Annotated in this window: 217 protein-coding genes, 1 tRNA gene, 1 rRNA gene, 3 pseudogenes and 1 riboswitch (1 of these 223 cut by a window edge); of the genes and pseudogenes, 113 read left to right on the top strand and 109 right to left on the bottom strand. The window is 70.4% G+C overall.

Annotated features, from left to right (window positions below; genetic code table 11):
- On the top strand, positions 1–695 hold the 3' portion of the coding sequence (locus ACFQ6S_RS25240) for a TetR/AcrR family transcriptional regulator (RefSeq protein ID WP_383413931.1). The gene continues 97 nt to the left of window position 1, outside the view; only the last 695 of its 792 coding nucleotides appear in the window; its start codon lies beyond the left edge, outside the window; its stop codon occupies positions 693–695.
- 48 nt (positions 696–743) lie between these two features.
- Here the strand turns inward: ACFQ6S_RS25240 and ACFQ6S_RS25245 are convergent, their stop codons facing one another.
- Positions 744–1,718, bottom strand: a complete 975-nt coding sequence (locus ACFQ6S_RS25245) for a WD40 repeat domain-containing protein (protein ID WP_383413934.1) — start codon at positions 1,716–1,718, stop codon at positions 744–746.
- A gap of 99 nt (positions 1,719–1,817) precedes the next feature.
- Here ACFQ6S_RS25245 and ACFQ6S_RS25250 point away from each other — a divergent pair, with 99 nt between their 5' ends.
- Entirely contained in the window at positions 1,818–2,495 is a 678-nt protein-coding gene (locus ACFQ6S_RS25250) for a GDSL-type esterase/lipase family protein (protein WP_383413937.1), read from the top strand.
- A 154-nt stretch (positions 2,496–2,649) separates the two neighbouring features.
- On the opposite strand, the pseudogene ACFQ6S_RS25255 reads toward ACFQ6S_RS25250, so the two are convergent.
- The 4 genes and pseudogenes from ACFQ6S_RS25255 to ACFQ6S_RS25270 all read right to left on the bottom strand — a co-directional run.
- A pseudogene (locus ACFQ6S_RS25255) lies at positions 2,650–3,798 on the bottom strand (MFS transporter); the annotation flags it as partial.
- Positions 3,768–4,919, bottom strand: a complete 1,152-nt coding sequence (locus ACFQ6S_RS25260; RefSeq protein WP_383413940.1) for a hypothetical protein — start codon at positions 4,917–4,919, stop codon at positions 3,768–3,770. The pseudogene ACFQ6S_RS25255 and the gene ACFQ6S_RS25260, both read right to left, overlap by 31 nt.
- A 257-nt stretch (positions 4,920–5,176) precedes the next feature.
- Entirely contained in the window at positions 5,177–5,902 is a 726-nt protein-coding gene (locus tag ACFQ6S_RS25265) for an isochorismatase family protein (protein ID WP_383413943.1), read from the bottom strand.
- A gap of 1 nt (position 5,903) precedes the next feature.
- On the bottom strand, positions 5,904–6,482 hold the full coding sequence (locus tag ACFQ6S_RS25270; protein WP_383413946.1) for a cysteine hydrolase family protein: 579 nt from the start codon (positions 6,480–6,482) through the stop codon (positions 5,904–5,906).
- 185 nt (positions 6,483–6,667) lie between these two features.
- On the opposite strand from ACFQ6S_RS25270, the gene ACFQ6S_RS25275 reads away from it, so the two are divergent.
- Together ACFQ6S_RS25275 and ACFQ6S_RS25280 are read left to right on the top strand one after the other, a co-directional pair.
- The gene (locus ACFQ6S_RS25275; RefSeq protein ID WP_383413948.1) at positions 6,668–7,681 is read left to right on the top strand and encodes a GlxA family transcriptional regulator; all 1,014 of its coding nucleotides are present in this window, start codon (positions 6,668–6,670) and stop codon (positions 7,679–7,681) included.
- A gap of 30 nt (positions 7,682–7,711) precedes the next feature.
- Positions 7,712–8,704: an aldo/keto reductase gene (locus ACFQ6S_RS25280; protein ID WP_383413950.1), complete on the top strand. Its 993-nt coding sequence runs from the start codon at positions 7,712–7,714 to the stop codon at positions 8,702–8,704.
- Positions 8,705–8,835: 131 nt separating this feature from the next.
- Here the strand turns inward: ACFQ6S_RS25280 and thpR are convergent, their stop codons facing one another.
- Entirely contained in the window at positions 8,836–9,408 is a 573-nt protein-coding gene (gene thpR / locus ACFQ6S_RS25285; protein ID WP_383413953.1) for an RNA 2',3'-cyclic phosphodiesterase, read from the bottom strand.
- Between the two features lie 25 nt (positions 9,409–9,433).
- On the opposite strand from thpR, the gene ACFQ6S_RS25290 reads away from it, so the two are divergent.
- Both ACFQ6S_RS25290 and ACFQ6S_RS25295 read left to right on the top strand, forming a co-directional pair.
- Complete coding sequence (locus ACFQ6S_RS25290; protein ID WP_383413956.1) at positions 9,434–9,952, top strand: GNAT family N-acetyltransferase; 519 nt, start codon at positions 9,434–9,436, stop codon at positions 9,950–9,952.
- Positions 9,953–10,062: 110 nt separating this feature from the next.
- The gene (locus tag ACFQ6S_RS25295) at positions 10,063–10,650 is read left to right on the top strand and encodes a Uma2 family endonuclease (protein WP_383413959.1); all 588 of its coding nucleotides are present in this window, start codon (positions 10,063–10,065) and stop codon (positions 10,648–10,650) included.
- A gap of 14 nt (positions 10,651–10,664) precedes the next feature.
- Here ACFQ6S_RS25295 and ACFQ6S_RS25300 read toward each other — a convergent pair whose 3' ends face one another.
- On the bottom strand, positions 10,665–11,936 hold the full coding sequence (locus ACFQ6S_RS25300) for an MFS transporter (protein ID WP_383413962.1): 1,272 nt from the start codon (positions 11,934–11,936) through the stop codon (positions 10,665–10,667).
- Positions 11,937–12,037: 101 nt separating this feature from the next.
- Entirely contained in the window at positions 12,038–12,475 is a 438-nt protein-coding gene (locus tag ACFQ6S_RS25305) for a MarR family winged helix-turn-helix transcriptional regulator (RefSeq protein ID WP_383413965.1), read from the bottom strand.
- A 118-nt stretch (positions 12,476–12,593) separates the two neighbouring features.
- On the opposite strand from ACFQ6S_RS25305, the gene ACFQ6S_RS25310 reads away from it, so the two are divergent.
- A complete protein-coding gene (locus ACFQ6S_RS25310) occupies positions 12,594–12,776 on the top strand; it encodes a ribbon-helix-helix protein, CopG family (protein ID WP_126393051.1) in 183 nt (60 codons plus the stop codon).
- Between the two features lie 20 nt (positions 12,777–12,796).
- Here the strand turns inward: ACFQ6S_RS25310 and ACFQ6S_RS25315 are convergent, their stop codons facing one another.
- The gene (locus ACFQ6S_RS25315) at positions 12,797–14,248 is read right to left on the bottom strand and encodes an NCS2 family permease (protein WP_383413969.1); all 1,452 of its coding nucleotides are present in this window, start codon (positions 14,246–14,248) and stop codon (positions 12,797–12,799) included.
- Between the two features lie 118 nt (positions 14,249–14,366).
- On the opposite strand from ACFQ6S_RS25315, the gene ACFQ6S_RS25320 reads away from it, so the two are divergent.
- Positions 14,367–14,663 (top strand): DUF2530 domain-containing protein, encoded by a 297-nt coding sequence (locus ACFQ6S_RS25320; RefSeq protein WP_383413972.1) that lies wholly within the window; start codon positions 14,367–14,369, stop codon positions 14,661–14,663.
- A 104-nt stretch (positions 14,664–14,767) separates the two neighbouring features.
- Positions 14,768–17,179, top strand: a complete 2,412-nt coding sequence (locus tag ACFQ6S_RS25325) for a cation-translocating P-type ATPase (protein WP_383413974.1) — start codon at positions 14,768–14,770, stop codon at positions 17,177–17,179.
- Positions 17,180–17,250: 71 nt separating this feature from the next.
- Here the strand turns inward: ACFQ6S_RS25325 and ACFQ6S_RS25330 are convergent, their stop codons facing one another.
- From ACFQ6S_RS25330 to ACFQ6S_RS25345, 4 genes are all read right to left on the bottom strand, one after another.
- A complete protein-coding gene (locus ACFQ6S_RS25330; protein ID WP_383413977.1) occupies positions 17,251–18,153 on the bottom strand; it encodes a hypothetical protein in 903 nt (300 codons plus the stop codon).
- 191 nt (positions 18,154–18,344) lie between these two features.
- A complete protein-coding gene (locus ACFQ6S_RS25335) occupies positions 18,345–19,208 on the bottom strand; it encodes a DUF5707 domain-containing protein (RefSeq protein WP_383413980.1) in 864 nt (287 codons plus the stop codon).
- Positions 19,209–19,392: 184 nt separating this feature from the next.
- Positions 19,393–22,527: a sacsin N-terminal ATP-binding-like domain-containing protein gene (locus ACFQ6S_RS25340; protein ID WP_383413983.1), complete on the bottom strand. Its 3,135-nt coding sequence runs from the start codon at positions 22,525–22,527 to the stop codon at positions 19,393–19,395.
- Positions 22,528–22,648: 121 nt separating this feature from the next.
- A complete protein-coding gene (locus ACFQ6S_RS25345; protein ID WP_383413986.1) occupies positions 22,649–23,731 on the bottom strand; it encodes an endonuclease/exonuclease/phosphatase family protein in 1,083 nt (360 codons plus the stop codon).
- Between the two features lie 87 nt (positions 23,732–23,818).
- Here ACFQ6S_RS25345 and ACFQ6S_RS25350 point away from each other — a divergent pair, with 87 nt between their 5' ends.
- The 6 genes from ACFQ6S_RS25350 (at position 23,819) to ACFQ6S_RS25375 (ending at position 29,682) form a co-directional block, all read left to right on the top strand.
- Positions 23,819–24,514: a response regulator transcription factor gene (locus ACFQ6S_RS25350; protein ID WP_383413989.1), complete on the top strand. Its 696-nt coding sequence runs from the start codon at positions 23,819–23,821 to the stop codon at positions 24,512–24,514.
- A complete protein-coding gene (locus tag ACFQ6S_RS25355; RefSeq protein WP_383413992.1) occupies positions 24,507–25,643 on the top strand; it encodes a sensor histidine kinase in 1,137 nt (378 codons plus the stop codon). Before ACFQ6S_RS25350 ends, ACFQ6S_RS25355 begins: the two co-directional genes overlap by 8 nt.
- 61 nt (positions 25,644–25,704) lie before the next feature.
- Positions 25,705–27,831: an RNase A-like domain-containing protein gene (locus tag ACFQ6S_RS25360; RefSeq protein ID WP_383413995.1), complete on the top strand. Its 2,127-nt coding sequence runs from the start codon at positions 25,705–25,707 to the stop codon at positions 27,829–27,831.
- A gap of 21 nt (positions 27,832–27,852) precedes the next feature.
- Complete coding sequence (locus ACFQ6S_RS25365; protein WP_383413998.1) at positions 27,853–28,512, top strand: contact-dependent growth inhibition system immunity protein; 660 nt, start codon at positions 27,853–27,855, stop codon at positions 28,510–28,512.
- 7 nt (positions 28,513–28,519) lie between these two features.
- On the top strand, positions 28,520–29,005 hold the full coding sequence (locus ACFQ6S_RS25370) for a hypothetical protein (protein WP_383414000.1): 486 nt from the start codon (positions 28,520–28,522) through the stop codon (positions 29,003–29,005).
- A gap of 11 nt (positions 29,006–29,016) precedes the next feature.
- Positions 29,017–29,682: a contact-dependent growth inhibition system immunity protein gene (locus ACFQ6S_RS25375; protein ID WP_383414003.1), complete on the top strand. Its 666-nt coding sequence runs from the start codon at positions 29,017–29,019 to the stop codon at positions 29,680–29,682.
- Here the strand turns inward: ACFQ6S_RS25375 and ACFQ6S_RS25380 are convergent.
- Both ACFQ6S_RS25380 and ACFQ6S_RS25385 read right to left on the bottom strand, forming a co-directional pair.
- Positions 29,660–29,872, bottom strand: coding sequence for a DUF397 domain-containing protein (locus tag ACFQ6S_RS25380; RefSeq protein WP_383414006.1), 213 nt, complete (start codon positions 29,870–29,872; stop codon positions 29,660–29,662). The two genes, ACFQ6S_RS25375 and ACFQ6S_RS25380, sit on opposite strands and share 23 nt — an antisense overlap.
- Positions 29,869–30,744 (bottom strand): helix-turn-helix domain-containing protein, encoded by an 876-nt coding sequence (locus tag ACFQ6S_RS25385; RefSeq protein WP_383414009.1) that lies wholly within the window; start codon positions 30,742–30,744, stop codon positions 29,869–29,871. Before ACFQ6S_RS25385 ends, ACFQ6S_RS25380 begins: the two co-directional genes overlap by 4 nt.
- Before the next feature lie 156 nt (positions 30,745–30,900).
- On the opposite strand from ACFQ6S_RS25385, the gene ACFQ6S_RS25390 reads away from it, so the two are divergent.
- From ACFQ6S_RS25390 to ACFQ6S_RS25400, 3 genes and pseudogenes are all read left to right on the top strand, one after another.
- A complete protein-coding gene (locus tag ACFQ6S_RS25390) occupies positions 30,901–31,434 on the top strand; it encodes an ATP-binding protein (RefSeq protein ID WP_383414012.1) in 534 nt (177 codons plus the stop codon).
- Positions 31,435–31,585: 151 nt separating this feature from the next.
- Positions 31,586–32,427: pseudogene (locus ACFQ6S_RS25395) on the top strand (helix-turn-helix domain-containing protein).
- A gap of 52 nt (positions 32,428–32,479) precedes the next feature.
- The gene (locus tag ACFQ6S_RS25400; RefSeq protein WP_383414015.1) at positions 32,480–33,109 is read left to right on the top strand and encodes a Uma2 family endonuclease; all 630 of its coding nucleotides are present in this window, start codon (positions 32,480–32,482) and stop codon (positions 33,107–33,109) included.
- Positions 33,110–33,112: 3 nt separating this feature from the next.
- Here ACFQ6S_RS25400 and ACFQ6S_RS25405 read toward each other — a convergent pair whose 3' ends face one another.
- Entirely contained in the window at positions 33,113–34,039 is a 927-nt protein-coding gene (locus tag ACFQ6S_RS25405; protein WP_383414018.1) for a DUF3027 domain-containing protein, read from the bottom strand.
- Between the two features lie 336 nt (positions 34,040–34,375).
- On the opposite strand from ACFQ6S_RS25405, the gene ACFQ6S_RS25410 reads away from it, so the two are divergent.
- From ACFQ6S_RS25410 to ACFQ6S_RS25425, 4 genes are all read left to right on the top strand, one after another.
- The gene (locus tag ACFQ6S_RS25410) at positions 34,376–35,803 is read left to right on the top strand and encodes an MFS transporter (RefSeq protein WP_383414021.1); all 1,428 of its coding nucleotides are present in this window, start codon (positions 34,376–34,378) and stop codon (positions 35,801–35,803) included.
- A gap of 81 nt (positions 35,804–35,884) precedes the next feature.
- A complete protein-coding gene (locus tag ACFQ6S_RS25415) occupies positions 35,885–36,358 on the top strand; it encodes a DUF2771 domain-containing protein (protein ID WP_383414024.1) in 474 nt (157 codons plus the stop codon).
- A complete protein-coding gene (locus ACFQ6S_RS25420; RefSeq protein ID WP_383414026.1) occupies positions 36,328–37,032 on the top strand; it encodes a futalosine hydrolase in 705 nt (234 codons plus the stop codon). Before ACFQ6S_RS25415 ends, ACFQ6S_RS25420 begins: the two co-directional genes overlap by 31 nt.
- Positions 37,022–37,870: a 1,4-dihydroxy-6-naphthoate synthase gene (locus ACFQ6S_RS25425; RefSeq protein ID WP_383414028.1), complete on the top strand. Its 849-nt coding sequence runs from the start codon at positions 37,022–37,024 to the stop codon at positions 37,868–37,870. The genes ACFQ6S_RS25420 and ACFQ6S_RS25425 overlap by 11 nt, the downstream gene beginning before the upstream one ends.
- Before the next feature lie 22 nt (positions 37,871–37,892).
- Here the strand turns inward: ACFQ6S_RS25425 and ACFQ6S_RS25430 are convergent, their stop codons facing one another.
- The gene (locus tag ACFQ6S_RS25430) at positions 37,893–38,276 is read right to left on the bottom strand and encodes a cold-shock protein (RefSeq protein ID WP_383414030.1); all 384 of its coding nucleotides are present in this window, start codon (positions 38,274–38,276) and stop codon (positions 37,893–37,895) included.
- Positions 38,277–38,441: 165 nt separating this feature from the next.
- On the opposite strand from ACFQ6S_RS25430, the gene ACFQ6S_RS25435 reads away from it, so the two are divergent.
- A complete protein-coding gene (locus tag ACFQ6S_RS25435; protein ID WP_383414032.1) occupies positions 38,442–38,693 on the top strand; it encodes a hypothetical protein in 252 nt (83 codons plus the stop codon).
- On the opposite strand, the gene ACFQ6S_RS25440 is transcribed toward ACFQ6S_RS25435, so the two are convergent.
- From ACFQ6S_RS25440 to ACFQ6S_RS25450, 3 genes are all read right to left on the bottom strand, one after another.
- Positions 38,669–39,295, bottom strand: a complete 627-nt coding sequence (locus tag ACFQ6S_RS25440) for an HAD family hydrolase (RefSeq protein WP_383414034.1) — start codon at positions 39,293–39,295, stop codon at positions 38,669–38,671. The genes ACFQ6S_RS25435 and ACFQ6S_RS25440 overlap by 25 nt on opposite strands.
- 65 nt (positions 39,296–39,360) lie before the next feature.
- Complete coding sequence (locus tag ACFQ6S_RS25445; protein ID WP_383414037.1) at positions 39,361–40,371, bottom strand: hypothetical protein; 1,011 nt, start codon at positions 40,369–40,371, stop codon at positions 39,361–39,363.
- 80 nt (positions 40,372–40,451) lie between these two features.
- Positions 40,452–42,062, bottom strand: coding sequence for a substrate-binding domain-containing protein (locus ACFQ6S_RS25450; protein WP_383414040.1), 1,611 nt, complete (start codon positions 42,060–42,062; stop codon positions 40,452–40,454).
- A 211-nt stretch (positions 42,063–42,273) separates the two neighbouring features.
- On the opposite strand from ACFQ6S_RS25450, the gene ACFQ6S_RS25455 reads away from it, so the two are divergent.
- The 3 genes from ACFQ6S_RS25455 to ACFQ6S_RS25465 all read left to right on the top strand — a co-directional run bounded on the left by ACFQ6S_RS25455 (position 42,274) and on the right by ACFQ6S_RS25465 (position 45,407).
- Positions 42,274–44,805, top strand: a complete 2,532-nt coding sequence (locus ACFQ6S_RS25455; protein WP_383414043.1) for a helicase-associated domain-containing protein — start codon at positions 42,274–42,276, stop codon at positions 44,803–44,805.
- A gap of 180 nt (positions 44,806–44,985) precedes the next feature.
- Positions 44,986–45,114, top strand: coding sequence for a hypothetical protein (locus ACFQ6S_RS25460; protein WP_383414045.1), 129 nt, complete (start codon positions 44,986–44,988; stop codon positions 45,112–45,114).
- A 77-nt stretch (positions 45,115–45,191) separates the two neighbouring features.
- The gene (locus tag ACFQ6S_RS25465; protein ID WP_383414048.1) at positions 45,192–45,407 is read left to right on the top strand and encodes a hypothetical protein; all 216 of its coding nucleotides are present in this window, start codon (positions 45,192–45,194) and stop codon (positions 45,405–45,407) included.
- On the opposite strand, the gene istB is transcribed toward ACFQ6S_RS25465, so the two are convergent.
- Positions 45,385–46,602 (bottom strand): IS21-like element helper ATPase IstB, encoded by a 1,218-nt coding sequence (gene istB, locus ACFQ6S_RS25470; protein WP_383414051.1) that lies wholly within the window; start codon positions 46,600–46,602, stop codon positions 45,385–45,387. The genes ACFQ6S_RS25465 and istB overlap by 23 nt on opposite strands.
- Positions 46,603–46,732: 130 nt before the next feature.
- Between istB and ACFQ6S_RS25475 the strand changes: the two genes are divergently transcribed.
- Complete coding sequence (locus ACFQ6S_RS25475) at positions 46,733–48,376, top strand: DNA repair helicase XPB (RefSeq protein WP_383414054.1); 1,644 nt, start codon at positions 46,733–46,735, stop codon at positions 48,374–48,376.
- Between the two features lie 142 nt (positions 48,377–48,518).
- Here the strand turns inward: ACFQ6S_RS25475 and ACFQ6S_RS25480 are convergent, their stop codons facing one another.
- Complete coding sequence (locus ACFQ6S_RS25480) at positions 48,519–48,698, bottom strand: hypothetical protein (protein ID WP_383414057.1); 180 nt, start codon at positions 48,696–48,698, stop codon at positions 48,519–48,521.
- 280 nt (positions 48,699–48,978) lie between these two features.
- Here ACFQ6S_RS25480 and ACFQ6S_RS25485 point away from each other — a divergent pair, with 280 nt between their 5' ends.
- On the top strand, positions 48,979–51,027 hold the full coding sequence (locus ACFQ6S_RS25485) for a HelD family protein (RefSeq protein WP_383414060.1): 2,049 nt from the start codon (positions 48,979–48,981) through the stop codon (positions 51,025–51,027).
- Positions 51,028–51,054: 27 nt separating this feature from the next.
- Here the strand turns inward: ACFQ6S_RS25485 and ACFQ6S_RS25490 are convergent, their stop codons facing one another.
- From ACFQ6S_RS25490 to ACFQ6S_RS25500, 3 genes are all read right to left on the bottom strand, one after another.
- A complete protein-coding gene (locus ACFQ6S_RS25490) occupies positions 51,055–51,675 on the bottom strand; it encodes a dihydrofolate reductase family protein (RefSeq protein WP_383414063.1) in 621 nt (206 codons plus the stop codon).
- A gap of 173 nt (positions 51,676–51,848) precedes the next feature.
- Positions 51,849–52,544: a copper homeostasis protein CutC gene (locus ACFQ6S_RS25495; protein WP_383414065.1), complete on the bottom strand. Its 696-nt coding sequence runs from the start codon at positions 52,542–52,544 to the stop codon at positions 51,849–51,851.
- A 188-nt stretch (positions 52,545–52,732) separates the two neighbouring features.
- The gene (locus ACFQ6S_RS25500) at positions 52,733–53,407 is read right to left on the bottom strand and encodes a maleylpyruvate isomerase family mycothiol-dependent enzyme (RefSeq protein ID WP_383414068.1); all 675 of its coding nucleotides are present in this window, start codon (positions 53,405–53,407) and stop codon (positions 52,733–52,735) included.
- Positions 53,408–53,473: 66 nt separating this feature from the next.
- Here ACFQ6S_RS25500 and ACFQ6S_RS25505 point away from each other — a divergent pair, with 66 nt between their 5' ends.
- From ACFQ6S_RS25505 to ACFQ6S_RS25515, 3 genes are all read left to right on the top strand, one after another.
- The gene (locus tag ACFQ6S_RS25505; RefSeq protein WP_383414071.1) at positions 53,474–54,127 is read left to right on the top strand and encodes an HD domain-containing protein; all 654 of its coding nucleotides are present in this window, start codon (positions 53,474–53,476) and stop codon (positions 54,125–54,127) included.
- 27 nt (positions 54,128–54,154) lie between these two features.
- On the top strand, positions 54,155–55,276 hold the full coding sequence (locus ACFQ6S_RS25510; protein ID WP_383414074.1) for a GNAT family N-acetyltransferase: 1,122 nt from the start codon (positions 54,155–54,157) through the stop codon (positions 55,274–55,276).
- A gap of 109 nt (positions 55,277–55,385) precedes the next feature.
- Positions 55,386–55,859: a carboxymuconolactone decarboxylase family protein gene (locus ACFQ6S_RS25515; protein ID WP_383414077.1), complete on the top strand. Its 474-nt coding sequence runs from the start codon at positions 55,386–55,388 to the stop codon at positions 55,857–55,859.
- Between the two features lie 49 nt (positions 55,860–55,908).
- Here ACFQ6S_RS25515 and ACFQ6S_RS25520 read toward each other — a convergent pair whose 3' ends face one another.
- Both ACFQ6S_RS25520 and ACFQ6S_RS25525 read right to left on the bottom strand, forming a co-directional pair.
- Positions 55,909–56,178, bottom strand: coding sequence for a DUF4031 domain-containing protein (locus ACFQ6S_RS25520; protein ID WP_383414079.1), 270 nt, complete (start codon positions 56,176–56,178; stop codon positions 55,909–55,911).
- A gap of 25 nt (positions 56,179–56,203) precedes the next feature.
- Complete coding sequence (locus tag ACFQ6S_RS25525) at positions 56,204–56,590, bottom strand: hypothetical protein (RefSeq protein ID WP_383414082.1); 387 nt, start codon at positions 56,588–56,590, stop codon at positions 56,204–56,206.
- A gap of 55 nt (positions 56,591–56,645) precedes the next feature.
- Here ACFQ6S_RS25525 and ACFQ6S_RS25530 point away from each other — a divergent pair, with 55 nt between their 5' ends.
- The 5 genes from ACFQ6S_RS25530 (at position 56,646) to ACFQ6S_RS25550 (ending at position 60,601) form a co-directional block, all read left to right on the top strand.
- The gene (locus ACFQ6S_RS25530; RefSeq protein ID WP_383414085.1) at positions 56,646–57,557 is read left to right on the top strand and encodes a MurR/RpiR family transcriptional regulator; all 912 of its coding nucleotides are present in this window, start codon (positions 56,646–56,648) and stop codon (positions 57,555–57,557) included.
- A 44-nt stretch (positions 57,558–57,601) separates the two neighbouring features.
- On the top strand, positions 57,602–58,552 hold the full coding sequence (murQ, locus tag ACFQ6S_RS25535) for an N-acetylmuramic acid 6-phosphate etherase (protein ID WP_383414088.1): 951 nt from the start codon (positions 57,602–57,604) through the stop codon (positions 58,550–58,552).
- 9 nt (positions 58,553–58,561) lie between these two features.
- Positions 58,562–59,392, top strand: a complete 831-nt coding sequence (locus ACFQ6S_RS25540; RefSeq protein ID WP_383414090.1) for an aldo/keto reductase — start codon at positions 58,562–58,564, stop codon at positions 59,390–59,392.
- 61 nt (positions 59,393–59,453) lie between these two features.
- Positions 59,454–59,987, top strand: a complete 534-nt coding sequence (locus tag ACFQ6S_RS25545; protein WP_383414093.1) for a DinB family protein — start codon at positions 59,454–59,456, stop codon at positions 59,985–59,987.
- Between the two features lie 38 nt (positions 59,988–60,025).
- Positions 60,026–60,601 carry a hypothetical protein gene (locus ACFQ6S_RS25550; protein ID WP_383414096.1) on the top strand — a complete coding sequence of 192 codons (576 nt, stop codon included), beginning with the start codon at positions 60,026–60,028 and terminating at the stop codon, positions 60,599–60,601.
- A 3-nt stretch (positions 60,602–60,604) separates the two neighbouring features.
- Here the strand turns inward: ACFQ6S_RS25550 and ACFQ6S_RS25555 are convergent, their stop codons facing one another.
- From ACFQ6S_RS25555 to thrC, 7 genes are all read right to left on the bottom strand, one after another.
- On the bottom strand, positions 60,605–62,083 hold the full coding sequence (locus tag ACFQ6S_RS25555; RefSeq protein ID WP_383414099.1) for an MFS transporter: 1,479 nt from the start codon (positions 62,081–62,083) through the stop codon (positions 60,605–60,607).
- Positions 62,084–62,370: 287 nt separating this feature from the next.
- Positions 62,371–63,231, bottom strand: coding sequence for a metallophosphoesterase family protein (locus tag ACFQ6S_RS25560; protein WP_383414102.1), 861 nt, complete (start codon positions 63,229–63,231; stop codon positions 62,371–62,373).
- A gap of 28 nt (positions 63,232–63,259) precedes the next feature.
- Complete coding sequence (locus ACFQ6S_RS25565) at positions 63,260–64,387, bottom strand: NADH:flavin oxidoreductase (protein ID WP_383414105.1); 1,128 nt, start codon at positions 64,385–64,387, stop codon at positions 63,260–63,262.
- A gap of 289 nt (positions 64,388–64,676) precedes the next feature.
- Entirely contained in the window at positions 64,677–66,299 is a 1,623-nt protein-coding gene (gene groL / locus ACFQ6S_RS25570) for a chaperonin GroEL (RefSeq protein ID WP_383414108.1), read from the bottom strand.
- Between the two features lie 378 nt (positions 66,300–66,677).
- On the bottom strand, positions 66,678–66,884 hold the full coding sequence (locus tag ACFQ6S_RS25575; protein WP_007493268.1) for a cold-shock protein: 207 nt from the start codon (positions 66,882–66,884) through the stop codon (positions 66,678–66,680).
- Positions 66,885–67,336: 452 nt separating this feature from the next.
- Positions 67,337–67,612, bottom strand: coding sequence for a ubiquitin-like small modifier protein 1 (locus ACFQ6S_RS25580; RefSeq protein WP_128432056.1), 276 nt, complete (start codon positions 67,610–67,612; stop codon positions 67,337–67,339).
- 46 nt (positions 67,613–67,658) lie between these two features.
- On the bottom strand, positions 67,659–68,945 hold the full coding sequence (thrC, locus tag ACFQ6S_RS25585) for a threonine synthase (protein ID WP_383414112.1): 1,287 nt from the start codon (positions 68,943–68,945) through the stop codon (positions 67,659–67,661).
- Positions 68,946–68,963: 18 nt separating this feature from the next.
- Positions 68,964–69,133: riboswitch (SAM riboswitch) on the bottom strand.
- Between the two features lie 173 nt (positions 69,134–69,306).
- Here thrC and ACFQ6S_RS25590 point away from each other — a divergent pair.
- The gene (locus ACFQ6S_RS25590; protein ID WP_383414115.1) at positions 69,307–70,251 is read left to right on the top strand and encodes a glucosyl-3-phosphoglycerate synthase; all 945 of its coding nucleotides are present in this window, start codon (positions 69,307–69,309) and stop codon (positions 70,249–70,251) included.
- A gap of 95 nt (positions 70,252–70,346) precedes the next feature.
- Entirely contained in the window at positions 70,347–71,780 is a 1,434-nt protein-coding gene (locus ACFQ6S_RS25595; protein WP_383414118.1) for a trehalose-6-phosphate synthase, read from the top strand.
- On the opposite strand, the gene otsB is transcribed toward ACFQ6S_RS25595, so the two are convergent.
- The 3 genes from otsB to ACFQ6S_RS25610 form a co-directional block, all read right to left on the bottom strand.
- On the bottom strand, positions 71,759–72,619 hold the full coding sequence (gene otsB / locus ACFQ6S_RS25600) for a trehalose-phosphatase (protein WP_383414121.1): 861 nt from the start codon (positions 72,617–72,619) through the stop codon (positions 71,759–71,761). The genes ACFQ6S_RS25595 and otsB overlap by 22 nt on opposite strands.
- A gap of 62 nt (positions 72,620–72,681) precedes the next feature.
- Complete coding sequence (locus ACFQ6S_RS25605; protein WP_383414124.1) at positions 72,682–72,933, bottom strand: DUF3263 domain-containing protein; 252 nt, start codon at positions 72,931–72,933, stop codon at positions 72,682–72,684.
- A gap of 49 nt (positions 72,934–72,982) precedes the next feature.
- Complete coding sequence (locus ACFQ6S_RS25610) at positions 72,983–74,218, bottom strand: ABC transporter substrate-binding protein (protein WP_383414127.1); 1,236 nt, start codon at positions 74,216–74,218, stop codon at positions 72,983–72,985.
- A 167-nt stretch (positions 74,219–74,385) separates the two neighbouring features.
- Between ACFQ6S_RS25610 and ACFQ6S_RS25615 the strand changes: the two genes are divergently transcribed.
- The 3 genes from ACFQ6S_RS25615 (at position 74,386) to ACFQ6S_RS25625 (ending at position 77,615) form a co-directional block, all read left to right on the top strand.
- Positions 74,386–75,330 (top strand): ROK family protein, encoded by a 945-nt coding sequence (locus ACFQ6S_RS25615; RefSeq protein WP_383414130.1) that lies wholly within the window; start codon positions 74,386–74,388, stop codon positions 75,328–75,330.
- Positions 75,330–76,541 carry an N-acetylglucosamine-6-phosphate deacetylase gene (gene nagA / locus ACFQ6S_RS25620; RefSeq protein ID WP_383414133.1) on the top strand — a complete coding sequence of 404 codons (1,212 nt, stop codon included), beginning with the start codon at positions 75,330–75,332 and terminating at the stop codon, positions 76,539–76,541. Before ACFQ6S_RS25615 ends, nagA begins: the two co-directional genes overlap by 1 nt.
- A gap of 144 nt (positions 76,542–76,685) precedes the next feature.
- On the top strand, positions 76,686–77,615 hold the full coding sequence (locus ACFQ6S_RS25625) for a 1-phosphofructokinase family hexose kinase (RefSeq protein ID WP_383414136.1): 930 nt from the start codon (positions 76,686–76,688) through the stop codon (positions 77,613–77,615).
- A 6-nt stretch (positions 77,616–77,621) separates the two neighbouring features.
- On the opposite strand, the gene ACFQ6S_RS25630 is transcribed toward ACFQ6S_RS25625, so the two are convergent.
- Positions 77,622–78,575, bottom strand: a complete 954-nt coding sequence (locus ACFQ6S_RS25630; protein ID WP_383414138.1) for a CBM35 domain-containing protein — start codon at positions 78,573–78,575, stop codon at positions 77,622–77,624.
- A 118-nt stretch (positions 78,576–78,693) separates the two neighbouring features.
- Positions 78,694–80,355 carry a diguanylate cyclase CdgB gene (gene cdgB / locus ACFQ6S_RS25635; protein ID WP_383414140.1) on the bottom strand — a complete coding sequence of 554 codons (1,662 nt, stop codon included), beginning with the start codon at positions 80,353–80,355 and terminating at the stop codon, positions 78,694–78,696.
- A 315-nt stretch (positions 80,356–80,670) separates the two neighbouring features.
- Between cdgB and ACFQ6S_RS25640 the strand changes: the two genes are divergently transcribed.
- On the top strand, positions 80,671–81,291 hold the full coding sequence (locus ACFQ6S_RS25640) for a flavin reductase family protein (protein WP_383414142.1): 621 nt from the start codon (positions 80,671–80,673) through the stop codon (positions 81,289–81,291).
- A 117-nt stretch (positions 81,292–81,408) separates the two neighbouring features.
- Positions 81,409–81,924 carry a GNAT family N-acetyltransferase gene (locus ACFQ6S_RS25645; protein ID WP_383414145.1) on the top strand — a complete coding sequence of 172 codons (516 nt, stop codon included), beginning with the start codon at positions 81,409–81,411 and terminating at the stop codon, positions 81,922–81,924.
- Here the strand turns inward: ACFQ6S_RS25645 and ACFQ6S_RS25650 are convergent.
- Positions 81,810–82,826 (bottom strand): sigma-70 family RNA polymerase sigma factor, encoded by a 1,017-nt coding sequence (locus ACFQ6S_RS25650; RefSeq protein ID WP_383414147.1) that lies wholly within the window; start codon positions 82,824–82,826, stop codon positions 81,810–81,812. The genes ACFQ6S_RS25645 and ACFQ6S_RS25650 overlap by 115 nt on opposite strands.
- A gap of 155 nt (positions 82,827–82,981) precedes the next feature.
- Positions 82,982–83,419, bottom strand: coding sequence for an alternative ribosome rescue aminoacyl-tRNA hydrolase ArfB (gene arfB / locus ACFQ6S_RS25655; protein WP_383414150.1), 438 nt, complete (start codon positions 83,417–83,419; stop codon positions 82,982–82,984).
- Between the two features lie 167 nt (positions 83,420–83,586).
- Here arfB and ACFQ6S_RS25660 point away from each other — a divergent pair, with 167 nt between their 5' ends.
- Together ACFQ6S_RS25660 and ACFQ6S_RS25665 are read left to right on the top strand one after the other, a co-directional pair.
- On the top strand, positions 83,587–84,162 hold the full coding sequence (locus tag ACFQ6S_RS25660) for a TerD family protein (protein WP_356767674.1): 576 nt from the start codon (positions 83,587–83,589) through the stop codon (positions 84,160–84,162).
- Positions 84,163–84,238: 76 nt separating this feature from the next.
- Positions 84,239–84,781, top strand: coding sequence for a GNAT family N-acetyltransferase (locus ACFQ6S_RS25665; RefSeq protein ID WP_383414153.1), 543 nt, complete (start codon positions 84,239–84,241; stop codon positions 84,779–84,781).
- 491 nt (positions 84,782–85,272) lie between these two features.
- On the opposite strand, the gene ACFQ6S_RS25670 is transcribed toward ACFQ6S_RS25665, so the two are convergent.
- Positions 85,273–86,706, bottom strand: coding sequence for a M1 family metallopeptidase (locus ACFQ6S_RS25670; RefSeq protein WP_383414156.1), 1,434 nt, complete (start codon positions 86,704–86,706; stop codon positions 85,273–85,275).
- Between the two features lie 43 nt (positions 86,707–86,749).
- Between ACFQ6S_RS25670 and ACFQ6S_RS25675 the strand changes: the two genes are divergently transcribed.
- Positions 86,750–87,250 carry a hypothetical protein gene (locus ACFQ6S_RS25675; RefSeq protein WP_383414544.1) on the top strand — a complete coding sequence of 167 codons (501 nt, stop codon included), beginning with the start codon at positions 86,750–86,752 and terminating at the stop codon, positions 87,248–87,250.
- Between the two features lie 205 nt (positions 87,251–87,455).
- Here ACFQ6S_RS25675 and ACFQ6S_RS25680 read toward each other — a convergent pair whose 3' ends face one another.
- Complete coding sequence (locus tag ACFQ6S_RS25680; RefSeq protein ID WP_383414159.1) at positions 87,456–88,133, bottom strand: pentapeptide repeat-containing protein; 678 nt, start codon at positions 88,131–88,133, stop codon at positions 87,456–87,458.
- 155 nt (positions 88,134–88,288) lie between these two features.
- On the opposite strand from ACFQ6S_RS25680, the gene ACFQ6S_RS25685 reads away from it, so the two are divergent.
- The 3 genes from ACFQ6S_RS25685 (at position 88,289) to ACFQ6S_RS25695 (ending at position 92,113) form a co-directional block, all read left to right on the top strand.
- Positions 88,289–89,458 (top strand): FAD-dependent oxidoreductase, encoded by a 1,170-nt coding sequence (locus tag ACFQ6S_RS25685; RefSeq protein ID WP_383414162.1) that lies wholly within the window; start codon positions 88,289–88,291, stop codon positions 89,456–89,458.
- 121 nt (positions 89,459–89,579) lie between these two features.
- A complete protein-coding gene (locus ACFQ6S_RS25690) occupies positions 89,580–90,560 on the top strand; it encodes a zinc-binding dehydrogenase (protein WP_383414165.1) in 981 nt (326 codons plus the stop codon).
- A 56-nt stretch (positions 90,561–90,616) separates the two neighbouring features.
- Entirely contained in the window at positions 90,617–92,113 is a 1,497-nt protein-coding gene (locus tag ACFQ6S_RS25695) for an MFS transporter (protein WP_383414168.1), read from the top strand.
- An 86-nt stretch (positions 92,114–92,199) separates the two neighbouring features.
- On the opposite strand, the gene ACFQ6S_RS25700 is transcribed toward ACFQ6S_RS25695, so the two are convergent.
- Positions 92,200–93,606, bottom strand: coding sequence for an NAD(P)/FAD-dependent oxidoreductase (locus ACFQ6S_RS25700; protein WP_383414170.1), 1,407 nt, complete (start codon positions 93,604–93,606; stop codon positions 92,200–92,202).
- A 54-nt stretch (positions 93,607–93,660) separates the two neighbouring features.
- Here ACFQ6S_RS25700 and ACFQ6S_RS25705 point away from each other — a divergent pair, with 54 nt between their 5' ends.
- Genes ACFQ6S_RS25705 through ACFQ6S_RS25715 form a run of 3 tightly spaced genes read left to right on the top strand, consistent with a single transcriptional unit; the run spans position 93,661 to position 96,237 of the window.
- The gene (locus ACFQ6S_RS25705; RefSeq protein WP_383414173.1) at positions 93,661–94,548 is read left to right on the top strand and encodes an aminoglycoside phosphotransferase family protein; all 888 of its coding nucleotides are present in this window, start codon (positions 93,661–93,663) and stop codon (positions 94,546–94,548) included.
- 9 nt (positions 94,549–94,557) lie between these two features.
- Positions 94,558–95,052, top strand: coding sequence for a GNAT family N-acetyltransferase (locus tag ACFQ6S_RS25710; protein ID WP_383414176.1), 495 nt, complete (start codon positions 94,558–94,560; stop codon positions 95,050–95,052).
- A gap of 45 nt (positions 95,053–95,097) precedes the next feature.
- Complete coding sequence (locus tag ACFQ6S_RS25715; protein WP_383414179.1) at positions 95,098–96,237, top strand: DUF4037 domain-containing protein; 1,140 nt, start codon at positions 95,098–95,100, stop codon at positions 96,235–96,237.
- On the opposite strand, the gene ACFQ6S_RS25720 is transcribed toward ACFQ6S_RS25715, so the two are convergent.
- The 6 genes from ACFQ6S_RS25720 to ACFQ6S_RS25745 all read right to left on the bottom strand — a co-directional run bounded on the left by ACFQ6S_RS25720 (position 96,234) and on the right by ACFQ6S_RS25745 (position 101,517).
- A complete protein-coding gene (locus ACFQ6S_RS25720; protein ID WP_383414182.1) occupies positions 96,234–97,520 on the bottom strand; it encodes a wax ester/triacylglycerol synthase domain-containing protein in 1,287 nt (428 codons plus the stop codon). The two genes, ACFQ6S_RS25715 and ACFQ6S_RS25720, sit on opposite strands and share 4 nt — an antisense overlap.
- A 48-nt stretch (positions 97,521–97,568) precedes the next feature.
- On the bottom strand, positions 97,569–98,777 hold the full coding sequence (locus ACFQ6S_RS25725) for a beta-ketoacyl-[acyl-carrier-protein] synthase family protein (RefSeq protein ID WP_383414185.1): 1,209 nt from the start codon (positions 98,775–98,777) through the stop codon (positions 97,569–97,571).
- Entirely contained in the window at positions 98,774–99,064 is a 291-nt protein-coding gene (locus ACFQ6S_RS25730) for a phosphopantetheine-binding protein (protein WP_383414187.1), read from the bottom strand. The genes ACFQ6S_RS25725 and ACFQ6S_RS25730 overlap by 4 nt, the downstream gene beginning before the upstream one ends.
- Positions 99,065–99,090: 26 nt before the next feature.
- Entirely contained in the window at positions 99,091–100,338 is a 1,248-nt protein-coding gene (locus tag ACFQ6S_RS25735; RefSeq protein WP_383414190.1) for a wax ester/triacylglycerol synthase domain-containing protein, read from the bottom strand.
- A 79-nt stretch (positions 100,339–100,417) separates the two neighbouring features.
- Positions 100,418–100,699: a hypothetical protein gene (locus ACFQ6S_RS25740; protein WP_383414192.1), complete on the bottom strand. Its 282-nt coding sequence runs from the start codon at positions 100,697–100,699 to the stop codon at positions 100,418–100,420.
- A gap of 74 nt (positions 100,700–100,773) precedes the next feature.
- Positions 100,774–101,517: a hypothetical protein gene (locus ACFQ6S_RS25745; RefSeq protein WP_383414194.1), complete on the bottom strand. Its 744-nt coding sequence runs from the start codon at positions 101,515–101,517 to the stop codon at positions 100,774–100,776.
- A gap of 411 nt (positions 101,518–101,928) precedes the next feature.
- On the opposite strand from ACFQ6S_RS25745, the gene ACFQ6S_RS25750 reads away from it, so the two are divergent.
- The 3 genes from ACFQ6S_RS25750 to ACFQ6S_RS25760 all read left to right on the top strand — a co-directional run bounded on the left by ACFQ6S_RS25750 (position 101,929) and on the right by ACFQ6S_RS25760 (position 103,479).
- The gene (locus ACFQ6S_RS25750) at positions 101,929–102,414 is read left to right on the top strand and encodes a hypothetical protein (RefSeq protein WP_383414197.1); all 486 of its coding nucleotides are present in this window, start codon (positions 101,929–101,931) and stop codon (positions 102,412–102,414) included.
- Positions 102,415–102,635: 221 nt separating this feature from the next.
- Positions 102,636–102,932: a hypothetical protein gene (locus tag ACFQ6S_RS25755; RefSeq protein WP_383414199.1), complete on the top strand. Its 297-nt coding sequence runs from the start codon at positions 102,636–102,638 to the stop codon at positions 102,930–102,932.
- 256 nt (positions 102,933–103,188) lie between these two features.
- The gene (locus tag ACFQ6S_RS25760) at positions 103,189–103,479 is read left to right on the top strand and encodes a hypothetical protein (protein ID WP_383414202.1); all 291 of its coding nucleotides are present in this window, start codon (positions 103,189–103,191) and stop codon (positions 103,477–103,479) included.
- Positions 103,480–103,617: 138 nt separating this feature from the next.
- Here ACFQ6S_RS25760 and ACFQ6S_RS25765 read toward each other — a convergent pair whose 3' ends face one another.
- From ACFQ6S_RS25765 to ACFQ6S_RS25785, 5 genes are all read right to left on the bottom strand, one after another.
- Positions 103,618–103,965, bottom strand: coding sequence for a hypothetical protein (locus tag ACFQ6S_RS25765; RefSeq protein ID WP_383414205.1), 348 nt, complete (start codon positions 103,963–103,965; stop codon positions 103,618–103,620).
- A 236-nt stretch (positions 103,966–104,201) separates the two neighbouring features.
- A complete protein-coding gene (locus ACFQ6S_RS25770; protein ID WP_383414208.1) occupies positions 104,202–104,513 on the bottom strand; it encodes a hypothetical protein in 312 nt (103 codons plus the stop codon).
- 296 nt (positions 104,514–104,809) lie between these two features.
- The gene (locus ACFQ6S_RS25775) at positions 104,810–105,199 is read right to left on the bottom strand and encodes a hypothetical protein (protein ID WP_383414211.1); all 390 of its coding nucleotides are present in this window, start codon (positions 105,197–105,199) and stop codon (positions 104,810–104,812) included.
- Between the two features lie 281 nt (positions 105,200–105,480).
- Entirely contained in the window at positions 105,481–105,717 is a 237-nt protein-coding gene (locus ACFQ6S_RS25780) for a hypothetical protein (protein ID WP_383414214.1), read from the bottom strand.
- Between the two features lie 190 nt (positions 105,718–105,907).
- Positions 105,908–105,982, bottom strand: a tRNA-Thr gene (locus ACFQ6S_RS25785).
- Positions 105,983–106,197: 215 nt separating this feature from the next.
- On the opposite strand from ACFQ6S_RS25785, the gene ACFQ6S_RS25790 reads away from it, so the two are divergent.
- From ACFQ6S_RS25790 to ACFQ6S_RS25800, 3 genes are all read left to right on the top strand, one after another.
- On the top strand, positions 106,198–107,286 hold the full coding sequence (locus ACFQ6S_RS25790) for an ABC transporter ATP-binding protein (protein ID WP_383414216.1): 1,089 nt from the start codon (positions 106,198–106,200) through the stop codon (positions 107,284–107,286).
- Positions 107,287–107,514: 228 nt separating this feature from the next.
- Positions 107,515–107,973, top strand: a complete 459-nt coding sequence (locus tag ACFQ6S_RS25795) for a hypothetical protein (protein WP_383414219.1) — start codon at positions 107,515–107,517, stop codon at positions 107,971–107,973.
- 71 nt (positions 107,974–108,044) lie between these two features.
- Complete coding sequence (locus ACFQ6S_RS25800; RefSeq protein ID WP_383414222.1) at positions 108,045–108,776, top strand: NDP-sugar synthase; 732 nt, start codon at positions 108,045–108,047, stop codon at positions 108,774–108,776.
- Between the two features lie 170 nt (positions 108,777–108,946).
- Here the strand turns inward: ACFQ6S_RS25800 and ACFQ6S_RS25805 are convergent, their stop codons facing one another.
- From ACFQ6S_RS25805 to ACFQ6S_RS25830, 6 genes are all read right to left on the bottom strand, one after another.
- A complete protein-coding gene (locus tag ACFQ6S_RS25805) occupies positions 108,947–110,575 on the bottom strand; it encodes a DoxX family membrane protein (RefSeq protein ID WP_383414546.1) in 1,629 nt (542 codons plus the stop codon).
- A gap of 134 nt (positions 110,576–110,709) precedes the next feature.
- Complete coding sequence (gene rlmB, locus ACFQ6S_RS25810) at positions 110,710–111,651, bottom strand: 23S rRNA (guanosine(2251)-2'-O)-methyltransferase RlmB (protein ID WP_383414225.1); 942 nt, start codon at positions 111,649–111,651, stop codon at positions 110,710–110,712.
- A gap of 98 nt (positions 111,652–111,749) precedes the next feature.
- Positions 111,750–113,147, bottom strand: a complete 1,398-nt coding sequence (gene cysS, locus ACFQ6S_RS25815; protein WP_383414228.1) for a cysteine--tRNA ligase — start codon at positions 113,145–113,147, stop codon at positions 111,750–111,752.
- Between the two features lie 109 nt (positions 113,148–113,256).
- Entirely contained in the window at positions 113,257–113,754 is a 498-nt protein-coding gene (ispF, locus tag ACFQ6S_RS25820; RefSeq protein WP_383414230.1) for a 2-C-methyl-D-erythritol 2,4-cyclodiphosphate synthase, read from the bottom strand.
- Positions 113,744–114,520, bottom strand: coding sequence for a 2-C-methyl-D-erythritol 4-phosphate cytidylyltransferase (ispD, locus tag ACFQ6S_RS25825; RefSeq protein ID WP_383414232.1), 777 nt, complete (start codon positions 114,518–114,520; stop codon positions 113,744–113,746). The genes ispF and ispD overlap by 11 nt, the downstream gene beginning before the upstream one ends.
- 267 nt (positions 114,521–114,787) lie before the next feature.
- A complete protein-coding gene (locus ACFQ6S_RS25830) occupies positions 114,788–115,270 on the bottom strand; it encodes a CarD family transcriptional regulator (protein WP_003953493.1) in 483 nt (160 codons plus the stop codon).
- A 613-nt stretch (positions 115,271–115,883) separates the two neighbouring features.
- On the opposite strand from ACFQ6S_RS25830, the gene ACFQ6S_RS25835 reads away from it, so the two are divergent.
- Positions 115,884–116,591 (top strand): DUF461 domain-containing protein, encoded by a 708-nt coding sequence (locus ACFQ6S_RS25835; protein ID WP_383414235.1) that lies wholly within the window; start codon positions 115,884–115,886, stop codon positions 116,589–116,591.
- A 96-nt stretch (positions 116,592–116,687) separates the two neighbouring features.
- Here the strand turns inward: ACFQ6S_RS25835 and ACFQ6S_RS25840 are convergent, their stop codons facing one another.
- Together ACFQ6S_RS25840 and ACFQ6S_RS25845 are read right to left on the bottom strand one after the other, a co-directional pair.
- Positions 116,688–117,368: a response regulator transcription factor gene (locus ACFQ6S_RS25840; RefSeq protein WP_015659563.1), complete on the bottom strand. Its 681-nt coding sequence runs from the start codon at positions 117,366–117,368 to the stop codon at positions 116,688–116,690.
- A complete protein-coding gene (locus tag ACFQ6S_RS25845; protein ID WP_383414237.1) occupies positions 117,365–118,642 on the bottom strand; it encodes a sensor histidine kinase in 1,278 nt (425 codons plus the stop codon). The genes ACFQ6S_RS25840 and ACFQ6S_RS25845 overlap by 4 nt, the downstream gene beginning before the upstream one ends.
- A 368-nt stretch (positions 118,643–119,010) precedes the next feature.
- Between ACFQ6S_RS25845 and phoU the strand changes: the two genes are divergently transcribed.
- Both phoU and ACFQ6S_RS25855 read left to right on the top strand, forming a co-directional pair.
- Positions 119,011–119,712, top strand: a complete 702-nt coding sequence (gene phoU / locus ACFQ6S_RS25850) for a phosphate signaling complex protein PhoU (RefSeq protein ID WP_383414240.1) — start codon at positions 119,011–119,013, stop codon at positions 119,710–119,712.
- 113 nt (positions 119,713–119,825) lie between these two features.
- The gene (locus tag ACFQ6S_RS25855; protein WP_148000054.1) at positions 119,826–119,990 is read left to right on the top strand and encodes a hypothetical protein; all 165 of its coding nucleotides are present in this window, start codon (positions 119,826–119,828) and stop codon (positions 119,988–119,990) included.
- Between the two features lie 100 nt (positions 119,991–120,090).
- Here ACFQ6S_RS25855 and ACFQ6S_RS25860 read toward each other — a convergent pair whose 3' ends face one another.
- Positions 120,091–122,763: a SpoIIE family protein phosphatase gene (locus ACFQ6S_RS25860; RefSeq protein WP_383414243.1), complete on the bottom strand. Its 2,673-nt coding sequence runs from the start codon at positions 122,761–122,763 to the stop codon at positions 120,091–120,093.
- A gap of 137 nt (positions 122,764–122,900) precedes the next feature.
- A complete protein-coding gene (locus ACFQ6S_RS25865) occupies positions 122,901–123,662 on the bottom strand; it encodes a phosphoglyceromutase (RefSeq protein WP_383414245.1) in 762 nt (253 codons plus the stop codon).
- A 166-nt stretch (positions 123,663–123,828) separates the two neighbouring features.
- On the opposite strand from ACFQ6S_RS25865, the gene ACFQ6S_RS25870 reads away from it, so the two are divergent.
- Positions 123,829–125,085, top strand: coding sequence for an MDR family MFS transporter (locus tag ACFQ6S_RS25870; protein WP_383414549.1), 1,257 nt, complete (start codon positions 123,829–123,831; stop codon positions 125,083–125,085).
- A 34-nt stretch (positions 125,086–125,119) separates the two neighbouring features.
- Positions 125,120–125,335, top strand: coding sequence for a dehydrogenase (locus ACFQ6S_RS25875; protein ID WP_383414248.1), 216 nt, complete (start codon positions 125,120–125,122; stop codon positions 125,333–125,335).
- Positions 125,336–125,345: 10 nt separating this feature from the next.
- On the opposite strand, the gene ACFQ6S_RS25880 is transcribed toward ACFQ6S_RS25875, so the two are convergent.
- Positions 125,346–125,783, bottom strand: coding sequence for a DUF2000 family protein (locus ACFQ6S_RS25880; RefSeq protein WP_383414250.1), 438 nt, complete (start codon positions 125,781–125,783; stop codon positions 125,346–125,348).
- 49 nt (positions 125,784–125,832) lie between these two features.
- Here ACFQ6S_RS25880 and ACFQ6S_RS25885 point away from each other — a divergent pair, with 49 nt between their 5' ends.
- Positions 125,833–126,639: an AraC family transcriptional regulator gene (locus ACFQ6S_RS25885; RefSeq protein ID WP_383414253.1), complete on the top strand. Its 807-nt coding sequence runs from the start codon at positions 125,833–125,835 to the stop codon at positions 126,637–126,639.
- On the opposite strand, the gene ACFQ6S_RS25890 is transcribed toward ACFQ6S_RS25885, so the two are convergent.
- From ACFQ6S_RS25890 to mshA, 3 genes are all read right to left on the bottom strand, one after another.
- Complete coding sequence (locus tag ACFQ6S_RS25890; protein WP_383414256.1) at positions 126,618–128,285, bottom strand: glycosyl hydrolase family 28-related protein; 1,668 nt, start codon at positions 128,283–128,285, stop codon at positions 126,618–126,620. The genes ACFQ6S_RS25885 and ACFQ6S_RS25890 overlap by 22 nt on opposite strands.
- Positions 128,286–128,437: 152 nt before the next feature.
- Positions 128,438–128,938 (bottom strand): YbjN domain-containing protein, encoded by a 501-nt coding sequence (locus tag ACFQ6S_RS25895; RefSeq protein WP_383414259.1) that lies wholly within the window; start codon positions 128,936–128,938, stop codon positions 128,438–128,440.
- Entirely contained in the window at positions 128,931–130,268 is a 1,338-nt protein-coding gene (gene mshA / locus ACFQ6S_RS25900) for a D-inositol-3-phosphate glycosyltransferase (RefSeq protein WP_383414262.1), read from the bottom strand. Before mshA ends, ACFQ6S_RS25895 begins: the two co-directional genes overlap by 8 nt.
- Positions 130,269–130,469: 201 nt before the next feature.
- Between mshA and ACFQ6S_RS25905 the strand changes: the two genes are divergently transcribed.
- The 3 genes from ACFQ6S_RS25905 (at position 130,470) to ACFQ6S_RS25915 (ending at position 134,212) form a co-directional block, all read left to right on the top strand.
- A complete protein-coding gene (locus ACFQ6S_RS25905) occupies positions 130,470–131,321 on the top strand; it encodes a class I SAM-dependent methyltransferase (RefSeq protein ID WP_383414264.1) in 852 nt (283 codons plus the stop codon).
- Positions 131,322–131,540: 219 nt separating this feature from the next.
- The gene (locus ACFQ6S_RS25910) at positions 131,541–132,626 is read left to right on the top strand and encodes a C40 family peptidase (protein WP_383414267.1); all 1,086 of its coding nucleotides are present in this window, start codon (positions 131,541–131,543) and stop codon (positions 132,624–132,626) included.
- 284 nt (positions 132,627–132,910) lie between these two features.
- Positions 132,911–134,212 (top strand): PP2C family protein-serine/threonine phosphatase, encoded by a 1,302-nt coding sequence (locus tag ACFQ6S_RS25915; RefSeq protein ID WP_383414270.1) that lies wholly within the window; start codon positions 132,911–132,913, stop codon positions 134,210–134,212.
- 60 nt (positions 134,213–134,272) lie between these two features.
- Here ACFQ6S_RS25915 and ACFQ6S_RS25920 read toward each other — a convergent pair whose 3' ends face one another.
- From ACFQ6S_RS25920 to ACFQ6S_RS25930, 3 genes are all read right to left on the bottom strand, one after another.
- Positions 134,273–134,605: a DUF2516 family protein gene (locus ACFQ6S_RS25920; RefSeq protein WP_383414552.1), complete on the bottom strand. Its 333-nt coding sequence runs from the start codon at positions 134,603–134,605 to the stop codon at positions 134,273–134,275.
- A gap of 141 nt (positions 134,606–134,746) precedes the next feature.
- The gene (locus ACFQ6S_RS25925; RefSeq protein ID WP_383414273.1) at positions 134,747–135,442 is read right to left on the bottom strand and encodes a hypothetical protein; all 696 of its coding nucleotides are present in this window, start codon (positions 135,440–135,442) and stop codon (positions 134,747–134,749) included.
- A gap of 110 nt (positions 135,443–135,552) precedes the next feature.
- Complete coding sequence (locus ACFQ6S_RS25930) at positions 135,553–136,200, bottom strand: helix-turn-helix domain-containing protein (protein ID WP_383414276.1); 648 nt, start codon at positions 136,198–136,200, stop codon at positions 135,553–135,555.
- 175 nt (positions 136,201–136,375) lie between these two features.
- On the opposite strand from ACFQ6S_RS25930, the gene ACFQ6S_RS25935 reads away from it, so the two are divergent.
- Positions 136,376–136,951 carry a dihydrofolate reductase family protein gene (locus ACFQ6S_RS25935; RefSeq protein ID WP_383414278.1) on the top strand — a complete coding sequence of 192 codons (576 nt, stop codon included), beginning with the start codon at positions 136,376–136,378 and terminating at the stop codon, positions 136,949–136,951.
- Positions 136,952–137,041: 90 nt separating this feature from the next.
- Entirely contained in the window at positions 137,042–137,185 is a 144-nt protein-coding gene (locus ACFQ6S_RS25940) for a hypothetical protein (RefSeq protein WP_383414282.1), read from the top strand.
- 27 nt (positions 137,186–137,212) lie between these two features.
- On the opposite strand, the gene ACFQ6S_RS25945 is transcribed toward ACFQ6S_RS25940, so the two are convergent.
- Positions 137,213–137,977 carry an alpha/beta fold hydrolase gene (locus ACFQ6S_RS25945; RefSeq protein ID WP_383414285.1) on the bottom strand — a complete coding sequence of 255 codons (765 nt, stop codon included), beginning with the start codon at positions 137,975–137,977 and terminating at the stop codon, positions 137,213–137,215.
- A 142-nt stretch (positions 137,978–138,119) separates the two neighbouring features.
- Here ACFQ6S_RS25945 and ACFQ6S_RS25950 point away from each other — a divergent pair, with 142 nt between their 5' ends.
- Entirely contained in the window at positions 138,120–139,055 is a 936-nt protein-coding gene (locus tag ACFQ6S_RS25950) for an NAD-dependent epimerase/dehydratase family protein (protein ID WP_383414288.1), read from the top strand.
- A 122-nt stretch (positions 139,056–139,177) separates the two neighbouring features.
- On the opposite strand, the gene ACFQ6S_RS25955 is transcribed toward ACFQ6S_RS25950, so the two are convergent.
- Positions 139,178–139,525, bottom strand: coding sequence for a winged helix-turn-helix transcriptional regulator (locus ACFQ6S_RS25955; RefSeq protein WP_383414291.1), 348 nt, complete (start codon positions 139,523–139,525; stop codon positions 139,178–139,180).
- A gap of 50 nt (positions 139,526–139,575) precedes the next feature.
- On the opposite strand from ACFQ6S_RS25955, the gene ACFQ6S_RS25960 reads away from it, so the two are divergent.
- Entirely contained in the window at positions 139,576–140,481 is a 906-nt protein-coding gene (locus tag ACFQ6S_RS25960) for an NAD(P)-dependent oxidoreductase (protein ID WP_383414294.1), read from the top strand.
- A 30-nt stretch (positions 140,482–140,511) separates the two neighbouring features.
- Here the strand turns inward: ACFQ6S_RS25960 and ACFQ6S_RS25965 are convergent, their stop codons facing one another.
- On the bottom strand, positions 140,512–141,048 hold the full coding sequence (locus tag ACFQ6S_RS25965; RefSeq protein ID WP_383414297.1) for an HAD domain-containing protein: 537 nt from the start codon (positions 141,046–141,048) through the stop codon (positions 140,512–140,514).
- 216 nt (positions 141,049–141,264) lie between these two features.
- Here ACFQ6S_RS25965 and ACFQ6S_RS25970 point away from each other — a divergent pair, with 216 nt between their 5' ends.
- Positions 141,265–142,104 carry a nitroreductase/quinone reductase family protein gene (locus ACFQ6S_RS25970; protein ID WP_383414300.1) on the top strand — a complete coding sequence of 280 codons (840 nt, stop codon included), beginning with the start codon at positions 141,265–141,267 and terminating at the stop codon, positions 142,102–142,104.
- 25 nt (positions 142,105–142,129) lie between these two features.
- On the opposite strand, the gene ACFQ6S_RS25975 is transcribed toward ACFQ6S_RS25970, so the two are convergent.
- Positions 142,130–144,289, bottom strand: a complete 2,160-nt coding sequence (locus tag ACFQ6S_RS25975; RefSeq protein WP_383414303.1) for a phosphotransferase — start codon at positions 144,287–144,289, stop codon at positions 142,130–142,132.
- 102 nt (positions 144,290–144,391) lie between these two features.
- Entirely contained in the window at positions 144,392–145,510 is a 1,119-nt protein-coding gene (locus ACFQ6S_RS25980; RefSeq protein ID WP_383414306.1) for a phosphotransferase, read from the bottom strand.
- A gap of 207 nt (positions 145,511–145,717) precedes the next feature.
- Here ACFQ6S_RS25980 and ACFQ6S_RS25985 point away from each other — a divergent pair.
- Positions 145,718–146,389, top strand: a pseudogene (locus ACFQ6S_RS25985) (HAD family hydrolase); the annotation flags it as partial.
- An 87-nt stretch (positions 146,390–146,476) separates the two neighbouring features.
- Here ACFQ6S_RS25985 and ACFQ6S_RS25990 read toward each other — a convergent pair.
- Entirely contained in the window at positions 146,477–147,364 is an 888-nt protein-coding gene (locus ACFQ6S_RS25990) for a GntR family transcriptional regulator (protein ID WP_383414309.1), read from the bottom strand.
- Between the two features lie 175 nt (positions 147,365–147,539).
- Here ACFQ6S_RS25990 and ACFQ6S_RS25995 point away from each other — a divergent pair, with 175 nt between their 5' ends.
- Positions 147,540–147,722, top strand: coding sequence for a hypothetical protein (locus ACFQ6S_RS25995; protein WP_383414312.1), 183 nt, complete (start codon positions 147,540–147,542; stop codon positions 147,720–147,722).
- Here the strand turns inward: ACFQ6S_RS25995 and ACFQ6S_RS26000 are convergent.
- Together ACFQ6S_RS26000 and ACFQ6S_RS26005 are read right to left on the bottom strand one after the other, a co-directional pair.
- Positions 147,713–148,432 carry an HAD family hydrolase gene (locus ACFQ6S_RS26000; RefSeq protein WP_383414315.1) on the bottom strand — a complete coding sequence of 240 codons (720 nt, stop codon included), beginning with the start codon at positions 148,430–148,432 and terminating at the stop codon, positions 147,713–147,715. The genes ACFQ6S_RS25995 and ACFQ6S_RS26000 overlap by 10 nt on opposite strands.
- Positions 148,433–148,461: 29 nt before the next feature.
- The gene (locus tag ACFQ6S_RS26005; protein WP_383414555.1) at positions 148,462–149,313 is read right to left on the bottom strand and encodes a winged helix-turn-helix domain-containing protein; all 852 of its coding nucleotides are present in this window, start codon (positions 149,311–149,313) and stop codon (positions 148,462–148,464) included.
- 181 nt (positions 149,314–149,494) lie between these two features.
- Here ACFQ6S_RS26005 and ACFQ6S_RS26010 point away from each other — a divergent pair, with 181 nt between their 5' ends.
- Positions 149,495–149,683 (top strand): hypothetical protein, encoded by a 189-nt coding sequence (locus ACFQ6S_RS26010; protein ID WP_383414318.1) that lies wholly within the window; start codon positions 149,495–149,497, stop codon positions 149,681–149,683.
- Positions 149,684–149,722: 39 nt separating this feature from the next.
- On the opposite strand, the gene ACFQ6S_RS26015 is transcribed toward ACFQ6S_RS26010, so the two are convergent.
- A complete protein-coding gene (locus ACFQ6S_RS26015) occupies positions 149,723–150,640 on the bottom strand; it encodes a winged helix-turn-helix domain-containing protein (RefSeq protein ID WP_383414320.1) in 918 nt (305 codons plus the stop codon).
- Between the two features lie 151 nt (positions 150,641–150,791).
- Between ACFQ6S_RS26015 and ACFQ6S_RS26020 the strand changes: the two genes are divergently transcribed.
- Entirely contained in the window at positions 150,792–150,971 is a 180-nt protein-coding gene (locus ACFQ6S_RS26020; protein WP_383414323.1) for a hypothetical protein, read from the top strand.
- Positions 150,972–151,148: 177 nt separating this feature from the next.
- Here the strand turns inward: ACFQ6S_RS26020 and ACFQ6S_RS26025 are convergent, their stop codons facing one another.
- Both ACFQ6S_RS26025 and ACFQ6S_RS26030 read right to left on the bottom strand, forming a co-directional pair.
- Positions 151,149–152,408, bottom strand: a complete 1,260-nt coding sequence (locus tag ACFQ6S_RS26025) for a GNAT family N-acetyltransferase (RefSeq protein ID WP_383414325.1) — start codon at positions 152,406–152,408, stop codon at positions 151,149–151,151.
- A 102-nt stretch (positions 152,409–152,510) separates the two neighbouring features.
- Complete coding sequence (locus ACFQ6S_RS26030) at positions 152,511–153,134, bottom strand: aerial mycelium formation protein (protein WP_383414327.1); 624 nt, start codon at positions 153,132–153,134, stop codon at positions 152,511–152,513.
- 192 nt (positions 153,135–153,326) lie between these two features.
- Between ACFQ6S_RS26030 and dtd the strand changes: the two genes are divergently transcribed.
- Positions 153,327–153,752: a D-aminoacyl-tRNA deacylase gene (gene dtd / locus ACFQ6S_RS26035; protein ID WP_383414329.1), complete on the top strand. Its 426-nt coding sequence runs from the start codon at positions 153,327–153,329 to the stop codon at positions 153,750–153,752.
- A gap of 46 nt (positions 153,753–153,798) precedes the next feature.
- Here the strand turns inward: dtd and ACFQ6S_RS26040 are convergent, their stop codons facing one another.
- The 6 genes from ACFQ6S_RS26040 to ACFQ6S_RS26065 all read right to left on the bottom strand — a co-directional run bounded on the left by ACFQ6S_RS26040 (position 153,799) and on the right by ACFQ6S_RS26065 (position 158,578).
- Positions 153,799–154,764 (bottom strand): YgfZ/GcvT domain-containing protein, encoded by a 966-nt coding sequence (locus ACFQ6S_RS26040; RefSeq protein ID WP_383414332.1) that lies wholly within the window; start codon positions 154,762–154,764, stop codon positions 153,799–153,801.
- 9 nt (positions 154,765–154,773) lie between these two features.
- On the bottom strand, positions 154,774–155,211 hold the full coding sequence (locus ACFQ6S_RS26045) for a Fur family transcriptional regulator (RefSeq protein WP_383414335.1): 438 nt from the start codon (positions 155,209–155,211) through the stop codon (positions 154,774–154,776).
- Positions 155,212–155,227: 16 nt separating this feature from the next.
- Positions 155,228–155,803 (bottom strand): FABP family protein, encoded by a 576-nt coding sequence (locus ACFQ6S_RS26050; RefSeq protein WP_383414338.1) that lies wholly within the window; start codon positions 155,801–155,803, stop codon positions 155,228–155,230.
- 227 nt (positions 155,804–156,030) lie between these two features.
- The gene (locus ACFQ6S_RS26055) at positions 156,031–157,005 is read right to left on the bottom strand and encodes a hypothetical protein (protein WP_383414341.1); all 975 of its coding nucleotides are present in this window, start codon (positions 157,003–157,005) and stop codon (positions 156,031–156,033) included.
- Positions 157,002–157,766 carry a hypothetical protein gene (locus ACFQ6S_RS26060; RefSeq protein ID WP_383414344.1) on the bottom strand — a complete coding sequence of 255 codons (765 nt, stop codon included), beginning with the start codon at positions 157,764–157,766 and terminating at the stop codon, positions 157,002–157,004. Before ACFQ6S_RS26060 ends, ACFQ6S_RS26055 begins: the two co-directional genes overlap by 4 nt.
- Before the next feature lie 50 nt (positions 157,767–157,816).
- Positions 157,817–158,578: a hypothetical protein gene (locus tag ACFQ6S_RS26065; protein ID WP_383414347.1), complete on the bottom strand. Its 762-nt coding sequence runs from the start codon at positions 158,576–158,578 to the stop codon at positions 157,817–157,819.
- A 103-nt stretch (positions 158,579–158,681) separates the two neighbouring features.
- Here ACFQ6S_RS26065 and ACFQ6S_RS26070 point away from each other — a divergent pair, with 103 nt between their 5' ends.
- Positions 158,682–159,044 carry a DsrE family protein gene (locus ACFQ6S_RS26070; protein ID WP_383414350.1) on the top strand — a complete coding sequence of 121 codons (363 nt, stop codon included), beginning with the start codon at positions 158,682–158,684 and terminating at the stop codon, positions 159,042–159,044.
- On the opposite strand, the gene ACFQ6S_RS26075 is transcribed toward ACFQ6S_RS26070, so the two are convergent.
- The 8 genes from ACFQ6S_RS26075 to ACFQ6S_RS26110 all read right to left on the bottom strand — a co-directional run bounded on the left by ACFQ6S_RS26075 (position 159,038) and on the right by ACFQ6S_RS26110 (position 164,359).
- A complete protein-coding gene (locus ACFQ6S_RS26075) occupies positions 159,038–159,304 on the bottom strand; it encodes a DUF3099 domain-containing protein (RefSeq protein WP_383414352.1) in 267 nt (88 codons plus the stop codon). The two genes, ACFQ6S_RS26070 and ACFQ6S_RS26075, sit on opposite strands and share 7 nt — an antisense overlap.
- Positions 159,305–159,403: 99 nt before the next feature.
- Positions 159,404–159,691, bottom strand: a complete 288-nt coding sequence (locus tag ACFQ6S_RS26080) for a DUF1416 domain-containing protein (RefSeq protein WP_383414354.1) — start codon at positions 159,689–159,691, stop codon at positions 159,404–159,406.
- A gap of 61 nt (positions 159,692–159,752) precedes the next feature.
- A complete protein-coding gene (locus tag ACFQ6S_RS26085; RefSeq protein ID WP_383414357.1) occupies positions 159,753–160,592 on the bottom strand; it encodes a sulfurtransferase in 840 nt (279 codons plus the stop codon).
- A 127-nt stretch (positions 160,593–160,719) separates the two neighbouring features.
- Positions 160,720–160,824 (bottom strand): Ms5788A family Cys-rich leader peptide, encoded by a 105-nt coding sequence (locus ACFQ6S_RS26090; RefSeq protein ID WP_383414360.1) that lies wholly within the window; start codon positions 160,822–160,824, stop codon positions 160,720–160,722.
- A 190-nt stretch (positions 160,825–161,014) separates the two neighbouring features.
- Positions 161,015–161,752, bottom strand: coding sequence for a DUF2993 domain-containing protein (locus ACFQ6S_RS26095; RefSeq protein WP_383414558.1), 738 nt, complete (start codon positions 161,750–161,752; stop codon positions 161,015–161,017).
- A 157-nt stretch (positions 161,753–161,909) separates the two neighbouring features.
- The gene (locus ACFQ6S_RS26100) at positions 161,910–163,154 is read right to left on the bottom strand and encodes a hypothetical protein (protein WP_383414362.1); all 1,245 of its coding nucleotides are present in this window, start codon (positions 163,152–163,154) and stop codon (positions 161,910–161,912) included.
- 1 nt (position 163,155) lies between these two features.
- Positions 163,156–163,410, bottom strand: a complete 255-nt coding sequence (locus ACFQ6S_RS26105; protein WP_383414364.1) for a MoaD/ThiS family protein — start codon at positions 163,408–163,410, stop codon at positions 163,156–163,158.
- A gap of 79 nt (positions 163,411–163,489) precedes the next feature.
- A complete protein-coding gene (locus ACFQ6S_RS26110; protein ID WP_383414367.1) occupies positions 163,490–164,359 on the bottom strand; it encodes an alpha/beta hydrolase in 870 nt (289 codons plus the stop codon).
- A gap of 182 nt (positions 164,360–164,541) precedes the next feature.
- Between ACFQ6S_RS26110 and ACFQ6S_RS26115 the strand changes: the two genes are divergently transcribed.
- From ACFQ6S_RS26115 to ACFQ6S_RS26150, 8 genes are all read left to right on the top strand, one after another.
- Positions 164,542–165,321: a winged-helix domain-containing protein gene (locus ACFQ6S_RS26115; RefSeq protein ID WP_383414369.1), complete on the top strand. Its 780-nt coding sequence runs from the start codon at positions 164,542–164,544 to the stop codon at positions 165,319–165,321.
- A 127-nt stretch (positions 165,322–165,448) separates the two neighbouring features.
- Positions 165,449–166,471, top strand: a complete 1,023-nt coding sequence (locus tag ACFQ6S_RS26120; RefSeq protein ID WP_383414372.1) for a LacI family DNA-binding transcriptional regulator — start codon at positions 165,449–165,451, stop codon at positions 166,469–166,471.
- A gap of 143 nt (positions 166,472–166,614) precedes the next feature.
- Positions 166,615–167,694 carry a S1C family serine protease gene (locus tag ACFQ6S_RS26125; RefSeq protein ID WP_383414375.1) on the top strand — a complete coding sequence of 360 codons (1,080 nt, stop codon included), beginning with the start codon at positions 166,615–166,617 and terminating at the stop codon, positions 167,692–167,694.
- Between the two features lie 11 nt (positions 167,695–167,705).
- Positions 167,706–167,894, top strand: a complete 189-nt coding sequence (locus ACFQ6S_RS26130) for a hypothetical protein (protein WP_383414379.1) — start codon at positions 167,706–167,708, stop codon at positions 167,892–167,894.
- Between the two features lie 79 nt (positions 167,895–167,973).
- Entirely contained in the window at positions 167,974–168,711 is a 738-nt protein-coding gene (locus ACFQ6S_RS26135) for a response regulator transcription factor (protein ID WP_383414382.1), read from the top strand.
- Entirely contained in the window at positions 168,708–170,153 is a 1,446-nt protein-coding gene (locus ACFQ6S_RS26140) for a sensor histidine kinase (RefSeq protein WP_383414384.1), read from the top strand. Before ACFQ6S_RS26135 ends, ACFQ6S_RS26140 begins: the two co-directional genes overlap by 4 nt.
- Before the next feature lie 134 nt (positions 170,154–170,287).
- A complete protein-coding gene (locus ACFQ6S_RS26145; RefSeq protein WP_383414387.1) occupies positions 170,288–172,357 on the top strand; it encodes a pectinesterase family protein in 2,070 nt (689 codons plus the stop codon).
- Between the two features lie 142 nt (positions 172,358–172,499).
- The gene (locus ACFQ6S_RS26150) at positions 172,500–173,273 is read left to right on the top strand and encodes a carbonic anhydrase (protein ID WP_383414390.1); all 774 of its coding nucleotides are present in this window, start codon (positions 172,500–172,502) and stop codon (positions 173,271–173,273) included.
- A gap of 67 nt (positions 173,274–173,340) precedes the next feature.
- On the opposite strand, the gene ACFQ6S_RS26155 is transcribed toward ACFQ6S_RS26150, so the two are convergent.
- The 3 genes from ACFQ6S_RS26155 to ACFQ6S_RS26165 form a co-directional block, all read right to left on the bottom strand.
- The gene (locus tag ACFQ6S_RS26155) at positions 173,341–175,095 is read right to left on the bottom strand and encodes an ABC transporter ATP-binding protein (RefSeq protein WP_383414392.1); all 1,755 of its coding nucleotides are present in this window, start codon (positions 175,093–175,095) and stop codon (positions 173,341–173,343) included.
- 589 nt (positions 175,096–175,684) lie between these two features.
- Positions 175,685–176,890: a DUF2993 domain-containing protein gene (locus ACFQ6S_RS26160; RefSeq protein WP_383414395.1), complete on the bottom strand. Its 1,206-nt coding sequence runs from the start codon at positions 176,888–176,890 to the stop codon at positions 175,685–175,687.
- A 107-nt stretch (positions 176,891–176,997) separates the two neighbouring features.
- The gene (locus tag ACFQ6S_RS26165; protein ID WP_383414398.1) at positions 176,998–178,806 is read right to left on the bottom strand and encodes a bifunctional metallophosphatase/5'-nucleotidase; all 1,809 of its coding nucleotides are present in this window, start codon (positions 178,804–178,806) and stop codon (positions 176,998–177,000) included.
- Positions 178,807–178,976: 170 nt separating this feature from the next.
- Here ACFQ6S_RS26165 and mshD point away from each other — a divergent pair, with 170 nt between their 5' ends.
- From mshD to ACFQ6S_RS26235, 14 genes are all read left to right on the top strand, one after another.
- Complete coding sequence (mshD, locus tag ACFQ6S_RS26170) at positions 178,977–179,903, top strand: mycothiol synthase (RefSeq protein WP_383414401.1); 927 nt, start codon at positions 178,977–178,979, stop codon at positions 179,901–179,903.
- Positions 179,904–180,014: 111 nt separating this feature from the next.
- Positions 180,015–180,401 (top strand): GntR family transcriptional regulator, encoded by a 387-nt coding sequence (locus tag ACFQ6S_RS26175; RefSeq protein WP_383414404.1) that lies wholly within the window; start codon positions 180,015–180,017, stop codon positions 180,399–180,401.
- Complete coding sequence (locus tag ACFQ6S_RS26180; protein WP_383414407.1) at positions 180,398–181,285, top strand: ABC transporter ATP-binding protein; 888 nt, start codon at positions 180,398–180,400, stop codon at positions 181,283–181,285. Before ACFQ6S_RS26175 ends, ACFQ6S_RS26180 begins: the two co-directional genes overlap by 4 nt.
- Positions 181,282–182,286 (top strand): ABC transporter permease, encoded by a 1,005-nt coding sequence (locus tag ACFQ6S_RS26185; RefSeq protein ID WP_383414410.1) that lies wholly within the window; start codon positions 181,282–181,284, stop codon positions 182,284–182,286. Before ACFQ6S_RS26180 ends, ACFQ6S_RS26185 begins: the two co-directional genes overlap by 4 nt.
- Complete coding sequence (locus tag ACFQ6S_RS26190; RefSeq protein ID WP_383414412.1) at positions 182,283–183,212, top strand: hypothetical protein; 930 nt, start codon at positions 182,283–182,285, stop codon at positions 183,210–183,212. Before ACFQ6S_RS26185 ends, ACFQ6S_RS26190 begins: the two co-directional genes overlap by 4 nt.
- Positions 183,213–183,359: 147 nt before the next feature.
- Complete coding sequence (locus tag ACFQ6S_RS26195) at positions 183,360–185,735, top strand: RNA degradosome polyphosphate kinase (RefSeq protein WP_383414415.1); 2,376 nt, start codon at positions 183,360–183,362, stop codon at positions 185,733–185,735.
- A complete protein-coding gene (locus tag ACFQ6S_RS26200; protein WP_383414418.1) occupies positions 185,716–186,849 on the top strand; it encodes a CHAD domain-containing protein in 1,134 nt (377 codons plus the stop codon). The genes ACFQ6S_RS26195 and ACFQ6S_RS26200 overlap by 20 nt, the downstream gene beginning before the upstream one ends.
- A gap of 44 nt (positions 186,850–186,893) precedes the next feature.
- Entirely contained in the window at positions 186,894–187,316 is a 423-nt protein-coding gene (locus ACFQ6S_RS26205; protein ID WP_383414421.1) for an NUDIX hydrolase, read from the top strand.
- 245 nt (positions 187,317–187,561) lie between these two features.
- A complete protein-coding gene (gene pstS / locus ACFQ6S_RS26210) occupies positions 187,562–188,686 on the top strand; it encodes a phosphate ABC transporter substrate-binding protein PstS (protein ID WP_383414424.1) in 1,125 nt (374 codons plus the stop codon).
- Positions 188,687–188,790: 104 nt separating this feature from the next.
- Positions 188,791–189,792, top strand: a complete 1,002-nt coding sequence (pstC, locus tag ACFQ6S_RS26215) for a phosphate ABC transporter permease subunit PstC (protein ID WP_383414427.1) — start codon at positions 188,791–188,793, stop codon at positions 189,790–189,792.
- A complete protein-coding gene (gene pstA / locus ACFQ6S_RS26220) occupies positions 189,789–190,850 on the top strand; it encodes a phosphate ABC transporter permease PstA (protein ID WP_383414430.1) in 1,062 nt (353 codons plus the stop codon). Before pstC ends, pstA begins: the two co-directional genes overlap by 4 nt.
- A gap of 54 nt (positions 190,851–190,904) precedes the next feature.
- Positions 190,905–191,681, top strand: a complete 777-nt coding sequence (pstB, locus tag ACFQ6S_RS26225; RefSeq protein WP_383414432.1) for a phosphate ABC transporter ATP-binding protein PstB — start codon at positions 190,905–190,907, stop codon at positions 191,679–191,681.
- 424 nt (positions 191,682–192,105) lie between these two features.
- Positions 192,106–192,942 (top strand): hypothetical protein, encoded by an 837-nt coding sequence (locus tag ACFQ6S_RS26230; RefSeq protein WP_383414435.1) that lies wholly within the window; start codon positions 192,106–192,108, stop codon positions 192,940–192,942.
- A 110-nt stretch (positions 192,943–193,052) separates the two neighbouring features.
- Positions 193,053–193,232 (top strand): hypothetical protein, encoded by a 180-nt coding sequence (locus ACFQ6S_RS26235; RefSeq protein ID WP_383414438.1) that lies wholly within the window; start codon positions 193,053–193,055, stop codon positions 193,230–193,232.
- Positions 193,233–193,255: 23 nt separating this feature from the next.
- On the opposite strand, the gene ACFQ6S_RS26240 is transcribed toward ACFQ6S_RS26235, so the two are convergent.
- Positions 193,256–193,645, bottom strand: coding sequence for a metal-sensitive transcriptional regulator (locus ACFQ6S_RS26240; protein ID WP_383414441.1), 390 nt, complete (start codon positions 193,643–193,645; stop codon positions 193,256–193,258).
- Positions 193,646–193,881: 236 nt separating this feature from the next.
- Here ACFQ6S_RS26240 and ACFQ6S_RS26245 point away from each other — a divergent pair, with 236 nt between their 5' ends.
- The 3 genes from ACFQ6S_RS26245 to ACFQ6S_RS26255 all read left to right on the top strand — a co-directional run bounded on the left by ACFQ6S_RS26245 (position 193,882) and on the right by ACFQ6S_RS26255 (position 197,826).
- Positions 193,882–194,502: a DUF47 domain-containing protein gene (locus tag ACFQ6S_RS26245; protein ID WP_383414444.1), complete on the top strand. Its 621-nt coding sequence runs from the start codon at positions 193,882–193,884 to the stop codon at positions 194,500–194,502.
- A gap of 8 nt (positions 194,503–194,510) precedes the next feature.
- On the top strand, positions 194,511–195,509 hold the full coding sequence (locus ACFQ6S_RS26250; RefSeq protein ID WP_383414447.1) for an anion permease: 999 nt from the start codon (positions 194,511–194,513) through the stop codon (positions 195,507–195,509).
- A gap of 742 nt (positions 195,510–196,251) precedes the next feature.
- On the top strand, positions 196,252–197,826 hold the full coding sequence (locus ACFQ6S_RS26255) for an FAD-binding oxidoreductase (RefSeq protein WP_383414450.1): 1,575 nt from the start codon (positions 196,252–196,254) through the stop codon (positions 197,824–197,826).
- A 63-nt stretch (positions 197,827–197,889) separates the two neighbouring features.
- On the opposite strand, the gene ACFQ6S_RS26260 is transcribed toward ACFQ6S_RS26255, so the two are convergent.
- The 3 genes from ACFQ6S_RS26260 to ACFQ6S_RS26270 form a co-directional block, all read right to left on the bottom strand.
- Positions 197,890–198,606 carry a phosphatase PAP2 family protein gene (locus tag ACFQ6S_RS26260; RefSeq protein WP_383414453.1) on the bottom strand — a complete coding sequence of 239 codons (717 nt, stop codon included), beginning with the start codon at positions 198,604–198,606 and terminating at the stop codon, positions 197,890–197,892.
- 196 nt (positions 198,607–198,802) lie between these two features.
- The gene (locus tag ACFQ6S_RS26265) at positions 198,803–199,810 is read right to left on the bottom strand and encodes an NlpC/P60 family protein (RefSeq protein ID WP_383414456.1); all 1,008 of its coding nucleotides are present in this window, start codon (positions 199,808–199,810) and stop codon (positions 198,803–198,805) included.
- A 36-nt stretch (positions 199,811–199,846) separates the two neighbouring features.
- Positions 199,847–200,629 (bottom strand): trypsin-like serine peptidase, encoded by a 783-nt coding sequence (locus ACFQ6S_RS26270; RefSeq protein WP_383414459.1) that lies wholly within the window; start codon positions 200,627–200,629, stop codon positions 199,847–199,849.
- A gap of 166 nt (positions 200,630–200,795) precedes the next feature.
- On the opposite strand from ACFQ6S_RS26270, the gene ACFQ6S_RS26275 reads away from it, so the two are divergent.
- Positions 200,796–201,143, top strand: coding sequence for a DUF1330 domain-containing protein (locus ACFQ6S_RS26275; RefSeq protein ID WP_383414462.1), 348 nt, complete (start codon positions 200,796–200,798; stop codon positions 201,141–201,143).
- Positions 201,144–201,234: 91 nt separating this feature from the next.
- Here ACFQ6S_RS26275 and ACFQ6S_RS26280 read toward each other — a convergent pair whose 3' ends face one another.
- Positions 201,235–201,993, bottom strand: a complete 759-nt coding sequence (locus ACFQ6S_RS26280) for a PIG-L deacetylase family protein (protein WP_383414561.1) — start codon at positions 201,991–201,993, stop codon at positions 201,235–201,237.
- A 141-nt stretch (positions 201,994–202,134) separates the two neighbouring features.
- Here ACFQ6S_RS26280 and ACFQ6S_RS26285 point away from each other — a divergent pair, with 141 nt between their 5' ends.
- Positions 202,135–202,569, top strand: coding sequence for a hypothetical protein (locus ACFQ6S_RS26285; RefSeq protein WP_383414465.1), 435 nt, complete (start codon positions 202,135–202,137; stop codon positions 202,567–202,569).
- Between the two features lie 42 nt (positions 202,570–202,611).
- Here the strand turns inward: ACFQ6S_RS26285 and ACFQ6S_RS26290 are convergent, their stop codons facing one another.
- Positions 202,612–203,562, bottom strand: a complete 951-nt coding sequence (locus tag ACFQ6S_RS26290) for an oxidoreductase (protein WP_383414468.1) — start codon at positions 203,560–203,562, stop codon at positions 202,612–202,614.
- A gap of 90 nt (positions 203,563–203,652) precedes the next feature.
- On the opposite strand from ACFQ6S_RS26290, the gene ACFQ6S_RS26295 reads away from it, so the two are divergent.
- The gene (locus ACFQ6S_RS26295) at positions 203,653–204,255 is read left to right on the top strand and encodes a TetR/AcrR family transcriptional regulator (protein ID WP_383414471.1); all 603 of its coding nucleotides are present in this window, start codon (positions 203,653–203,655) and stop codon (positions 204,253–204,255) included.
- A 55-nt stretch (positions 204,256–204,310) separates the two neighbouring features.
- Here the strand turns inward: ACFQ6S_RS26295 and ACFQ6S_RS26300 are convergent, their stop codons facing one another.
- Positions 204,311–205,297: an alpha/beta hydrolase gene (locus tag ACFQ6S_RS26300; RefSeq protein WP_383414474.1), complete on the bottom strand. Its 987-nt coding sequence runs from the start codon at positions 205,295–205,297 to the stop codon at positions 204,311–204,313.
- A gap of 213 nt (positions 205,298–205,510) precedes the next feature.
- Here ACFQ6S_RS26300 and ACFQ6S_RS26305 point away from each other — a divergent pair, with 213 nt between their 5' ends.
- The 7 genes from ACFQ6S_RS26305 to ACFQ6S_RS26335 all read left to right on the top strand — a co-directional run bounded on the left by ACFQ6S_RS26305 (position 205,511) and on the right by ACFQ6S_RS26335 (position 213,569).
- Complete coding sequence (locus ACFQ6S_RS26305; protein ID WP_383414477.1) at positions 205,511–205,975, top strand: MarR family winged helix-turn-helix transcriptional regulator; 465 nt, start codon at positions 205,511–205,513, stop codon at positions 205,973–205,975.
- Between the two features lie 399 nt (positions 205,976–206,374).
- The gene (locus tag ACFQ6S_RS26310) at positions 206,375–206,683 is read left to right on the top strand and encodes a hypothetical protein (RefSeq protein WP_003991275.1); all 309 of its coding nucleotides are present in this window, start codon (positions 206,375–206,377) and stop codon (positions 206,681–206,683) included.
- Positions 206,684–206,881: 198 nt separating this feature from the next.
- Positions 206,882–207,712: a hypothetical protein gene (locus ACFQ6S_RS26315; protein WP_383414480.1), complete on the top strand. Its 831-nt coding sequence runs from the start codon at positions 206,882–206,884 to the stop codon at positions 207,710–207,712.
- Positions 207,702–209,030 carry a hypothetical protein gene (locus ACFQ6S_RS26320; RefSeq protein WP_383414483.1) on the top strand — a complete coding sequence of 443 codons (1,329 nt, stop codon included), beginning with the start codon at positions 207,702–207,704 and terminating at the stop codon, positions 209,028–209,030. The genes ACFQ6S_RS26315 and ACFQ6S_RS26320 overlap by 11 nt, the downstream gene beginning before the upstream one ends.
- The gene (locus ACFQ6S_RS26325; protein ID WP_383414486.1) at positions 209,027–210,583 is read left to right on the top strand and encodes an SCO6880 family protein; all 1,557 of its coding nucleotides are present in this window, start codon (positions 209,027–209,029) and stop codon (positions 210,581–210,583) included. Before ACFQ6S_RS26320 ends, ACFQ6S_RS26325 begins: the two co-directional genes overlap by 4 nt.
- Before the next feature lie 6 nt (positions 210,584–210,589).
- Positions 210,590–211,999, top strand: a complete 1,410-nt coding sequence (locus tag ACFQ6S_RS26330) for an ATP-binding protein (protein WP_383414489.1) — start codon at positions 210,590–210,592, stop codon at positions 211,997–211,999.
- Positions 212,000–212,009: 10 nt separating this feature from the next.
- Complete coding sequence (locus ACFQ6S_RS26335) at positions 212,010–213,569, top strand: TraM recognition domain-containing protein (RefSeq protein ID WP_383414492.1); 1,560 nt, start codon at positions 212,010–212,012, stop codon at positions 213,567–213,569.
- Positions 213,570–213,606: 37 nt separating this feature from the next.
- Here ACFQ6S_RS26335 and ACFQ6S_RS26340 read toward each other — a convergent pair whose 3' ends face one another.
- Positions 213,607–214,152 (bottom strand): GNAT family N-acetyltransferase, encoded by a 546-nt coding sequence (locus ACFQ6S_RS26340; RefSeq protein WP_383414495.1) that lies wholly within the window; start codon positions 214,150–214,152, stop codon positions 213,607–213,609.
- Between the two features lie 60 nt (positions 214,153–214,212).
- A 5S ribosomal RNA gene (gene rrf, locus ACFQ6S_RS26345) occupies positions 214,213–214,329 on the bottom strand.
- Positions 214,330–214,335 lie beyond the last annotated feature (6 nt).

The raw sequence follows: 214,335 nt of genomic DNA on the forward strand, positions 1-214,335 counted from the left end.
CGAGTCGCGGGCCCAAGCCGGCCCTGACCCTGGACCAGATCGTGGAAGCGGCCGTCCGGGTCGCGGACGCCGAGGGCCTGGAGTCCGTGTCGATGCGCCGGGTCGCCGCCGAGCTGGGCACCGGCACGATGTCGCTGTACCGCTATCTCCCCGGCAAGGCCGAGCTGCTCGACCTGATGCTGGACCGCGTCCAGCGCCCCTCCGAGAACCCGGCCGACCTGGGCGACGACAGCTGGCGCTCGGCGCTTCAGGCGCTGGGCCGCGCGACCCTCGACCTCTACCGCCGGCACCCCTGGCTGCTCCAGGTCAACCAGTCCCGCCCGATCCTCGGCCCGAGCGCCCTGGACGGCATGGAGAAGGTGCTGTCACGTATCCGCCCGATGGGCCTGCCCGACCCCGAGCTGGTCTCCGCGATCATCATGATCGACGGCTATGTCGTCGGGGCCGCGCGCACCCAGCTGTACCAGCTGGAGGCGGAGCGCCGGACGGGGCTGACGGACACGGAGTTCTGGGAGGCCCAGACCCCGATGCTGGAGAAGGTGCTGGCGTCCGGCCGCTACCCCCTCATGGCATCCCTCGACGAGAACACCTGGGGACCCGACTTCGACCACTTCGAGTTCGGGCTGCAGCGGATCCTGGACGGCCTTGAGGTCTTCGTCGCCCGGCGCGCGGAGGAACGCCGCGGGGAGGGATGACACGGGAGGGAAGGCACGGGAGGCGGGACACACTCCCCGCCCGGCCCGTCACCTGCGGCGCAACAGCCTGCGCAGTCCGAGCAGGACGACGCACGCGACGACCACCGCCACCGCGCCGACCTTGATGTCGCCGGTCGGGCCGCCGTCGCCGTCGTCGTCCGAGGAGGCCGAACTCCCGCTGCCCGAGGACGAGTCGGAGGAGCCGACACCCCCGGGGGCGTCCTCGGCCACGACGGTGCTGCCCGCGCCCTCCATGCCGAGCATGAGCTTCTTGCCGTCGGGCGAGTAGCTGGCGGACTCGCCCTGGCCCAGCGGCACGCTGATGCGCTCCAGCCGCTTGAGCTTGCCGCCGTTCCAGTCGTACGCGATGCCGCCGAGGTATCCGCGCACGGCGAGTGTCTCGCCGTCCGGGGAGAAGGCGGCGTCGGTGGCCCACAGGTCCACCGGGGTGGTGGGCTTGAACACGTTCGTGCCCGACGGGGAGAGCTCGGCCGGTCCCTCGTACAGGTGCCCGCCGTCCTCGTGCTTGTCGATGATGTAGACCCGGCCGGTCTTGGGGTGCACGACCATCGACTCGGCGTCGCGGGTGCCGTCGGAGTACTTCACCACGTACTGGGTGGCGCGGATCGTCTGGTCCTTGAGCGTCTTGGGCTCGGGGAGGCGGTAGAGCCAGACGTACGGCCACGTCACGCCGTCGTTGTCGCCGATGTCGCCGACCCAGATCTCGTTCCCCGGCCCGATGGAGATCGCCTCCACGTCGCGCGGGGTGCCCACGCCCGTCATGGTGATCGTCGCGACCGTCTCGCCGGTGCTGCTGTCCACGGCGTAGAGATAGGCGCCCTTGTCCTGGTCGTTGTGCGTCCAGTAGATGCCCGGGTGCTGACGTGAGGCGGCGAGACCGCTGGACTCCGTGATCCGCGGGTCCTTGATCGTGAAGTCCTCGTCGCCGTCGGCGGCGGAGGCGGGCAGGGTGAACGCACCGGTGAGGAGAACCCCGGCGAGGATGGCTAGCGGTCGGCGCATGCCCCAAGCCTGCCATCCGCTCCGGCCGTTCGGGCGGCGTGGCAGGCTTCACACCCCGCCGGGCCCTACCTATCGGTAGCGATCGTCCATCATGAGCGGATGCTCAGGTTCATGCCCGTCGGCGACTCCATGACCATCGGCAGCGCCGGCGAACACACATGGCGCTACCGCATGTGGCAGCACCTGCGCGAGACGTACGGCGGCCCCTTCGCCGTCGTCGGTCCGCGCGAGACGCTGTACGACAAGGCCACGGACGCTCCCACGTCGTACGAGTACGCGGACCCCGACTTCCCCCGTGCGCACCTGGCCGGCTGGGGCGAGGGCTGGCAGCACATGGCGCCGCTGATCGGCGAGGCGGTGCGGACGTGCCGGGCGGATGTGCTGCTGGTGTCGCTGGGCCTGATCGACCTGGGCTTCTACACGGACGCGGAGCAGACGGCGCAGAACGCACGGGAGTTCGTGGCCGAGGCGCGGTCGGCGAACCCGCGCGTGCGGATGGTCGTACTCCCCGTCATCCCGAACGTGCGCGCCGAGGCCGATCCGCCCTTCGCCGCCGAGGTTGCCCGCTTCAACGAGCTGCTGGCGAAGACGGTGGCGGACCTGGACGAGCCGCGCTCACCGCTGCTGCCGGCGTCGCCGCCGCCGTCGTACGACATCCACCTCGACACGTACGACGGCACGCACCCGAACGCGAGCGGGGAGCACAAGATCGCGGCGGCGTTCGCGACGGCGATGTATCAGGCGTGGGGGCTGGGCGAGCCGTACGACGACGTCTGAGGGCGGCTCGCTCGCGGGCGCGTACGTGGCCGGGGCGGGCGGCGAGGAGACCCGCGATCGCCTCCGGCACCAGCAGGGCGATCAGGACGGCGAGCGGCACCTGCCAGCCGTCGGTGGCGTCGTGCAGCACTCCCATCGCCAGCGGGCCGAGGCCGGCCAGCAGGTAGCCCGTCGTCTGCGCCATCCCCGACAGGTCGGCGGCGGCCCGCGGGCCGTCCGTGCGCAGCCCGAGCAGCGTGATGGCCAGAGGGAAGGCGCTCCCGGTCGCCGCGCCGAGCAGGCACACCCACACCCAGCCCAGAGCGGGAGCGAGCAGCAGCCCCGCGAGGGAGAGCGCCTTGGCCGCGATCACGGCCAGCACCAGCAGACGCTGGCCGCGCATGCGGGCGGCGGCCAGCGGGACGACGAAGGCCAGCGGGATGCCGATGGTCAGCATCACCGACATCATCAGCCCGGCCTGGCCCTCGGTGTAGCCGTTCGCGTGCATGATCCGCGGCAGCCATGCCACCAGCACGTAGAACATCAGCGAGACCAGTCCGAGGAACGCCGACACCCACCAGGCCAGCGCGCAGCGCAGCAGCGATCCGCCCGCCGGCCCCGGCGCCGCGGGCGGCGTCCCGCGGTGCCGGCCGTCCGCTCCCGGTGCGGCCAGCAGTCCCCACACCGCCGCGGCCAGCACGGCGGGCACCGCCCACACCGCGAGGGCGAACTGCCATCCGGTCACGGTGCTCAGCGGCACCGCGACCGCCGCGGAGAGTGCGCCGGAGACGGCCATGAGGGTCATGGTGAGGCCGGTGAACAGGCCGATCCGCGGGCCGAAGTGGTCCTTGACGACCGCGGGCAGCAACACGTTCCCGACGGCGATACCGGCCCCGGCGAGCACCGTTCCGGCGAAGAGCGCCGCCGGCCACGGCATCGCGCGCACCACGGCACCGAGCGCCACGGAAGCGACGGCGGCGAGCACGGCGGCCGGGGTTCCGATCCGGCGGGCCAGGCGGGGTGCGAGCCAGGCGAAGGCGCCCAGGCACAGCACGGGTAACGTCGCCAGCACACTGACCTGGGCGCCGGACAGGGCGAGCGCGGTTTGTACGTTCCCGATGAGCGGCGGCATCCCGGTGATGGCCGCGCGGAGATTGATGGCGAGCAGAATCAGGCCGACGACGAGCCACAGCCTGGTGGTCACGTGTGTTCCCCCGTTGTTCCCCGTGGCCGTGCCGACGGCCCCCTCCTCCGTCCAGGAGAGGGCCGCCGGGCCTTCGGGGTGTGGTGCGGTCAGATGCTCAGGCTGTGGTTGACCGGGCACTTGGCCCGGCCCGCGGCGCGGAACGCGACGCCGGTGGCCCCGGCGGAGGCGGGCGTGCCGAGTTGCTTGAGGATCTCGTCGGACAGCAGGTCCTCCTTGCCCTTCAGGGCGTCGGCGACCTTGACGTCGGAGACGAAGACCAGCTCCGCGGCGATGTTGTCCTGAACGATCCGCGCCAGGTTGTCCAGGGCCACTCCGATCGGGTCCGACGGCAGCTGTGCCGTGGGGATGTCGATCAGATGGGTGTCGACCTTCTTCTGGTTCATCATCGGCTTGATGATGATCTCGGCCTGGTTCAGCACCGACGTCGTCCAGATCGACAGCACCACCGTGTACAGGTCGGCCCAGGCGGCCTCGCCGATCTGCGTCCGCCACTTCCGGCACAGCCCCTGCACGCCGGAGATCTGCGCCTCGGCGGCGTACGTCATGTTCACCCGGATCGCCGGGTAGACGCGCGCCGCGAAGCTCTGGAACGAGGCGATGTCGAAGGCGCGGGCGCGGATGGAGTCGGCGATGAAGGTCAGGGCCTCGTCGAGGATCTTCGCGCAGGAGTTCTGCAGCTTCTGCGGCAGCCTCGCCGCGGGGAGGTTGTTCTTCGCGGTGGTCAGCGTGTCGGCGAAGGCCTCCAGCGGCGTCGTCCAGGCGTCGGTGCCGGGGCCCTTCATCGCCACCATGTCGAGGTCGTGGGCGTCGATCCGGTCGGCGTTGCCGACGTTGGGGACCTTGTCGGAGAGGTACTCCGCGAGGGTGGAGTAGATCCCCAGCGGCACATGGGCGATGGACTTCGCCAGCTCGAACTCCTCGGCCACCGGGTGCTCGACGTACCGCTTGCCCTCGTGGACGAGGGTGAAGGTGCCGCCCTTGGCGTCGTTCTGCACCACGATGACCGGCCCGAGGTTCTTGACCAGGTCGGCTTTCAGCGCCGCGTAGTTGGTGCGCATGGCGGCGTTCACCGCGCGGATGGAGTCCCGGGCGGCGGTCTGGGTGCTCACCGCCTCCGCCGCGGGCGCCGCGTCGAGGACGGCCGCGGCTGCCGTGTCCGGCTGTGCGGCGGTGTGTCCGAGGAACGTCGCGGCGCCGATGCCGCCCGCCCCGCCGATGAAGGTCCGGCGTGTTGCCATGACTTGCTCTCCGTAACGAATCGGTCGTCAGGTGTTCCCGCCGTGGGGGAAGCGGTGGCGTGGGGGGAACTGACCCGCCGGGAGCCACGAAGGGCCGGGACGCGGGGAGCAATGCGAGGGGGTGTTCCCTCTCCGGCGTGGGGCTGGAGGGAGGCCGGAGAGGGAGGCTGCGAGCGCTAGGCCGTGTCCGCAAAGTCCCGCCTGCCCCGCGACGGGGCCCGCCCTCCGGGCGGACGACGGGACTTTGCGGACACGACCTACCGCAGCGCGGTGTGGGAGGGGACGACGACGCCGTACAGGTCGGCGATCGTCGCCAGCGCGCTCTGGTGGATCTGGTCGGCGGACAGCCCGCCGCCGACGGACGGCAGCGGCCGGGTGGCACAGGCGTCGGCGACCACGGTGGGCTTGTTCCCGCGCAGGAACGCGCCCTCGGCGGTGAACGTCACGCACATGTGCGTCATGAACCCGGCGATGACCAGGTTCTCGTGCCCCGCCCGGTCGACGAGGGTGCCGAGCTCGGTGTTCACGAAGGCGTTGGGGGCCTTCTTCACCACGGTCGGCTCACCCTCGGCGGGCCCGACCCGGTCGTGGATCCGGCCGATCGGCCTGCGGATGTCGTACGGGGTGCCCGCCCCACCGTCGTTGACGATGTGGATGACCTTCCCGCCCGCCTCGCGGGCCGCGTCCAGCAGTTCGGCGGCGGCGTCCAGGGCGGACTGCCAGCCGTCGAGTTCCATCACCCCCCGGGTGTAGGTGTTCTGGTAGTCGACCATGATCAGCGTGGCCGAGCCGAGTGAAGCCGGCTTGTCGGCAAGGCCGTTGAGTTTCCGCAGCGTCGTCGTGCCCGAGGTGTCCGCCTCCGCCGCCTGCGCGGGGGTGTCGCCCAGGCGGGTCACGCCGAACACGGCGGCGCCGCCGACGACGGCCGCGCCGCCCGCCTTGAGGAACCCGCGTCGGGAGTTGCCGCTCCCCTGCTCCGCCACGTCAGGCCAGCTCCTTCCCGGAGGCGACTACGACGCCGTACGCGTCGGCGATGGCCGCGAGCGCGCTGCGGTGCAGTTCGTCGGCGGACACGTTCACGATCGACCGGGCGGCACACGTGTCCGCCGGGACGGTGGGCTTGTTGCCGCGCAGGGCCGCGGACGCCGTCGTGTAGGCGATGCACATGTGGGTCATGAACCCGGCGACGATCACCGTCTCGTTCCCGGCCTCGTCGACGAGCGTGCCGAGATCGGTCCCGTGGAAGGCGTCCGGTGCCTGCTTGACGACCACGGGCTCGCCGTCGGCCGGCGCCACGGAGGGGTGGATCTCGCCGATCTCGGTGCGGATGTCGTAGGGCGAGCCCTCGCCGCCGTCGTGCTGGACGTGGATGACCGCGGCCCCGGCGGCGCGGGCACGGGACAGCAGGTCCGCCGCCGCTTCCAGGGCGGGCTGCCAGCCGTCGAGTTCCATCGCACCGCGGGTGTAGGTGTTCTGGTAGTCGACGAGGACGAGCGTCGAGGACGCGAGGGCCGCGGGAGTGGTGTCGGCACCGCCGAGTTCGCGCAGCGTCTTGCTGGTCACAGATCTCCTCCAGGTTCCGGGAGTTGAGCGGTTCAACGGAGAGGCTCAACAGGGGTGTTCAACGGAGATGTTCAACAACCTGTTGAACACACATGCGACGCTATGGCCGGAACCGGTGCGTCGGCAATGACGCGCCATGGGCAGAAACCGACACCCATGTCGGGGAGCGAAACAGGGGGTTACCGGTGGGGACCGTGAACCGGTTGATCGTGATCGTGCTGTTCGAGGGCGTCGACCTGCTCGACGTCACCGGCCCACCGGAGGTGTTCTCCCTCGTCCCGCGCGAGAGAGCGGAGCGGGTGGGCTACGAAGTCGTCCTGGCCGCCGAGACGACGGAGCCGGTACGGACGGCGGCCGGCGTGCGGATCCTGCCCGACGCCACGTTCCAGGAGGTCGCCGAGCGGGCGATCGACACCCTGCTGGTACCGGGCTCCGTCGAGGTGGACGACGAGCGCCGCATCCACCCCATCGTCGAACCCGGCACGGTGGCCCGGGTGAAGATGCTGGCCACCCGGACCAGGCGGGTGGCCTCGGTGTGCGTCGGCGCGCACATCCTCGCCGCCGCGGGGCTCCTGGACGGCAAGCGGGCCACCACGCACTGGTCGACCGCGCGGCGACTCGCCGACGACCATCCGGCCGTGCGGGTCGACCCCGATCCGATCTTCATCCGCGAGGCCGGCGAGGTGTGGACCGGCGCGGGGATCAGCGCCTGCCTCGACCTGTCCCTCGCCCTGGTCGCCGAGGACTTCGGCGAGCAGGTCGCGCTGCGCGTCGCCCGCCAGCTGGTGATGTACCTGAAGCGCCCCGGCGGGCAGTCCCAGTTCAGCGTGCCGCTGGAGCGGGTGTCCACGACCCGGCGCATCGAGGACCTCCGACTCTACATCCGCAACCACATCGACGAGCGGCTCACCGTCGCGGACCTCGCCGCGTACGCCCATGTCAGCGACCGGCAGCTCACCCGCATCTTCAAGTCCGAGCTGGAGACGACACCGCACGCCTACATCGAGTCGGCCCGGGTCGAGATGGCGGGCAACCTGCTGGAGACCACCGACGACACCCTGGACCGGATCGCCTCCGTCTGCGGCTTCGGCACCGTCGACACCCTCATCCGGGCCTTCCACCGCCGCCGGGCCACGACCCCCAGCGAGTACCGGGCGAGGTTCCGCGGCCGCGGCGGCCCCTCGGGAGCTCTTGCCTAGAGCGCACTCCACGTCGCTAGCGTGCACTCCATGAAGTACACGCAGCTCGGACGCACGGGACTCAAGGTCAGCCGACTGGTCCTCGGCACCATGAACTTCGGCCCGCAGACCGACGAAGCCGACAGTCACGCGATCATGGACGCGGCGCTGGACGCGGGCATCAACTTCTTCGACACCGCCAACGTGTACGGCTGGGGCGAGAACAAGGGCCGTACCGAGGAGATCATCGGCAACTGGTTCGCCAAGAACGCGGCCAACCGCGACAAGGTCGTCCTCGCCACCAAGGTGTACGGCAACATGGCCGCCGACGGCGAGGCCTGGCCCAACCACGACAAGCTGTCGGCGGTGAACATCCGCCGGGCCGTGGACGCCTCGCTCAAGCGGCTGCGGACCGACCACATCGACGTCTACCAGTTCCACCACATCGACCGCGCCACCGGCTTCGAGGAGATCTGGCAGGCCATCGACGTCCTCGTGCAGCAGGGCAAGATCCTGTACGCCGGGTCCAGCAACTTCCCCGGCTACAAGATCGCCCAGGCCAACGAGACCGCCGCCCGGCGCGGCGGCACCATCGGCCTGGTCAGCGAGCAGTGCCTGTACAACCTCTTCGAGCGCCGCGCCGAGATGGAGGTCATCCCGGCCGCGCAGGAGTACGGCCTCGGTGTGATCCCGTGGTCGCCGCTGCACGGCGGACTGCTCGGCGGCGTCATCAAGAAGGAGGTCGAGGGCGGCCGGCGCAGCTCCGGGCGGGCCGCCGACACCCTCGCCGACCCCGCCACGCGCGGGAAGATCCAGGCGTACGAGGACCTGCTCGACAAGCACGGTCTGGAGCCCGGCGAGGCCGCCCTGGCCTGGCTGCTCACCCGCCCCGGTGTGACCGGCCCGATCGTCGGCCCGCGCACCGCCGGTCAGCTGGCCTCCGCGCTGCGGGCGGCCGAGCTGGAGCTGGGCGAGGAGCTGCTGTCCGGGCTTGATGAGATCTTCCCGGGTCCCGGTCCGTCCCCGGAGGCCTTCGCCTGGTAGGCGATCGTGCGGGCGCGGCAGTGGCCCTCGGTCACTTACCGAGGGCCGCCGCCAGCGCCACCAGCACGAACATCAGCACGAGCGCACCGGCCATGATCCGGTTCCGGGTTTTCGGGTCCACGTCATCGAGCCTAACCGGCCCCTGTGAGCGGCCTGCGGGCGACCACCTCGTACCGGGGCTGTTCCCCCGCGATCCCGGACTTCGGCAGATCGCTGCGCATCAGCACCAGCTCGTCCACCGTCCAGGTACGGCTCGTGAACGCGTCCAGGGCGGCGACATACGGCCCCGCGTCCACCGCCGAACGGCTCCTCGCGACCGTCAGGTGGGGCTTGTAGCGCCGGTGGTCCCCCATCGGCACCCCGGCCTTGCGCGCCGCCGCCTCGCTCCGGTCCGCCAGCAGCCGCAGGGTCGCGAGGTCCCCCTCCGCGCCGGCCCACAGCGCCCGCCCGTGCCCGAACTGCCCGCCGCGGCTCAGCGCCAGCCGGAAGGGCGGCGTACGGTGCGCGGCGCGCTCCAGGCGGGCCGACAGGTCGGGAACGAGGTCGTCGTCGACCTCGCCGTAGAAGGCGAGGGTGAAGTGCCAGCCGGGGCGGCCGGTCCAGCGCAGCCCGTCCGCGCCCGGCAGCTTCCTCAACTCGGCCACTTCGGCGGCCAGTTCACGGGTGACGTCCTCGGGCGGCAGCACGGCGGCGAAGAGTCTCATAAGCCCAGCCTGGCATCATGAGGCGATGACGATCACCATCAGGGAAGGCGGACCCGACGACCTCCCTGCGATACTCGGCATGCTCGACAGCTGTGTGGAGTGGCTGGTCGGGCAGGGGCGGCCCGGGCAGTGGGGGACGAAGCCGTTGTCCGAGAACCCCAGGGTCGCGGAGTCGGTGACCCGGGACATGGACGAGGGCACCGCCTTCATCGCCGAGGTCGACGGCGTGCCCGCCGCCACTCTCACCCTCACCGACGCTCCCGGCGCCCCCCTCTCCCACCTCCCGCCGCCCGGCGAACCCGAGCGCTACATCCACTGGCTCGCCTCCGACCGCCGCTTCAAGGGCGTCGGCGTGGGCAGCGCCCTGCTCGCGCACACCGTCGAGGTGACCCGCCGGGCAGGCGTCTCCCTGCTCCGGGTGGACTGCTACGCGGGCGACGACGGCAAGCTGGTGCGCTACTACGAGAGACACGGCTTCATCCGCACCGAGACGTACACGGGCAAGGACGACTGGCCGGGGCAGGTGCTGGCGCGGCGGGTCTAGCCGCTTCGGGCATGAGAGTGACCATGGCCACACGTGTCCCGGTCACCGTGCGTATCGTTGTACTGCGCGGCTGCACTCGTCCCGAGGAGCAGCCGGGGAGGAGCGCCACGATGACCGTCCTTGACGACAGGATCGAGATGGCCGAGGAGCGCGGCGAGCTGACTCTGGACGTCTTGTTCGAGTGCCTCGAGAAGATGCCCATCCCCGAGGGTACGAAGGTCGAGATCGTCGGGGGAAACATCTTCATGTCACCGCAGCGGCAGAACCACTGGGAGATCGTCTTCGGCATCGCGGAGCAGTTGCGCGCCAAGTACCCCCGCAAGCGCCTGGCATCGGATGTGCGGATCGACTTCCCCGGGCATCTGAACGGCTTCGCCTGCGACCTGGCGGCCATGGCCGAACGGTCGGTGAAGGACAGCAGGGGCCGCTGGCGCTATCAGGACGTCGAATTCGTGGCCGAGGTCATCTCCAAGGACACGGCGGCCAACGACCACGGCCCGAAAAAGGACGCCTACGCCGCGGCCGAGGTGCCGGCGTACCTGATCGTGGACCCGTACACGGGCGAGTGGCATCTCCACACCCTGCCGAAGGACGGCAAGTACCACAGCGACGTCAGCTTTCCCTTCGGGGAGGACATCGACCTGACGAGCACCCCCGTCGGCCTTGTTCTCAAGACCGACGAGTTCCCCGTCGACTGACTTCTGGGCGCCCCCTACACCGCTGTAGCCAACTGCTCCCGCTCCCGCGGCACGAACCGCACCTGCGGATGCCCGCGGTTCCAGCCCACCGACAGCCGCAGTCCGCCCACCCGGGCCAGCACCAGGGCGATCGTCACGGCGGCCGCCGCCGTGATCGCGCCGCCCACCGCCAGGCCCGCCCGGACGCCGTACGCGTCCGTGATCCAGCCGGCGATCGGCGCGCCCAGCGGCGCTCCGCCCATGAACACCATCATGTAGAGGGCCATCACCCGGCCCCGCATGCTCGGGTCGGTGGACATCTGGATGCTGCTGTTGGCGGTGACGTTCACCGTCATGCCGAACATGCCGATGGGGGCCATGAGCAGGGCGAACAGCCACAGGGAGGGGGCGAACGCGGCCACGATCTCCATCGTGCCGAAGGCCACCGCGCCCGCTATCAGCACCCGCATCCGGGCCGTACCGCGCCGGGCCGCGAGCAGCGCGCCCGCCAGGGAGCCGACCGCCATCAGCGTGTTGAAGAGGCTGTAGGAACCCGCGCCCGCGTGGAAGACGTCGTCGGCGAAGGCCGACAGGTAGACGGGGAAGTTGAAGCCGAAGGTGCTGACGAACCCCGCGAGGACGATCGTCCAGATCAGCTCCGGGCGTCCGGCGACGTACCGCAGTCCCTCCCGCAGCTGGCCCTTGCCGCGCGGGGCGCGCTGGACCGGGTACAGCTCACGCGCCCGCATCAGCAGCAGTCCCGCGATCGGCGCGACGAACGACAGGCCGTTGGCGAGGAACGCCCAGCCCGTGCCGACACCGGTGATCATCAGGCCGGCCACGGCGGGGCCGACCAGACGGGCCGACTGGAAGTTGGCGGAGTTCAGGCTGACCGCGTTCTGGAGCTGGTCGGGGCCGACCATCTCGGAGACGAACGACTGCCGGGCCGGGTTGTCGATCACGGTCGCGAGGCCCACGGCGAAGGCGGCCAGATAGACGTGCCAGACCTGGACGTGGCCGGTGAGGGTGAGGACGGCCAGCGCGATGCCGGTGAACGCCATCGCCGTCTGGGTGACGAGCAGCGTGCCCCGCTTGGGCAGCCGGTCGACGAGGACACCGCCGTAGAGGCCGAAGAGCAGCATCGGCAGGAACTGGAGGGCCGTGGTGATACCGACGGCGGTGGCGGAGCCGGTGAGGCTGAGCACCAGCCAGTCCTGGGCGATGCGCTGCATCCAGGTGCCGGTGTTGGAGACGACCTGCCCGAGGAAGAACAGGCGGTAGTTCCTGACCTTCAGCGAGCTGAACATCGAGGACTTGCGGGGGACAGGGCCAGAAGTGGTGATCGGTGCGGGTGCGGAAGCTGCTCCGGGTCCCGTACTCAACAGGTTCGCCTCCTCGTGAACGCGGCTTACAGGTGTGCGAGCTTCTCCAGCACGGGGGCGGCGGCGCGCAGTTTCGCCCACTCGTCCTCGTCGAGACCCTCGACCAGGGTGGCCAGGAAGGCGTTGCGCTTGCGGCGGCTCTCCTCGAGCATCGCCTCGGCCTGCTCCGTCTTCGTGACGACCTTCTGGCGCCGGTCCTCGGGGTGCGGCTCCAGGCGGACCAGTCGCTTGGACTCGAGCAGCGCGACGATGCGGGTCATCGACGGCGGCTGGACGTGCTCCTTGCGGGCGAGCTCACCGGGGGTGGCCTTACCGCAGAGGGAGAGGGTGCCCAGGACCGACATCTCGGTGGGGCTCAGCGACTCGTCGACCCGCTGGTGCTTGAGCCGGCGCGACAGTCGCATCACGGCGGAGCGCAGGGAGTTCACGGCGGCAGCGTCGTCGCCATGGGTAAGGTCCGACATCTCTTTAGAGTAACTCATTACCCTGACTAAAGACCACTGGGTACGATGTCACTCATCTGGGTGATCTCGTGGCGGAACGTGACGCGCCGGACCGATGGATGCCGCGACCCTCGTGCCCATGGGGACCAGCGTGCTCAGCCTGCGGATAGACCACGAGCTGCTCGAACGACTCCGAGAGCATGCGGCGAAAAGAGGAATGAGCGTCCAGGACTATGTCGTCCGGACGCTCATCCGTGATGACTTCGACGAGCGGTTCCAGTCGGCCGTCGATGAGACCGAGAAGTTCTACGGGCTTACGTGAGACGGCTTACGTGAGACGGCTTACGTGAGCCCCAGCGCCGGCATCAGGTAGTAGAAGGTGAAGACCGCCGACACGACGTACATCGCCACCGGCACCTCCCGGCCCCGCCCGGCGGCCAGGCGCAGCACCGCGAAGGTGATGAAGCCCATGCCGATGCCGTTGGTGATCGAGTAGGTGAACGGCATCATCACCATCGTCACGAAGGCCGGGATCGAGACCGTGTAGTCGGCCCAGTCGATCTCCTTGACGGAGTTCGCGAGGATCAGGAAGCCGACCGCGAGCAGCGCCGGGGTGGCCGCCTGCGACGGGACCATCGTGGCGACCGGCGTCAGGAACAGCGCCACGCCGAACAGCGCGCCGGTGACGACGTTCGCGAAGCCGGTCCGGGCGCCCTCGCCGACACCGGCCGTGGACTCCACGAAGGCGGTGGTGGCCGAGGAGGAGCTGGCGCCGCCCGCCGCGACCGCGAGGCCGTCGACGAACAGGACCTTGTTGATGCCCGGCATCTGCCCCTGGGCGTCCGTCAGCTTCGCCTCGTCGCTGACGCCCATGATCGTGCCCATGGCGTCGAAGAAGCAGGACAGCAGGACGGTGAAGACGAAGAGGACGCCGGTCAGCGCGCCGACCTTGTCGAAGCCGCCGAACAGGCTGACCTCGCCGATCAGACCGAAGTCCGGGCTGGCGACGGGGTTGCCGGGCCACTTCGGGGTCGTCAGACCCCAGGACGGTACGTTCACGACCGCCTCGATGACGACGGCGAGCACGGTCATCGTGACGATCGAGATGAGGATCGCGCCGGGGACCTTGCGGACGATCAGCGCGAGGGTGAGCAGCGCGCCGAGGACGAAGACCAGCACCGGCCAGCCGTTGAGGTGACCGTCGCCGCCGAGCTGGAGCGGGACCGTGGTCTGGGCGACGTCGGGGATGCGGGAGACGAAGCCGGAGTCGACGAGGCCGATCAGCATGATGAACAGGCCGATACCGATGGAGATGGCCTTGCGCAGGCTGTAGGGCACGGCGTTCATGACGCGCTCGCGCAGCCCGGTGGCGACGAGCAGCATGACCACGAAGCCGGCCAGGACCACCATGCCCATCGCGTCCGGCCAGGACATCCGGGGCGCGAGCTGGAGCGCGACGACCGAGTTCACACCGAGACCGGCGGCGAGCGCGATCGGCACATTGCCGATGACGCCCATCAGCAGCGTGGTGAGCGCCGCCGTCAGCGCGGTCGCGGTGACCAGCTGACCGTTGTCCAGCTGATGGCCGTACATGTCCTTCGCGCTGCCGAGGATGATCGGATTCAGCACGATGATGTACGCCATCGCGAAGAAGGTGGCGAGACCGCCGCGGATCTCGCGGGGCAGCGTGCTGCCGCGCTCGGAGATCTTGAAGAAGCGGTCGAGTGCGCCGTAAGAGGGCCCGGCTCCCGGCTGTTCAGGGGTGGGGGCCTTGGCAGGAGCCGAGGTGGGCATGCTTTTGGTGTTTCCTACGAAGAGAAGTGGTCAGACACAAACCGTTTCAGTATGAACATATAAAGCCTCGAACGGCCATCTCCGCGCGTAGATCTGATCACCTCGTAAGCTGTCCCCCATGGCCGGATTTTTCACGGGACCGATCAAGCACGAGGCACCGGAGCCCCTGGAGGGGCCCGTGGTCCCCACCATCGTCGGCGGCACGATCATCTGGTTCGTCCTGTTCGTCGTCCAGCTCCCCTTCTACGGCTGGTTCGAGGACCACGGGCACACCTGGTGGGTGTGGACCTGCCTGGCCGGCGCGGGTCTCGGCCTCATCGGCATCTGGTACGTCCGCAAGCGCGACGCGGCCATCAAGCGGGCGGCCGCCGTCGAGACGGCCCGGGAAACCACCGGCGAACCCCAGTCGTCCTGAGGCGGCGCGCCCTACAACCAGGGCACGACACCCCGTCCTCCCCAAGTCGGAACTTCCGCTCACTCAGCGGGTGAAGCCGTAAATCCGCACGTACCGTCGAATGCATGACGCATGCCGACGCGAGCGCCGAAGTGCACACCCCTGCGCACCCCGTCTCGGTGCAGGTGGCGAAGGGCGGGCTCACCGCCGCCGAAGTGGCCGAACGCGTCGCGCGCGGGCAGGTCAACGACATTCCGGTGCGCAGCAGCCGGTCGCTGGCCGAGATCGTCCGCGCCAACGTCTTCACCCGGTTCAACGCGATCATCGGCGTGCTGTGGCTGATCATGCTGTTCGTCGCGCCGATCCAGGACAGCCTGTTCGGCTTTGTGATCCTCGCCAACACCGGCATCGGAATCGTCCAGGAGTGGCGGGCGAAGAAGACCCTCGACTCGCTCGCGGTGATCGGTGAGGCACGGCCCCTGGTGCGGCGGGACGGGGTCGCAGCCGGGGTCAGCACCTCGGAGATCGTGCTGGACGACCTGATAGAGATCGGGCCGGGCGACAAGGCCGTCGTGGACGGGGTGTGCGTCGAGGCCGACGGGCTGGAGATCGACGAGTCGCTGCTCACCGGCGAGGCCGACCCGGTCGTCAAACAGCCGGGCGACCAGGTGCTGTCCGGCAGCTTCGTCGTCGCGGGCGGCGGCGCCTTCCAGGCCACCAAGGTCGGCCGCGAGGCCTACGCCGCCCAGCTCGCCGAGGAGGCCTCCCGCTTCACCCTCGTCCAGTCCGAGCTGCGCTCCGGCATCTCCACCATCCTCAAGTACGTGACCTGGATGATGGTCCCGGCCGCGATCGGCCTGATCGTCACCCAGCTCTTCGTGAAGAACCGGGACGTCGACGACTCGATCGCCCGGACCGTCGGCGGCATCGTGCCCATGGTCCCGGAGGGGCTGGTCCTGCTCACCTCCGTCGCCTTCGCGATCGGCGTGATCCGGCTCGGCCGCCAGCAGTGCCTCGTCCAGGAACTGCCCGCCATCGAGGGCCTCGCCCGTGTCGACACCGTCTGCCTGGACAAGACCGGCACCCTCACCGAGGGCGGCATGGACGTCACCGAACTGCGGGCCCTGGACGGCACCGACGAGGAGTACGTACGCAAGGTGCTCGGCGCCCTCGGCGAGTCCGACCCCCGCCCGAACGCCTCCCTGCAGGCCATCATCGACGTCTACCCCGACGCCGAGGACTGGCGCTGCACCGAGTCCCTGCCCTTCTCCTCCGCCCGCAAGTACAGCGGCGCCACCTTCAGCGAGGGCGACGGCGAAGCCAGTACCTGGCTGCTGGGCGCCCCCGATGTGCTGCTGCCCGCCGACGACCCGGCCCTGGCCGAAACCGATCGCCTCAACGAGCAGGGGCTGCGGGTGCTGCTGCTCGCCCGCGCCGGCCGCGACCTCGACGATCCCGAGGTGGCCGAGGGCGCCAAGCCCGCCGCCCTCGTCGTACTGGAACAGCGGCTGCGGCCCGACGCCGCCGACACCCTTCGCTACTTCGCGCAGCAGAACGTCCGGGCCAAGGTGATCTCCGGGGACAACGCGGTGTCCGTGGGCGCGGTGGCGGACAAGCTGGGCCTGACCGGCACGACCGTCGACGCCCGCACGCTCCCGCACGAGCAGGACGCGATGGCGACCGCCCTCGACAACGGCACGGTGTTCGGGCGGGTGACCCCGCAGCAGAAGCGGGACATGGTGGGGGCGCTCCAGTCCCACGGGCACACCGTCGCCATGACCGGCGACGGTGTGAACGACGTCCTCGCGCTGAAGGACGCCGACATCGGCGTGGCGATGGGCTCGGGGTCGGAGGCGACCCGGGCCGTCGCGCAGATCGTGCTGCTGAACAACAGCTTCGCGACGCTGCCGTCGGTGGTGGCCGAGGGGCGCCGGGTCATCGGCAACATCACGCGCGTGGCGACCCTCTTCCTCGTCAAGACGGTCTACTCGGTGCTGCTGGCGCTGATGGTGGTGTTCTGGCAGGTGGAGTACCCGTTCCTGCCGCGCCATCTGACCCTGCTGTCCACCCTCACCATCGGCGTCCCGGCGTTCTTCCTGGCCCTCGCACCCAACAAGGAACGCGCGAAACCCCACTTCGTACGGCGGGTCATGCGGTACTCGATCCCGGGCGGCGTGGTGGCGGGGGTCGCGACCTTCGGGACGTATCTGATCGCCCGGCACTACTACACGGGCGAGGGGGCGCTGGACGCCGAGACCAGCGTCGCCACGCTGACGCTCTTCCTGATCTCGATGTGGGTCCTGGCCATCATCGCCCGGCCGTACACCTGGTGGCGGGTCGTGCTGGTGGCCACGATGGGCCTCGGGTTCCTGGTGGTGCTGGTGGTGCCGTGGCTGCAGGAGTTCTTCGCGCTGCGGCTGGTCGGGATGACGATGCCGTGGATCGCGGTGGGGATCTCGGCGGGGGCGGCGGTCGCCCTGGAGGTCGCTTGGAAGTGGGTCGACCGCCGGCCCGCTGCGCTGGGCTTCGGCCGGTGAAGCGCCGTTGACTGCTGCGGGTCCGCTGTGGCCGGTCGCGCAGTTCCCCGCGCCCCTGAAGGGGCGATGTTCTACCGGACGTCTACGAAGTCGCCCTTCGCGTTGACCGCCGGAGTCGTCGTCGTGCCCGCGAAGGTGAAGCGGAAGTAGCCGTCCTGGGTGGCCGTGACGGTGGTCTTCAGGTTGCCCGTCGCGTTCGTCCTGACGGTCTTCACCGTGGTGTAGGTGTTGCTGTCCTTCTTGCGGAACTGCAGGTTCACCGGCTGCTCGACATAGCCGTTGTACGTGCCGCGGTCCCAGTTGGCGCGGGACAGCTTGCCGGTGACCGTGATCGGCTTGCCCTTCTTCACCGGCTCCGGCGAAGCGTCGACCGTCAGCTTCGAGGCGCGCTGCATCAGCGTGGTGCCGATACCGGACTGGCGCTTGTAGCCGACCTTGGTGATGTCGAAGGTCTCGCCGTTCGGGTCCTGGCCGTTGAATGCGGTGGCCTCCGCCGCGGCCCGCCAGGTGCCGGCGTCCGTGTTCCGGAGCTCGTGGGCACCCGGGTAGAAGTCGATCGTGCCCTTGCAGTTGGCGGCGGTCGCGGAGGTCGCGGTGCACTTGGCCGGCTTGTCGCCGTAGAGCATGTTGTCCGGCGTGGTGGCGGAGCCCCGGTAGAGGACGGGGTCGGTGAGGAAGTCGGCGGCGGTGATGTCGACGTCCGCGCCGTGGGTCAGCGTGTACGTCACCGTCGTGGCGACGTGGCCGGTCGTACCGACCTTGACCGTCTTGGCGATCTTGAGGTTGGAGAAACTGACGTTCAGGGCGTACGGCTTGCCCGCGGCACGGCTCGACGCGGCCTGCGCGGCCTTGCGGACCTTCGCGACGTCGGCCTGGTAGGAGGCGGCGGAGTCGCCGGCCTGCGCGGCCGGGACGGCGAGGGCGGAGAGGGCCAGGGCGCCGGAGACGGCGGCCACGGTGGCTCTGATGCGCATGCTTTCCCCTGGTACGGAAAGGGGCCCCGCTGGTCACGTCGGGGCCCGGTGATCGGGGGGCCTGTTGACCCATGTGATCAGATACGCGCCCGGAGGTGGCGGTTGTCTCGCCGGCGGGGAATTTTCGTGACCTGCGTCACGAACCCCCGGACAGTGCCCGGGAGTTCGTGACACACGGCCCGATGTACGTCCTACTGCACGTCGACGAAGTCACCCGTGGCGTTGATCGCCGGGGTGGTCGTGGTGCCCGCGAAGCTGTAGCGGAAGTAGCCGTCGGTGGAAGCGGTGACGGTCGTCTTCAGCTCGCCCGTCGAGTTCGACTTGATGGTCTTCACCGTGGTGTAGGTGCTGCTGTCCTTCTTGCGGAACTGCAGCTTCACCGACTGGTTGGTGTAGCCGTGGTACTTGAAGTCCTCCCAGTTCGCCCGGGAGAGCTTGCCGGTGGCGGTGATGGTCCTGCCCTTCTTCACCGGCTCCGGCGAGGCGTTGACCGTCAGCTTCGAGTAGCGCTGGACCCGGTGGGTCGTCTGGAAGTCGTTCCAGTAGATGCTGCCGTCGCCCGCGAGCGCACCGGCGGTCACGTGCCAGGTGCCGGCCAGGGCGTTCATGTACAGGTCGCTGCCCGGCGTCGCCGTGAGGGTGAGCTTGCAGGTCGAGGTGGTGGCGCTGGAGGCGGTGCAGGTGGCGGCCTCCTCGTTCGGCATCAGCAGGCCGTCGATGTTCTCGAGGTCGGTGCCGTGCCAGAGGTCGACGTAGGCGTCCTGGATGCCCGTGGCGTGGCTGGCGGTCACCGACACCGTGAAGGTCTTGGCGTACGTGGTGCCGACGGCCACGGCCTTGCCGGAGTTGACCGTCACCTTGGACACGACGGGCTCGGCCTCGGCGGCGGCGGCCGTGCTGAACGCCGACCGGTTCAGGGAGCCGTCGAAACGCTCGGCGGCGCTCGGCTTGTTCACGCTCGCGTCGCTGTCATTGCCGGCCTGCGCGGCCGGGACGGCGAGGGCGGACAGGGCCAGGGCGCCGGAGACGGCGGCCACGGTGGCTCTCATGCGCATGCGTTCCCCAGGAGGAGAAGGGGGCCCGGTCGTGGTCGCACCGTACGGGTCGTCGCCGGCCGGGCCCAAGTGATCGTCGAGCCAGTTGGCTCGGGTGATCAGATCAGCGACGGCAACGAATGGTTGTACGAAGGGTGAAGGAAATATGTACGGGCCCTGCGAAGAGGGCCCGTCCCCCTCCGCCTCAGTCGAACCACCGGTCGCGCGCCAGCTCCCCCGTCCGCGACGGATCCTCCATCAGCGCCGCCACCTCGAACCGCCGCGGCCACTGCCGCGCCGCCCAGGCGAGCCCGGCGGCGACGCCCTCCAGGGTGGAGGCGTGCAGGGCACCGTCGTTCGTGAGCCGCCAGTCGATCTCCACGCCGTCCACGACGAGCTCCTCGTGCTCGACATACGACTCGGGCGTCCGCGCCCCGAGCAGCACCCGCACCGACTCCGGTACGTCGTGCTCGGTGCCCTCGGAGTCCACGTCCCCGGTGACGGACTCGCTCAGCCGCCGCACCTGGAACAGCTCGGCCAGCTCGGCGGCCCGCGCCGGCCGTACCGGCAGCAGCGGGACGCCCTCGGTGAAGGGCAGCAGGTCGGGCGAGTCGACGACCACCGCGTCGGCGGCGTCCACGACCTCGACCCGGCCGTCGACCACGGCCCGCAGCTCGTCCGGCAGGGTCACCTGCTCGGGGTCCAGGTCGGCGAGGGCGCCGTACAGGGCGTGCAACTGGGCGGAGGTGACGGGGCGGTCCGGGTCGGCGAGGCGGTCGAGCAGCTCTGCGGCGCCGCCCGGCTCGTCGAGCAGCGCGGCGACGGAGGTGCGCACCCCGAGCGCCCGCAGCACCTGCTCGTCGTCGAACCCGGTCGCGTCGGCCTCGTCGTACAGGCCGCGCAGCAGCGGGTCGCCGCCGGAGGCGAGGAGCCCCGCCGGGCGGCGGCCGTCCAGAACCGGGTTGCCCCGCAGCCACCAGGCCGTGTAGGGCCGTACGACCTCGTGGGTGCCGTCGGGCAGCAGGATCCGCACCTGCTGGGTCAGCGCGTCCCGCAGCGGCGGCCGGGCGAGCAGGGCGAGGGCCTGGGGCCATTTGTCGTCGTCCACCAGGTCCAGATCGCGTACGGCGATCAGCTCGGTGGCGACCGGCGGTACGGGCGTGTCCGGGAAGCGGTCCAGGATGTCCTCGCACCAGACGTCCACGGCGTCCAGCAGACCCGCGTCGTCAGGTTCGGCGAAGTCGCCCTCACGAGGTTCCAGTTCGTCCGGGTCGAGCACGACGTCCGTGGCGCGGACCAGGGCGAAGTTGGCGAGCACGCCACAGGCGGCCAGCGGCTGCTCCCCCCACTTGTGCGTCAAATCGGCGTCGAGATAAGCGAGTTCGTCCTCCCGCATCACCTGGGCGAAGGCGCTGCCGGGGAGGACCAGCTCACCGGCGGGGGCGAGCTCGCCGTCCTCGTCGGGGAGCGCGAGCGCGCCCAGCCACGGCTCGTCACCGGGTTCCAGGCCCGCGTCCCGCACCAGCGCGAGCACGGTGTCGGCCAGTTCCTCGGCGTCCGGAGCGTCCTCCTCCCAGTTCACCCCGCCGTCCTCGTCGAGGGAGGCGGCGACGGCGGCGCGTACCTGGGGCGTGGTGAGGACCGCGCGGGGCGTCGCGGGAAGGGCGCCGAGCTTCTCCAGGAGCGGGTGCGCGGCCTCCGGGTGGGCGACCTTGAGACCGAGGCGGGCCAGGATCTCCGGCTCGATACCGTCGGCGTCGGGGGTGGGGAGCAGGATCTGCCGGGGGCCGATGGTGGTGCGGCCGTTGGCCAGCGGCACGGGCAGGCCGGACAGACGGTCCGGGTCGACGCCGGCGAGGCTGTCGTAGAGCCGCCGCCACCAGCCGGGCTCCTTCTCCAGACCGGCGAGGCGGTCGATCGCGTCGGTGAGCGGGACCCGGGCGACGCCCAGGGTCCGCAGCTCCACCCGCCGTTCGAGTCCGGCGGGCAGCAGCGTGGGCAGCACCTCGGCCAGCACGCGCACGGTGTCGGCGCCGGCGCCCTCGACGACCTCGGCGTCCCGGGGCCGGAGCGACTCGGGCAGCTCGGAGTCGGCCTCGTGCGGCGCGACCGCGGGCGGGAGGGCGGGCGGGAGGAACTCGGTCCTGGGCAGGCGCTCCAGGATCGCCTGGCGCAGGGCCCCGTCCAGTTCGCCCTTGCCGAGCGGGCCGGGCACGAGGCCGATGATGCCCTCGCCCACCGGACGCCAATCGGCGAGCAGCTCGGCGTACGCGTCGGCCGCGCGCTGCACCAGGAAGTCGGTCAGCGGGCCGGGCGCGGCGTGCCGGCGGGTGGTGTCGAGGGGGAAGGAGGCGATGAGGAGGGCGGGGACACCGAGGGCTTCGTCGCTGGGCGTGGGCGCGTGGACGACCGGGGCGGTGCGGGGGCGGTCGGGCGTGCTGTCGGCGGCGTCGACGGGCACCGCCCAGGTGAGCGACCAGTGCGGGCGCAGCCGCTCCTCGACCGGGCGGTCGGCGAGGAGCTCGGGCGTGAGCGGGCCGTGGGCGGCGGACGTACGCCAGTGGGTGACGCCGGACCGGGAATCCTCCACGACCGTGAAGGGGCCGTCGACCCGGCGGCGCAGCGTGCGCGGCTCGGCGTCGCCGACCTCGATCACGACCTCCTCCATACCGGGAAGGGCGAGGAGCAACGCGTCGTCGACGGCGTTCAGCAGCCGCTCGGCGAGGTCGGCTGCCGCGGTGTCGCGCAGCGGAAGGATGACTACGGTGTCGTACGGATCCGGGGCGGTGCCCTCGGCGGCGAACGGCAGCCGCAGCAGCGGTACATGCCCGTCCCGTCGCCGGATCTCGTCGCCCAGCCCCGGGCTGTGCCGCGCGGTCTCCTGGGCCAGCTCGCGGGCCTCGGCGAGGGCCCACCGCACACCGCCATGCCGCCCGACGACGGCGGGCTCGTCGGTGACGGCGAGGACGGCCGCGAAGCCGACGCCGAATCGCCCCACGGAGGCCGTGTCCCGCTTGGCGGAGGCCCGCAGCGTGGACAGCGACTCGACACCGGCCGCGTCCAGCGGCGCGCCGGTGTTGGCGGCGACGAGAACACCCTCGCGGAGGGTGAGCCGGAGGCGTCCGGCCACGCCGGCCCGGGCGGCGGCGTCGGCGGCGTTCTGAGCGAGCTCGACGACGAGCCGGTCCCGGTACCCGCCGAGGACGAGGTCCTCCTCGGCGTTGGCGTCCTCCCGGAACCGAGCGGGGCTGGTCGCCCAGGCATCCAGCACTCCGCGACGCAGACGGGCCGTACCGAACGGGTCGGCGCCCTCGGCCGCGGGCCGCACGAACTTGCTCACGTTGACTCTCCTCATCGGCGTGATGATGAAGGTACCGCCGATGGGAGGTGCGTGCGATCAGCCCTGGCGCCCGCCGCGGGGGACGGGGAGCCCGGGCCGGATCGGGCGGCTCGCGCGGTGTTCACCAGCTGATGCCGGCCGCCACCGGCAGGTGGTCGCTGCCGGTGGCCGGCAGTACCCACGAGCTCCTCGGCTCCACTCCCCTGACCAGGATCTGGTCGATCCGGGCCACCGGGAACCTCGCCGGCCAGCTGAAGCCGAAGCCGTCCCCGGCCGCCTCCTGGGCCGAGCGCAGCTGCGCGGCGAGGCCGGCGAACGCGCGGTCGTCCATGGTGCCGTTCAGATCGCCGAGCAGCACCACCCGCTCGCTTTGCTCGGCTGCGACGGCCTCGGCGAGCGCCTGCGCGTTTCTGTCCCGGCTGTCCGTCCAGAAGCCGTTCCTGGGAAACACGCGTACGGATCCCAGGTGGGCCACATACACCGCGAGCGGACCCCGGTCCGTGGCCACCGTGGTGCGCAGCGCCCGGGCGTAGGCCATCTTGACCTCGGCCGGCTTGGCCTCCCCCAGCGGCCCGGCGTCCGTCTCGATGTCGACCGGCTGTGTGTCCGACAGCGGCAGCCTGCTCCACAGCCCGACCGTGCCCAGCACCGCGTGGTACGGATACGTCTTCTCCAGCTCCTTCTCGTACGTGCCCCTGGCCTGCGGGGTCAGCTCCACCAGTGCCAGCACGTCCGTGCCGGAGGCGGCGAGGTCGCGGGCGGTGCCGGCCGGGTCGGGGTTGTCGGCGTTGACGTTGTGGGTGGCCACGGTGAGGTCGCCGTCCGAGTGGGACTTGTCGATGAGCAGCCCGCCGAAGAGGCCCAGCCACACCACGACCGGCAGCAGCAGCGCGGCGACCGCGGAGGCGGAGCGGCGCCAGAGGGCCCCGGCCAGCAGCACCGGGACGAACAGGCCCAACCACGGCAGGAAGGTCTCCACCAGGCCGCCGAGGTTCCCGTAGCGGCTCGGGAGCATCGAGTGCAGCAGCATGACCAGACCGAGCAGCAGCGCCAGCGCCGCGAGCACCGGGCCGCGCTTCCAGGGTTCCGGCCGGAAGCCGGTGCGGATCGCCCGGCGGACAAGCGTGATCGATCGCTTCGGGGTGCCGTTCGCAGGGCCGGGGTTCGCAGAAGGCGGCTCCGTCGTCCGCAGCAGTGGTTTCATTCCGCCAGTCAAGGCAGCGAGGCGTTGTCGGCACGTATGCGGATTTCGATATGCCGACGATATGTGTCGGCTCGTAGCCTCGATGACATGCGTGTGCTGATCGTCGAGGACGAGCCCTATCTGGCAGAGGCCATTCGTGACGGCCTGCGCCTGGAAGCGATCGCGGCCGACATCGCAGGTGACGGCGACACCGCCCTGGAACTGCTGAGCGTCAACACCTACGACATCGCCGTCCTCGACCGCGACATCCCCGGACCGTCCGGCGACGAGATCGCCAAACGCATCGTCGCCTCCGGCAGCGGCATGCCGATCCTCATGCTCACCGCGGCCGACCGTCTCGACGACAAGGTCTCCGGGTTCGAACTCGGCGCCGACGACTACCTCACCAAACCCTTCGAACTCCAGGAACTCGCGCTCAGGCTCAGAGCACTCGACCGCAGACGTGCCCACAACAGGCCTCCCGTACGAGAGATCGCAGACTTGCGTCTGGACCCGTTCCGCCGCGAGGTATACCGGGACGGCCGTTATGTCGCGCTGACCAGGAAGCAGTTCGCCGTGCTCGAAGTCCTCGTCGCCGCCGAAGGCGGTGTCATCAGCGCCGAGGAACTCCTGGAACGCGCGTGGGACGAGAACGCCGACCCGTTCACCAACGCCGTACGCATCACCGTCTCGGCCCTGCGCAAGCGCCTCGGGGAACCCTGGATCATCGCCACCGTGCCGGGCGTCGGCTACCGCATCGACACCCAGCCGGAGGCCGCGGACTCGGGAGCAGACCGTGGATAGGGCACCTGGCCTGAGCGTTCGCCTCAAACTCACCCTCAGCTACGCCGGGTTCCTCATGCTTGCCGGTGGCCTGCTGCTCGCGGCGGTGTGGCTTTTCCTGCTGCGTTACGTCCCCGAGCGCGCGATGCTCATCAATCCCGATGACAAGCCGACGAACGGTGTCTTTCCCGTCCGGTCCGTACTCCTGGACGTTTTCGCTCCGAGGGCAGCCGCCGTATTGGCGTTCCTGCTGGTGTTCGGCCTGGCGGGAGGGTGGATCCTCGCCGGCCGGATGCTCGCCCCGCTGACCCGTCTCACGGACGCCACCCGCTTGGCCGCGAACGGATCGCTCTCCCACCGGATCCGGCTGCCGGGCCGCAAGGACGAGTTCCGCGAACTCGCCGACACTTTCGACACGATGCTCGCCCGGCTCGAAGCACACGTCGCCGAACAGCGGAGATTCGCGGCCAACGCCTCTCACGAGCTGCGCACGCCGCTGGCGATCTCGAAGGCGCTTCTCGACGTGGCCCGCACCGATCCGAACCACGACACCGGCGAACTCATCGACCGCCTCCAGGCCGTCAACACCCGAGCGATCGCCCTGACCGAGGCACTGCTCCTGGTCAGCCGCGCCGAGCAGCGTTCCTTCACCCGGGAGCGTGTCGACCTGTCCCTCATGGCGGAGGAAGCCACCGAAACGCTCCTCCCCCTCGCGGAAAAGCACGGCGTCACGATCGAGACCAGCGGCGACATCGCCACGACGACCGGCTCGCAAGCGCTCCTGCTCCAGCTGACCATGAACCTCGTGCACAACGCGATCGTCCACAACCTGCCGGAACAGGGCACCGTGTGGGTCAATACCGCCGTCCGCCCCAAGACCGTGGTGCTCACCGTCGAGAACACGGGCGAGGAGCTCACCCCACAACTGCTCTCGACCCTCACCGAGCCGTTCCAGCGCGGCACGGAACGCACCCACACCGACCACGCGGGCGTGGGCCTCGGCCTGGCCATCGTCAAGACCATTACGCACGCACACGACGGAACACTCACCCTCACCCCGCGCCCTGCCGGCGGGCTCCGCATCACCGTGGAACTCCCCGTGACAGACGAAGCAACCGTCTCACAACTCCCTTGCAGCACCGCCGGTTGACTGCCTAGCATCGCGTTCACCATCGCGAATCGAATGTTGTTCCGGTGCATGGGGGCCTGGCGTGACGTTGGTGATGGCGGCTGCGGCCGTCTGGGGTGTACTGCAACTGTTCGCGCTCTCCTGGCCGACCCGTTCGGTGCGCCTGTCGACCGTGCTGCTGGCGATGGCCGTGGGTGTGTACGGGTGTGGCGTGGCGACGGCTTTGGTGCAGCTCGCCTACACCCGGATCTACGCGGAGCAGTCGGGCCAGTCGCTGGTGACGGTGGTGAACACCACCAGCTACACGGTGGCTCCTTGGGTGGAGGAATTACTCAAGGTCTCCCCGTTGCTGCTGGCCGGGCTGAGTCTGCGGGTTCGCCGGCAATGGGGCCTGACCGACTTCGTCGTGGTGGGTGCGGCTCTGGGAGCGGGGTTCGGGCTGCTGGAGGCGGTTCTCCGGTTCGGCCTGGACGCGGACCGGGCGATCCCCCGCGGCGAGGGCTGGATCGTCCCCGACAGCCTGTCCCCGCCCTATGTGCCGGGCCTGGGGCAGGTGATGACGTCCTGGCTGCCGGCGCCGTTCAGCCAACTGGACGTGGGCGGCACTCCGGTCACGGAAACGTTCACGCACCTGGTGTTCACGGCCATGGCCGGCTTCGGCGTGGGGCTGCTGTGGCGCACACGCGGCTGGGTGCGCCTGTTGTCCGTCCTCCCGATCGCGGCCGCCGTCGTGCATCACACGGTGAACAACTACGCGGTACGGGAGCACGGCGCCGGGACCAGGGAGTGGCTGGAGTCCCTGGACGGGATGGCGTGGGCCGCGCCCCTCGTGTGCCTGGCCATCGCCATGGCCGTGGACACACGCCAACTCCACCGCGGCAAGGGCGCCGTGCCCGGCGTACTGCTCGCGTCCGAACGCGCCGAAGGCGACAGCCTGGGCGCACTGCTGCGCTACGCGGCCTGGCGTCTCCCATGGAGTCTGCTGATCGCCCTGCGCTACGTCAGGCTGCGGCGCTCCTTGCTGTACGCCGCCGCGTCGGCGCCGCCCGAGGCCACCGGTGAGCTGCGTCGGGTGGTCGCGGGGATCACGGCCCGGATGGACGCGTCCGACAACGCGATTGCCTGGCGGGCGCTGAACATCCGCGCGTGGCTGAAGGCGACGCGAGCGGCCGGACGCTCCCGCGGTCGATGGCTGCTGCTGATCCCCTTCGTCCTGATGCTCCCCTCACTGCTGTTCCTGGGCGTCGGCTCGTTCACCTCCACCGCCGGCCTCCAGGAGTTCTTCAGCACCGGCGCGGGACCGAAGATCCTCGTGGGCTTCGGCATAGCGGCCCTGGCCTGGATCGCCTACCAGCTCACCGTCCTGCTGCGCACCTGGCGAGCGGCGTCCACTCAGCCTCTGGGGGAGGTCCTGGCGGCCCACCGCTTCCGCCTCGGAACCGCGCTGGGATCGGCGACGACCGGCATATTCCTCCTCTGGCACGCCTTGGGCGACGCGGGCCCCGCCGGCCGAACCATCCACACGCTCCACCTCCTCGACGCCCTGAACACCTTCCTGGTCTACCTCGGCTTCGCCCTCCTCCTTCTCTCCCTACTGGCTCTCTTCCCTCCCGGGGGGCTCGCGCTGGCGGGGGGCGGAGCGGCAGGTGCACTGACGGCCGACGCCGCGCTCAGCGCCGGCATCCTGGGCACGGCCGGGCTCGTGCTCATGGGGTTGGGTGCCTCGAATGGATCCGGCGGGGACTACAACGCTTGGCCCAGGAACAAACGCAAGGGACGCCAAAAGCCCGAGCACCGTGCGGATGTCCGTGGCGACGAGGGCAAGAGCCTTGGCGGCAAGAGCAAGGCTCATACGATCGACAGGCATGTCGACAAGACCATTGCGGGCATGCGTAGGCGTCTGCGCGAGAACCCTAAGCTCGAAGCGGACTCACGCTACGTTGACGTCGATTCGGCACAACGCTTCACCGACGGCACTCTTACCACCAAGAAGAACCAGCAGAAAATAGCTGCCTGGCTGGACAAGGGGGCGCAAGGAACGCTGCGACTGCAGCACAAATTCGGGGAAAACACAGGGCTTCACCTCACTCGCTACGACTTCACCCATGGACAGGCGACGAGATGGGTGAACCGTGTTCGCGTCATCCTCAAGGCTGACCCGACGGCGCCTTCCGGATACCGCGTCCTCACCTCGTTCCCCCAGCCCTAACACGCACGCTTGGAGCGACTCATGAGTCAGGCACCTCCACTGGAACCACGATTCTATGAACTCGGCGAACTGCTAGAAGCCTACGCGGACGCTGGCTTCATGTTCACGGACACTGCCGAGACTCCGGGCCCTGGCCTGGCCTCGTACCTCCGAATCGCCGCGCGGGATCCCGCCCGCGCCGTGACGGCGGTCCGGCAGATCGACGAACTGCTCTCCATCGGCCTCTTCTCCGAGGAGATCGCCGACGATGTGGAGGACCTGCCACACATCCGCCCCCCGCTGGGCACCAGCGTGGAGGACTGCCTGCGCATCGCCAGGGAGCACCTCAACAGATTCCTGGAAGACCCGTCACGCGTCCCACAGATGAACCCACAGAACCATTGGGAATGGAACGAGCGATTCCCCCAGCTGAGTCAGTTCCTCGGCGCCTACTTGCATCAGAATTACTCAGAGTTCTATGCCTCTCCCGAGGACGCGATCGATGAATACGTCGTCGAGCACGATCCGCAAGTCCGCACACAGGCAGCGCAGGAGATCACCGAACTCCTGACGATGGTGTCCTCGGATCAGGAACTCCACACGGCAACCACGGCATTGGGGCTCGACCTTCTGCCGCCGGACGGGGTGTCACTCCAGCAATGGCTGGAGCTGATGCGCCAAAAGATCACTGCGGCGGGCTGAATGACCCATGATCTGGACCTACTGCGAGCAGTGGAACAACCTCACAGAGACACCCATGAACCCCACGACGCCCGAACAGGCTCAGGCCCGGCACACCTCCGGCGAGTTGTACACCGCAGTCGCCTCCCCCGGCGAGCAGTCCGCACCGACCCTGCGGGTGGAAATGCGACTGGAGACGGGCTACGCCTCGGCTATCTTCATCGACGAATTCGGTCGCGACACCCTGGACTACACTTTCACGCTCATCACCGGATCCTTCTTCCTGGAAACAGCAGCCGCGTACGGTTACGGCACTTCTCAGGCGCGAGGCTGGTACGCAGACGCGGACCGCACAGAGACGTACGAGTTCACCATTGATGGCGTTGTCCAGCGCGCGGTCGAGGAGGAGGGCGGCGAATCGAAGGAAATCCGCCACGGAGTCGACGTCTCCTCCAACTGGGAGCCGATTCCAGCTTTCGGCGCGTATGCCTCACTGATCAGACGCGAACGCTGAGGTCATGTCATATGAGTCAGGGACTTCCATCAGAGCCGCGATTCTATGAACTCGGCGGACTACTGGCGGCCTACGCAAGCGCCGACTTCATGTTCCAGGACACTGCCGATATTGCAGGACCTGGCCTGGCCTCGTACCTCAGAATCGCCGCTCGTGACCCGGCCCGTGCCGTTACAGCCGTCCGGCAAATCGATGAGCTGCTTTCCTTCGGACTCTTCTCCGAGGAGATCGCAGATGATGTGGAGAATATTCCGCACATCGTCCCTCCGATGGGCACCAGCGTGGAGGACTGCCTGCGCATCGCGAGGGACCATCTCAACAGATTCCTGGAAGACCCGTCACGAGTTCCTCAGATGAATCCGCAGAACACTTGGGAATGGATCGAGCGATTTCCCGAGTTGAGCCAGTTGCTCGGCGCGTACTTTCATCGAGATTTCTCATACATCTACGATTCTCGCGATGAGGCTCTCGATGAATATGTCAGCCAATCCAAGCCGGAAGAGCGTGCACAGGCAGCGCAGGAGATCACCGAAATCCTGACGATGGTGCCCTCGGACGAGGAACTCGACACGGCAACCACGGCGTTGGGGCTCGACCTTCTGCCGCCGAAGGGGATGTCACTCCGCCAATGGCTGGAGCTGATCCGCCAGAGGATCAGGCCTCGGACGCGTAAGTGACGAAGGCAGCCCAGGCGCGCGGCGCGAGGGCGAGTCGGGGGCCGGCGTCGAGGTGCTTAGAGTCGCGGACTTGGATGGCGCGGGGCGCTATCGCGATCTCGACGCAGGAGTCGCCCTCGCTGCCACTGCTGTAGCTGCTCTTGAACCACACCAGCTCGGAGGCGTTCCCGGCCGAGGCGTTGCGGATCATGTTTCCCCCAGCAGTTGCTCGATGAAGGCAGTCGACTCACGCGGCGTGAGAGCCTGCGCCCGGATGATGCCATACCGCAGTTCCAGGATACGGAGCTGCCTGGGCTCGGACACCGGTCGGCCATTGGCAACTACTGGCGAACGCCCCACGGCCGAGCCGTCGGCGAACTTCAGCACCTCGATTCCGCCATCCACTCCCGCGTGCTCCTCCCGATCCATCGGCATCACCTGGAGCTCGACGTTCCGCAACTGTCCCAGCTCCAGCAGATGTTCGAGCTGGCAGCGCAACACCGCCCTACCTCCGAGCGGACGTCGCAGCGTCCACTCCTCCAGGACAAAGCTGAGCTCAGGTGCCGGATCCCGCTCGAATACGGTCTTGCGGGCCACGCGCGCCGCGGTGTACCGCTCCACCTCATCCGCGGCGTACGCAGGGCGCCGCATCAGAAGAAGCCCTCGCGCATACTCCGCCGTCTGCAACAGGCCGTGGATGTTGAGCGGATCGTAGAGCTGCAACTCGACCGCCTTGGCCTCCATGTCCCGCAGCGCCCGAACCTTCTTCGGATACCGAACCTTCTGCACGTCCTCCCACGTCGCCGCAATAAGCCCCCCGGCCCCCAACACCTCGTCCGCCCGGTCCAGATACTCCTGCCGAGGAATCCGCTTCCCACCCTCGATCTTGTAAACCAGATCCTCGCCGTACCCGACCGCGCTCCCGAACTCCGCGGCCCGCATCCCCACCGCCTCCCGCCGCAGCTTCAGCTGTCGCCCCACGGTGGCGATCACCGCCACACCCCACTCGTCGTCCGGGTCCACCTCCCACCCCGGCTCGTCCGCCTCCGTCTTGAGCCGTCCCGTGTCCGCCTCGACCGACATCCCGTACCCCTCCGTCGTACCGCCGCAGTGCAGCAGCGCCCTACCCATACGCAACGCCCCGACAGCCCGGACACGGCCGGACAAGCTCCGGACAGTCACCGTACGCACCCGCTGAGTCACTGTTCACGCTAGGCACGCGCGGCCACGCTGAGTGACGTGAATCAAGATTCCGCCGAACTCGTCACCCGTATCCGCAACTTCAGCGTGCAGCTGTCCCCCACACCGCGCGGCGCCCGCCTCGCCCGCCTCCTCGCCACGGAGCAACTCCGCAGCTGGGGCCTGCCGCTGGAGCCTGCGGCGCACCTCGTGGCGGAGCTGGCGGCCAACGCGGTCACGCACGGGCGGGTTCCAGGGCGGGACTTCCGGCTGCTCGTCCGCGTCGCAGGCGACACGGTCCGGATCGAGGTCACCGACACCCGCGCCGACCGACTCCCGCACGTCGAACGTGTCGCCCCCGAAGCGGAGTCGGGCCGCGGCCTCGCCATCATCGACGCCCTGGCCGACCGGTGGGGCGTCACCCCGGGGCCGCCACCCCGCAAGACGGTGTGGGCGGAAGTGGACCTCTCACCGAAGCCCAGAACCCCGTGCTCCGGTGGCGCGGACGATCAACCACAAAGGAATCCGAGGGGGAAAGCACCTCACCCAAACCCACCCCTCCCTCCAGCGGCGCGCGCTCACTCGGGAGGGTGAATATCACCAACTCAGCTGGATTTCGGGCCGGTTGTCGGACTTACGCTCAGCGCAACACGACCGCAGACATACAGCAGCCATACAACGGCCCTCGCCGGGACGGCAATCCCAGTGCGAGGGCCTGACCACCAAGGAAGCAGCACTCTTCCCGATGGATACGCAAAACCCTAGCGCGCCCCCGCGCGCCCAGTCCCGCCTTGCCGCCAAGAACACCCGAACCGGGGGCGGCGGCCTGGTCCACGACAACACCCGCCACACCACCCGCTTCACGGTGATCGGCAATCACCTGGCCCAGCACACGGAGCTGTCACTCCTCGCGATCGGCCTGGGCGTCCACATCCAGTCGCTGCCCAAGGGCGCCCACGTCTGCATCAAGACCCTCGCCGCCCGCTTCCCCGAGGGCACGACCCGTATCGCCGCCGCCCTGCGCGAACTGGAGACCCACGGCTACCTGCGCCGCGAGCGCGAACGCGTCCCGGGCGGGCACATCGTCACCCGCACGATCTCGTGCAACCAGCCCGGCAGCCGCCGCCCCGCCCAGGACCCCCCGGCGGCCCCGCCCAGGAAGAAGCGAGCTCCGGGACCCCGCAAGCCCCTCCCCGCCGTACCGCAACCGGCCTACCCGGCCCCCACCCTCCTCCAGACGGCCACCGACCTCCTCTCGGACCTCCGCCGCCACGACCCCCGCCTACTGCTCTCCGTCTGCGAAACGGCCCATCTGGCCCCCGGCGTCGCGGCCTGGCTGGAACGCGACGTCACCCCACCGCCGTACGCCACGCCCTGACCACCGACCTGCCACCCGAGCCCTTGTGCCGCCCGGCAGCCCTCCTGGCCCACCGCCTTGCCACCCGGCTGCCCCCGCCACCCCCGTTCGCCCCACCGCCGGCCACCCGCCATCCGCTCCAGACCTGCGACGGCTGCGAGCGCGCCTTCCGCTCCCCGACCCCCGGTCGCTGCCGCGACTGCCGAACCAACCTCCTGGAGGCCGCCTAGCATGAATGCGACGATCCTTGCCCCTGGGCACAGAGCACGAGGAGCGAGCGCCATGACCATCGCCCCGGACAACGCACGACAGGGTGCTTCCCACCTGTACCGAGCGATGCGCGACTTCGTGGAGTCCACGGACGGCACCCTTCCCGGCAAGTTCGAGATCACCAAGGAAGGGATCGTCCTCGACATGGTGTCGCCGGTCCGGCCGCATGAACTCACCGCGCTCCATCTCCGGAAGCGCCTGGAGAAGGTCATGCCTGAGGAGATCGTGGCCCACACCGGCGAACCCGACGTCGAGATGGAACCAGAGGGCATCATGCGCCGCCCCGACGTGATGGTGATCGCGCTGGCGGACATGGAGGGAGACGGCGCCTTCGACCCGCTGACGCTCATCGCCGCCATCGAGATCGTCTCCCGCTCCAACCCCGACAACGACTGGGTCACCAAGATGCGGGACTACCCCCTGATCGGCATCCCCGTATACGCGATCTTCGACCCCCGCACCGGCACAGGCGCCGTACTCACCGACATCCACGCCACTCCCGAAGGCCCCCGCTACGCCACCCGCAAGGACTTCGTGTACGGAGAGGACGTCACCATCGCGGAGTGGACGATCTCCACCGAGAACCTGCCTCGCTACAAGACCGTGGGCACGGGCGACGCCGACGAACCGTCGGCGTCCTGACCCCTACGAGTGACCCAGCTCCGCCGAGTCCCCGTCCGCCCCCACCGAAACCGACCCCGAGTCCGGTGCCGGGCGCAGCGGGAACGGGTCCACCCGGGTCTCGTCGATCACCGGAGGCGCCGGGCGGGGCGGCTTGGGCATCACCGCGGCCTCGGAGTGGCCGCCGCAGCCGTAGGTCAGGGACACGACCCGGCCGTCCGCCGGGGAGAACTCGTTGGCGCAGACACCGAAGGCCTGGCCCAGGGAGCCGCCGATCGGGGCGAGGAAGCCGCAGGAGACGCAGGAGGCGGGGGCCGCCTGGGCCATGGGGGTCTTCGCGCCGAAGGACTCCTCCCAGCGGTCCGCGGCGACGTGCAGGCCGTAGCGGGACAGGACCCGGGCACGGCGCATGCCCAGTTCCTCCGCGACCGAGGCGATCGAGCCCCGGGAGGGGGCCACCGGCAGGTTCGCCGGGGCGCCCGCCGTGACCTCGGCGTCCTCGGCCTCCACCAGCTCGGCCATCTCGTGCGACACGGCCGAGCTCGACACGGGCTCGTCCTCGCCCGAGAAGCCGGGCTCCAGGCGCAGATCCTCGGCATCGGTCGGCAGCAGGTCGCCGGGGCCCATGTCGCCGGGGCGCAGCCGCTCGCTCCACGGCACCCACTCGGGCGCGAGCAGCGCGTCCGAGCCGGGGAGCAGGACCACCTCGTCGAGCGTGACGACCTTCGCGCGGGACGCGCGGGCCACCGTCACCGCCCAGCGCCAGCCCCGGTAGCCGAGCTCCTTGCACTCGAAGAAGTGCGTGACAACACGGTCGCCCTCGGAAGCCAGACCCGCGTGCTCGCCGACCACGCCGGGCGCGGCGGCCTCCTCGGCGGCACTGCGGGCGAGGTCGACCGCCTCGGCGCACAGACGGTCGGGGGTGCGGCTTCGCGTTGTCGCTGCGCTCACAGGTATCGCTTCTCTCCTACGCCGTCTCTCGGGTGCGGCTGCCTGAAGGCGGCGGAGCGAACGGAGCGGACCTGTGGGCCGCGTCGACGTCCGCGTCCGAATCGCGCTCGGGCGCACCTACGTCATCCATTGTGCGGGATGGCTGAGATACGCACGCTACCTGTTCGAGAGCGCTGGGCCTACACCGACGGCCCTTTCACCGTGCGCGGCGGCCGGTGGAACCCGTGCCACCGACCTGAGAGTTGCCTTCGGCCAACCTGAGACCTTGCCCATGAAGTGCCCCCCATACGCGCCGTAACCGCACTAGCCACCCCCATCTCGGGGCACTATTGCGTCGTGGCAACCGCGAGGACGCCCCAAGGAGCCACCGGCATCGGTGGGGCCAAGGGCGGTCGCAATCGAGGTGGCGGAACGGGCCGGATGGGCGGCCCCCTCCGCGCGGTCGGCCGTGCCCTGCACTTCCCGCTCACCGGCCCCGCCCGCGGCATCCGCAAGGCCACCCACGCCCAGGGGGCCGGTGAGTCCGGCCTCGGCAAGCTGATCGAGCTCCACGGTGTGAACGGCGCCGGGGACATGATGATCACCGTCGCCCTCGCCTCCACCGTCTTCTTCTCCGTCCCCACCGACGAGGCCCGTGGGCGCGTCGCGCTCTACCTCGGCATCACCATGGCGCCCTTCACGCTCCTCGCCCCGGTGATCGGCCCCCTCCTGGACCGCCTCCCGCACGGCCGCCGCGCGGCGATGGCCGGCGCGATGCTGGCGCGGGCGCTGCTCGCCCTGGTCCTGTCCAGCGCGGTCATCAGCGGCGATCTCCAGCTGTATCCGGCCGCGCTCGGGGTGCTGGTCGCCTCCAAGGCGTACGGCGTGGTCAGAAGCGCCGTCGTGCCCCGTCTGCTGCCACCCCGCTTCTCCCTGGTGAAGGCGAACTCACGGGTCACCCTCGGGGGACTCCTCGCCACCGGCATCGCGGCGCCCATCGGCGCCGGGCTCCAGGCGGTCGGACCTCGCTGGCCGCTCTACGGCGCCTTCGTGATCTTCATCGCGGGTACGTTCCTGTCCTTCACCCTGCCGCCGAAGGTCGACTCGGCCAAGGGCGAGGACCGCGCGCTGCTGGCGGCCGACGAGCAGCACCTGCACGGGCCGCACCGCAAACCCGTCAAGCGCCCCGGGCTGCGCACGGTCGGTATCGCCGTCACCCACGCCCTGGGCGCCAACGCCGCCCTGCGCTGCCTGTCCGGCTTCCTGATCTTCTTCCTCGCGTTCCTGTTGCGCGAGCACCCCATGGCCGGCCAGAGCGCCGCCGTGTCGCTCGGCATAGTCGCCGTCGCGGCCGGCACGGGCAACGCGATCGGTACGGCGGTCGGGGCATGGCTGAGGTCCCGGGCGCCGGAGATCATCATCGTGACCGTCGTGGGCTTCGTGCTGGCCGTGGCGATCACGGCCGCGATCTTCTACGGCGCCGTCCTGGTGGCCTTTCTGGCCGCCGCCGCCGGGTTCGCGCAGGCGCTGGCCAAGCTGTCGCTGGACGCGCTGATCCAGCGGGACGTGCCGGAGCTGGTCCGTACGTCGGCGTTCGCGCGCTCCGAGACGCTGCTGCAGATGGCCTGGGTGCTCGGCGGCGCGGTGGGCATCGTGCTGCCGCTGAAGGGCTCCTTCGGGCTGCTGGTCGGCGCGGCGATCGTCGCCGTCGGCTGGCTGACCACCGTCAAGGGCCTGATCGGCTCGGCCCGGCACGGCGGGCACGCCCGCCCACGGGTGGAGTGAGACGCCTCGGGCCCTCTCGTGACATACGGCACGCCGCCCCCGCGTAGAGAGAGCGTCACACCCGCCCGATAGCCTTCGGCCATGACCACGCTGCAATCCGCCCAGCGACGCCGCCGCGCCGTCGCCGCCGCCGGTGCCGTTTCCGCCGGACTGCTCGTCCTGTCGGCCTGCGACAAGCCGACGCCGCTGGCCACGATCACCGTCGGCACCTCGTCCGTGCACTCGCAGGCCACCTGCGGTGGTGAGGGCGACGCCCTGAAGACCACGGATCTCGCGAAGTGCCTGAAGGACAAGGGCATCGAGTCCATCAAGGTGGACCCGGACGACACCGTGCGCTTCGGTGTCGACCCGGAGATCGCCGACGAGGGCTGGACCATCCTCATGAACGGCCAGCCGCTCACCGACTCCAGCACGAAGACGTACCGCACCGTCCCGGGCAGCGTGTTCTTCAACGCCCAGTACGGCGCCAGCGGCGACTCCACGCTGGTGTCGATCAAGGAGGGCGAGCAGGACATCACCGGCCTGTGGTCCTTCAAGCTCAAGAAGGACAGCTGACCACGTCCGCTGTACGGGTCCTGGTGGCCACCGCGGTCCCCGCAGAGCGGGACGCGGTGGTCCGGGCGCTCGACGGGCTGCCCGGCGTCGATGTGATCGCCGCCGGCGTCGGCCCCGCGCTCGCCGCCGCGGCCACCGCCACCGCCCTCACCACGGCGGCCCACACGGGAACCCCCTACGGCCTGGTGGTCTCCGCCGGCATCGCGGGCGGCTTCGCACCCCACGCCCCCGTCGGCTCCCTCGTCGTCGCCGACGAGATCACGGCGGCCGACCTCGGTGCGGAGACCCCCGACGGCTTTCTGCCGGTGACCGAGCTGGGCTTCGGCACCGTCACCCACCGTCCGCCGGAAACACTCGTACGAGAGGTCGCGGCCGCCACCGGCGCGCGCCCCGGCGCCGTGCTCACCGTCTCCACCGTGACCGGCACCGCCGTCCGCGCCGCCCGGCTGCGCGAACGCCACCCCACCGCCCTCGCCGAGGCCATGGAGGGCTTCGGCGTCGCAGAAGCCGCCGCCGCGCACGGCAAGCCCGTACTGGAGCTGCGCGCGATCTCCAATCCCGTCGGCCCCCGCGACCGCGCCGCCTGGCGCATCGGCGACGCGCTGGCCGCGCTGACGGACGGCTTCGGGAAGCTCGCGCCCGTACTTCGGAGTTGGAACCCATATGACAGTTGAGCCGTTGCAGATCGCGTACTCGCCCTGTCCGAACGACACCTTCGTCTTCGACGCCCTCGCCCACGGCCGCGTCCCCGGCGCCCCCGCACTCGACGTCACCTTCGCCGACATCGACATCACCAACGGCATGGCCGAGCGCGGCGAGTTCGATGTGCTGAAGGTGTCGTACGCCGTGCTGCCGTACGTCCTCGACGAGTACGCACTGCTGCCGTGCGGGGGTGCGCTGGGCCGGGGTTGCGGTCCGCTGGTGCTGACCCGCGAGGCCGACGTCGACCTGACGGGCCGTACGGTCGCGGTGCCGAGCGAGAAGTCGACGGCGTATCTGCTGTTCCGTCTCTGGGCGGCCGACACGATCCCCTCCGGGGTCGGCGAGATCGTGGTGATGCCGTTCCACGAGATCATGCCGGCCGTGCGGGACGGGAAGGTCGACGCGGGGCTCGTGATCCACGAGGCCCGCTTCACGTACCAGAACTACGGGCTGCACAAGCTCGCCGACATGGGCGAGCACTGGGAGAACACCACCGGGCTGCCCATCCCGCTGGGCGCGATCATCGCCAGGCGGTCACTGGGCGCGGACACACTGACGCTGCTGGCCGACTCGATCCGTACGTCCGTCCGCGCCGCCTGGGACGACCCCGAGGCCTCCCGCCCGTACGTCATGGAACACGCCCAGGAGATGGACCCGTCCGTCGCCGACCAGCACATCGGCCTGTACGTCAACGAGTTCACGGCCGGCCTCGGCGAGGACGGCTATGCGGCGGTACGGGGACTGCTCACACGTGCGGCGGCCGAGGGGCTGTTGCCGCCCCTCGGCCCGGATGCGTTGAATTTCCCGTAAGCCGGGAAGCGCCTGGACGTGGCTATACGTCGAGTTGGTCGGCGACGGCGCGGAGGAGGCCGGCGATCTTCTTGCCGGAGGCCTTGTCGGGGTAGCGGCCCTTTTCGAGCATCGGCGTGATGTTTTCGAGGAGGGTCGTCAGATCCTGCACGATGGAGGCCAGTTCGTCCGGCTTCTTGCGCTGGGCGGCCGCCACGGACGGGGTCGGGTCGAGAATGACGACCGAAAGCGCCTGGTCACCGCGCTGACCGGCGACGACACCGAACTCCACTCGCTGTCCCGGCTTGAGTACGTCGACTCCGGCGGGGAGGACCGAGGAATGAACGAAGACGTCACCGCCGTCGTCGCGGGAGAGAAAGCCGAAGCCCTTCTCACTGTTGAACCACTTGACCTTGCCGGTAGGCACGTCTGTCCTCGTCCTCGTACTCGTCGGAAAACTGCTTCTGAAAACGGCTCTTGATAGCACTACAGCGGGTCGACCATGACCCGCCGGTACCAAGGCTAATGGTCCCCGGGCGGGTGACAAGACGTCGCCCGGTAGTTCCCTCGCGCAGGGAACTACCCTGGTCCGGTGCGTGACAAAACCCAAACGAATTCCGCCGCTCCCGGTGACCGACTGATCCGTGCCGGCGCGGTCCTGTTCTTCATCGGTGCCGTGGCCACTCTGGTCACTGTGGCCCCGTTCCTGCTCGGCACGACGCCCTTTCCGACATACATGTTCGGACTGAGCATGCTCATGGGCGTCGGATTCCTCGTCGCCGGCGCGGGAGTGCTCCGCTCGGCCGCGGCGGGGCGGCGTCAGGCGCGCGCCGCGTCCAGGTAGCCGGCCAGCCAGTCCGGGAACTTCGTCAGGTCGGTGAGGACCACGTCCGCGCCGAGCGCGGCCAGCTGATCCTCGCCGTACGGCCCGGTCGCCACGGTGACCGACAGGGCGTCGGCCGCGCGGGCGGCGCGTATGTCTCCCTGGTGGTCGCCGACGTAGACGCTCGCCGTGTACTCGCGCAGCGCCTCGGCCTTCTGCTCGGCCCAGAGGTTGCCGATGACCGCGTCCGGCTGGATGCCGAGGTGCTCCAGGTGCAGCTTGGCGTTCGGCTCGTACTTGGCGGTGACGACGATCGCACGGCCGCCCGCGTCCCGTACGCCGGCGATGGCCTCGCGGGCGCCGGGCAGAGCGGGCGTCGCCGCGATGGCGATCGTCGGGTACATCTCGCGGTACAGGTCGGCGATGACCGCGAGCCGCTCCGCCGGGAACCAGTTGATCAGCTCCTCCTCCAGCGGGGGCCCGAGCCGGGTGATCGCCAGGTCGGCGTCGATGTATGTGCCCGTCCGCTCGGCGAGGGCCGTGTAGCAGGCGTGGATGCCGGGGCGGGAGTCGATGAGGGTCATGTCGAGGTCGAAGCCGACGGTGAGTGCCATATGGGCCATTGTGCCCGCGCCTCATGACGCAGGGCTGTGCGTGGTGTGGCGACTGCGGGGACGTGGGTCGTGCGTCAGCGCTCTCGCTGCGAGCGCCAGACGATGAAGAGCGCCGACGCCAGGGCCGCGCCCCGCACCACCCACGGCCAGGTGTCCGAGATCGCGGCGTTCGTCTGGCCCTCGGCGATCGGATCGCCCCAGCGGCCGTTGGTGCGGCCCCAGAGCCAGACGACGCCCGCGGTGAGGGCGAGGCCGGGCAGGACCACGACCGCCCACTTGGTCTCGGCGTCGCTCAGGCGGCGGGAGCCCCACGCGATGAGCCAGCCGAGGAGCAGGGCGAGGAGGTTGCCGAGGAAGGCGCCGGCGACCAGGAGGGCGGCGGCGAGCAGCAGGAGGGGGTTGCTCCAGCGGCCGGAGGGAAGGGTCGGGCGCCGGATGAGGCGTCGGCGACGGGGTGCCTCGTCCTCTTCCGCGTCGTCGGCCTGCTCCACGGCCGCCGGGTCCGCCTCCTCGGCCGGCTCCTTCTTCCGGAGCGAGGTTTCCCCCTTCGCGGGCGGGCGCCTGAGCATCTCCGGGATCTCGATGCCGCCGACGAATCCCGGGACGTCCTCGCCGGGGCCGAAGGGGGTGCTGTCCACCCGCCACCAGTCGGGCTGGGTCGCGCTGCCCCCGAGCTCCGACGTGCTCGCGAGATGGGGCGGCGGGGGCGCGTCGTCACGTGCCGTCTGCGGTTCTGCTCGGCGCGGCCGCGGCACCATCCGGCGCAGGCCCCTGGGACGGCGCTCGGCGGCCTCGTCGGCGCGGTCGTCCTGCTGTACGGGCACGGAGGCGGCCGGTGGCCGCGGTGCGGGAGCGGCGCCTCCCCCGGCGGCCGAGACGACCTCGTCCGGGGTGCCCAGGCGGGCGATGATGCGGCGGACGGCTGCGGGGTTGTCGACGGGCGCCTTCGCGCGGCGCCGGTCGATCTCGCCGCGCAGCTCGTTCACCAGGCGCATGCGGGTGCCCGACGGCAGCTGCCGCTGCTGCGCCACGTCGCCGACGCGGCTCAGATACTCGTAGACGACCTGGTCGCTCTCGATCCCCACGAAGTCCCCTCCGGGGTGGGTGCGTTGCGTTGGATACCCCGGGGGACGACGTTAGCGCAGGACAGGGTGGGTCGGTTCGGTCAGATCGGCCGGCACTCGCCGGAGTTCTCCGCTTCGGAGCACAGGCCGTGGCCGTGCTCGTGCAGGATGTCGCGGCCGCTCTGCTGGGTGAGGAAGTTCAGGAAGGCCGACGCGACGGAGCCGGCCGGGGCCGGGCCGTAGGTGTAGGCGTACTCGGTCTGCCAGTACGGGTAGTCGGTGTCCTCGACGCCTTCCGCCGTGGGTTCCCGGCCGTCGAGCCGCAGCTTGACGAGCTTCTCGGCGGCCTTGTGGTCGTCGACTCCGGCGGCCTCGCTGTAGCCGATGGCACCGGGCGTCGAGGCGGTCCTGTTCAGCATCGTGTCCGTGCTGGTGACCTCGCAGCTGCCGTACTGCCCGTCCTCCAGGGCGGCGCAGTCCCGCTCGGTGAACTGGGGCGGTTGCCTGCCCCGCAGGACCTTGTCGACGAGGGTGCTGCGGGTGCCCGAGCCGGGGTCGCGGTTGATCAGGTGGACGGGTACCTCGTTGCCGCCGACCTCGGACCAGTTGCGGACCCGGCCCGCGAAGACGCGGCGGATCTGGTCCAGCGTCAGGTTCTCCACGCCCGCGTCCTTGTTGACGACGAGGGTGAACACGGAGAAGGCGACCGGCTTGGGGATCAGCCGGGGGTGGCCGTCGGAGGCGAGTCCGTCGGTGAAGGCGATGTGGTCGGGGAGCCCTTCGCTGACCGTGACCTCGGCGTCCTTGCCGGCCTGGTCCAAGGCGGTGACACCGTCGGTGCTGCCCTTGAACGGGTTGTCGTCGAGCGGAATGGCGACATCCGCCCCCTTGCACCGGTCGAGGTAGTCCTCGGCGGCGGCCCGCACGGCGGGTGCGAAGGCGGTGGAGCCGTGCAGGTGCAGGGTGCCGCTGACACAGTCCAGCGGGGGCCGGCGGTCGTCGCGCAGGAACAGCGTGAAGACCGACTGGACGGCGACCGCCAACGCCAGGAACGTGATGGCGAACCAGGCCGGCCGGGAGGCGAACAGATGGCTCTCGGTCCGGGTCAGCTTGAACCGGAAGTACTTCACCAGCGGGTCGAACCAGCGCCGGTCGGTGCCGACGGCGCCGACGATGTCCGGCTTGGGGAAGTCCCCGTCGCTCGTGTCGTCCGGCCAGCGCTCCAGGATCACCAGGATCTTGTACTCGGCTCCGCGGGGCAGTTTGACCTTCGGCAGCTCGATGACGCCCTCGCTGCGGGCCTCGTTGTTCCTGAAGCCGTAGCCCGCGGCCCCGTGCCGGAAGAAGCGGCGCAGCTCGCGCTGGCTCAGCTCGGTGACGACGATGCCGGCGACCTGACGACGGCGGAAGGTGACCCAGATGCCGCTGGGGTCGCTCTCGTCCGTCAGGTAGTCGCCGGGTTCGATGGGCGACGATCCCGCGTTCTCGATGCGCAGCAGCACGAACGAGGGGTCCTTGAGCTGGTGTCCGTCCCGCTCCAGCTGTTCGAGGATCTCGGCGTGCGCGGACTGGGTCTGGTTCGCGGCGACCGTGTCCATCTGCACCCGATAGCCGAGCCGCTTACGGCCGACGACCGCGAACTCCCACAGGAACGCGAAGAGGGGGATCGCCAGACTGGTGATCGCGATCCACTGCTCGACCTGCTCACTCACCGCTGGGACCCCCAATTCCCTTGAGCCGTGTAGTAGTTGACAGGGTGCCCAGGGTGACGAGTGGGGGCGCGGTGTTGCCAGAGGTGCCGCATTCCTCCGGACGATGTTCATCCGGGAGCCATCTGTGCAACGTTCTGTTCGCCCGCCGGACCGCCATCCGGGCCCACGGCACACCCCCTGCCGCGAGGTCCCACCCGCTAGATTTGGTCGGATGAGCGACCCGGCTACACCGCCCCGTTCCCTCGCGGAAGCTCTCCGCGCGCGGGACGACACCTCGCTGGCCGTACTCCTGCGCAGCCGGCCCGACCTCATCACCCCCGTCCCCACCGACCTCACCCAGCTGGCGACCCGCGCCGGCACCCGGGCCTCCGTGGTGCGCGCCCTGGAGCGGCTGGACCGTTTCGCGCTGCAGACGGCGGAGGCGCTGGCCGTGGCGGCGGATCCGGCGACGTACGACGAACTCCTCGCCCTGATGGCCGGCGACGAGGGCGACCCGGCGGTCACGGGCGCGCTGCCGCACGCGCTCGGGACGCTGCGCGAGCAGGCCCTGGTGTGGGGCGCCGACGACCGGCTGCGCCTCGTCCGCACGGCCCGCGAGCTGCTCGCCCCCTCGCCGCAGCACCCGTCCCCCACCGGACTGGGCCCGACCGCGCAGGAAGCCACCTCGGGCATGTCGCCGGGCCGTATCCAGGAGATCGTGCGGACGGCCGGGCTGCCCTCGACCCACGACGCCGTGTCCGCCGTGTCGTCGCTCTCCGCGCTGTTCGGCGACCGGCCGCGCATGACGGCTCTGCTGGCCGACGCTCCGGAGGAGTCCCGGGAGGTCCTGTCCCGGCTGGTGTGGGGGCCACCGTACGGCCAGGTCACCGCCGACCCGGCGCCCCGGCTGCGCTGGCTGCTGGACCGCGGCCTGCTGCTCCCGACGACGCCCGGCACCGTCGTACTCCCCCGCGAGGTGGCCCTGCACCTGCGCGCCGGCCACGCGCACCGCGCCACCGAGCCGCTGCCGCCGCCCGTCGAACCGGCTGCCACGCACCGTCCACAGATTGTGGACGCGACGGCGGCCGGGCAGGCCTACACGGCGCTGGCCACCGTCGAGGAGCTGCTGAAGGACTGGGACGAGGGCGGTCCCGCCGTACTGCGGGCCGGCGGGCTCAGCGTGCGCGACCTCAAGCGCACCGCCGTCGCCCTCGACGTGTCCGAGCCGATCGCCGCCTTCTGGGTCGAGCTGGCCTACGCGGCGGGACTGCTGGCCTCCGACGGCGAGGCCGACGAGCGGTACGCGGCGACGCCCGCCCATGACGAGTGGCTGGAGCAGCCGGTCGCCGAGCGCTGGACACTGCTGGCGCAGACATGGCTGACGGCGACGCGCACGGCGGGGTTGATCGGCGGACGGGACGCGAAGGACCGTACGTTGTCGGCCCTGGGCCCGGGACTGGACCGCTCCGCCGCCCCGGAGGTACGGCACCGGGTGCTGACCCTGCTGGCCGGGCTGCCTCAGGGCGCGTCCCCGTCGGCCGAGTCGGTGCTGGCCCGGCTGCGCTGGGAGCGTCCGCTGCGGGGCCCGCAGCGCGAGGACGACCTGCGCAGCCGCCTCGCCCAGTGGACGCTGAACGAGGCCGAGCTGCTGGGAGTGACGGGGCGGGGGGCGCTGTCGGGGCACGGGCGCGCGCTGCTGGGGGCGCCACTGCCGGGGCACGCTCCCGAGGAGCCGGTCGGCCCCGGCGACAAGCTCCCCGTGCATCACCGTCGCACCCCGGCGCCCGAGCCCCTCTCCCCCGCCGAACAGTCCGTCGCCTCCGCCGCCGCCGCCCGCATCCTCGCGCCCCTCCTCCCCGAGCCGCTCGACCACGTCCTGCTCCAGGCCGACCTCACGGCGGTGGCGCCCGGCCCGCTGCGGCGGCCGCTCGCCGCCATGCTGGACGTGCTCGCGGACGTCGAGTCCAAGGGCGGGGCGACGGTGTACCGGTTCACGCCCGCGTCGGTGCGGCGCGCGCTGGACGCCGGACGCAGCGCCTCCGATCTGCACGCCTTCCTCGCCGAGCACGCGCGTACCCCGGTGCCGCAGCCGCTGGCGTATCTCATCGACGACGTGGCCCGTAAGCACGGCCATCTGCGGGTGGGCGCGGCGTCGGCGTACGTCCGCTGCGACGACGACGCGGCGCTGAACGAGATCCTCGCCGACAAGCGCGCCGCCGGCCTGCGTCTGCGGCGCCTCGCGCCCACGGTGCTCGCCGCCCAGGCGGACCCGGCCGCACTGCTGGAGGGGCTGCGCGCGATGGGCTTCGCGCCGGCCGCCGAGTCGGCGGAGGGCGACGTCCTGATCACCCGTGCCGACGCCCACCGCACGCCGCCGCGCACGGCCCCCGAACCGGTCCCGGACGGTCCGCCGACGCCGGACGCCACGCTGCTGACCGCCGCGATCCGTGCCATCCGGGCGGGCGACCTGGCCTCCACGACCCCGCGCAAGCCGAGCGCGGCGGCTCCCGAGATGACCGGCGGTGAGCTGCCCCGGACCACCTCCGCCGAGACCCTCGCCACCATGCAGGCCGCCGTCCTGACCGGCGAGACGCTGTGGATCGGGTACGTCAACGCCGAGGGCGCCGCCAGTCAGCGGGTGATCGCGCCGGTGCGGGTCGAGGGCGGATTCGTGACGGCCTACGACCACACCGCGGACGAGGTGCGGACGTATCCGCTGCACCGGATCACCGGGGTCGCCGAGCTCGCGGACGACCAGGTCTGACGACGGCGGCACCCACCGGTCACTCGTCCGGGCGTACATGGTGCTTCATGCACGCCACGCCGGGCTTTTCCAACTCTTGAGGGACCTTCCGGATCTTTCCGCATTCCGCCCCGGGGTGCAGGGCAGCCACTCGATGTCCTGATCACGCTCAAGTGAGCGCAACAGAGAGGTAGTTGTCCCATGCGCACAGCTCGTCGTCTTGCCACCGTCCTGGCCGCCGCGGCCATGATGATCGGTGCCTTCACCACCCAGGCCGCGGCGATCGGCATCGACGTCGCCGGACTGGTCATCGAGACGCCGCAGGTCTGACGCGACCGCAGTGCACCCGTCGGGCCGGTCCGGCGAGCAGGACCGGCCCGCCCTCCCTGAAAGGCCCTGAAGTCCGCATGCGTTCCAAGCGTCCCGTCCGCGCCCGTTCCGCCGCCCTCACCGCCCTTCTGGCGGCGACCGCGATGGTCACCGCCCTCGCCCCCGACGCCGCCGCGGCCGCCTCCGCCCTGCCCCTTCCGCTCCCGGCCCCTGCCGCGGAGTCCCTGGTCACCGAGGGACTCACCATCGAAGGACCGCTGGTCAACAACCTCAGTCTGCCCATGCTGAAGTAGCGCGGCGCATCCGGTAGCTCTCGCCCTCGATCCGCACGAGCTCGGCGTGGTGGGCCAGCCGGTCCACCATCGCCGGGGCGGCGGGGCCGACGAAGATCTCGTCCCAGCGGCCGAGCGGGCGGTCGCTGGTCACGATCAGCGAGGCCCGTTCGTAGCGGTGCGCGACCAGCTGGAAGAAGAGCGCGGCGCTCTCCGCGTCGAAGGGCGTGTAGCCGACCTCGTCGACGATCAGCAGCGGGTGTTCGTCGAGCGCGGCCAGCTCCTCGGCGAGCCGCCCGGCCTCCCGTGCGCCGGCCAGCCGGGCGGCCCACCGGGCGGCGCTCGCGAACAGCACCGAGTGCCCGGCCTGACAGGCCCGCACGCCCAGGCCCACGGCCAGATGCGTCTTGCCGGTGCCGGGCGGGCCGACGAAGACCACGTTGCGCCCGGCGGCGACGAAGTCCAGCTTGCCGAGCCGGGCCACGGTCTCCCGGTCGAAGGAGCGGGGGTGCTCGGAGTCGAAGTCCTCCAGCAGCTTCCGGGTGGGGAACCCGGCCGCGCGCACCCGTTCCTCGGCGCTGGGCAGGTCCTCGCGCGAGGCGGCCTGCGCCGGGACGAAGACCTTCGGCGCGGGGCTCTCGGGGGCGGGCTCGTGGTGCGCCGGCTGATGGGCCCGTTCGGCCTGCGCGGCCATCGGCCCCGACATGTACGCCAGGATCGCCGCCGAGGCGATGAACGCCATGTGGATCACCGTGCCCCACAGCAGGGAGTGGTGCGAGGTGCGGTGGACGTCCACGAACATCTGCAGCAGATGGACGGAGGAGATGCCCACGATGGCGGTGGCGAGCTTGACCTTCAGCACGTTGGAGTTGACGTGCGAGAGCCACTCGGGCTGGTCGCGGTGGCCCTGGAGGCCGATGCGGGAGACGAAGGTCTCGTAGCCGCCGACGATCACCATGATCAGCAGATTGGCGATCATCACGACGTCGACGAGCTTGAGCACGGCGAGCATGACGTAGGTCTCGGTCGCCTGCCCGGTCACACAGCGGAGAATTAAGGCCCAGAGCTCGTTGAAGAACTTGTAGACGTACACCCCCTGGGCGGCCACGAGGCCGAAGTAGAGCGGCGCCTGCAACCACCGGGTGGCGAACAGCGCGTACCCGAGAGTGGTGGTCGGCGGTGACGGATCACGATCGATGGCCTGCACGCTCGGCATTCTTCGCAGCCGCCGCCGGATAGGTGAAACCGCGCCACTCACAGGAATGAATATTCATCCTGTAGGACTCCGGGAACGATCAGGCACACTGGACGTTTGGCCGGGTGGTCGAGCGGAAGGACCCACGCACGTGAACGGACCACTGATCGTCCAGTCGGACAAGACCCTGCTCCTGGAGGTCGATCACGAGCAGGCCGGCGCGTGCCGTCGGGCGATCGCGGCGTTCGCCGAGCTGGAGCGGGCGCCCGAGCACATCCACACCTACCGGGTGACCCCGCTGGGCCTGTGGAACGCGCGCGCGGCCGGGCACGACGCCGAGCAGGTCGTGGACGCGCTGGTGACGTACAGCCGCTACCCCGTGCCGCACGCCCTGCTGGTCGACATCGCCGACACGATGGACCGGTACGGCCGTCTGACCCTCTCCAAGCACCCCACGCACGGCCTCGTCCTCACCACCACCGACCGCCCGGTCCTGGAGGAGGTGCTGCGTTCTAAGCGGATCGCGCCGCTCGTGGGCACCCGCATCGACCCGGACACCGTGGCCGTGCACCCCTCCGAGCGCGGGCAGATCAAGCAGACGCTGCTGAAGCTGGGCTGGCCCGCCGAGGACCTCGCCGGTTACGTCGACGGCGAGGCGCACCCGATCGAGCTGGCCGAGAACGGCTGGGCGCTCAGGCCGTACCAGAAGCAGGCCGTGGAGAACTTCTGGCACGGCGGCAGCGGCGTCGTGGTGCTGCCCTGTGGTGCCGGGAAGACCCTCGTCGGCGCCGGGGCCATGGCGGAGGCGAAGTCGACCACCCTCATCCTCGTCACCAACACCGTCTCGGCCCGGCAGTGGAAGCACGAGCTGGTGAAGCGGACCTCGCTCACCGAGGAGGAGATCGGCGAGTACAGCGGGACCCGGAAGGAGATCCGGCCCGTCACCATCGCCACGTACCAGGTGCTGACGACCAAGCGAAAGGGCGTCTACCCGCACCTGGAGCTGTTCGACTCCCGCGACTGGGGGCTCATCCTCTACGACGAGGTGCACCTGCTGCCCGCGCCGGTCTTCAAGTTCACCGCCGATCTCCAGGCCCGGCGCCGGCTCGGTCTGACCGCGACCCTGGTCCGCGAGGACGGGCGCGAGTCGGACGTGTTCTCGCTGATCGGTCCGAAGCGTTTCGACGCTCCCTGGAAGGAGATCGAGGCGCAGGGCTACATCGCGCCCGCCGACTGCGTCGAGGTCCGGGTCAATCTCACCGACGCCGAGCGGCTCGCGTACGCCACCGCCGAGCAGGAGGAGAAGTACCGCTTCTGCGCGACGACCGACACCAAGCGGAAGGTCACCGAGGCCCTCGTCCGCAAGTTCGCCGGGCAGCAGACCCTGGTCATCGGCCAGTACATCGACCAGCTCGACGAACTGGGCGAGCATCTGAACGCCCCGGTCATCAAGGGCGAGACATCCAACGCCCAGCGCGAGAAGCTCTTCGGCGCCTTCCGGGAGGGCGAGATCAGCGTCCTCGTCGTCTCCAAGGTCGCCAACTTCTCCATCGACCTGCCGGAGGCCACGGTCGCCATCCAGGTCTCGGGCACCTTCGGCTCGCGCCAGGAGGAGGCACAGCGGCTGGGGCGGGTGCTGCGGCCGAAGGCCGACGGCCACCAGGCCCACTTCTACTCGGTCGTCGCCCGCGACACCATCGACCAGGACTTCGCCGCGCACCGCCAGCGCTTCCTGGCGGAACAGGGATACGCGTACCGGATCGTGGACGCCGACGAGATCCTCGCGGAGGGCTGAGCAGGCCGGCCCGGGCTTGATCCCGGAGGCGCAGAGCACCGGGAGGCGCGGGGTCGGGTTCGCGAACTTGAAGACAACGCGGACCGGAAGGCAAGGGGGAGTTGCGGAGTGTGATCAGCGGGTCACCGAGCGAGTCCGGGCGTCACTTACGGCGGACGCCCGCCTCCTCGCCGTACTCACCGAGGACGACCACATCGAAGGCCGCACCGACGAACACCCTCACGGCACGCAGGGCTTCGCCGAAGCGATGACGGTGGCTCCCCTGGAGCGCTGTCGCTCCTCGGGGGCCCGTAGGGGCTGGGTGGATGGTTGCTGCGCTCATATCTCCATGATGGGTTCGCAGGCATAAAGACCGCATCGGCCTGCGGTGCCAGGCCCTGCACGGCCCGCGTACACCTCCGGACGGACCCCCTGCCCCCAGGAAGGAGGGCCTCGTCCCCTAGGGGTCGGAGGACAGGGCCGGAATATTCGTTGGCGTACGACGTAGGCGCTCACCTAAGATCTCCGCTCTTGCCCGCCTCCGTTCACGGAGTGCCGCCGTCCGGACGGAAACCGGTCGGCTCTGACGACCAGCCACCCGTAGGTCCTCCGGAGGCACCCCCTTGTCCACGCCCGTCGACGACCCCCTGGACCCGCTCCTGCGAGAGCGCTCCCACCTCGCCTCCTCCCGTGCCGCCCTGCGTGCCATGCGGGAGGACGTCGAGGCCCTCGACATCAGCGACGTCACCGCGAACTGGGTCAACGCCGAAGTCCTCGCCCGCCAGATCGACGAGCGCATCAAGGCCCTGGCCGACCTCAGCGACACCCCGCTGTTCTTCGGCCGGCTCGACTACCTGCACGCTCCCGGCGTCGAGAAGGCGGAGGGCGCGGAGGGCGAGCGCTTCTACATCGGGCGCCGGCATGTGCACGATGCCGGCGGCGACCCGATGGTCATCGACTGGCGGGCGCCGGTGTCCCAGCCGTTCTACCGGGCGTCCAAGAACGACCCGCTGGACATCGCGCTGCGCCGACGCTTCGGTTACACCGGCGGCGACCTCACCGCCTACGAGGACGAGCACCTGTCCGACCCGGCGGAGGCGGCCCGCACCAGCAAGCTGCTCCAGCAGGAGATCGAGCGCCCGCGCGTCGGTCCGATGCGGGACATCGTGGCCACGATCCAGCCCGAGCAGGACGAGATCGTCCGGTCCGGGCTCGGCGGAACCGTGTGTGTGCAGGGAGGCCCGGGCACCGGGAAGACGGCGGTGGGCCTGCACCGGGTGGCCTATCTGCTGTACGCCCACCGCGAGCGGCTCGCCCGCACCGGCACCCTGGTGATCGGCCCGAACAGGTCGTTCCTGCACTACATCGAGCAAGTCCTCCCGGCGCTCGGCGAGCTGACGGTCCGCCAGGCCACGGTGGACGACCTGGTCGCCCATGTCGAGGTGCGCGGCACCGACGACGCGACGGCCGCGGTGATCAAGGGCGACGCCAGGATGGCGGAGGTGCTGCGGCGCGCGATCTACTCGCATGTGACGATGCCGACCGAGCCGGTGGTCGTCGTCCGGGGATCACGCCGCTGGCGCGTCGCGGCGTACGAACTCGAGGAGACCGTACGAGAGTTGCTTGCCCGCGACATCCGCTACGGCGCCGCCCGCGAGGCCCTTCCGCAGCGCATCGCGCATGCCGTGCTGGTGCAGATGGAGCGGTCGGGCGAGGCGCCGGACGACCGGGTGCAGTGCGCGGTGGCCCGCAACAGCGCGGTGAAGGCCGCCGTCAAGGCGGTCTGGCCGCCGGTCGACCCGGCCAGGCTCGTGCTGCGGCTGCTGACGGACGCGGACTTCCTGGCCGAACACGCGCGCGGAATCCTGGACGAGGACGAGCAGAAGACGGTCCTGTGGGCGAAGCCGGTACGTTCGGTGAAGTCGGCCAAGTGGTCGGCGGCGGACGCGGTGCTGGTCGACGAGGCGGCCGACCTCGTCTCCCGGACGCCCTCCCTCGGCCATGTCGTCATCGACGAGGCGCAGGACCTCTCCCCGATGCAGTACCGGGCGGTGGGTCGCCGCTGCACGACCGGTTCGGCGACGGTCCTCGGCGATCTGGCGCAGGGCACGACGCCGTGGGCGACGCGCAGCTGGGACGAGGCGCTGGCCCACCTCGGCAAGTCGGAGGGGGTCATCGAGGAGCTGACGGCCGGCTTCCGCGTCCCGACGGACGTCATCACCTACGCCTCCCGCCTCCTCCCCCACATCGCGCCGGGCCTGACCCCGGTGGCCTCGATCCGTGAGAACCCGGGGTTCTTCGAGGTCCGCGAGGTGCCGGTCACGGCCGAAGTCGTCGCCGCGTGCGCGGAGTTGTTGCGCAACGAGGGGTCGGTCGGCCTGATCGCCGCGGATGCGCGCGTTCCGGCGCTGTCGGAGGCGCTCGCGGCGGAGGGCATCGCCTACTTGGCCCCCGGCGAGGAGACGACGGAACAGACCCGCCTCACGCTGGTCCCCGCGTCGCTCGCGAAGGGCCTGGAGTACGACTATGTCGTCCTGGACGAGCCCCAGGCGGTGGTGGACGGCGAACCGGACGAGCGGACGGGGCTGCGGCGGCTGTATGTCGCCCTGACGCGAGCGGTGTCGGGGCTGATCGTGGCGCATTCAGGGCCGTTGCCCGAGCAGCTGGGGTGAGGGGCGCCACGGCCGGCGCCCTGCGGCTCAGGGCAGCACGCGGTAGGTCACGTGCGTGACCAGGCTCGCCGAGCGCGCGTTCACCTGCTCCAGCTTCAGCGGCGGGACACCCTCGAACAGCCGGGTGCCGGCGCCGAGCGTGAGTGGCACGATGTGCAGCCGCAGCTCTTCGATCAGGCCGGCGGCGAGGTACTGGTTGACGGTGGTCGCGCCGCCGTGGACCGCGACATCGCCGTCGCCGGCCGCCGCGCGTGCCTGTGCCAGTGCCGACTCGATTCCGTCGGTGACGAAGTGGTACGTGGTGCCGCCGTCCATCGGCTGCGGCTCGCGCGCGTGGTGGGTGAGCACGAACACCGGTGCGTGGAACGGCGGATCGTCGCCCCACCAGCCGTTCCACTTCCGGTCCCACTCACCCCGTACGGGGCCGAACATGTTGCGCCCCATGATGAATGCTCCGGCGGCGCCCAGCCGGTCGATCTCGGCGCGGTTCTCGTCGGGGGTGTCGAACATCCAGGCGTGCAGCTTGTCGCCCGAGCCGTCGCCGCCGTCGTCGCCGAAGGGGCGTTCCTCGCTCTGGTCGAGCCCGGCCGAGTAGCCGTCGGCCGAGACCGTGATGTCGCAGATCACCCTGCCCGCCCGTGCGGTCATGGCTCTCTCCTCCTCGCGGCGGCCTCCGTCGCCTTCGACCGGCACTCGCGCGGGCATTGCGTCGGGAGGCTTCGCTCTCTGGACGAATGGATCGATGCCCCCACATCGTCACCTTCCGGTGGGGCGCTGTCGACTGCCGACGTCGACCACCGCTGTCGACCGACCGTTGTCGGCTACGAAACCCCGTCCAGCACGGCCCGCCACCGCGCCACGGCCTCGACGGACACCGGCCCGTCCCAGCCCCCGGGTCGCGCCGCTCCGCCGATGTGGAAGGCGTCGATCCCGGCCGTCAGCAGCCGCGGCACATGATCGAGCCGCAGCCCGCCCCCGACCAGAATCCGCTGCTCATAGCCGGGCTCCCCGCTCCTCGCCACCTCGGCGAGCAGCGTCGGGAGCCCTTCGTCCACGCCGATCGCCGAGCCGGCCGTCAGATAGGTGTCCAGCCCCGGCATCCCGTCCAGCTGCTTGCGCAGCGCATCCCGGTCGGCGGCCCGGTCGATCGCCCGGTGGAAGGTCCACCGGCATCCGTCCAGCTCCCCCACCACCCGCTCGACGGCCTCGAGGTCCAGGCCCCCGTCGGCGTCCAGGAACCCGAGCACGAACTCCTCGGCCCCGGCCTCGCGCATCGCACGGACCACCCGCACCACATCGCCGACGTCGCCCGCCGCGAATCCGTCCGCCAGCCGAAGCATCACGCGCAGGTCGATGTCGACGGCGGCCCGGATCCCGGCGAAGGTCTCGACCGGCGGCGTCAGTCCGTCCGCCGCCATGTCGGTGACGAGTTCGAGCCGGTCCGCACCTCCGGCCTGGGCGGCGACCGCGTCCTCGACGCCGAGGGCGATCACCTCCAGGACTGCACGCTTGCTCATGGGACCCCATTCCTCGGCATTCGACGGCTTCGCGGGCGACTACAGGTCTAGTCCAATCCAGGGTACGCCTGCCCCACCGAAGATCCGTTCAACCCATGACGCCGCAAGCCGGGGCCGTCGCCGCTCGAAACCCGCCACGCGAGCCGCGGTCACCCGAAGCCGTCACCCGAGGCCGTGATCCCAAGCCGTCACCCGAAGAGGTTGAGCTCCGCCGCCTCCACCCCCACCAGCTCGTAGGACGCTTCCTCCACCGGCCGCCCCGCATACAGCCGCACCAGCGTCGCGGCGTCCCCGATGTACCGCGCCGGTGGCCGCGGCGCCGCCGTCTCCCCCAGGCGCAGGGGGTCGTCGACATCGTCCAGGTCGGCGTGCAGCGGGACGTGCCGCCGCTCCCGCGTGAGCCACCCCAGCAGCCGCAGCGCCTCCGGCAGCCCGGCCCCGGCATACGCCCCCGGCTCCCCGAGCGCCTCCCGCACGTCCCCGGCGTGCACCCACTCCCCGAGAGCGATGCCGTCCAGCACCCCGCCCGCCTTGGCGATCACCGGGCCCGCCTCGGTCAGCCCGCGCTCCAGCTCGTCGACGACCTGCGCGTTGGTCCAGTCGGCGCGCTCGGCGATGTCCCGGTCGTTGGACGCGGGCGAGAACACGCCCTCCTCGAACCGGCCCTCCACCACCCGCGCCAACGCGGCCGAACAGTGCGCCAGCACATCCCGCACCGACCACCCCGGACACGCGGCGGTGGGCAGCGCGAAGTCGGCGTCCGGCCGGTCCCGCAACAGCGGAACCAACGCGTCCCGCTCGACGACCAGCAGCCGCCCCGGCAGTTCGGGATCCCGTACGTCGTGCACGTCAGCAGTAGTCATGACGTCCACGCTAGGCGCCCGGGAGAACGCCGGGGAGAACGCCGGCGCACACGCCACAATGACGCCATGGCCGATCCCCGTACCCTCGACGCCCTGCGCAGCCGGTTCACCTCAGCCCTGAACGCGGCCCGCTCCCCCGCGACCTCCCCCGACCCGGCCCCCTACGCCGACAGCCTCCTCACCCGGTGGCAGGAACCGCAGCGCCGCTACCACACCCTCACCCACCTCACCGCGGTCCTGGACCACATCGACGAGCTGGCGGGCCACGCCGAGGACCCGGACGTCGTACGCCTCGCCGCCTGGTTCCACGACGCGGTCTACCTCCCCGACCGCTCGGAGAACGAGGAGCGCTCCGCCCGGCTCGCCGAACGCGCGCTCCTGGAGGCGGGCGTGTCCGAGGCGAGGACGGCAGAGGTGGCCCGCCTGGTCCGCCTCACCACCACCCACGACCCGGCGCCGGACGACCGCGACGGCCAGGTCCTGTGCGACGCCGACCTCGCGATCCTCGCCGCCCCGCCCTCCGCGTACGCCGCCTACACGGCCGCCGTCCGTGAGGAGTACCACTTCGTGCCGAGCGACGCCTTCCGCGCGGGCCGCGCCGCGATCCTGCGCCAACTCCTCGCCCTGCCAAGCCTGTTCCGCACCCCGCTCGGCCGGAAGGAGTGGGAGGCCACCGCCCGTTACAACCTCGCCGGCGAGCTGGAAATGCTGTCGCCCTGACCAACCCGGGGCCGTAGCCTGCCGCACATGCGACACATGGGCGGGGAACGCGTGACCGAGGCCGTGGCGAGCTGTGTGGCGCTGCTGCGCACGGTGGTGGACCAGGACTGGGAAGGGGTGAAGGCGGGGCGCCTGGAGTGGAGTTGCCGGCACACGGCCGAGCACATCGCGAGCGATCTCATCGCCTACGCCGGCCAGTTGGCGGGCCGAGCCCAGCACGCCTACGTCCCCTTCGAGATCACCCTCGACGAGGGCACCGACAACGAAGGGCTGCTCCACGTCATCGAGACGACCGGCGCCCTCCTCACCGCCGCCCTGCGCACCACGCCCCCCGAGGTGCGCGCCTTCCATCCGTTCCCCTTCCGCAGCGCGAACCGCGAGGGCTTCGCCGCGATGGGCATCGCGGAGGTGCTGCTGCACACGCACGACATCGCCGAAGGGCTGGGGGTGGCGTACGAACCGGCCGCCGAACTGCCCGAGTTCGTGCTCACCACGATCTTTCCGCACATCCGCCCCGGCCCCGACGCCTGGCACACCCTCCTGTGGGCCACCGCCCGCGGCGACCTGCCCGCCCGCGCGCCGGTCACCGAATGGCGCTGGAACAACAACCTCGTCATCCCCACCGACCGCCTCACCCTCCAGGGCGTCACCCCCGCGGCCGCCGCCGACCTGAGCAAGGGCGGCGACGGCGGGTTCACCTGGGTCGTGGGCGGTCCCTTCGAAGGGACGAGGGAGGCCGCCGGGATGATGCTGAAGGCGTACGAAGGGGGCGTGCACCGCCCCGAGTTCGGCCTGTTCGTCCTCGTCCGCAAGGAGGACGGCCTCGCGGTCGGCGGCATCGGCTTCCACGGCGTCCCCGACGAGGAGGGCCTGGCGGAGGTCGGCTACGACCTCGTGGAGGGCGTCCGCGGTCGCGGCTACGCGAGCGAGGCCCTGCGCGCCCTGACGGACCACTCGCTGGCCAGGGACGACGTACACGCCCTCATCGCCGCCATCCACGAGGACAACGCCCCCTCGCAGGGCGTCGCCCGCCGCGCGGGCTATGTCCGGGCCAGTCTCGGGGAGGAGCGCTCCGCCCACGAGGAACGGGACATGGACCGGGAGCTCAGGCTCTACGTCCGCAGGGGAGGGACCCCGCACGGGGAGTGACCCCGTACGGGAGTGACCCAGGTCACATTCACGGCCGTCACATCGTGTCGATCCGCTCCGTCATAGCTGTGTAACCACCGACCACGGCCCCATGACCGAGGAGTTCGCCATGAGCGCTCGCCTGAACGCCCTTGAGATCCCGACCGTCGGCAAGTTCATGAAGTACATCGCCTCGGCGGGCAAGGTGCTCCATGACTCGTCGCTGCCCGTCTCTACGCAGAACATGGTCACGCTGCGCGCCAGCCAGATCAACGGCTGCGGTTTCTGCACCGACATGCACTTCAAGGACGCCGTCGCCGCAGGTGAGGACACCGTCCGCCTCAATCTCGTCGCCGCCTGGCGCGAGGCCACCGTCTTCACCGAGGCCGAGCGCGCCGCGCTGGCACTGACGGAGGAGGGCACCCGTATCGCCGACGCGGCCGGCGGCGTACCGGACGAGGTCTGGGAGAGCGCCGCCAAGCACTACGACGAGGAGCAGCTCGGCGCGCTGGTGTCCCTGATCGCCCTGATCAACGCCTTCAACCGGATGAACGTGCTGGTCCAGCAGCCGGCCGGCTCCTACCGGCCCGGACAGTTCGCGTAACCGGAAGAGGCCCGGCGCGAGGCCGAGGGGGCGCGAGGCCGAGGGGGCGTCAGCCCCACCCTCGCCCCTTCGCCCTGCGCAGCCCCGCCTCCTGCAGCAACCGCACCACCTCACGGCTGCTGACCTCCACCGCGCCGGCGCGCACCGCGTCGGCGTACCGGTGCGAGGGGATGTCGTAGTGGTCCCGCTCGAAGGCCCGCCGCGGCACGTCCAACCCCTCGGCGAAGGCGTGCAGTTCGTCGTACGACACATCGCTCACGAGGTGGGACCACATCCGGCCGTGGCCCGGCCAGGTGGGCGGGTCGATGTAGATCGTCACGACGTCACCGGCGCCACGAAGCGCCTCACGAGGACGGCGCCTCACCCGCGGCGGCCGGTCCCAGCGACCCCACCGCCGCGACCTTCACGCCCGCCTTGTGGCACACCCAGTGCGGATCGGGCCCCAGTTCCGGCTCGACGTCCAGCGCGTGCGGATCGCCGGCGCCGCACACCGGGCACAGCGGCCAGCGTCCGTACCGGTCCAGCAGCGCGTCCTGTACGTCCTGGGCGACCAGCCCGGCCACATACTCCGCGCCGTCCGGCCACTGCTCCACCCACCAGCGCCGCTGTACGACCGACTCCTCGACCAGCGACACCACGTCCGCCTCGGCGACCTCGCCCGCGACCAGGTCGGCGAGCACGAGGGCGCGGGCGGTGTGCAGCGCCTGTTCCAGCGGAGTGACGGGTTCCATGCACCTATTGTGCGCACTCTTGACCAGGACACGGTCCTGAAAATACCTTTCAGGTGTGACCAATGAAGTGAAGGAAACTTTCGGTCGCGCGAGCGCGGCCCCGGCGCCCGCCGCCCTCGCGGCCAAGGTGCGCACGCTCGCCCCGTCGATGACCCGCTCCATGCAGCGCGTCGCGGAAGCGGTCGCGAACGACCCGGCGGGCTGCGCGGCCCTCACGGTCACCGGCCTCGCCGAACTCACCGGCACCAGCGAGGCCACGGTGGTGCGCACCGCCCGCCTCCTCGGCTACCCCGGCTACCGCGATCTGCGCCTCGCCCTGGCCGGCCTCGCCGCCCAGCAGCAGTCGGGCCGCGCCCCCGCCATAACGACCGACATCGCGGTGGACGACCCGATCGCCGACGTCGTCGCCAAGCTCGCCTACGACGAGCAGCAGACCCTCGCCGACACGGCCGCCGGGCTGGACACGGTCCAGCTGGGCGCGGCCGTCGCGGCCGCCGCCGGGGCCCGCCGGATCGATGTGTACGGCGTCGGGGCTTCGGGTCTGGTCGCCCAGGACCTCGCCCAGAAGCTGTTGCGCATAGGGCTGATAGCCCATGCCCACAGCGACCCGCATCTCGCCGTGACGAACGCGGTGCAACTGCGCACCGGTGACGTGGCCATCGCCATCACCCACTCCGGGTCCACCGGTGACGTCATCGAGCCGTTGCGGGTCGCGTTCGAGCACGGGGCTACGACCGTCGCCATCACCGGGCGTCCGGACGGGCCCGTGACCCAGTACGCCGATCACATCCTCACGACGTCGACGGCCCGGGAGAGCGAGCTGCGACCTGCTGCGATGTCGTCGCGGACCAGTCAGCTGCTGGTCGTGGACTGTCTGTTCGTGGGGGTCGCTCAGCGGACGTACGACACGGCGGCACCGGCGCTGGCCGCGTCCTACGAGGCGCTGGCGCACCGGCATCGTCGTTAGACCTTGAGCCCGAGGACACCGCACATCGGAAAGAGCCGTCTCTCATGACCTCGACATCCAACCCCCGTGATCTCCGCGCCGAGTTGGACACCCTGACCACCGAGGCGTTCCGCCCCGAACTGGCCGAGATCGACCAGCTCCCCACCCTCGACATCGCCCGGCTCATGAACGGCGAGGACGCGGCCGTACCCACCGCCGTGGCACAGCGCCTCCCCCAGATCGCCGCCGCCATCGACGCCATCGCGGAACGGATGGCCCAGGGCGGCCGCCTCGTCTACGCCGGCGCAGGCACCGCCGGCCGCCTCGGTGTCCTCGACGCCTCCGAGTGCCCGCCCACCTTCAACACCGACCCCACCCAGGTCGTCGGGCTCATCGCGGGCGGCCCCGAGGCGATGGTCACCTCGATCGAGGGCGCCGAGGACTCCAAGGACCTGGCCCGCACCGACCTCGACGCCCTCGTGCTCACCCCCACCGACACGGTGGTCGGCATCTCCGCCTCCGGCCGCACCCCGTACGCCATCGGCGCGGTCGAACACGCCCGCACGCAGGGTGCGTTGACGATCGGCCTGTCCTGCAACCCGGACAGCGCCCTGGCGGCGGCCGCCGAGCACGGCATCGAGATCGTCGCGGGCCCGGAACTCCTCACCGGCTCGACGCGCCTGAAGGCGGGCACGGCCCAGAAGCTGGTCCTCAACATGCTCTCGACGATCACGATGATCCGCCTGGGCAAGACCTACGGAAACCTGATGGTCGACGTCCGAGCCTCCAACGACAAGCTCCGGGCCCGCTCCCGCCGCATCGTCGCCCTCGCCACAGGCGCGGCCGACGCCGACATCGAACGCGCCCTGACCGAGGCGGGCGGGGAGGTCAAGACGGCGATCCTCGTCCTGCTGGCGGACGTGGACGGGCCTACGGCGACCGGGTTCCTGGCCGACGCCGACGGTCACCTGCGGGCGGCGCTGAAAACGGCGGGGGCTGAGCAACTCCCCTGTTAGCGTGACCACATGACGGCACCGAAGACCTTCCGCGTCGGCGGCGATCTGGAAGTACGACGGCTCGGATTCGGCGCGATGCATCTACGCCCGGAGACCGCCGAGGACCGCGCCACCTGCATCGCGGTCGCCCGGCGGGCCGTCGAGCTCGGTGTCACGCTGATCGACACGGCACACCTGTACGGCTGGGGAGCGAACGAGGATCTCCTCGCCGAGGCGCTGCACCCGTACCCGGCCGACCTCGTGATCGCCACGAAGGTCGGCATCCGCCACACCACCTCGGGCGAGGGCTGGCGGCACGCGGGCGAACCCGCCGATCTGCGCGACCAGGTCGACGAGGCCCTGCTCCGCCTCCGCCTCGACCGGATCGAACTGCTCCAGCTCCACCGCCTCGACCCGGGCGTCCCCATCGCCGACCAGCTCGGCGCCCTCCGCGACCTGCGCGACGAAGGCAAGATCGGCCGGATCGGCCTCTCCGAGGTCACCGTCGCCGAACTCGCCGAAGCACGCGCCGTCGTGGACATCGCCAGCGTTCAGAACCGGTACAACCTCCTCGACCGTGAGCACGAGCCCGTCCTCAAGGCGTGCGAGGAGGCGGGCATCGCCTTCCTGCCGTGGCGGCCTGCGGCGGCCGGCACATCGGGAGCGCGGTCGTCGCAGATCGCCGCGATCGCGCAGGAAGTCGACGCCACGCCGACCCAGGTCGCCCTCGCCTGGCTCCTCGCCCACTCGCCGGCGGTCCTCCCGATCCCGGGGACGTCGAGCGTCGCGCACCTGGAGGAGAACGTGGCGGCCGGCGCCGTGCAGCTCACCGAGGACCAGTACGAGCGGCTGACGAAATAGCCCGGTCGCCGCTGCGGAATGCGGACAGGATCTGACCTAAACGGCGCCTACCGTAAGCCTCATGACCGACACCACGAACGTAGCCGTCAGCGACGAGCGCACCGACCTCCTGGAGACGCTGGCCAAGCACCGGCACTTCCTGCGGTTCACCACCCGGGACCTCACCGACGAGCAGGCGGGGCAGCGGACCACGGCCAGTGAGCTGTGTCTCGGCGGCCTGATCAAGCACGTCACGTCGACGGAAGGGCGCTGGGCGGAATTCATCCAGCGGGGCCCGTCGGCCATGGGCGACTTCAAGAACATGACCGAGGCCGACTTCGCGAAGCGGGCGGACGACTTCCGGATGCTGCCCGGCGAGACGCTGGAGGGCGTCCTGGCGGCGTACGAGGAAGTGGCCGGGCTGACCGACAAGCTGGTCGCGGACCTGCCCGACCTGAACGCCTCCCACCCGCTGCCGGAGGCCCCGTGGTTCGAGCCCGGTGCCCGCTGGTCGGCCCGCAGGGTGCTGCTGCACATCATCGCGGAGACGGCGCAGCACTCCGGCCACGCCGACATCATCCGCGAGTCCCTGGACGGGGCGAAGAGCATGGGCTGAGAGATGGCGTGAAGGGCGTGGGACTGCACACTGGGTCCATGAACCACGCCCAACTGACGGCACTGGGCCGAGCCCTCCGCCTCCTCGGCGAGCACGGCGAGGCCCTGACCACCGACACGCCGGACGCCAGGCTGCACGAGGTCAAGGCGGATCTGCGCCGCGCCCTCGACCTGCTCGACGAGAGTGTCACCACCGCCGCCCGGACGACCCGGTGTCCGGAACATCCGGGCGGGCCGGTGGACCCCGCGGCGCCCGATCTGTGCCTGCTCTGCGAGACCCGGCGCCGGGCGGCCCGCCGTTCCGAGTACAACGGCACCGGCCCGGCGGTCCCCCGCTCCCCCGAGCACCCCGTGCCGTCCCGCTACGGCGTCCGCGGCGACCGCCCGCAGCCCCAGCAGCGCTGGCTGCCCGAGCTGTGGAACGGACAGGAGTGGCAGCTCTGCGGCACCCCGCGCCGCGACCGCCGGGAGGCCGAGCTGTATCTCGCGGCCCAGCGTCACGGGCCGCGTCCCGCCATGGCCTACCGGCTGGTGCACGAGTTCACCGACTACGAGGTGCTGCGCGTCTGGGGCACTCCGGTGAAGGTCGACATCGAGCCGATGGGCAATCTGTAGCGGCTACTTGGCCGTCGCTCGCGCCGGCTCCGCCGCCGTCCGCGCCACGGGCTCCCCGGCTGCGGCCAGCCCCTGCCGCGGAATGAACGACGCCACCACGAACGCCAGCAGCGCCGCTCCGGCGCCCACCGCGAGGACGACCTTGAAGGCGTTCTCGGACGGGAGGGCATAACCGCCGAGGTCGGTCGTCATCTGGGCGAGGATGACGCCCGCGACGGCACTCGCCGTGGACGTACCGAGGGAACGCATCAGCGTGTTGAGGCTGTTCGCGGCGGCCGTCTCCGACGCGGGCACGGCGCTCATGATGAGGGCGGGCATCGAGCCGTAGCCGAAGCCGACGCCGGCGCCGATGATGCAGGCGACCAGGATGAAGTGCCAGACCTCGGACATCAGGACGATGTTGAGGCCGTAGCCGGCGGCCACGATCAGGACGCCGATCATCAGCGTGACCTTCGGTCCCTTGGCCCGCGAGATCGCCGCCGACACCGGGGCCGTCGCCATCATGACCAGGCCCGACGGGGCCATGCACAGGCCCGCGACCAGCATCGACTTGCCGAGACCGTAGCCCGTCTGCGCGGGCAGCTGGAGGAGCTGGGGGATGACCAGGCTCATCGCGAACATCGCGAAGCCGACCGCGATCGAGGCCAGGTTGGTGACCAGCACCTGACGGCGGGCGGTCGTACGGAGGTCGACCAGCGGCTGGTCGGTGCGCAGCTCCCACCAGCCCCAGGCGAGCAGGATCACCACGGCCGCCACGAACAGACCGAGCGTCGTACCGCCGGTCCAGCCCCAGTCTGCGCCCTTGGAGATACCCAGCAGCAGACACATGAGCCCGGCCGCCATGCCTATGCCTCCGACCAGGTCGAAGCGGCCCCCGGTGCGCACCTTCGACTCGGGCACGAACAGCAGCACGCACACCATCGCCACGACACCCATGCCGGCCGACGTCCAGAACAGGACGTGCCAGTCGAAGTTGTCCGCGATGAGCGCGGCGGCGGGCAGACCGAGCGCACCGCCGATCCCGAGCGAGGCACTCATCAGGGCGGTGGCGGACCCGAGGCGCTCGGCGGGCAGTTCGTCCCGCATGATGCTGATGCCGAGCGGGATCACACCGGAGGCAAGACCCTGCAGCACGCGACCGACGATCATCGGGACCAGCGCATCGCTCAGGGCGCAGACGACGGAGCCCGCCACCAGCAGGACGACGCTGACCAGCAGCATCCGCCGCTTGCCGTACATGTCGCCGAGCCGCCCCATCACGGGAGTCGCGACGGCGGCGGCGAGCAGCGTCGCCGTGACGGCCCAGGCGGTGTCCGAGGCGGGGGCGTCCAGCAGCTTCGGCAGCTCCGGGACGATCGGGATGACCAGCGTCTGCATCAGCGAGACGACGATCCCGGCGAAGGCCAGCACCGCCACCACGGCGTTCGACCTCGGCGGGGCGCCACCCCCGGCCTCGGTGGGAGGGGCAGGGCTTTCGGACATGGCGGGGCCTCCGTCGGCGTGCGAGCAGGAAGAGGTACGTAATTGACCTAGGCAACCTTAAGTCAGTTGATTGACTTACTCAAGCGACGCAGGCCACGCCCCGCTCACACCGCCGGCCCACCCGCACCTTCTTGGAGTCGTTGCCGTCGCCCCGTGCGGTGGTCCAGATGTCGACGATCCGGGAGCTGTCGCGCTTGAGGGTGCTTCGGCCCGCGAACCGGGGATGCCGTCAAGGCGATCCTTTGACTCTTACGCGCTCCTGAGGCCGGCCAGGGGCGTGACTCGGCTCAGCCCTCCCGGTCCACCATCGCCCGCACCTGACCCTCGTCCAGCTCGTACACCGTCTCGTGCGCCCGGGGGTCGCGTGCGTGGAAGGTGTGGAAAAGCGGCCCGTCCGCGCCACCAAGCTCCACCAGGGAGGCCGACGCCCCACGCACCACGCGTTCCGTGCCGGGTGCCGTCGTCAGGTCGACGCGGCTGACGACGCCGGGGGTGACCCAGACCGGCACAGCGGCCAGGAAGCCGAAGAGCTGGAGGTGGTAGTGCCCGGCCAGGACGAGGCGCACATCGCTTCCCCGGATCGCCGCCGCGAGGTCGCCCGGGTCGCGCAGGCCGAAGACCGGCTGGGTCGCCGAGATGCCGAGGGCGATCGGCGGGTGGTGGAGGGCGAGGACGGTGCCCTGTTCGGCCGGGGTGCTCAACACGCCCTTCAACCAGTCCAGTTGAGCCCTGCTCAAGCGGCCGTGCACCTTCCCCGGCACCAGCGAGTCCAGCGTCACGAACCGCAGGCCCCCGACCGTGCTCACGGCAGCCCGCTCGCCGGCCTCGGAGTCCAGGACCAGCTCCGGCTCCGCATGCCCGCTGCCCAGCACTTTGCCGAAGGCCACGCGCTCGTCGTGATTGCCGGTCGTGTAGAAGACCGGCGCGGCGAGCGTCCGCGCGAACTCGCCCACCAGCTCCCGTACGGCCGCGTACGCCTCCACGGCGCCGTCGTCCGCGATGTCCCCCGTGACGACGATCGCGTCGACGTCCCGCAGCCGGCTCAGCTCGGCGAGCATCAGCCGGAGCGAGTCGGTGGCGTTGACGCCGTATTTGTTCGGGGCGTCGGTCTTCTCAAGATGCGTGTCGGAGAGATGAAGGATCCTCATCTCTCCGACGGTAGCGGCGAGTCGGGCCTCAGCTCAGGCTCTTCAGCGACGCCGCGTCATACGCGGCCAGCTCGCCGAACCGCCCGTCCAGCACCTTTGCCGCCCACTCCGGGTCCTGGAGCAGCGCCCGGCCGACCGCCACGAAGTCGAACTCCTCGGCCTCCAGACGGTCCAGGAGGTCGTCGATCCCCTTGAGCGCGGAGCCCTGACCGGCGAACGCGCCGAGGAACTCGCCGTCCAGGCCGACCGAGCCGACGGTGATGGTGGGCCTGCCGGTCAGCTTCTTCGTCCAGCCCGCCAGGTTGAGGTCGGAGCCTTCGAACTCCGGGATCCAGTAGCGGCGGGTGGAGGCGTGGAAGGCGTCGACGCCGGCCGCGGCGAGCGGGGCCAGGATGGCCTCCAGCTCCTCCGGGGTCTCGGCGAGGCGGGCGTCGTAGGCCTCCTGCTTCCACTGCGAGTAGCGGAAGATGACCGGGAAGTCGGGCGAGACCTTCTCGCGTACGGCGGCCACGATCTCCGCCCCGAACTGCGTACGGGCGACCGGGTCACCGCCGTAGGCGTCCGTACGGCGGTTGGTGCCCGACCACAGGAACTGGTCGACCAGGTAGCCGTGGGCGCCGTGGATCTCCACGCCGTCGAAGCCGATGCGCTCGGCGTCCGCGGCGGCCTCGGCGAAGGCGCCGATCACGTCGTCGAGGTCCTGCCGGGTCATCGCCCTGCCGGTGGCCTCATCCGCGCCGATGCGCAGACCCGAGGGGCCGACGGCGGGGGCGTCGGCGAAGGGCGGCTGGCCCTGCTTGCGCACCATGCCGATGTGCCACAGCTGCGGCACGATGGTGCCGCCCGCCGCGTGCACACCCTCGGCGACCTTCGCCCACCCGGCCAGCTGGTCCTCTCCGTGGAACCGCGGCACCCGATCGCTCTGCCCGGCCGACTCATGGCCGACGTACGTCCCCTCGGTGACGATCAGCCCCACTCCGGCGGCGGCCCGACGCGAGTAGTACGACAGCACGTCCTCACCGGGGACGCCGCCCGGCGAGAACATCCGGGTCATCGGCGCCATCACGATGCGGTTCGGGACGGTGAGGCCGTTGATCACGGTCGGCCGGGACAGGATCTGGGCCGCGCGGGAGGCGGCGGGCTCGGTGACGGTCACGTGGAGGGCTCCTCGAAAGTGGGGTCGGTTGAACCGGTCAGTATGTGCACGCGCATTGTTGCACCACCTTAAGCAACCGGTCACGCGAGGTCACGCATTCCCGAGGAGGGGGTTCTGTTTCGTGAGGGGCGTGCAGCGGACGTCCCTCCAGGGCGCGGGGAGCTGTGCGGGCAACCACGAACCACCTCCCACCCGCCAAAACACCGAGGGCGGCACCCCCTGTCGCAACAGGGAGTGCCGCCCTCGGCAAGGACGTTGATCAACCGGAGGCCGAAGCCCCCGACGTCGATCAGAAGTCCATGTCACCGCCCGGCATGCCGCCACCGGCAGGCGCGGCGGCCTTCTCCGGCTTGTCGGCGATGACGGCCTCGGTGGTGAGGAACAGCGCGGCGATCGACGCGGCGTTCTGCAGCGCGGAACGCGTCACCTTCGCCGGGTCGATGATGCCCTCGGCGATCATGTCGACGTACTCACCGGTCGCGGCGTTCAGGCCGTGACCGACCTGAAGGTTGCGGACCTTCTCCACGACGACGCCACCCTCGAGACCACCGTTGACGGCGATCTGCTTGAGCGGGGCCTCCAGGGCGAGCTTCACGGCGTTGGCGCCGGTCGCCTCGTCACCCTCGAGGTCCAGCTTCTCGAAGACACCGGAGGCCTGCAGCAGGGCCACGCCACCACCGGCGACGATGCCCTCCTCGACGGCCGCCTTGGCGTTGCGCACGGCGTCCTCGATGCGGTGCTTGCGCTCCTTGAGCTCCACCTCGGTGGCGGCACCGGCCTTGATGACCGCGACACCGCCGGCGAGCTTCGCCAGGCGCTCCTGCAGCTTCTCGCGGTCGTAGTCCGAGTCGCTGTTCTCGATCTCGGCGCGGATCTGGTTGACCCGGCCCGCGACCTGCTCCGAGGAGCCGGCACCGTCGACGATGGTGGTCTCGTCCTTGGTGATGACGACCTTGCGGGCCTTGCCCAGGAGGTCCAGGGAGGTGTTCTCGAGCTTGAGACCGACCTCCTCGGAGATGACCTCGCCACCGGTGAGGATGGCGATGTCGTTCAGCATCGCCTTGCGGCGGTCACCGAAGCCCGGGGCCTTGACGGCGACGGACTTGAAGGTGCCGCGGATCTTGTTGACGACCAGGGTCGACAGGGCCTCGCCCTCGACGTCCTCGGCGATGATCAGCAGCGGCTTGCCCGACTGCATGACCTTCTCCAGGAGCGGGAGCAGGTCCTTGACGGAGCCGATCTTGGAGTTGGCGATCAGGATGTACGGGTCGTCGAGCGACGCCTCCATCCGCTCCATGTCGGTGGCGAAGTACGCCGAGATGTAGCCCTTGTCGAAGCGCATACCCTCGGTGAGCTCCAGCTCCAGACCGAAGGTCTGGGACTCCTCGACGGTGATGACGCCTTCCTTGCCGACCTTGTCCATCGCCTCGGCGATGAGCTCGCCGATCTGGGTGTCGGCGGCGGAGATGGAGGCCGTGGAGGCGATCTGCTCCTTGGTCTCGACGTCCTTCGCCTGCTCGAGCAGGGCGGCGGAGACGGCCTCGACGGCGCGCTCGATACCGCGCTTGAGGGCCATCGGGTTGGCGCCGGCGGCTACGTTGCGCAGGCCTTCCTTCACGAGGGCCTGGGCGAGAACGGTCGCCGTGGTCGTACCGTCACCGGCGACGTCGTCCGTCTTCTTGGCGACTTCCTTGACCAGCTCGGCGCCGATCTTCTCGTACGGGTCCTCGAGCTCGATCTCCTTGGCGATGGAGACACCATCGTTGGTGATCGTGGGGGCGCCCCACTTCTTCTCGAGGACGACGTTGCGGCCCTTGGGGCCGAGCGTCACCTTCACGGCGTCCGCGAGCTGGTTCATGCCGCGCTCGAGGCCGCGCCGCGCCTCCTCGTCGAACGCGATGATCTTGGCCATGTGAAGTGGTCCCTCCAGGACTGGGGGTGATTCCTTCGGACCGCGCCCGCGCCCGCGACGGACGGCTCGCATGCCTTGTGGTTCCTTGCCCCACCCGGCCTGCGGGCCTCACCGACCCGGTCCTTCGTTGTCACTCTCACCTTCAGAGTGCTAACGCAATGATTAGCACTCGACCCATGAGAGTGCAAGGCGCGCTCGCGAAGCGGGCGCTCGTTGAGGGGTGGTGGTCGGGTGGCGGGTGGGAGCAAGCGGCTCTCAGGGATCGAGCCGGGCACTGCGCCCGGACGTGGACAGGTCCCGAGCACGGCGAAGGGCCCGCACCCCTGGAGGTGCGGGCCCTTCGAAGAAGAACGTCGCTGCTTTAAGTCGACGCGTGCTTCAGCCGGTCGCCAGTCGGACCATGTCCGCCTGCGGCCCCTTCTGACCCTGCGAGATCTCGAAATCGACTCGCTGGCCCTCTTCCAGGGTGCGGTACCCGTCCATCTGGATCGCGCTGTAGTGGACGAAAACATCCGCACCACCGTCGACCGCGATGAAGCCGTACCCCTTCTCCGCGTTGAACCACTTGACGGTGCCCTGAGCCATGCCTAACTCCCCTATTACTGGCCCTTGCACAGATCCACACTTCGCGGATCCGGGTCAGACCTCACCCCCCATCGGTCGGGGGCGTGCGCCGGAACGCGTCGACCGCGGCTGAATGTATCTGCCCAACTGCCGTCTGCAACAGGTCAATCGGACGAGAAATCCGGGCACGACCGGTCGGGAATGTGGGGACAATTCCGCTGACTTCAGGTCAAGTCGGACCCGGCATACGGAACAAAAGCCGCAAAAAACCCGCACACTTTGGCTACTTCTTGTCGGGCTTACGGCAGAAATCAAGGGCAACCGACTCGGAGATCGGCGGCACGTTCCCCAACTGTACCTCGCTCAACCACACAGAATTGCCCCCTCCGCTTCTCTCACGGAGGGGGCAATTCGATGAACTCTCAGTAACCTGAGTTACCGAAGGTAATGATCGGTCATTCGGTCAGCCTCGGTCAGCCGCCGGCGACGGCCGGGATGATGGAAACGCCCGCACCGTCGGGAGTGGCCGTCTCCAGCCCCTGCTCGAAACGCACGTCGTCGTCATTGACGTACACATTGACGAACCGACGCAGCTTGCCCTGGTCGTCGAGAACCCGGGCGGCGATCCCGGTGTGGTTCTTCTCCAGGTCGGCGATGACCTCGCCGAGGGTGGCGCCTTCGGCGGCGACCTCGGCCTGGCCACCCGTGTAGGTGCGCAGGATGGTGGGGATGCGGACGTTGACGCTCATACGGTGTGACCTCCGGTCAGTGTGCAGGTTCGGTGGGACAGGCGTCTCAGACGAGACCGGCCTCGCGGAACGAGTCCAGGTTGGGACGAATCGTCGCAGTCAGCCCCGTACCGGCCACCGCGTCCAACGTCTTCAGCCCATCGCCGGTGTTGAGCACGACGGTCGTGAGACTCGGGTCCAGCACACCGTTCTCGATCAGCTTCTGCGTCACACCCACGGTCACTCCACCGGCGGTCTCCGCGAAGATCCCCTCGGTCCGGGCGAGCAGCCGAATCGCGTCGACGACCTGCTCGTCCGTCACGTCCTCCACGAAACCACCCGTGCGGCGGGCGATGTCCAGGACGTACGGACCGTCGGCCGGGTTGCCGATCGCCAGCGACTTGGCGATGGTGTTCGGCTTCTGGGGGCGGACCACGTCGTGGCCGGCCTTGAACGCCGTCGACACCGGCGAGCAGCCCTCGGCCTGCGCACCGAAGATCTTGTACGGCTTGTCCTCGACGAGCCCGAGCTTGATCAGCTCCTGGAGCCCCTTGTCGATCTTCGTGAGCTGCGAGCCCGAGGCGATCGGCACGACCAGCTGGTCGGGGAGCTGCCAGCCGAGCTGCTCGCAGATCTCGTACGCCAGGGTCTTGGAGCCCTCGGCGTAGTACGGCCGCAGGTTGACGTTGACGAAGCCCCAGCCCTCGCCGGCCGGGTCGCCGATCAGCTCGGAGCAGAAACGGTTCACGTCGTCGTAGTTGCCCTCGATGCCGACGAGCTCGCCGCCGTAGACCGCGGCCATGACGACCTTGCCCTGCTCGAGGTCGTGCGGGATGAACACACAGGACCGGAAGCCGGCGCGGGCCGCGGCGGCGCCCACCGCACCGGCGAGGTTGCCGGTGGATGAGCAGGAGAGGGTGGTGAAGTTGAAGGCGCGCGCGGCCTCGATGGCCTGAGCGACCACGCGGTCCTTGAAGGAGTGCGTCGGGTTGCCGGAGTCGTCCTTGACGAACAGCTTGCCGGCGTCGACGCCGAGCTCGGCTCCGAGGTTGTCGGCCTGGACGAGCTTGGTCCACCCGGGGTTGATGTTCGGCTTGGTCGCCACGTCGGCCGGGACGGGCAGCAGGGGCGCATAGCGCCAGATGTTCGCGGGGCCCGCTTCGATCCGCTTGCGGAGCTCCTCGGCGTCATAGGCCGAGAAGTCGTACGCGATCTCCAGCGGGCCGAAACACTCCTCGCACGCGAAGACCGGGCCGAGAGGGACCCGGTGACCGCACTCGCGGCAGGACAGCGCCGCGGCGGGACCGAGGTCTACGGTGGAGTCGGTGGTGCTTGCAACAGTCTGCACAGCCATGTGAGGCGAGGCCCTTTCTCCTCATCTTCCTCACGACGCATCTCGTCGTGAGACGGATTTGGCACCTTCCCTAGCCGGGAGCCTCGCGGAGACGATCAACGGTGACGATCGACGCTGATCTACGAGAACCGACTGGAGGGTTGCCGGGGCTTCATCGGGCCGTATCCCTCTGCCCCTCTGGATGAGCGGTATTCGGTTGTGGACGACGGTCGACCTCGGACATGCGATGGTCATCCGCGTTGTTCAAGACTGTAACCGAACGCCAGGACAGTTGAGAGAGCCGTCCGAACCGCGAGATGACTGCGATGATTCTGCCGCTGACGCGACGGGCACGCATCCCGACAGTGAGGAGCCGCCGACCGTGCTGGAAGAAGTCGACCGCTGGCTGAACAGCCGCTCCTGGTCCGTTGCCGATCGCCCGCTGCACCAGATCCTGGCCGCCAAGCAGCGTACGGGTCAGTCGGTCTCCGTGGTGCTGCCCGCACTCAACGAGGAGGAGACGGTCGGCGACATCGTCGCGATCATCGCCCATGACCTGGTCCGGCAGGTTCCGCTGGTCGACGAGATCGTCGTCGTCGACTCGGGATCCACCGACCGCACCTCCGAGGTGGCCGCCGCGGCGGGCGCTCGGGTGGTGCACCGGGACGAGATCCTCCCGCACCTCCCGGCCGTCCCCGGCAAGGGCGAGGTGCTCTGGCGCTCCCTGCTCGTGACGAGCGGGGACATCGTCTGCTTCATCGACGCCGACCTCAGGGAGTTCTCCTCCGACTTCGTCTCGGGCATCGTCGGCCCGCTGCTCACCGACCCCGGCGTGGATCTGGTCAAGGCGATGTACGACCGCCCGCTCGGCTCGGCGGCCGGACAGGGCGGCCGGGTGACCGAGCTCATGGCGCGCCCGCTGCTGAACATGCACTGGCCGCAGCTCGCCGGTTTCGTGCAGCCGCTGGGCGGCGAGTACGCGGCACGCAGGTCGCTGCTGGAGCAGCTGCCGTTCCCCGTCGGATACGGCGTCGAGCTGGGCATGCTGGTCGACGCCCTGCATCTGGTGGGCCTGGACGCGCTGGCCCAGGTGGACGTGGGGGTGCGCAAGCACCGCCACCAGGACGGACAGGCCCTGGGCCGGATGTCCGCCGCGATCTACCGCACGGCCCAGCTGAGGCTGGCCCGCGGGCATCTGGTCCGGCCTTCGCTGACCCAGTTCGAGCGCGGCGAGGACGGGTTCGAGCCACGTACGTACTCCGTGGACACGGAGGAACGGCCGCCGATGGTGGAGATCGCCGAGTATGCGACGCGGAAGGTCGCGTAAACGCCGGAAACCGGCCGTATACAGGGGGTACAAGTGCCGCCCACTGAGCGGAACCGTACGTTTGAGCGTTTCCGGGCCGGGCTAGGTTGAGGCGTATGGCTTCCACTCAGGGTGCTGCCAAGGTGCTCGTCGCGTCGAACCGCGGCCCGGTCTCGTACGAGGTGCGCGACGACGGCTCGCTGCACTCCAAGAGGGGCGGCGGCGGAGTCGTCTCCGGGCTGTCGGCGATCGGGCCGGAGGCGGGCGCCCTGTGGGTGTGCTCGGCGCTGTCCGACGGGGACCGGGAGGCGGTGCGGCGCGGGGTCGGCGAGGACGGCGTGCTGATGCTGGACATCCCGGCCGGCGTGCACGCCGACGCGTACAACGGCATCGCGAACTCGGTCCTGTGGTTCGTCCACCACATGCTGTACCAGACACCGCTGGAGCCGGTCTTCGACGCGGAGTTCCGGCGCCAGTGGGCCTCGTACGAGACCTACAACCGCGCCTTCGCCGAGGCGCTGGCCGGGCGGGCGGGGCCGGGGGCGGCGGTGTTGGTGCAGGACTATCACCTGACGCTGGTGCCGGGGATGCTGCGCGAGCTGCGCCCTGACCTGCGGATCGGTCACTTCTCGCACACGCCGTGGGCGCCGCCCGAGTACTTCCGGATGCTGCCCGGCGACATCGCGGGCCAGGTGCTGCGCGGGATGCTCGGCGCGGATCGGCTGGGGTTCCTCACCCGGCGCTGGGCGGACGCGTTCGAGGCGTGCTGCGCGGACATCGCCGGCGGGCTCGGGGGCACCCGGGTCGGGGTGCACGGGCTGGGGGCGGACGCGGACTTCCTGCGGGCGCGTTCGCACGAGACGGATGTCGCCGAGCGGATGGCCGTGCTGCGCCGCGAGATCGGCACGACCGCGGACGGGGCGGCCCGCAGGACGATCGTGCGGGTCGACCGGACCGAGCTGTCCAAGAACATCGTGCGCGGCCTGCTGGCGTACCGGCAGCTGCTCGACGACCACCCCGAGTGGCGCGAGCGGGTGGTGCACGTGGCCTTCGCCTACCCCTCGCGGCAGGACCTGGCGGTGTACCGCGCCTACACGGCCGAGGTCCAGCGGCTGGCGGAGGAGATCAACTCCCGGTACGGGACGCCGGGTTGGACCCCGATCGTGCTCCACGTCAAGGACGACTTCGCCCGCTCGCTGGCCGCGTACCGGCTGGCGGACGTGGCGCTGGTCAACCCCATCCGGGACGGCATGAACCTGGTCGCGAAGGAGGTGCCGGTCGTCTCCGACGAGGGCTGCGCGCTGGTGCTGTCCCGGGAGGCGGGGGCCTTCGAGGAACTCGGCGAGGACGCGTACGCCGTCAATCCTTACGACGTGATCGACACCGCTCGGGCGCTGCACGAGGCGTTGACCATGCGGCCGGAGGAGCGGGCGGAGCGGTCGAAGCGGCTGGCGGCGGCAGCGACCGCGCTGCCGCCGGCGCAGTGGTTCCTGGACCAGTTGCGTGCCCTGGAGGAGGGGACGCCGGGTCAGCCCGGCCCGGCGGCCTGAGCCGCGAGCCCTCGCAGCAGCCGTACGACACCCTCCGGGCCGTCGACCACGATGTCCGCCTGCTTCGACAGCTCGGTGACCTCCTCGCTGCCGCTGCACACCAGCAGACCCGGGGTGCCGTCGGAGCGGAGTCGGTCGACGGCGGCGTAGGCGGGGAGGTCGCCGAGGTCGTCGCCGGCGTAGAGGACGGACTCGGCGCCGAGTTCCCGGACGTATTCGCGGAGCGCCACGCCCTTGTCCATGCCCGGCGGGCGGAGTTCGAGGACCATACGGCCGGGTTCGACGATCAGGCCGTTGCGGGCGGCGAGGTCGGTGAGGGGTTCGCGGAGGGCGTCGAAGGTGCCTTGCGGGTCTTTCCCGCGTCGTGTGTGCACGGCGATGGCGTGGCCCTTGTCCTCGGTCCAGGTGCCGTGCCCGTCGAGCAGCCCGGGCAGTGCGGCCCGGACGGCGGCCACGCCGGGGTGGGGGTCGGGTGCGGTGACCTCACCGCTGACGGCGTCCCAGCGCTCGGCGCCGTAGTGCCCGAGCACGACGAGGTGCTCCAGGCCCGGGACCCCGGCGAATCCGCCGTACCGCACGGCGACGTCGGCCGGGCGGCCGGTGACCACCGCGACGGCGGCGACCTTCGGGGCGAGTGCCGCGAGCGCGGGCAGGGCGTCGGGGTGCGCCCGTGCCTTCTCCGGGTCCGGCACGATCGGGGCGAGCGTCCCGTCGAAGTCCAGCGCGATCAGGGCACGGGCGGGGCGCGCGAGGATGGCGGCGAGTCCGTCGCGGCCGGGTCCGGTCGAAGGGGTGGGCAGAGCGTCCGCGGGGTCGGTCAGATCCTTGTGACTGGCCATACGTCGACCCTATCCAGCGGGGCCCGAATGAACCGCGCGGCACGGAGGGTTCCAGCCCTCCGTCAGCGCTCCCCCCGCCGGGTCTCCCGCACCCGTCGCAGCCGATTCACCGTCACGGGGTCGTCGGCCAGTGCCCTCGGGTCGTCCAGCAGGGCGTTCAGCAGCTGGTAGTAGCGGACGGGGGCCAGGCCGAGCTCCTCGCGTATCGCCCGCTCCTTGGCGCCGGGGCCCGCAAAGCCCCGGCGCTCCAGAGCGAGGATGGCCCGCTCGCGGTCGGCGAGCGCGGCGGTGGGGTCGGGCGGGTCCTGGGTCATGGCTCGCACCGTAACCCCCACCACCGACAACCGGACCACCGGCGACCGGCTACTCCGCGCTCTCCGCCCGCGTGGCCGTCGACTGCAGCTGCCCCAGAATCGCCGCCGGGCTGCCCCCGGAGGACACGGCCTTACCGATCCGCTGCTTGACGTCCGCACTCACCGCGGCCCAGGACGTCCGCCCGACCGGGTACAGCTCGGAGAGCGGAAGCTCCTCCAGGAACGGCTTGAGGTCGGCATCCTGCCCGGCCCCGGTCATCACCCTGGACGCGGAGTTCGTGACGGGAAGCAGGTCGTACTCCCGGGAGAAGTCCAGGACGTTCTCCTTGTCGTAGACGAAGTCGAGGAAATCGCCCACCTGGTCCGCATGGCCGTTCTCCTTGAACGCCATCATCCAGTCCGCCACGCCCATGGAGACCTTGCTCGGGCCGTCCACCCCGGGCATCGGCACCATGCCGTACTTCACGCCCTTCTTCCCGGCCATCTGCATCAGGGACGGATGGCCGTTGAGCATGCCCACGTCCCCCGCCGCGAACGCGGAGAACGCCTCGGCCCGGTTGAGCTCGCCCGGCGCCACCGGGCCCGTCAGCCCCTTGCCGACCAGGTCGTTCTTGAGCCAGTTGAAGGTGGTGACGTTCTCCGAGGAGTCGATGCTGTACGTGCCGAGGTCGGTGTCGGTGTATCCGCCCCCGCCGCTCAGCAGCCACTGCATCGTCTCGGCCTGCGCCTCTTCGGGCCCGAGCGGCAGCGCGTACGGGTATTTCACGCCGTCCGCCTTCAGCGCCTCGGCGTCGGCGGCCAGTTCCTTCCAGGTCGTCGGCGCGGTGACACCGGCCTTCTCGAAGAGCGTCTTGTTGTAGAAGAGCAGGCGCGTCGAGGAGGCGAACGGTATGCCGTACTGCACCCCGTTCACCTGACCCGCGTCCGCGAACTGCCCGACGAAGTCGGCCTGGACGGGGATGGAGAGCAGTTCGTCGGCCTGGTAGAGCAGACCCTTCGCGGCGTAGTCGGCGTACGCGCCGATCTGCGCCATGTCCGGCGCCTCACCGGCGTCGACCATCTTCTTGACCTCGGCGTCGACGTCGTTCCAGGAGTACACCGTGACGTCGACCGTCACACCCGGGTGCTCGGCCTCGTACGCCGTGACGAGCTTGTCCCAGTACTTCTGGGAGCCGTTGGACTCGCTGTCTCCGTAGTCCGCGGCGACCAGCTTCAGCGTCACCTCGTCCGAGTCACCGGTCAGCCCGCAGCCGCCCAGGGCCGCCGTCAGGCCCAGTGCGGACACCGCCGCGATCGCTCCCGTACGCCTACGACTACGACTACGCCGCTGCACGCAAACCCGCCCCACGCCCATGTTCGAAATTTTCGAAACGTCATACATATTGCCCCCTAAGGTCTACACCACGTAAGTGGACTAGACCTCTCGTGGGTGCGCAAGCCACACTGTCCCCCGTGAGACATGTCATCGCCCTCGATGTGGGCGGCACCGGGATGAAGGCCGCCCTGGCCGGGGCGAGCGGTGAGCTGCTCCATCAGGCCCGCCGCCCGACCGGGCGCGAGCGCGGGCCGGACGCGGTCGTCGAGGGCATCCTCGACTTCGCCGCCGAGCTGCGCGCGTACGGCGAGGAGCGCTTCGGCGAGCCCGCGGTCGCCGCCGGCGTCGCCGTCCCCGGCATCGTCGACGAGGAGCACGGCGTCGCCGCCTACGCGGCCAACCTGGGCTGGCGGGACGTACCCCTGCGGCGGCTGATGGCGGACCGGCTCGGCGGCGTTCCCGTCGCGCTCGGCCACGACGTGCGCACCGGCGGGCTCGCCGAGGGCCGGATCGGCGCGGGCAAGGGCGCCGACCGCTTCCTCTTCGTGCCGCTCGGCACCGGGATCGCCGGCGCCATCGGCATCGACGGCCGGGTGGAGGCGGGTGCCCACGGCTTCGCGGGCGAGATCGGCCACATCGTCGTACGGCCCGGCGGTGACCCCTGCCCGTGCGGACAGCGCGGCTGCCTGGAGCGGTTCGCCTCCGCGGCGGCGGTGAGCGAGGCATGGGCCGCCGCCTGCGGGGACCCGGAGGCGGACGCCGCGGACTGCGCCAAGGCCGTCGCGTCCGGCGACCCGAACGCCGTACGGGTCTGGCAACACGCCGTCGAGGCCCTCGCCGACGGCCTGGTCACCGCGCTCACCCTGCTGGACCCCCGCACCCTGATCATCGGTGGCGGCCTGGCCGAGGCGGGGGAAACCTTGTTCACACCACTGCGGGACGCCGTCCGGCAGCGGGTCACTTTCCAGAAGCTGCCGGAGATCGTCCCGGCGGCCCTGGGCGACAACGCCGGATGCCTGGGTGCCGGCCTGCTGGCCTGGGATCTCCTCGACAACACCGACCGTACGGAGGTAACTCCCTGATGGCAGCCGACCTGGGGGCGCGGGGAACTGCGCGAGCATCCACACACGACCCGCACCCCGCAACCGACAAGGCGCCCCTCGTCCTGTTCGGCGCCAACGTCGTCATGCCGACGGGAACCCTCAAAGACGCCCAAGTCATCATCGACGGCACCCGCATCTGCGGCACAGCCTCGGAGAACGCCCACCGCATCGACCTCACCAGCCACTGGCTACTGCCGGGCTTCGTCGACATCCACAACCACGGCGGCGGCGGAGCCTCCTTCACCTCGGGCACCCCCGAAGACGTACTGAAGGGCATCCACACCCACCGCCTGCACGGCACCACCACCCTCGTCGCCTCCACCGTCACCGGCGACATGGACTTCCTCACCCGGCGCGCGGGCCTGCTGTCCGAGCTGGCCGAACAGGGCGACATCGCGGGGATCCACTTCGAGGGCCCGTTCATCTCCCCGTGCCGCAAGGGCGCCCACTCCGAGGAGCTGCTGCGCGACCCGGCCCCGGCGGACGTCCGCAAGCTGATCGACGCGGCACGCGGCCACGCGACGATGGTCACCCTCGCCACCGAACTGCCGGGCGGCATCGACTCCGTACGCCTGCTCGCCGAGCACGGCGTCATCGCGGCGATCGGGCACACGGACGCGACGTACGAGCAGACGGTGGAGGCGATCGAGGCAGGCGCGACGGTCGCCACGCACCTCTTCAACGCGATGCCGCCGCTCGGCCACCGCGAGCCGGGCCCGATCGCGGCCCTGCTGGAGGACGAGCGGGTGACCGTCGAGCTGATCAACGACGGCACGCATCTGCACCCGGCGTCCCTGCAGCTGGCGTTCCATCACGCGGGGGCGGAGCGGGTCGCGTTCATCACGGACGCGATGGACGCGGCCGGCTTCGGCGACGGCCGCTACATGCTCGGCCCGCTGGAGGTCGAGGTCGCCGACGGGGTGGCCCGGCTGGTCGAGGGCGGCTCGATCGCGGGCTCCACCCTCACCCTGGACCGCGCCTTCAAGCGGGCGGTGACCGTCGACCGGCTGCCGGTCGAGGACGCGGTGGCGGCCCTGTCCGCCAACCCCGCCAAGCTGCTCGGCCGCTACGACCGCATCGGCTCGCTGGAGCCCGGCAAGGACGCCGACCTCGTGGTACTGGACTCCGACTTCGACGTGAAGGGCGTCATGCGCCGGGGAGAATGGGTGATCGATCCCCAACTGGGGTGATGTGTCCGCCTGTTGGGGGCGGCGGTTGTCCTGGGAGACTGGGACGGCTGCCGCCCGTTTGGCATGATCGGCATCTGCCGGAGGGAACAACCGGCAGACGGACGGCACACGCATGCTGAACTCTTCGGGGGAGGTCGAGTACAGGTGATCCTCACGGTCACGCTGAACACCGCCCTCGACATCACCTATCGGGTAAGAGGGCTACGGCCCCACACGTCCCACCGGGTCTCCGAGGTCACCGAACGCCCCGGCGGCAAGGGCCTGAACGTGGCCCGGGTGCTGGCGGCCCTCGGCCATGAGGTGACGGTCACGGGCTTCACGGGCGGCGCCACGGGCCGGGTGGTCCAGGAGTTGCTCACCGCCACGCCCGGCGTGGTGGACGCGCTGGTCCCGGTGTCGGGTCCGACCCGGCGCACGATCGCGGTGGTCGACGAACGCACCGGCGACACGACCCAGCTGAACGAGCCCGGCCCGACGATCACGCCCCGCGAGTGGTCCGCCTTCCAGGAGGCGTACGAGGATCTCCTCGCCGCCGCCTCGGCGGTGGCCCTGTGCGGAAGCCTGCCGCCGGGGGTCCCGGTCGGGGCGTACGCAGGTCTCGTACGGGCGGCCAGGACGGCCGACGTGCCCGTACTGCTGGACACCAGCGGCGAGGCACTGCGCCGGGGCGTCGCCGCCCGCCCGGACATCATCAAGCCCAATGCCGATGAACTGGCGGAACTGACCGGCTCCCACGAGCCGTTGCGCGCCACCCAGGACGCCCGAAGGCGCGGCGCCCGCGCCGTCGTCGCCTCCCTGGGCAAGTCCGGCCTGCTCGCCCTGACCCCCGAGGGCCGCTGGCAGGCCACCCCACCCACCCACCTCCACGGCAACCCGACGGGCGCGGGCGACGCGGCGGTCGCGGGCCTGCTGTCGGGCCTTGTGGAGAAGCTCCCGTGGCCGGACCGCCTGGCCCGCGCGACAGCACTGAGCGCGGCGAGCGTGGTGTCGCCGGTGGCGGGGGAGTTCGACCGGGGGACGTACGAGGAGTTGCTGGGGCGGGTGGCGGTGACCGGGGAGGTCACCGCGGCCTGACGGCTCCTACTCGACCCAGCCCTTGACCAGCCACATCTGGTCGATGAGGGCGTCGCACTGGTTGCCCTGCTCACAGGACACCTTGATCGTGTTCGTGCCCTTGTTGAGCTGGATCCAGTTGTAGGTCTTCGTCCAGCCCTTCTCGTAGTCGCCCTCGGGGCCCTTCGCGTAGTTCTTGAAGCTGACCGGCGCGGTGGACGGCGTGCCGTTGACCGTCAGAGTGGCGTTGCCGTCCTTGCCGGGAACGCTGAAGCCGACGTACACGGTGTACTTACCGCTCTTCGGGATCCCGTCCACGCTCCAGGTGACCGAGGAGCCGACCGCGTTGAAGCCGTTGACGTAGACGCCGCCGTCGGCCTTGGCGCCCTTGATGTCGGACGCGGTGGTGGCGCCGCCGGCGAGGGCCAGCGCCTTGGCGTCGATCGTCGGCAGGTCGTCCTCGGCCGCCGCGCTGTTGCTGTTGGACGGGCTCGGCTCGCTGCTCTGCTGGGACTGCGTCGGAGTCGACCCCGTGTCGCCCCCCGCATCGTCCTTCTCGCCGTCGCCGCCCAGCATCGCCACGCTGATGCCGATGACGACCGCCGCGACGACCGCGATGGCGCCGATCAGCAGGCCCTTGGTGTTGGGGCCGCCGCGGCCGCCCGAGCCGTTGCCGCCGCTGTAGGCCGGCTGCTGCTGGGCCGTGGTCGCGCCGCCGGGGTGCGTCTCCGGGGCCGCGTAGTGGGCGTTCGGCTGGCCGTACGTGCCCTGCTGTTGCGGTACCTGGCCGTAGGCGGCCGTCGGTGCCGGCTGGCCGTACTGGCGCTGCCCGACCGCGCGCACGCGGTTGACCGAGCCCGGGTAGCCGTAGCCCCCGCCACCGGACGGCGGCTGGGCGCCGTTGGCCTGCCCGTCGGCGTAGAGGTAGCCGAACGGGTCGTCGTCCTCGGGCGTACTGGCGCCGTTGTTGCCGGACGTCATCCCTTGGTACTCCTCACCAGGTGCGGGCGTTGCGATGGAACGGTCAGAATGGCGAGCCTACCCGCTCCTGCTGGCCCAAACGGGTGACTCAGACCGCATCAGCTCGCTGACCTGGGATTCATCCGGCGCGTCTGTGTTGTTTGGGACGAGATCGTTTCTCTACGTACATCCGCTCGTCGGCGGACTTCAACACTTCGTCCGCGGTCATCCCGCAGTGCGCCCACCCGATGCCGAAGCTCGCGCCGACCCGTACGGCACGCCCCTCCGCCCGGATCGGCTGGATGATCTCGTTGCGCAGACGTACGGCGAGGTCCTGGGCGTCGGCCCGGCCGAGCCCGTCGGCGAGGATCACGAACTCGTCGCCGCCGAGCCGGGCGACGGTGTCACCGTCACGGACCTGGCGGGTCAGTCGCCTCGCGACCTCGATGAGAACCGCGTCACCCGCGTTGTGCCCGAACCGGTCGTTGATCGACTTGAAGCCGTCGAGGTCGCAGAAGAGCACCGCGAGCCCCTTGGAGCCGTCGTCGCGCTCGGTCTCGTCCGGGGAGACGGTGTGCACATGGTGGTCGTAGCCCTCGAGCGCCGCCGCGCCCGGGAAGTCGAAGCCATGGCCGTTGGCGTCGAAGACCGCGACGGCCGGGTGGCCGTAGGCCGCGTCCATGGACTCCAGGGCGCCGGCGTGGGCGGCGCGCCTGCACAGCCGGGAGGACAGCCGCGAGCGCAGCTCGGCGGAGTTCGGCAGGCCGGTGAGCGAGTCGTGCGAGGCCCGGTGGGCGAGCTGCAGCTCGCGGCGCTTGCGGTCCTCTATGTCCTCGACGTGGGTGAGCAGGAAGCGGGGCCCGTCGGCGGCGTCCGCGACCACGGAGTTGCGGAGCGAGACCCAGACGTACGTCCCGTCGCGGCGCCCGAGCCTGAGCTCCGCCCGTCCGCCCTCCGCCGAGGTCCGCAGCAGGGTGCCGATGTCCTCGGGGTGGACGAGGTCGGAGAAGGAGTAGCGGCGCATCGCGGAGGCGGGGCGGCCGAGCAGCCGGCACAGCGCGTCGTTGGTCCGCAGGATCCGGCCGTGCTGGTCGCCGCCCATCTCGGCGATGGCCATGCCGGACGGGGCGTACTCGAAGGCCTGCCTGAAGCTTTCCTCGCTGGCGCGCAGGGCCTGCTGGTCGCGTTCGAGCCTGACCAGTGCCCGCTGCATATTCGCGCGTAGACGTGCGTTGCTGATGGCGATCGCCGCCTGGAACGCGTACATCTGGAGCGCTTCGCGCCCCCACGCGCCCGGCAGCCGGCCGTTGCGCGGCCGGTCCACGGACAGGACGCCGATCAGCTCGCCGCACGCGCCGCCCTGCACACCCGGCGTGTACATCGGCGCGAAGAGGCGGTCCGAGGGGTGCCACTCGTCCTCGAAGCGGGGCGCGGGACCGTCGGTGTACCACTGCGGGACGTCGTCGTCGTCGAGGACCCAGCCCTCGGTGTGCGGGATGAACACCAGGTCGCCCCAGTGCTCGCCCATGTTCAGCCGGCGCTCCCACGACTCACGGGAGCCGACGCGGCCGGTGATCAGGGCCTCGGCCGCGGGATTCCCGGCGAAGGCGGCCACGACGAGATCGCCGTCGGGCCGTACGAGGTTGACGCACGCGAGCTCGAAGCCGAGGCCGGTCACGACGCCGTCGGCGACGGTCTGCAACGTGTCCGCCAGGCTCCGGGCCGTGTTCATGTCAGCCATGACCTGGTGCAGTTGTCGCAGGGTCGCAAGACGGACGTAGGGCTCCGACTCGGTCTCCATGCTCGCCCTCCCCCCGAGACCTCGCAGTGAATCAAGGGTTCTACTTCGGCGTAACGTCCCTTGCTAGTCCCCGCCACTGAATCACAGCGCGCTGCTCACTCGGTACACAGGGTCAACAATTAATGGCTCTTGTGACTCAAGTCACAGCTAAACGTGAACAATTGAGCGGTGTTTCTGCGTTTTTCCTGTGTGTTTACTGAACGCAAAGTTGGCGCGCTCGTGGAGATCGCACGAAACCGCCTGAACAGTTCCGCGCACGTCCGTCCGGAGTCCTAGGACCGTTCTCGGGCGCAGGCCCGATGTGGGGTGCGCGGGATGGACATTAGCGTTTCCGGCGTGCCGAACACTTCTCTCCCCGCGCAGCCCGTGACCGCCGTCCTCCCCGCCTCCCGCAGCCCCTTTGGGCATGCTGAGGGAGTGAGCAACGACGAGTTCCGTGCCGCGATGTCGCGGTTGGCCGCGGGTGTGGTCCTGGTGACCGCGCTGGAGCCGCCGCTGGACCCCGACGATCCGCACGCCCCGGTCGGCGAGGACGTCGGCATGACCGCCACGGCATTCATGTCGGTGTCCCTGGACCCGCCGTTGGTGCTGGTCAGCCTGCGTGAGGGGTCCCGCATGGACGACCTGCTCGCCGAGCAGCCGCTGTGGGCGGTCTCGGTCCTCGCCGAGAGCCAGCGCCACATCGCCGGCCGCTTCGCCATGAAGGGCCGCGTCAGCGACCGCCTGCTGTTCGCCGACATCCCGTACGTCCGCGGCAAGGAGTCCGGCGCCCCACTGGTGGGCGGCGCACTGGCCACGCTGGAGTGCAGTACCGAGCAGCGGGTGACGGCCGGCGACCACACCCTGGTGATCGGCCGCGTCCTGTCGGCCTCGCTGCCGAGTGCGAACGGGGGGCCGCTGACCTATTTCCGGGGCCGTTACCGGCAGTTGGGCTGATTTCCGTGCGGGCGGGGTCGCAGCGGAATCGGCGGTCCTGGGCGGGGCGAATCCAGCGGCCGGGGCCGGGAGGGAATTCCGTGGCCCGCGAATGATCATCCGGCTTATCGTGCGCGCATGACGTCGATCACTTCAGCGATGCACCTCGAAAAGGTCACACCTGCGAATTTCGAGGCCGCCACCGGCATCCGGGTCCGCGCCGACCAGGAACACGCGGTCTCCCCCGTGATGCAGTCCCTCGCCGAGGCATACGTCCATCCCGAAGGCGTCGCCTGGCCCCGGCTGATCGTCGACGGCGACCGCCCGGTCGGGTTCCTGATGGCCTTCCTCGACATCGACTGGCACGGCGACGGCACCCTGTTCCGCTCCGGGCTGTGGCGGCTGAACATCACCGCGCAGGAGCAGGGGCGGGGGTACGGGCGGTTCGCGGTCGAGTCCGTGGCCGGGGAGATACGGCGACGAGGTGGGCGGGAGCTCTACGTGACCTGGCATCCGGGGCCCGACGGTCCGGAGGGCTTCTATCTGGGGCTGGGGTTCCGGACGACCGGGGAGACCTCCGAGGGCGAGACGGTGGGGGTGCTGGATCTTGACGCGGTGCCGTCGGGGGACGGCGCTACGCCCCGGGACACCTGAGCCTCTGGGCCCAGCGGCATCTGGCTCGGGTTGATGTCGAGGCGGGCCAGGAGTTCGGGGGCCGTCACGATGTCGATCACGGCGATCCGATCCCGTACGAACGCAAACCTCAGCGCCCGGTCCACCCGCCCGTCGACCAGCACCACACACCCGGCCGCCCCGTCGACCCATGCGCGCCCGGCGACCAGGGAGGGCCGGGCGGCGAGCGCGACGGGACCGAACGTCGACGCACCGCGCGCCACCGCCGCCGCGCCGGTCGTCACCCCGGCCTCGGTGCGCGCGACGACGTCCGGGTCGAGGACATCGAGCAGTCCCCCGAAGTCACCGTCCCGCGCTGCGGCGAGGAAGGCGTCGACGACCTCCCACTGCCTGCGCTGCCGTGCGCCCTCGTGCCCCGGCACGTCGGCGCCCCGCACCCGGCGCCGGGCACGGCTGGCGAGCTGCCGTGCGGCGGCCGGCGTACGGTCCACCACGGCCGCGACCTCCTCGTACGGCACGGCGAACAGGTCGTGCAGCACGAATGCCAGCCGCTCGGCGGGCGTCAGGGTGTCCAGTACGACGAGCAGGGCGACGCCCACCGAGTCGGCGAGGAGAGCGTCCTGCTCGGGGTCGACGGCGGGCGAGGCGGCGGGAGGGGGTGGTGCCGCGGTGTCCAGGGGTTCCTCCGCGCGGGACCTGCGGGAGCGGAGCAGGTCCAGGCAGACGCGGCCGACGACGGTCGTCATCCAGCCGCCGAGGTTGTCGACACGGCTGATGTCGGACCTGCTGACCCGGAACCATGCCTCCTGCACCGCGTCCTCGGCCTCGGCGGTGGAACCGAGCATGCGGTGGGCGACGGCGCGCAGATGTCCGCGATGCGCCTCGAAGCGCTGGGCGAGGAAGTCGGTGTCGTCGGCGCTCATCTGTCGTCAGCCTCTCGTCGCGGTCCGTCGTCACTGGGCTGACGGATCGGGAGGCGCGGATGTGACAGACGTCGTGGTGCGCGGGTACGGACCTAAGGGGGTGTTTTGAAAGTCCAGTGCGCCGCGGGTGCTGTGCGGGACTTTCAAAACACCCCCTACGTCCAGCCCCGCCCCGAACGGCCCCGCTTGGTGTCCGAGCGCTGCTTCTTCTCCCTCAGCCGGCGCTCGTTGATCCCTCGGGGGATGCGGGTCGGCCTGCGCGGCTTCGGCGGCGGGGCCGTCGCCTCGGCGAGGAGCGCCGCGAGGCGTACGGCGGCGGTCTCGCGGTTGCGCCACTGGGAGCGGTGCTCGGAAGCGCGGACGGTGAGGATGCCGTCGACGAGCTTGTCGGCCAGGCGTTCGAGGGCCCGGTGCTTCCACACCTCGGGCAGCGCCTCGGTCTTCGCCAGGTCCAGGCTCAGCTCCACCCTTGAGTCACTGGTGTTGACGTGCTGGCCGCCCGGGCCGCTCGACCTGGAGAAACGCCACATGAGCTCGGCCTCGGGCAGGGAGACGGAGCCACGGATGACGTAAGGACCAGACATGCCGTCCATGTTCCCGCGTCTGTCCGGTCCACGTCACGCGAATATCCCCTGGGGCCCTAAGAGTGCTCTTTGGCAAAGAAAGTAAAGACACCTGGAACCTGCGGTACCCCTCTCCGCGTTCATAGGGGTAGCTGTAGCTTCTAGCCGTACCGCAACGAGGGAAGGGACTCCCAACAATGGCTGTAAGCCTGTCCAAGGGTGGCAACGTCTCGCTCACCAAGGAGGCTCCGGGCCTGACCGCCGTCACCGTGGGCCTCGGCTGGGACGTCCGCACCACCACCGGCACGGACTTCGACCTCGACGCCTCCGCGATCGCGGTCAACCCCCAGGGCAAGGTCTACTCGGACGGTCACTTCGTCTTCTTCAACAACAAGCAGACGCCGGACCAGACCATCGTCCACACCGGTGACAACCGCACCGGCGAGGGCGCGGGCGACGACGAGGCGATCAACGTCAACCTGGCCGGCCTCCCGGCCGACGTCGACAAGATCGTCTTCCCGGTCTCGATCTACGACGCGGAGAACCGCTCGCAGAACTTCGGCCAGGTCCGCAACGCCTACATCCGCATCGTCAACCAGGCAGGCGGCACCGAGATCGCCCGCTACGACCTCTCCGAGGACGCGGCCACCGAGACGGCCATGGTCTTCGGCGAGCTGTACCGCAACGGCGCCGAGTGGAAGTTCCGCGCCGTCGGCCAGGGCTACGCCTCGGGCCTCGTCGGGATCGCGCAGGACTTCGGTGTGAGCGTCTGACGGACACCACGCTGTGGCGGAACCCCCGGCTTCGGCCGGGGGTTTCGGCGTTCGGGCCCTTCGATAGGTTGCCCGAATGATCCTCGACGCCCTCCCCCTCACCCCTGATCACGACATCCCGGGCCCGGTCCTCACCGAGCTCACCGCCCTCTACGCCTCCAACCGCGACTTCCACGCGCTCAGCGGCGACTTCCCGGACCCGGACGACATCCGCCCGGAGCAGGTGGCCGCCGCCCTGGCGGACGAACTGGCGGAACCCGGGGCGGAGGTGCTGCTCGCACGCAGCGAGGGGCGGCTGGTGGGCATCGTGGTGACCCTGGCGCAGCACCCGGACCCCGTGGACCCGGACCCGTGGATCGGCCTGCTGATGGTCGACGGCACGGCCCATCGCCGGGGATACGGCAGGCAGCTGGCCGCCCTCGTGGAGGACCGCTTCCGCGCGGCGGGCCGCGCCGCGGTACGTCTGGCCGTCCTCGACAACAACCCCGAGGCGCTCGACTTCTGGACCACCCTCGGGTACGAGCCCCTCGGCTACGGCAGGGACCGCCAACTGGACCGCGCCTGCACGGTCCTGCGCAAGGAGCTGACGCCCTCCTCGCCCGGTGCCGACGGGGCCTGAACGGGCATGGACTGGACGACCCTGGCCGCCACCGCCCTCGGTGCTCTCGTCGGTGTCGGTTCGACACTGCTCGCGGACCGCGTCCGCTGGCGCCGCGATCTGGCCGACCGGACCCGGCAGGAGCGCAAACAGATCTATGTGACCGTCCTGACGAAGTACCGGCTGGCCTATGAGGCCATGCACACGGCCGCCGTGACGGGTCGCGACCAGGAGGACCGGGCACGGGAGTCGGCCGTGCGGGAGGCGTTCCGGGCGTCGGGGTGCGACGAGGCCCGGGAGAGCGCCCTGATAGGCGCCCCGCAGGAGATGTCAGACGTGCTAGAGGAGGTGTACGCGACCCTGCGGGAGCTTCAGGGCGCGTTCGCCGCCGGTGATCCGCCGCTCGACTCGCCGGAGTTGCAGGAGCGGCGGCTCAAGCACGCCGAGGCGGTCTGGGCCGCGCGCGCGGCGATGCGGCGGGATCTGGAGCGGCGGGGTGAGGGGCGAGGGCGTCAGGGGCGGTCGGGCTTTCCGTCGCCGTACAGCCAGTCCTCCCAGATGGCGGTGAAGTCCTCGTCCGGCGCCTTCTTCTCCACGTACGCCGTGAAGTCGTCCGTGTCCGCGTTCCCGTGGCGGTGGGCCGCCGCCCAGCCCTGGACGATGTCGTAGAAGGTGTCGTCGCCCACGGCCTGGCGGATCTTGTGCAGGACCATCGCGCCGCGCTCGTACACCGGTGAGTCGGAGATGTTCGCGGCACTCGCGGGCTCGGCGGGCGGGAAGGACCACAGATCCTCGTGGTCGTCCTCGCCGTGGTCGTACAGGGCGTCGAAGGTCTCCTGGACGCTGTCGCCGCCGTTGTCCTCCTCCCACAGCCACTCCGCGTAGGTCGCGAAGCCCTCGTTCAGCCACATGTCCCGCCAGCTCTTCGGCGTCACGGAGTTGCCGAACCACTGGTGCGCGAGCTCGTGGACGAGCAGCTCGGTGCTGGGGGCGCCGGGGAAGACGGGCCGGTTCTGGGTCTCCAGGGCGTAGTCGGAGGCTTCCTGGGCGGCGACGATCGCGCCGGTGGAGGAGAAGGGGTAGGGGCCGAAGTTGTACTCCGCCCACTCCATGATCTCGGGGATCCGGGCGAGCACCTTGCGGGCCGGACCGGCCTGGGAGGGGCTGACCGCGGTGTAGACGGGGAGCGGGCGCCCAGCGGCGCCGGGGACCGAGGAGCGCCTGATGTCGTAGTCGCCGATCGCGAGCGTCGCGACGTAGGTGGCCATGGGTGCTGCCGTACGCCAGTGGAATGTCATACGGCGCTTGTCGGTGCTCGTGCTCCGGTCGGTCAACTCCCCGTTGGACACCACCTCGAGCCCTTGCGGCACGGTGACCGAGAGGTCGTACGACGCCTTGTCCGACGGGTGGTGGTTGCCCGGGAACCACGCCATGGACCCCATCGGCTCCCCGAGGGCGAGCGAGCCGTCGGCGGTGGCGATCCAGCCCTCCTCCGAGCCGTCGGGGTCGGTGAGGGTCTGCGGGGTCCCGGAGTAGCGGACGGTGATCCGGAAGGTCTCGCCCTCGTCGAGCTCGTCGCGCGGGCGGACCACCAACTCCTGGCCGTTACGGCTCCAGCGGGCCCGCGCGCCCTCCACCGAGACCCGCTCGACGTCCATCCCCTTCAGATCGAGGTCGAAGGCGGAGAGGTCCTTGCCGGCGCGTGCGGTGATCTCCGCCGTGCCGGCGAGGCGGCGGGCATCCGGGTCGTAGGCGAGGTCCAGGGCGTAGTGCGTGACGTCGTAGCCGCCGTTGCCCGCCTTGGGAAAGTACGGGTCGCGTACACCGGAACCGCCAGGCGTGCCCTGCACGCCGCCGCCGCACGCGGTGAGGGCGAGGACGAGCAGGGCGCTGCCGACGGCCGGGAGGGAACGGACGGTCGGGACAAGAGACGCGGAACGGGACACGCCAGTGATCCTATGAGTGGCGGCCCGTGACACCATCACCCCCGTGCTCGACATCGGCTACGCCCTCTCCACCCGCTTTCCGGACCCTCCACAGACGGACTACCGCCGCGCGGACGTCCGCGCCCTGCGCCACGACCTGTTCTGCGGGGACGTCTATCTCGCCGACACCAAGGCGGACCGGGAGTTGTCCACAGCCTGGGGATGGGTGCCGGTGCTCGACTTCGCGTGGGCCCTGTGCGACATCGCCGAGCGGCTGGACCGGGATCCGGCGGGCTCCCGCGCCGCCCGGCCCCAGCGAGCGGAACTGGACTTCACCGAGTCCACGGACCGCATGCTCTTCGAGCGCCGCTTCGGCTGGGTGGACATCGAGGCGGACTGGATGCCGGCGGAGGAACCCCCGCTGTCCTTCTCCCACAGCGAACTGCGCCGCGAGGCCCGCGACTTCCTGCACGACCTCCTCGCCGACCTGATCGACCTGCACGACGACCTGGGCGAGAACCCGGCGATCTGGACCCTCCAGGCCCGCTATCCCCGGGTGGCGTGAGCTGGGGGCGTGAGCCGAGGGGCGTGAGCCTGGGGCGGTCACCGCGAGGCCGGTCACCGGGAGGTCGGCCACCGAACGGCCGCTCACCAAGACACCGCCCACCCCGAGGCCACCCACCGAGACACCGCCCACCGCGAGCCCGCTCGCCGAAGCGCCGCCCACCGAAAGACCGACCCCGAAGCCCGCCCCACCAAAAAAACACCCCTCACCCCTCCACCCGCACCCCCATCTGCGCAGCCAACACCGGCGCCAGATCCAGCAGTTGAGCCGTACTGATCACCGCTCCGGCCAGCCGGTCCACCCCCCTCGCGATCTCCAGCTCCGCCGCCCCCCTCAGATCGACGTCCGCCAGAGTCGCCCCGGTGAGGTCGACGCCCTTCAGCGCGCAGTCCGTGAACTCCACCCGCTCCAGCCGGGCACCCCCGAAGTCCGGCTCGACCAGGACGCAGCCCTCGAAGACGACGTCTCTCAGCCGGGCCTTGCGCATGTTCAGGTAGTCGATCTTGCCGCCCCGGATCACGACCCGCTCCAGAACGGCCCCGTGCAGCTGCACCCCGCCCAGGCGGGCGTCGGTCAGCTCCACGTCCCGCAGGGTCGACTCCGCCAGGTCGGTGCCGACACCCCGTGGTGCGGTGAGGACGGAGTCGAGGATCCGGGCGTGATGAAGCCCCGTCTCGTCCAGGACGCAGCCCTTCAGCGCACAGTCCATGAAGCGGGCACCCCGGCCGTTCTGACCGGTGAGGTCCTCCTCACGGAACTCCAGGCTGTCGTAGTCCCCGTCCGGCTCCAACTGCCCGTCCCGGTAAGGCTCCAGCGCCGGCAACCGCAACTCCGGCCGCCGCGCCCCCTTCACTCCGCCCTCACCCATCGCTCTCCTCGCCATGCCCCCATCGTGCACCCCACCACTGACAACGAACCTGACCTGCGAAAACACCGCCCATGTCACATTCCGGGTCCCCCACGCCGTCGTACTCACAGAGAAACGCGACACCGAAGAGCCCGACAAAGGCGACCCCGAGCAAGAGGGAGACCCCAGCCATGCACCGCATCACCGTCATCGGCGGCGGCTTCGCCGGACTCACCGCGGCCATCACCGCCGCCGAGGCGGGCGCCAAGGTCACCGTGTACGAAGCCCATCACACCCTCGGCGGACGGGCGCGGACCACCGAGGGGCCGTACCGGACCAACGAGGGGCCGCACGCCCTGTACAGCGGCGGCCCGCACTGGGTCTGGCTCAAGCAGCGGGACCTCATCGGGCCGCTCGCGCCGATCCCGCCCCTGGAGGCCGCCCGGCTCCGGCTGCGGCACCGCGGCGTCCTGCGCCGCACCCCGCCCTTCGCCATGCTCAAGCTGCTGCGGCCCGCCCTGCCCCAGGCGCCCGTCGACGTCGACTTCATGACCTGGGCCACCGGCATCGCCGGCGAGGAGGGCGCCCGTGCCGCCGCGCACTACTCCGCCGTCGCCCTGTTCCACCACGACCCCGGCGCCCTGTCCGCCGCGTTCGTGCGGGAGCGGCTGCGCCGGGCCACCAAGCTGCCGCCCGAGGCGCACTATCCGGTCGGCGGCTGGGCGAACCTCATCGACCGGATGGCGGCGCGGGCGTGGAATCTCGGGGTACGGATGGAGACCCTCTCGCGTGTCGACAGCCTCGACGGCCTGACGACCGACGCGCCCGTCGTCGTCGCCACCTCCCTCGACGCCGCCCGCCGTCTGCTCAAGGACGCCGCCCTGACCTGGACGAGCGGTCGTACGGCCCTCATCGACCTCGCCGTGCGCACACGGCGCGGGGACGCCTTCGTCGTATCCGATCTCGACGAGACGGGGTGGCTGGAGCGGTTCACGGCACAGGACCGGTCCCTGGCCCCGGCCGGTGAGCAGCTGATCCAGGGACAGATCCCGATCGCCCCGCACCAGTCCAGAGCCGACGGCATCGCCCGTGCCGAGCAGCTGCTCGACCTCGGCTTCCCCGGCTGGCGCGAGCGCGTCACCTGGCGGAACGAAGCCGTCGCGAACGGCCGTACCGGCGCCGTCGACCTGCCCGGCACCAGCTGGCGCGACCGCCCTGCCGTCGACCGCGGCGACGGCGTCTATCTGGCGGGCGATCAGGTCGCCGCCCCCGGCGTGCTGTCCGAGGTCTCGTTCAACAGCGCGCTCACGGCCGTGTCCCTGGCCCTCGGCCGGCACGCCCTTGACCTCAAGCAAGCTTGAGGTTGAAGGCTGATTTCGCGACGGCTTCCGCGCACCTGACCGTCTGCATAGCCCGACCACACGGCCGTCCACACAGCCGTCCACATGGCCCGTCCACATGCCCGTCTCATGGGGGATCCCGATGCACGCCATCCGTCTGCACTCCTTCGGCCCGGCCGAGAACCTCACCCACGAGGAGCTCGACGACCCCGTACCAGGACCCGGCCAGGTCCGGATCGCCGTGGCGGCGGCCGGCGTCCACCTGCTCGACACGGCCCTGCGCGAGGGCGTCCAGGGCCCGGCGCCCGAGCCGCCGACGCTGCCCACGGTCCCCGGCCGTGAGGTCGCCGGAGTCGTCGAGTCCCTCGGCGAGGACGTCGCGCGGCTCTGGCTCGGCAAGCGCGTCGTCGCCCATCTCGGGTTCGCCCCGGGCGGCTACGCCGAGCTCGCCGTCACCGACGTCGACCGCGTCCACGAGATCCCGGAGAACCTCGACTTCGCACAGGCCGTCGCCATGATCGGCACGGGGCGTACGGCGATGGGGATCCTGCAGTTCGCCGACCTCGGCCCGGGCGCGGTGGCCCTGGTCCCGGCGGCGGCGGGTGGCATCGGCACCCTGCTCGTGCAGTACGCGAAGAACGCCGGCGCCGTCGTCGTGGGGCTGGCCGGGGGACCGCAGAAGGCGGCCCGGGTACGGGACAACGGCGCCGATCTCGCCGTCGACTACACGGACCCGGTGTGGCCCGAGAAGGTCCGCGCCTTCCTGGGCGGCCGGGGTGCCACGGTCGTCTTCGACGGCGTCGGCGGCGACGTGGCCCGCACGTGCGTCGCCCTGCTCGCGCCGGGCGGCAGGCACCTCGTCTTCGGCTGGTCCGGCCAGGGGCTGCACGACGGTGAGCCCTACCTGGTCGACGGCGTCTCCGAGAACGTCCTCGGCCCCGCGATGATGCGCCGGGCCGGCGGCCCCAACCCCGTACAGACCCTCGAACTGCGTGCCCTCGCCGAGGCCGCCGCCGGCCGCCTCACGCCGGCCGTGCAGCGCTTCCCGCTCGCCGACGCGGCGGCCGCGCACCGCGCCCTGGAAACCCGTGCGACCACCGGAAAGGTGGTGCTGGAGCCGTGACCCGCGACAAGCACTCCCCAGATGCGATACGCCCTGAATCATGGTCTTCTGACCAGGTGACCGTCACCCGAACGGGTGAACAAGCCCGAGATGCCGACCCTCGCCGCTGGTGGGGTCTGGTGATCATCGCGCTCGCACAGCTCATGGTCGTCCTCGACGCGACCATCGTGAACATCGCGCTCCCGTCCGCGCAGGAAGACCTCGGCATATCCGACGGCAACCGCCAGTGGGTGATCACCGCCTACACCCTGGCCTTCGGCGGACTCCTGCTGCTCGGCGGCCGCATCGCCGACCTGGTGGGACGCAAGCGCACCTTCGTCATCGGCCTCGTCGGCTTCGCCGCGGCCTCCGCGCTGGGCGGCGCCGCCACCACGGCCGGCATGCTCTTCGGCGCCCGCGCCCTGCAGGGCGTCTTCGCCGCCGTACTGGCCCCGTCCGCCCTGTCGTTGCTGACCACGACCTTCACCGACCCCAAGGAGCGCGGCAAGGCCTTCGGCATCTACGGGGCGCTCGCCGGCAGCGGCAGCGCGATCGGGTTCATCGTCGGCGGCCTGCTCACCGAGTACCTGGACTGGCGCTGGTGCCTGTACGTCAACGTGCCCATCGCCGTGATCGCCGTCTTCGGCGCCCTGGCCCTGCTGCACGACAGCCCCACCCAGCCGGGCGCCCGCCTCGACGTACCGGGCGTGCTGCTCGGCTGCGGCGGACTGGTCGCCATCGTCTACGGATTCGCCGAGGCGGAGCCGCGCGGCTGGACCGACCCGATGGTCCTCACCCTGTTCGTGGCGGGGATCGCGCTGCTCGTGACCTTCGTCTGGTGGCAGACCAGGGCCCCGATGCCGCTGCTGCCGTTGCACATCATCAGGGAACGCAACCGGGCCGGCTGCTTCCTCACCATGGCGCTGGCCGTGATCGGCATGTTCGGGCTGTTCCTGTTCATGACCTACTACCTCCAGGTCATCCTCGACTACTCGCCGGTGATGACCGGCCTCGCCTTCCTCCCGCTCACCGCCGCGATCATCATCGGCTCCACCCAGATCGCCGCGCGCCTCCTGGACCATGTGGCACCGCGGGTCCTCATGGGCCCCGGCGCCCTGCTGGCGGCGATCGGCATGGTGCTGCTGACCCGGCTGACGGTGCACTCCTCGTACGCGAGCGACATCCTGCCCGCCCTGATCCTGATGGGCCTCGGCATGGGCCTGATCTTCATGCCGGTCTTCGCCACGGCGACGGCGGGCGTGGCCCCGCAGGACTCCGGCGTGACCTCGGCGACCGTCAACACCTCGCAGCAGGTGGGCGGTTCCATCGGCACGGCCCTGCTGAACACCGTCGCCACCACCAGCAGCGCCGCCTACATCACCGCCCACCTCACCGACCCGGCCCGGCGGGCCCTGGTCACCAAGGAGGGCGTCGTACACGGCTACACCGTCGCCATCTGGTGGGCCGCCGCCATCATGCTCCTGGCCGGCGTGGTCGCGACCCTGATGGTCACGGCGAAGGCCCCGAGACACGGCACCCCACAGCAGACGCCGACACCGGAACCGGTGGCCTGACGACCCCCACGAACCGGGGGAGGGACCCCATCGGACCGCGGAGCCCCTCCCCCATCTCCCTGCGCATGTAGTCGTCGAGAACCGCCTCAGCGCCGCCCCGCGATCCGATCCGCCACCCGCGCCGCCCGCGACGACTCGGCACGCGGCGTGGTGAACTCCCGCCGGTCCGCCGCCCGGTACGCGGCGTACAGCCCGTGCACCCCCAGCCAGCGCAGCGGCTCCGGCTCCCACTTGCGCACCTTGTGCCCGACCCACGGCAGCTCGGTGAGCTCGGTCTTCACACCCTGGCCCGAGTCGAGCTGCACCAGGTCCCGCAGGGTCCGTGCCGCGAGGTTCGCGGTGGCGACGCCGGAACCGACGTAACCGCCCGCCCACCCGAGCCCGGTCGACCGGTCCAGCGTGACGGTGGCGCACCAGTCGCGCGGCACCCCCAGCACACCCGACCACGCGTGCGCGATGCCCACGCCGGCCAGCGAGGGGAAGAAACCGACGAGGATCTCCCGCAGGGCCTCGATGGTCTCCGGCTGGGTCCGGCCGTCGTTGTCGGTGCGCGACCCGAAGCGGTACGGCACCCCGCGTCCGCCCAGCGCGATCCGCCCGTCGGCCGTGCGCTGCGCGTACATGTACGCGTGCGCCATGTCGCCCAGCGCCTCGCGCCCGTCCCAGCCGACCGACTCCCACTGCTCGTCGGTGAGCGGCTCGGTGGCGATCACCGAGGAGTTCATGGGCAGCCAGGTCCGGTGCTGGCCCTTGAGGCTCGCCGTGAAGCCCTCGGTGCAGCGCAGGACGTAGGGGGCGCGGACGGTGCCGTAGGGGGTGACCGCGTGCTTGGGCCGGATCTCGGTGACCGGCGTCAGCTCGTGGATCGTCACACCGAGCGCCTCGACGGCCGCCGCGAGCCCCTTGACCAGCTTGGCCGGGTGCAGGCGCGCCCCGTGCGGCGTCCACGACGAGCCGACCGCGTCGGCGACCCGGATCCGCTCGGCGGTCCGGCGGGCGTCGTACAGCTCACGGTCCTTCTCGCCGTACGACAGCTCCTGCGCGTGGAACTCCTTCAGGCGTGCCAACTGCGCGGGCGTCCGCGCGACTTCGAGCACCCCGCCCTTGTGGATGTCGGCGTCGATGCCCTCGTCCCGGGCGACCCTGATCACCTCGTCCACGGTGTCGTTCATGGCCCCCTGAAGCCGTACGGCCGCCTCGTGACCGTGCAGCTTCGCGTACCGGTCGCGGCCCGCGATGCCGTTGTACAGCCAGCCGCCGTGGCGTCCGGAGGCGCCGTAGCCGCAGAACTTCTGTTCCAGGACGGTGATCCGGAGGAAGGGGACCGCCTGCTTCAGGTAGTACGCGGTCCACAGTCCCGTGTAGCCACCGCCGACGATCACCACGTCCGCGGAGGCGTCCCCGTCCAGCGGCTCCCGCGCCGCTGGAAGGCCGTCGTCCGCGTACCAGAAGGAGATGCCGCCGTTCACCGCACCGCTGCCCGAGCTGCTCATGGCGAGGACGTTAATTCGCATGAGCCGATTCCGGCACCCCAGTAGGGTCGCAAAGTGATCGACATTCCGGACGAGCTCATCGCCCAGCACGTGCGATACGACCCAGAAGCCGGACGCGCCTACGTCATCGCCCTCGCGGAACGGGCCACCCGCTTCCTCGAGCACTGGCGGCTACGGCCGGACGGCCCGACGATGTACGGCCGCTGCGCGCTGGTCCTGCCCGTGCTGGACGCCGACGGAACACCGGCCGTCCTCAAGCTCCAGGACGTCGACGAGGAGACCGTGGGCGAGCCGGTCGCGCTGCGGGCGTGGCGGGGCGACGGCGCGGTCCGGCTGCTGGAGTCCGACGAGGCGACCGGCACGCTGCTGCTTGAGCGGATCGACTCCGACCGGCCGCTGGACGACCTGCCGGACTCCCGCGAGGCCACGCTGGTCGTCGCCCGGCTGCTGGCCCGCCTCACCGCGACCCCGGCCCCACCGGACATGCGCCGGCTCGGTGACATCGCCGCGGCCATGCTGGACCGTACGCCCGCGGCCCTGGACGAGATCCCCGACCCCGCCACCCGCCGGCTCCTCGCGGACTGCGCGGCGGCGGTGCGCGAGGTCGTCGCCGAGCCCGGTGACCGGCTGCTGCACTGGGACCTGCACTTCGAGAACGTCCTCGCCTCCGACCGGGCGCCCTGGCTCGCCATCGACCCCAAGCCGCTCGCGGGCGACCCCGGGTTCGACCTGTTCCCGGCCCTGTGGAACCGCTTCGAGGCGGACGAGGTGCAGTGGCGCTTCGACGCCATGACCGGGGTCCTCGGCCTCGACCGGGACCGGGCCCGCGCCTGGACGCTGGGCCGGGTGCTGCAGAACTCGCTGTGGCAGGTGGAGGAGGGCGAGGCCCCACTCGCCGCCCACCTGGAAATCGGCAGACGTCTGAGGAACCGGGCCGGTTAGCCTCACCCCATGATCCGACGCGCCACGCCCGCCGACGTCCCCGACCTGCATGCCCTGATCCGCGAACTCGCCGAGTACGAGAAAGCGCTGGAAGAGGCGAAGCTCACGCCGGAACAACTCCACGAGGCCCTCTTCGGCGACCACCCCGCCGCCTACGCCCACATCGCGTCCGAGGACACGACCGGTGAGACCGTCGGCTGCGCCATCTGGTTCCTCAACTTCTCCACCTGGCGCGGCGTCCACGGCATCTACCTGGAGGACCTCTACGTCCGCCCCACCGCCCGGGGCGCCGGCCACGGCAAGGCCCTGCTCGCCGAACTGGCCCGGCTCTGCGTGGAGCGCGGCTACCAGCGCCTGGAGTGGTCCGTACTGAACTGGAACACCCCGTCCATCGCCTTCTACGAGTCCCTCGGCGCCCGCCCCCAGGACGAGTGGACGGTGTACCGCCTGACGGACGAGGCGCTGGCGAAGCTCGGCGCCGATTCCCGGCCCCCGGCGGTGTGAACGTTGCGCGCATGACCCGCCATCGAATGGGCACGGCTTCCTGGCATGAGCCCCACGAATATGCGTCGCCCCTCCAACTCCCCCGCATCCGGGGCCGAGTTCGTCCCCGGCCTCGAACTCTCCCGCCGCTTCTACACCGACGCCGTACGCCCCCTGCTGGAGGAGGCCGCCCCCGGCGTCCCCCACTCCGCCGCCCGCGTCGGCAGCGGCTCGGAGGTCCTCGGCTACGACACCCCGCGCTCCGCCGACCATGAATGGGGCCCGCGCCTGCAGGTCTTCCTGCACCGCCACGACGTACCGCGGCACGCGGCACGCATCAGACACGTCCTGGCCGAGCACCTGCCGAAGACCTTTCTGGGCCACCCGACGAACTTCGCCCGCATGGACGAGGGGGACCGGGACATCCGCGTCATGCGCCCGACCGACGGCCCCGTCCACCACCGCGTCGAAGTGACCGGCACCTCCGCCTGGTTCACCGACACCCTCGGCTTCGACCCGTCCCACGGGCTCACCCCGGCCGACTGGCTGGCCACCCCGACCCAGCTGCTCGCCGAGGTCACCGCGGGCGCCGTCTTCCACGACGGACTGCACACCCTCACCCCGTTACGCCGCGCGCTGCGCTGGTACCCCCACGACGTCTGGCTGTACGTCCTGGCCTGCCAGTGGCAGCGTCTCGCGCAGGAGGAGGCCTTCGTCGGCCGCTCGGGCGAGGTCGGCGACGAGCTGGGCTCCGCCGTCATCGCCGCCCGTCTGGCCCGCGATCTGATGCGGCTCTGCCTCCTGATGGACCGCCGCTACCCGCCGTACGGCAAATGGCTCGGCAGCGCCTTCGCCCGCACCGCCTCCGCCCCGCGTCTGTCGCCCGTCCTGACGGCCGCGATCACCGCCCCGGACTGGCACGCCCGCGAGCGCCATCTCGCCCACGCGTACGAGATCGTCGCGCACCAGCACAACGACCTGCGCCTGACCGACCGCGTCGCCCCCACCACGCGCCCGTACCACTCCCGCCCCTTCCAGGTACTGCGCGCCGACCGTTTCACCGCCGCCCTGCTCGCCCGCATCGACGACCCGGCCCTGAAGGACCTGCCGCCGGTCGGGGCAGTGGACCAGTTCGTCGACAGCACGGACGCACTGACCCGCCCGGCACTGGCCCGCGCCCTGAGCCACGACGCACGAACGCCCTAGACGGCCCGCGCGGCAGGCGCCCCGGCCGCCGCCACCGCCTCCAGCTCCCGGACCACGGCATCGCCGATCAGCCCGGCGTCACCGGCGCGCAGATGGCTGACGACGGTGAGCGTGTAGGCGTCGGCGGTGTGCACGAGGCAGAGGTTCGCCGTGCCCGGCGGGGAGAGCTGCGGCAGGGGGACGACGCGCGACAGGGGACGGCCGTACAAGTGACTGGGAATGTCGCGCCACTTGAAGGCGGTGCACAGACTCGTCGTCAGTTCGGGGCGCGCCAGGCGCCTGGCCATCACCCCGGCCAGCCAGGGCACGGTACGCGCGGCGGCCTGGAGTGCGGGAAGGATCGCGCGATGGGCGTCGCAGCGGTGCTCGAACGCCGCGACCTGGTCCTGGCAGGCCCGCAGCCGGGCCACCGCGGAGTCGAGGTCGACGGGCAGCTCGACGCGCAGCGCGGTGACGCCGTTGCCGAGTCGCTGGGCGTCGTGCCGGCTGCGCAGGTCGACCGGCACGGTGGCGTACATCGGGGACGACGGCCCCTTCGGCCAGGAACGCAGCGGCCCGTGGCAGGCGCGCAAGGCGCCCGCGTATGTGCTCAGGAGCAGCTCGTTGAGGGTGGCCCCGCGCCCGCCGGCCGGCTGTCGTCGGGCCGCTCGCATCACCCGCGGGTCGATCCCGACCACCGCCACCGAGGGCCGTGGTTCGCCGTCGTCGTCGCCACCGGACGCCACGGGGACGGGCCGGCCGAGGGCCCCGATGCGTCGCAACTCCCGTCCCACGGTGGCGAGCGGGACGCGCTGCCGGGGCAGCGCCGCCGCGGCCGGGGCGGACGGCCGCGGCGGCGCGGTGTCGTCCATCAGCAGCCGGAAGAGGGTCTCCAGGGACCGGCCGTCCAGCAGCGCGTGATGGGCGAGCAACACCACGGCGTGTTCGCCCGCCGCGCCGGTGGGCCGTGTCACCAGCAGCTTCCACGGGGGCCGTTCCGGCGGCAGGGGGTGCGAGACACCGTCGGACAGCAGCGAGGTCACATCCTGGTCGGTGGCGGCGACGTGCGCGCCGGGATCGAAAGGCCGGTCGGCCGACCACCGGTGGCCCGACAGCGCGGAGGGCCCGACGGGAGGCACCGGCACGAGGCTCATCCGCTCCAGCGCGCCCCATCGGTCAAGGACCCGGGACCGCATCCGCGCCAGGTCGAAAGGCCCTCCGTCGCCGGGGAACACCGCGGCGATGCCGATCGTCCCGGGCAGCCCGTTGCGGAGATGCCCTTCCTCGATGGCCGTCAGCCTCATCTTCCACAGCCTCCCGTTCCAAGGCCCCAAAGCCCCCGCCTTCGCCGGTCAGCCGTGGGGCGAGTCGAAGACGACACAGGCGTTGTGGCCGCCGAAGGCGAAGCTGTTGCTGATCACCGGTCCATCCGGGATCTTGCGGGCCTCGCCGGTGACGAGGTCCAGTTCGCAGCGGGGGTCCAGGCGCGTGAGATGGGCGGTCGGCGGCGCGAGCCCTTCCCGCACCGACATGACCGTGATCACGGCCTCCAGCGCTCCCGCCAGCCCCAGTCCGTGCCCGGTCACCGCCTTGGGGGCGGTCACCGGCACCGCGCGCGGGCCGAACAGCGCGCTGATGGCCCGCGCCTCGGCGACGTCGTTCAGCTCGGTGCCGGTGCCATGCGCGTTGACATGGGTGACGGCGTCGGCCGACGTACCGGCGTCGGCGAGCGCCTGCTCCATGCACGCCCGGGCGCCCGCCCCGTCGGGATGCGGTGCGGTGAGGTGGTGGGCGTCGGAGGTGCGCCCGTACCCGGTGAGCGTGGCGTGGATGCGGGCGCCGCGTGCGCGGGCCAGGTCCAGCCGCTCCAGCACCAGGAAGGCCGCCCCCTCGGCGAGGACGAAGCCACGCCGACGGACGTCGAACGGCCGTGACGCGGACGCCGGATCCTCGCACTCGGTGACCATCGCCCCGGCCCGCCCGAAGGCCAGCGCGGTCGTGGGCGTCAGGGGGCTGTCGTGCCCGCCCGCCACCACCACGTCCGCGCCGCCGGCCCGGATCATCTGCATCGCCTCGCCCACCGCGTGCGTACCGGAAGCGCAGGCGGTGGAGATCGTCAGACTGGGCCCGGTCACCCCGAGCCGGGCGCTGATCCAGTACGCCCCCGCGTTGTGCATCAGCCGGGGCGCGTAGAGCACATCGGGATGCCCGATGCCGTCCTCCTGGCTGATCACGCCGCCGTATCCGGTACCGGTGACCACCGCCCGCCGCCCGGGAGCGACATGCAGTCCCCCGGCGTCCGCCACGGCGTCCACGGCCGCGCACACGGCCAGCTGCACCGACCGGTCGGCCCGCCGCGTCTCCTTGGGCGACAGATACCCGGCGGGGTCGAAGCGGGTCATCGCGGACGCGGGGTGTACGACGCTGCCCTCGTCGTCGAAGGGGTGCAGCGAGATCGCCGAACGGCAGTCCAGGAGGCTCTCCCAGAGCTCCTCAGGAGTCGCCCCGGCCGCGCTGCGGACGCCCAGGCCCGTGACGGCGACCCCGTGCCGGCCGGTCACCGGGCGAGGGGGCTGTGGACGTCATGGGCGCCCGCGCGCAGCCGCACGATGAGGTCGGCGACATCACCCACGGTGGACACCCGGCTCTTGTCCGTACCCCGCAGCGACACCCCGAACAACTCCTCGGACGCCGCCTCCAGTTCGGTGACGTCCAGGCTGTCGGCTCCCAGGTCGGCGACCAGCCGGGCCTCGGGCACGACCGCATCCTGCGGCACCGACATCACCCGCGCGCACAGCGGGCGCAGCGCTTCCCATACGTCCCCTGTGTCCCGGCGTTCGGCTTCCATGCAACTGCCTCCATCTCCTGGTGCCGTCAGAGCACTGACGGCGTCGCCGTCCGAGCCCATGTCTCGAACTCCGTGACGACCGCGTCGGCGAGCCGACCCGCGTCGTCCGGGCCCGCGTTGCCCACCGCGGTGAGCGTGAACGCGTCCCCTGCCTGTGCCAGGGCGAAGCTGACCGTGCCCGGGTACTGCAAGGGCGGCAGCCCGACCGTGCGCACGAGCCGGCGGCCCTGAAAGGTGCTCGCTCCGCCGGGCCACTTCATGGCCGTGGTCGCGGTCGCCGCGAAACAGGAGTGCCGGCCACGACCGGTCAGCAGCCGGGTCACCCAGGGGCCCGTACGCCGGGCCGCTTCCGCCGCCGGGAACAGCACGGTGGCGTGTACGGCGGCCCGCTCGGGGACACCGGCCAGCGCGGCCTGGCACGCCCGCAGCCGCGCCAGGGGGTCGTCCACGTCCACGGGCAACGGGGCCCGGACGACCGTGAGGGTGTTGCCGAGTTCGCCCGGATTCGCCCGCCCGCGCAGGTCGCACGGTACGGCCGTGTACACGGGCACCTCCCGCTGCCGCCACTCCCGCACCGGGCCGTACCGGGCCCGCAGCGCCCCGGCCACCGCGCCCACCAACAGCTCGTTCAGCGTCGCCCCGCGCCCGTCGGCGGGCTGCCGGCGCGCGGACCGCACGGTGTGCGCGGCCAGTTCGGTCACCGCGACCGAGGCGTACGTCTCCCCCGGCACCCGCGTCGGAAGGGCCTGCCCCGGCGCCGTCATCGCCCTGAGCTCCCGGCCGGCCGCCCGCAGGCCGCTGCGCGGCAACGGCACCTGCCGGACCGGCTCCCCGGCCCGCGCGGGATCGTCCATCAGCGAGCGCATCAACGTCGCCAGCGAGCGCCCGTCCAGCAGCGCGTGCTGGGCCACCAGCGCCAGGGCGAAATCACCGCCGTGCGCCGCGTCCGGGACCAGGAACAGCCGCCAGGGCGGCAACCCGTCGGCGAGCGGCCGGTCCACGCTCCGCGCCCACAGCTCGTCCAGCCCGCTCCGCGCCACGGCGACCTGCGCAACGGGATCGAACGGCCCCGGTACGACCCACCGCGCACCCCCGCGCCGCCCGCCCGGCCTGCGCAGCACCTGGCTCATCCGCTCCAGGCCCGCCCACCGCTCGACGACCCGCGCGCGCACGCGGTCCACCTCGGGCCGCTCACCGGAGAGGACCGCCGCCAGGCCGATGACTCCCGGGCACCCGTTCAGCAGCAGCATCTCGTCGGCGCAGGACAGTCGCACCGGTCCCTCCGGATCTCCAGGGCCAGCATCAACGCCCGCCCCGTGACGGAGCGGGCGTTGAACCGGACGCTTCGGACGCCTACTTGAGCGCCTGGCTGTTGCAGCCCATGTCCGAGCCGAGGTGGCTGGGCTGCGCGCCCGGCGAGCCCTCACCGTTGAGCGCGTTGGCCAGCACGCTGTTGAGGGCACCGACGTTGCCGAGGATGTCGATGTTCATGTCGTGCGAACGGCACTCGATGCCCTGCGTGATGTCGACGTCGTGGGCCCGCGCCTCACCGTGGGCAGCGGCCGTGCCCACGCCGAGGGAGCCGACACTGCCGAGGACGGCGCCCACCAGGGCGGCCTTGTGAAGCTTGCGCATTTCTTCTCCGTTGGTCGAGCAGATGGGGGGTGCAGTGAAGGAAGTTCGAACGGTCGGCTCCTACGGGCCGGCCGTCAGCCGAGCCGGGGCAGACCGAGCTGGCCCACGGGAGGCGCCGCGACCTGTCCGAGGCCGAGCCCGGGCACCTGCGGGGCACTGGCCGGCGAGACCAGCGGGTTGATCAACGGGTTCACCTCGGGGTTCACCTGCGGGTTCACCTGCGGCGCGACCCGCGGGGCGGGCTCCGGGTTGAAGACCTGCGGCGCGGAGACCTGCGGGGCGACCTGCGGCATCACCTGCGGGGCCGTCTGCGGCGTGACCTGAGGCACGACCTGCGGGGCCGCCTGCGGGGCGGAACGCGGCGCCCCGGAGGCCTCCGCGAAGCCGCCCGACGAGGCCGATGCGGTGGCGTAACCGGTCTGCTCGCGCGGCGCGGGCTGCGGAGCCATGTACTGCGGCGCCGGCTGCGGCTGGTAGTGCGGACGGCTGACCTGCGCGGCACTGGTCGAACGCGTCGACGCCATCGCATGCGGGGCGCTGTGCTGCGGCGGCGCGTACTGGGGAGCGGGCGCCGGGGCGTACTGCGGTGCGGGGGCGTACTGCGGTGCCGGCGCGTACTGAGGGGCCGGAGCGTACTGCGGCGCCGGGGCGTACTGGGGAGCGGGAGCGTACTGAGGTGCCGGGTACTCGGGAGCGGGAGCCGGAGCGGCACCTGCGTACCCGACGGGATATTCGGCCGCCTCGCTGACGCCGGCGCCGATGGCGGTCAGACCGCCGGCCGCTGCGACGACGAGCGCGGCCTTGTGAAGCTTGCGCATGGAACCCTCGGCCCTTCATTACCTGTACAGGGAAATCCGTATGTATTTCAGTGCAGTCTTGCGTGTGCTCAGTCTGATATTCGTACTGCGCCCTTACAGGGGTAATGCCTGAGCTGTCATGTGGACTTCACGCCGGAGCAGGCAGCGGATCCCGTTGCCTCTCTCTGAATTCCTGTCGCTGCCCTCTCTCGACTGGCAACGACATTTCCCCGGCCGAGTCACGGGATCCGTAATTCCGTCACTCCATTGCCATCCATCGGATTTACACACCCGTCTGGCAATTGGGTGACCACATCCCGGCTCACGTGACCGAAATAGCGGTTGCCTCGTTCCGCACCAGGAGAGAGCGATGGTCCATCGCAGCCGCATTTCCATACGTTCCATGCACAGGTCAATGAAGGGCCGAGTTCCATGCGCAAGCTTCACAAGGTCGCGCTCGTCGTAGCAGCAGCCAGTGGCCTGTCGGCCGTCGGTGTCGGCCCCAGCGTCGCCGACGCCCCCCTCGCGTACAACGGCACCGTTCCGCCACCTGTGGGGCAGCAGGACCTCCAGGCCACGTCATGGACCCGCTCGCAGGCCAGCGCGCAATCCTCCAACTCGCCCCACGCACAGCGGCAGGCGGCGCCGCGCCAGGAGGGCGCCGACGTCAGCCCGCAGGTCAACCCCCAACTGAGCCCGAAGATCAGCCCGCAGGTCAATCAGCAGCCGTCCGTTGCGCCGTCCGGGCCGATCGAGCAGGCCAACCTGTTCCGCCCGTACCAGGAGTGCAGCCCGCAGTCCCTGCTCAACGCGGCCGTCCCGGTCGCAGTGCTCGGCGCGGCCGAGACCGAGGGCGTCGACTGCGACCAGGCCAACAGCCAGGCGAACTCCCTCGCGCACGCCCGCTACACGCGCTGAGCCGACGTCGCGGCCCTCAACAAGAGGCTGTGACCTGCGACTTCGACAGCGGGCGACAACGGGCCCCGGGCGCCGCGATGCGACTTCCGGGTGCTTCCCGCGCGAGATCACAAACCTCGGCGCGTCGCACCTACATGTCCCGATACTTCCTATTAATCTCCGGTAACTGTACGAAGTCGATCTCCCACAGATCGCACCCACCTCACTCCACCGGAGATGAAATGCACAAGCTTCGCAAGGCCGCCGTCCTGGTCGCCGCCATCGCCACCGTCGGACTGCTGGGCGCCGGCACCGCCACCGCCGACGGCCACGGCGGCAAGGGCGGCAAGGGCGGCGGCGACAAGTTCAGCGTGCTGCAGAGCTCCAACTGCAAGTCGCACGACCTGAACGTCGACGTCCTGGGCCAGGTCGGCGTCCTCAACGGCCTGCTGGGCAGCGCGCTCAACGGTGAGGGCCACCCCGGCAAGCAGGACACGCACCTGGGCTCGAGCATGGGCTGCAACAACAGCGCCTTCTGAGGCACTGACGGTCGCACGGGCGACCGAAGCGGAAAAGCAAAGTCCCGGTACCGAGCCGCGAGCCCGGTACCGGGACTCCTTTTTGCAGTGGATTTATATGACTAGCGCGGCAATTCACGGCCATCGGCCAAGATGGTGAGACTTTTCTGAATTCGGGCGTGCCGCCGATTGCGTCGGAATACTTCCTATTAGCCTCCGTAATTGTACGAAGTCGATCTGCGACGGATCGACCCACTTCACTCCACCGGAGAAGAACATGCACAAGCTCCGCAAGGCCGCCGTCCTGGTCGCCGCCCTCGGGAGCGTCGGACTCCTTGGCGCCGGCGCCGCTCACGCCGACGGCGACTTCGGCAAGAAGGGCAGCGACATCAGCGTCCTCCAGAGCAGCAGCTGCAAGTCGCACGACGCCAACGTCGACATCCTCGGCCAGGTCGGCATCGCCAACGGCCTGGGCGGCAACCTCCTGAACGGCGAGGGCAGCCCGGGCGCGCAGGAGACCTCGCTGGGCTCGAGCATGGGCTGCGACAACAGCGCCTTCGGCAAGTGACGTAGGCCAGATCCCCACCCGGTGCCCCGGCCTCAGGCCGGGGCACCGGTCTTTTTGTCGGCAGGCCACCGACCGCCCCTTCACATCAAAAAATGCCGGACCGGGATCACTCCCGATCCGGCATTCGCCGTGGATACCTCAGAAATCGAATTTGGGGAGCTTCACGCCCTTGGGCAGCTCAGCCCTGTTGTTGCACTCCACCACCGGCCCGCTAGACACGGACCCGCCCCCCACCAGGCGCTCGTCGGATCCGGCGAACCGCGGCCGCTCGACCGTGGAGCAGTCCTGCTTCTGCTGGACGACATACCCGTTGCGCTTGTCCTTGTGGACGACCTCGCTCTTCTTGATGCAGACGATGTCCCCCTGGGCGGTGATCGTGCAGTGGCCCTTGGGGTCATCTGCGTACGCCGGCGCCGCGCCGCTGTAGATCACGGCGAGAGCTCCGAGGAGCCCCGAGACGGTTGCGATCTTCTGTCGACCGATCATGTGCTGCGTTCCTTTTGCCTTGGAGAAGGGCGAAATGCCGCAGCCCGGCCGCGCTCCCTGATGGGTCTGCCGCGCGTCCGGGCTGCGTTTGCTAAGGGTGTTGTCCAGCACACCGTCGAACAGCCCGACCTGATCCAGGAGCTGGGACGTTCAGATCGTGCGCCATGCATACGGTGTTCCGAGGGGTGTCGATGCGCCAGTGCCCTGAGATTCGCGCACCGACATTCGGCGTCTTCTTACTTGGCGGCGTACTCGCCGTAGCCGTACTCCGGCGCGGCGGCCTTGGGAGCGGCCTCCGGCGCGGCGACGGGGGCGGCCTCCGGAGCGGCGACGGGCGCAGCCTCGGGAGCGGCGACGGGCGCAGCGGCGGCCTTGTCGGACGGGACACCCCACGTGGCCACGGCGTTGGCGGTCGAGGTGGCCACCGCGGTGACGACCTGGTCGCCGCCGTCCTCCTCGTGGGCGAAGGCGCTGCCGGCACCGATACCGAAGGCGGACAGTCCGGCGACCGCGGCGGCTACGACTGCAACGCGCTGAAACCTGCGCATAGTTAGACCCTTTCTTCCCGGGCACGAAGCCCTGGCTTGACTACTTAATGTGAGCATATACAAGCGAACCGTAGCAATTTGGGACCTTTGCCCCTTCTCTGTGTCGTGTCGGCCCATGCCAAAGACACCGGTGCGCACACCGATTTCCCTGAATGGGAAACGACCCTTGCCCGTGGTCGAGTCACGGGCGGCGCGGGCCGGTCACCCATTTGCCGACAACTCCGTTGTGGCGGCACGAAAACGGCGGATGGCCGGACCCGGTAACCCGGGTCCGGCCATCCGCCGTGCGAAGTCCCTCAGCCCAACAGGCGGGCGATCAACGGACTGGCGGCATCGGCCTTGTCATCACTGTTGTTGGCAGCGGGGGTGATGGGCGCCTCCGCCGAGGGCTGGGCGTTCTCGGCGCAGGTGATGTGGGGGCCGATCCGGGTCTGTCCGCCGGACAGCAGGCCGGGGGTGGGCAAGGTCAAGGGCTGCGTCGGCTGGCAGTTCACCGTCCGGCGCAGGATGAAGCCGTCACCCTCGGGCGTCTGGCCGGTGATCTGCTGGGTGCAGATGATGTTGCCCTGGGGGTCGAGGGTGCAGGCGCCCGGGCCCGCGGCGTGGGCCTGGGTGGCGCCGAAACAGGTCACGGCGAGGCCGCCGAGAAGCCCCGCGACAGCCATGAACTTCTTCCCGGTGAACATGTGTTGCGTCTCCTTTGTGGGGGGTTGTTCGCTTGCGAAGTGAAGGACTGACTGACAAAAGACAGACAAGGACCTACAAAGACCGACAAGGACCGACCCGAAGGCGGCCGATCCACGAGGGACCAACCGCTCATCGCCGCACCGCAGTTCAGGGCCGCCGCGAACGTGTACGGGCCGCAGGAGCGCCGGCGCGCTCCGGGCAACCGCACAGGAACGGGCCCCTTCGGGAACGACCCCGAAGGGGCCCGCGAGAGGCGTCGCGCACGACTACGTCGCCGACGTCAGCCGGTGAAGGCGTTGTTGAACTGACCACAAGTGGTGTCGAAGGTCTCGGAGAGACCGAGCACGGCGACCGGGACGTCGGTCGCGGCCACCGTCTGGGGGCTGCACTCCTGGTACGGGCGGTAAAGGTCCGACACGGACGGCGTGACGTCGTGGGCGACGCTGGTGCCGGCACCGATGGCGGACAGACCGCCGGCAGCCGCTGCGGCGATCATGACCTGGTGAAGCTTGCGCATGGAACCCTCGGATTTCATTACATGTACATTGAGGCTGATTGCCCACTGTGACTGAACGAACACTAGCAGTAGCGATCCTATTCCATGCCGGTGCATGTCCCGTGTCCCAATGGGGACATGGAGCCTCGAATAGGAATGGGAAAAGACGTGCGGGGCGGTGTCATTCGACAACCGCCCCGCCGTGAGCGAGAGCCCCCTGTCGGATTCGAACCGACGACCTGCTGTTTACAAGACAGCCGCTCTGGACCAACTGAGCTAAGGAGGCCTGCACGCGCGTCCCGCACGCGCCCGTGCAGTGTACCCAGGTTCCGAGAGGGCCCTGTCGAAAATTTCCGCGAAGTTCACATGCCCCCAGGTACTGACAGACCAGGCGAACGCCAGGTACCGTCCAGATCCAGTCCGCTCATGTGGACTAAACCAACCACCTTCCTACAACGGATCGTCCGGCACGTTCCTGCCGGTAGAAGGGGGCCCTTCACCATGGCCACTGTTTCGTTCGACAAGGCGACCCGGATCTACCCGGGCACCGAGAAGCCCGCCGTCGACGGTCTGGAGATCGAGGTCGGGGACGGCGAGTTCCTCGTCCTCGTCGGTCCGTCCGGCTGCGGCAAGTCCACCTCGCTCCGGATGCTCGCGGGGCTCGAGGACGTCAACGCCGGCGCCATCCGTATCGGTGACCGCGACGTCACGCACCTGCCGCCGAAGGACCGGGACATCGCCATGGTGTTCCAGAACTACGCGCTGTACCCGCACATGTCGGTCGCCGACAACATGGGCTTCGCGCTCAAGATCGCCGGCGTCAACAAGGCGGAGATCCGCAAGAAGGTCGAAGAGGCCGCGAAGATCCTCGACCTCTCCGACTACCTGGACCGCAAGCCGAAGGCCCTGTCCGGTGGTCAGCGCCAGCGTGTCGCCATGGGCCGCGCCATCGTGCGTGAGCCCCAGGTCTTCCTCATGGACGAGCCGCTGTCCAACCTGGACGCCAAGCTCCGCGTCTCCACCCGTACGCAGATCGCGTCGCTGCAGCGCCGTCTCGGCATCACCACCGTCTACGTCACCCACGACCAGGTCGAGGCCATGACGATGGGCGACCGGGTGGCAGTCCTCAAGGACGGTCTGCTCCAGCAGGTCGACACCCCGCGCAACATGTACGACCGCCCGGCCAACCTCTTCGTCGCCGGCTTCATCGGCTCCCCGGCCATGAACCTGGTCGAGGTCCCGATCACCGACGGCGGTGTGAAGTTCGGCAACTCGGTCGTGCCGGTGGACCGTGAGGCGCTCTCCGCCGCCACCGACAAGACCGTCACCGTGGGTGTCCGCCCCGAGCACTTCGACGTGGCCGGCTCCGACTCGGCTCAGGGCCTCGCGGTCACCGTCAACGTGGTCGAGGAGCTCGGCGCCGACGCGTACGTCTACGGCACCGCCAAGGTCGGCGAGGACTCCAAGGACCTCGTCGTCCGCGTGAGCGGCCGTGACGTGCCGGAGAAGGGCAGCACGCTGCACATCGTCCCGCGTTCGGGCGAGACCCACGTGTTCTCCACCTCCACGGGTGAGCGGCTCTCCGACTGAGCCAGGCCGAGGACAAACCGGCAGTACAACCCCGGGTAATTCACCCAGGTTGACGAAGAGGGCCCCGCAGAGCGCTGCGGGGCCCTTCTCGTTGTCGACAAATACCCCGGCATACCGGTCATTTCGAGCGCTGTGCGTCAACATGTCACCCGGGTTTCAAGGGTTCCTCGTCCCCCGAACCGGTGACTAAATGTCGCCATATCAGCACCGAACGCTACCCTCACTCGCGTGAAGCACTCCACCATCCAACAGACACGACGCGGCCACCGGGGCCCCGCCCGCCAGCTCGGCCGCACCATCGCCTTCGTCCTGCCCGTCGTCCTGGTGCTCTCCGGGACCCTCGCGGTCACCCGGGTCAACTGGTCGGGGAACCCCTCGGACTCGGTGCTCACCGCGACCGACGTATCGAGCGCGGGCGACGCCAAGCGCGCCGCCCCGCGCGCCCCGCAGGACGTGCTGCGCGACCAGCTGCTGACCGAGCTGCAGGAGAAGGACCCGGGCGTCGCCCTCACCCACCTCCAGCAGGCCGTCGACGAGCGGCCGTCCCTCGCCCGGCACTGCGCGTCGATCGCCCGTGCCCTCGGACGGGCGGCGGTGCGCATGTACGGTCCGACGCAGGCGCAGTCGTACTCGCGGCCCGTGTGCGACACGGCCTTCGCCTCGGGTGTCGCCACGGCGCACGGATAGCCCCGGGGGGCTGCTTTCAAGGAACGGTTGCCGGCGAATGCCGTGAGCGGGGCGCCGCGTACAGTTCGGGCATGACTGATCCGAACGCCGCGTCCCGCCCCGTTCAAGCCGTCATCCTGGCCGGGGGCCAGGGGTCCCGGCTGCGCCCGTACACCGACGACCGGCCCAAGCCGATGGTCGAGATCCCCGGTACGGGGACGCCGATCATCGGCCATCAGCTTTCCTGGCTGGCCGAGGAGGGTGTGACGGATGTGGTGATCAGCTGCGGCCATCTCGCCGAGGTGCTGCAGGACTGGCTGAAGTCGGCCGATCTTCCGGTGCGGGTCACGACCGTCGTCGAGACGGAGCCGCTCGGGCGCGGTGGCGGGCTGAAGTACGCGGCGTCGCATCTGCCGAACCCGGCGAAGCCCTGGTACGCCACGAACGGTGACATCTGGACGCGGTTCTCGCTGCGGGACATGGCGGACTTCCACACCGAGCGCGACGCCATGGCGACGCTCGCTCTCGCGCGGCCGCGCATCCCATGGGGTGCGGTACAGACGGACGGCTTCGGGCACATCACGGACTTCATCGAGTCCCCGCCCTCGACGTTCGAGATCAACGCGGGTGTGTACGTCTTCTCCCCCGCCTTCGCCGACCTGCTCCCCGAGCGCGGCGACCACGAACGCACGACGTTTCCCCACCTGGCCCGCGAGCGGCGGCTGGCCGGTTTCCCGATCCCGCAGGGCGCGTACTGGCGCGCCATCGACACGGCGAAGGATCTGACGGAGGCGGCCAAGGAGCTGGCGGCACTGGGGCGCTGACTCCGGATGCCTGCGGGGGCCCGTGCAGGGGTCTGTGCGGGTACTGAGGGCGTCGCGAAGCCAATGACGAGGGCCCCGGACGGAATGTCGTCCGGGGCCCTCGTCGTGCTCGGCGTTCGTGTGGGGTCAGCCGGTGGGGTCGGTGCCGAGCAGGCCGTCCACCGGCCCGCCTACCCCAACAGGCCGCCCACCAGTCCCGGTTCGTCGTCCGCGGAGCCGCCCGTGGAGCCGCCGCCGGAGCTGGGGCCCCCGGAGGTCGGGCCGGTGGTGGTGCTGGGGGCCTCGTCGGCGGGGGTGGTCTGCTGCGGTGGGGCCTGGCCCTCCGTGCCCTGGGTCTGGCTGGGCGTGCCCGCGCCCGTCGAGCCCGTGTCGCTGGTGGCGCCCGGCGTGGTCGCGGCGCCGGACGGGGTGGCCGCGCCCGAGGTCGCGCCCTGGGTGGGCGAGTTCGACGCCGACGGCGTCTTGTCGCGCAGCCTCTCCGACTCCTCGGGCAAGGGGGAACCCGGGAGTTCGTTGCGCGGGGCCTCGCCGGGCCCGGGGACCACCACACGGTCGGCGTCGCGGACCGCGCCGCCCAGCAGGGAACCGACCAGAAGGGTCAGGCCGGTGACGATCGCCGTGATCAGGGCACCACGGCGCAGGACGTAGTGGCGCAGCTCCCAGATGTCGGAGCGGGGGCCCAGACGTCGCCAGGCCATGCCCGCGAGGCGGCCGTCGATGGAGTAGACGGGGGCACCGGCGATGATCAGCGGGGACCAGGCGGCGAGATAGATGATGTCCGGGGCGTCGTAGGCGGGGACGCTCTTCCAGCTGACGGTGACCAGGAGCGCCGCGGACAGCAGGGCGCCGACGACCGCTGCGACCCGCTGCCAGCACCCCAGGACCGTGAGGACGCCCACGATCACCTGGAAGAAGGCGATGACCAGGCCGGAGCCCACGGGGTGCTCCAGCGCGAACTGGCGCAGTGGCTCCGCCACTTCCCAGGGGTGCAGCGTGTTCAGCCACTTGACCATGGAGCCGCGCTTGCCGCCGTCGAAGTAGACGGGGTCGCACAGCTTGCCCATGCCGGCGTAGATCGAGATGAAGCCGAGGAAGACCCGGAGCGGGAGCAGGACCACGCCGAGGTTCATCCGGCGGCCCGGGTAGTACGCGTGCCGCGCCGGGTCGTCGCCGGGGCGCTTGGGCGGGGCGCCGGATTCGTCCTCGCCTTCCGCCTGCTCGAACTCCTCGGCGGCGTACGCGAATTCCTCGTCGTACGCGCTCTCGACCGTGCGCATGTTCGGCAGCAGTCTGGTCTCGAGGGATTCGTGGGTGCGCTGCGGTCCCACGATCGGCGTCTCGACCGTCCGCGCCATCTCGTCGTCGTAGGCGCCGTCATAACCGACGCCGACGTCGACGCGCGGGATGACCTGGGTGCCGCCTCCGGCCGGGGCCGGTTCGTCGCCGTGGCGGACACTGCCGTCCCGCACGGCCTGGAGCAGGCGGTGGGCGCCGGTGTCGTCGGGCGCGGACGTGCCGTTCCAGACCGCGACCCGGCGGCGGGGGCCGGTGGCCGCGCCCGCTCTGCCGGCCGCGCCCACGACGGGGATGCGGGTGGTGTCCTCGGTGGCGCTCAAGTGCCGTGCGATCTGCGGGGATTTGGTACGCCCGGTCGACGCACCCAGCAACACGCGGAAGCTCGCGTGATTGACGATGATCTGCGCCGGATCGCTCGGCACCTTCACCATGCTCAGCGCGGGAGCGTCGTCGTATCCCGACGAACGGTCCCCCGTGGGTGTGCGGGGTGTTCTGGTGTCCACACTCAACTAACCGAGTGACGCGAGGTTAGGACACTGCTTTGACCGGTCCGATCTGTCCGGACCCCGTCAAGGATGCGCAGGTCGCACCACTGACACCAGAATTAACCCGCACGGGTGACGCCACGCATGCCTGTTCAGACGCGTCGACGGTTCGCCTCGTACAGCACGATGCCCGCCGCCACACCGGCGTTGAGCGACTCGGCGCCGCCCGGCATCGGGATCCGTACGCGGAAGTCGCACGTCTCGCCGACCAGGCGGGACAGGCCCTTGCCCTCGCTGCCGACCACGATGACCACCGGGCCCTCCAGGGCCTCCAGGTCGCCGAGTTCGACCTCACCGTCGGCGGCGAGGCCGACGACCACGAGGCCCGCCTTCTTGTACGCCTCCAGGGCACGGGTGAGGTTCGTGGCGCGGGCGACCGGGGTGCGGGCCGCGGTGCCCGCCGACGTCTTCCAGGCGCCGGCCGTCATGCCCGCCGCGCGGCGCTCGGGTACGACGACTCCGTGGCCGCCGAACGCGGAGACCGAGCGGACGACGGCGCCCAGGTTGCGCGGGTCCGTCACACCGTCGAGGGCGACGATGAGCGGGTCCTCGCCCTCGTCCGCGGCGGCGCCGGGCAGGTCCTCGGGGTGGGCGTACTCGTAGGGCGGGACCTGCAGGACCAGGCCCTGGTGGTTGAGGCCGTTCGTCATACGGTCCAGCTCGGGGCGCGGGGCCTCCATGAGGTTGATGCCGCCGCGCTCGCCGGCGAGCTGGAGGGCCTCGCGGACGCGCTCGTCGTTGTCGATGAACTGCTGGACGTAGAGGGTCGACGCCGGGACGCCCTCGCGCAGCGCCTCGACGACCGGGTTACGGCCGACGACCATCTCGGACGTGCCCTTGCCGCCGCGGCCACGCGGCGCGGGACGGCGTACGACCTGCTTCGCCTTCGCGTTGGCGACGCGGTTCTTCTTGTGTCCCTTGCGCATCTCGGCGGGCGGGGTCGGGCCCTTGCCTTCCAGGCCCTTGCGCCGCTGGCCGCCACTGCCGACCTGCGCGCCCTTCTTGCCGGACATGCGGCGGTTGTTCGCGGCCATGACCTACCTGTCTGTCGTAAAGCGTTCGTATGTACGTCTATGCAGTGTGCCGCCCGGAGGGCCGGGCGGCACAATCGATCTTCCGGAAGCCGACCCCGTCAGCGTGGGCCCAGGCTCCAGCGCGGGCCCTGGGGACTGTCCTCGATCACGAGGCCCGACTGGCCGAGCTGGTCGCGGATGGCGTCCGCGGTGGCCCAGTCCTTGCGGGAGCGGGCCGCCTCGCGCTGGTCGAGGACCATGCGGACGAGGCTGTCGACCACGCCGTGCAGATCCTCGCCGCGGTCGGTCTCGCCGGCCCAGTGCGGGTCGAGCGGGTCCAGGCCGAGCACGCCCAGCATGGCGCGGACCTCGGCGAGGCGCGCCACGGCGGCTTCCTTGTCGTCGGCGGCCAGGGCGCTGTTGCCCTGCCGGACGGTGGTGTGCACCACGGCGAGCGCCTGCGGGACGCCCAGGTCGTCGTCCATCGCCTCGGCGAAGGCGAGCGGGACCTCGGGGGCCGGCTCGACGACGCCCGCCTTCTCCACCACGCGCTGTACGAAGCCCTCGATGCGCGCGAACGCCGACTCGGCCTCGCGCAGGGCCTCCTCGCTGTACTCGATGGTGGAGCGGTAGTGCGGGGTGCCCAGGTAGTAGCGCAGCACGATCGGGCGCCACTGCTTGACCATCTCGGACACGAGCACGCTGTTGCCGAGCGACTTCGACATCTTCTCGCCGCTCATGGTGACCCAGGCGTTGTGCACCCAGTACTGGGCGAACTCGTCGCCGTAGGCCTTGGCCTGGGCGATCTCGTTCTCGTGGTGCGGGAAGATCAGGTCGAGGCCGCCGCCGTGGATGTCGAACGCGGAGCCGAGATACCGGTGCGCCATCGCCGAGCACTCCAGGTGCCAGCCCGGACGGCCCCGGCCCCACGGCGTCTCCCAGTCGGGCTCGCCGGGCTTGGCGGCCTTCCACATCGCGAAGTCGCGCGGGTCGCGCTTGCCGGTGATGCCCTCCTCGGCGGGCTGCCGCATCTCGTCGAGGTCCTGCCGGGACAGCTCCAGGTAGGAGGGCCAGGAACGGACGTCGAAGTAGACGCTGCCGTCCGCCTCGTAGGCATGTCCGCGCTCGATGAGGCCGCGCATCATCTCGACCATCTCGGTGACATGGCCGGTGGCGCGGGGCTCGTACGTCGGCGGGAGGCAGCCCAGGGCGGTGTAGCCGTCGGTGAAGGCGCGCTCGTTCTCGTAGCCGATGGACCACCAAGGGCGGTTCTGGTCGGCGGACTTGGTGATGATCTTGTCGTCGATGTCCGTGACGTTCCTGATGAACGTCACGTCATAGCCGCGGTAGGTGAACCAGCGGCGCATGATGTCGAAGTTGAGGCCGGAGCGGATGTGGCCGATGTGCGGTGCGGCCTGCACGGTGGCGCCACAGAGGTAGATCGAGACACAGCCCGGCTGGAGCGGGCTGAAATCACGGATCTGCCGGGCGCTGGTGTCGTACAGGCGAATCGTCACGACACCAGGGTAGTGGGCGGACGTCAGTGCCTGGTGCCTTCCGGCTGTTTGACCGTTTCGACCGCGGGCCGGTGGGGGTTGCGTGCGCCCCTGGGCCGGCACAGCCGCCTCAGCCGATGCGCACGACGAGCGCCGTGGCCACCGCCATCAGGCCCTCGTCACGGCCCGGGAAGCCGAGGCCGTCCGTGGTCGCGCCCGAGACCGACACCGGGGCGCCGGCCGCCTCCGACAGGATCTTCTGGGCCTCGTCCCGGCGCTTGCCGATCTTGGGGCGCGGGCCGACGACCTGGACCGCGATGTTGCCGATCCGGAAGCCCCCCTCGCGCACGATCCGGGCCGCCTCGGCGAGGAGTACGACGCCCGGAGCGCCCGACCACTCGGGGCGCCCCGTACCGAAGTGCTGACCGAGGTCACCCAGGCCGGCCGCCGAGAAGAGCGCGTTGCAGGCGGCGTGGGCGACGACGTCCGCGTCGGAGTGGCCGGCCAGTCCCGGGCCCTCGCCCTCCCACTTCAGGCCCGCGCACCACAGCTCGCGGCCCTCCTCGAAGGCGTGGATGTCGGTGCCGATGCCGACCTGGGGCAGCGGCATCGCCTGCTCAGAAGCCATCGTTCAGCCTCCGGCGGGCCAGGACCGCCTCCGCCAGGACCAGGTCCAGCGGGCGCGTGACCTTGAAGGCCTCCTCGTGGCCGGGAACCACCACGACCGTCAGGCCGAGCTGTTCGACCATGCTGGCGTCGTCGGTGACGTCGTTCGTCACCGTCTCGTGCGCACGGATCAGCGTGGCGCGGTCGAAGCCCTGCGGAGTCTGTACGGCACGGAGACGGGCGCGCACCGGGGTGGCCACCACCGGCTCCGGGTCCCCGGGGGTCCGCGCGGGCTCGACCTCCTTGACCGTGTCGGCGAGCGGCAGCGCGGGCACCACGGCCGGCGCCCCGTCCCGTACGGCCTCGATCACGGCGTCCACCGTGTCCACCGGCACCAGCGGGCGCGCCGCGTCGTGCACCAGGACGATCTCGCAGTCCGGCGGCAGCGCGTCCAGACCGAGCCTGACGGACTCCTGACGACTCTCGCCGCCGGGGACCACCAGAAAGTCGGTGCGATCGGGCAGCGCGTGCGCGTCGAGCAGCGACTTGACCTCGGCGGTGCCGTCGGGCGGAGCGACCACGACCACCAGGGAGACCGCGCGGGACGCGGCCAGCGCGCGGACGGCGTGGATGAGCATGGGCGTGCCGTTCAGCGCGCGAAGCGCTTTGGGGGCGCCCGGGCCGAGGCGCACGCCCCGTCCTGCGGCCGGAATCACGACGGCCGTACGGGTCCCGGCGGAGATTCCGGTGCGAACTTCCGAGGGCGAAGGGCGCGAATCGTCAGACATCGGTTCCTGTCAGGTTTGTGTGCTCGGCCTACTTGGGTATGGCCACAGCGTGCCGGGCGCGAAGCCTTGACCGCACCCTTCCGTGACAGCGGTCGAGCATGCTGCCCGGGCCCGGCACATCAAGTATCGGGGGCACCCGAGGCAGGGACGTACGGCGTCTGTGAGCGAACATGCCGCAGCGCCCGGCGACAGCAAATACGTCATCGGGCACCGCGGCACTTTGTTGAATAGCTCAGCACTGTGCTGAACCGAGGCGGATGGACCGCGTCAGGACGCGAGAACCTCGTCGAGCAGGGCCTCGGCCTTGTCCTCGTTGGTGTTTTCCGCGAGGGCGAGTTCGCTCACCAGGATCTGGCGGGCCTTGGCGAGCATGCGCTTCTCACCGGCGGAGAGTCCGCGCTCGCGCTCACGACGCCACAGGTCACGCACGACTTCCGCGACCTTGATGACATCGCCGGAGGCGAGCTTCTCCAGATTTGCCTTGTAACGACGCGACCAGTTCGTGGGCTCCTCGGCGTACGGCGCGCGCAGCACCTCGAAGACCCGGTCCAGCCCGTCCTGACCGACCACATCACGCACGCCGACGAACTCCGCATTGTCCGCTGGCACACGTACCGTCAGGTCACCCTGGGCGACCTTCAGCACCAAGTAGGTCTTGTCCACGCCTTTGATCTGGCGAGTTTCGATGGCCTCGATCAGCGCGGCCCCGTGATGGGGATAGACCACGGTGTCGCCAACCTTGAACGTCATGTGACAGGTACCCCTTCCGTGGCTATCCAGAGTAACACGGAAACGGCGGGTTCTGAATGGCGTTTTCGCAGGTCAGGGCATATCTCGGGGCTTGACAACTCCAACAGGAACGTGCTGCGCGGGCCGACCGGAAGAAGGTATTCGCAGGTGGGAGCGGCTCTGCGGGCGAGGTGAAACGCGTACGTTACACACATCCGGCGGCGCCTCCGAGTGGTCGAACGTACACAAATGTCTGGTTCCATGTGTGCGACTTCCGCTACTCCGTTCGGCGTCCCGAGTCGGGTGCCGGACGATTCTCGGAATTGATCACGGCCAGGTCGACGGTGTGATCGTTGATCAATTCCGGGAGGGCCGTGCATTCCTTCACGGAAATTTTGCGGGGGTGCTTGCGAGGGGCTTATGTGAATGACGGACGAGCGGGCCCGCAATGTGACTCCCGGGTCACTTGTGGGTGAAGTACCGGGTGGCGGAAGAGGTACTTCGACGGCAGTTCGGCGCTGAGGGGAGGGTCGGGTGCGGTCGCGCCGGAACGGCTCGGTAACCTAAGGCCGCTGACAGACCCTTAGGGCGGCTTTACGCCTCCGCCCGTTCGAGTCAAGGAGTTGCCGCCGCCGTGAGCAGCAGCCTTCGACGCGGCGCACTCGCCGCCGCCGCCCTCGCGTTCTCGATCACCTCGCTCGCCGCTTGCGCCGCCGGCAACAACGCCCAGACCCTGGAGATCAAGCCGGACAACGCGGCCACCAGCGTCGGCGACATCAAGATCCAGAACGCCACCGTCATCACCCAGCCCGACCTGGAGTCGACCGGCCCCGCCGTGGTCTCCGCGACGCTGTTCAACTCCGGCAGCACCGCGCAGACGCTGGACGCCATCAAGGTGGACGACACCGACAAGACCGCCGAGCTCAAGGCCGCCAAGGGCGGCAGCCTGACCATCCCGGCCGGTGGCAGGCTGATCCTCGGCGGCAAGGACAACGCCTCCGCCGTGCTGCCCAGCAGCCGTGAGGCGATCCGGGACGGCAACGCCCAGAAGATCACCTTCACCTTCAGCAAGACCGGTGACGTGAGCCTGCGTGCCTTCGTCGTGCCGGCCGAGAGCTTCTTCAAGGGCTGGGGCCCGAGCGAGGTCCCGTCGACGCCGGATACGACGGCCTCGCCGAGCGGTTCGCCCACCGGATCCCCGGGCGCCGAGGCCACGCCGACCGGCGAGGCCTCCGGGAGCGCGACGGAGACCGCCGGTGCCGGGGCGGGTGCCGGGGCGGGCGACGAGGCCGGTACGCCGACCGCGTCCGACAGCGCCTCTCAGTCGGCGGCCGGCCACTGAGCGGTCGTAGAACCCGTAGCACGTAGAAGAAGGGCGGGACCCCCGACTCCGGGGGTCCCGCCCTTCTTCCGCGTGGCGCTCGTGCGCCGCGTCGGTTTACGGCTCGAACTTGTAGCCGAGGCCGCGCACCGTCACCAGGTACCGAGGCGCGCCCGGGTCCGGCTCGATCTTGGCGCGCAGACGCTTGACGTGGACGTCGAGGGTCTTGGTGTCACCGACGTAGTCGGCACCCCAGACCCGGTCGATGAGCTGCATACGGGTCAGCACACGGCCCGCGTTGCGCAGCAGCATCTCCAGCAGGTCGAACTCCTTCAGCGGAAGGTCGACCTTGGAGCCGGAGACCGTGACCACGTGGCGGTCCACGTCCATCCGGACGGGGCCCGCCTCCAGGGCGGCCGGCGTCACCTCCTCCGGCTCGCCGCGACGGCGCAGGACCGCCCGGATACGGGCGACCAGCTCGCGCGAGGAGAACGGCTTGGTGACGTAGTCGTCGGCTCCTATTTCCAGGCCGACCACCTTGTCGATCTCACTGTCCTTGGCGGTGACCATGATCACCGGGACATTTGAACGGCCGCGCAGCTGGCGGCAGACCTCCGTGCCCGGCAGGCCGGGCAGCATCAGGTCGAGGAGGACGAGGTCGGCGCCGTTGCGCTCGAACTCGTCGAGACCATCGGGCCCGGTGGTCGCAACCGCGACCTCGAAGCCCTCCTTGCGGAGCATGTACGACAGGGCGTCGGAGAAGGACTCCTCGTCCTCGACGACAAGCACTCGGGTCACGGAAGGACCTCCGGGGCGGAAAGCGTTTCGTACGCAGGTGAGTCGGGGGAAGTGGGGGATTTGGATAGTGCGGGCTGCCCGGCCTCGTCGTCGAGATCGGGGTGCTGCTGTGCGCGGTCGCGGGCCGCACCCGCCTCCGGCAACCGGAGGGTGAACGTGGAGCCCTGTCCCTCGGAGCTCCACACCGTGACCTCCCCGCCGTGCGAGGCGGCCACGTGCTTGACGATCGCGAGACCGAGGCCGGTGCCACCAGTGGCACGGGAACGGGCCGGGTCGACGCGGTAGAAGCGCTCGAAGATGCGCTCCTTGTCCTTTTCCGAGATGCCGATGCCCTGATCGGTCACGGCGATCTCGATATGGTCCCCGCCCGGGGCGGTGAGCCGGCGTGCGGCGATGCCGACGCGGGTGCGGGCGGGCGAGTAGTTGACGGCGTTCTCGACGAGATTGCCGAGGGCGGCGGCGAGCTGGCCGCGGTTGCCCCAGATGCTGAGTTCCTCGACGCCGCCGGCCGCCATGGTGATCTGCTTCGTCCCGGCGGCGTGCCGGCAGCGGTCCATGGCCTCGGCGACGAGCTCGTCGACGCGGACGGGCTCGGCGTCCTCCAGCGGATCGTCGTTCTGCACCCGGGACAGGTCGATGAGCTCCTGCACCAGGTTGGTGAGCCGGGTCGCCTCGATCTGCATCCGGCCCGCGAAGCGCTCCACGGCCTCGGGGTCGTCGGAGGCGTCCATGACGGCCTCGGACAGCAGGGAGAGCGCGCCGACCGGCGTCTTCAGCTCATGGCTCACATTGGCGACGAAATCACGTCGGACCGCCTCTATGCGCCGGGCCTCGGTGAGGTCCTCGACCAGGAGCAGGACGAGGCGGGAGCCGAGGGGCGCGACACGGGCGGACACGGCGAGCGCCTCGCCGCGTCCGGTGCCACGCCTGGGCAGATCCAGCTCGACCTGCCGTATCTCACCGTCACGTCTGGTGTCCCGGGCCATCTGGAGCATCGGCTCGACCGAGAGCTTGCCGCCGCGCACCAGACCGAGGGCGTATGCCGCCGAGCTGGCCTTGACGACCGCGTCCCCCTCGTCGAGGACCACCGCGGAGGAGCGCAGCACCGACAGGACCGTGTCCACGCCGGGCGGCAGGACAGGGTCGGTGTGCAAAGAGGTCCTGGTGGGTCGCTTCAGGTCGCGCTCGCTCCAGCGGAACGCCAGCATGGCGATCACACCGGTAAGAACCCCGGCGATCGCTGCCGCTGCGGCGACCGCCGCGTTCACGTCCATGCACCCAGGTTAGGCATGTCGCGGGCACTGCCCACAGCCGTCGGAGTGCGAGCTCGAACACTCGTCGCCCAGAGTTCACCTTGGAGCCAGTGTTGGTTCATTTGGGGTGGCGGAAACGGACGCGTAGAACCCGGATCGTGAGGTCGTGGGGTTCGTACGGCCTGTTCTGCGCGTAGATCACACCGTCGGTTTAGCGTAGAGATCGCACTGGCGGTTTCACGACAGTCCGACTGTCGTTTTCACGACGGTCTTACTGTCGGAGGTCCTGACCGTAGGACTGCCGGTCCGAATCAACGACAGGGCTGCCGGTCCGACGACAGTCTCCTGGCCTCCGGAACCCCCGAGGCAGACGTAAGAGAGGGACCCTGATGCGGGACGCGTACCACGAGGAACTGGACTCGATCGGCGACAGTCTGGTGGAGATGGCCCGGCTGGTCGGGTCGGCGATCGGGCGCGCCACGGCGGCGATCCTCGACACCGACCTGAAGCTGGCCGAGAGCGTGATCGAGGGCGACCAGAAGGTCGACGACCTCCAGCACGACCTGGAGGGCCGGGCCATAGCCCTGCTGGCGCGCCAGCAGCCGGTGGCCACGGACCTCCGGATAGTCGTCACCTCGCTCCGTATGTCGGCGGACCTGGAGCGCTCCGGCGACCTGGCCCAGCACGTGGCGAAGCTCACGCGGCTGCGCTACCCCGAGCGCGCCATCCCGCTGGACCTGCACGCGACCATCCTGGAGATGGGCCAGCTCGCGCAGCGCCTGATGGCGAAGGCGGCCGAGGTGATCGTCACCAAGGACGTAGACCTGGCGCTCCAGCTGGAGCAGGACGACGACGCGATGGACCTCCTCCACCGCACGCTCTTCCAGCACCTGATGGACGAGCGCTGGAAGCACGGCATCGAGACGGCGGTCGACGTGACGCTGCTCGGCCGCTACTACGAGCGCTACGCCGACCACGCGGTGGCGGTCGCCAAGCGCGTGGTCTACCTGGTGACGGGTGAGCACGCGGATGAGCTTCAGCCCGACATCCAGCCCGACATCCAGCCGGTTTCGGGGGCGGAGGGGGCGTAGCCCGCTTCGTGCCGGGGGCTCGGGCCGGGAACGGCTCGGGCCTCTGTGCGCCGTTGATGCGCCTGGCGGAGCGGGCATGGAATGGGCACAGGCACCAGCCCCGAGGAGGGACCATGGCCGAATCCCCCAGCACGCCCGGCACGACGCCCGACCCCACCCAGGAACGCCCGACCGAGCAGCCCGCCGACATCAGGAGCCTCCCGCTCTTCGGCGCCTGCGGCTGCGGCTCGGGGTGCGGGTGCGGATGCCAGTCCGGGAACCCCTGCCAGTGCGGGTGAGCGTGTAGGACACGAAGACACCGCGGCGTACGACGCCGTGGATCTCGTACGACGACGAAGGGCCCCGGCGCGACGGCCGGGGCCCTTCGTCGTACGTGACCTAGGGCAGTGCCTGCTCGGCCCAGATCACCTTGCCCTGTGCGGAGTACCGCGTGCCCCAGCGCTCGGTCATCTGTGAGACCAGGAACAGACCCCGGCCTCCCTCGTCGGTCGTCGCGGCGTACCGCAGATGCGGCGAGGTGCTGCTGGCGTCGGAGACCTCGCAGATCAGCGTGCGGTCGCGGATCAGCCGTACATGGATCGGCTCACAGCCGTAGCGGATGGCGTTGGTGATCAGTTCGCTCAGGACGAGTTCCATGGCGAAGCCGAGTTCGGCCAGACCCCATTGCTCCAGCTTGGCCGACACGGCTTCACGCATCCCCGACACGGCCGACGGGTCGGGCGGCACGTCCCAGTCGGCGACCTGGTCGGGCGGGAGCGCCCGGGTGCGGGCGATGAGCAGGGCGACGTCGTCCTTGGGGCCCGCGGGAAGCAGTCCGTCCACCACCGCCTGGCAGCTCTCCTCCGGCGACCGGTCGGGGCGGCCGGTCAGCTCCTTGCGCAGCAGTTCCTGGCCCACGTCCAGGTCGCGGGTACGGTCCTCGATGAGGCCGTCGGTGTACAGGACGAGCTGGGTGCCGTCGGCGAGGTCGAGTTCGGCCGTCTCGAACGGCATGCCGCCGAGGCCGAGCGGCGGCCCGCCCGGCAGGTCGGGGTAGATGACCTCGCCGTCGGGGCGGACCAGCGCGGGCGCCGGGTGGCCCGCACGCGACATCACACAGCGGCGCGTCACGGGGTCGTAGATCGCATAGAGGCAGGTGGCGCCCACGACCTCCGCGGTCGTCTCCGCGCGGGCCTCGTCCTGGTCGATGCGGCCGACGAGGTCGTCGAGGTGGCTCAGCAGTTCGTCGGGCGGCAGGTCGAGCGTGGAGAAGTTGTGCACCGCGGTGCGCAGCCGGCCCATCGTCGCCGCCGCGTGCAGGCCGTGGCCGACCACGTCGCCGACGACCAGCGCCACCCGGCTCCCCGGCAGCGGGATCACATCGAACCAGTCCCCGCTCACCCCCGACTGGGCCGGGATGTAGCGGGAGCCGACGTCGAGTGCGCTCTGCTCGGGCAGGGCACGCGGCAGCAGACTGCGCTGGAGGGTGACCGCGAGGGCGTGCTCGCGGGTGAACCGGCGGGCGTTGTCGATGCTGACCGCGGCACGCGCCACCAGCTCGTCGGCCAGCGACAGCTCCTCCTCGTCGAACGGGTCGTGCTGCTTGGTACGCCAGAAGTTGACCATGCCCAGCACCGCGCCGCGGGCCTGGATCGGGGCGGTGATGAGCGAGTGGATGCCGTAGTCGAGGATCTGCCAGGTGCGTTCCGGGTCCTGCGCCTGCCAGCCGGTCGCCGTCGTCAGGTCGGGCACCAGCTCGGAGCGCCCGGTGCCGTAGCCGCGTGCCTGCGGGGTGGAGGGCAGGAAGTCGATCAGCCGGCCCCGTTCGTAGAGGGGGTGGTCGTCCCGGATGCCGTGCGCGGCGACCCGGCACATGTCGGTCGCCGTGGGGGATGGCTCCTCGCCCTGCACGACGCCGGCGGCCAGGTCCACGGTCACGAAGTCGGCGAAGCGGGGTACGGCGATCCGCGCCAGCTCATCGGCCGTGCGGGCCACGTCGAGGGTGGTGCCGACGCCCAGGCCCGCGTCGTACAGCAGCTTGAGCCGCTCCCGTGCGATCTCCGCCCTGCCCGAGACCGCTTGCAGTTCGGTGGTGTCGCGGAGTGTCACCACCGTCGCCCCCGGGCCGGGGCCCTGGTCCGTGTGCCGCTGGTTGATCGCCAGCAGCCGTTCGCCCGCGAAGTGCACCTCGTCGGTGGCCTCACGTCCGGAGACGAGCAGGTCCACCATTTCGTCCTCGAGACCGGACAGCTGCCCGACCTGCCGTCCATCGGCGTCCGGGGACAGCTCCAGCAGCCTCCTGGCCTCGTCGTTCGCCAGCAGCAGCCGTCCGTCGTCGTCGATGATGAGCACGCCCTCGCGCACGGAGTGCAGCACGGCGTCGTGGTGCTCGTACATGCGGTTCATCTCGTGCGCGGCCAGGCTGTGGGTCTGGCGGCGCAGCCTTCTGCTCACCAGCGCCGTGCCGGCCGTCGACACCACGAGCGCTCCGGCCCCGGCGGCCAGGATGATCGGCAGTTGCCGGTACACCTCGCCGGTCACGTTCTTGACCTTCAGCCCGGCGGAGACCAGGGCGGTCACCCGGCCCTCGGCGTTGTTGATCGGAACGGTCGCCTGAACCTCGTCGCCCAGCGGGCCGTGGACGCTCTCGGTGTACACCTTGCCCGTCAGGGACGGCCCGATCGTGCCCACGAACCGCTTGCCGATCCGGTCCGGCATGGGGTGGGTGTAGCGGATCCCCTTGGTGTCCATGACCACGATGAAGTCCACTCCCGCGGTGCTGCGCCCGGCTTCGGTGAGCGGCTGGAGCACCTTCGAGGGGTCGGATGCCTTCAGCGCCTCGAGGACGCCCGGGGAGTGCGCGAACGTCTGGGCCACGGCTATGGAACGGCGCTTCGCCTCGGTCCGGGTGTCCCGGCTCGACTGCAGAATCAGGGCGACGACACCGCAGACCACGAGCAGCACGACCAACGCCACCTGCAGCACGAACACCTGGCCGGCGACACTCCGAGGGCTCTTGCCGACCAGCGAGCGAAGCGGGATCCACTCAAACCGGTCGAATCGGTCGGACATGGGGGCATTTGTAGCATCGGCGCTACCTGCTGGCTATGGGTTGTCCAAGCAATGGACCAGGATCCGCGATGGGCCCAGGGCATGAAAATGCCCCCGACCCGCACCATAAGTGCAGCTCAGGGGCATGATCACAAAGGCTACTTCTTCTTGCCCTGATTCTTGACCGCCTCGATCGCCGCCGCAGCCGCCTCCGGGTCGAGGTACTTGCCGCCCGGCGTCACCGGCTTGAAGTCGGCGTCGAGCTCGTAGTAGAGCGGGATGCCCGTCGGGATGTTCAGGCCCGAGATCTCCTCGTCCGAGATGCCGTCCAGGTGCTTGACCAGGCCGCGGAGGCTGTTGCCGTGGGCCGCGACCAGGACCGTGCGGCCGGTCAGGAGGTCGGGGACGATGCCGTCGTACCAGTACGGGAGCATGCGCAGGACGACGTCCTTCAGGCACTCCGTGCGGGGGCGGAGCTCCGGCGGGATCGTCGCGTAGCGCGGGTCGTCCGACTGGGAGAACTCCGTGCCGTCCTCGAGCGGCGGCGGCGGGGTGTCGTAGGAGCGGCGCCACAGCATGAACTGCTCCTCGCCGAACTCCGCGAGGGTCTGCGCCTTGTCCTTGCCCTGGAGGGCGCCGTAGTGGCGCTCGTTCAGGCGCCAGCTGCGGTGGACCGGGATCCAGTGACGGTCGGCGGATTCGAGGGCCAGCTGCGCGGTGCGGATCGCGCGCTTCTGGAGGGACGTGTGGACCACGTCGGGCAGAAGGTCGGCGTCCTTCAGGAGCTCGCCACCGCGGACTGCCTCCTTCTCGCCCTTCTCGTTGAGGTTGACGTCCACCCAGCCGGTGAACAGGTTCTTCGCGTTCCACTCGCTCTCGCCGTGGCGGAGGAGGATCAGCTTGTACGGTGCGTCGGCCATGCCTCAGAGCGTAATCCACGCATTCGGGCCCCAGGAGGCCCGCCCACCAGCCGGACAGCCGCCTGACAGTTGACGGGATCCGTTAATTGAGTGGCCTCCCCGAGTGGCGCGTTTGTAAGTTGCGGTTGCCGCCTTGGCTACTTACATCCAACACGTGGGGACCCCTATGCCGCTCGCCGCCCTGAGACGCGCCACCCGAGAAACCGTCTCCGGGCTTCCCCGCGAGTTCTGGTGGCTGTGGACCAGCACGCTGGTGAACCGGCTCGGCGCCTTCGTCGCCACCTTCATGGCCCTGTACCTCACCCTCGACCGCGGCTACTCCGCCACCTACGCCGGTCTGGTCGCCGCGCTGCACGGGCTCGGCGGGGTCGTCTCGTCGATCGGGGCCGGGGTCATGACCGACCGGCTCGGGCGGCGGCCGACGCTGCTGGTGGCGCAGGCCTCCACCGCCGTGTCCGTGGCCGTGCTCGGGTTCGTGCACCACCCCGTCGCCATCGCCGGCGTCGCCTTCCTCGTCGGTGCGGCCTCGAACGCGTCCCGGCCCGCCGTGCAGGCGATGATGGCCGACATCGTGCGGCCCGAGGACCGGGTGCGGGCCTTCTCGCTCAACTACTGGGCCATCAACCTCGGGTTCGCCATCTCCTCCATGGCGGCCGGGTTCATCGCCGAGGTCAGTTATCTCGCCGGGTTCCTGATCGAGGCGGGGATGACGGCCGTCTGCGCGGTCGTGGTGTTCGTGAAGCTGCCGGAGTCACGGCCCGCGGTGGAGCACACCAAGGGGGGCGAGGACCAGGTCGGGCTCGGCACCGTTCTGCGCGACGGGCGCTTCATGACCGTGGTCGGGCTGTCCTTCCTGGTCGCCCTCGTCTTCCAGCAGGGCTCGATCGGACTGCCGATCGCCATGGGCGACGCGGGGTTCTCGCCCGCGGACTACGGCCTGGCCATCGCCGTCAACGGCGTCCTGATCGTCGCTCTCCAGATCCCGGTCACGCGGTTCATCGAACGCCGGGACGTGGGACGGATCCTCATCGTTTCCTCGCTGCTCGCCGGGTACGGCTTCGGGCTCACCGCGTTCGCCGGCTCGGTCGGCGTCTTCGCCCTGACGGTGTGCGTATGGACCCTGGGCGAAATGCTGAACGCCCCCACCCAGACCGGTCTCGTCGTCCGCCTCTCCCCCGCCCACGGGCGCGGCCGCTACCAGGGCATGTACACCCTGTCCTGGGCGGTGGCGGCCCTGGTCGCCCCGCTGATGTCCGGCTTCGTCATCGACCGCTTCGGCGCCGAGTGGCTGTGGGGGCTGTGCGCGCTCGTCGGCACCGCGGCGGCGATCGGATACGGCGCCCTGATGCGCCGCCTCCCGGCAACGGAACCGGCAGCCACCGGCACCCCGTCCGACGCGAAGCCGGAGGTCAGCGCGGCATGACCACGTCCACCGCGCCGACGGTATGGTGCGCTGCATGACCTCGCGGACCCCGCCGCCGACCTGCCCCCGATGCGGCGCCGCCCTGGGATTCGGCGGCTTCGTGCTCGCCGGCCGGTCAGCGAGTGACGGCAGGCGGACCTGCCGCGTGCTCTGGGGCTGCCCCGAGCGCCATGTCTGGTGGAAGTGGGCGGACCGGGATTCGGACCCGCTGGAGCCGTGCCCGCACCCGCAGATGTACCGCCCCGGATGATCCCTCCCGCTCACGGATGCATCCGCGCCCCCTTCATCACCTTGTCCACCGCGTTCCGCGGCCCGTACACGACCAGTCCCACCAGATCCAGCTCCCCCGTGGACACGGCCCGCACCGCCGCCCGGTTGTCCCGGTCGTTGCCCGTCGTGAAGAGGTCGGACGTGAAGAGCGCGCGCGGCAGGGCGCGGGACAGGGCGCGGGTGTGGGCCGCCTTCAGCGTCTCCTTCGTGCCCTCGAAGACCAGCACCGGCTGGCGGAACATCGGCAGGTAGGCCACCTGGTCCGCGTCCTCGTACGGCTCCCCGATCACCTCGGGGAGTTCCGTCCCCAGGCCGCTGACCAGGAACGCCGTGACGTTCAGCCGCTGCCACGGCTCCAGGTCCTCGCGCAGCAGGACGGCGATCTTGGTGTCGAAACGGACAGGGACCTGATCACTCGTATCGCTCATACGACGAGGCTCACCGACACCGTACGACCGCGTCTTGTACGTTCTTTGCATGGCCGCCGCACGGAACCGCCGGGAAGTCTCCGCGTGGCGCCCCTCCGTCCCGGGCGTCACCGAGGTCTTCCACGCGCACTTCACCGAGTACGCCTACCCGATGCATGTGCACGAGGCCTGGACGCTGCTCATCGTCGACGACGGCGCCGTCCGGTACGACCTCGACCGGCACGAGCACGGCACCCCGCTAGACACGGTGTCCCTCCTCCCGCCGCACGTCCCCCACAACGGCTCGCCCGCCACCCCGCACGGCTTCCGCAAACGCGTCCTCTACCTGGACGGCACCCGCCTGGGCGACGACCTGATCGGCCCGGCGGTGGACTCCCCCGACCTGCGGGACCCGGTGCTCCGGCTGCGCGTCGGTCAGCTGCACGCCGCCCTCGCCCACCCCGGCGACGAGCTGGAGGCGGACAGCAGGCTGACCCTGATCGGTGACCGGCTGCGCGCGCAGCTGCGGCCCAGCACGCTCACCGACGTCCCGCGCCGCGATCCAGCCCTCGCCCGCCGGCTCCGCGAACTGCTCGACGAGCGGGTCGTGCAGGGCATCGCGCTCGACGAGGCCGCCGGGCTCGTGCGGGCCCATCCCGCCCATCTCGTACGGTCGTTCAGCACGGCGTACGGCATCGCCCCGCACCAGTACCTGATGTCCCGCCGGGTCGACCGCGCCCGCCGGCTGCTCCTGGAGGGCCGGTCGCCGGCCGAGGTGGCCGTCGCGACCGGGTTCTACGACCAGTCCCATCTGACCCGGCACTTCCGGAAGTTGGTGGGCGTACCTCCGGGGCGCTATCGCGGCAGCGCGCGCTGAGCGTCGTACAGATTGCGCGGGCGTACGACGTCCGTGGTGCCGTACAGCTCCAGACGGGCCCGGAGATCCCCCGCGAAATCGGGTACGTCGATCTGGTCGAACTCCCTGACCTCGCTCAGACCGACCGTGGCGGAGTACGGCGCCAGGCCGTCGAGGCGGATCATGCCGGCGCGGCCGTTGGTCACCCGGACGTTCCAGTGGGTGAAGCGTGCGCCGAACAGCGGTCCCGCGCTCGCGTCACCGCCATGGCGGCCATTGTTGTCGACCGTGATGTCGGTGCGGACGTTGGCGAACGGCAGCCCGCGGTGGCTGTCGAAGGTGCCCATCCGCATGTCGCCGCGTGACCAGACGTTGTAGGAGGACAGGCCCTCGACGTTGATGCCGTGCAGCTGGGTGCCCGAGGGGGCCGGGGTGGTGCGGGCCTCGATGGTGAAGTCCTCGATCAGGTTGTCGTGCGAGCCCTCACGGCAGAAGTAGGGGTGATGGCTGCCCCGGCCGGCCACGCGTGTGCGGCGCAGCGTGCAGGCGGAGGCCGCCACCAGGCCGAATCCGTTGTCGACGTGGCGGACCGTCACATCGTCCACCCAGCAGTCGTAGGCGCATTGGAGTACGACGCCGTTGTGCCCCTTGTCGAGGAGGTGGGGCTGCTGTGGGGTCTCCGCTGCCTCCAGGGTCAGGCCCTCGACACCCGATCCGGTCAACTCCGCTGCGTGGGTGGTCAGTTGCGGGTTCCATTCCGGGCGTACGTCGAGCGGGAGCGGGCGTTCCAGAGTGACCTTGCGGCCCTGGACGCGGGCGATGCGGACCGGCCACTCGTAGGGGACGTACGACGTCAGCTTCGTCTTGTCGTCCCAGGTGTACGACTCGGGGCCCGGGCCGCCGCCGCACATGTGCTCCAGGAGGGTGTGGTCGGCGTCGTCGGCGAGGCGGAGCAGGACCAGGGCACCGGCGCGCAGGGGCGAGGGGTCCGTGACGGTCACCGTCCACGAGCCCTGTCGCGCCGGGGCGACCGCGGTGAGCGGGCGCCACTCGTCCCGCCGGTTGCCCGTCCAGCCCTCGAAGGGCCACGCCTTCGCCCTGATCGCGGCGACCAGGGAGTTCCAACGGGCCTCGGGCGCCAGCCAGATCAGGCCGCCGGCCCAGGACCACGACGACTTGTCGCCGCCGTAGCGGGAGCCGTAGGGGCCGATCAGTTCGGTGAGGTTCTTCGTCGCGTAGAGCTTCGTAGCGCCGCTTCCGGCGCCGCGCAGCACCACGCCGGAGTGGCCGACGCGGATCACGTCGTCGATGCGGAAGGTGCCGGGCGGGATGGTGACCGTGCCACCGCCGGCCCTTCCGGCGGCGGCGATGGCACGGTTGATCGCGGGGGCGGAGTCGGTCGTGCCGTCCGCCACGGCGCCGAAGTCGCCTGCGTCGGCGACGACTCGGCGGCGGGGGAAGCGGGACGCTCCGCCGCGGTGGCCGGCCCGGCCCACATAGGGGATCTGGGGGTGGGTGAAGGGGGTGCGGGTGAACTCGCGCCAGAGGGGCGGGACTTCGCCGGCAGCGGCGTGTGACCTACCGGTCGCCGCGCCCGTGGCCGCGCCGAGCGCCACGGCCGTGGCCCCGGCGAGCAGGGTCCGTCTGGTGAGGTGCGCAGGGCCCATGTGCGTACGTCCTTCCATGCGGCTCTTCATGGATGTGAACGACGTTCAGAAGTGCGATGGCCGTGAGCATGCCATGGCCCCGCGGGAGCGCGGAAGGGGTCGTGCGCGGTGAGTTGGTGCGGACCTTTAGGCCGAGCTGGCCGGCCTCTGCGTCAGTCGGACGGGCGCTGGGTCAGATGAGTGAACGCGTCCAGGTTGCGCGTCGACTCTCCGCGCGCGACGCGCCACTCGTACTCCTTGCGGATCGCGGACGCGAAGCCGAGCTCCAGGAGGGTGTTGAACGCGCCGTCCGCCGCCTCCAGGACCTGGCCGAGCAGGCGGTCGATCTCGTCGGCGCCGACGGCGGCGAGGGACACCTTGGCGGTGACGTAGACGTCGCCGAGCCGGTCGACGGCGTAGCTCACGCCGTACAGCTTGAGGTTGCGCTCCAGGAGCCAGCGGTGGACGCCGGCCTCGTTCTCGTCGGGGTGGCGGATGACGAAGGCGTTCAGCGACAGGGAGTGGCGGCCGACGATCAGGGACACCGTCGTCGACAGCTTGCGGGTGCCGGGGAGCTTGACGACGTAGGTGCCGGAGGCGGGGCTCTCCCACTCCAGCTCGGCGTCCTTCAGGGCCCCCTCGACGACCTGCGCCGCCTTCTGTGCGTCAGCCATGGTGGGAGCGTACGCGACGCCGGTGGGCCTGGGTCGCTGCCGTGTACACGTCCGCCGTGGCGGCGGCCGCGGTGTCCCAGCCGAAGGACTGGGCGTGCCGGGCGGCGGCGTCGCCCAGCCGCGGCGACAGGTGCGGGTCGGCGGCGAAGGCGTGCAGCACGCGCGCGTAGTCGGCCGGGTTGTGGCCCTGGACGAGGAATCCGGTACGGCCGTCCCGCACGGCCACCGGCAGGCCGCCCACCGCCGCCGCGAGCACCGGCGTACCCGCCGCCTGCGCCTCGATGGCCACCAGCCCGAAGGACTCGTTGTACGACGGCATGACCAGCACCGATGCCGCCCGGAACCAGTCGGCGAGCTGCTCCTGGCCGACCGGCGGGCGGAACCGTACGACATCCGCGATGCCCAGGCGGGCGGCCAGCTTCTGCAGGCCCTCCGGCTTGGCGAGGCCGCTGCCGCTGGGGCCGCCGACGACCGGGACGACGATCCGGGAGCGGAGCTCGGGGTGCTCGTCCAGGAGGACGGCCACCGCGCGCAGCAGGATGTCCGGTGCCTTCAGGGGCTGGATGCGGCCGGCGAAGAGCGGGACCAGGGCGTCCTGGGGGAGGCCGAGGCGGGCTCGGGCGGCGGCCCGGCCGTCGGCGGGCGAGAAGCGGGTGAGGTTCACGCCGGGGTGGACCACGGCGACCTTGCCGGGGTCGGCGGCATAGTGCCGTACGAGCTGGTCGGCCTCCTCGGCCGTGTTGGCGATCAGACGGTCGGCGGCGGCGACGATCTGGGTCTCGCCGATCACACGGGCCGCGGGCTCGGGGGTGTCGCCGTCGGCCAGGTTGGCGTTCTTGACCTTGGCCATGGTGTGCATGGCGTGCACCAGGGGGGCGCCCCAGCGCTGGGCGGCGAGCCAGCCGACGTGGCCGGAGAGCCAGTAGTGGGAGTGGACCAGGTCGTAGTAGCCGGGGCGGTGGCCGGCCCAGGCCTGCATCACACCGTGGGTGAAGGCGCAGAGCTGAGCGGGGAGGTCCTCCTTGTTGAGGCCCTCGTAGGGGCCCGCGTCCACGTGCCGGACCAGGACGCCGGGGGCCAGCTCGACGACGGGCGGGAGATCCGCGGCGGTGGTGCGCGTGAAGATCTCCACCTCGATGTTGATCGCGGCGAGGCGCTGCGCGAGCTCCACGATGTATACGTTCATACCGCCGGCGTCGCCCATGCCGGGCTGGTGGAGCGGTGAGGTGTGCACGGAGAGCATGGCGACGCGGCGGGGGCGGCGGTGCAGCCTGAGTCGCGAGGGGGTCGCCGGGGAGCGACGCCCGAGCCTGCTGACGTACTGGCTCACGTGGCGTTCCTCCTTGGCCGCGGGCATGCCTGCTGGAGGGTTGAGCGCCCTCCAGGGCTTCCAACACCGGAGGATGGGGTTCCAATTCCGGGTGTCAGGGTTTTTGCCTAGGCGTTACCAGGTGTCGCTCAACCGTTCGAGGGTGTTCTGCGTACGGGGCGCTGATATTGCCGGGCGGCCGGGCCGCATACCCTCGTAGGCATGACAGCCCGCGCCGCCCTCCCCCACCCTCGGCCTCGCCCGAGCGGGAGGATCCCCGTCGTGGGAACGGTGACACGCGGGACGACCAACCCCAACCGCCTGCGCCGCATGGACCGCTGGATCGCGGCGACGCACGGCGCCGAGCTGCGCCGGGCAGCCGATCCGGTCGCCGTCGACCTCGGATACGGCGCCGCTCCCTGGACCGCGGTCGAGCTCCTGACCCGGCTGCGCGGGACGGCGCCCCGCGCGCGTGTCGTCGGCGTGGAGATCGAACCGGCCCGGGTCGCCGCCGCGATGCCGTACGAGCGCGAGGGGCTCGTCTTCCGGCACGGCGGGTTCGAGATCCCCGTCCCGCAGCGGCCGCTCCTCGTCCGCGCCGCCAATGTGCTGCGTCAGTACGACGAGGACGAGGTCGCCGGGGTCTGGCGGCGGCTGTGCGCACGGCTCGCGCCGGCCGACACGGCGTCCGGGTCCCGTGGCGGGCTGCTGGTCGAGGGGACCTGTGACGAGATCGGGCGCCGGCATGTGTGGGTCGCACTCGGGCCGGAGGGGCCTCGCACGGTGACCTTCGCGACCCGGCTGGGGTCGCTGGAACGGCCGTCGGACCTGGCCGAGCGGCTCCCGAAGGCGCTGATCCACCGCAATGTTCCGGGCGAGCCCGTGCACGCCTTCCTGCGCGACTTCGACCGCGCCTGGGCCGCGGCCGCGCCCTACGCCTCCTACGGCGCTCGCCAGCGCTGGATCAGGGCGGTGCGGGACCTCGCGGCCGACTGGCCGGTGACGGACGGGCCGGGGCGGTGGCGGCAGGGCGAAGTGACGCTGCGGTGGGGAGCTTTGGCGCCGCGGGCGTAGACACCGCTCGTCTCGTCTCCCGCCCTTTCCCTCCCGTTTTCCCGGTCGTCCACGGATCACGGAACGATCTCTGCGAGTCGTACGTCACAAAGGCGGGGAGATCGACATGACGGGGAAGGAACGGGGGGAAGTAGACCTCTGTCACTTTGCGCGCCGTCGTGGCACGATCCCCCGGACGCTCGTATGTTACTGACGAGACATCAGTTTGGGGGCACAGATATGGGTACGCGCAAGCGCGGCCTGATCACGGCGGCCGTGACCGTCGTCTGCGCGGTCACCGCACTGGCGGCACCGGGTACGGCCTTCGCGGCACCCTCCCCCAGCCCGTCCCCGAGCGTCTCACCCTCCTCCTCGCCGACCCCCGTGTCGAACAGGGAGCTTGAGGAGGTCCGGGAGAAGCTCGAGAAGCTCTACCACTCCGCGGCCGTCGCCACGGACGAGTACAACGCCGCCGAGGAGGCGGCCGAGAAGCAGTCCGCCGAGATCGTCTCGCTGGCCAAGAAGATCGTCAAAGGCCAGGAGCGGCTCGCCGAGTTGAAGAAGCGTGCCGGGGCCGCGGCCGCCGCCCAGTACCGCTCGGGCGGGCTGCCCGACGAGGCGAAGCTGATGCTCAGCGACGATCCGGCGGCCTTCCTCAACGGGGCGGGGCGGGTGCTCCAGGGCGAGCGCGCGACCAAGGGACTGCTGGCGGAAATGACCCGCACCCAGCAGGACTTGGAGCTGTACGCCAAGGACGCCTCCGCCCAGTGGAAGAAGCTGGAGGCCGGCCGCAAGGCCAAGGCCGCCGCCCAGAAGAAGATCGAGAAGCAGATCAAGGCGGCAGAACAGCTCGAGTCGCAGCTGGAGAAGGAGGAGAAGGCGCGCCTCGCCGAGCTGGAGAAGGAGGCCGCCTACAAGGCGCAGACCGCCTGGCTGGACTCCGGGGTCCTGAAGGACATCAAGGGCAAGGCCTCCGAACAGGGTCGCAAGGCCGTCGAGTACGCCACCGCCCAGCTGGGCAAACCGTACGAATGGGGCGCCGAGGGCCCTAAGACATACGACTGTTCAGGTCTGACGTCCAAGGCCTGGGCGAGCGCCGGAAGCGGCATTCCGCGGACCTCGCAGGAACAGTGGAAGCAGCTCGACCGCATCGACATCAAGGACATGCGGCCCGGCGATCTCATCATCTACAACGACGACGCCAGCCATGTCGCGCTGTACATCGGCGACGGCGCCATCATCCACGCCCCGCGTCCCGGGCGGACCGTGACGGTCGCGGGGGCCGGGTCGATGCCGATCCTCGGGGTGGTTCGCCCCGATGCGTAAGGTTTCCGGGCGTCTTGTACCGAGCGGATCGTGACGCCCGACACGTGACCCACGGCACGTCATATCGCCACCAAACCAAGCCCCGACGTGACGTTCGTCATCCCCGCAGCTCCGCCGGCCTGTCCAACTGCGGTACGGAACGCGGCATATGACAGCGGCGAGCGCACAGTCGGCGTGTGCCACACCATTCCGCTGCGGCGCCGACAACCGCTATGGTCCCCGTCGGTGGATCGAGACCCCTCGTTCCCACCATGCCCTCGGGGGGAGGGAAGGAAGTCAAGACGATGCCCGTACCCGTACCGCGGCAGAGAGCGATCCCGGCCGTGGAGACTGGTCAGGCGCCGGCCGTGTCCTCAGGCGGCACCTCCAGGCAGGTGGCCCCTGGCAAGGACGAAGCGGTCGATAACACCACGCATACCAACCTGACCCTGCTGCTGATCGAGGACGATCCCAGCGGCTCGGTACTCGTGCCCGAGCTGCTCGACTCGGCCGGCAAGCCGATCCGGGTGCGCACCGCCCGCAACCTCACCGAGGCCGAGCGGCTCCTCACCGACGACGTCCACTGCATCCTGCTGGACCTCGCCCTGTCGGCGCCCGGCCGCGCCGCCGACGACGACGAGCTGGCCGTGCTCAGGCACGTCCTGAAGCTCGCGCCCCGTCACGCCGTCCTCGCGCTGACCGCCTCCGGTGACGCCGAGCGCGGCACCGAGGCCGTGCGCGTCGGCGCGCAGGACTATCTCTTCCGGGACGAGCTGGACGGGCGGCTGCTGAGCCGCGCGATCCGGTACGCCGTGGAGAGGAAACGTTCCGACACCGCCGAGCGACGACTTGCCGAGGGTCGTATACGGGTGCAGGAGAACCGGCGTCTGGAGCGAGGTCTGCTGCCGACGCCGCTGCTGGAGGGTTCCTCGCTGCGGTTCGCCGCGCGCTACCGTCCGGGGCGTTCGCGTGCCCTGCTGGGCGGTGACTTCTACGACGTCGTCCGCACCTCCGACGGCACGGTCCACGCCATGATCGGCGACGTGTGCGGGCATGGCCCCGACGAGGCCGCCCTCGGTGTGGAGCTGCGGATCGCCTGGCGGGCGCTGACGCTGGCCGGCCTGTGCGGGGACGCACTGCTGGGGACGCTGCAGAAGGTCCTGGAGCACGAGCGGGCCGACGACGAGATCTTCGCGACCCTCTGCACGGTGGACATCGCGCCGGACGGCCGACGGGCGGGGCTCTGCCTCGCGGGCCATCCGTCGCCGCTGCTCGCCCGGCCCGGACGGCCGGCGCAGCTGCTGCCGTACGACAACAACGGGCCCGCGCTCGGTCTGCTGCCCGGTGCTCGCTGGCCTCGTATGGAGGTGAAGCTGGGGGCGGAGTGGAGCCTGATGCTCTACACCGACGGCTTGATCGAGGGCCGGATCGGCGAGGGGCGCGAGCGGCTCGGGCAGGACGGCATGGTGGAGATGGTCCGCCGCCAGCTCTCCGAGGGGCTGCAGGGCGAGGCCTTGCTGCGGGCGGCCGTCAATGAGGTCCGGAACCTCAATGGGGGCGAGCTGACGGACGACGTGGCGGTGCTGCTGCTGGACCGGGGGGTCTGAGCGGGGCGCGCCGCAGGGCTTCTGCCGTGCCCTTGGGGGGCGGTGTCCCTCAGGGGTTGATCAGCGGCCGCCGTTCCACGGGCCGTACGGGCCGTCGCTGCTGGAGCCCTTTCCGGCGCGGCCTCCGCCCGGGAGGGTCTTGATGGCCGGGCGTACGTCGACCATGTACACGATCGTCGCGATGAGGCCGATGATCGGCAGGAACGACAGGATGTTGAAGATCAGGTTCACCACGAAGGCGAGGCCGAGGACGATCAGCCAGAACGGCTTGGTCTGCTTGTCCGCGGCACGGTAGGCGTCGTCGCGGCGCGTGGCCGCGTCGATCAGCGCGAAGCCGCTGAAGAGGATCAGGGCCACGCTCAGCAGCCACATGAACCCCGCGAAGCCCTGCATCAGCACAACGTCCACCACCTGATTCGGCTCGTACCTACGCGGTCACCGTACCCGCAACCTCCGGACCGCTACCCGAACAACGGGCCGAGCACTCGGTAAGTGCCCGACCCGTGTCCAACGGTCCCTTTTCACCCGTCCGTGTTACTTGGCGGACGGGGGCGTCTTCTTGGCCGTGGCCTTGCGCGGGGCCGGAGCCTTCTTGGCCGGGGCCTTCTTCGCCTGGGCGGCCTCGGCGGCGGGCTTGACCTCGGCCGGCTTGGCCTCGGTCCTGCTCTCCTTGACCTCGACCGGCTCGGTCTTCGGCTCGACGGCGATCGCGAACTCCTCGATCTCCTCGGCCGCCTCGCCGCGCCAGGTCTTCACGGTCTGCTCGCCGTGCTCGGCGACCTTCTCGTAGGTCTCGCGGGCCTTGACGGCGTACTCGGCGGCGACACCGATGGAGCGCAGCGCGAAGTCCTGGGCACTCTCGCCGAACTTCTTCAGGTCGGCGTCGAGGCTGCTGCCGAGCTTCTTGAAGTCCGCGTCGATGTTGCTGCCGAACTTCTTGATGTCGGCGTCCAGGCTGGTGACGAACTCGTTGACCTTGGTCTGGAAGGTCTCCTGCGCCTCCTTGGCCTTGGCGCCCGCCTCCTTGGCGCGGCTGGTGGCCTTCTCCTGAACGGACTTCGGGTCGGTGTTGCGAACGGCCTCGAACCGGGCCGGCGCCTCGGAGCGCAGCTGCTCCACCAGGCCGGGCACCTTCCTGGCCTGCTGGAGCGCCAGGTCGGCGGTACCGGCGGCGAAGTAGAGCGGGGTCGGGTCGCTGAGGGTCTTACGCAGGTCGTCGGCGATGGCCATGGTGATGGTCCTCCCGGGTTGCTTTTGAGGTGAGGGTTCTGGGTCCCCGCGGTCGGCCGGACGGCTGACGGCGGCCTGCCCGTACGCATAACGCGCACGGCGGCTCATGGTCAGCCGGCCGACTGCTGCGGGTCGGTCGGGTTCTCCGGGCCGGCGTCGCTGCCGTCGGACGTACGGGTGGTGCGGGTCGTGCGGCTACGGCGCGCGGCGGACTTGCGGCCGCCGTCGGCCGTGCCGTTCTTGCGGGTCGTACGGCTGCGGCGTACGTCGGCGTCGCCGTCCTGGGCATCCGCCGCACCGTCGGACGGACCGTCGCTGCGCGGGTCGTCCTGGTCCGGGCCGACGACCGTGGCCGACTCGACCACGATCTCGTCCGCCTCGGCCGTCTCGTCCGCCTCGGGGGATATCCCGAATCCGTTCTCCTTGCGGAAGGACTCGTAGATCTGGAGCAGCACCTGCTTCTGCCGCTCGTTCAGCGTGGGATCGGCGAGGATGACGGCGCGCGTCTCCACCTCGTCCCGGTCCCGCTCGGCGTCGAGGATGCCGGCGCGGACGTACAGCGTCTCGGCGGAGATCCGCAGCGCCTTGGCGACCTGCTGCAGCACCTCCGCGCTCGGCTTGCGCAGCCCGCGCTCGATCTGGCTCAGATACGGATTGGACACCCCGGCGGCGTCGGCGAGCTGCCGCAGGGACAGCTGCGCGTTGCGCCGCTGCTCGCGCAGATACTCACCGAGATTGCCGACGTTGAGCGATGCCATGCCTCCACCTTGCCGCACCGTCGCTAACTATTGCAAGCACCCGCTTGCAAAAGTGTGCCACGCCACGGTGCCGACCCAGCGCCCCCTCGCCGTTGGCACGGCGATGAGTTTCGGATGCGTGCCGGGTCTACGGGTGCGACGGTCACCGAGAACCAAACGCATCGAGGAGAACGACATGACCGCTACCTACACCTTCGACGTCTTCTCCAGCCTGGACGGCTACGGCGCCGCCGGCGCCGACTGGACCGGCTACTGGGGCAAGCAGGGCCCGGAGCTGCTCGAACACCGCCTCGCCCTGTACGACCCGGAACAGCGGATGGTCTTCGGGGCCAACACCTACCGGGCCTTCGCGCGGATGCTGGCCGCCGCCACCGAGGACTCCGACGTGCGGGATCCATGGGTCACCCGGATGAGGAACCTGCCGGCGACGGTGGTGTCGACGACGCTGGAAGGCCCCCTCGACTGGCCGGACGCGACCGTCGTGAGCGGTGACGCCGTCGACGTCGTCGCCCGGCTCAAGGAGGAGTCCGAGGTGCCGTTGCGCTCGCACGGCAGCCTGTCGATGAACCGGGCGCTGCTGGCCGCCGGCCTGGTCGACCGCTTGCAGGTGACGCTCTTCCCCGTCATCACCGGCCGGAGCGGGCTGGACCCGATCTTCCGGGGGGCGGCCGACTTCGACCTGGAGCTGATCGAGAACCGGACGCTCGACGGTCACGTCCAGGAGCTCGTCTACCGGCCCGCCCTCCACTGACTGAATTCGACGCCCGGGCGGCGTGTCCGCCGCGGCCGGGCTTTCGGCACGAAGCAAGGTGGGCGGCACCGTCGTAGTCGAGGAGGCATCGTGAAGCGTCGTGTCGTCGCCGTGCTGGCCGCTGTCGTCGCCGGTCTGATGCTGGCAGCGGTGCCGGCCGTGGCCAGGGACGACCACGGGAACATCGAGCGGAACGAATGGAACATCCCGCTGGCCAACCTCCGCGTGCTGTAGCGCCCCGAATCCCCTCGGCCGCCCGGCTCAGTCGAGGAACTCGCTCACCATCGGCAGCAGCAGGGACGTCCGCCGCATCAGCGTCATGTGCGTCGTGGCGGGCAGCACGGCCAGCCGGGAGCGGGGAATCAGCCGCCGCATCTCGGCGGCGTGCTCGACGCGTACGAAGTCGGTGTCGCCGATGACCAGCAGGGTGGGGGCCTGAACGGTACGCAGGTCGTCGGCGGTCCAGGGCAGCGGGGCGTTCGCCGCGACCGAGATCTTGGCGAGGAAGTCCTCGAAGTGCCCCGGATCCGGCGCGCAGGCCGCGTACGCCTCGGCCATCTCCCGGAAGTCCGCCTCGCCGGGCAGCCGCGGCGAGTCGAAGTCGCCGGCGTGCACCTCGTCGTGGACGCCGTCCTGGTGGTACTGGGTCGCGGCGAGCACCAGCCGGCCCACCCGGCCGGGATGCCTGATCCCGATGTCGAGCGCGGTCAGACCACCGAGGCTGTAGCCGAAGAAGTCGGCCTGCTGGATGCCGAGTTCGTCGAGCAGCGCCACCACGTCGGAGGCCAGGTCCGGCACCGTCAGGGCGCGGTCGATGTCGGCGGTGTGTCCGTGTCCCTGGAGCTCGGGGGCCACGATGTGCCGGTCGGCCGCGAGGGCGGGCAGCAGGGCGGCGAAGGACAGGCCGACGGTGGTGACGCCGCCGTGCAGCAGCACCAGCGGGCGTCGGGTGTCACGGGCGGCGCCGTGGACCTCGTAGTACATCTCCAGGCCGTTGACCTTGGCGTAACCGGAGCTGGTCGGCATGGTCCTCACTTCCTTCCCGGGGAATCGCGTCATGCCGTGGGACCGCTCGGACCCGCAGAACTCATCGCCGTGTCACAAAACGGGCGGGGCGGCTCGTCCAAGGTTACGAAGGACGTATTCCGGAATCGGGACGGTGAGTGTCATGCGGGTGTTCGTGGCAGGTGGGACCGGCGTCATCGGGCGGCGGCTGGTGCCGCGGCTCGTGGAGCGGGGGCACCAGGTGACGGCCACGACGACGAGCGCGGCCAAGCTCGACCTGGTGCGACGGATGGGCGCGGAAGGGGTGGTGATGGACGGGCTCGACGGGGTGTCGGTCGGGAAGGCGGTGTCCGCGGCGCGGCCGGACGTGATCGTGCACCAGATGACGGCGATCTCCGCGCCCCACTCCGGCAAGCCCGACATCAGGCACTTCGACCGCTGGTTCGCCACCACCAACCGGCTGCGCACCGAGGGGACCGACCATCTGCTGGCCGCCGCGCAGGCTACCGGTGTCCCCCATGTGGTCGTCCAGAGCGCCGCCATCTGGAACGGCGTCCGGGAGGGCGGCTGGGTCAAGACCGAGGAGGATCCGCTGCCCGTGGAGAGCGGGAGGCTGCGCGAGCTGGCGGAGGGGATCCGGCACATCCAGGACGCGGTCCTGGGGGCCGACGGGACGGTCCTGCGCTACGGCGGCTTCTACGGGCCGGGCGCCACCGACGACCAGGTCGAGCTCGTGCGCAAGCGGCAGTTTCCGCTGGTCGGGGGCGGTACCGGCTACTTCTCCTGGGTGCATCTCGACGACGCGGCGAGCGCGACGGTCCTGGCCGTGGAGCAGCGGGCGCGGGGCGTGTTCAACATCGTCGACGACGAGCCGGCGCCGGCCCGCGAGTGGCTGCCGTATCTGGCCGCCTGCGCGGGGGCCAAGCCGCCGCTCCGGGTGCCCAAGTGGCTGGCCCGGCTGCTGGCCGGGGACGTGGTGGTGACGATGATGACCGAGGGACGCGGGTTCTCCAACGCCAAGGCCAGGCGGGAACTCGGCTGGGAGCCGCGTTATCCGTCATGGCGGCAGGGGTTCCGGGAGGAGTTGGGGCGGTCGTAGCCGGGTCCCGGGGAGGCGGCCGGCGCCGGTACCCACTTATTTGTGCGTACTTGGCAGCGCTCCCCTGCCGTCCGACCCTTGAGGGGTGATCGACGCGGCGGCGGACGGAGGTGGCGTTCAGGTCAGGAGGCCGGCTGGATGCCGGTCAGTCGCTCCAGGCGGCGGTGGCCCCAGTCGGAGAGCGGGCCGAGGGCCTCGGCCAGGTCGCGGCCGAACCCGGTCAGTGAGTAGACGGTCTTCAGCGGCAGCACGTCGTACACCTCACGGTCCACCAGACCGTCCGTCTCCATCTCCCGCAGGGCCTGGGTCAGCACCTTCTCGCTGAGGCCCGGCAGCAGACGGCGCAGTTCCGCCGGGCGGTGCGGGCCGGACTCCAGCAGCCACAGCAGCGACGTCTTCCACTTGCCGTCGATCACGGTGATCGCGGCGGTCACCCCGCACACGTTCGGATCATGCCGCCGACGCGTCATCACTCCACCCCTTTTGTCATCAATAATCCTCACCCTACAGGGAGTTGAGCATGCCCACCCACGACCACGATCCCGCCGTGGAGTTCACCGTCACCGTCCTCGGTCTCGGGCCGATGGGGCGCGCCCTGGCCGGTGCGTTCCTGGACTCGGGGCTTCGGGTCACCGTCTGGAACCGCACTCCGGGGCGGGAGGGAGACCTCATCGGCCGCGGTGCCGCGTCGGCCGCGTCCCCGGCGGAGGCGGTCGCCGCCGGCTCGCTGACCGTCGTCTGCGTGGTGAACTACGACGCCGCCGACGCCGTCCTGCGCCAGGACGCCGTCACCGACGCGCTCAAGGGCCGTACGGTCGTCAACCTCACCGCCGACACCCCGGCCCGGGCCCGGGACACGGCCGGCTGGGCGGCCGCGCACGGCATCCGCTATCTGGACGGCGCGATCATGACGCCCACCACGACCATCGGCACCTCCGACGGGGTGTTCCTGCTCAGCGGCCCCGAGGAGCTGTACCGCGAGCACCGGCCCGTCCTGGACACGCTCGGTGGCACCCACACCCACCTCGGTGAGGACGTCGGCCGGGCCGCCGCCTACGACGTCGCCCTGCTCGACATCTTCTGGACGGCGATGGCCGGCTACGCGCACGCCGTGGCCATGGCCCGGGCCGAGGGCATCAGCGCGCGGGAGCTGGCCCCCTTCGCCCAGGGCATCGGCGCGATCCTGCCGCCGCTCTTCGAGGAGTTCGCGGGGGACGTCGACGACGGCAGCTACTCCGGCGAACTCAACCCGATCACCTCGGCCGTCTCCACCATGTCCCACATCGTCGAGGCCTCCGAGTCGCACGGCATCGAGGCGAGCGTGATGCGCGCGGTCGAGGGCCAGGCCCGCCGGGTCGTCGCGCTCGGCCACGGGGGGGACGGCTTCATGCGGGTCAGCGAGCTGCTGGGCCGCGCGCGGCGCTGATCCTCGCCGCCAGCACGACGAAGTACCTGGTCAGCCGGCCACCACCCGGCCCCCGCCAGTGATCCACTCCGCCAGGACGGCGAAGTCCTGGTCGGTGAGTCCGCAGCGATGGTCGACGCGGTGGAGGAGGGCGGGCGCGGGGTGGTGGGTCGGCGAGAAGTGGTGAGCCGCCACCCATTCCCGGTCGACGTCGGTGATCTCGTCGTCCACCCAGGCGAAGGGGCGGCCGGCGGCCCAGGCCACGAGCGGCCCCGTCTTCCAGTGCCGGGCGCGGGGCCCCAGCGAGGGTTCCGCGCCCTCGTCCGGCCAGTCGACCAGCGGCAGCTGGGGCAGGCCGAGCCAGGGCGCGACGACGGTGTTCGCGTCGTCCAACCAGGTCGTGGCCCACACGAGCTCACAGCCGAGCGCGACGAGCCGGCTCAGACGAGCGCCGAGCGCGGGGTCGACGCGGGTCAGGAGGGGGTGGGCCGGCGGCCCGGAAAGCGCGGCAGGGGGTTCGTACACCGGATACGGCCGCTTGGCCCCGAAGGGGATGAGCGTTCCGTCGACGTCGAGGAAGAGGAGCATCGAAAACAGGATCTCCCCCGGGGGCGCTCTGCGCTACTGTCGGGTCCATGACTGCCGGGTCGGCCTTGTGCCGTGAGCGAGTTGGGTGTTGCCCGGCCTCTGAGTGAGGTCGTGGCGGCGGACCAGGGGTCCGCCTCTTTCTCTTCGCCTTCCCTCCGTACCGAAACCAGCGCGTACGGAATCCAGCGACCGAGAAAGAGACAGAGAAAGCAGAGCATGCCCAACGACTTCAATCAGCAGGTCATCGAGGAGTTCCGCGCCAACAAGGGCCGCGTCGGCGGCTACTTCGAAGGCGCCCGGCTCCTCCTTCTCACCACCACCGGCGCCCGCACCGGCCGCCCCCACACCACCCCCGTCGGCTACCTCCCCGACGGCGGAGATCGCGTCCTGGTCATCGCCTCGGCGGCGGGCGCCCCCACCCACCCGGCGTGGTTCCACAACCTCGTCGCGAACCCCCAAGTCACCGTGGAGGACGGCACGTTCACCTACGAGGCGCGGGCGGTCGTACTCCAGGACGAGGAACGGGACCGGGCCTTCGCGCGGGCCGTGGAGGCGGATGAGGGCTGGGCGGCGTACCAGGCGAAGACGGAGCGGGTGATCCCGGTGATCGCCCTGGCCAATGTCACCCAGGGCGGTCCGGGCAACCTCAACGCGTCCTCCATGGGCGAGGCCATCAAGGTCGTCCACGACGCCTTCCGCCGCGAACTCGCCCTGATCCGGGATGAGATGGCCAAGGGCGGCACCACGCTCGGCGCCCAGCTCCGCGTCAACTGCCTGACCTTCTGCGCCGGCCTGCACAACCACCACACCGGCGAGGACATGGCCATGTTCCCGTTCCTGGCCGACCGCCACCCCGAACTCGCCCCCGTCCTGACCCGCCTCCGCGAGGAACACGAACACATCGCGGAACTCGTAAAGGCGCTGCGGCACACCTTGAACGCCGAGCACTTGGAGCCGGGTGCGGCTCGGGTGGAGGTGGAGCGGCTGTCGGGGGAGTTGGAGGGGCATCTGGCGTATGAGGAGGAGCAGTTGATACCGGTGCTGGACGCGGTCTAGCGGAGCACGGGGCCGGTACCGACGGCTACTGCGGCAGGGCGCGCAGCAGGTAGGGGTTGTCACTGCGGGGCTCGAGATTCAGCTCGGCCAGGGCGGCCTGAAGGGTCCAGGCGTACGACTCCACGGCCGTGCGGACGCGGGGGACGTCCCGGTGCCGGCCCGCGACCAGGTTGTCCAGGTCCTCGTAGGCGGCTCGGACGATCTCCAGGCGCTCGTACTTGCTCCAGTCGGACAGCCAGCCCCGGGTGTAGTGGCGGGCCAGAGTGCGTTCCCAGTGGCGCTTCATGAAGTGCTTGCGACGGTCGTCGGTCCGGGCCAGACAGGTGTGCCGCACCAGGTCGTACAGCGGGTCGCCCACCCTGGCCCGGTCCCAGCCGATGAGGCCGATGCTGAAACGTTCGTCGGAGGAGCGGACCAGGTTCCACGGATGGAGGTCGCCGTGCAGCAGGGTCGGCGTGCGGCGCTCGACCGTGTACTGCGACAGGATCCCGCGGAGCCGCCGGGGTCCGGGCAGGCCGAGGCTCTCGGCGAGGGCGCGTACCTCCTCGGGCAGCCGCCGGACGGTGGCGACAAGTTCGTCGGTCAGCCGCGCGTAGAAGCCGTCGGCGCCCGCCGTCGGGTCCAGGGCCAGGTAGTCCACCCTGGTCAGCTCGTGCAGCTGGTCGACCACGCTCTCGGCCTCGTGCGGACGCAGGCCGTCCTCCGGGTGCTCGGACGGGGAGCCGTCGTCCGGGCCCAGGTAGGTGTGCACGGCGAAGGGGCCGGGGTACCCGCCGCCGCGCCCCAGCGCCAGCAGACGCGGCGCCGAGACCGGCACCCCCTCCTGTTCGAGGACGCGCAGCACCGTGTGCTCGTCCAACCTGCCCGGCTCGCTGCGGCGCTCCGGTCGCCCGGCCCGGCGCCGTACGACGACCGGGACGTCGGCCTTGCCGACCCGCACCACGACCACCCTGTTGACGAACGCCGTGCCGCGCCGAAGCCGGCTCTCGGGGGCTCGGCGCTCGTCGGCCAGCGCCTTTGCCACGGACAGGGCACGGAAGTCGGTGCGAGCGGGATGCGCCCGGTCCGGGGTCCACTGCACGGGGACCCGTCGGGTGTCGTCGACCGGGGCGCCATGGGCGTACCCCGACCAGCGCTCCAGCAGCCACCGGATCTCGGTCCGGGACGGGACGGGGTCGATGTCGAGCCGCTCGGCGGCGGCCGTCAGCGCGCCGTGGACCCGGACCGTGGCCGCCCGCAGCTGCTGCTCACTCGGGGAGCATCGCTCGAGAGAGTGCAAGGTCCGCATCACGTCCGGGAAGACGGACAGCGTCTTCTCGTACGCGATGTAGTGCTCCAGATCGTCGGCCAGTCCCTTCGCGGCCTCGGGCCGCCGCTGCCGCACCGCCTTGGTCCAGGCGGTGATCGCCGCGTCCCGCTGGGCCGGGGTGTGCCCCGTGCGCACGAGGTGGACGGCGAGGTCGTACAGCGGGTCGCCGAACGAGGCGAGTTCCCAGTCGACGAAGACAAGCGGCGGGTATCGGTGGCGGTGCACGATGACGTTGTCGCGGTGCAGGTCGCCGTGGAGGAGGCTGAAGGGCCGCTTGGTCATCCGCGGCACTCGGTCGGCCAGCTTCAACAGGGCGCCGCGCCGCACCCCGAGTCTCTCGAAGATCTGACCGAAGTGGTCCCAGTTGGGCTGCCTGACGTCCCGCTCCGTCAGTTCCACGACCTTGCGCAGGAACTCCCGGCTCTCCGGGGGTTCCGGCCATTCCGGCGGCAGCGGCGGAACGGCGTCCCCGTCGACGCGGGTCAGCCGGGCCAGCCCCTCCGCCATCGCCGCGATCAGCGAGCGGTCGACCTTCGCGACGTCGTCGCAGGTCCTCGACAGCGCCACGCCCGGCACGTAGGTATGGACGGCTGAGCGCATCCAGTCGTGGGCCAGGCAGACCGGGGCGTGATGCACCGTGCCGCTGATGGCGTCGAGGACCGCGGCCTCGTCGTCCCAGGTCTTGAACACGACACGCAACGTGTCGGGGCGGGGTATCCGCACCAGTACGGATGTTCCCGCGGGCAGTGGCAGAAGTGACGCCATTTCCGGGGTGAGCGGCGCGCGGTAGTTGGTGTGGTGATGCCCTCGGAGCGGCTGTCCGCTCTGCTGGGCGTACCGGACGAACTCCGCGTACACGGTGGGTCGTGCGTTCAAATGGCGTTCCTGTGCTGGGCGTTCCTGGGGGAGGGAGAACAGCCTTGTCGAGACTGTAGAGCACATGGGGGCACTGCGCGGGCCGAAGTCGTTCTGTCGACCTTATGAGGTGCGCGGGTCGCGAAGCCGGTACCACTCGAGCAGCGAAGCGGCCACGGTCCGCAGGTTGGGCACGTCGTCGAGCCCCAGCGGTACGGCCGCCCGGGCCAGCACCCGCTGCACCTTTCTGGCCTCGGCCGGCCATCGCCGCCAGTTGAACGCTCTGCCGTTGTCCAGGATCTGGGTGGCCCGGACGACATCGGTGAACACGCTCTGGGCCCGTTTGAAGTCCAGCAACCTCGGCAGGTCGTCCTGCCAGCCCTCGGTGCTGCCGGGCCTGATCTGCTCGGCCAGCGCACACCACCGCTGGGTCAACCGGACTTCCTGCTCGGTCGGATAGCGCATCAGATACAGGTGTGTGGCGAGGTCGTAGAGCGGGTCGCCCAGCATGGCCAGCTCCCAGTCGATGGTCCACAGCCGGGCGGCCGGGTCGAGGACGAAGTTCTCACGGTGCAGGTCGGCGTGCAGCAGGCAGAAGGGACGTTCCGCCAGGCCCGGGACCACGACGTGTTTGCGCAGCGCGCGGAAGGAGTCCTCGTCCACGCCCAGCGCACCGAAGAGGCCCTCGAAGTCCGCGAGATTGTCCCGGTAGACGCGTTCCTCGGCGAACCGGACGAGCCCCTCCAGGAACCCCTCGCAGTCCCCGTCCTCGGCACGGTCCTCCTGCACACAGCGCCGTTCGGCCGCCAGGGACTCCGGCGAGATCCGGATCAACTGCCGGAACAGATCCAGGATCTGGTCGAGCACGCGCTCCGGGACCATCCTCCCGGCGGCGTACCGCGAGCCGAGCGTCCGGCCCTCGATGAACCGCTGGAGCCGGATCTCGCCCACCTCGATGAGCTCAGGGATACCGGCGATCCGGCCCTGGAGCGCCTCCAGCAGCTGCTCCTCGGAGACGAAGCAGCGCCGGTCGAACCACAGCAGCCCGCCGCGCGGCGCTCTGCACTTCGCCCGAACGGGTTCCCCGTCCTCGTCGTCCTCGTCCTCACCCGCCGCCTCGGGCAGGGGAATCACATACGTCTCGTGGTGATAGCCCTTGAGCGGTCCTTCGACCGCGCCGGCGTCACCGCCGCTCAAATGGACGGCTCGTTCCCGTGTCGGGGACACCCCTTCGGCTGACATCGCCCGCTCTCTCGACCGGTCCCCGCGTAAGTGGCGGGGAAGTGTTGCAAGGCACCCCCTGTGAGTGCGCATCGTGCCAGAAGTGATTCGTCCGTTCGCGCAGAACCCCTGAGACGGGTGAGCATTCCATGGCCCGTACGAGCGCCGAGGCCGCCGACACCCCCGCGCACGGCGCCCGGCGCCCGGTCGCGACACCACACTGTGCCGGTGACGACGACATGCACCACCTACGGCGGCCACGGCGACGCGGACACACTGCGCCGCGTCCTCGGCCGGGCCGACGCCGTACTGCTCGACTTCGACGGCCCGGTGTGCGACCTGTTCGGCGGGGCCTGCACGGCGTACATCGCCGACGAGGTGAAGGAGCGGGCCCGGCGGGAGTGGGGGCGGCTCGACCCCCGCGTGGAGGACTGCGCCGACTCCCACGGCGTGCTGCGCCGCCTGGCCGAGATGGCCGTACGGCGCGCGGATGGCCCCCGTGGGACGCGGCTGGACTGGGCGGACGGCATCGTCACCCGGCACGAGTACACGGCCGTGCGCCGGGCGGCCGCCACCCCCGGCGCCGACCGGCTGGTGGACACGCTGGCCCGGCTCGGCAAGACCCTGCTGGTCGCGAGCAACAACTCCGAGGGCCCGGTGCGGGAGTACCTCGAACGACGGAACCTCCTGGGGCACTTCACGGCCGTGTGCGGCCGCGACCCCTACGACCCCCGTCTGATGAAGCCGGACCCCGACGTCGTCGACCGTGCCCTGGCCGAGCTCGGCCACCCGCACCCGTCCCGGACCCTGCTGATCGGCGACCAGCTCACGGACCTCGCGGCGGCCCGGGCGGCGAAGGTGCCGTTCCTCGGCTTCACACGGGACGCGGAGACGGCGGCGGAGATGCGGCGCCGTGGCGCTCGGGGCGTGGTCGGCTCGTTCGAACCGGTCGTGCGGGTGCTCTCGGCGTCCCTGCCCTGCCGACCGTCACCGCGGCGGCCGGACCGCCAGATGGTTCCAGACCGAGTCGAACCACGTCTGCCGTTCGGTCACGAAGACGGAGCCCGGCGCATCCGGGTCGTCCCCCGCCACGAAGTGCTCCAGGACGGCGCCGAGCCCGACGACGTCGATGGCGGGGATCGTCCCCTCGCCCAGCACGATGGGGCGTTCGACCACCTTGTACATGCCGTGCAGCGCTTCGGTGCCGTTGAAGAGGTAGAGCTTGAACGTCGGGGTGACCGGTGCCCACCGGACCTCGACGTCGACCTCTCCCACCAGCTTCTCGGCCTTCAGCTCCCCCAGGGTCAGCAGCAGTGACTGGGTGTTGCGCCGGGTTATGTCGCGCAGCCGCTCCAGCGGCCGGGGGTCCTCCGGGTCGGCGATGGCCCGCGGATAGGGCAACGGCATGTCCTCCGAGGGCAGCAGCATGCGCAGGGCGATCCGCCGCGGGGCGATCTGCCGGGTGCGGATCCGCTCGACCTGGAGCCATATGTGCCCGGCCAGGGATTCGGAGGTGAAGGTGAAGACGTCCAGGGAGACTTCGGACCGCTCGAACGCCCTCGCGATGTGCGGCCCCAGTGTCGTGAGGCCCCGCCGCTCCACCCGGTCGGCGGGCTGCTGCGCCTCCTGGGGCACCGGCGATCCGATCACCCGTGATCCGCTGCCCTGCCGCGACTCGACGAGCCCCCGCTCGGAGAGCTCCTTGAGCACCCGCTGGACGGTGTCCCGGGAGACCGCCAGCTCCTGGGCCAGCTCGCGCTGCGGCGGCAGCAGGGAGCCCAGGGGGTAGGTCCCGTCGGACATACGGAGGACGAGTGCGTCCAGCACCCGCTCGAACTCCTTGCCGCCTCCCTCGGCGGCCCGCTGTCCACCCACATGCCGACCGTACCGCTTCTCACCCATCTGCACACAAATTTCAGTCAAGTCAGCAGTCCAACTACCGGTCCAGTTAAGGGATCTACCGACCAGGGAAGACCAATCTCAGGCCAACCAGCCCAATTGGCAAGGCAGTTGGGCGCCACTGATGATTCGAAGGGTGCGGGTGGGGGACATGGTGCTGTCTCAGGCGCTGTGCGCATTAACCGAGTTGACTCTGAGCCTGATGGCGCAGGCGAAGTTGGGTGCCACAGGACTGGTCGTCCTGTCGGCCGTATTCATAGGCATCCGGGCCCGGCACAGCCGGCTCGCGGTCGGGGCGGTCGTGGTGTTCCTGTTCCTGATGAGTCAGGCCTGAGCCCGGACCAGCCTCAGTACCGGCCACAGCGAATCCACGACGCTCGTGGCCCCGGCCTCACGCAGCAGCTTGTCCTTGCCCGCGTTACGCGCGTAGCCGAGGAAGGGGACACCGGCGCGGTTCGCGGCGTCGAGGTCCGAGGGCGTGTCGCCGATCATCAGGGCGGACGCGGGAGCCGCGCCCATGGCGCTCAGGGCGCGGTTGAGGCAGTGCGGGTCCGGCTTCAGTCGGTGGAGGTCCTGGGTGCGCCCGTAGATGTGAGGGCTGAAGCAGGAGAGCAGGCCGCGGCTGGTCAGATAGGCGCGGACCACTCGGGGGGAGTTGTTGGTGGCTATGGCCAACCGGGATCCGACCGCCTGCCAGGTGCGTATCAGCGGGTCGGCGTACGCGGTGGGCATCGCGGACGAGGTCGCCCGGAGCTCCTCCTGGGTGAGGCGTTCCTCCAGTTCCGCCACCAGGTCGCTGCCCGGGTGCCGGCGGTCGACGGCCCTCAGGACGACATGCGGGTCCAGCGACTCCCGTTCGTCCTCCGTGAGCAGTCCGTGCAGACCTCGCCCCTCCAGCCACATCACCAGGTCGGTCGCCACCCGCTCCGCCGAATGCCCGGCGAACAGCCTGCAGATCGGTCCGTCGAAGTCCCAGAGCACGACGCGAGCGCGCGTGATCAGTTCCCGGAGCTGTTCCGTGTCGTTCTCGGTCTCTGCGGTCACGGGGTCAGTCTGCGTCGTATCAGAAGTCACTAGGAGAGTGTCAGGTCAGTGGTGATGGTTTCCCAGAGGGCGTCGAACCACTTCTGGGATTCCTCCACGAACGCGGCGTCGCGCTGTCCGGCCTGCTTCATGAAGGAGAAGAGGAGGGACCTCGAGCCCAGCGCGTCATACATGTCCAGCGTCCGGCTCTCGTACTCCTCCTGCCGTTCGGCCAGGACGTAGTAGCCGATCAGAGCTTCCTCGTCATTCAGCAGGTACAGCTTGACGGGTGGGGTGAACGGCAGCGCCCGGAAGGTGACATGGACGTCGACGCCGTGCGTGGCACGAATGGCCTGGAGATTGTGCCGCAACACCTGCGCCTGGGCGTTCCGCATCTCCAGCCACCGCTTGTGGACCGGGTCGTCGCCCTCCCCGCCCTCCACGGAGACCGGAAACGCGAGGTGGATGTCCCGCGACGGCAGCAGGATCCGCACGTCGATCGCACCGGGGCGGATCGAGCCCTCGTGGATCAGGCGCAGCGGTTCGCCGAGGGCCAGCATCAGGGTCTCGGAGGTGTGGCATACGACGTCCACGCGCACGTGCGGGACCGCGAAGGCCTCCGTCAGGCGGGGGGCCAGGCTGACCATCGTCGGCTGGGGGGCGCCCCGCGTGGGGGTCGGCACGGCGATCCGCGGCGGACTCCCCTTGCTCACATTGGTGAGCAACCCGTCCTCCTGGAGTGCGCGCAGGGCCTGGCGTACGGTGCCTCGCTCCACGCCGAACTCCTCGGCCAGCTCGGCCTGGGTGGGCAGGCGGTCGCCTGCCCTGAGGTCTCCTGCGCGGATGCGTTCCCGCAGGATGTCGGCGATCTCCTGGGGCGAGAGTCTCCTGCTGCCGTTCACTGCCACGTTCTCCTGGGTCACGACCAAAACGCTACAACTCGCATCCATCTAGTGGGAGTTGTTTGTAGCTTGTTTCAAAGTAGGGGCCAAGCGGGGACAACTTAGTCAGAGTTGGCAATAAGTTGGTTGAGTTGGCGGAAGTAATCCTTCCATTCCCGGCAGCCCGAAGGAGGAAACACCGATGCCCGTCCTCGCACTCCTCTCCGCCGTCTTCGTCGTCGGCGTCGAACAGACCCTCCAGTGGAAGTACGGCGCCACCGGCATCATCGGCCTGCTGCTGCTCACGATAGGCATCAAGGCCAAGAGCCCGACCGTCAGTTCCATAGGAGCCGTCGTGCTCGCGATCCTGGTCTCCGGACCCGCCCTGTGAGCCGCTATGAAAACGCAGGTCAAACGCTGTGGGGGACGATCAGCTCGTGAGCAGCAGCTCCGAACTGATCGTCTCCCACAACGCGTTGAACCACACATGGGACTGCTCCACGAACGTCATGTCCCGCAGCCCGGCCCCCTGCTCGAAGGCGAACAGCGTGGACTGGATGCCCGGGGCGTCGTACATCTCCAGATGCTGCTGCCCGATCTCCACCTCGCGGCGGCTGAGCGTGTAGTAGGCGAAGAGCGCCTCCGTGCCGTTGAGCAGGTACAGCTTCACCGGCGGGGTGAACGGCAGGGCGCGGAAGGTGATCCGCACGTCGATGCCGTGCGTGGAGCGCAGGGCCAGCAGATTGTGCCGGAGCACCTGGCCCTGGGCGTTGCGCTGGGCGAGCCAGCGGCGGCGCAGCTGCTCGTCGGCGTCGTCGGGCGAGTCGTCCACCGTGGTCGGGAAGGCGAGCGGGATGTCCCGGCTCGGCAGCAGGACACGGACGTCGACCTTGGCCGGTTTCAGCTGTCCGGCGTGGATCTGGCGGAGCGGTTCGCCGATGGCGAGCGTGAGGGAGACCGCGGTGAGGCACAGGGCGTCGATCTCGACGTGCGGGGCCGCGAAGGCGGAGGCGATGCGCGGGCCCAGGGCCACCATGGTGGGCGCCGGCGGGGCTCCGGGGCCGGTCAGCGCCTTGCCGAGGTCGGCGGCGACGGTGGCCGGGGCTCCCTTGGACACATTGGTGAGCAGATGCTCCGACTGCAGGATGCGCAGCGCCTGCCGTACGGCTCCGCGCTCCACGCCGAACTCGTCCGCCAGCTTGGCCTGGGTGGGCATGCGCTGGCCGGGCCGCAACTCGCCCGAGCGGATCCGGGCGCGCAGCTCGTCGGCCACCTCCCGATGTGACTTCTGTGGCCGCTGTGACCTCTTCCGTCCATTGACGGAGGCGTGTTTCGGCTCCACGACCAAACACTACAACTTCCCGCCATCTTTAGGCAGTTCCGGGGAAGGTGGTTATGAGACGCTCCCAAGCGGTCATAAGTACAGTGAAGTTGGTCGCCAACTTAGGCAACATGGTCAAACTTCAAGAAGGTTGGCTCGCCCCCGGGAGGAGACCGGCATGCCGTTCATCTACCTCGCCGTCGCCGCGCTCGTCATTGGCTTCGAACAACTCATCCAGTGGAAGTACGGGCCGATGGGCATCATCGCCTTTCTCGCCCTGACCATCGGTATCAAGGCCAAGAACACCATGATCGGCGGCATCGGCGCGGTGATCCTCGTCATGCTGCTCGCCCACTAGGGACCAGGTTCGGCTGGCCGGGCTCCCTTCCGGAGGGGAGCCGGGAGCCCGGTCAGTCTGCACAGTCACAACTTCACAGCGACAACCGAATATCGATCGCGCAGCCACAACTGAAGAACAACCACAACTGAAAGCTCGCTACGGATGAGCAGTCCTGTCGTCGGTCAAGAGGAGGTCTCAGAAGATGTCCGGGCACCAAGGTCGCCTGGACGTACGCAGCAGGGCGTCGGCCAACCGGGCGGCGCCCGCTCGTTCTTCCCGCACCCGGCCCAGCGCGGCGAGCCGTACGGCGGACTCGTCGCCGAGCCAGAGGGTGGCCAGGTCGGCCACGTCGAGGGTGAGTTCGGCGGTGGCCGTGGTCGGTGCGCAGGACGCCCCGTCCTCGGCCGCCTCCAGCCGGTACCGGCCACCGGTCAGCCCGGCGCCGTCCACGACCTCGATCACCAGCGTGCCCTGCCCGTCGTACGTACGCGCCTCCAGAGCCCGTACGACATCCAGGATCCGCACCCACAGCCAGTCCGCCAGCGTGGTGATCCGCGCGGCCCGCGGGTCGGGGAGGAAGTGCGGCAGCAGGGCGTCCGGGGCCCGCGAACCGCTCTTCACCGTCGTGATCCAGTCGATGGAGCACAGATAGCGCCACAGGGCCCGTTCGGCGGCCGGGGTCGACGCGTCCAGCCAGTTGACGGTCGCCGTGTTGAGCGGCTGCTTGGCGTCGCCCCAGTGGTCGTCGGCCTTGTACGACACCAGTCCCTCGACCTCGCCGCCGGCCGTGCGGTACACGGCGAAGAACGGCTCCGCCCAGGGGGACCTGTCCAGGCGCAGCGCACCGGTGTTGACCTGCCACCACCGCTCGTCCCGGTCGACGGCTCCCGGCTGCGCGCGGCGCACCCGCTCGTGCAGCTCCGGGCCGATCTTGCGCACGTCCGCGCCGTCCACGAGGTCGATACGGCCGCCGTCCTCGGGGCCCGCCCATCTCGGGTCCAGGCCGGCGCGGGGGACGTCGATGGTCCACTGGGCGGTGCAGGTGGCGGGGCCGAAGCCGTAGCGGCCGTAGATCGGGTACTCGGCGGCGATCAGTGTCGCCACGACGTCTCCGCGCTCCTTCGCCGCCGCGAGGTCGTGGGCCATCATGCGGGTGAGCAGGCCGCGGCGGCGGTGGGTGGGGCTGACGGTGACGTTCGAGATCGCGTCGGCGGGGACGGGGGCGCCCCCTACGGCGGTGAGCTCCTGGGTGAAGGATCGGAACGTGGCGACACAGCGGCCGGTGTCGAAGGCGCCGAGGGTGCGGGCCGGGACGATGTACGACGCCCGGTCCGCGATCTCCGTCTCCTCGACGCTGGGGGCCCGCAGAAAGCCGGTGTTCAGCGCCCGGATCCAGTCGGGGATGTCGGCCTCGGTGATGGGGCGGACGTCGATGTGGGGTTCGGGACGGCTCATGGGGCCACGGTAGGCGGGCGGGCGTGGGGGTGTCGCCGCCTTTTTCCTCTCCCCCGCCGCCCTTACCCGTCCCATCCCTGAGGGCTGCCGCCCACAGACCTGCTAGGTCAGCAGATCGTCCACCTGTGCCTCGCCCTCCCGGTACCGGCGCGTGATCTCCGCCCCGCACTCGTCCGCCGTCTGCTGCAGGCGCTGGCGGCGGCCCGACACCTGCTGTTCGTAGCGGACGAGGCGGCTCATCGCGGTGTTCAGTTCGGTGTCCGTGCGGGCCTGGAGGTCGGAGAGTTCCACCTCGGCCAGCATCTCGGCCGCGAGCCGCCGGTACTCCTCGCTCTGCGGGGTGCCCAGGGTCACATGGCGGGCCGAGGAGCGGTGGCGGGCGGGGGCGTCGGTGAGGATCTCCGGGAGGCGGTCCACCACGGACGCCGCGCCCGCCGGGGAGCGCCGCGCGAGCTCCGCCCGCAGGATGTCGATCCGTCCCTGCAGCAGTCGCCGTACATAACTCAGGTCCGCCTCGTCCCGCTGGGCGTCCCGCCGCAGGGTGCGCAGCTCGGGCAGACTGAGCGGGGTCAGGTCCGGCTCGGGCGGCTCCACGGGCAGCCGCGCGTGCGGGCCCGGGCCGGGATCGTCGGCGGTGCGCTGTGTCGGCGGCCTGAGACCCTCCAGCTGACCCGCGTGTGTCCACATGACAGCCCCGGGCGGCTGCTCGGTACTCGGTGTGCTCATATGCCTCAACCGTCCCCTCGACCCGCGTGTGGGAAGCATGGTGCCATCCCAAGTGGCCGCAATGTGACCGAGTGCCCATGAACAGCCCCAGATGGGGGCTTAAGGATCAAAAAAGAAACCCCCAAAGAGGTCTCCGGCACCTTGCCGAGACGCTCGTCCCGGTCACCTTCCCGCACCCGGCATGATGGCGGCATGCGAGCAGTGGTGCAGAGAGTGGACGGCGCGAGCGTCGTCGTGGACGGTGAGACGGTCGGCGAGATCACGGGCGAGGGGCTGTGCGTACTCGTCGGGGTCACCCACGAGGACACCAAGGAGAAGGCGGCCCAACTCGCCCGCAAACTCTGGTCGATCCGCATGCTGAACGACGAGAGGTCGTGCAGCGACATCGACGCCCCGCTCCTCGTCATCAGCCAGTTCACCCTCTACGGCGATGCGCGCAAGGGCCGCCGGCCCACCTGGAACGCGGCCGCCCCCGGCGACGTCGCCGAGCCGCTGGTCGACGAGGTCGTCGCCCAACTGCGCGCCCTGGGCGCCACGGTGGCGACGGGCCGGTTCGGCGCCAAGATGCGGGTGTCCCTGACGAACGACGGCCCGTTCACCGTCCTCATCGAGGTCTAGGGCATCGAGGTCTAGGGCACGAGGCCCAGAGCATCGAGGTCCAGTGCTACGGCTGCACTACCGCTTCCTGCGCCGCCGCCGTGTCCCCCGCCACCAGCCGCGCGTCCACCGGCACGTTCCGCTTGACCAGCGCGAGTGCGACGGGGCCCAGCTCGTGGTGCCGTACGGATGTCGTGATGAAGCCGATCTTGCGGCCGTCGGGGCCCTCGTCCGCGAGGTGGATCTCGGTGCCGTGGGTCGGCAGATGGACCTCGCTGCCGTCCAGGTGCAGGAAGACCAGGCGGCGCGGGGGCTTGCCCAGGTTCTGCACGCGGGCGACCGTCTCCTGGCCGCGGTAGCAGCCCTTCTGCAGGTGCACCGCCGAGCCGATCCAGCCCAGCTCGTGCGGGATGGTGCGGTGGTCGGTCTCGAAGGCGAGCCGCGGGCGGTGATGTTCGACGCGCAGCGCCTCGTGGGCGAGGATCCCGGCCGGCGGTCCGGCCTTCTCCGCGTACGACTCCAGGTCCGCCCGGGGGAGGAAGAGGTCACGGCCGTACGCCGTCTCGCGTACGACGGCGCCCTTTGGCACCTCCGCGATCGAGCCGGCGGGCAGGTGCACGACCGCGAAGTCGTCCGTCCGGTCGGCGACTTCGACCCGGTAGAAGAATTTCATCGACTCCAGGTACGCGATCAGCGCCTCCTGGGTGCCGGGCTCGACATGGGCCCAGACCGTCGCACCGTCGTCGACCAGGTACAGCGCGTGCTCGATGTGGCCGTGCGCCGAGAGGATCAGCGCCTCGGTGGCCTCACCCGTCGGCAGGTCGCTCACATGCTGGGTGAGCAGCAGATGCAGCCAGCTCAGCCGGTCGTCGCCGGAGACGGCGATGACGCCGCGGTGCGACAGATCGACGAAACCGGTGCCGTCGGCGAGGGCGCGCTGCTCGCGGAACAGATCGCCGTAGTGGGCGGCGACACCTTCGTCCACGCCCTCGGCGGGCACGGCGCCGGGCAGGGTCAGCAGGGGGCTCTTCATGGGGCAAGCCTACGACGTGGTAGTTGAACCCTTCAGGGAACAGTCCTTGCACCGGCCGAAGATCGCGAAGTGCTTCATGTCGGTGTCGAAGCCGAACTGCTCGCGCAGCTTGGCCGTGAAGTCCGCGGCCACCGTCACATCCGCCTCGATGACGTTCTCGCAGTCGCGGCACACCAGGTGCAGATGGTGGTGGCGGTCGGCGAGGTGGTAGGTGGGGGCGCCGTGGCCGAGATGGGCGTGGCTGACCAGGCCCAGCTCCTCCAGCAGCTCCAGGGTGCGGTAGACGGTGGAGATGTTGACCCCCGACGCCGTCTTGCGCACTTCGCCGAGGATGTCGTCGGGGGTCGCGTGCTCCAGCGTGTCCACGGCTTCGAGCACGAGTTGCCGCTGCGGCGTCAGCCGGTAGCCGCGCTGCCTGAGGTCGCTCTTCCAGTCGGTGCTCACCACACCGACGAGTCTAGGTCTACTTGAAGAAGGCGATGCCGTCGTCCGGCATGTCGTCGGGCAGGGCCTTGGCCCAGCGCTCGACGTCCTCCGGGGTGACGACCTTCTTCAGGTGGGCCGACATGTAGGGGCGCAGCTCGACCTCGGGGGTCTGCTTCTCGCCGACCCACATCAGATCGCTCTTGACGTAGCCGTACAGCCGCTTGCCGCCGGTGTAGGGGCCGGAGGCCGCCGTGCGGGCCACCGCGTCCGTGACCAGGTCGATCTGCGGCTTCTTCGCGGCCATCTCGCCGTACCAGATCTCGACGACACCGTCGTCGCGGACCATGGTCACCTCGACCTTGCGGTCGGCGTCGATGCGCCAGAAGCCGTGCTCGGACTCCAGCGGCCGGACCTTGTTCCCCTCGTTGTCCAGCACCCAGGTGTGGGACTGGTACTCCAGGAAGTCCCGGCCGTCGTGGGTGAAGGTGACCTCCTGCCCGAAGTTGCACTTCTCCGAGCCGGGGAAGTCGTGGACGCCCGCACCGGCCCAGTTCCCGAGCAGGAAGGCGAGCGGGACGAGGTCCTTGTGCAGGTCGGACGGGATCTCGATCATGAGCGGCAGTATTCCTAGGTGGGTGTCAGCGCTGGCCCTGGTACAGCTTCTTCACGGTCAGTCCGGCGAAGGCGAGGACGCCGACGCAGACCAGGACCAGCAGGGCTTCGAAGAAGATCTCCACGGGGTGCTCCTCGATTGAGCGGAGGTTGAGCGGTACGTACAGGGCCGGCCCCCAGCTTACGCGGCCGGGGACCGGTCCTCCCTGTGAGGTAGGCCCTCGCGGGTCAGCCGAGCAGCTGGCTCTGCAACGTCACCGTCTGCTGGAACGGTACGGCCTTCGCGGTGCCCTTCCGTGACTGGACGACCACGCCGAGGACGTCCCCGGCGGCCAGGTACGCCTGCCGGACCTGCTCGGCGCCGTACGGCTCGGACTCGGCGTAGGCGAAGCGCGAGAACTTGCCGGGCCAGGGCACCTCCGCGAAGCCGTTGTCCAGGACCGAGGCCTCGGTGCCGCGCACCTTGTAGCCCGGACCGCTGTACGGGGCGACCTCGCCGGCCAGGTCGTCCACGACGGCCGCGGTGTCGAAGTGGAGCAGGTAGATCCGGGTGTGGGTGCCGTCCTGGGTGGTCCAGCCGCGGGCGGCGACATGGCGCAGGCCGGCGTCCACCAGCTTCTGCCGGAACTCGTCGCGTTCGGCCTTGTCGGAGTACTCCGTCAGGAAGTCCTTCGTGGCCAGCCAGCCGTCGCTGCCGTGCAGCGCCTTGTCGTCCACGGCTCCCTCGGGCGCGGGCAGCAGCAGCGCGCGCAGGTCGGCGTAGTGCGCCTCGGCCTTGTTCTCCGGCGCGTAGGGCTGCGGGCTGCCCGACGGCAGGGGCGGCTTGGTCAGCGTCGGGTACGTCCACCGCCCGTCCGACTCGGTCTTGAGCCCCGGCACATCGGTCCGCTCCATCCCGGCGATCCCGTACGCCGTGCCGGCCCCGACGACCGCGAAGACGGCCACGGCAACGGTCCAGCGCAGGACGGCCCGCAGGACGCGGCGGTCCTTTGCGGGGGCGGGCGGGGGCGGCAGGGCGGGCGGGCCGTCGGGGAGCGGGGGCAGGGCGGTGGCTGGCGCGGAGGCCGGTGGTGCCGGCACTTCCGGCGCGACTGGCGCCGTCGGCTCCGGTGCCTCGGTCACGAGCGGTCCTGCGGGCGTCTGCGACGCCGCTTCGGCCGGTTCGGACCCCGGCTGGGTGACCTGCGGTCGCTGCTCGGTCATACGGCCTCCCCCGGCTCGGCGATGCGGTCGAGCTGGGTGCTCAGCAGCATCGCGACCCCCTTGCTGTCGAGTGGTCTGGCGCCGTCCGCGGAGAGCGTGACCAGAACGTCTCCGACGTAGCCGGAGCAGAACATGCTGTCGAGGTCCTCGCTGAGTTCCTTGGGCGACAGGAAGCACTTGGCGTCCTTGTGGCCCTTGACCGCCGGGCCCTTGCGGAAGATCTCCAAAGTGCCCAGCAACTCGGTCTGGAACTTCGACGCGTCCCGCACGGCCGCCCGGTTCTCCAGCCGGGTGAGCGTGATGCCCACGCTGTAGATGTCCTCGACGAGATCCTGCTGGAGCCCGCTGCCGTAGGCGCTGAGGTAGCTGCGCATCGCCATGCCCTCGATGCGCAGCCTGTCCGCGTGCTTCTCCAGCTGGCGGCGCTGCGAACGGGGCAGATCGCGCAGCGACTCCTTGCGCATGGCCGTCGCCTCGGCCGCGCTGAGCTGCGTGTCCGAGCCGAACTCACCGATGTCAGGCCCCTGGACCCAGCCGTCGGTGCCGTACGGCACGAGCATCCCGGCCAGGCCCGATGCGCTCGGCGCCTTCGCGTCGCCGGCCTTGTCCGCCGGGAACTTCCACACCGGCGCCCCCGCGTCCCGATCGGCGTCCTTGACGGTGCCGACGGTGAGGCCGACACCGGCCACGAGGGCGCCGACCGTCAGGACGGCCCCGGCGGCGGCGGCGATACGGCCACGGCGCGGGCGCTTCTCGCTCACGGCCCGGCCCTCACTCTCTGACTGGCCCTCACTCAGGGGCCGTTCCTCGCTCACAGCCGCTCCATCTGCCGCTGGGCCAGGCTCGTGATCGTCTTCTTGCTGATCGGCCTGGTGTCGGAGACGAAGATCTCCATGGCGATGTCGCCGCGCCAGGCCATCGCCTCCGCCGTGTACACCGGCACATAGCCGGGCTCGGATTCGGCGTCCTCGTAGGCGTAGGCCATGCCGTCCTCGGTGCCCGGGACGACCCAGCTGTCACCGTCCTCGAGGTCGGCCCAGTACTTGCCGCCCTCGGTCCTCTCGGCGGCACCGCCGGACTCCTCCTGCCGGTACTGGAGCAGCCGGATCTCCACCGCCATGTCGTCGTCCAGCCAGCCGACGACGGCCGCGCGCCGGAACTCGTTGCTGACGAGCTCTCCGAAGGCGCCGACCGGCTCCTCGAAGGTCTCCGCGTAGGCGGCCATGTCCATCCAGCCGTCATCACCGGTCAGCCAGTCCGCGGCCTTGGCCCCGCGCGGCTTCTTCAGCAGCAGCTTGCGCAGGTCTCCGTCGGTCCGCACCCGCCGGTCCCGCGCGGCCGACAGCGGCTGGGGCGCCGCGCCCTTGGCCTGCGTCAGCTTCGGCTGCGAGAGCGAGGGCAGCTTGGTGGGCTCGCGGTCGGCCTGGACGAGGTAACCGGCACAGGTCCCCGCCACGAGCCCCAGTACGGCGGCCCCGGCGATCAGCGCCGCGGTCCGCCCACGGCGCCGCGGACGGGGCGGATCGGTGGGCTCGGGGCCGGGCACCTCTCCGATGGGTTCGGGTTCTTCCAAAACGTCCCCCCAACAGAACGTGAAGTCTGTATTCCGTATTCGTGCGCACAGGAGACCCGTGGCCCACACACGGGGTTGTAGGGGGCTTGATTACGATTCGGCCATGGCGAAGAAGCTGGTGATCAAGGTGACGGCCGGGGCGGACGCTCCGGAACGCTGCTCACAGGCGTTCACGGTCGCGGCGGTGGCCGTGGCAAGCGGGGTGGACGTCTCCCTGTGGCTGACCGGGGAGTCCGCGTGGTTCGCCCTCCCGGGCCGGGCCGCCGAGTTCGAACTCCCGCACGCGGCCCCGCTCCCCGACCTGATCGACTCCGTCCTCGCGAGCGGGCGCCTCACGCTGTGCACCCAGTGCGCGGCCCGCCGGGACATCACGGAGAAGGACGTCATCGAGGGCGTACGTATCGCGGGCGCGCAGGTCTTCGTGCAGGAGGCGCTCGGGGACGAGACGCAGGCGCTCGTCTACTGAGACCGCGGGCGCTTCTTGCCGTCCAGCTCGTCCCACCACTCGTCGGACTGCGGATCGCCGGAGGGGTCGTCCCACCAGCGGTCCTCCGGGCCCCGCCGGTTGGCGACCATCGCGGCGAGCGGCGGGATGACCATGGCGACCACGCACATGGCCACGGCCGCCGGAATCGACCAGAGGCGCACGACGCCCCAGGCCAGGACGAAGAGCGTGATGCAGGTCCCCATCATGGCGAAGTAGAGGTGACGTCGCCGGGCGTACATATCTCCAGCGTAGGTCCGTTTGCCCTGTCGGCATGCCGAAGGGCCGCACCCCAGGCGTCCAACCCGTGGGATGCGGCCCTTCACAGGGACCGAGTCGCCTCAGACCGCGATCGCGACCTCGGCCAGGCCGCCCTGCTGGGCGACGACCGTGCGGTCGGCCGTGGCGCCGGGCACCAGGGCGCGGAGGGTCCAGGTGCCCTCGGCCGCGTAGAAGCGGAACTGTCCGGTGGCGGAGGTGGGGACCTCCGCGGTGAACTCGCCGGTCGAGTCCAGCAGTCGGACGTAACCGACCACCGGCTCGCCGTCCTTCGTCACCTGACCCTGGATCGTGGTCTCACCGGGCTTGATCGTCGAGGCGTCGGGGCCGCCGGCCTTCGCTCCACACATGTCTTTCTCCAAGAGGGGTCTGACCGGAGGAAGGCCGGTCGGGTTTGCTTGCGAGGGTTGGTTACTTGTTGGCGCCGAGCTCGATCGGCACGCCGACCAGGCTGCCGTACTCGGTCCAGGAGCCGTCGTAGTTCTTGACGTTCTCCACGCCGAGCAGCTCGTGCAGGACGAACCAGGTCAGCGCGGAGCGCTCACCGATGCGGCAGTAGGCGATGGTGTCCTTCGCCAGGTCGACCTGCTCGTCGGCGTAGAGCTCCTTGAGCTCCTCGTCCGACTTGAAGGTGCCGTCGTCGTTGGCGTTCTTGGACCACGGGATGTTGCGGGCGGACGGGACGTGGCCCGGACGCTGGGACTGCTCCTGCGGCAGGTGGGCCGGGGCGAGCAGCTTGCCCGAGAACTCGTCGGGGGACCGCACGTCGACCAGGTTCTGCGAGCCGATCGCGGCGACGACGTCGTCACGGAAGGCACGGATGGACTTGTCCTGGGCCTTGGCCTTGTAGTCGGTGGTGGCCCGCTCCGGGACCTCCTCGACCAGCTCACGGGCGTCCAGCTCCCACTTCTTGCGGCCGCCGTCGAGGAGCTTGACGTTGTCGTGGCCGTAGAGCTTGAAGTACCAGTAGGCGTACGACGCGAACCAGTTGTTGTTGCCGCCGTAGAGGATCACCAGCGTGTCGTTGGCGATCCCCTTCGCCGACAGGAGCTTCTCGAAGCCCTCCTGGTCGATGAAGTCGCGGCGGACCGGGTCCTGCAGGTCCTTGGTCCAGTCGATGCGGATCGCGTTCTTGATGTGGTTCTTCTCGTAGGCGGACGTGTCTTCGTCCACCTCCACGATCGCGATACCGGTGTTGTCCAGGTTCTCCTGGACCCAGTCGGCGTCGACGAGGACGGCGCTGCGGCTCATGCTCTTCTCTCCTCCGGGGCAGTTGCGGCGGGGCGTGCGAGTGCGAGGGGGTGCGCGGGCTCATGCCGAGACGGCGCACCTGTGCCCTGGTCAGGGCTGGGGGAAACGCAGAAGTCGGAGCTTCCGCTCAGAAGGGGCGACAGAGCATGGCGGCAACGCGGCAGAGGTCCACTGCCCGCCGCTTCGTGAGATCCGCCTGTCGCTTCATGGCCTCGATCGTAGGGAGGGACATGCGGGCGTGTCACCGGTGTGTCGTATTCTGAGACACGATCGTCCGGAATATGGGAAGGAAAGGCCGTCCAGGCCGCCGCCGCACGGCTTCCGGAGGCATGCGTCCCGCGTCACATCTACGGTACGGACGACGCCGTCTCGCCAATTGGACACGGGGCGTTCACGAGTCCTCCGCTTCGCCCGCCGCCGTACTACCCGGCGAGGCGGACGTTCGAACCCTGCACCGTGATCTCGACGCCGTCCTTCGCCGCCTGGACGCTGTCGAGCTGGATGCCGCCGGGGAGGCCGTCGATCTTCTGCTCGAAGTCGGTGATCGCACGGGCCCGGTCCTCGGCGATGTCGGCACCGCCGAAGCTGGGCAGGGTGTCGGCCTTCACCCGCACGGTGTCGCCCTGCGCGGTGACCGAGCTGAGGACGTAGACCGGGTTGGGGAGCTTGGTGCCGAGGACGGTGGCTTCGACGGCGACCTTGATCTTGCCGTTCCCGCCGTCGGAGAGGCCGACGACGTTCGCGGTGACGCCGGGGGCGACCTGCGTGGGCTCGGACTTGGCGGTCTTCAGCAGCTCGGCGTAGGTGACGGACGCGGTGCCGGTGGCGCTGGCCGCGGTGGCGGAGCTGTAGTCGCCGGAGAACTCGACGCCCTTCATGTTCGCCTTGAGGTCGTCGATGCGGATCGTCTTGCCCTCGGTGCCGGCGGTGGCCTCGTAGTCCTTGATACCGACCTCGACGTCGTCCAGCGAACCGCTCGCGACCTGCGTGAGGAACGGGAAGCCCTTGATGGACACGTCCGGGGCGTCGGCGAGGTTCTCGCTGGCCTGAAGCTTCCCGGCCGCCTCGTCCTCGGCGAACCCGACGGCGAGCCGGTCGGCCAGCACGAAGAGTCCGCCCAGGATCACGACGACTATCAGCAGTATCCGCAGGGCGCGCATGTTGTGGTGTTCCCCCACCTGAACGGTCATCAACGACGACGGTCACCGACGACCGGGTGGCCGTCCAGCGCGAGGGTAACCCTGGGGTGCGGGAAGACCGGGAGATTGTCGATCACCTGTGACACCGAAGGCCGCTTCCCGGCACCGGTCGGCGCTCTCAGACGAGCGCCCGCCCCAGCACATAGACCACCGGCGCCGCGGCGGCCAACGGCAGCGCCACACCCGCGGTGAAGTGAACGAACCGAGACGGATAGTCGTAGCTCGCCACCCGGTGGCCGATCAGCGCACACACCGCCGCGCCGCCACCGAGCAGCGCCCCACCGGTCCCCACCCCGGTGATCGCACCGACCACAGCACCCGCGCCTACGCCCACGAGCAACGCGCCCGCCACGGACGCCACGGTCGGCAACGGCAACGCCCGCACCACGACCGCGACGGCGATCGCCACCGCGCCCACGGTCACCGCATCCGCCTCCGCCGCGAGGTAGCCGGCCGCGACGATCGCCAGCGCCGCCGACGCCACCGTGGCCATCAGCCCGTACATCCGCTCATCCGGATCGGCGTGCGACCGCAGCTGAAGAACCAGCGTCAGCAGCACCCAGACACCCAGCGTGCCGAGGATCGCCGCCGGCGCACGGTCCGCGACGAGCAACGCCACGTCCGCCGTCAGCGCCCCCGCGAAGGCGAGCGCGATGCCCTGCCGGGCGGGCCACATGCCGTTCAGCCGGAACCAGCCCGCCGCCGTCAGCGCCTGCAGGGCGACGAGCGGTACGAGGAGGGCGTACGACCCGATGGCCGCCGACACCGAGAGCAGCAGCCCCAGCAGCGCGGTGAGCCCGGCCGGCTGCATCCCCGGCTCGATGATCGGGGAACGGCCTTCGAGCCGCGCCCGCTGGGCGTCCGTGATCCGGGAGTTCCCGGCGACGGTCGCGGGGCCGTAGGAGGGATCGTCTCCCTGCTCGGCCTCCGCCTCCGCGCCGGACCGGGGCGCCTGCGCCTGCGGATGGGGCTGGTGCTGCTGCTGGGGTTGGACATACGGCTGCCCGGTCTGCCCCTGCGGCACCCCGTCCCAGCCCCCCGCCTGATACCCCGACGCTTGGCCCTGATACCCGGCCTGGTCCTGGTGCCCGGTGACGTAGGGTCCCGCCGCCGCCCCCGTCTGCGGGGGCAGATAGGCCGTCTCGTCCGCCGCGGGCGGCGCGGTCTGCGGCTGTACCTGGGTCTCCCAGGTCTGCCCCTGCCACTGCTGCGTGTACTGCTGGGCGGCCTGCGGGTCGTCGTACGACTGCTGCTGTGCGGGCCACCCCTGCGGCGGCGTCTGCCGCTGGTAGGGGTCGTATCCCTCGTGCCCCTGCTGGGCCCCCTGATAAGGGGTCCCGCCCTCATACGGCTGGTTGGTCATCTCACCCTCCTGCGAACGGCGGGAGCACCTCGACCGTGCCGCCGTCGGCCAGCCGTACCGTCTCATGTCCGCGGGTGCCCACGGGGTCACCGTCGATGAGGAACGAGCATCGCCGCAGTACGCGCGTCAGTTCCCCGGGGTGTCGCGCACGCACCGCGTCGAGCGCCTCGGCGAGCGTGTCCGCGTCGTACGGCTCCTCGGCGACCCCGGCGGCGGCCTTCGCGGCGGCCCAGTAGCGCACCGTGACCTTTGCCATCTGGTTCCTCAATCGATCGACGTGATCACCGCCGGGAAGTCAGGACGTCGGGAAGCGATGGCGGTGAGCATCGCCCAGGCTAGCCCGCCCGGCCGGCCGCCCAGTCCCCGATCCGGGCCAGCAGTTCCTCGGAGGCCGCGTGCTCGGCGTGCCCCATGCCGGGCTCCAGCCAGAGTTCGCCGTCGTCACCGGCCGCTTCGGCGAGCATGCGGGGGTGGTCGAGGGGGAAGTAGCCGTCCAGTTCGCCGTGCACGATCAGCAGCGGTGTGGGCGCGATCCTCGGGACGGCTTGCACCGGAGACATCGGCACCGGGTCCCAGCCGCGGTGATGGATCCGGGTACGGAATCCGTAGCGGCCCACCAGGCGCCCCTCGGGCCGGGTCACCAGCCAGTGCAGCCGGCGCATGGGGGGAGTGCCCCGGTAGTACCAGCGTGCGGGCGCGCTCACCGACACCACCGCGTCCGTGTGCGCCCCGTCCCCTCCGGCGCCGCCCTCCTTCTCGCCGTACAGCGCCGCGTGCCGCAGCACCACCGAGCCGCCCATGGAGAAGCCGACGGTCACCACGCGCGTGTGCCCGAGCTCGCGGGCCCAGCGCACCGCCGCCGCCAGGTCGAGCACCTCGCGGTCGCCGACCGTCGAGCGCCCGCCGGACGCACCGTGCCCCCGGAAGGAGAAGGTGACGACGGCCGCGTGCCGGTTGAGGGCCGCGACCACCCGTCGTACATGTGGCCGGTCCACGTCGCCCGTGAAGCCGTGGGCGACGACGAACGCCAGGTCACCGGCAGATGGACGCGAGGCGTCGTATACGACCGTGCCCGGGTCGTATACGGAATCGATCGCCACCCCGTCGTCGGTGGCCAGAATCGTCCGCAAAGGTGTACGTCTGGCCGTCTCACAGTTCGGACGAACCGTCGATCGTGCCACATGACCTGCCGCGCCAGCGCCCATGTCGGCTATTCTGCTGGACAGAGGACTCGGGCAGCGTAGCCCCCGGGTCCTTTTGTGCTTTCGGACGCGTTGTATACGAAGCGGGAAACTCCAGGTGACCGCCGGTGTACGGGCCCCCCGGGATCGCAGAGCAGGTGACGTACCCCACACGTCCTCGCAGGGACCGAGGAGGAACCAGACGTATGAGTTCACTGCTGCTCCTGACCAATGCCCTCCAGCCGTCGACGGAGGTGCTCCCGGCACTCGGCCTGCTGCTGCACAACGTGCGCGTGGCTCCGGCGGAGGGCCCCGCCCTCGTCGACACCCCGGGCGCCGACGTGATCCTCGTCGACGGCCGCCGCGACCTGCCCCAGGTGCGCAGTCTGTGTCAGCTGCTGCGGTCGACCGGTCCGGGCTGTCCGCTCGTCCTCGTGGTGACCGAGGGCGGCCTCGCCGCCGTCACCGCCGACTGGGGCATCGACGACGTACTGCTGGACACCGCGGGTCCGGCCGAGGTGGAGGCGCGGCTGCGGCTCGCCATGGGCCGCCAGTCGATCGTCAACGACGACTCCCCCATGGAGATCCGCAACGGCGACCTGTCGGTCGACGAGGCGACCTACTCCGCGAAGCTCAAGGGGCGGGTCCTCGACCTCACCTTCAAGGAGTTCGAGCTCATCAAATACCTCGCCCAGCACCCGGGCCGCGTCTTCACACGCGCCCAGCTGCTCCAGGAGGTATGGGGCTACGACTACTTCGGCGGCACCCGGACGGTCGACGTCCACGTACGACGTCTGCGCGCGAAGCTCGGCCCCGAGCACGAGTCGCTGATCGGGACCGTGCGGAACGTCGGTTATCGATTCGTTACGCCGGAGAAGGGCGACCGGTCCGGCGACGAGGCCAAGGCCAAGGCGGCCCCGGCAAAGCCGGAGGATGCGGACGAGGCGGGCGTCCTTGACGGCGTCGAGCTCCGGGCCGAGGCATAGAAAGGCTCAATCGGCGCCCGGCCGGGGCGCCACCGGCGTCGCATTCGCACAGAAGGGTGACGGCAGGGCGGCAAGGGACCTCCTTCACGCCCTGCCCAGAGCGGGTCCATCCGCGTAGACTCCGCGCGTGGCCAAGGTGACTCGCGATGACGTCGCGCGACTGGCAGGGACTTCGACTGCTGTCGTCAGCTACGTCATCAACAACGGACCCCGGCCGGTCGCCCCGGCCACGCGCGAGCGTGTCCTCGCCGCGATCAAGGAACTGGGGTACCGGCCCGACCGGGTCGCCCAGGCGATGGCATCGCGGCGCACGGATCTCATAGGCCTGATCGTGCCGGACGCGCGCCAGCCCTTCTTCGGGGAGATGGCGCACGCGGTCGAGTGGGCGGCCGCCGAGCGCGGAAAGATGGTTCTCGTCGGCAACTCCGACTACGTCGGCGAGCGCGAGGTCCACTATCTGCGCGCCTTCCTCGGCATGCGCGTCTCGGGGCTCATCCTCGTCTCCCACGCGCTGAACGACATGGCCGCCGCCGAGATCGAGGCGTGGGACGCCCGGGTCGTCCTTCTCCACGAGCGCCCGGAGGCCATCGACGACGTCGCCGTCGTCACCGACGACCTCGGTGGCGCCCAGCTCGCCGTACGCCACCTCCTGGAGCACGGCTACGAGTACGTCGCCTGTATGGGCGGCACCGCGGAGACCCCGGCGGTCGGCGACCCGGTCTCCGACCACGTCGAGGGCTGGCGGCGCGCGATGGCGGAGGCGCGGATCCCCACCGAGGGGCGGCTCTTCGAGGCGCCGTACAACCGCTACGACGCGTATCGCATAGCGCTCGAAGTGCTCGCCGGGCCGCAGCGGCCGCCGGCGATCTTCTGCTCCACGGACGACCAGGCGATCGGTGTGCTGCGGGCGGCGCGCGAGCTGCGGATCGAGGTACCCGGAGAGCTGGCGGTCGCCGGGTTCGACGACATCAAGGAAGCGGCGCTGGCCGACCCTCCGCTCACCACCATCGCGTCGGACCGGTCGGCGATGGCCCGGGCCGCGGTGGACCTGGTGCTCGATGACGGGTTGCGGGTGGCCGGGTCGCGGCGGGAGCGGCTGAAGGTGTTTCCCTCGCGGTTGGTCGCGCGGCGGTCGTGTGGGTGTCTCTGAGCGCTGAGGGCGGCTCTCTGAAGCTTGTCTGAGAGAGCTCGTCTCCGTGCGAGAACCGCCTTTATATCGGGCATACGACCTTCTGCCGGGCTTCTCAGTCGGCACTCAGGAAGCTCTCATGGTCGGGCGACAAGCTCATTGCCATGACCGAGAGCTTCCGCCGCAGCGGCGATCACGAGAACCCGTACCAGGGCGCCCAGCAGCATGCCTCCTCGCCCGTGAACCCGGAGTGGCCGCCCCCGCCGGCCTACCGGCCGACGGCCCAGGCCGACGCAGGCGCCGGAGCCGGTGCCGGCGGCGGAGCCCCCACCGCTCTCCTCGCCGAGCCGGTCGCCCACCCGCCGAGGTCGCGGCGCCGGCCCCGCGGACCGGTCGCCCTGCTCGCCGCCGTGGCGATCGTCGCCGCGGCGATCGGTGGCGGCACGGCGTACGGCATCCAGGAGCTCACCGGCAGCGACACCGTCGCCACCTCCAGCTCCACCAGCGCCAATGTCGTCCCCTCCAGCCAGAAGGGCACGGTCTCCGGCGTCGCCAAGGCGGTCAGCCCGAGCATCGTCGAGATCAGCGCCCAGTCCAACGCCGGTTCCTCCACCGGCTCCGGCGTGATCATCACCGGTGACGGCGAGATCATCACCAACAACCACGTCGTCTCCGGCGCCTCGACGGTCAAGGTGACGACCAGCGACGGCAAGGAGTACACCGCCGAGGTCGTCGGCACCGACAGCAGCAAGGACCTCGCGCTGATCAAGCTCAAGAACGCCTCCGGGCTGACGGCGGCCACCCTCGGCAACTCCGACGGTGTCCAGGTCGGCGACGAGGTCGTGGCGATCGGCTCGCCCGAGGGTCTGACCGGCACCGTCACCAGCGGCATCGTCTCCGCGCTCAACCGTGACGTGACCGTCTCCACGGACGAGGGCCAGCAGCAGGGGGGCGGCGGCAACGGGCAGTGGCCCTTCGAGTTCGGCGGTCAGCAGTTCAACGGCGACACCGGCTCGTCCACGACGACGTACAAGGCGCTCCAGACCGACGCGTCCCTGAACCCCGGCAACTCCGGCGGCGCGCTGATCGACATGAACGGCAACATCATCGGCATCAACTCGGCGATGTACTCGGCCGCCGGTTCCAGCTCGTCCGACGCGGGCAGCGTGGGCCTCGGCTTCGCGATCCCGATCAACACCGTCAAGGCCGACCTGGCCACGTTGCGCTCGGGCGCGCAGAACTGAAGGAGCACGTCATGATCCAGCAGATCGAGCACTCCGCGACCGGCGTGGGTCCGGCCGACCTCGCCCTGGCCCTCGCCGTCGCCGGTTCCCTGCACACCCCGACGGCTCCGGCCCGGGCGCCGGAGCTGGCGACCGCCCGCCCGCGCACGGGTCGCCGGACCGCCGCCGCCCGCGGCCGTCGCGGGACCGTACGCGGCTGAGAAAGCCGAGAATCATGCGAGGCTGAAGGCGTTCAGCCGCTCAGTCCCCTGTCCCACCGCACCCGAGGATCCCGAGCCCATGAGCCCCGCCGATGGCGACCGTGACCCCCAGCGCATCCTGATCGTCGACGACGAGCCGGCGGTGCGCGAAGCACTTCAGCGCAGCCTCGCCTTCGAGGGGTACGACACCGAGGTCGCGGTCGACGGCGCGGACGCCCTGGAGAAGGCCACCGCCTACCGGCCCGACCTCGTGGTCCTCGACATCCAGATGCCCCGCATGGACGGCCTGACCGCGGCCCGCCGCATCCGGGGCGCCGGTGACACCACACCGATCCTCATGCTGACGGCCCGCGACACGGTCGGCGACCGCGTCACCGGGCTGGACGCCGGGGCCGACGACTACCTGGTCAAACCCTTCGAACTGGACGAACTCTTCGCCCGGGTCCGCGCGCTGCTGCGCCGCAGCTCGTACGCGGCGGCGGCCGGTGCGGGCCAGGTGGAGGAGGACGAGGCACTGACCTTCGCCGACCTGCGCATGGATCTCGCTACGCGGGAGGTCACGCGGGGTGGGCGGCCGGTGGAACTGACCCGTACGGAGTTCACGCTGCTGGAGATGTTCATGGCGCATCCGCGCCAGGTCCTCACCCGGGAGCAGATCCTGAAGGCGGTGTGGGGCTTCGACTTCGAGCCCTCGTCCAACTCCCTCGACGTGTACGTCATGTATCTGCGCCGCAAGACCGAGGCGGGTGGTGAGCCGCGGCTCGTGCACACGGTTCGGGGCGTGGGGTACGTGCTGCGGCAGGGTGGGGCGGAGTGAGGAAGGTACTGCGCCGCTTCCGGTCGCTGCCGATCCGCTCCCGGCTGGCGATGCTGGTGGCGGCGGCGGTGGCGTTCGCGGTGGCGGCGGTTTCGGTGACTTGTTGGTTCATTGTGCAGGGGCGGCTGTACGACCAGGTGAACGACGACCTGGAGCAGGCCGCGCGGATGAAGCCCGGTCAGTGGATGGAGTTGCAGAACGCGCTCACCAACTGCACCGAGTCCCCGGAGACCACGAAGCCTTTCCGGAACCTGTACACCCAGGTCGTCAAGGCGGACGGGACGCCCTGTGTCACCGACGACTCCATCGGCGCGATCAAGGTGACCGAGGCCGACAAGGACGTGATCAAGAACGGGCCGTCCAGCGAGGGTGTCATCCACGACGGCACGGCCGAGGACGGAACCCCGGTACGGGTCATCACCGTGCCACAGCCCGCGCAGGACCCCGGGACGGGGGAGCAGTCCTACCTCGCAATCAGCATCGCGGTGTCGCTGGAGGGCACCAAGTCCACCCTCAACGACCTCGCCCTGATCCTCCTCCTCGTCTCCGGCGTAGGAGTGATCGGCGCCGGCGCCGCCGGCCTCGCCGTGGCCCGCGCGGGCCTGCGCCCCGTCGACAAGCTCACCGAGGCCGTCGAACACGTGGCCCGCACCGAGGATCTCAGCGTGCGCATCCCCGTGGAGGACGAGGCCGAGGACGAGATTGCCCGCCTCTCCCGCTCCTTCAACTCCATGACCTCCTCCCTGACCAGCTCCCGCGAGCTACAGCAACAGCTCATCGCGGACGCCGGCCACGAGCTCCGCACCCCCCTCACCTCGCTCCGCACCAACATCGAGCTCCTCACCCGCAGCGAGGAGACCGGCCGCCCGATCCCCGAGGCCGACCGCAAGGCCCTCCTGGCCTCGGTGAAGGCCCAGATGACCGAACTGGCCTCCCTCATAGGGGACTTGCAGGAGCTGTCCCGCTCGGAGGGCCAGCGCGGCGAGCGTGTCCAGGTGATCTCCCTGGAGGACACGGTCGAGGCGGCGCTCCGCCGGGCCCGGCTCCGCGGCCCGGAGCTGACGATCACCGCCGACCTCCAGCCCTGGTGGGTAAGGGCGGAACCGGCCGCCCTGGAGCGCGCGGTGGTCAACATCCTCGACAACGCCGTGAAGTTCAGCCCCGAGGGCGGCACGATCGAGGTCGCCCTGCACGACGGCGTCCTGACCGTCCGCGACCACGGCCCCGGCATCCCCGCCGACGAACTCCCCCATGTCTTCGACCGCTTCTGGCGCTCGCAGAGTGCGCGCGCGTTGCCCGGCTCGGGCCTGGGCCTGTCCATCGTGGCCCGCACGGTCGAGCAGGCGGGCGGCCAGGTCACCCTCTCCCAGGCGGAGGGCGGCGGCACGGTGGCTGCGGTACGGCTGCCGGGGGCGCCCACGGCTCCGCCCGAGGTGCCGTAGGTCGCTCGGGCGGCCGTTCGGCCGAGGGCCGGGTGAAGTGCGGGCTGGATCTCGCCACAGCCGGGGGACCGGCAACCTTTCCGTCAGGCGTGGCGACTGATCCGCGGACCATCCCCCATGGAACGGATCACCCCATGACCGACCACCCAAGCAAGCCCCGCCACCGCAGAAGCACAGGCAAGTCCGCCCTCGCCGTCGGGATCCCCCTCACCCTGGCCGTCGCCGGCGCCCTCGCCTACGGCACCGATCTCGGTCTCCTCGGTGTCGGTGCGCAGCAGAAGGCCTCCGCCGCCACCGCCGCCGCGCCCGCCTGGGCAAGCGCGGTCGCGGATGGGTTCGCCTCCGTCAACTCCCTCGGGCAGAACGGGACTTATGGAGGGCGGGACGGTCAGATCGTGACCGTCAGGACGCAGGCCGAGCTGGAGAAGTACGCGACCGCCGCCGAGCCGTACGTCATCGTCGTGGCCGCCGCCATCAACATGAACCCGGTCGGGAAAGAGATCAAGGTCCAGTCGGACAAGACCATCGTGGGGTCCGGGACGTCCGGGCACATCGTCGGCGGTGGGTTCTTCCTCGGGGCCGGTGTGCACAACGTGATCATCCGGAACCTCACCATCCGGGACGCGTACCAGGGCGTGTGGAACGACAAGGACCATGACTTCGATGCCGTTCAGATGGACGGCGCGCATCACGTGTGGATCGACCACAACGATCTGCGGCACATGGCCGACGGCCTCATCGACGTCCGCAAGGACAGCACGAACGTGACCGTGTCCTGGAACAAACTGAGCGACGACAACAAGGCCTTCGGGATCGGGTGGACGGACAACGTCGTCACCGACATCACGATCCACCACAACTGGATCCGCGAGACCGAGCAGCGCAACCCCTCCACCGACAACGCCGCCCACGCGCACCTCTACAACAACTTCCTGGAGGACGTGGCCGGCACCGACATCAAGTCGTCGTACGGCAACTACTCGCGCGGGAAGACGGCGATGGTCCTGGAGAACTCCTACTTCCAGGGCATGAACAACCCCGTCATCAAGGACTCCACCGCCACCCTCGTCCAGCGCGGCAACGTCTTCTCGGGCACCAGCGGCCGTAACGAGAGCGGCGGCACCGCCTTCGATCCGAAGGCGTACTACTCGTACTCCCTGGACGCGGCGGCCGGGGTTCCCGCGCTGCTCAAGTCCGGTGCCGGACCGCGCAGTTCCATCGGTACGACGGTGGCCGCCAAGGCCGCCGCGACCACCCTCACCGTCGCCAAGGACGGCAGCGGGCAGTACACGACCGTGCAGGCGGCCGTGGACGCCGTACCGGCGAGCAACGCCTCGCGGGTCGTCATCGCCGTCAAGCCGGGCACGTACCGCGAGACGGTGAAGGTGCCCGCGAACAAGCCGCACATCACCCTCCAGGGGACCGGCGGCAGCCGTAGGGACACCGCCATCGTCTACAACAACGCGGCCGGTACGCCGAAGCCCGGTGGCGGCACATACGGCACCTCCGGCAGCGCCACCGTCGCCGTCGAGGCCGATGACTTCCAGGCCCGTAACCTGACGATCTCCAACGACTTCGACGAGAAGGCGAACCAGAGCCTGAGCGGTCATCAGGCCGTGGCCCTGCGCACCGCGGCCGACAAGGTGTTCCTCGACGGCGTCATCGTCGACGGCGACCAGGACACCCTGCTGCTCGACACGGCCGCGAAGGACAGGCTCGGCCGGGTCTATGTCGCGAACTCCTACGTCATGGGCAACGTCGACTTCATCTTCGGCCGGGCCTCGGCGGTGATCGACCGTTCCGTCATCACGTTGAAGAAGCGCTGGGACGGCAGCTCGCTCGGCTATGTCACCGCGCCCAGCACACCCGCCGACCGCAAGGGCATCCTGATCGCCAACTCGGCCGTGAGCGGCGACGTCTCCGCGTCGAGCTTCTTCCTCGGCCGCCCCTGGCACGCGGGCGGTGACGCGGCCCTCGACCCCCAGACGACGGTCCGCAACACCACCCTCGGCGCGGCGGTCAAAGCCACGCCCTGGTCCGACATGAGCGGCTTCTCCTGGAAGGACGACCGCTTCGCCGAGTACAGGAACTCCGGCCCCGGGGCCGGTTCGGCGAGCTCCGACCGGCCCCAGCTGACCGACGCGCAGGCGACGGGGCAGGAGGTCGCGGACTGGCTCGGGAACTGGACGCCCACGGCCTCCTGAGGAGCCGCGGTGGTGCGGAAGGTCAAGACGGACGCGGGCGAACACCAAGAGCAGACCAACGGTCGATCATGAGTTCCCCGCGTCCGGCCATGATTCAGCAACGTGAACAGATGTATGAAGTCTCGAGCGTACGTTCCCAGGCGTGAACGCTGATAGATCAGTCGGCGCCGAGCCGACCGCAGCATCCGCCCACACGCGGTTCGCCCTCCCCTCTCCCGCCCGCCGCGCACTCCTGCGGGCCGGGCTGACCGGGGCCGCGGCACTGGGGGCCACCGCCGCCCTCGGCACCGCCCCCGCCTCCGCCACCCCCACGACCACCGCCCGGCACCGGCCGGGCACCCCCGACGAAGCCCTGCGTGAGCTCGCCGCGGGCAACCGGCGCTGGCGCACCTTCCGCCAGCGGCATCCGAACGAATCGCCCGCCGTACGACAGAGTCTGACGTCCAGTCAGCATCCGTTCGCCGTCGTCCTCGGCTGCATCGACTCGCGCGTACCGCCGGAGCTGGTCTTCGACCAGGGCCTCGGTGACCTGATGACCGTGCGCTCCGCGGGCGAGGTGCTGGACGAGGCCGTGCTCGGCAGCGTCGCCTACGGTGTGCTCGAACTGGACATCCCGCTGGTGCTGGTGCTCGGGCACCAGTCGTGCGGTGCCGTGAAGGCCGCCGTCGCCGCGGACGAGAGCGGCGAGCGGTTGCCGGCGCACATCCAGTACATCGCCGACCGAATAGCCCCGAACATAGACCGCACGAAGGAGGGGGACGCCCGCGTCGACTCGACCATCGACGTCAACGTCCGGGCCGTCCGCGCCGCCCTCGCCGCCGAGCCGGACCTCGCCGCGAAGATCGCCACCGGTGAACTCGCCGTCGCCGGCGCCCGCTACGAGCTGACCGACCAGCGCGTCCACCGCCTGGCCTGACACCCGCGCGTGAGCGGGTACGGGACCGGTCCTTCCGGACTGACGGCGGCCCCGTACCCGTACCCGCTCACATCCTCAGCACCAGCGTGTCCTCGGGCGCCGGTCCCGCGAGATGCGCGTACGTCCCCCGCCGCGCCACCAGTTCCGCGTGCGTCCCCGCCTCCACCAGCCGGCCGTCGTCCACGACCAGCACCCGGTCCGCGTCCGGCGCCAGGCTCAGGTCGTGGGTGATCAGGATCGTCGTACGGCCGGACATCAGGCGCCGCAGGGGCTGTACGACCTGGCGGGCGGCCACCGAGTCGAGGCCGGCCGTGGGTTCGTCCAGGACCAGGACGGGCGCGGCGCGCAGCATCGCACGGGCGATCGTGATCCGCTTCAGCTGGCCGCCGGACAGGGCCGCCGTGCCGGGGGCGATGGGGGTGCCGTACCCCTCGGGGAGCGCGGCGATGAAGTCGTGGGCCGCCGCCGCGCGCGCCGCCCGCTCGATGTCCGCCTCGCTCGCGCCGGGGCGGCCGCACTCGATGTTGTCGCGAAGGGTGCCGTTGAGGATCAGCGTCTCCTGGGGCAGCAGGGCGACGTTGTCGCGCAGGAACTCCAGTCCGAGGTGCGGCAGCGGTACGCCGTCCAGGGTGATCACGCCCGATACCGGGTCGTAGAAGCGGGTGAGGAGCTTGGCCGTCGTCGACTTGCCCGCGCCGGACGGGCCCGTGACGACGATCAGCTCGCCGGGGCCCGCCGTGAAGGTCAGGTCGCGCAGCGACTCCCTGGCCGCCCCGGGGTAGGCGAAGGACACTCCGTGGAAGCCGACCCAGCCCCTGACCGGCCACTTCGCCACCGGCTCGGCGGGGTCGGCGACGGCCGGCTCGGCGTCCAGGATCTCGCCCAGGCGCTGGGCGCCGGCGGTGGCGGCGGTGAGGGTGAGGCCGAGTTGGCCGAGATTGCGGATCGGCGGGTAGAGGTGGCCGACGAAGGCGGCGAAGGCGAGGAGTTGGCCGAGGGTCATGCGGTCGGCCGAGATCTCCCACACGCCGAGGCCGATGACGGCCAGCACACAGATCGTCTCGACGACCTCGACGAACTGCTCGTACATCTCACTGAGCCGCGCACCGCGCACCGACGCCTTCATCCAGGCGCGTGCCTCACGGTCGAGCAGCTTCTCCTCGGCGCGACGGCGGTTGTACGCCTGGGTGAGCACGACGTTGCCCAGTGACTCCGCCACCACCGAGGTGATCCCGCCGTCGGCGACCCGCTCGTCCTGCGAGGCGGTGCGGATACGGCTGGAGAAGCGGCGGGCGGCCAGCAGGAACAGGGGCGCGAGCACAAACGTGGCGAGGGCCAGGTCCCAGCGCAGATACAGGGCCGTCGCCGAGTAGAAGAGCGCCGAGAACACCGCCGCGACCGTGCCGGCCACACCCGAGACGACCATCTCCTCGATGGCCTCGACGTCCCCGGTGAGCCGCTCGACCAGGTCGCCCTGCCGGTGCTGCTGGAAGAAGTGCGGCGGCATGTCCTGCACGTGCCGGAACACCTTCGCGCGCAGCCGCAGCACAAATCTCTCGGCGGTCCAGGTGGCCAGCGAGTTGCCGAGGTAGCCGACGAGCGCACCCAGCGCGGCGACGCCCAGCCAGGCCGCCGCCGGACCCCAGAACGCCGACACCGAACCGGCCTTCAGCGCGTGGTCGGTGAGTTCGGCGAACAGCAGGATCGAAGCGGTCTCGGCCAGCGCGGCCACCACCACACAGGCCACGATGACGGCCAGCCACCTGCGGTCCCCGCGGGTCAGCGGCCAGAACCGGCGGAAGGCCGTACGCACTTCCCTCATGCTCGAGCCCCTTTCATGCTCAAGTCCTTTTCGCGGTCATGTCCCTTTCCCGGACATGACGGAGGCGGGGCCCCGGAGCCCGAGCGCTCCGGTGACCCCGCCTCGTCCGCCGGCGTCAGCCCTTGTGCGCGACCGGGCGTCGCTTCGGCGCGGCCTTCTTCGCGGGAGCCTTCCTCCTGGGCGCCGGGGCGGGCTTGCCGGACTTCTTGACGGGGGCGATCCTGTGGAAGCTCATGGCTAATTCCTCTCCAATTCGCAGGGCTTTTTACAGCTCGCTCATATGTCGCCGTACTACTGCGGGATCAGCACTTACCGGATACCGGGCGCCGCTTCGGAGTCTGCTTCTTCTTCGGCTCCGGGGCCGGGGCAGCGGGCTTGCGCGTCTTCTTGACCGGGGCGACCTTGTGGAAGCTCATCATGTTCTCCTTCGTTTCGGTGCCGATCGCTTTCGTCGTTCGCTTTCGACATGGAAAACATTACGGGACCCCGAACCCGAAAATCGCCAATTCCGCTGAGACCTCTATTAATTGCGCCTGAGAGGGTTTTTCAGAGGATTCCCGGAACCAATCCGCGCCTTACACAGAATTCATTACGGACGTCCCACCGCCAGATCCGACCCTTCCAGCCGCACCCTGATCCCGTCCTTCTCCACCCGCACGTCCCGCAGCCGCAGTTGCCCGCTCGGCGGCTCGGGCAGGCGGAAGGCCAGGGAGAGCCGGTCGACGAGGACCGGGCGGGTGAGGCGGGGCAGAGCGTCGAGGAGGGCGGGGTCGAAGCCCAGGAGGGACAGGAGCCGGGGGTGGTCCAGGGCCAGGTCGATGAGGTTCAGACGCATGGCCTGGCGGACGAAGCGGGGGGTGCCGATCAGGTCGGTCAGCTTGGACTCGTTGCGCAGAGCCTCGCGGACCACGTGGTCGGGCACTCCCAGGCGCCGTACCACCGACGGGATGGACAGCAGCGCCTTCGCCTTGCGGGTCTCGTGCGCGAGCCGGGCCGCCGACACCCGGCTCAGGTGCAGGCCCTGGGCCGCACGGGCACCGGGGCGGTATGTGGCCAGGTCTCCTATGTCCAGACGCATACCGCCGATGTGGGTGGCGATGCCGCGGTCGCCGTCGCGCAGGATGCGGGCCTCGGCGCGCAGCCGGAGGTCGTGCCCGGCGACCGGCAGGGTGCCGCGCGCCCGGACGCGGTCACGGCCCTCTCCGGTGAACGTCACCTGGGAGGCGCCGAGTTCACGGTTCAGGTCGGCGAAGGAGAGCAGGACGTCGCCCTCCAGACGGGGGACGTCGGCGCCGCGCACCGAGACGGGACCGTCGGTGTCCAGCCGCACGTCTCTCGCCGTCGCGGTCACCTGGGCCAGCGAAACCCGGGCGGCGGCCACGTCGGGGACGGTCACCTTGACCGAGTCCAGCCGCTCGTCGGCGAGTTGGGTGAGGAAGGGGAAGCCGCCGATCTCCACCTCGGGAGCGGCCGAGAGGTGCAGCCGGGTCTTGAGATCGTCCGCCGCTCTGCGCTCGGCGTAGAGGAGGGCCCAGCGGTCGGCGAGGCCGAGGAAGGCGGCGAGGACGACGAGACCGACCACGGCCTTCATCGCGAACGGCAGGCCCGCCAGCCGGCCGCGCCGCTTGCGCCGGCCGTTGCGGCGGTGGTTGGGCGGGGCCCAGGGATCGTCCTGGGCCTCCGCCACTTCTGTGTCCTCGACGAGGAATTCATCCAGCGGACCTCGGTCCAGACTGCCGAGTTCTTCGTAGGGGTTTGCATAGGGATGCGCCGTTATGTGGTGGGGGGAACGCATCGGCCCATCCGACCATGCGCACGCCCCCCCACCCGCAACCTCTACCGGAGGTTTGCGATCTAGTTCACGCCACTTCACGAAGTACTGCGTTGAACTACCGCGCTGAACTACTGCACGACGGTGATCCGGTTCGCCGCCGGCGGGGCGATCGGGTTCGTGGCCGAGGAGTTGGCCGTCAGGTACTTCTCCAGCACCGTCAGGTCGTCCGTGCCCACCAGGTCGTTGGTGCCCTGGCCCAGCGTCGGGAAGCCGTCGCCGCCGCCCGCGAGGAAGTTGTTCATCGCGACGCGGTAGGTGGCCGTCGGGTCGATGGCCGCACCGTTCAGCTTGATCGAGTCCGTCACCACACGGTCCGCGCCCGACTTCGTCAGGTCCAGCGTGTACGTCAGGCCCGAGGAGATCTGCAGGACCTTCGGCGAGGCCGCGTTCGTGCCGCTCACCTGCTCCTTCAGCACCTGGATCAGCTGTGCGCCGGTGAGGTCCTGGAGGTTCAGGGTGTTGGAGAACGGCTGCACCGTGAAGCCCTCGGCGTAGGTCACCACGCCGTCGCCCTCGGCGCCCTTGGCCGCGAAGGTCAGCGGCGCCCGGATGCCGCCGGGGTTCATCAGCGCCAGGTCCGTCTCCGGGTCCAGCTCCTTGCCGTACGCCAGCTGCGCGTCGGCGATCAGGTCGCCGAGCGGGGACTCGGTGCCGGTGCTCGGGATGTCGGCGGATATGTGGCCGATCGCGCGGTTGCCGATGGGCGCCGCGAGGGTGTTCCACTGCGAGATCAGCGAGGTCATGTCGGGCGCCTTGGCGACGTCCCGGGTGACCACGTGGTTCGCGGACTTCACGGCCGTACGCGCGATGTCGCCGGTGAAGCGGTCGTACGTCAGCGTGGTGTCGGTGTAGAGCCGGCCGAAGGACGCGGCCGAGGTGACCATGCGGGGCTTGCCCGACGGGTCCGGGATCGTGCAGACGTAGGCCGCGTGCGTGTGGCCCGTCACCAGCGCGTCCACGGACGGCGTGATGTTCTTGGCGATGTCGGCGATCGGGCCGGAGATGCCGTCGCCCGCGCCCGGGGAGTCGCAGTTGTAGTTGTACGCGCCCGAGGCCGGGAGGCCGCCCTCGTGGATCAGCGCGACGATCGACTTCACGCCCTGGCGCTGGAGCACCTTGGCGTACTTGTTGATCGTCTCGACCTCGTCCTTGAACTTCAGACCCTTGACGCCCTCGGCGGAGACGACGCCCGGGGTGTCCTCCAGGGTCACGCCGATGAAGCCGACCTTGACGTCCCGCTTCTTCCACACCCAGTAGGGCTTGAGGATCGGCTTGCCGGTCTTCTCGTTGAGGACGTTCGCGGCGAGGTAGGGGAAGTCGGCGCCCTCGAACTCCTTGTCCGTGTAGCAGCCGGCCGTCGGGTGGCAGCCGCCGTTCTGCAGGCGGGCCAGTTCCTTCGGGCCCTCGTCGAACTCGTGGTTGCCGACCGAGGTGACGTCCAGGTCGAGCTTGTTCAGCGCGTCGATGGTGGGCTCGTCGTGGAAGAGGCCCGAGATCAGCGGCGAGGCGCCGACCATGTCGCCGCCGGCCGCGGTGATGGAGTACTTCTCGCCCTCGCGGGCCTGGCGCAGGTGGGTGGCGAGGTACTCCACGCCGCCCGCGTCGATGGTCTTCGTCGTGCCGTCCGCCTGGAGCTCGGTGACCCGGCCGGAGGAGCCGGCCGGCGGCTCCAGATTGCCGTGCAGGTCGTTGAAGGACAGCAGCTGGACGTCCTGGTAGCGGTTGTAGTGGTGACCGCCGTGCTTCTGTGAGCTCTCCCCCGCCGACGCCGTCGCGGGAATCGCCGCGGCCAGCGCGCCCGCGGTGGCGAGCGCGGCGGCGCCCGCGACGAGTGCGTGCGTACGGCGTCTGCGGTGCTGGTGGGATGTGGCTGACATCCGCCCCCCTGTGGGTCGTAAGTGACATGGCCCCGTCGGGCGGTCAGCCTAGAGTCAACGCGCGTAGCGCGACAGGGGGTTCGTGGTTACAGCCTGGTTGCTTCTGAGGGTGCCGCCGACCTTGATTCCGTGCCGGGACATTGCCGGTGCCGCCCCTTACCCTCGTACGCATGACCAGCGACGACACCGCACATCCGCTCCCCGTCCGTTCCATCGAGACCTACTCCGCGCTCTCCCCCGAGCTGACCGAGGCCGTACTGGAGCTGCTGGCGGATGCCGCCCGGAACGACGGGCAGCAGGCGGTGTCCGAGCAGGGCCGGCTGCAACTGCGCGGCGGCGAGCGCGAGGGTGTCTCGCATCTGCTGCTGAATGTCGCCGGTGAACTCGTCGGCTACGCCCAGTTGGAGGACACCGACCCGGTGGAGGCACCGGCCGCCGAACTCGTCGTCCACCCCTCGCACCGCGGCCACGGCCACGGCCGCGCGCTGGGCTCGGCCCTGCTCGCCGCGTCCGGCAAGCGGCTGCGGGTGTGGGCCCACGGCGGCCACTCCGCCGCCCGCCATCTCTCCCAGGTGCTCGGCCTCACCCTGTTCCGCGAACTGCGCCAGATGCGCCGCCAGCTGGCGGATCTGAACCTGCCGGACCCGGTGCTCCCCGAGGGCGTCACGGTCCGCACCTTCGTGCCCGGCCAGGACGACACGGCCTGGCTCGCGGTGAACGCCGCCGCCTTCGCCCACCACCCCGAGCAGGGCTCCCTGACCCAGCGCGACCTCGACGACCGCAAGGCCGAGCCGTGGTTCGACGCGGCCGGGTTCTTCCTCGCCGAGCGGGGCGGCGATCTGATCGGCTTCCACTGGACGAAGGTCCACGCGGAGCAGGGGCTCGGCGAGGTGTACGTCCTCGGCGTGCGACCGGGCGCGCAGGGCGGCGGCCTGGGCAAGGCCCTGACGACGATCGGGCTGCGGCATCTGGCGGCCCAGGGGCTGCCGACGGCGATGCTCTACGTCGACGCGGACAACAAGGCGGCGGTGTCGGTGTACGAGCGGCTGGGGTTCACGACGTACGAGACGGACCTGATGTACCGCACGGAGACCTGATACCCGGTACAGATACCCGACATAACTCCTGTAAGGGGCGGCGATCTTGACGCCGCCCCTTTCTTTGCACCACCCTTTCACTACTCAATTAGTGAAAGGGTGGTGGAACGGATGGTCGACTACCGCATCGACCGGCGCTCCGGCGTCGCCACCTACGTGCAGATCGTCCAGCAGACCAAACAGGCCCTGCGCCTGGGCCTGTTGGAACCGGGCGACAAGCTGCCGACGGCCCGCGAGGTCGTCGAGGCGACCGCCATCAACCCCAACACCGTGCTCAAGGCCTACCGCGAACTGGAACGCGAGGGCCTGGTCGAGGCACGGCGAGGGCTGGGCACGTTCGTGCGGCGCGGGCTGAACACCGCGCCGGCCGACTCGCCACTGCGCGCCGAACTGGACGCGTGGGCCCTGCGGGCCCGCGAGGCCGGGCTGGACCGCGACGACGTGGACGCTCTCTTCACTTCGGTACTGGAAACGCACTTCAAGGGGGACGAGTCATGACCGAGACCGCCATGGAGGCGGCCGCGCTGGGCAGGACGTTCGGGCGACGGCGCAAGGCGGCACTGGACGGGTGCGCCTTCCGGTTGCCTGCGGGCAGCGTGTGCGCCGTCGTCGGGCCGAACGGCGCCGGCAAGTCGACCCTGCTCTCGCTCGCCGCCGGGCTGCTGCGCCCCACCGAGGGCACGATCACCGTCCTCGGTGGGGCCCCGGCGACGGTGCGCGAGCGACTCGCGTACGTCGCCCAGGACAAGCCCCTGCACCCGCAGCTCACCGTCACCGACACCCTGCGCTTCGGCCTCGAGCTGAACCCCGGCCGCTGGGACGCGAAGGTCGCCCAGCGGATCGTCGACGAGGGCGAACTCGACCCGGACGCCAAGATCCGCACCCTCTCCGGCGGCCAGCGCACCCGCGTCGCGCTCGCCCTCGCCCTCGGCAAGCGCCCCGAACTGCTGCTGCTGGACGAGCCGATGGCCGACCTCGACCCACTGGCCCGGCATCAACTGATGGCCACGCTCATGGCCGACGCCGCCGAGCACGGAACCACGGTTGTCATGTCCTCGCACGTCGTGGCCGAGCTGGACGGCGCCTGCGACCACCTCCTGCTGCTCGGCGCCGGCCGCGTCCGTCTCTCCGGACCGCTGGACGAGGTGCTCGCCGCACACCGGCTCGTCACCGGCCGGGCCGACGCGTCCCTGGACCCGCACACCGTGATCGAGTCCCGCACCACGGGCCGTCAACTCACCGCCCTCGTACGGCCGAACGGCCCCCTCGACAACGCCTGGCAGAGCACCACCCCGACCCTGGAGGAGCTGGTCCTCGCCCACCTGCGCGATCCCCAGGCCCCGGCCCTCCGCCTCGACGACGTACGGGAGGCCGCGGTATGACCGCCGTGACGACCATCGAGACGTCCACCGCCGCCGCCGCGCCCTCCCGGGGCCCGCGCGGTCTGCTCTGGACGATGCTGCGGGTGCACCGCTCGGCACTGTGGTTCTGGGTGCTGCTGGCCGCCTTCGGCGCGGGAACGCTGCTGTGGGCGTACGGCCCGGGCTCGGACGCCGCCTGGGCCGCGTTCCACAAGATGGGGTGCGACTCGGGGCAGCCGGTCCTGGGCTGCGACGACGTCGGCCCCGCCACCACCCGCTACGACACCGCCGGCGGCCTCGGCGCCGGAGTGCTCGGCCTCGTCCCGTTCCTCGCCGCGGCCTGGGCGGGCGCGGCGCTGATCGGGCGCGAACTGGAGAACGGCACGGCCCAGTTGGCGTGGACGCAGTCCGTCACCCCGGCCCGCTGGCTGGCCGCCAAGCTCGCCGTCCCGGCCGCCCTGCTCACCGCCGGCACGCTCGTGCTCACGCTGCTGCACCGCCTGATGTGGTCGGCGGACGGTCCGCTGCGCGCGGCGACGGGCTCGCGGGACTGGTTCCAGGGCACCACCTTCGAGGCCAACGGCACCCTCGCCACCGCCTACGCCCTGCTCGGCCTCGCCGTCGGCGTCCTCGCCGGCCTGCTCCAGCGCCGCGCCCTGCCCGCGCTCGGCACGGCGGTCCTCGGCATGGCCATCCTCTCGAGCGCGATCGTCTCCCTGCGCCCGCACCTGTGGCCGGTGGAGACGCTCGTGAACAAGCACGAGTACCCCGAGTACATCGGCATGGTCCTCGGCGACGGCGCGCTCACCTCCACCGGCGCCCGCGTCCCGGACCCCATCTGCGTCGACGACGCCAAGTGCCTCGCCGACCACGACATCGTCGGCTTCTACCGCGACTACCACCCCTCGTCCCACTTCTGGCCCCTTCAGCTGGTGGAGACGGGCATCGTCCTCGCGGTGGCGGCCCTGGCGGTGCTGATCGCCTTCCGGCTGCTGAAGCGCCGTACCGGAGCCGCCGTATGACCGCCACACTCACCGCGACGACGGCCCCCGCCGGCCGGCGGTCAGCGCGTCCGCGCGGGCTGACCTGGAGCGTTCTGCGGCTGCACCGCACGGCGCTGGTCTTCTGGGGCCTGGCGCTGACCGGCGCCGTGGCCGTGCTGGTCTGGATGTACGCCATCGGCGACGAGGCCCGCCGGGGCGACGTCCCGTGTGTCACGCCGGCCCGTGACGGCTTCTCCGGCTGCGCGGGCATCGAGTCGATGACCGTCGACGACGTCTACTCCAGCTGGATGGAGCTGGTGACCACCGCCCAGGCCTACGCGATCTTCCCGGTGGCCGTCTGGGCAGGCGCCGCACTCGTCGGACGCGAGCTGGAGAGCGGCACCGCACGGCTGGCCTGGACCCAGTCGGTCACGCCGGCCCGCTGGCTGGCCGCCAAGCTCGCCGTGCCGGCCGCCCTGCTCACCGCCGGCACCGCCGTGGTCGTACCGCTGCTCCGGTGGGCACGGCAGGCCGGCGACCCCGCCCTGGCCGGGGAGTGGTACTACCCGGACGTCTTCGTCGCCATCGGGCCCACCGCCGTCGCGTACCCCTTGGCGGGCCTCGCCCTCGGCGCGCTCGCCGGGCTGCTGCTGCGCCGGGCCCTGCCCGCCGCCGGGGTGGCCTTCGCGGCCGTGCTCGTCCTCTACCTCGCGATGGAACGCCTCCGCGAGGACCTCTGGCCCAAGGTCACCCGCACCGGGACCGGTGACCTCTCGCCGCCCCCCTCGACCTTGGTCGCGGACTGGCACGCCTCGACCGCGGACGGCGTCCGGCACATCCGGATGACGTACCACCCCCCGTCCCACTTCTGGCCGCTCCAGTACGTCGAGACCGGCCTCCTTCTCGCCCTGACCGCCGCCGCGGCGCTCACCGCCTTCGCGGTACTGCGCCGCCGCACCCCCTGAGAACCGAACGCACGTCCCTCCGCGGGGGGAGGGACGTGCGGTCTGGACAGATGTCCGGACACGTAGACGTCCGCGAGCCGCCCCCCGCTATCCCACACGCCATGTCTCCGTAACCATTGGTTCAGACGGACTTGCGACCCTCGGCCAATGACCGCCGCCGTGCCAGAGCCTTCGCCGCCCCCGGAGGGGAACGCGAGGAACGGGGACGCACGACGCCTCCCCGCGACGCTCCCACCTGCGCGCTCCGACGCGCCCATAAGCCGCGAGGCGCGGAACAATGGGCATATGAGCCAGTCCAGGAACGCCCAGTCAAAGGTCCAGCACGAGCAGCCCTCCGTGGGCTCCATCGCGGCACACCGACCGCACACGGTCACCTCGGCAGTGGTCTCCGAACTGGAACCGGACATCGACGCCGACCTCGACGCGTACGAGGTCTCCGAGATCGACGGCGTCCAGCTGCCCCAGGGCCGCTTCCTGGACCGGGAGCGCAGCTGGCTCGCGTTCAACGAACGTGTCCTCGAACTCGCCGAGGATCCGAACACCCCGCTCCTGGAGCGGGCGAACTTCCTGGCGATCTTCGCGAGCAACCTGGACGAGTTCTTCATGGTCCGGGTGGCCGGACTGAAGCGCCGTATCGCGACCGGTGTCGCCACCCGGTCCGCGTCCGGCCTCCAGCCCCGCGAGGTCCTGGAGATGATCTGGGCCCGCTCCCGCGAGCTGATGGCCCGGCACGCCGCCTGCTACCACGAGGACGTCGCCCCCGCGCTCGCGGAGGAGAGCATCCACCTGGTCCGCTGGAACGAGCTGACGGAGAAGGAGCAGGCCCGCCTGTTCACCCTGTTCCGGCATCAGATCTTCCCGGTCCTGACCCCGCTGGCGGTCGACCCGGCGCACCCGTTCCCGTACATCTCCGGCCTGTCGCTGAACCTGGCCGTACGGGTCCGCAACCCCGTCTCCGGCACGCCGCACTTCGCCCGCGTCAAGGTGCCGCCGCTGCTCTCCCGCTTCCTGGAATCCTCCCCGGGCCGGTTCGTCCCGCTGGAGGACGTGATCGGGGCGCACCTGGAGGAGCTGTTCCCGGGCATGGAGGTGCTGGAGCACCACGCCTTCCGGGTCACCCGCAACGAAGACCTGGAGGTCGAGGAGGACGACGCCGAGAACCTCCTCCAGGCCCTGGAGAAGGAGCTCATGCGGCGCCGCTTCGGGCCGCCGGTGCGCCTGGAGGTCGAGGAGAACATCAACCAGGAGGTCCTGGACCTGCTGGTGCGCGAGCTGAAGATCAGCGAGGCCGAGGTCTACCCGCTCACCGGCCCCCTGGACCTCACCGGCCTCTTCCGCATCGCCTCCATCGACCGGCCCGAGCTGAAGTACCCGAAGTTCGTCGCGGGCACCCATCGCGATCTCGCCGAGGTCGAGTCGGCGTCCGCGCCGGACATCTTCGGCGCCCTGCGCAACCGGGACGTGCTGCTGCACCACCCGTACGACTCGTTCTCCACCTCCGTGCAGGCCTTCCTTGAGCAGGCGGCCGACGACCCGGACGTCCTCGCGATCAAGCAGACCCTGTACCGCACCTCCGGCGACTCCCCGATAGTCAACGCGCTCATCGACGCCGCCGAGGCCGGCAAGCAGGTCCTCGTCCTGGTGGAGATCAAGGCCCGCTTCGACGAGCACGCCAACATCAAGTGGGCGCGCAAGCTGGAGGAGGCCGGCTGCCATGTGGTCTACGGCCTCGTCGGCCTGAAGACCCACTGCAAGCTGTCGCTGGTGGTCCGCCAGGAGGGCGAGACGCTGCGCCGGTACAGCCACGTCGGCACCGGCAACTACCACCCGAAGACGGCACGGCTGTACGAGGACCTGGGTCTGCTGACGGCCGACCCGCAGGTCGGCGCGGACCTGTCCGACCTGTTCAACCGGCTGTCCGGCTACTCGCGCCGGGAGACCTACCGACGGCTGCTGGTCGCCCCCAAGTCCCTGCGCGACGGCCTGATCTCGCGGATCAACAAGGAGGTCCAGCACCACCGTGCCGGGCGTCCCGCCCACATCCGCATCAAGGTCAACTCAATAGTCGACGAGGCGATCATCGACGCCTGCTACGCCGCGTCCCAGGCGGGCGTACCGGTCGACATCTGGGTCCGCGGCATCTGCGCGATCCGCCCGGGCGTGACCGGACTGTCGGAGAACATCCGTGTCCGCTCGGTCCTCGGCCGCTTCCTCGAACACTCCCGGGTCTTCGGCTTCGGCAACGGCGGCGAACCCGAGGTGTGGATCGGCAGCGCCGACATGATGCACCGCAACCTCGACCGCCGTATCGAGGCCCTGGTCAGGGTCACCGACCCGGCCCACCGCGCCGCGCTGAACCGGCTCCTGGAGACCGGTATGTCGGACACCACCGCGTCCTGGCACCTGGGCCCGGACGGCGAGTGGACCCGGCACGCTACGGACGCGGAAGGCCAGCCCCTGCGCAACGTCCAGGAGATGCTCATAGACGCCCGGAGGCGCCGGCGTGGCACAGCAACACCTTGATCCGACGGACCCCACGACCCAGGTCGTGTCAGGGGACGCCCTCGCGGGCTACCTGCGCGCCCAGGCCACGGAGTTCCTCCGCGCCCTGCGCCTGCACCGGGAGACCGGTGGCGACGCGGGTACCCCCGCTCGAACGAAGTCGCGCGCGGGGGACGACGGCTCGGGGGAGTCCGTCGACGCAGCACGGGCGCTACGGCGCTCGGCCCGCCGTATCAGCGCCAGCCTGCACACGTTCCGTCCGCTGCTGGACGCCGACTGGTCGGAGGCCATCCGCCCCGAACTGGCCTGGCTGTCGGGCACCCTGGCACTGGAGCACGCCTGCGCGGCCCGCCTGGAACGCCTGCTGCTGGCGCTGCACCGGCTGTCCGGAGCGACGGTGCTGCCTTCGCAGACGGGCGTGCCCGGCATGCCCGGGGCGGCATCCGGCGCGCAGAAAGCGGCGGCGGGCGACACCGGCCCGCCGACCCACCCGGCGGCCACCCCGGAACGCGGCAACCTCACGGTGGGCGCGGCCAAAGCGGGCGCCCTCCTCGAACGCCAGCTGACCCTGGCCCGGACCCGGGCCCACTCGACGGCCCTCCAGGCCCTCGGGAGCAGCCGCTTCCACGCCGTCGCCGACAGCATCGCCGTACTGGCCAGCGAGGTCCCCCTCACCCCGGCCGCGGCCACCGCCGATCTGCGCCCCCTCGCGGCCGCCGCCCAGGAGCGGCTCACCGACGCGGTGGCGGCGCTCCCGCTGGTGACCGCGGGCAGCCCGTACAACGCCGAGGCCCTGATCCACGGCCTGTCCCCGGACCCGGCCCCGCATCCGCAGGACGCCCCCTGGCACCAGGTCCGCCTGCTGCTGCGGCTGCACCGCTACGCCCGTGAGGTCCTCTACAGCGACAACGCCCCGGTGGACGTACGGCTCCTCGCGGCCGGCCAGTCCCTCAACCGGCACCGCGACGCCTCCGAGGCGGCGGCCGCCGCGGCACAGGCGGCCCGCACCCCGCGGATCGCCCCGGCGACGGCGTACGCCCTCGGCGTGCTGCACGCCGACCAGCGGCACGAGGTGGAGGCGGCGCGGTTCGCGTTCCAGCAGTCCTGGCAGATGCAGACAGTGGGCACGCCCTAGCAACCCCCAGCTCCAGGTACTCCCGCGAAGGAGGCAGACCCACGGTGACTGACGCGAACGACCTCACGGTCCAAGCGGCCGGCTGCGTCCTGTGGCGCCGTTCGCCGGTAGACGGTGAGCTGGAGATATGCCTCGTGCACCGACCGAAGTACGACGACTGGTCCCACCCCAAGGGCAAGCTGAAGCGCGGCGAGGACCCGCTGGCCGGCGCTCTGCGCGAGGTGGCGGAGGAGACCGGCCACTCCGCCGAGCCGGGAGCCGTGCTGCCGACGATGCGGTACATCGCCAACGGCCGCCCCAAGGAGGTCCGCTACTGGGCCGCCGAGGCGGGCCCCGGCACTTTCACGCCCACCGACGAGGTGGACCGCCTGCTGTGGCTGTCCCCGACGGCGGCCCGGATCCGTCTGACCCAACCGAGGGATCGCACTCTCGTGGACGCCCTGTTGCAGTCGCTTCGACTGGCATAGTCCGAATCAACCCCGACAAAGCCTCGGAATACACCCGTGTCCTCAACGTAAGCGTTCCGTTACCTCACCCAGCCGTACCCAGGGGTTCACCCCTCGTTCATTTACGCCCTTCGGCGCCTTCACCTGATCTGCCTAATTTCGGCCCTGCAAGATGACGGACCGCGCCCCGGGGGAGCGTCCGCATCGCCAATTCTCCGCACGCCGCCGAATTTCAGGACGGCGGCTCCTGGAAGGAACACCCTCAAGTGAAGCTTCAGCGCAAGAACCGGCGCGTCCTCGCTCTCGGCGCTCTCGCCGTCTCCGGCGCCCTGGCCCTCACGGCGTGCGGCTCCGACGACACGGGCGAGGCCAACGGCGGAGACTCCACCTCGTCCGCCGCCGCCGGCTCCATCAAGTGCGACGACGCCAAGGGCCAGCTGCTGGCCGACGGCTCTTCCGCGCAGAAGAACGCCATCGACGCCTGGGTCAAGCAGTTCTCGGCCGCCTGCTCCGGCGTCCAGATCAACTACAAGGGCGGCGGCTCCGGCGCCGGTGTCACCGCGTTCAACCAGGGCACGGTCGCCTTCGCGGGCTCGGACTCCGCGCTGAAGCCCGAAGAGGTCACCGAGTCCAAGAAGACCTGCTCCGGCGGCCAGGGCATCGACCTCCCGATGGTCGGCGGCGCCATCGCCCTCGCCTACAACGTCCCGGGTGTCGACAACCTCGTCCTCGACGCGCCGACGATCGCCAAGATCTTCAGCGGCAAGATCAAGACCTGGGACGACGCCGCGATCAAGGCGCTGAACCCCGACGCGAAGCTGCCCAGCACCAAGATCCAGGCGTTCCACCGCTCGGACGAGTCCGGCACCACGGACAACTTCACCAAGTACCTGACGGCCGCCACCGCGGACAACTGGAAGTTCGAGGGCGGCAAGGCGTGGACCGCTCCGGGCGGCCAGGCCGCGTCCGGCTCCTCCGGTGTCGCCCAGGCGGTCAAGCAGACCGCCGGCTCCATCAGCTACATGGAGGAGTCCTACGCCAAGGACCTGACCAGCGTCGCCATCGACACGGGCGCCGCCGAGCCGGTCAAGGCCTCCTCCGAGACCGCCACCGCCGCCATCGCGGACGCCAAGGTCGTCGGCACCGGCAAGGACCTCGCGCTCGAGATCAACTACACGACCAAGGCCGACGGCGCCTACCCGATCACCCTGGTCACGTACGAGATCGTCTGCGACAAGGGCAACAAGCCCGAGACGCTGCCGACCGTCAAGGCGTTCCTGACCTACATCGCCAGCGAGGACGGGCAGGGCATTCTCGCCGAGAACTCCTACGCCCCGATCCCCGACGACATCATCTCCAAGGTCCGCACCACCGTCGCGGGCCTGAGCTGATCTGAGTGTGCGGCCCGGTCCCGCTGAGGACCGGGCCGCACCGTCCGGTGCACCGCCGCCATGGATCCGTATGCCGAATACGGTTCCGCAGACCGGAGAACCCGATGGACATAACCACACGAGACACTCCTCCCCCCGCACCCCAGCCGACCGAGGGCGAGCGCAAGCGCGCCGCCCGCGGCGCCACCCGCCCCGGAGACCGGGTCTTCCTCGGTCTCGCCCGAGGGTCGGGCATCTTCCTGCTCGTGGTCATGGCCGCGATCGCGGCCTTCCTCACCTGGCGGGCCGTCCTCGCCATCAGCGAGGACGACGGCAACTTCCTCACGACCTTCGAGTGGAACACCGGAACGAAGCCGCCGGTCTTCGGTATCGCGGTCCTGGCCTACGGCACGGTCATCTCCTCGATCATCGCCATGGCCATCGCCGTCCCGATCGCCGTCGCCATCGCGCTCTTCATCAGCCACTACGCCCCGCGCAGGCTGGGCGGCCCGGTCGCGTACGTGATCGACCTGCTCGCCGCCGTACCGTCCATCGTGTACGGCCTCTGGGGCGCGCTGATCCTCGTACCGCACATGAACGGCCTGTTCGGCTGGCTGAACGACTACTTCAGCTGGACCGGCATCCTCTCCTGGGACGAGGGCCCGGCCCGCTCGATGCTCACCGTCGGCATCCTGCTCGCGATCATGATCCTGCCGATCATCACGAACGTCAGCCGCGAGGTCTTCAACCAGGTTCCGCGGATGCACGAGGAGGCGGCCCTGGCCCTCGGCGCCACGCGCTGGGAGGTCATCCGCATGTCGGTGCTGCCCTTCGGCCGCTCCGGCGTGATCTCCGCCTCGATGCTCGGCCTCGGCCGCGCGCTCGGCGAGACGATGGCCGTCGCCACCGTCCTCTCCCCGGACTTCCTGATCCACGCCAGCCTGCTGAACGGCGGCGGCGGCACCTTCGCCCAGAACATCGCCGCCAAGTTCCCCGAGGCGGACGAGTTCGGCCGTGACGCGCTGATCGCCTCCGGTCTGGTCCTGTTCGTCATCACCCTGCTGGTCAACGGCGCGGCCCGCGCGATCATCGCCCGCCGCAAGGAGTACTCGGGGGCCAACGCATGAGCCACTCAGCCGCAACCGCCAAGCGCCCCAACTCCCTGCAGGGCGGCCAACTGCCGAAGTGGTCCCCGCTCGCGATCGCCGCGGGTTCGCTCGCCGTCTCCATCGGCCTGAGCCTGGCCACCGGGATCGAGAGCAAGATCCAGTGGGGCCTGATCGCCGCGATCCTCTACATCCTCGGTACGTACGTCATCTCGGCGCGCGTCGAGAACCGGCGCCAGGCCAAGGACCGCATCGCTACCTCGCTGGTCTGGGTCGCCTTCCTGCTCGCCGTGGTACCGCTGGCCTCGCTGATCTGGACGACCGTCGCGCGCGGCGTGAAGGTCCTCGACGGATACTTCCTGAGCCACTCGATGGGCGTCGTCGGCAACTCCGAGCCGGGCGGCGGTGTCTACGCCGCCATCATCGGCACCCTGGAGCAGGTCGGCATCGCCACCCTGATCGCCGCGCCGATCGGTGTGCTCACCGCGATCTACCTGGTGGAGTACGGGCGCGGTGCGCTCGCCCGTGCCGTCACCTTCTTCGTCGACGTGATGACCGGTATCCCGTCGATCGTCGCCGGTCTGTTCATCCTCAGCATCCTGCTCGCCTTCGACATCGAGTTCTCCGGCTTCGCCGGCGCGCTCGCGCTGACGATCCTGATGCTGCCGATCGTGGTCCGCTCCACCGAGGAGATGCTCAAGCTCGTCCCGAACGAGCTGCGTGAGGCATCCTTGGCCCTCGGTGTGCCGAAGTGGCGCACGATCCTGAAGGTGGTCCTGCCGACCGCTCTCGGCGGAATCACCACCGGCATCATGCTGGCCGTGGCCCGTATCGCCGGTGAGACCGCGCCCGTGCTGCTGGTGGTGTTCGGCAACCCGTTCATCAACAACAACCCGTTCGAGGGTCCGCAGGCGTCGCTGCCGCTGTACATCTACCAGCAGTACTCGCTGAGCGCCGGTTCGGACGCGGGCATCGACCGCGCCTGGGCCGCGGCCCTCACCCTGATCGTCTTCGTGATGATCCTGAACCTGGCGGCCCGGGCTCTCGCCCGCTGGAAGGCCCCGAAGACCGGTCGCTGACGCGGCCAAGTGTGAACAGTCAGCGACTCGGATTCGAAAGAAGCAGTGATACCCATGGCCAAGCGAATTGACGTAAGCGGCCTGCACGCCTACTACGGCTCCTTCCGCGCCATCGAGGACATCTCGATGACCGTCGAGCCCCGCTCCGTGACGGCCTTCATCGGCCCGTCCGGCTGCGGCAAGTCCACCTTCCTGCGCACCCTCAACCGCATGCACGAGGTCACCCCCGGCGGCCGCGTCGAGGGCAAGGTCATGCTCGACGACGAGAACCTGTACGGCGCCGGGGTCGACCCGGTGACCGTGCGGCGCGAGGTCGGCATGGTCTTCCAGCGCCCGAACCCGTTCCCGACGATGTCGGTGTACGAGAACGTGGCGGCCGGCCTCAAGCTGATCGGCTCGTACAAGAAGTCCCAGCTCGACGACATCGTCGAGAAGTCCCTCAAGGGCGCCAACCTCTGGAACGAGGTGAAGGACCGCCTGAACAAGCCGGGTTCCGGCCTCTCCGGTGGTCAGCAGCAGCGCCTCTGCATCGCCCGCGCGATCGCGGTCGAGCCCAAGGTCCTGCTCATGGACGAGCCCTGCTCGGCCCTGGACCCGATCTCCACGCTCGCCATCGAGGACCTCATCGGTGAGCTGAAGGAGCGCTTCACGATCGTCATCGTGACGCACAACATGCAGCAGGCGGCCCGTGTCTCGGACCGTACGGCCTTCTTCAACCTCTCCGCCGTCGGCCAGCCCGGCAAGCTGATCGAGATAGACGACACGGAGCGCATCTTCTCCAACCCGTCGGTTCAGGCCACCGAGGACTACATCTCCGGCCGCTTCGGCTGACAGACCCCTCGCGGTGCTGCATGGCGGTGCCACCGCGAGGCAGATAAAGGGCCCGCCCCCCGGCTCCCGGGGGGCGGGCCCCTCTGTGTCTGTGGAGGGTTGGGCGAGACCGGGCCCCCTCACCCCCGCACATGCACCTCCGCATCCGTCCTGGCCAGGCTGCGGGCGCGTCTCGCCGGGCCCCGCCAGCCGCAGGTGCAGTGGGCGGCACAGAAAGGGCCCTTCTCGACCATCGACGTGCGGTGGTCGGAGAGGCCGCCCTGTTTCGTAGGGGAGGTTGGTCCGTCCTGCTTTGCCACAGTGACAACGTTACCCAAGGCAAGTAAGTGCGACTCCTCGGCGTGCGTGACGAGGGCACCTACCCGTCGTTAACCGAAACGACGGGGGGCCCGTGACGGACGTACCGGCTGGGGGTAGGCAGGCGATGACGGAGCGGCAGCAGCACAGGAGACGTGGGGCGGGCGTCGCGGCTGGGGTCTTGTGTGTCTGCCTGGCCGGCAGCGGATGCGCGGAGCGGGGAGCCGCTGCCGAGGACGCCCGGGGAGAGAGCGCCGTGGAGATGGTGCGGCGCTCGGCCGACGTGCTCGTCGGGGCCCGGAGCTCCAAGGCCACCACCTCCATGGAGATGGCCACCGGCGGCACCCGCGTCACCATCCGCGGCGAGGGCGTGTACGACTTCCGCAAGCAGATCGGCCGGCTGAGAGTGCTGTTGCCGCAGGATCCGGCGGGGGCGACGGAGCATCGGCCGATCATGGAGCTGCTCGCTCCCGGGGCGCTGTTCATGAAGAACCGCGGAGCCGGGGTGCCCTCCGACAAGTGGGTCCGCGTCGACGCCAGGTCGCTGTCCGACGGAAACCTCGTCACCGGCGGCGCCACCGATCCGTACGTCGCCGCCGAGGTGCTGCGCGGGGCGCGGACGGTACGGCTGGTCGGCGACGAGGAGATCGCCGGTACGCCGGTGCGGCACTACCGGGGCACCGCTGACCTGGGCATTGCCGCGCGCGAGGCCTCCAAGGGGAACACCGATTCGCTGACGGCGGCGGCGAAAGGGTTCGCCACGGATCAGGTACCGTTCGACGTCTTCCTCGACGACGAGGGGCGGATCCGCAAGGTCCGGCACCGGTTCAGCTTCGTCAACGGTCAGCAGAAGGACGCCATCGCCGTCGCGTCGACGACCCTGCTGTACGACTTCGGGGCACCCGTCGACGTACGGTTGCCCGACCGCGACGACATCTACGCCGGCAAGATCGCCGAGCAGTGAGGGTCGGTGTATGCGCGCGTGCCGGGCGTCAAGAACTAGCCCGTCCGTGCCATGCGCGGTGCGTAGGCCGCTCCCTACTCTAGGAAGTCGGTAACGGCAGAGAAGAGGTGATGCACGTGGCTCCGGTCGGCGGTACGGCAGTTCAGGACCACGTGGCCCTCGCCGAGATCGAGCTGTGCGGAGAGCTGATCATCGCGGCCTCGGCCGCCCGGGAGGACCGGCTCAGCCTGGAGAGCATCGACGAGGTGCTGAGGGTCGCGGAGGAACGGAGCACACCGGCAGGTGAGTGAGCCGTCCCTCACATCTGCCGCGGTCAGGTCCTCAGGAGCCGGCCGATCGCCTTCGTGGCCTCCTCGACCTTCGCGTCGATCTCCGTACCGCCCTTGAGGGCCGCGTCGGCGACGCAGTGCCGCAGGTGCTCCTCCAGGAGCTGGAGGGCGAAGGACTGCAGGGCCTTCGTCGAGGCGGACACCTGCGTGAGTATGTCGATGCAGTAGACGTCCTCGTCGACCATGCGCTGCAGGCCACGGATCTGGCCCTCGATCCGGCGCAGTCGTTTGAGGTGCTCGTCCTTCTGCTTGTGGTAGCCGTGGATGCCCCGGTCGTGATCCGTCACGACCTCCGTGACATCCGTGCCCTCCGGGTTCGCCACGGTCTGGTCAGCGGCGGAGGGCGTACCGGCGCCGGCCTCGGTGGTCGTCATCGCGTCCTCCAGACGTAAACCGCTTCATATACCCCTACTGGGTATATCGTATCGAACTTTGCTGGGTATAGGGCCTGTGGCCGATGCCGCGAACGGCCGTTGGACTGGACCACTGGGCAGCCCCCGTGCCGACCACTGTGCCTGATGGGCGACACTGGAGGACGGCCCATTAGCCGTGGCCGGATGATGCACTTAGCATCAGCCTGACCGAAACCGATGCTTCTTGAGGACCCCACGTGCGATTTCGTCTGACCCCCCGGGAGACGAGCTTCTACGACATGTTCGCCGCATCCGCGGACAACATCGTCACGGGCTCGAAACTCCTGATGGAACTGCTCGGGGCGGACACCGCCGGCCGGGCCGAGATCGCAGAGCGTATGCGGGCCGCGGAACACGCAGGTGACGACGCCACACACGCGATCTTTCACCAGCTGAACTCCTCGTTCATCACGCCGTTCGACCGCGAGGACATCTACAACCTCGCATCCTGCCTCGACGACATCATGGACTTCATGGAGGAGGCCGTCGACCTGGTCGTCCTCTACAACATCGAGGAACTCCCCAAGGGCGTCGAGCAGCAGATCGAGGTGCTGGCGCGTGCGGCCGACCTGACGGCCGAGGCGATGCCGAACCTGCGCACGATGGACAACCTCACGGAGTACTGGATCGAGGTCAACCGGCTCGAGAACCAGGCCGACCAGATACATCGCAAGCTCCTCGCCCACCTCTTCAACGGCAAGTACGACGCGATCGAGGTCCTCAAGCTCAAGCAGATCGTGGATGTGCTCGAGGAAGCGGCGGACGCCTTCGAGCACGTGGCGAACACGGTGGAGACCATCGCCGTCAAGGAGTCCTGAACCCTTATATGGACACCTTCGCCCTGGTCGTGACCATCGCGGTCGCGCTCTTCTTCACGTACACCAACGGCTTCCACGATTCGGCCAACGCGATCGCGACCTCCGTGTCGACGCGGGCGCTGACGCCGCGAGCGGCGCTGGCGATGGCCGCGGTGATGAATCTCGCCGGCGCCTTTCTCGGCTCCGGTGTCGCCAAGACCGTCAGCGAGGGCCTGATTCAGACACCCGAAGGCTCCAAGGGGATGGGCATCCTCTTCGCGGCGCTGGTCGGTGCGATCACCTGGAACCTGATCACCTGGTACTTCGGCCTGCCGTCCTCCTCCTCCCATGCGCTGTTCGGCGGCATGGTGGGCGCGGCGCTGGCCGGCGGGACGACGGTCTACTGGGACGGCGTACTGGAGAAGGTCGTCATCCCGATGTTCGTGTCACCGATCGTGGGTCTGTGCGCGGGCTACCTGGTCATGACGGCGATCATGTGGCTCTTCCGCCGCTCGAACCCGCACAAGGCCAAGCGCGGATTCCGCATAGCCCAGACCGTCTCGGCCGCCGGCATGGCCCTCGGCCATGGACTGCAGGACGCCCAGAAGACGATGGGCATCGTGGTGATGGCCCTGGTCATCGCCGACGTCGAGGACTACGGCGACCCGATCCCGGTATGGGTGAAGATCGTCTGCGCCGTCATGCTCTCCCTCGGCACCTACGCCGGCGGCTGGCGCATCATGCGCACCCTCGGCCGCAAGATCATCGAACTCGACCCCCCACAGGGCTTCGCCGCGGAGACCACGGGCGCGTCGATCATGTTCACCACGGCCTTCCTCTTCAAGGCCCCCATCTCCACGACCCACGTCATCACCTCCGCGATCATGGGCGTGGGCGCGACGAAGCGCGTGAACGCCGTGCGCTGGGGTGTGGCAAAGAACATCGTCATGGGCTGGTTCATCACGATGCCGGCGGCCGCGTTGGTGGCGGCGGCGGCGTTCGGGGTTGTGAATTTGGCGTTCCTGTAGCTGTCGGGGTGCGGGGCGGAGGTCGTCTGTCGCTGCAATGTCGCGGTGTACGGAGCCTCGGAAGAATCGTTCCTGCGGGGGTTGCCGGCGGGTGCCGACGGCCAGTTTTCGATGGTGGTGGGTGGCGCGCCGGGAAAGGCGATTTCAGGCCGTCCGGGGCTTGAGGGGGTGGGGGCGCGGCCGCTCTCTAGGCGATGGTCGGCACGTCGAGCCCGTCCCGGCATTCGAGGACGATTTCGTGCCGTCCCCAGCCCCCGCCCACCCGCTGGGGCGCGGACGGCCTAAGCGCCGGCCCGGGCACTCCCAGCCCGTCCGGCATTCGAGGACGAGCCCGTACCACCCCCAGCCCCACCCGCTGGGGGCGCTCACAGCACGCGGCCACCCCTGAGCACCAGTTCAGGCACCCCAGCCCGTCCGGCATTCGAAGACGAGCCCGTGCCGTCCCCAGCCCCACCCACCCGCTGAGGCCGCTCACGGCCTGCCGCCACGTCTGAGCGCCGGTCCAGGCAATGTCAGCCCGTCCGGCGTTTGAGGACGAGGCCCCTTCAGGGCCGACAGCGGGGGTCTGGGGGCGGCAGCCCCCAGAAGAGCGGCCGGGGTCGAAGGGGCAGAGCCCCTGGGGGATGGGACGGGTAGGGGCGGCGGGGGCGAGAACCCCCGGGCCGGAACAACCGACCGCCGCGCCATGGAACCCCACCCCTCACCACCTCGTCTCGTTCCACGTAACCCTCCAGGAGGCGAAATGGAACGGCGTACCTTCATCGGCGGCACCGCAGCAGCCCTCACCGCCCTGACGGCAACCGCCTGCAACGGCACCGAGAGCAACGCCAGTGGCACGGGCACCACCACAGTCACGACCACCGGCACCCAGACCACCGGCAAATCCGCCGCCGGCGCCGCCGCCCCCGCCAACTGGACCGCCCTCGCCCAGAACCTCGACGGCCGCCTCATCCGCCCGGGCGACGCCGACTGGAAGCCGGCCCACCAGCTCTACAACACCCGCTTCGACTCCCTGAAGCCCGCAGCCGTCGCCTACGTCGCCCACCCCGACGACATCCGCACCACCCTCGCCTACGCCCGCGCCCACCACCTCAAGGTCGCGATACGCAACGGCGGCCACTCCTACGGCGGCTGGTCCTCCGGCAACAACCGCCTGATAGTCGACGTCTCCAAGCTCAACCGCATCCGAGCCACCGGCAACACCGCGGTGGTCGGCGCCGGTTCCAAGCTCATCGACGTCTACCGAGCCCTCGCCGCGAAGGGGACCACCATCCCCGCCGGCTCCTGCCCCACCGTCGGCGTCTCCGGCCTCACCCTCGGCGGCGGCCACGGAGTGACCTCCCGTGCATACGGCCTGACCTGCGACAGCCTGACCCAGGCCACGCTCATCACGGCCGACGGCAAGCAGCTCACCGCCAACGCCACCACCAACAAGGACCTGTTCTGGGCCCTGCGCGGCGCCGGCAACGGCAACTTCGGCATCGTGACGGAACTTCACTTCAAGACCCACCCCGCCCCCCAGGCCGTAACGGCGTACATGACCTGGCCCTGGTCGAAGGCGACCGCGCTGATCAAGGCGTGGCAGGAGTGGGGCCCGACCCAGCCCGACGAGATCTGGTCGTCCCTGCACCTGGCCAACCACGCCGGCGGCACCCCCACGATCTCCGTCGCCGCCTTCTCCCTGGGCACCTACCGCGAGCTCCAGAACGCCGTCGACCGCCTCGCCGACCGCCCCGGCGGCCCCGGCCCCGCGAGCAGCGTCACGCTCAAGCGCCGCTCCTACGAGGAGTCGATGGAGCTGTACGCGGGCTGCTCGTCCTTCACCTCGGACGCGCAGTGCCACCTGCCCGGCTCGACACCGGGCCGCTCCCCGCAGGGCGCGCTGGGCCGCGAGACATACTCGGCGAAGTCGGACTTCTTCGTCCGTTCGATCTCGGCGGCGGGCATCCAGACGCTGCTGAAGCAGATGCAGTCGGTCCGCGGCGGCTCCGCCAGCATCGCGTTCACGGCCCTCGGCGGAGCCGTCAACCGCGTCTCCCCCACCGCAACGGCCTTCGTGCACCGCCGTTCCCGCATGCTGGCCCAGTACCTCGCGTCCTGGCGCGCCGGCACGACGGGCTCCGAGGCCCAGGCCTGGCTGACCTCGGCCCACGACGCGATGCGCCCCCACGCCTCGGGCGCCGCGTACCAGAACTACTCGGACCCGACCCTGCGGGACTGGCGCAAGGCGTACTACGGGGATGCGGCGACGCGCCTGACGAGCCTGAAGAAGCAGTACGACCCGGAGGGCTTCTTCACCTACCCCCAGGCGCTGTAGCCCTACGACCGCCACCCACCGACCACCGACCGCCACCGGGCCCCAAGGCCCGGCCAGATCCCGCTAGGCCGCCAGATCCCGCTCCTCGGCCCCCGCCTCCGCGCTCTCCTTCCGAGCGCCGGGGATCAGCGCGTCCTGCTCACCCGCCCCGGACCGCCCACGCGCCCGGATCAGCCACCCACCCCTGGACGAGCGCTCGATCGCGGACATCACCGGCGTCAGCAGCGCCGTGGCCGGCGGCGACAGCAGCAGCGCGACGGCGGTGCCGAGCGCGAAGCCGCCGATGACGTCGGTCGGGTAGTGCACACCCATGTAGACCCTGCAGAAACCTTCGAGCAGTGCCAGCCCGATGCCGATGAGCCCGAACTTCCGGTTCGCGACGAAGAGCCCGACCCCCAGGGCCATGGCGATCGTCGCGTGGTCACTCACGAAGGAGTAGTCGGACTTGCCGGCCACGAGGACTTCGAGCCCCTGATGGTCGTTGAAGGGCCGGGGCCGCTCGACGAAACCTCGTATCGGCACGTTCACCAGCACCGCGAGGGCGGCGGCCAGCGGCGCCCACACCAGCCCGGCCACGGAGGAGGCGGCATCGTCCTCGCCCCGCCGTCGCACGGACCACCAGCACCACACCACGAGCAGCACCAGGCCGATCAGCAGCCCGTACTCACCGACGTACTCCATGACCCGGTCGAACCAGCGCGGTGCGTCCTTGGCCAGGCCATTGATGTCGTAGAGCAGGTCGACGTCGGGGTTCGACCCGGATGCTGCGAGTCCAGCCATGATGCCGCGGCCCCTTCATCGTCTATCGGCACATTGTGCGTACGCCGTTCCGCCCACCCCCGTGGTTGTAGATCCGGCTACGACACCAGGAACGCACGGCCCCTGTTGATACGTTCCACACTCCACTGAATGATCACGCAGACGTTATCGAAGAGAGACCCATCGCCGCAGCTCAGGGGGTGGGTTCACACTCCGTCTACACCGTGGTGGGCAGCGCATTCGCGCCATCCTCGGTCACTCGCGTGGCCCCGAAGTAGTCGGGGGTGTCGATCGGGTCGAACCGGATCACAGCGCCCGTTCTCGGCGCGTCGATCATGTACCCGCCACCCACATAAATCCCCACATGCCGGATGGCACGGGAGTTGTTGAGGTCGTCCGAGAAGAACACCAGATCCCCGGGCAACAGCTCTTCCCTGTCCGGATGCGGCCCCGCGTTCCACTGGTCGTTGGCCACCCGCGGCAACGTGATCCCGACCGTCTCGTACGCGGCCTGCGTCAGCCCCGAACAGTCGAACCGGCCGCCGTCCGCGGCGGAACCCTCACCGCCCCAGAGGTAGGGCGTACCGAGCTTCTTCTGCGCGTAGTAGATGGCGCCGGCGGCCTGCTTGCTGGGATCCACCCGGTTGACGGGCGCGGCGAAGCTCTCCTCCAGCGTCGTGATGGTCTTCACGTAGTTCTGGGTCTCCTTGTACGGCGGCACGCCCCCGTACTTGATGACCGCGTACGCCCCCGCGTTGTACGACGCGAGCATGTTCTTCGTCGCGTCGCCGGGTACGTCCTTCACATACGAGGCGAGCTTGCAGTCGTACGACGCGGCCGACGGGATCGCGTCCTTCGGATCCCATACGTCACGGTCCCCGTCGCCGTCCCCGTCGATCCCGTGCGTGGCCCACGTCCCCGGGATGAACTGCGCGATGCCCTGCGCGGCCGCCTGGCTCTGGGCCTTCGGGTTGAAGCCGCTCTCCTGGTAGAGCTGGGCGGCGAGCAGAGCGGGGTTGATGGCGGGACACAGGTTGCCCCACTTGCGCACGAGGTCCGCGTAGGCGGCCGGCACGGCTCCCTTGGCCAGCGCCTTGGACGCCCCGCCCATACCGCCCGCGAGGTTCCCGGCGACGATGTAGACCCCGATGACGAGCAGCATCACGAAGCTGAGCCCCGCCGCAAGGGCGGCACCCGCCACGAGCCATGCCTTACGCACCGTCAACCGCCCCTCGCCCACCGGGAGTCCGCCCGCGCCAGTCTAGGAGCTTCCCACATGAGACTCCTCGCAACCGGCGCTCTCGCGGTACAGAGCGGCCGCCTCCCCCCGGAACACCACGCTGTACGACACATCCGCCGTCGCCCCGCCGTCCTCGTGCCCGCCGAGCACCCCCACGACCTGCCCGTCCCCGTTCACCCACGGACTGCCGCTCGTGCCGCCGCCGAAGCCGGGGCAGGAGACGCGTTGTTGCATACGGGTGTGCGGGCGGGGCTTGTTGCTGCAACTTATGGGGCGCTCACGGGAGTTGAGGTATCCGAAGAGGGTGACCGCGGTAGCCCCAGGGGCAGTGCCGCCGGCGAACCGGTATCCGCCGACGACATCCTCGACGCCCTTGCCGCCCTGCCGGTCCACCACCGCGAACGCCACGTCGCTGTCCTCGTCCCTCCCCTCGGCCCACCCGTCCGCCAGAAACCACTTCCGGATCCGCCACACGCCGTACGGCGCCACGCCGTCCCGGTAGCCGGGCACGAAGACGAGTTCCTGCGTCTTTCGGTCCAGGCAGTGGGCGGCGGTGACGACGAGGTCGTGGTGGGGGCTGTGCACGACGGACGCGGTGCAGAAGTGGCCGCCGCGAAGGTGCTCACGGCGGCCGGCAGTGAACAGGGCCCCGGTCCGCACGCTCTGCGCGGTCGCCGCCGCGGCGACGGTCACCCCGAAGGGCCCCGTGCCGGCGTCGGCGGCCGCGGCGGAGGCCGAGGGGAGGGTGAGGAGGACGGCGGCGGCGTACAGGGGCAGGCGTGAGGTGGATTGTGTCGGGGGCATCGGGGCCACTGTGGCCGACGAAGGTGAGAGGAGCGTCAGATGACGGCTGAAGAACGTGTTCGCCGGCCGACCTCACCGGCATTACCCGTGAGGTCATCGCCTCCGCCCGTCCTTCCTGCCACGATCGTCGGCAGAGGGATCGAGCCCGACCGACAGGGAGGACACCATGCCCGCCTACGCCATCGCCCACCTCCGGGACGCCGCACCGCACCCGGAGATCGCCGAGTACATCGAGCGCATCACCGCCACCTTCGAGCCGCACGGCGGCCGCTTCCTCGTGCATGCCACCCCGCACGAGACGAAGGAGGGCAACTGGCCCGGCCACGTGGTGGTGATCGGCTTCCCGGGCATCACGCAGGCACGGGCCTGGTGGGACTCACCCGCCTACCAGGAGATCGCACCTCTGCGCTCCCGCCACATCGAGGGCGACATCATCCTGGTCGAGGGCGTCCCGGACGGCTACGACCCGACGGTCACCGCGAAGGCCCTGCGGGACGGGCTGCCCGCCGAATAGCCCTCAGCACTGCCGGCCGTGAACGTCATACGGTGCGCCCAACGGGGCCAGTCGGGGTCTCATCGCTCTAGTCGGCCGTGCCACCCCCCACTCACACGCTCAGCCCGGTCTCGCCCGACCCACGGAAGACCACGTCCTGCCGGATGTACCACTCGGTGCCGAGGATGCCCTCCCTGACAGCCTCCGGAAAGCCGGCGAGGAGGCCGGGTGCGGCTCCCCGCTCCACCTCGGTGCGGTGGGCCAGTACGGCGGCCCACTTCTGCTCCAGCCAGGGGCGCACGTCGACGGTCGCGGTGACGCGCTCGTCCGGGACGGTGAGCATCCCCTTGCCCGCTCGGGCCAGTTCGCTCAGTGCGGGCAGGGCCGAGTGCGGGTGCGTGGCCAGGTAGAGGGCGGTCGGCTGCCAGGAGGTGCCGGTGTCGGGGTAGAGCCGTTCGAGGCCGGCGGCCTGGACGGCGAGTGTGGTCAGGCGGTGAGTGTGTACATGGTCGGGGTGGCCGGTCAGGCCGCCGTAGGCGTCGTGGGTGACGACGACCTCCGGGCGGAACCGCCGTATGTGGGCGACCAGTCGGCCCACGGCCTCGTCCAACGGCGCGGCGCGCAGCCGTGGGCTGCCCGGGGCGGAGTGCGGCACACGGTCGTCGGCGTAGCCGAGCATCCTCGGTTCGCCGGCGCCCAGGATCCGCAGCGCCTCGGCGAGTTCGGTGCCGCGTCGCGTGTCCGGGCTCCAGGTCGCCGTCACGACGGCGGTGCGCGCGTCGGCGGCCGCGTGCCGGGCCAGGACGCCGCCCGAGCACAGGGACTCGTCGTCGGGGTGCGCGAACACCCCGAGCAGACTCGGCATCGGCATCGGTCTCGACATCGATCGTCCACCTCCGCATACGACCTACCCCTGAGTACTGGAACTCAGGCGCCAGGTCCTCCGGCACGGCAGACTGTGCGCGGTTCGGCCAACTGGCCCATGAACAGACCGACTTCAGGGGGAACGATCGTGAGACGCACCAGCCGCGTCCTTGCCGTGACGGCACTTGCGGCCTGCGCGCTGACCGGCGTGGCGGTGGGCCCCGCCGCCGCGACGACCGATGTCCTGCTGCCCCACCCCGGTCCGGAAGGGCTGGTGTGGGTGGAGGAACGGACCGGGGACGGCGGGCTCGTGTCCGGCGGCGCGTGGGAGGGTCTGCCGACCGTCCTCACGGTGGCGTGCGAAGGGGGCGGCGAGGTGCGGGTGACGATGTCGCAGGAGACCCAGGTCGCCACGTTCACGGTCGACTGCCCGGCCGGGGCGACCGGGGTCGGCTCGGTGACCATGGACCCGGGCGTGGTACACCCCGGCTCCTTCCTGATCGCCGTGGACGCATCGGCGGACGACATCCGGTGGGCTCTGACGGTGACCCAGCCGGAGTCTTGGGGCCGGGCGGAGTGGTGAGCCGGGCAGAGCCGTGCCGGGCCGAGCCGGCGGCGGAGCACTTCAGCGCTCGGCCGCCATCCGGCCCCGAGCCCCGCCCCGGTCTCCCGCCCCCGACGCCCAGCTCACACCCGTGAGTTCCTCCGACACCGTCCACAACCGCCGCGCCACCGCCACGTCACTCGCCGCAGCGCTCCGCCCCACCAGCGTCGGCCCGCCCCGCAGCTCGCCCCGTCCGTCGGGCCCGACGTAGCTCGCCCCGGGAAGGTCCTGCGTGGCGGCGTACAGCGTCGGCAGCGCGCCCGCCCTGTCGTCCTGGGCGAAGAACCGGTTGCCGATCTTCATCATGCCGCGCATCACGGGGTTCCCGGCGTGGCTCTGGAGGTTGGTGGCCGCATAGCCGGGGTGGGCCGCCATGGCCCGCACCGGGGAACCGGCCTCCGCCAGCCGGCGCTGGAGTTCCAGCGTGAACAGCAGGTTCGCCAGCTTCGACTGCGCGTACGCACGGTTCGGGTTGTAGCCGGACGTGAAGTCGAGATCCTCGAAGCGGATCCGCGCGTCGAACATGCGGTGGGCGCCGGAGGACAGCGTCACCACCCGGTCCGTGACATACGGCAGCAGCAGGTTCGTCAGCGCGAAGTGGCCCAGGTGGTTCGTGCCGAACTGCATCTCGAAGCCGTCCGCCGTCCGCTGCTGCGGCAGCATCATCACGCCCGCGTTGTTGATCAGCAGATCCAGCGGCCGCCCCTGCCAGGCGTCCGCGAATTCCCGTACGGACGACAGATCCGCCAGGTCCAGGCGCCGCACCTCGGTGCTGCCGTGCACCGTCGCCGCCGCCGCCAGCCCGCGCTCCGGGTCCCGTACGGCGAACACGACGTGCGCACCCGCGCGGGCCAGCGCGTCGGCGGCGGTACGGCCGATGCCGCTGTTGGCGCCGGTGACGAGGGCCGTGCGGCCGGTGAGGTCGGGGAGGCGGGTCGCGTCCCATGTCTTGGTCTTCGTGTTGTCAGCCATGCAAACGAATGTAGGCGTCGCCAACAATGCTGTCAATGACAACAATGGTGACGACGCCAACAAAGATGGCAACGACAACATCAAGCTACGATGGTGCGCATGCTCGAGAGCCGCCCCTACCACCATGGAGACCTGCGCGCCGCCCTGCTCGCGGCAGCGGAACGCACCCTGCGCGACAAGGGCGTCGGCGCCCTCTCACTGCGCGAACTGGCCCGCGAGGTCGGTGTGAGCCACGCCGCCCCCGGCCGGCACTTCAAGGACAAGCAGGCCCTGCTCAACGCCCTGGCGCTGGCCGGGTACGAGCGGCTCGGCCGGGCGTTGAACGCCGCCGACGACCCCACGCTCCCACTGGAACCCCGGCTCACCGCCCTCGCCCGCGTCTACCTCGGGTTCGCCATCGACAACGCCGAGCTCCTGGAGCTCATGTACGCCCGCAAGCACGACCCGGACGCCTCCGAGCAGATGGCCACGGCAGTCGCACGGACGGTCGGCAGCCTCGAAAGCGTCCTCGCGGACGGCCAGACACGCGGCGAGATCATCGACGGCGACCCCGAGGAACTCAACCTCGTCACGGGCGCCGCCCTCCACGGCATGGCCGCCTTCATCGCGGGCGGCTGGCTGACCCCGGAGGCGGCGCTGGCGGGCGTGGAGCGCCTGGTCCACCACCTGCTGCACGGCCTGAAGCCCCGCTGACGGTTCACGCACCCCTATGAGGCCGGCCCTCGCACAGGCTTCACTCAGCCCTTGCTCAGCTCTCGAACACCCCCCGCAGCACACTCACGGCCTGCCCGATGGCCGCATCCGCGGCCCGCGTCTCCCGCAGCGCGTTCAGCATCACGAAGTCATGGATGATGCCCTGGTACCGCACCGCGGTGACCGGCACCCCGGCCTCCCGCAGCTTGTTCGCGTACGCCTCCCCCTCGTCCCGCAGCACATCGGCCTCGGCGGTGATCACGAGCGCCGGCGGCAGCCCGGTCAGCTGCTCCACGCCGGCCCGCAGCGGCGACGCGGTGATCTGCGCCCGCTCGGCCGCGTCGGTCGTGTACTGGTCCCAGAACCACCGCATCGCGTCCCGCCGCAGGAAGTACCCCTCGGCGAACTGCCGGTATGACCCGGTGTCGAACGACGCGTCGGTGACCGGATAGAAGAGCACCTGCTGCACCAGCGGCACATCGCCGCGCTGCTTGGCCATCAGCGTCAGCGCGGCCGTCATGTTGCCGCCCACCGAGTCCCCGGCCACGGCGATACGCCCGGCGTCCAGGCCGTTGCCCGCCCCCTCACGGACGACCCACTGCGCGACGGCGTAGTTCTGCTCGATGGCGACCGGGTAGCGCGCCTCGGGCGCGAGGTCGTACTCGGGGAAGACGACCGCGGCACCGGTGCCGACGGCGAGCTCGCGCACCAGCCGGTCATGGGTGTGGGCGTTGCCGAACACCCAGCCCGCGCCATGGATGTAGATGATCACCGGGAGCGTCCCGGTGGCGCCGGCCGGGCGGACGACACGGGCCCTGACCTCACCCGTCGGCCCGCCGGGCACGGTCACCCACTCCTCGTCGACGTCCGGTTTGGCGATCTCCCCGGACTGCACCTCGTCGACGGTCTTGCGCCCCTCGGCCGGCCCCAGGTCGAAGAGGTACGGCGGGTTCGCGGTGGCCTCGGCGAACGCCCGCGCGGCGGGCTCGAGGACAGGGCGGACGGTGGCGGCGCTTCCGGTGTCACTGCCGATCTCGGTCATGGCGATCTCCTCGGATCAGGTGCCGCACACCCCACACACACGGGCAGACCACCCGGCTGGTCTCGCCGGATTCGGCGGCACACGGAGAAAGTAGCGCACCATTAAGTCGTGCACAACTGATTAGTGCTCGATGAGTTAGCTCTCGATAGAATCCGGACAGCCCTCGAAGAACGCCGATGAACGCCGATGAACGCCGAAGCACCTGGAGCCCCCATGACCCCAGCCACCGAACCACCCCCGAGAGGCTCCCTCCTCCTCGACGACCAGCTCTGCTTCGCGCTCTACGCCGCCTCCCGCGCCGTGACCGCGCGCTACCGCCCCCTCCTCGAAGAACTGGGCCTGACCTACCCGCAGTACCTGGTCATGCTGGTCCTCTGGGAACAGGACGCGATCTCCGTACGCGACCTGGGCACCGCCCTCCAACTGGAATCCAGCACCCTGTCACCACTGCTCAAACGCCTCGAAGCGGCCGGACTGCTGCGCCGTGAGCGCCGCCCCGACGACGAGCGCTCGGTCGCCCTGCGCCTCACCGAGGCCGGCGCGAAGCTCCGCGACCGCGCGAGCACGGTCCCGCCCTCCATCGGCGACGCGATGGGCCTGACCCCGCAGCAGGACGCCCTGGCCAAACAGCTCCTGCGCCTGATCACGACGAACGTCACCGAGAACGTGCACCACTGACGCTCCGTCACCGCGCCGCCATCGAGCCGGCCCCTCACCCCCACCGCCCCGACACCTCCCTCACGGAACCGACAGCGCCCCAGCAACGGCCCGTTCACCATCCCGAGATAGCCTTCACCCGCAGAACACCGGCACGACAACTCACCCGGCAGGCCGTCAGAAACGGCACCCGGCGTGAAGAGGGCTAACGACGCAACCACACGACAGGTTCCGCTCAGGCCTCATTGCCCGGCGTGACCTGCCGTGATACACAGAGTGACCGTACGAGGTGTTCGTACGAATCCCGCCCATCAATGACGGCAAGTCGACATACGACGGCAGCATTGTCGGCGAGAATGAGGTCTGACCTCTGCGCACCGCAGGGGACTGCGGAACTACCCAACAGGGGCGGTGACTTACATGCTGTTTGCGGCCGACAAGGGCGACATCAACACCATCATCGGCGGGATCGCTCCGGACTGGGGCCCCTTCGGCAGCCTGGGCAACGAGGCAAAGGTGATGATCGAGGTCGTGATGGCCGTTGCCATCCTGCTCTGCCTCGGCATCGCCATCTGGGGCGCGGCCAAACAGCGCATCGGCGCGACGGCGTTGCGCGACACCTTCAGTGCCGAGCAGGGCAAGGGTCTGATCATCGCCGGTCTGACGGGCGTCTTCATCATCGGCTCGCTGGGCACGCTGTTCACCATCGTGTACGGCATGGCGGTCTAGCCGCCCCGCCCCCCTCCCTCATCTCCATCCGCTCCGGGCGCGCCCGGTCCCCCCAGTCCCCCACCCACCCGTCGTGCCCACCGGCTGAGGTTGCGTTTCCCTGATGTCGAGTCACCACACCGCGCCCACGCGGGAACCAGCACGGCTACCGTCGTACTCCAACGTGTATCTGTCCGACGTCGAGGGGGCGTACGCGGCATGAGTCTCGGAGACGAACGGGAGTCCTCCGGCGGGTACGGAGGCACCGGTCAGACCCGCACGCGGCTGCCCGAGAGCAGCGGTGACGTGTACGGGGGCGCGCGGCGGGGTGGCCGCTCGTCGTCCCGGAGCCTGGTCACCGTCGTCGGCGTAGTGGTCCTCCTCATCGCCGCGATCGCCTTCGCGAACCGTGGAGGAGACGATTCCGCTTCCACGGACGGGGACGAAAACCAGCCGAAATCCTCAACGACAGCAGCGACCGGGACCCGCCCGGTGGACGGGAAGTCGGCGGGGATTCCGGGCGGGTTCGCGCGGGATGAGCAGGGGGCGGCGAGTGCGGCGGCGAACTATGCGGTGACGCTGGGGTCGACGGGCATGTTCAACGCGGAGAGCCGCCATGGCATCGTCGACACCATCTACACGTCAACGGCGGCCGCCAAGCTCCAAAATGCGATGGATCAGGCTTACTCGGCGGACTTCCTCAGCAAGCTTGGCCTCGATGCAAACGGCAATGCGCCGGAGGGCAGCACCTTCGTCTCACGCACTGTGCCTGTCGGCACCAAGCTCGAGCAGCACAGCCAGAGCCGCGCCAAGGTCTCTGTCTGGTACATGGGCCTCATCGGGATGTCAGGCCAAGGCTCGACCGACCCTGTGAGCTCGACGTGGAAAACCTGGACCTTCGATCTGCAATGGCTCAACGGGGACTGGAAGATCACCGCTGATACTCAGAAGGACGGCCCGGCTCCGGTGCCCGGTGACGACAAGGCCGCCAGCTCCGACGAGATCAGCAAGGCCATCGAGGAGTACGGAGGGTTCACGTATGCCCGGTAACCCGCGTCGCGTACTCAAGCTCACGGCCTTGGTCACTGCTGTGCAGACCAGTGCCGTGTTGTTGGCTGCCCGCGCCTACGCCGCCCCCACACCTTCGCCCACTCCGAGCGACGACCCTTGTGACCTCCTCATCGGTCCCGCCAAGCAGTACTGCGAAGAAGACAACGGCGGCTCCGCCGGCACAGGCGGTGGCCGCTCCCTGACCGACCCCACCTCCACCCTCGACCCCCTCTCCTCCCTCGCCAAGGGCTGCGCCGACGCCGCCTCCTGGACCGTCAAGCAGCTCAGCGAGGCGGTCAAGGAAACCGCGAACGTCGACTTCACGAACGCCAAGTTCCTTCAGCAGTACGCAGTCGTCTTCGCGGCGTCGACGATCCTGACCCTCCTCCTCTGGCTCCTGGCAGTCACCAAGCGAGCAGTCCGAGGCGTGCCCCTCACCACCGCCATCACCGAGGCGATCGGCTTCCTCTGGCTCACCGTCCTCGCGTCCGCGTTCACGCCCCTGATCCTCTACACGGTCGTATCGGCGACCGACGGCGTCACGGACGTCCTGGCGAAGACCACAGGCGACCAGACCGACACGTTCTTCGGCACCTTCGCCGGCGCCCTGGAGAAGGGCGAGGACATCGGCGGCGGCCCGATCATGCTGATCGTCGTCTCCCTGGTCAGCATCCTCGCCGCCGGCATCCTCTGGCTGGAGCTCGTCATCCGCGCCGCGCTGCTCTACGTCGGCGCCCTCCTCGGCACCGTCGTCTACGCCGGCCTGGTCGACAAGAACCTCTGGGGCCACGTCCGCCGCTGGGCCGGCATCATGATCGCCGTCATCCTCGTGAAGCCGGTCATCGTGATAGTCCTCGGCCTGGCCGGCGCGCTGTCCTCCGACGACGGCCCGAACGCCTTCTCGGCGGTCGTCTCCGGCCTAGCCATCATCCTGCTCGCCATCTTCGCGAGCGCGATGATCTACCGCTTCGTCCCGGGCTTCGGCGACGAGATCGCCGGCTCCCGCAACAACCGCATCATGAGCGGCGCCGAGAGCAAGGCCGCCGCCGTCATCAGCTCCCCGGCGACCCTCGTCGCCCAGGGCATCAAGACACACAGCTCCCGCGCGGACAACAACGGCGGCGGAGGCGGTTCGAACGCCCCCCGCCCCTCGAACCCCGCCTCCGGCGGCGTCGCCGCACACAGCGCGCGCACCTCGAACGGAGGCGGCGGATCTGTCCCCTCCGCCGCACCCGCGCCCCGCTCGAGCAGCCCGGTGAACACCCCGCACGCCAGCAACACCCGCAACAGCAACCGTTCAGGAGGTGACGGGCGTTGACGACGCAGTCCCACGTGTCCCATCCGGTCACGCCCCGCCGTACATATCTGATCGGCCGCGCGCGGCCGAACGCCGTCGTCGGACGCAACCGCGAGACCGGCGAGATCACGCTGATCATCGCGGGCGCGTTCCTCGGCATGATGTGCGGACTCCTCGTCCCCGTCCTGTCCCTGCGCATCGTGCTGCTGACGGGCTTCCCGATGCTCGCGCTGGCCGCGGTCTACGTGCCGTACAAGCACCGGACCATCTACAAGTGGTTCGAGATCAACCGCAGCTACAAGCGCACCCTCCGCCAGGGCACGACATACCGTTCCGGCGTCATGGAGGCCGGCACCGGCATCGAAGGGCGCGAGATCGAGATCGGGCCCCCGCCCGGCATCGGCCGCATCACCTGGCTCGCCGCCCCGTTCGGGCCGGACGAGATCGCCGTGCTGCTGCACGCGGACCGCAGAACCGTCACCGCCGCGATCGAGATCGAGGGCCCCGGCGTCGGCCTGCGCGACTCCGAGGACCAGGAAGCCCTCGTCGACCGCTTCGGCACCCTGCTGAAGCACGTCGCCAACGGAGACGGCTTCGTGACCCGCCTGCAGATGCTCGCGCGCACCCTGCCCGCCGACCCGGACGCGCACGCCAAGGACGTCTCCGTACGCGGCGACGAGCGTGCCCCGGCCTGGCTGCAGCAGTCGTACGACCAACTCCAGTCCATGGTGTCGACGAGCAGCGAGCAGCACCGCGCGTACCTCGTCGCCTGCATGCACTTCACCCGCGAACTGGCCGCCGAGGGCATCGCGATGGCTCGCGCGGCCCGCCCGCACGGCGGCAAGGCCGACCGGGACTCGGGCCTCGCGGTCGTCATGGCCCGCGAGCTCACCGACATCTGCTCGCGGCTGCAGGAGGCGGACATCCGCGTCCGCCAGCCCCTGGGGCAGGGCCGGCTGGCCTCCCTCATCCACTCCATGTACGACCCGGACCACCCCATCGACCACATCCAGGCGATGACGAAGCGCAACGCCTGGCCGGCCGAGCTGGACGCGATGGAGCCGACGTTCCTCCAGGCGAAGACCCGGGAGTCGTCCACGCGCGCGCCCTGGTGCCACGCCACGGCCTGGGTGAAGGAGTGGCCGATGACCCCGGTGGGCGTCAACTTCCTGGCGCCCCTGCTCGTCCACACCCCGGACGTCATCCGCACGGTCGCCGTCACGATGGACCTCGAACCCACCGAGGTCGCCATCGAGCGGATGCTCACCGAGAAGACCAACGACGAGGCCGAGGCGAGCCGCGCCGCCAAGATGAACCGCACCGTCGACCCGCGCGACGTCGCCGCCCACACCCGCCTCGACCAGCGCGGAGAGGACCTCGCGAGCGGGGCCGCCGGGGTCAACCTGGTCGGCTACATCACCGTCTCCTCCCGTTCCCCCGAGTCCCTCGCGCGCGACAAGCGGACCATCCGGGCGTCAGCCGGAAAGTCGTATCTGAAGCTGGAATGGTGCGACCGCGAGCATCACCGGGCATTCGTCAACACGCTCCCCTTCGCCACCGGCATTCGGAGGTAGGACCTGATGCGGGACCCGCTGTCCGTCCTCACCGACGCCTTCACGTCCTTCCTGTTCGGGAAGGTCGAGACGACCCGGCTTCCGGTGCGCACGTCCACGGGCCAGGCCCAGGCGGTCTACCTCCCGACCGCCGCCCCCGGCCTCGGCGACTCGGGCGTCATCATCGGCCGCGAGGTGTACTCCGGGAAGGGCTACATCTACGACCCCTTCCAGCTCTACGGCCAGCAGCTCCCCGCCCCCCACTGGCTGGTCCTCGGCGAGTCCGGAAACGGCAAGTCCGCGCTCGAGAAGACGTATGTCCTACGGCAACTGCGCTTCCGCGACCGTCAGGTCGTCGTCCTCGACGCACAGGGCGAGGACGGGGTCGGCGAGTGGAACCTCATCGCGCAGGAGCTGGGGATAACTCCCATCCGCCTGGACCCGACGGCGGCGCTGGACCACGGCATCCGCCTCAACCCCCTGGACCCCGCGATCACCACCACGGGCCAGCTCGCGCTGCTGAGGACCATCATCGAGGTCGCGCTGGGCCACGGCCTGGACGAGCGGTCCGGCTTCGCGCTCAAGGTGGCGCACGCGTTCGTCAACGAGACGATCGTCGATCGCCAGCCGGTGCTGACCGACATCGTGGAGCAGCTACGGCACCCCGAGCCGGAGTCGGCCGAGGCGATGAACGTCGCCATAGACGACGTACGGGCGTGGGGCCTGGACGTGGCGCTGGTGCTGGACCGGCTGGTCGACGGTGACCTGAGGGGCATGTTCGACGGCCCCACGACGGTCGGCATCGACCTCGACGCGCCCCTCATTGTGTTCGATTTGTCCCACATCGACCGCAACTCGATCGCCATGCCGATCCTGATGGCGATCGTCGGCGTATGGCTGGAACACACCTGGATCCGCCCCGACCGGAAGAAGCGCATCTTCCTGGTCGAGGAGGCCTGGCACATCATCAACAGCCCCTTCGTGGCCCAGCTCTTCCAGCGCCTGCTGAAGTTCGGCCGACGCCTTGGCCTGTCGTTCGTGGCGGTGGTCCACCACCTCTCGGACGTCGTCGACGGCGCGGCGGCGAAGGAAGCGGCCGCGATCCTCAAGATGGCGTCGACCAGGACGATCTACGCCCAGAAGGCCGACGAGGCGAGAGCGACGGGCCGCGTCCTGGGGCTCCCGCGCTGGGCGGTCGAGATCATTCCCAGCCTCACTCCCGGCATCGCGGTGTGGGACGTCAACGGCAATGTCCAGGTCGTCAAACACCTGATCACCGAGACCGAACGTCCCCTCGTCTTCACCGACCGCGCGATGACCGAGTCGTCCACCGACCTGGCCGACGACGCCCTGCGCGCGGCCGAGCTGGAGGCGGAGGAGCGGGCCGCGGCCTTCGTGGAACAACACCTGGGCGACTCCGAATCGACGGTGGCGTAGGAGGCGCAGCGTGAGACCGGACCGCGGCCAGGAGTACCGGGACCGCCGAGACCACCGGGACGGCCAAGGGGGTATCCCCGACGGCCTGTTGCTCGGCATACTCGCCTTCCTGCTCGGCATGACCCTGCTGGTCTGGACGGCGACGGGCCTGGCGGCCTTGTTCTCACACGGCGCCTGGCCGACCGGAGTCACCTTCGCCCGCACCCCGCTGGCGATGCGCTCCCTGATCGCCGAACCTCACGACATCCCCGGGGCCTGGCCCGACACTCCGGCCGGGCAGCTGTCCGGCTACGGCCTGTTCTGGGGCCTGTTCATCGGCCAGCTGATGGTCCTCGTCGTTCTGACGGTGTTCGTGCTGGGGACGGTGGCACGCTGGCGGGCGGTCAGGGCGGGACGGCGCGCGGGGAAGGCGGCCGGCGCGGCGGATCCGGGGTTCCCGGACCCCGAGCCGCTGCCCGCGCCGGTAAGGGGCGAGGTACCGGCGCCGCGGAGGGCGGCGGAGCCGACGGGGGACTGGCGGGGTGAGCAACAACCGGAACCGGCAGAGACACGGGACGCTCGGTACCAGCCGCTGAAAGAGACGGTGCCGGCGGCCGCCGAGCCCCACACTCCTCAGCCTCCTCCGCTGACCGAACCGGTGGGCCGACGCGAAAGCATCGTCGTAGCCCCCAAGGAGGACCGCCGGCAAACCGCCGCCCAGGCCGTACGCGACGCCGAGGGCCCGACCCTCGTGGTCACCTCGAACCCCGCCGTCTGGCAGGACACCAAAGACGCCCGCGGAAAACTGGGCCCGGTCCTCCTCTACGACCCCACCCACCTCTGCGACACCCCGGCCCGCCTCCACTGGACCCCCACAACGGCCTGCGAGGACAAGCAAACGGCGGCTTCCCGAGCGAGCGCGCTACTGACTCCGGTCCGCCCCACCTCCCGCCTCGACCAAGCGGTCAGCGACACGGCCGAAACGCTCCTGCGCAGCTACCTCCACGCCGCCGCGATCGACGGCCGCACCATCCGCCACGTCCACCGCTGGTCCCAGGGCACCCAGATCCAGGACGCCGTACGCATCCTCCGTACCAACCCCAAGGCGGCACCGGGCTCGGCCGGCGAACTCGAAGCGGCCCTCACGGCCCACCCCGAACGCCGTGACATGGCCCAGGAGTTGACCACCAGGGCGCTCTCCGCGCTCTCCATGGTCAACATCCGGGAGTCCTGCACTCCAAACCGAACCGATGCCCTCACCTTGGATTCCTTCGTTGACGAAGGGGGCACGCTTTATGTGGTGGGTGAATCCATCGAGGACCCCCGAACCAACCCGGGGGCCATGCCACTCCTGACGGCCCTCGCCGCAAGCGTGGTCGAGCGCGGCCGGCGCATGGCCGAACGGTCATCCTCCGGTCGCCTCGACCCACCACTGACGCTCGTCCTGGACGACGTCGCCGCCGTGGCTCCGCTTCCCCAGCTGCCGGAGCTGCTGGCCACCGGAGCGGACCGGGGCATGCCGACCCTGGCCCTGCTCCGGTCCCGCGAACAGGCCCGCTCCCGCTGGCCGCACGACGAACTCCCGGTGTAGCGGGCCGGGTTCCCTCCCGACCTCGCCCGCTTTCCGGCTACGGCCGCTCGAGGACGAACTCCAGCTCCTTCTCCTCCGGCTTGGCGGACAACGGCACCACAAGACCGCTCGGCACGAACCCCACCCGTCGATAGAACCGCTGGGCCCGCCCGTTCTCCTCGTGCACGATGAGCCGTATCCGCTCGGCACCCCGCGCCCAGGCCCACTCCAGGCCGGCGTCGAACAACACCTCGGTCAGCCCACCGCCGCGCTCCTCGGGCCGCACGAACACACCGACGACATGCCCTTGCATCCGCTCCACCGCATACCCGGCCCAGTCGGTCGTCCCCGGCTCCTCGATCAGCACGGTCAACGTCCCGACCCACCGCCCGTCCGGCGCCTCGGCGATGATCTGCTGCGCCTCGTCGGCCCCTTCACAGGCCCCTGCGGCCCGCCCCATCCAGAAGGAGTCGGGCTGAGCCAGGGCGTCCTCGTACGTCTCCAGAAACGCGAGGTGCGCGACCGGGTCCTGAAGCGCCGCGAGTCGCAACTCCTTCGTGGCGGGCCATTCGTCCGCGCGGATGGATCGGATCACGTAGTTCATACGCCTGAGCTTAAACGCAAAAAGGCCCACGCAAAATGGCGTGGGCCTTTTTCAAGATTTGTTCGGCGGTGTCCTACTCTCCCACAGGGTCCCCCCTGCAGTACCATCGGCGCTGTAAGGCTTAGCTTCCGGGTTCGGAATGTAACCGGGCGTTTCCCTCACGCTATGACCACCGAAACACTA

Origin of the sequence: Streptomyces sp. NPDC056479 (genome assembly GCF_042795335.1) — a bacterium.
Classification (GTDB): Bacteria; Actinomycetota; Actinomycetes; order Streptomycetales; family Streptomycetaceae; genus Streptomyces.

Coding starts and splice junctions, on each gene's coding strand:
- ACFQ6S_RS25245 (WP_383413934.1), bottom strand. CDS start 1,718: ATGCGCCGACCGCTAGCCATCCTCGCCGGGGTTCTCCTCACCGGTGCG.
- ACFQ6S_RS25250 (WP_383413937.1), top strand. CDS start 1,818: ATGCTCAGGTTCATGCCCGTCGGCGACTCCATGACCATCGGCAGCGCC.
- ACFQ6S_RS25260 (WP_383413940.1), bottom strand. CDS start 4,919: ATGGCAACACGCCGGACCTTCATCGGCGGGGCGGGCGGCATCGGCGCC.
- ACFQ6S_RS25280 (WP_383413950.1), top strand. CDS start 7,712: ATGAAGTACACGCAGCTCGGACGCACGGGACTCAAGGTCAGCCGACTG.
- thpR (WP_383413953.1), bottom strand. CDS start 9,408: ATGAGACTCTTCGCCGCCGTGCTGCCGCCCGAGGACGTCACCCGTGAA.
- ACFQ6S_RS25290 (WP_383413956.1), top strand. CDS start 9,434: ATGACGATCACCATCAGGGAAGGCGGACCCGACGACCTCCCTGCGATA.
- ACFQ6S_RS25295 (WP_383413959.1), top strand. CDS start 10,063: ATGACCGTCCTTGACGACAGGATCGAGATGGCCGAGGAGCGCGGCGAG.
- ACFQ6S_RS25300 (WP_383413962.1), bottom strand. CDS start 11,936: ATGTTCAGCTCGCTGAAGGTCAGGAACTACCGCCTGTTCTTCCTCGGG.
- ACFQ6S_RS25305 (WP_383413965.1), bottom strand. CDS start 12,475: ATGTCGGACCTTACCCATGGCGACGACGCTGCCGCCGTGAACTCCCTG.
- ACFQ6S_RS25310 (WP_126393051.1), top strand. CDS start 12,594: ATGGGGACCAGCGTGCTCAGCCTGCGGATAGACCACGAGCTGCTCGAA.
- ACFQ6S_RS25315 (WP_383413969.1), bottom strand. CDS start 14,248: ATGCCCACCTCGGCTCCTGCCAAGGCCCCCACCCCTGAACAGCCGGGA.
- ACFQ6S_RS25320 (WP_383413972.1), top strand. CDS start 14,367: ATGGCCGGATTTTTCACGGGACCGATCAAGCACGAGGCACCGGAGCCC.
- ACFQ6S_RS25325 (WP_383413974.1), top strand. CDS start 14,768: ATGACGCATGCCGACGCGAGCGCCGAAGTGCACACCCCTGCGCACCCC.
- ACFQ6S_RS25330 (WP_383413977.1), bottom strand. CDS start 18,153: ATGCGCATCAGAGCCACCGTGGCCGCCGTCTCCGGCGCCCTGGCCCTC.
- ACFQ6S_RS25335 (WP_383413980.1), bottom strand. CDS start 19,208: ATGCGCATGAGAGCCACCGTGGCCGCCGTCTCCGGCGCCCTGGCCCTG.
- ACFQ6S_RS25345 (WP_383413986.1), bottom strand. CDS start 23,731: ATGAAACCACTGCTGCGGACGACGGAGCCGCCTTCTGCGAACCCCGGC.
- ACFQ6S_RS25350 (WP_383413989.1), top strand. CDS start 23,819: ATGCGTGTGCTGATCGTCGAGGACGAGCCCTATCTGGCAGAGGCCATT.
- ACFQ6S_RS25365 (WP_383413998.1), top strand. CDS start 27,853: ATGAGTCAGGCACCTCCACTGGAACCACGATTCTATGAACTCGGCGAA.
- ACFQ6S_RS25370 (WP_383414000.1), top strand. CDS start 28,520: ATGATCTGGACCTACTGCGAGCAGTGGAACAACCTCACAGAGACACCC.
- ACFQ6S_RS25375 (WP_383414003.1), top strand. CDS start 29,017: ATGAGTCAGGGACTTCCATCAGAGCCGCGATTCTATGAACTCGGCGGA.
- ACFQ6S_RS25380 (WP_383414006.1), bottom strand. CDS start 29,872: ATGATCCGCAACGCCTCGGCCGGGAACGCCTCCGAGCTGGTGTGGTTC.
- ACFQ6S_RS25385 (WP_383414009.1), bottom strand. CDS start 30,744: ATGTCGGTCGAGGCGGACACGGGACGGCTCAAGACGGAGGCGGACGAG.
- ACFQ6S_RS25400 (WP_383414015.1), top strand. CDS start 32,480: ATGACCATCGCCCCGGACAACGCACGACAGGGTGCTTCCCACCTGTAC.
- ACFQ6S_RS25415 (WP_383414024.1), top strand. CDS start 35,885: ATGACCACGCTGCAATCCGCCCAGCGACGCCGCCGCGCCGTCGCCGCC.
- ACFQ6S_RS25425 (WP_383414028.1), top strand. CDS start 37,022: ATGACAGTTGAGCCGTTGCAGATCGCGTACTCGCCCTGTCCGAACGAC.
- ACFQ6S_RS25440 (WP_383414034.1), bottom strand. CDS start 39,295: ATGGCCCATATGGCACTCACCGTCGGCTTCGACCTCGACATGACCCTC.
- ACFQ6S_RS25455 (WP_383414043.1), top strand. CDS start 42,274: ATGAGCGACCCGGCTACACCGCCCCGTTCCCTCGCGGAAGCTCTCCGC.
- ACFQ6S_RS25460 (WP_383414045.1), top strand. CDS start 44,986: ATGCGCACAGCTCGTCGTCTTGCCACCGTCCTGGCCGCCGCGGCCATG.
- ACFQ6S_RS25465 (WP_383414048.1), top strand. CDS start 45,192: ATGCGTTCCAAGCGTCCCGTCCGCGCCCGTTCCGCCGCCCTCACCGCC.
- istB (WP_383414051.1), bottom strand. CDS start 46,602: ATGCCGAGCGTGCAGGCCATCGATCGTGATCCGTCACCGCCGACCACC.
- ACFQ6S_RS25480 (WP_383414057.1), bottom strand. CDS start 48,698: ATGAGCGCAGCAACCATCCACCCAGCCCCTACGGGCCCCCGAGGAGCG.
- ACFQ6S_RS25490 (WP_383414063.1), bottom strand. CDS start 51,675: ATGACCGCACGGGCGGGCAGGGTGATCTGCGACATCACGGTCTCGGCC.
- ACFQ6S_RS25495 (WP_383414065.1), bottom strand. CDS start 52,544: ATGAGCAAGCGTGCAGTCCTGGAGGTGATCGCCCTCGGCGTCGAGGAC.
- ACFQ6S_RS25500 (WP_383414068.1), bottom strand. CDS start 53,407: ATGACTACTGCTGACGTGCACGACGTACGGGATCCCGAACTGCCGGGG.
- ACFQ6S_RS25505 (WP_383414071.1), top strand. CDS start 53,474: ATGGCCGATCCCCGTACCCTCGACGCCCTGCGCAGCCGGTTCACCTCA.
- ACFQ6S_RS25510 (WP_383414074.1), top strand. CDS start 54,155: ATGCGACACATGGGCGGGGAACGCGTGACCGAGGCCGTGGCGAGCTGT.
- ACFQ6S_RS25515 (WP_383414077.1), top strand. CDS start 55,386: ATGAGCGCTCGCCTGAACGCCCTTGAGATCCCGACCGTCGGCAAGTTC.
- ACFQ6S_RS25525 (WP_383414082.1), bottom strand. CDS start 56,590: ATGGAACCCGTCACTCCGCTGGAACAGGCGCTGCACACCGCCCGCGCC.
- murQ (WP_383414088.1), top strand. CDS start 57,602: ATGACCTCGACATCCAACCCCCGTGATCTCCGCGCCGAGTTGGACACC.
- ACFQ6S_RS25540 (WP_383414090.1), top strand. CDS start 58,562: ATGACGGCACCGAAGACCTTCCGCGTCGGCGGCGATCTGGAAGTACGA.
- ACFQ6S_RS25545 (WP_383414093.1), top strand. CDS start 59,454: ATGACCGACACCACGAACGTAGCCGTCAGCGACGAGCGCACCGACCTC.
- ACFQ6S_RS25550 (WP_383414096.1), top strand. CDS start 60,026: ATGAACCACGCCCAACTGACGGCACTGGGCCGAGCCCTCCGCCTCCTC.
- ACFQ6S_RS25555 (WP_383414099.1), bottom strand. CDS start 62,083: ATGTCCGAAAGCCCTGCCCCTCCCACCGAGGCCGGGGGTGGCGCCCCG.
- ACFQ6S_RS25560 (WP_383414102.1), bottom strand. CDS start 63,231: ATGAGGATCCTTCATCTCTCCGACACGCATCTTGAGAAGACCGACGCC.
- groL (WP_383414108.1), bottom strand. CDS start 66,299: ATGGCCAAGATCATCGCGTTCGACGAGGAGGCGCGGCGCGGCCTCGAG.
- ACFQ6S_RS25575 (WP_007493268.1), bottom strand. CDS start 66,884: ATGGCTCAGGGCACCGTCAAGTGGTTCAACGCGGAGAAGGGGTACGGC.
- ACFQ6S_RS25580 (WP_128432056.1), bottom strand. CDS start 67,612: ATGAGCGTCAACGTCCGCATCCCCACCATCCTGCGCACCTACACGGGT.
- thrC (WP_383414112.1), bottom strand. CDS start 68,945: ATGGCTGTGCAGACTGTTGCAAGCACCACCGACTCCACCGTAGACCTC.
- ACFQ6S_RS25595 (WP_383414118.1), top strand. CDS start 70,347: ATGGCTTCCACTCAGGGTGCTGCCAAGGTGCTCGTCGCGTCGAACCGC.
- otsB (WP_383414121.1), bottom strand. CDS start 72,619: ATGGCCAGTCACAAGGATCTGACCGACCCCGCGGACGCTCTGCCCACC.
- ACFQ6S_RS25605 (WP_383414124.1), bottom strand. CDS start 72,933: ATGACCCAGGACCCGCCCGACCCCACCGCCGCGCTCGCCGACCGCGAG.
- nagA (WP_383414133.1), top strand. CDS start 75,330: ATGGCAGCCGACCTGGGGGCGCGGGGAACTGCGCGAGCATCCACACAC.
- ACFQ6S_RS25630 (WP_383414138.1), bottom strand. CDS start 78,575: ATGACGTCCGGCAACAACGGCGCCAGTACGCCCGAGGACGACGACCCG.
- cdgB (WP_383414140.1), bottom strand. CDS start 80,355: ATGGAGACCGAGTCGGAGCCCTACGTCCGTCTTGCGACCCTGCGACAA.
- ACFQ6S_RS25640 (WP_383414142.1), top strand. CDS start 80,671: ATGGACATTAGCGTTTCCGGCGTGCCGAACACTTCTCTCCCCGCGCAG.
- ACFQ6S_RS25645 (WP_383414145.1), top strand. CDS start 81,409: ATGACGTCGATCACTTCAGCGATGCACCTCGAAAAGGTCACACCTGCG.
- ACFQ6S_RS25650 (WP_383414147.1), bottom strand. CDS start 82,826: ATGAGCGCCGACGACACCGACTTCCTCGCCCAGCGCTTCGAGGCGCAT.
- arfB (WP_383414150.1), bottom strand. CDS start 83,419: ATGGACGGCATGTCTGGTCCTTACGTCATCCGTGGCTCCGTCTCCCTG.
- ACFQ6S_RS25660 (WP_356767674.1), top strand. CDS start 83,587: ATGGCTGTAAGCCTGTCCAAGGGTGGCAACGTCTCGCTCACCAAGGAG.
- ACFQ6S_RS25665 (WP_383414153.1), top strand. CDS start 84,239: ATGATCCTCGACGCCCTCCCCCTCACCCCTGATCACGACATCCCGGGC.
- ACFQ6S_RS25680 (WP_383414159.1), bottom strand. CDS start 88,133: ATGGCGAGGAGAGCGATGGGTGAGGGCGGAGTGAAGGGGGCGCGGCGG.
- ACFQ6S_RS25685 (WP_383414162.1), top strand. CDS start 88,289: ATGCACCGCATCACCGTCATCGGCGGCGGCTTCGCCGGACTCACCGCG.
- ACFQ6S_RS25690 (WP_383414165.1), top strand. CDS start 89,580: ATGCACGCCATCCGTCTGCACTCCTTCGGCCCGGCCGAGAACCTCACC.
- ACFQ6S_RS25700 (WP_383414170.1), bottom strand. CDS start 93,606: ATGAGCAGCTCGGGCAGCGGTGCGGTGAACGGCGGCATCTCCTTCTGG.
- ACFQ6S_RS25710 (WP_383414176.1), top strand. CDS start 94,558: ATGATCCGACGCGCCACGCCCGCCGACGTCCCCGACCTGCATGCCCTG.
- ACFQ6S_RS25715 (WP_383414179.1), top strand. CDS start 95,098: ATGAGCCCCACGAATATGCGTCGCCCCTCCAACTCCCCCGCATCCGGG.
- ACFQ6S_RS25720 (WP_383414182.1), bottom strand. CDS start 97,520: ATGAGGCTGACGGCCATCGAGGAAGGGCATCTCCGCAACGGGCTGCCC.
- ACFQ6S_RS25730 (WP_383414187.1), bottom strand. CDS start 99,064: ATGGAAGCCGAACGCCGGGACACAGGGGACGTATGGGAAGCGCTGCGC.
- ACFQ6S_RS25740 (WP_383414192.1), bottom strand. CDS start 100,699: ATGCGCAAGCTTCACAAGGCCGCCCTGGTGGGCGCCGTCCTCGGCAGT.
- ACFQ6S_RS25745 (WP_383414194.1), bottom strand. CDS start 101,517: ATGCGCAAGCTTCACAAGGCCGCGCTCGTCGTCGCAGCGGCCGGCGGT.
- ACFQ6S_RS25750 (WP_383414197.1), top strand. CDS start 101,929: ATGCGCAAGCTTCACAAGGTCGCGCTCGTCGTAGCAGCAGCCAGTGGC.
- ACFQ6S_RS25755 (WP_383414199.1), top strand. CDS start 102,636: ATGCACAAGCTTCGCAAGGCCGCCGTCCTGGTCGCCGCCATCGCCACC.
- ACFQ6S_RS25760 (WP_383414202.1), top strand. CDS start 103,189: ATGCACAAGCTCCGCAAGGCCGCCGTCCTGGTCGCCGCCCTCGGGAGC.
- ACFQ6S_RS25765 (WP_383414205.1), bottom strand. CDS start 103,965: ATGATCGGTCGACAGAAGATCGCAACCGTCTCGGGGCTCCTCGGAGCT.
- ACFQ6S_RS25770 (WP_383414208.1), bottom strand. CDS start 104,513: ATGCGCAGGTTTCAGCGCGTTGCAGTCGTAGCCGCCGCGGTCGCCGGA.
- ACFQ6S_RS25775 (WP_383414211.1), bottom strand. CDS start 105,199: ATGTTCACCGGGAAGAAGTTCATGGCTGTCGCGGGGCTTCTCGGCGGC.
- ACFQ6S_RS25780 (WP_383414214.1), bottom strand. CDS start 105,717: ATGCGCAAGCTTCACCAGGTCATGATCGCCGCAGCGGCTGCCGGCGGT.
- ACFQ6S_RS25790 (WP_383414216.1), top strand. CDS start 106,198: ATGGCCACTGTTTCGTTCGACAAGGCGACCCGGATCTACCCGGGCACC.
- ACFQ6S_RS25800 (WP_383414222.1), top strand. CDS start 108,045: ATGACTGATCCGAACGCCGCGTCCCGCCCCGTTCAAGCCGTCATCCTG.
- rlmB (WP_383414225.1), bottom strand. CDS start 111,651: ATGGCCGCGAACAACCGCCGCATGTCCGGCAAGAAGGGCGCGCAGGTC.
- ispF (WP_383414230.1), bottom strand. CDS start 113,754: ATGGCTTCTGAGCAGGCGATGCCGCTGCCCCAGGTCGGCATCGGCACC.
- ispD (WP_383414232.1), bottom strand. CDS start 114,520: ATGTCTGACGATTCGCGCCCTTCGCCCTCGGAAGTTCGCACCGGAATC.
- ACFQ6S_RS25830 (WP_003953493.1), bottom strand. CDS start 115,270: ATGACGTTCAAGGTTGGCGACACCGTGGTCTATCCCCATCACGGGGCC.
- ACFQ6S_RS25845 (WP_383414237.1), bottom strand. CDS start 118,642: ATGGACGTGAACGCGGCGGTCGCCGCAGCGGCAGCGATCGCCGGGGTT.
- phoU (WP_383414240.1), top strand. CDS start 119,011: ATGCGGGACGCGTACCACGAGGAACTGGACTCGATCGGCGACAGTCTG.
- ACFQ6S_RS25855 (WP_148000054.1), top strand. CDS start 119,826: ATGGCCGAATCCCCCAGCACGCCCGGCACGACGCCCGACCCCACCCAG.
- ACFQ6S_RS25860 (WP_383414243.1), bottom strand. CDS start 122,763: ATGTCCGACCGATTCGACCGGTTTGAGTGGATCCCGCTTCGCTCGCTG.
- ACFQ6S_RS25865 (WP_383414245.1), bottom strand. CDS start 123,662: ATGGCCGACGCACCGTACAAGCTGATCCTCCTCCGCCACGGCGAGAGC.
- ACFQ6S_RS25870 (WP_383414549.1), top strand. CDS start 123,829: ATGCCGCTCGCCGCCCTGAGACGCGCCACCCGAGAAACCGTCTCCGGG.
- ACFQ6S_RS25875 (WP_383414248.1), top strand. CDS start 125,120: ATGACCTCGCGGACCCCGCCGCCGACCTGCCCCCGATGCGGCGCCGCC.
- ACFQ6S_RS25880 (WP_383414250.1), bottom strand. CDS start 125,783: ATGAGCGATACGAGTGATCAGGTCCCTGTCCGTTTCGACACCAAGATC.
- ACFQ6S_RS25885 (WP_383414253.1), top strand. CDS start 125,833: ATGGCCGCCGCACGGAACCGCCGGGAAGTCTCCGCGTGGCGCCCCTCC.
- ACFQ6S_RS25890 (WP_383414256.1), bottom strand. CDS start 128,285: ATGGGCCCTGCGCACCTCACCAGACGGACCCTGCTCGCCGGGGCCACG.
- ACFQ6S_RS25895 (WP_383414259.1), bottom strand. CDS start 128,938: ATGGCTGACGCACAGAAGGCGGCGCAGGTCGTCGAGGGGGCCCTGAAG.
- ACFQ6S_RS25905 (WP_383414264.1), top strand. CDS start 130,470: ATGACAGCCCGCGCCGCCCTCCCCCACCCTCGGCCTCGCCCGAGCGGG.
- ACFQ6S_RS25910 (WP_383414267.1), top strand. CDS start 131,541: ATGGGTACGCGCAAGCGCGGCCTGATCACGGCGGCCGTGACCGTCGTC.
- ACFQ6S_RS25915 (WP_383414270.1), top strand. CDS start 132,911: ATGCCCGTACCCGTACCGCGGCAGAGAGCGATCCCGGCCGTGGAGACT.
- ACFQ6S_RS25920 (WP_383414552.1), bottom strand. CDS start 134,605: ATGCAGGGCTTCGCGGGGTTCATGTGGCTGCTGAGCGTGGCCCTGATC.
- ACFQ6S_RS25925 (WP_383414273.1), bottom strand. CDS start 135,442: ATGGCCATCGCCGACGACCTGCGTAAGACCCTCAGCGACCCGACCCCG.
- ACFQ6S_RS25930 (WP_383414276.1), bottom strand. CDS start 136,200: ATGGCATCGCTCAACGTCGGCAATCTCGGTGAGTATCTGCGCGAGCAG.
- ACFQ6S_RS25935 (WP_383414278.1), top strand. CDS start 136,376: ATGACCGCTACCTACACCTTCGACGTCTTCTCCAGCCTGGACGGCTAC.
- ACFQ6S_RS25945 (WP_383414285.1), bottom strand. CDS start 137,977: ATGCCGACCAGCTCCGGTTACGCCAAGGTCAACGGCCTGGAGATGTAC.
- ACFQ6S_RS25950 (WP_383414288.1), top strand. CDS start 138,120: ATGCGGGTGTTCGTGGCAGGTGGGACCGGCGTCATCGGGCGGCGGCTG.
- ACFQ6S_RS25955 (WP_383414291.1), bottom strand. CDS start 139,525: ATGACGCGTCGGCGGCATGATCCGAACGTGTGCGGGGTGACCGCCGCG.
- ACFQ6S_RS25960 (WP_383414294.1), top strand. CDS start 139,576: ATGCCCACCCACGACCACGATCCCGCCGTGGAGTTCACCGTCACCGTC.
- ACFQ6S_RS25965 (WP_383414297.1), bottom strand. CDS start 141,048: ATGCTCCTCTTCCTCGACGTCGACGGAACGCTCATCCCCTTCGGGGCC.
- ACFQ6S_RS25970 (WP_383414300.1), top strand. CDS start 141,265: ATGCCCAACGACTTCAATCAGCAGGTCATCGAGGAGTTCCGCGCCAAC.
- ACFQ6S_RS25980 (WP_383414306.1), bottom strand. CDS start 145,510: ATGTCAGCCGAAGGGGTGTCCCCGACACGGGAACGAGCCGTCCATTTG.
- ACFQ6S_RS25995 (WP_383414312.1), top strand. CDS start 147,540: ATGGTGCTGTCTCAGGCGCTGTGCGCATTAACCGAGTTGACTCTGAGC.
- ACFQ6S_RS26010 (WP_383414318.1), top strand. CDS start 149,495: ATGCCCGTCCTCGCACTCCTCTCCGCCGTCTTCGTCGTCGGCGTCGAA.
- ACFQ6S_RS26020 (WP_383414323.1), top strand. CDS start 150,792: ATGCCGTTCATCTACCTCGCCGTCGCCGCGCTCGTCATTGGCTTCGAA.
- ACFQ6S_RS26025 (WP_383414325.1), bottom strand. CDS start 152,408: ATGAGCCGTCCCGAACCCCACATCGACGTCCGCCCCATCACCGAGGCC.
- ACFQ6S_RS26030 (WP_383414327.1), bottom strand. CDS start 153,134: ATGAGCACACCGAGTACCGAGCAGCCGCCCGGGGCTGTCATGTGGACA.
- dtd (WP_383414329.1), top strand. CDS start 153,327: ATGCGAGCAGTGGTGCAGAGAGTGGACGGCGCGAGCGTCGTCGTGGAC.
- ACFQ6S_RS26040 (WP_383414332.1), bottom strand. CDS start 154,764: ATGAAGAGCCCCCTGCTGACCCTGCCCGGCGCCGTGCCCGCCGAGGGC.
- ACFQ6S_RS26050 (WP_383414338.1), bottom strand. CDS start 155,803: ATGATCGAGATCCCGTCCGACCTGCACAAGGACCTCGTCCCGCTCGCC.
- ACFQ6S_RS26055 (WP_383414341.1), bottom strand. CDS start 157,005: ATGACCGAGCAGCGACCGCAGGTCACCCAGCCGGGGTCCGAACCGGCC.
- ACFQ6S_RS26070 (WP_383414350.1), top strand. CDS start 158,682: ATGGCGAAGAAGCTGGTGATCAAGGTGACGGCCGGGGCGGACGCTCCG.
- ACFQ6S_RS26075 (WP_383414352.1), bottom strand. CDS start 159,304: ATGTACGCCCGGCGACGTCACCTCTACTTCGCCATGATGGGGACCTGC.
- ACFQ6S_RS26080 (WP_383414354.1), bottom strand. CDS start 159,691: ATGTGTGGAGCGAAGGCCGGCGGCCCCGACGCCTCGACGATCAAGCCC.
- ACFQ6S_RS26085 (WP_383414357.1), bottom strand. CDS start 160,592: ATGAGCCGCAGCGCCGTCCTCGTCGACGCCGACTGGGTCCAGGAGAAC.
- ACFQ6S_RS26090 (WP_383414360.1), bottom strand. CDS start 160,824: ATGTCCCTCCCTACGATCGAGGCCATGAAGCGACAGGCGGATCTCACG.
- ACFQ6S_RS26095 (WP_383414558.1), bottom strand. CDS start 161,752: ATGCGCGCCCTGCGGATACTGCTGATAGTCGTCGTGATCCTGGGCGGA.
- ACFQ6S_RS26100 (WP_383414362.1), bottom strand. CDS start 163,154: ATGACCAACCAGCCGTATGAGGGCGGGACCCCTTATCAGGGGGCCCAG.
- ACFQ6S_RS26105 (WP_383414364.1), bottom strand. CDS start 163,410: ATGGCAAAGGTCACGGTGCGCTACTGGGCCGCCGCGAAGGCCGCCGCC.
- ACFQ6S_RS26110 (WP_383414367.1), bottom strand. CDS start 164,359: ATGGGCGCTGGCGCGGCAGGTCATGTGGCACGATCGACGGTTCGTCCG.
- ACFQ6S_RS26115 (WP_383414369.1), top strand. CDS start 164,542: ATGAGTTCACTGCTGCTCCTGACCAATGCCCTCCAGCCGTCGACGGAG.
- ACFQ6S_RS26125 (WP_383414375.1), top strand. CDS start 166,615: ATGACCGAGAGCTTCCGCCGCAGCGGCGATCACGAGAACCCGTACCAG.
- ACFQ6S_RS26130 (WP_383414379.1), top strand. CDS start 167,706: ATGATCCAGCAGATCGAGCACTCCGCGACCGGCGTGGGTCCGGCCGAC.
- ACFQ6S_RS26135 (WP_383414382.1), top strand. CDS start 167,974: ATGAGCCCCGCCGATGGCGACCGTGACCCCCAGCGCATCCTGATCGTC.
- ACFQ6S_RS26145 (WP_383414387.1), top strand. CDS start 170,288: ATGACCGACCACCCAAGCAAGCCCCGCCACCGCAGAAGCACAGGCAAG.
- ACFQ6S_RS26155 (WP_383414392.1), bottom strand. CDS start 175,095: ATGAGGGAAGTGCGTACGGCCTTCCGCCGGTTCTGGCCGCTGACCCGC.
- ACFQ6S_RS26160 (WP_383414395.1), bottom strand. CDS start 176,890: ATGCGTTCCCCCCACCACATAACGGCGCATCCCTATGCAAACCCCTAC.
- ACFQ6S_RS26165 (WP_383414398.1), bottom strand. CDS start 178,806: ATGTCAGCCACATCCCACCAGCACCGCAGACGCCGTACGCACGCACTC.
- mshD (WP_383414401.1), top strand. CDS start 178,977: ATGACCAGCGACGACACCGCACATCCGCTCCCCGTCCGTTCCATCGAG.
- ACFQ6S_RS26175 (WP_383414404.1), top strand. CDS start 180,015: ATGGTCGACTACCGCATCGACCGGCGCTCCGGCGTCGCCACCTACGTG.
- ACFQ6S_RS26180 (WP_383414407.1), top strand. CDS start 180,398: ATGACCGAGACCGCCATGGAGGCGGCCGCGCTGGGCAGGACGTTCGGG.
- ACFQ6S_RS26185 (WP_383414410.1), top strand. CDS start 181,282: ATGACCGCCGTGACGACCATCGAGACGTCCACCGCCGCCGCCGCGCCC.
- ACFQ6S_RS26190 (WP_383414412.1), top strand. CDS start 182,283: ATGACCGCCACACTCACCGCGACGACGGCCCCCGCCGGCCGGCGGTCA.
- ACFQ6S_RS26195 (WP_383414415.1), top strand. CDS start 183,360: ATGACCGCCGCCGTGCCAGAGCCTTCGCCGCCCCCGGAGGGGAACGCG.
- pstC (WP_383414427.1), top strand. CDS start 188,791: ATGGACATAACCACACGAGACACTCCTCCCCCCGCACCCCAGCCGACC.
- pstA (WP_383414430.1), top strand. CDS start 189,789: ATGAGCCACTCAGCCGCAACCGCCAAGCGCCCCAACTCCCTGCAGGGC.
- pstB (WP_383414432.1), top strand. CDS start 190,905: ATGGCCAAGCGAATTGACGTAAGCGGCCTGCACGCCTACTACGGCTCC.
- ACFQ6S_RS26230 (WP_383414435.1), top strand. CDS start 192,106: ATGACGGAGCGGCAGCAGCACAGGAGACGTGGGGCGGGCGTCGCGGCT.
- ACFQ6S_RS26235 (WP_383414438.1), top strand. CDS start 193,053: ATGCACGTGGCTCCGGTCGGCGGTACGGCAGTTCAGGACCACGTGGCC.
- ACFQ6S_RS26240 (WP_383414441.1), bottom strand. CDS start 193,645: ATGACGACCACCGAGGCCGGCGCCGGTACGCCCTCCGCCGCTGACCAG.
- ACFQ6S_RS26250 (WP_383414447.1), top strand. CDS start 194,511: ATGGACACCTTCGCCCTGGTCGTGACCATCGCGGTCGCGCTCTTCTTC.
- ACFQ6S_RS26255 (WP_383414450.1), top strand. CDS start 196,252: ATGGAACGGCGTACCTTCATCGGCGGCACCGCAGCAGCCCTCACCGCC.
- ACFQ6S_RS26260 (WP_383414453.1), bottom strand. CDS start 198,606: ATGGCTGGACTCGCAGCATCCGGGTCGAACCCCGACGTCGACCTGCTC.
- ACFQ6S_RS26270 (WP_383414459.1), bottom strand. CDS start 200,629: ATGCCCCCGACACAATCCACCTCACGCCTGCCCCTGTACGCCGCCGCC.
- ACFQ6S_RS26275 (WP_383414462.1), top strand. CDS start 200,796: ATGCCCGCCTACGCCATCGCCCACCTCCGGGACGCCGCACCGCACCCG.
- ACFQ6S_RS26280 (WP_383414561.1), bottom strand. CDS start 201,993: ATGCCGATGCCGAGTCTGCTCGGGGTGTTCGCGCACCCCGACGACGAG.
- ACFQ6S_RS26290 (WP_383414468.1), bottom strand. CDS start 203,562: ATGGCTGACAACACGAAGACCAAGACATGGGACGCGACCCGCCTCCCC.
- ACFQ6S_RS26295 (WP_383414471.1), top strand. CDS start 203,653: ATGGTGCGCATGCTCGAGAGCCGCCCCTACCACCATGGAGACCTGCGC.
- ACFQ6S_RS26300 (WP_383414474.1), bottom strand. CDS start 205,297: ATGACCGAGATCGGCAGTGACACCGGAAGCGCCGCCACCGTCCGCCCT.
- ACFQ6S_RS26305 (WP_383414477.1), top strand. CDS start 205,511: ATGACCCCAGCCACCGAACCACCCCCGAGAGGCTCCCTCCTCCTCGAC.
- ACFQ6S_RS26310 (WP_003991275.1), top strand. CDS start 206,375: ATGCTGTTTGCGGCCGACAAGGGCGACATCAACACCATCATCGGCGGG.
- ACFQ6S_RS26315 (WP_383414480.1), top strand. CDS start 206,882: ATGAGTCTCGGAGACGAACGGGAGTCCTCCGGCGGGTACGGAGGCACC.
- ACFQ6S_RS26320 (WP_383414483.1), top strand. CDS start 207,702: ATGCCCGGTAACCCGCGTCGCGTACTCAAGCTCACGGCCTTGGTCACT.
- ACFQ6S_RS26330 (WP_383414489.1), top strand. CDS start 210,590: ATGCGGGACCCGCTGTCCGTCCTCACCGACGCCTTCACGTCCTTCCTG.
- ACFQ6S_RS26340 (WP_383414495.1), bottom strand. CDS start 214,152: ATGAACTACGTGATCCGATCCATCCGCGCGGACGAATGGCCCGCCACG.